Genomic DNA, 225,499 nt, shown 5'->3' with positions numbered 1-225,499 from the left:
ATCCCCCCGCAGCAAAAGTGCATAGGCACCGGGACGGCGCCTGTAGTGCTGCCCTCGACGCAGCGGCTCTCCGAAACGTGGAATCATGGCAAAGCCCTTTTATTTGACACGACAAAATCGCGGGAAATTCCGCGAGGTCTTGGGTTCGCGGCTTGTCGCGCCCATATAGGCAAGGTAATCCCGCTGCCAAGCCAAAGGCAAACCCCCTTCGAGGACCTATATGAGTACGCTATCCCAAATCGCCTGGGACGATACAGTTCTGCCCTTCCAGCTCGACCGTTCGGACATCCGTGGCCGCGTCGCACGGCTGGACGGTGTTCTGGAAGAAGTCCTGAAACAGCATGACTACCCCACCGTAGTCGAGGCACTGGTGGCCGAGGTCGCCTTGCTGACCGCGATGATCGGCCAGACCATCAAACTGCGCTGGAAGCTGTCGCTGCAAGTACGCGGCGACGGCCCGATCCGCATCATCGCCACCGACTATTATGCACCTGCCGCCGAGGGCGAACCTGCCCGCATCCGCGCTTGGGCCAGCTTTGACAAAGAGCGTCTTGACGAGGCGGGCGACGGTTTCCCCCAGATCGGCAAAGGCTATTTTGCCGTTCTGATGGATCAGGGCGAGGGCACGACCCCCTATCAGGGCATCACGCCTCTGGCGGGCGGGTCGCTGACCGCCTGTGCGCAGGCCTATTTCGCACAGTCCGAGCAGCTGCCGACCCGTTTCCAGCTGGCCTATGGTCGCGCCACCCTGCCCGGCCAGTCCGAGGCATGGCGTGCCGGTGGTGTGATGCTGCAACATATGCCGCCCGCCTCGCCGCTGCGCGCCCCCGAAGAGGGTGGTGCCGATAGCGAAGGGCTGCTGACCGCCGAGGACATCCTTGACGGCGAAGAAGGCGAGAACTGGAACCGCGCCAACATCCTCTTGGACACGGTCGAAGAGATCGAGCTGATCGGCCCGCGCATCCATGCGACCGACCTGCTGGTGCGATTGTTTCACGAGGAACAACCGCGCGTCTTCGATCCGCAGCGTGTGGAATTCGGCTGCACCTGTTCGGCGGATAAGGTGCGCAACAGCCTGTCGATCTATTCGGCCAAGGACATCACGCATATGACCACCGAAGACGGCATCGTCACCGCCGATTGCCAGTTCTGCGGCGCGCATTACGAATTCGATCCGCAAACGCTGGGGTTTGAAGCCACGAAAAACCCCGATGGCACCCCGGTCGAGGCCAAGGATGAGTGATCTTTCGTCCCGGTTACAGGCCGCTCTGGCCCGACCGGGGCGACCCTCTTCGGATTACGATCTGAACGAGGGGATCTCCCTGCCTGCGGGGCGCGTACTGCGCCCTGCGGCTGTGCTGGTGGCGTTCGAAGACACGCCCTTCGGGCCGCAGCTCTATCTGACAAAACGCGCCTCCCATCTGAAGCACCACCCGGGCCAGATTGCCTTTCCGGGCGGTAAGGTGGATGCGGGCGACCGCGATCCTGTGGCCGCCGCCCTACGCGAAGCCCGCGAGGAAATCGGCCTGCCTTCGGAAAATGTGCAGATCCTTGGCCACCTTGACCCGCATGAAACCGTCACCAGCTTCTCGATGGTTCCGGTTCTGGCCCGGATCACGACGCCGTTCCGCCCCGCCCCCGAACCGGGCGAGGTCGATGAGGTGTTTACCGTGCCTCTGCACCATATCGCCAATCCTGCGAATTTCCGCCTTGAGGGGCGACGCTGGCGTGGCACGTGGCGGCACTATTACGCCGCCCCCTATGGCCCCTACTATATCTGGGGCGCTACGGCGCGGATCCTGCGCTCTTTGGCAGACAGGCTGACCCCGTCATGAAACTGACGGATGACTGGCTGACAGCTCCTGCCACACAGGCCGTAATGCAGATGCTTGAAACAGCCGGCCATCAGGCGTTCTTTGTCGGTGGCTGTGTGCGCAATGCCGCCTTGGGTGCACCGGTCAGCGATCTGGATATTGCCACCGATGCGCCGCCACAAAGCGTGATTACACTCGCCAATGCCGCTGGTCTGAAACCCATTCCCACGGGCATAGAACACGGCACGGTGACAGTGGTCTCGGACCATATCCCGCATGAAATCACCACCTTCCGCCGCGACGAGGAGACCGATGGCCGCCACGCTCTGGTTGCCTTTTCCACGGAGATTGCCGAGGATGCGGCGCGGCGCGATTTCACGATGAACGCCCTTTACGCACGCTCGGATGGCGAGGTCCTCGACCCGCTGGGCAGCGGTCTGGCGGATCTGCAGGCGCGTCATCTGCGGTTTGTCGGGGAAGCGGAAGACCGGATCCGCGAGGACTATCTGCGTATCCTGCGCTTCTTCCGTTTCACCGCATGGTATGGTGCGCCTGAAAACGGTCCGGATGCCGAAGGTCTGGCCGCCTGTGCCGCCTTGGCCGAGGGCATTGACGGCCTCGCCCGCGAGCGTATCGGCGCGGAAATGCGCAAGCTTCTGGCCGCGCCCGATCCTGCGCCCGTCATTGCCTCGATGGCGCAAACCGGCATCCTGTCCCGCCTCCTGCCCGGTGCGGATGCCAAAGCCCTGCCCGTGCTGATCCATCTGGAAAACGGGCGCGGCCCCGATCCGCTGCGACGTCTGGCCTGCCTGACATCGCAGCCCGCCACCGCCGCATTGCGCCTCTCACGGGCCGAGGCAAAACGTCTGGCCCGTCTGCGCGAGGCCGCGCAAGACATCGGCAGTCCCACCGAAATGGGGTATCGTCTGGGGGTCGAGGACGGGTGTGATGCATGGCTTGTCCGCGCAGCACTTCTGGAAATGCCGATGACACCCGACTGGCCCGCGCAGATTGCCTTTGGTGCCGCACAGACATTTCCGGTCACCGCCCGCGATCTTTTGCCCGCCTTACAGGGCAAGGAGTTGGGCGATAAGCTGGCCGAGCTGGAAATCCGCTGGATCGGCAGCGGCTTCACGCTGGATCGTGCGCATCTGCTAGGCTGAGCCTGCGCACCGCCCCCCTTGGCCGGACGCACGGCACGGTCTAGCTTGACCTGCAAAAGGAGCATGCTGATGATAAACCCCTTCCGCAAGGCCAGATCCGCCCCACCAACCACACTCGGGCGCTTTCTCTTCTGGTGCCTGAGGGGCGCATGGGGGCTGATCACAGCATCGGCCCTGCTATCCGCCGCAGCAGGCGCGATGGAAGTGGTCTCGGCATGGCTTCTGGGGCGCGTGATCGACAGTCTGATCTCGACGACGCAGGGCGATATCTGGTCCGACCACGCGCTGATCCTTGGCGGTTTCGTGCTCTTCTACCTGGTGATCCGCCCTGTGGTCTTTGGTCTGTCAACAGCCGCCAACCACCTATTGTTACAGCCGAATATCTTCCCTCAGGTCTTGTCACGCCTGCACCGCCACACGATGGGCCAGTCGGTGACCTTCTTCGATAACGATTTCGCCGGTCGCATCGCCCAAAAGCAGATGCAGACCGCCCGCGCGGTGACCGATGTCGCACAAGGCAGCATAGAGACCGGCATGTTCGCCCTCTCGTCGATCCTCGGCTCGGCAGCCATGCTGGCCGCAATCGACGGTTGGGCGGCGCTGGCGCTGTTGCTATGGATGATCGCGATGGTTCTGGTGATCCGCACCTTTCTGCCGCATGTGCGCGGGAGGTCGAAGGCGCGCGCCTCCGCACGGGCCATGGTGTCGGGGCAGGTGGTGGATACGATCACCAATATCAAGACGGTGAAGCTTTTTGCCAATACCGAACACGAGGACCGCGAGGCCTTGGGCGCGATGGAAAGCTTCCGCGAACGCGCGATCGCCTTCGGACGGGTCTCCACCGGCTACCGGACCGCCCAGATGGCGCTCTCCGGCCTGCTGCCGGTGGTTTTGGTCGGCGGTACGGTTCTGCTCTGGCGTCAGGGCGCGGCCAGTGCGGGGGATGTGGCCGCCGCAGGGGCCATCGCCATGCGGATCGCGCAGATGTCGGGATGGGTGTCGATGTCGCTGATGCAGATCTATGGCTCGATCGGTGAGGCGGAAGACGGGATGAACACGCTGGCCGCGACCCACGGCCTGACCGACCACCCCGATGCACAGGACATGGGGCGCGCAAAGGGCGCAGTATGTTTTGACCATGTCAGTTTCACTTACGGGCGCAGCGAGGGTGGATTGCAGGATATTTCTCTCGCTATTCCTGCAGGCCAGCGCGTCGGTATCGTGGGGGCGTCAGGCGCAGGGAAATCCACCCTCGTTGCCCTGCTTCTTCGGTTGTATGATACCGAAAAAGGGGCCGTTCGGTTGGATAATACCGATATCCGCACGATCACGCAGGAAAGCCTGCGCCGTCAGATCGCTATGGTCACGCAGGAAACAGCCATGTTCAACCGCTCCGCCCGCGAGAACATCCTCTATGGTCGCCCCGATGCCACCGAACAGGAGATCATCGACGCCGCCCGCGCGGCCGAAGCGCATGATTTCATTCTCGATCTCGAAGACCATAAGGGCAATAAAGGATATGATGCGATGCTGGGCGAACGCGGGGTGAAACTCTCGGGCGGCCAACGCCAGCGTATCGCCCTCGCCCGCGCCTTCCTGAAAAACGCACCTATTCTGGTGCTGGACGAGGCCACCTCGGCGCTGGATTCCGAGGTCGAGGCGCAGGTGCAGGACGCGCTGACCAATGTGATGGCCGACAAGACCGTACTGGCCATCGCCCACCGCCTGTCCACCATCGCCGAAATGGACAGGATCGTGGTCATGGAGAAAGGCCATATTGCGGAAGACGGCACGCATGATGAACTGCTGGCGCAGAACGGCCTCTATGCCCGCTACTGGAACCGGCAGTCGGGCGGCTTTATAGGTGCCGAGGACAACGCGGAAGATGTGGAGGCGGCGCAATAGGCTTTGCCTTGCGGCCAAGGGCTGCTAAAGCCTGCCCTCAAGCAAAGCCAGCCGGATAGCCATCATGACCGATCACATCTATAGCGTCGACCGCCTCTCCATTCAGGCCGATGGCGTCATCCGCAGCGAAGAGGGCACGATCCACGCGCCGCTCACCCTCCCACAGGAAGACATCACCGGCGAGGTCGTTGCTGGCCGGATCGCGCAACCGAAGATCGTCAACCCTTCCGCCAGCCGAGTCCGGCCTCCTTGCCCGCATTATCGCGCCTGCGGGGGCTGCAGCCTGCAACATGCCTCGGATGCATTCGTGGCCGACTGGAAAGCCAGCGTGATCGAAACGGCACTGGCCGCGCGTGATATCGACGCCAAGGTCGAACAGGTCTTCACCTCTCCCGCCAATTCACGCCGCCGCGCCACGCTTTCGGGGCGCCGCACGAAAAAGGGCGCGCAGGTGGGCTTTCATGGCCGCGCCTCCGGCACGATCACCGAAATCACCGGCTGCACCCTGCTGCGCCCCGAGCTGCTGGCCCATCTGCCCACGGCCGAAGCCCTGACCATCGCCGGAGCCAGCCGCAAGGGCGAACTGTCGATGACGCTGACCCTCTCGGAGGCTGGCGTCGAGATCGCCTGCACCGGCGGCAAGGAGATTTCGGCAGATCTCTTCACCACGCTCTCCGAGATCGCCCATAAGAACGGGCTGGCGCGGATCTCATGGAATGGCGAGATGGTCGCCGCGATCCGTCCCGCATGGCAGGCGATGGGACGGGCACAGGTTGCCCCGCCCGCAGGCGCTTTCCTGCAGGCCACGAAAGAGGGCGAAACGGCGCTGACCGATTTCGTTCTGCAAAACCTCGGCAAGGCCGCAAAAGTGGTCGATCTGTTCTCGGGGTCGGGCACTTTCACCCTGCCTCTGGCCCAATATGCCGATGTCCATGCGGTCGAGGCCGAAGCCCCCATGCTGGAGGCTCTCGACCAAGGCTGGCGCAAGGCACAGGGCCTGCATCGTGTGACCCATGAAGCCCGCGATCTCTTCCGCCGCCCGCTGCTTCCCGACGAGCTCGACCGTTTTGACGTAATCGTGATCGACCCGCCGCGCGCCGGCGCGGAGTCCCAGATTGCCGAAATCTGCCGCTCGGATGCCACACGTGTCTTGCATGTGTCCTGCAACCCGATCACTTTCTCTCGCGATGCCAAGACCTTGCTGGAAGCAGGATTTGTCCTGGAGAAACTTATCGCTGTCGACCAGTTCCGTTGGTCTGCCCATATTGAAATCGCTGCGCTGTTTACCCGTTGTTAACCACGTCTAAAGCAGACTCGATCTAAAGGCAGAAAACGGCTAGAAGGCCTATCGAGCAGACCTATCAAACAGGCAAAAAATGCAACGCAGAACGCTTCTTTCGGGCCTTGGCGCAATGGCCCTTCTGTCGGCATGTGGCGACAGTTCGAAGTTCAAGAATTACGAAGGCGCGCCGGTGACACAGATTCAGGTCTTCAAGAAAGACCGCAAGATGTATCTGTTCTCGGGCGACCAGATCGTCAAGACCTATGACATTGCTCTGGGCGGCCAACCGGTTGGTCCCAAGCAGTTCGAAGGTGACGGCAAAACCCCCGAAGGGGTCTATTACATCGACTGGCGCAATCCCAATTCCGCCTATCACCTGTCTCTGCGCGTGTCCTATCCGAACCCGCAGCAGATCTCCTTCGCTGAAAGTCAGGGCCGCAAACCGGGCGGAGATATCTTCATTCACGGGCAGGCAGGGGCCAATAAGGGCCGCGGCAAGGACTGGACCGCAGGCTGTATTGCCGTGAATGATAAACAGATCGAGGAAATCTATTCGATGGTGCTGACCGGAACCCCGATCTTTATCTACCCCTAAGCGGCCCCGCGTCGCGACAGGCATCAAAAAAGGCCCTCTTGCGGGGCCTTTTTCTATGTCGGACAAGCCATGTTACAAGGCATAGCGGGTGTAGGGCGGGCGCATCAGCGCCCGGTCAGCATGGTCCACCAGATCTTGCCCGACGGCTCCTGATACCAGGCAAAGCCCATCTCGGTGGCCGCCGGATTGAGGATCACATCGCGAGTCTCCGGATCGCTCATCCAAGCCGAAAGGGTTTCGGTCTCGGTTTCATAGGTCTCCGAGATATTCTCGCCCACGACTTCGCCATAGAAGCCCGCGCGTTTTGCACGATCCAGGGGCGAGGACCCGTCCGAGCCCCAATGCCACGGCCGGTTCTGCTTGGCCATGTCCTTGCTATGCACCGTGGCAGCGATCGCCAGCTGTGTGTTCAGCTGCATCGGGCCGGTACCACGGGCGGCGCGCAGGCTGTTGACCGCCTCGAGCGCGCGGCTCGGGATCACCTCGGCATCCTTTTTGGTGATCCGATAGACTTTCGGCATCGGCTTCCCATCGGGAGCCAGCTGCACATCGTTTGAAGTGGTCGCGCAGGCCCCGAGAGCCATCAGCAACGCAAGGATAGGAAGTGCTTTCATACCGTTCACCGTCGAATTCTCTGGCCGCCAGCGATACACGCAGCCGCGCTTTGCTTCAAACCCACAGTTCCGTGAGGACATCAAATGCCTGCGGGTTGCGACACTGACGCCATGTTTTCGCCGCCGGACCGCTCAGAGGCGGTGGATCCAGCCCTGCAAATTCTCCTCGATGACCTCGCTCAGCAGCGCGATATGGGCATCACCGTCATTGAGACAGGGGATATAGGTAAAGCTTTCGCCACCCGCATGTTCGAAAGCCTCGCAGATCTCGCCCTTGATCTCTTCGAGGGTCTCGATGCAATCGGCCGAAAACGCGGGCGAAATGACAGCGATACGCTTTTTGCCCGCGCGGGCCAGTTCGGCCACATGTTCGACAGTATAGGGGCGCAACCATTCCTCGGTGCCAAAAACCGACTGGAAGGTGGTGTGGATGCGGTCTTTGTCCCAGCCCAGCCGCTCGCGCAGAAGGCGCGTCGTCTTCTGGCACTGACAGTGATAGGGGTCGCCTTCCATCAGATACCGCTTGGGCATGCCATGATAGGAGCAGACCAGCACATCGGGCTGTGCCCCGTCTGGATAGGCGTTCAGCACCGATTGGGCCAGAGCCTCTATATAGTTCGGGCGGTCGAAATATTCCGGAACGACGCGCGCGGCAGGCTGCCGTTTCTGGGTCATCAGCGCCTTGAAAAACGCATCATTGGCCGTGGCCGAGGTCGCCCCCGCGTAATGCGGATACAGCGGGAAGAACAGGATCTTCTCGCAGCCGTTCTTCACCATCCGGTCCACCACGGATCGGGTCGAGGGATTGCCGTAGCGCATACAGAAATCCACCTCGACGCGGTCGCCATAAAGCGCCGCCATCGATTGCTTCAGCTTGGCCACCTGCTGTTTGGTGATCGTCATTAACGGGCTTTCATTGGCCTCGTTATTCCAGATCGTCTTGTAATTCGCCCCCGAGGTGAAGGGGCGCTTGGACAGGATAATCAGCTGCAAAAGCGGTTGCCATTTCCAGTTCGGAATATCGATAACGCGCTTGTCCGAGAGAAATTCGCCCAGATACCGGCGCATCGACCAGTAATCCGTTCCATCCGGAGTGCCCAGATTGGCCACAAGGACACCGATCTTGGCCGTAGGCACCGCAGGGTGGTCGGCAGGCGCATGGCTCAAGCGCGGATTGGCTGGCTTCGGCATGGAAAGATCCTATCGCGGTTTCGGAACATTTCCGGAGATAACGCGTTCGGGAACTGTGTCAAAGCCCAAAGTTCTCATGACCCGCGGCTACGCGGTCCGCCAGCTTTGACATGCGCCGCATTTTGGAATTAGTCTCAGGTATGGACATGATGGAATATCGCACCAAAGTGCCACCGCTCGATTGCTCTGACACAGCTCTTTTTCTCGATTTCGATGGAACATTGGTCGATATAGCCCCCACACCGGATGCCGTGGTGCTTCCGGCGGATCTGGGGATTTTGCTGTGCCGTCTGGAAGAGGCGACGGGAGGGGCGCTTGCAATCGTATCGGGCCGTTCTCTCAACGAGCTAGAAGGCTTCCTGCGAGGCTTCGACGGCGTCGTGGTCGGCTCGCACGGGTCGGAAGCGCGCGGCATGACGCCCCCGCTGGAGGCCCTGCCCGAAGGGCTGGAGGCCGCCCAGACCGAAATGCGTGATTATGCCGCGTCGCGCGGGCTGCTTTACGAGCACAAATCGATGGGTGCCGCGATCCATTTCCGCAACCGTCCCGATGCAGGGCCGGAAGTACGGGCCTTCATCGACCGGCTGGCGATCACCAATCCGCGTTTCGAGGTCCAGCCCGCGAAAATGGCCTATGAGCTGCGTCCGGCAGGGTTTTCCAAAGATGGCGCGCTTCAGCTTCTGTCGGACCTTCCCGCCTTTCTTGGCCGTCGACCGGTTTATATCGGCGATGACACCACCGACGAACCCGCGCTGGACTGGGCCGAGACCCACGGCGGCTTCGGCATCAAGGTCGGTGAGGGTGCAAGCTGTGCAAGCCAGCGCCTGCCCGACCCTGCCGCCGTTCTGGAATGGCTACGGGCGGGAGGGGCGCGCTAGGATGGGACGGCTGATCTGTATCTCGAACCGCATCCCTTCCGGTCCCAATCCCTCGGGCGGTCTGGTTGTTGCACTGCATGACACGATCAAGGAAACAGGGGGGATCTGGATCGGCACATCGGGGGAGATCGTGGACACCCCCGAGAACACCTTGCATGAAATCACCGACGGTCCCTTCCGCCGCATGGCCTTCGACCTGACCGAGGCCGAACAGGAGAACTATTATTTCGGCTTTTCCAATCAGGTGCTCTGGCCTCTGTTTCACGGACGGACAGACCTGCTGGAGATCCATGCCGAATATCTCGACAGCTATAAGGAAGTGAACCGCCGCTTTGCCAAGATGCTGATCGAGGTGATCGAACCCGAGGACCGGATCTGGGTGCATGATTATCACCTGATCCCGCTGGCGCTGTATCTGCGCCAGTTGGGGGCGAAGAACCGGATGGGCTTTTTCCTGCATACGCCCTTTCCCAATCCGATCACGCTGCATGCCCTGCCAAATGCAGAAGATGTCTGCGAATGGCTGGCCAATTACGAGGTGGTCGGCATGCAATCCGAACGCGATGCCCGCGCCGCCATTGCCTGCCTGACCGAGATCGCGGGCGCGCAGGAGCTTGCGGGCGGCTTCGTACAGCTTGGCGAGCGGCAATGCCGTGTTGCCGCCTTCCCGATTGCCATCGATGCGCAGGAATTCCGCCATCTGGCCGAAGAGCAGATCGACCGCTTGCCCGCAGGGGTAATCAAGCCGGACCGGCGGCTGATCATCGGGGTCGACCGGCTTGATTACACCAAAGGCGTGCCGCAACGGTTCAAGGCTTTTGGCGAGTTCCTGTCGCGCCATGAGGAATGGCACCGCCATGTCTCGCTGATCCAGATCAGCCCGCCCACCCGCGAAGGGGTGGAGGCCTATGACAATATCCGTGAAGAGACCGAGCATCTCTCGGGGCAGGTCAACGGCCAGTTCGCGGATATCCAGTGGGCGCCGATCCGGTTCATCAACCGTCCTGTTCCACGGGAAACACTGGCGGGGCTGTATCGGGCGGCGCAGATCGCGCTGGTCACGCCGCTGATGGACGGGATGAACCTTGTGGCCAAGGAATTCGTGGCAGCCCAGAACCCCGAGGATCCGGGCGTTCTGATCCTGTCGCAATTTGCCGGTGCGGCCGAGCAGATGGACGATGCGCTGATCGTCAATCCGCATGATATCGAGCAGATGGCCACCGCCATCATGACCGCACTGGCCATGCCGCTGCAGGATCGCCGGCGCCGCCACGAAGCCCTGATGGATGTGCTTCTGACCAAAGATGTCAGCTGGTGGTCGAAAGGGTTTCTGACCGCGCTGGGTTAGACGGGTTTCTCGCCGGTCGGCAGTTCGAACGTCCCGAGCGCATCGGCCAGCCGTCTGCGGGCCGATCCCGGACGTAGCGGCTGCTGCTGGCTTTCATGCGGCGTCCACCCCGTCAGCCAGATCGTCTCGAAGGTCGCATGGATACGCCCTTCCGCATCGGCATAATGCGCAAGATAGATGTCCAGCGCCCGCATCAGGACCGCGCGGCGGGTGAAGTGCCGCCTGCGACCGGCCAATGCATTGGTTTCACCCATCGCGCGCAGGTCTGCAAACAGCCGCATCGGATTGGTATAGGCCACGTCGCGGGTGACACTATCGGCCACCGGCAGGGCCAGCCCGACACGCTGCAGGAGCGCCCCCAGATCGCGCACCTCTCCCATCGGAACGACACGCGGACTGAGGCCACCTGTCACCGCGGCTTCGGCTTCGGCCAGTGCCGCGCGCAATTCATGCAGGGTCTGGCCACCGAACAGGATGCCGATGAACAGCCCGTCAGGTTTGAGCGCCCGCATCGCCTGCACGATCTGCCCCACCGGATCATTGGCCCAATGCAGCGCAAAGGCGTGCACCACCAGATCATGCGCCCCCTCTTCAAGGTCAAGCACCTCGGCATCGGGCACGATCTTGGCATCAGGCAGCACAGGGGTCCAGATTTCGGGGAAAGCCGCAATCAGGGCGGGCGATGTAAAGGTTCTATTAACCTCGATCAGCCTTTCCTGAAGATCGGCCACCGCCTCTTCTTGCAAAAACGCATCAAGCCCGCGCGCCCGCGCACGCAGGCGTTGGCGGTCAAGGGCGGGGCGGTCGGTCAGAAGCGGAGGTGTCGTCATGATAAGGCCGAAGAGTAATTCCGAAGCGCCCCGAAGACCAGAGGCGATTGCAGGGCTGCGCCGTCAGGCACGGGCGGCCCTGCGTCTGATCTACCCGCCGCTATGCATCGCCTGTCAGGCACCGGTCTCCGAGGAAGGCGTGCTGTGCCCTGACTGCTGGCCCCGAACGGGGTTCATTCGCGGGCTGTCCTGCGAGACCTGCGGCGCCCCTCTCCCCGGCCAGTCGGACCGCATCGAACAATGCGACGCCTGCCTGCGCACTCCGCCCCCTTGGGACAAAGCGCGCGCCGCCCTGCGCTATGACGGGACCGCCCGCGCCATGATCCTGGGCTTCAAACATGGCGACCGCACCGAACTTGCCCGCCCCTTCGGGCGCTGGATGGCCGAGGCGGGGCGGGATATTCTGGACGAGACCTGTCTTCTGGTGCCCGTTCCGCTGCATCGCTTCCGGCTGATCAGGCGCAAATACAATCAGGCCGCGCTTCTGGCGCAGGCTCTCGCCCGCGAGACAGGCGGCGAACTCTGTGTCGATCTGCTCCGGCGCATCAGGATGACCCCGCCGCAAGAGGGACTGGACCGCAAACAGCGCGCCGAGAATGTGGCGGGCGTCTTTGCCCTGCATCCGAAACGGGCAGATCGTGCGAAAGGCCGCAAGATCGTTCTGATTGATGACGTGATGACCTCGGGTGCCACATTACGCGCCGCCTATGATGCGGTACGACCTTTAGATGCACCCAAGATCTATGTCCTGTGCCTTGCCCGCGTTGCAAAAGATCCCTAGATCGCGGTAAATCGCCCTGACCCGAAAGGAACCGATATGAAACGCGTCGAGATTTACACCACCCGGACCTGCCCCTATTGCATCGCCGCCAAGCGGCTTCTGGACAAGAAAGGCGTGGCTTATGAAGAAACCGATGTCGGTACCGATCCCGACCTGCGTCTGGCGATGACCAATCGCGCGGGTGGCAAACGGTCCGTGCCGCAGATCTTCATCGGCGATATCCATGTGGGTGGCTGCGACGACCTGCATGCGCTGGATGCCAAGGGTCAGCTTGACCCGATGCTGGCCGGTTAAGGGCACAGGCCAGTGAGCGAGCAATTCGACCCTCTTGCGGCAGCCCTGTTTTCCGAGGTCTTCATGGCCGACCAGCTGGCGCGCAACGTCGTCAGCCGTGTGCTGCCCAAGGGCATGGAGCTGTCGCATTTCTCGGTGCTCAACCATCTGGCCTATCTGTCGGAAGAGCGCACACCGGCCCAGCTTGCGGCGACCTTCCATGTGACGCGCGGCGCGATGACCAATACCCTGTCCAAACTCGTCTGGGCGGGGCATGTGCATATCCGTCCCGACTGGGATGATGCGCGGCGCAAATTCGTGTCGATCAGCCCCGCAGGGAAATCCGCCCGCGACGCCGCCTTTGCGGCGCTGATGCCGGTGATCACCGATATCGTGCGCGACATCGGGCCGGAAAAAGTGCGTCAGGCGCTGCCCGTCATGCGCGAATTGCGCGCCAAGCTGGAAGCTGTCGGGCAGAACGGCAAATAACACCATCAATCGAGTCAAAAAGACCCCGCCGGCAGTCGGCGGGGCAAGGTAGCGCCCTGTGGCAGTAAACATGGGCGCTGGCGGTCATGGCCCCGAGGCCGGAAGGCCAAGGGGTCTTATTCCGTAGCTTGCCGTGGATCAGTTGATCCGGCCACCCATCTCATCACGGATCTGCTGGCGCAGCGCGTCGATCGGCACCAGTTTGCCATCGCGCTTGTAATGCCAATAGGTCCAGCCATTGCACGAAGGCGCGCCTTCAAGCTGTGCGCCCACCTGATGGATCGAGCCTTTGATATCCTTGCCGATCAGCGTGCCATCGGCACGGACCTTGGCAGTGTAGCGGTTGCCCTGGCTCACCAGTTCCTCGCCCGGACGCAACATGCCGCGCTCGACCAGCTGACCGAAAGGCACACGGGGTTCGGCGCGTTTCGAGGTGGTGACTTCCAGCACCTCGGCATCCAGCTTGCGGGTACGGGCCAGACGTTTGGTCGCGGCCTCGCGGTAGGCTTCCTCGCGCTCGATCCCGATATAGTTGCGGCCCAGCATCTTGGCGACAGCGCCCGTGGTGCCGGTGCCGAAGAACGGGTCAAGGATCACATCCCCCGGATTGGTCGTGGCGATGATCACACGGTGCAGAAGGGCTTCGGGCTTCTGGGTCGGATGGGCTTTATTGCCCATATCGTCCTTCAGACGCTCGCCGCCGGTGCAGATCGGGATCACCCAATCCGAGCGCATCTGCACGCCTTCATTCAGCGCCTTGAGCGCCTCGTAATTGAAGGTCGGCTTGGCATTTTCGGATTTCGAGGCCCAGATCAGGGTCTCATGCGCATTGGTGAAGCGCTTGCCGCGGAAATTGGGCATCGGGTTCGATTTGCGCCAGACCACATCATTCATGATCCAGAAGCCCTGGTTCTGCAGCTCTGCACCCATGCGGAACACGTTGTGATACGACCCGATCACCCAGATCGCCCCGTTGGGCTTGAGGATACGGCGCGCGGCGGCCAGCCAGTCGCGGGTGAACGCGTCATAGGCGGCGAAACTGTCGAACTGGTCCCATGCGTCATCGACGGCATCGACCTTGGAATTGTCGGGGCGGTGAAGCTCGCCCTTGAGCTGAAGATTGTAAGGCGGGTCTGCAAAAATCAGATCTACGCTGTTTTCCGGAAGGGCGTTCATCTGTGCGATGCAGTCGCCTGCCAAGATCTGATTGAGCGGGAGATCGGCCTGCGCCGCCCGCGATTTCGCTTTTGTCATACTTGCCTCATGCCTTTCCTGTCCCGTGGAAGACAGGTTACCGCCGAATTGCATCGGTCTGATTTGACTGATTTTACTGCTCTATACGTGCCGACATTTTTGCCGATCTTGTGTGGATAAACATGGCGGAACCGGCCCGAAGCGTCAATTTCTTTAATTGCACCAGAGGGCTATATTTTGACTTGGCACAAGATATTGTGGACGGGCTTGAAGCTTTTCCGATGTACTGGGGTCACACCAAATTCCTGAAGGGCGGCAAGATGTTGCGCCGTAGGGTAACCTGCGTTCTGCTCCCAGCCATACTGTGGATACTGTTGCGCCAGCGACACCATCAGCGCATCGCGTTCCTCTTTGGCAAGGATCGAGGCCGCCGCAATCGACACCGAGCGCCCGTCACCTTTGACGATCGGTTCCGCGCTGATCCGGAGATCCTTCGGCACGCGATTCCCGTCAACAAGCGCGTGGTCGGCCTGTTGCGACAGCCCCTCCACGGCGCGCACCATCGCAAGATGCGAGGCGTGGTAGATATTGAGCGCGTCGATTTCCTCGACGCTGGCATGGGCCACACACCATATAGCATGTGCCTTGATCGCCTCGACCAACCCGGCGCGGCGTTTGGCGCTGAGTTTTTTGGAATCATTGAGCCCCTCGGGGATATGGGCGGGGTCCAGAATGACCGCCGCCGCCGTTACGGGGCCACAAAGCGGCCCGCGTCCGACCTCGTCGACACCGGCCACAGAGACAAAGCCGCGGGCATGCGCCGCGGCCTCGAAGGAATAATCGGGGGAAGTTTTTGTGTTCATATGCTGTTTTTGCACATCCCACCGGCCCCCGACAATCTGCAATGCCCGACGATCTGTCACGCCCGACAAGCCGCAGCGGAGGCTGTGCCTAGTGGCGGCGCATGCGGACTCCGCGATCCGCAAGGCAGTTCTGGCCGTAAACGGTCTGCGTGCGCCCGCCCCTATGGATGTCGATCAGGCAGCTCTGGGGTAGTCGGCGGTCTGCCGTGCGTTCCGCGCAGCGTCTATCGACAACCTCGGCCAGACCGCGATTGGTGCGCACCTTCATGGCACAAGATTGCGCATAGCTTGGCGCGCGATCATACCGCCTGTCATGACGGCCTTCATTCCAACGGGAATCGCCGCGGTCATCCCAGCTATAGGCGGGCGATCTGGGCTGGCTGTCTCGTTTGCTGCTCTTGTCATTCATATTGTCGATCAGCACAGCGGCTGCGCCGATCCCGATCAGGACACCGAGCGCTTTCTTCTGGTCGGAATCCATCGCGGCGGCGGGGGAAACGGCGGCAAGGCTCAGCGCAAGGGCCGTCGTTGCGGCAATAACGCGGGTCGAGAGGGACATGGTCTAACTCCTGATAGAACAGGCTCCGGCACAGTTGCGAAGCGGATAGCCCCTGATGCGCCGTCTCCCGCCAGACAGGCAATATCGCCGCGCTGTCATTGGATATCATCGGCAGAACCATGCGGATCAACAGCGTGTCATCGGATAACATCCGCCTAAAAAGCCTTTGCTATTGAATGGCAAAGCGCTCTTGCGCAAAATCCGGCCTATGAAACCTGTTGCCATCATCCTCGCACTTATATGTGCCCTTGCAGCCCCTGCGCATGCGGACTGTTATGCCGATTACAAGGCCAAGCAGGACGATCCCTTGCGGCTGCATTACGGGGTTGCGAAACTCCCCGACACTGCCTGCAGCCGTGATGCGGCGCGGGCTGCGCTGGCACCGCGGCTGAAACGCGGCGGCTGGACGCTACTCAATATCGTTTCCGTATTCGGGGACGACGGGCTGGAAAAAAGGAAGCAAAGTGCGGGAAGCTATTTCCTCCGTTACTGAGGGGCTACGGACAGGGCAGCGGGCGCTGATCTGGGGTGTGGTGGCCATCACCACCATTCTGGGGCTGGCGGCAGCTTTGCTGTTTCTGGCGCTGCCGGATGCGGATGCCTTCAACACGCGGGTCGAGCAGATCTTTGTCGCCAATGACGCGCTGACCCAGCCCACCCAACTGCGCCTTCTGGAGGTGCTGGCGCAATCGGGCACGGCCTTTTCCGAGGTGCTGCAAAGCTACCGGATGATCATCTTCATCCTGCTGGTCTTTGCCACGGCGCTTCTGGTCGTGGCGCTGGTCTTCCTGATCATGATCATCGCGCAGAACAAACGTATGGCCGAGATCAGCCGTCAGGGCATCGAGGTGCAATCCCTGCGCATCCTGCGGGCCGAGAATATGGTGATGCTGAATGACATGGGCTTTACCCTGACCCCTGCCGCGATTGAGACTCTGGCCGTTCTGGCCGAGGCGCGGCTGGATGATGACATTCTGTCCGGCATCCAGATCGAGGCGATGATCAGCGGCAAACCCGAGGCCGATTGTGAGGAAGCCGCAGGCGCCACCCGTATCAAGCGCCTGCGCGACAGTCTGGGCAACCAGCTTGTGGCCGAGCTGCTGGTGCGCAACATTGCCCGCAAGGGCTATACGCTGGCGGTTGAACCGTCGCGCCTGAAGGTGGACTGAAGCCTTCCGTCATAAAGGCTTCGCTTGCGGGCGGGGTATATCGGCCCTATATGGCCAAACGAATGCCCCGATATCCGGAGATGCCCTATGCAAACGCCATTCTATCTGCTTGATCGCGCAAAGCTGGTCCAGAATATGGAAAAGGTCGCGCGCCTGCGGGAGCTATCGGGCGCCAAGGCGCTTCTGGCGCTGAAATGCTTTGCCACCTGGTCGGTGTTTGACACGATGCGCGACTATATGGATGGCACGACCTCTTCCTCGCTCTACGAGCTGCATCTGGGGCATGAGAAATTCGGCAAGGAAACCCATGCCTATTCCGTGGCTTGGGCCGATCACGAGATCGATGAAGCGATTTCCTATGCCGATAAGATCATCTTCAACTCGCTCAGCCAGCTCGACCGTTTTGCCGCCAAGGCGCAGGCCAAAGGCATCCAGTCCGGTCTGCGGCTGAACCCGCGGTTCTCGACCTCGGGCTTTGATCTGGCGGACCCCGCGCGGCAATTCTCGCGCTTGGGCGAATGGGATCTGGAGCGTCTGGAAAGCGCGCTTGACCGGATTTCCGGTGTGATGATCCATTACAACTGCGAAAACGGCGATTTCGACCTGTTCGACAGCCAGCTAACGCGGATCGAGACGGAATTCGGGTCTTTCCTGAAAAAGCTCGATTGGGTCAGCCTTGGCGGCGGTATCCATTTCACCGGCGAGGGCTACCCGCTTGAAAAACTGGCCGCCCGTCTGAAGGCGTTTTCCCAAAGCCTCGGCGTGCAGGTCTATCTGGAACCGGGCGAGGCCTCGATCACCAAGACCGCCAGCCTTGAGGTCACCGTGCTGGATATCGTCGATAACGGCAAGAAGGTCGCGATTGTCGATAGCTCGATCGAGGCGCATATGCTGGACCTGCTGATCTATCGCGAAACGGCGAAACTGCCGCAGAATGGCGCGCATGAATATCAGATTGCGGGCAAAACCTGCCTTGCGGGTGATATCTTTGGCGATGCCCGTTTTGACGCGCCGCTGGAAATTGGCGACCGTATCAGCATTGCCGATGCGGCAGGCTATACGATGGTCAAGAAGAACTGGTTCAACGGTGTGGCCATGCCCGCCATTGCCATCCGCGAGAAGGACGGCACCATCACGCCGGTCCGCGAATTCACCTACGAAGACTACCGGTCTTCGTTGTCCTGAGGGTTAAAAGCCCCCTTCCCCTGTCCAAGAGAAAAAGGAGACAGCCGAAGTGAAAAAGAACGTGCTCATCATCGGTGCCGGTGGCGTGGCGCAGGTCGTGGCGCATAAATGCGCGCAAAACAACGATGTGTTCGGGGCGCTGCATATCGCGTCGCGCACGAAGTCGAAATGCGATGCCATCGTTGCCAGTGTTCACGAGAAGAAGGCGATGAAAGTCGACGGCACGTTCGACACGCATGAAGTCAATGCGCGCGACACGGCGGCCGTGACTGATCTGATCCGCAAGGTGGATGCGCAGATCGTCATCAATGTAGGCTCTGCCTTCGTGAATATGTATGTGCTGGACGCCTGCATCGAGACCGGCGCCGCCTATATCGACACCGCGATCCATGAAGAGCCCGAGAAGATCTGCGAGACCCCGCCGTGGTATGCCAATTACGAGTGGAAGCGCCGCGATACCTGCACCGAGAAGGGCATCACCGCCATTCTGGGCGCGGGCTTCGATCCGGGCGTGGTGAATGCCTATGCGCGTTTCGCCATCGACCAGATGGACGAAGTGAAGTCGATCGATATCGTCGATATCAACGCGGGCTCGCATGGCCGCTATTTCGCGACGAACTTCGACCCCGAGATCAACTTCCGCGAATTCACCGGCACCGTCTATTACTGGGAAGACCAGAAATGGAAGGAAACCTCGATGTTTGCCTCGGGCAAGACATGGGATCTTCCGGTGGTGGGCCCCTCCAAGGCCTATCAGTCGGGCCATGACGAGGTGCATTCGCTGGCAACCAACTATCCGCAGGCCGATGTGCGTTTCTGGATGGGCTTCGGTGACCATTATATCAACGTTTTCACGGTGCTGAAATCGCTGGGCCTCTTGTCCGAGCAGCCGGTAAAAACCGCCGAAGGTCAGGAAGTGGTGCCGCTGAAGGTGGTGAAGGCCGTGCTGCCCGATCCGTCTTCGCTGGCACCCGATTATACCGGCAAGACCTGTATCGGTGATCTGGTGAAGGGCACGAAAGACGGCAAGGATGTCGAGCTGTTCGTCTATAACGTGGCCGATCACAAAGAAGCCTATGAGGAAGTCGGCTCGCAGGGCATCTCCTATACGGCAGGTGTGCCGCCGGTGGCGGCTGCCATGCTGGTGGCCTCGGGCGAATGGGATGCCAAGACGATGAAGAACGTCGAAGAGCTGGATCCCAAGCCCTTCTTCACCATCCTCGACAAGATCGGTCTGCCGACCCGCGTGCAGATTGGCGGCATTGGTGGCGAAGACAAGGCATGGAATGCCTGAGTCTACAGTCATGAGATGATATAGAAAACCCGCCGCAACCTTGGCGGGTTTTTCTTTGCGCGAAGATCGAAAAAACACTCTGGAAATATATGTTTTCCTGTCCGGTGCGCGCGTGAAAAGACGGCTGGCAAGAAAGGATTCACGAGTTTCGTTTACAACCTCTTCTGGTGATATCAGGAGTGTTGTCATGAAGTTTGTCTCGAATCTGCGGATTTCCACGCGGATTTATTCGATTATCGTATTTTCCGTTCTGACCAGCCTGGCCATTGCGGTCACCATGTTCAGCTTTATGGTCAGAAATACATATGAGATGCGCGAGGCCCATCTTCGCGATGTTGTCGATAGCAATGTCAGCCAGCTTGTCGCCCTGCAAGAAGACGTTGCCAAGGGCCGACGCACGCTTGATGAGGCCAAAGCGGAAGGCGCACGGATTCTGAACGCCGCCCGCTATGATGACGGCAATTATCTTTTTGCTTTTACGAATGATATGAAACTTGTCGCGCATGGCCGTGATCCCCAGCGCGCCGGTCAGGACCAGAGCCAGTTCACCGATCCCAACGGCATTTATGTCTATCGCGATCTGCGCGATCTTGCCACAGCAGGCGGCGGGCTGTTGCATTACAGTTCGAAACGCACCGGAGATGATGGCGCAGACGAACAGATTCCGAAAATCAGCTATGCCCGCGCCTTCGAACCATGGGGCTGGGTCATCGCTACCGGCTCCTATATCGAAGATATTCAGGCCCAGATCGCCCAGATCCGCAATATTGCCGCAGCCATCTTCATTGCCGGTTTCATCCTTGTCGGGCTGGTCTGCTGGCTGATCGCCCGTTCTGTAACCGCTCCGATCCGCGATCTGAAGCTGCGTATGGGGTGTCTGTCGGATGGTGATGTGGACAGTGCCGTTCCTTTCACGGGGCAAAAAGACGAAATCGGGGAAATGGCGCGGGCGGTCGAGACCTTCCAGATGTCGATCCGTCGTGGCGCAGAAATGGAACAGGAAGCCAGCCGCCATAAGGCGGAGCAGGAGGCCCTGAAGGCCCAAGCCGAGGAAGAGCGTCGCCATCGCGAAACAGAGGCCCTTGCCGCCGAACGCCGCGAGATGGAGCGCAGCGCCGCCGATCAGGCCGAGCGTGACCTTATGCGCGCCCAAAGCGATGCCGAACGGGAAGCCAATGCCGACAAACAGCGTAAGGTGGTTTCCGAACTGGCTATTGCTCTGAACGCTCTGGCAGAGGGCGATCTGACCCGCCGGCTGGAAACAGCATTTCCGGCAGAGTATGAAACACTGCGCAATGACTTCAATCGTACGGTCACCAAGCTGGAAAGTCTCATCGGGACAATCAGCCAGACTGCCGAGGTGATCGAACAGCAGGGGCTTGATATTACGGCCTCGTCCGAAGATGTCGCCCGCAAGACAGAAACCACCGCGGCGACTCTGGAAGAAACAGCCGCAGCCCTGCAAGAACTGACCTCGTCCGTCCAGCAAGCCGCTCAAGGCGCGACAGAGGCCGACAAGGTCGTGCAGGAAGCCCGTGGCGAGGCCGAACGTAGCGGAGATGTTGTTTCGCAAGCCGTGGATGCGATGCAGCAAATTCAGGACAGCTCTGGCCGGATCTCGCGGATCATCGATGTGATTGACGATATCGCCTTCCAGACCAATCTTCTGGCGCTCAATGCCGGGGTAGAAGCTGCCCGCGCAGGGGAGGCCGGTCGCGGTTTTGCTGTGGTGGCTTCGGAAGTGCGCGCATTGGCGCAACGGTCATCGGAAGCCGCTCGGGAAATCAACACTTTGATTTCGGAAAGCGGGGACCACGTGTCCAAGGGCGCAACAATGGTCAACGAAGCAGGCAGCGCCTTGCAACGGATCGCCGCATCGGTATCGCGCATTTCGCACCATGTTTCGGATATCGCCCGTTCGGCCACCGAACAATCTGCCGGTGTGTCCGAGATCAACAATTCGGTCGCGCATCTGGATGCCAATAGCCAGCAAAATACGGCACTTTTCCAGGACACGCTGATGGCCAGCAAACAACTGACACTTGCCGCAAGTGATCTGCGAAGCTCCACCGCGCAATTCAAACTCTGTCAGCCCGTGTCCAAAACGTCGGAAAACCGGTCGGGATCGTGGAGCGCCGCGTCAACGCCAAAGCCTGTCACGTCTAACGCAAAACCGGCAGCCCCTATGAAGACCGCCGTCAAACCGGCACCACAGCCTGTTATCAAGAAACAGGCCAATGGTCCTGATATCAACGATGACTGGGAAGACTTCTGAGGTTTCGCCCCATTGAAAGCCGCTCTGCAAGGGCGGCTTTTCAGGCGGCTTGAAAATCGCTCCGGCTATATGTAATGATATAGTATTACATACAGCCGGAGCAGACATGGTGGGAAATCTGGGCTCGACGCGCCTGAAGCGCCCTTTGAAAACCAATACGATGCAAAATTACGATGCGCTGCCTGCGCCGCTCAGGCGGTGGGTCGCACAAGCCGCCCTGCCTTGGTCTGCCCGCTCGTGCCACAAGATCTGGTCACGCGCACAAGCGCGCGGAGAAGGCCTATCCCAGATTATTACCCGTCTGGACCGCGCAGAAAAACGGGCACTTGAACGCGATCGTGCGGCCCGCTTCACATGACGCGTCGAATTTCCTCCAGCCAAAGTTGAGATTTCCTGCGCCGGATGTTATTTTGACCTCATGCCCAGCGTCGGGGCTTGGACGGCGTGCAACTCTCGGAGGACTATGTCCTGTCTCATCCTGAACTCGCAGCGGTCAATTCCGGTGCAATGGTGGTGCCTATGACTGCTGATATCGTGGCAAGTACCAATTTGAAAAGCGACCAAATTCTAGAACGCGTCCTCAGCTCGCTTGATGACGACAAGGCCGAAGAAATCGTTACGATCAATCTGGCCGGTCGGTCGTCGATCTCGGATCATATGGTGATTTGCTCTGGCCGCTCCAGCCGTCAGGTGGCCGCCATTGCCGAGAAACTTGCAGAGCGGCTGAAAGACGAATTCGGTATCATCTGCAAAATCGAGGGCAAAGAAGCCGGCGATTGGGTTCTGGTCGACGCGAATGATGTCATCGTGCATGTGTTCCGTCCGGAAGTGCGCGAATTCTACCAACTGGAAAAAATGTGGGTGCCGACGGGCGACCCCATCTGATCCGGATAGCCGCAAGATGAAAGTAACCGTTCTGGCGGTAGGCAGGCTGCGCAAAAGCCCAGAGTTGACGCTGATCACCGACTATCTCGACCGTTTCAACAAAGCGGGCCGTAGCCTTGGGCTGGGGTCCGCTTCGGTCGTTGAAGTCGAAGACAAACGCAATCTGGGAATGGCGGAAGAGGCCAAGCTGCTTGAACGCGCGATCCCCGAAGGGGCCGCGATCATTACGCTTGACGAACGCGGGCAGGTTATTTCCTCGCCCGATTTCGCGGAGAAACTGGGTGGCTGGCGCGATCAGGCACGGGATGTGTGCTTTATCATCGGTGGCGCGGACGGTATCGACCCTTCCCTGCGCCAGCGCGCAGATTTCTCGATCAGCTTCGGGAAAATGGTCTGGCCGCATATGTTGGTGCGCGTCATGCTGGCCGAACAGATCTATCGCGCCGGACAAATTCTGGCCGGTACCCCCTATCACCGCGTCTAACAGGGCAGATGATGCAAGCCTCTGAGTTCCAGATGTTTTCGGATGAGGCCCTGTCACCGCGCGGGATCGCTCTGCTGGGCTATCAACGCACGCGCCATATTTCGAGATCGGCCCAGAAAGCATGGAGTAACGGCAACCCTACCCCGCTGATGCAGGACGCAGAAGCGCATCGTCGCGCCATATTCGACTCCGTCCTTGGTGAATTGCATGTTGATCACCAGCATCTGGCCGCAGCTCTTGCCAAAGCCCAGATAGAGCCGAAATCGGTGATCGATATCGGATGCGGTCAGGCTTTGGGGGACCTTTTCCTGCTGGTCGATCACGATCCGTCCTTCCTGCTGATCGATATCGAGGAGACACCGGAACAATACCATTTCTGGGCGGAGACAGGGGCGGGATATGCCTCGCTGGCCGAAGCGGCAGAGCTTTTGCGTCAAAACGGCGCCAAGCGGGTGCGCCGGATCAACCCGCGCAAGACGCCGGAGCAGATTGACGGGCTGCATGCCGATCTGGTCATCTCCACATTATCCTGCGGGTTTCACTACCCGATCCCGACCTATCTGCCGATCTTCCAAAAAACGTTGCGTATGGGCGGGGCCGTGGTTCTTGATCTGCGCCGCTCTTACGCCGATGAACCGGATGAGGCGTTGGAAACCCTGTTCAATGCCGCATTTTTAACTGAAATCCCTTGTTCCGAGCCAAAGGCGGCCCGAATTCTGTTCACCGCCGCTTGATCGCCGAATTTCGGAGAACCTGTCCGAGAAACTTGCCGCATGGCTGAGGAACGCTTATGCAGAACCTGCTGATTTGAAAGAGGCCGCCATGACCCATCCTAAGCCCGTTGTTCTTTGTATTCTTGACGGTTGGGGCGAACGCGCCGAGACGGTCGGCAACGCCCCTGCCCTTGCCAAAACCCCCAATATCGACCGGATCTGGGCCGAATGCCCGAAATCCACGCTGATCACCTTCGGCCCCGATGTCGGGCTGCCGACGGGACAGATGGGCAATTCGGAAGTGGGCCACACCAATATCGGTGCGGGCCGCGTGGTGGCGATGGATCTGGGCCAGATCGATCTGGCCATCGAGGACGGGTCGTTTTTCAAGAACGAGGCGCTGCTGGCCTTTACCGAGAAGATGAAGCAATCCGGCGGGACCGCCCATCTGTTCGGGGTGGTGTCGGATGGCGGCGTGCATGGTCATATCGAACATGTTCTGGCGGGATGCCGCGCGCTGGCCGAGGCCGGTGTTCCGGTTGTGCTGCATGCAATCACTGACGGGCGCGATGTGGCCCCCGACAGTGCGGCGCACTTTATCGACGAACTTGTGGACCGTCTGCCGGAAGGGGCGCGTGTGGGCACCGTGATCGGGCGTTATTGGGCAATGGACCGCGACAACCGTTGGGAACGTGTCGGGCGTGCCTATGACGCGATCACCAAAGCCGCAGGGGATGTGTCGCATGCCGAAACGCCTCAGGCAGCCGTCAAGCAAAGCTATGACGCGGGCAAGATGGATGAATTTATCGCGCCCACCGTCATCGGCGATTACAAGGGCACGCAATCGGGCGACGGTTTCTTCTGCCTCAACTTCCGCGCTGACCGTGCGCGCGAAATCCTCAAGGCCCTGGCTGAACCCGATTTTGCCGAAGACGGTATCGACACATCTGCCCGCCCCGAATGGGCGGCTCTGCTGGGCATGGTCGAATATTCCGACAGCCATAACGCCTATATGACAACCGCCTACCCCAAAAAGAAAATCGTCAATACGCTGGGCGAATGGGTCTCGAAACAGGGCAAGAGCCAGTTCCACCTTGCCGAAACCGAGAAATACCCGCATGTGACCTTCTTCCTGAATGGTGGCAAGGAAGAGCCGTGGGAGGGCGAGGACCGTTTCATGCCGAAATCGCCGAAAGTGGCGACCTATGATCTGCAGCCCGAAATGTCCGCCCCCGAAGTGACCGATAAATTCGTCGAAGCGATCGAGGCAGGCTACGACCTGATCGTGGTGAATTATGCCAATGGCGATATGGTAGGCCATACCGGATCGCTGGAAGCCGCGATGGCCGCCTGCGAGGAGATCGACCGCGATATCGGCCGCGTGCGCGAGGCGCTGGAAAAGGCGGGAGGCGCGATGGTCATCACCGCCGATCACGGCAACTGTGAAACCATGATCGACCCCGAAACCGGTGGTCCGCATACCGCGCATACCACCAATCTGGTGCCTGTCGCACTGGTGGGCGGGCCGGCTGGTGCCAAGTTGCATACGGGCCGTCTTGCCGATCTGGCCCCGACGCTTCTGGGTCTGATGGGCCTGCCCGTGCCGGAAGAAATGACGGGCCAGAGCCTGATCGATCTCTGATGCGGTTCGGCTTTCGGTTTCTTGGTTCGGCCCTGTTTTATGGCCTGATGTCCGGTGCGGTCTTTGCCGCAGGTAATCCGGCAATGGATAATGCTTTGCAAGCCGCGCAAAATCTGCGCGGTGCCATTGCCGCTATGGATGATGCGAAGACCAAATCCGAACGGATCGAAAGCCTGACTGCCACGATCAACGCCTACGAGCACGGGCTGAGTGCGCTGCGCGACGGATTGCGGCGCCTTGCCATTCGCGAAGCGGAAATCAAACAGAGCTTCGATGGCAAACGTGATGAAATCGGCAGGCTGCTGGGGGTGATGTCATCCATGCAGCAATCGGACGGCCCGATGCTGCTGATGCATCCTGCGGGTCCGGTCGGCACGGCCCGCTCCGGCATGATCCTCGGATCGGTGACCCCTGCCCTGCAAGCGCAAGCCAAAGAGCTTTCGGTCAAGCTCGACGAGATCAAACAGATGCGCGACATCCAGCAAGGCGCAATCGACGTTCTGGCCAAGGGCATGGAATCTGTCCAGCGCGCGCGCACCCAGCTTGCCGAAGCCATTGCCAAGCGCGAGGCGCTGCCCGGACGTTATCTGGAAACGCCACAGGATCTTCAGCAGCTCGTGCAAAGCGCCGATACGCTGGAAGCCTTTGCCAGCGGCATTCTGGATCTGGACAGCGATATCGGCGCGCCGGTCAATGACTTCCAGTCTGCCAAGGGAAAACTGCCCCTGCCGGTGATCGGCAGTGTGTTACGCAAGTATAACGAGGCCGATGCCGCCGGTATTCGCCGCCCCGGCTGGGTGATCGCCACTGCTCCTTCGGCCTTGGTAACCGCCCCCTGGCCTGCAACTATTCGTTATCTCGGCCCGCTTCTGGACTACGGAAATGTGATGGTGATCGAACCATCGGACGGATATCTTTTGGTTCTGGCAGGGCTGGGAACCGTGTATGGAGAAACGGGTGACGTTGTGCCGCAAGGCGGTGCATTGGGCATGATGGGTGGCAAAGAACCAAGCGCCCGTGAATTCGGTGTCGAATTTGTCGACAGCGCCGTCAAAGGTAGTAGCGCCGACCGAACGGAAACGCTTTATATGGAATTACGCAAGGGCGACGAGCCGATCAATCCTGCTGATTGGTTTGCTCACGGCTCGAAATAATAGGACGGGATTGAGGTTAGGATGAGAAAACTGGTCATGGCGGCTCTGGGCGGAACGGTCGCAGGGATCGTGATGTCGACGCAGATCGCCGCGCCCCTGATGGCGCAGGAAGCGGATGACAATGCCGCGGTCTACGAGCAGCTCGACCTGTTCGGCGACATCTTCGAGCGTATCCGCAAGGATTATGTCGAGGAAACCGACCCCAAGAAGCTGATTGAAGCCGCTGTGAACGGGATGCTCAGCTCGCTCGATCCGCATTCGAGCTATATGCCGCCCGACGATTATCAGGATATGCAGGTCCAGACCCGCGGCAGCTTTGGCGGTCTTGGTATCGAGGTGACGCAGGAAGACGGCTTTGTCAAAGTCGTGTCCCCGATGGATGGGACCCCTGCCGCCGAAGCGGGCCTGAAAACCGGCGATTTCATCACCCATGTGAATGGGGAAAGCCTTCTGGGGCTGACCCTTGATCAGGCGGTCGATCTGATGCGCGGTCCCGTGGGATCCGAAATCACCGTCACCATCGCGCGCAAGGGCGAACAAGACCCCTTCGACGTGACCATGACCCGCGATACGATCAAGATGACCGCTGTGAAAGGCCGTCTGGAAGGATCGACCGTGGTGCTGCGGATTTCGACCTTTAACGACCAGACCTTCCCCAATCTCAAGCAGCAGCTTGAAGAGAAGGTGAAGGAAGCTGGCGGGATGGACAAGGTCTCGGGCTTCGTGCTGGATCTGCGCAACAACCCCGGTGGTCTTCTGACGCAAGCCATTGCAGTGTCGGATGCCTTTATCGACAAGGGCGAGATCGTGTCGACCCGCGGCCGCAACCCCGAAGACAGCGAGCGTTTCAACGCCACGCCGGGCGATCTGGCACAGGGCAAGCCGATTGTGGTCCTGATCAATGGCGGCTCTGCCTCGGCATCCGAAATTGTGACCGGTGCCCTGCAAGACCATCGCCGTGCGATTGTGGTGGGCGAGAAGAGCTTTGGCAAAGGCTCGGTTCAGACCGTTATGCCGATCAAGAATGAAGGCGCGATGCGTCTGACCACCGCGCGCTATTACACACCCTCGGGCCGGTCGATCCAGTCTTTGGGGATTGCGCCCGATATCGTTGTGGCCCAACCCGCCCCGCAAGCCAATGCGGAAGAGGATGATACGGCCAGCAGCGCAAGCCATATGCGCTCCGAGGCCGATCTGCGTGGCGTTCTCAGCAATGACTCGATGACCGAGGAAGAGAAAAAGCAGGCCGAGGAAGAGATGAAGCGTGCAGCCGATGCGGCAGAACTGCGCAAGCAGGACTACCAGCTGGCCTATGCGATCGATATCCTCAAGGGCCTGAGTGCTATCGCACCGGAGGTTGCCGAGAAGGCGGCCCAAGATGCGACAGAAGCGCCCGCCCCCGCGCCGCAAAAAGCAGAGACGAAAAAGTAACAGGACGGGGCCCTTCGGGGCCCCTTTTCTTTGAAGGACAACGGATATGCAGGATTTCAGCAAGCTCCCCTACCGGCCCTGCGTCGGTATCGTGCTGATCAATCACGACGGCCTGATCTGGGCCGGAAAGCGCATCGATGCCAAGGTCGACGCATGGCAGATGCCGCAAGGCGGTATCGACGAGGGTGAAAAGCCCAAAGAAGCCGGTCTGCGCGAGCTATGGGAGGAAACCGGCCTGACTGCGGATATGGTAGAAAAGCTTGGCAAGACCGAAGACTGGGTGACCTATGATCTTCCCGACGAGCTTTTGGGCAAGGTCTGGGGCGGAAAATATCGTGGCCAGAAACAGAAATGGTTCGCCTTCCGCTTTCTGGCCGAAGATAGCGCGGTCAATATTGCCACCGAACATCCCGAATTCTCGGAATGGGCATGGAAATCCGCCGACGAGCTGATCACCTCGATCGTGCCGTTCAAGCGCAAGGTCTATGAAACCGTTCTGGCCGAATTCAAAGATCTTGTGAAATAGCTCAAGCAGGCTGCGCGAGAGAGGCCGACACCCTGTCGCGCAGCGCCTCGGCCTCGGCCAGCAGCATCAGGCTGCGTTGGGCCTGTGCAGGATCGGGCTGCGGATAATCCGAACGGAAATGCCCGCCACGGCTTTCGCGGCGCTGATGGGCGGCACAGGCAATCAGTGTCGCGGTGGCCAGCATATTCTGGAAAACGATATTTTCCTCATTTCTCGACATTTCAGAAATAACAGAAATCGTTTTTTCCAGCCCCGCCTTATCCCGAATGACACCGACCCCATCCGTCATCGCCTGACGCAGCTTGGCGATAGTATCCGCGCAAGGCTGACGACCACCGGCGGCAAAATCCAATGTGACTTCGGGCGCATCACAAAGCGCGATTTCCTTGCCGATGTCATCCGCACAGATCCGGCCATAGACAAGCGCCTCCAGAAGCCCGTTCGATGCCAGCCGGTTGGCCCCGTGTAACCCGGTCGAAGACGCTTCACCACAGGCCCAGAGGCCCTTCAGGCTAGTCCGGCCCAGCCTGTCGACCCAGATACCGCCCATATGGTAATGCGCCGCCGGAGCCACCGGAATGGTGGTCAAGGCCGGATCGATCCCCGCAGCCAGACAAGCCCGTGCGACAGACGGGAAACGCTCGTGTATCTCGGCACCGAGCACGGCGCGGGTATCCAGAACCGGCTGCCGGCCAGCCTGATATTCGCGGTAAACGGCACGGGCCACGATGTCGCGCGGGGCAAGCTCTGCATCAGGATGCTCGTCCAGCATGAAGCGCTGCCCCATGTTATTCAGCAAAACTGCGCCCTCGCCCCGCAAGGCCTCGGTCGCCAGTGGCGCAGGATCCAATCCGACAGCAATCGCCGTGGGATGGAACTGCACGAATTCGGCATCGGCAATCACAGCCCCTGCCCGCGCCGCCATGCCGATCACCTGCCCCCGTATCCGCGCCGGATTGGTCGTAACGGCAAACAACCCGCCCGAACCACCGCCGGCCATCAGGATCGCAGGCGCATGAAGCAGAACGCTTTCCGAGGGCTGGTCCGTGCGCGTCAGAAAGACACCGGTCACACGATCGCCGCTCTGGTGCAGATCAACGGCCATAACGCCTTCAAGGACCTGTATCGAAGGCGTGGCGCGCACGGTGGCAATCAGGCTTTGCATGATCTCGCGCCCGGCCTGATCGCCCTTGACCCGCACCACCCGCGCGGCGGAATGCGCCGCCTCGCGGGACATGACATAGCCGCCACTGGCATCACGGTCGAAAGGCGTTCCGATTTCGGTCAGGCGCAGAATATGTCGGGCCGCCTCGGAGGTGACCATCTGCGCGATTTCAGGCACCACAGTGCCCGCCCCCGCAATTTCGGTGTCACGCGCATGGGCTTCGAAACTGTCGGTTGCCGCCATAGCTGCCGCAACCCCACCCTGCGCCCAAACCGAAGATGCCCCCTCGCCCAGCTTTTCAGGCGAAATGACAAGAACCGGACGGGGCGCCAGCCGCATTGCCGCGTAAAGTGCCCCAAGCCCCGCGCCAATGATCACAACGCGACTGGTGGCAAGCTCGGTCACTTGGCGACCGCCTTCGAAAGCTCGATCATCCGCTCAACAGCGACCCGCGCCTTACCGGCCACCTCGGGATCGACTTCGACCGCTTCGGAGCCGGTATGCAGCGCCCAAAGGATCTTTTCGAGCGTGATCTTCTTCATATAGGGGCACATATTGCACGGACCGGTAAATTCGATCTCGGGCAAAGCGTCTGATATATTGGATGCCATAGAGCATTCCGTCACCAGCATCGCCTTGGCAGGTTTATTGGTGGTGACATAGTCGATGATCCCGCTGGTCGAACCGGAATAATCGCAGGCATCCACCACATCGGGTGGGCATTCGGGATGCGCAATGATCATGGTGCCCGGGTTCATCGCACGGAAATCATTGATATCTTCCGGCGTATATTGCTCGTGCACGATACAGGAGCCCTCCCACCAGACGATCTTTTTCTGCGGCACCATATTGGCAACGTTCTGCGCCAGATACTGGTCCGGCGTCATGATGATCGTCTCTTCGGGCAAGGCCGCCACAATCTGGGCCGCGTTCGAGGACGTGCAGCATATATCAGATGCCGCTTTCACCTCGGCGGTGGTATTCACATAAGACACAACCGGCGCGCCCGGATATCTGGCGCGCATCTGGGCAATCCCTTCGGCAGTAATGCTTTCGGCCAGCGAACAGCCTGCCTCGACATCAGGGATCAGCACCGTTTTCGCCGGATTGAGGATTTTCGACGTCTCGGCCATGAAATGCACACCGCATTGCACGATAATATCCGCCTCGACCTTGGTCGCTTCGATGGCAAGTTGCAGGCTATCCCCCACAACATCTGCCACGCCATGATAGATTTCCGGCGTCATATAGTTATGTGCCAGAATAACCGCGTTTTTTTCGGCCTTCAGCTTATTGATAGCCGCAATATAAGGGGCGTAACGGACAAAGTCCGGAAACGGAATAACCCGATCCATCTTCGCATGGATATCGGCCATAGAACTGGCCAGTTCGACCGAAGGTGTCAGGTCATAGACTTCGGCGAGCGTCGCGCGCATGGCGGTAAAATCAAGCATGGTTTCCTCCCAGCCCCTTCACTTGAGCCGCCCTTTACGCGATTTCCCCCAACAATAGAATGGAAAAATGGATTTCAGACTATGTTTTACCAATTAGTCAGCGTTTCCAGATTGCGTTTTCTCCCAGCTTCTCGACATAAGCGGCATGGGCCGCCGCCTCGATTTCGGTCACGCGGGAGGGCAGGGCCTGAGGACGTGGTGCAGGGCGCCATATCTCGGAAGGGCCAGCATTTTGGGCATGCTGATCAAGATTAAGACCAAAGCCCGGCTGACGCCCGCCAATAAGTTCCAGATAGACTTCGGCCAGAATTTCACTGTCCAGAAGAGCCCCATGCAGCGTCCGCGAGGAGTTATCGATAGAAAACCGCCGACATAGCGCATCAAGCGTGGCCGGAGACCCGGGAAACATCCGCCGCGCCATTGTCAGCGTATCGACCGCGCGGTCATCAGCGATCAACGGCTTTTTCACCCAGCCAAGTTCGGCATTGAGAAACCGCATATCGAATTTGGCGTTATGGATCACCAGCTTGGAATCCGGTCCGATAAAATCCAGAAAATCCTGTGCGATTTCAATGAATTTCGGCTTATCAGCCAGAAACTCATTCCCCAAACCATGCACCTGGAACGCCTCTGTCGGCATGTCCCGCTCGGGGTTGATATACTGGTGGTAGTGATTGCCGGTCGGCATATGGTTGAACAGCTCGACCGCACCGATTTCAACGATACGGTGGCCCTCGTTCGGTTCAAATCCGGTGGTCTCGGTATCGAGAACAATCTCACGCATGAGGCTTCTCCATGATCTGGTCAATCAGACGTCGCACATCCCGAGCCGCAGTTTCAACATCAAGCGTTTCGATGACATAGTCCGCGCGCGCACGTTTTTCCGCATCCGGCATCTGCTTGGACAGAATAAGCTCGAACTCCGCTTCGCTCATTGTTCCACGTGAAAGCACGCGCTGTTTCTGGATCTGGGCAGGGGCACTGACCACCAGAACGGCATCACAGACTTTATCGGCGCCGGTTTCAAACAAAAGCGGAATATCCAGAACAATCAGCGGCTCCTGCAGATGGGATGCCACGAACTCCGTCCGAGATTGCGCGGTCAACGGATGCACGATCGCCTCCAGCTGGACCATCGCCTCGGGTGTGTCTTTCAACAGCGCCTTCAATGCCTTGCGGTCAACCTTCCCATCCTTGACGGCATTCGGAAACTGCGCCGCGATCGGGGCAACGGCAGCGCCGCCCAGATCATAAAGCTGACGCACGACCGCATCCGCATCCCAAACCGGAATGGACGCAGCCGCAAAAAGAGCTGCCGTGGTCGATTTCCCCATTCCGATAGAGCCGGTCAGGCCCAATATGAAAGGACGGGTCATTGCCCCAGAACCTCGATGCGCAGGGCCTCGGTTACCTCGGGACTTTGACCGAACCAGCGCTCAAACCCCGGACGTCCCTGATGCAACAGCATGCCCAGCCCGTCCACAATCCGGCATCCCTGCGCCTGTGCCTTTTGCAGGAAAGCCGTAAGCAGCGGAATATAGACGATATCTGTTGCCAATGCGGTTTCCGGTAACAGATCCAGCGAGATGTCGAATGGCGGTTGGCCCTCCATTCCCAAAGACGTGGTATTGACCGCTGTTGCCACCCCGTCAAAAATGGCTGCGGCCTCCTCCCAGTCATACACCCTGACCTTCGGACCGAAGCTTTCGGCCAGCGCCTCGGCACGCGCCTTGGTGCGGTTGCACAGCCGGATTTCAGGCACACCAGCTTCCAACAGGGAAACAATAATGGCCCGCGCAGCCCCACCAGCCCCTAGAACAGCGGCAGGACCCGCCGATGGTTCCCAATCGGGAGCGCTTTGCCGTAAATTCGCGATAAAACCATAACCATCCGTATTATCGGCAAAAATACTGCCATCTTCCGCCAGAACCAGCGTATTGGCAGACCCGATCAGCTTAGCACGGTCGCTGACCTCATCTGCCAGCGCCAGAGCCGCCTCCTTATGGGGAATGGTAATATTCACCCCGACAAATCCGGCCTTATGCAAGCCGCGCAAAACCGCTTCCAGATCCGCAGGCGCGACATCCATCGGCACATAATAACCTGACAAGCCATAGCTGCGCAGCCAGAACCCGTGCAATGCCGGAGAACGCGAATGCGACACGGGATGACCGATCACACCGGCCAGCGGAATTTTCTTATGGCTCATGTTGTCAGCTCCCCACGCGCACGCAACCAGTTCAGAAACTCCATTAACGGCAGTCCCAATACGTGGAAATAATCGCCTTCCACCTTGGAAAACAAGCGCACACCCTCTTCTTCAAGCTTGTAACATCCGACAGCCTGCCGGATAGACTCCCAGTTACGCGTGACATAATCCTCGATAAACCCTTCCGAGAGATCATGCATCGTCAGGCGCACAACGCCGACATGCCGCCAGAGCGGTTCATTGTCACGTATGATCACAGCCGCCGACAAAAGCTTATGCGTCTTGCCCGAAAGAGCGCGTAACTGTTCAATCGCCGCTTCCTGGGTGTCCGGCTTGGAAAAGATCCGCCCCTCCAGATCAAGCACCTGATCCGCCCCCAGAACCATGACGCCAGCGACGCTGCGCGAGAGCTTCTTGGCTTTCATCTCGGCCAGAAAATCAGCGACATCACGCGGCGATGCACCTTCTGCCTGCATCGAGGCACGGATCATCTCTTCATCGATACGGGCGGGTTTTGCCACGATTTCCAGCCCCGCATTGCGCAGCAATTGGGCCCGAATTTCGGACTGGGACGCCAGCAGGATGGGGATAGTCATGTGGATAAGCCTCTCGGTAACCGTATGTATAAAACAGGGGATAACCCCGACAGGCGATTTCCTCCACAGTTATCGGCAGGTTTCACGCAGCTTCGAAGATATTTTTCCACCTGTGAGAAGAGTCTTCCTCAGTCTGTGAGCGACTCATATAGGTTAACTTTTCCCACCAGTTTATCCACAAGCCGAATCGGACTTTGCAAACTTTGCAAACATTTGAAAACATAATTTTTTCTTGTTAAATCGTGCAGGTTATCGACTCTGTGGGCAAATAGTTTATCCACTGTGGATAAATCGGGGAATAACGGTGAATCCACAGTATCCACAGGGCCTATAATTATCTTCTATTCTTTCTTAATTATATTTTTATTTTTAGAGAGAGATTGGCGCCTAACACCGGAGACCAAGCCATGCTGACAGCCGTGCAAGATTTTCTCGCGATCTATTATCCGTGGATCAAAGCCTTCCACGTGATGTCGGTGCTGGCGTGGATGGCAGGGCTGTTCTATTTGCCGCGGCTCTTCGTGTATCACGTGGAAGGGCTCAAGAAGCAGGGGGTCACAGCGGGTTCGGAAATGGATCTTCTGTTCCAGCATCAGGAGCGTCTGCTTTTGAAAGCGATCATGAACCCTGCGATGATCTCGGCATGGAGCTTCGGTCTGTGTCTGGTTCTGATCCCTGGCGTTGTTGACTGGACGATGGCGTGGTCGTGGGTCAAAGCGGCTTCGGTGATCGGGATGACGTGGTTTCATCACTGGCTTGGATTGCGCCGGAAAGATTTTGTGAATGGCCGCAATACCCGTAGCGGCAAAACCTACCGGATGATGAACGAGCTCCCCACGCTTTTCATGGTTCTGATTGTCATCGCCGTGATCGTGAAATTCTAGGCAATCGTTGACTCGCGGGCGATTTTGATCTAGCGCAGGATGAAACCCCGACCGTCCTGGCCGGGAGTCGTTCCAATTACATCGAGATTTCGTTTCGGCTGGCCCGAAAGCGAGGGGAATTCATGACCGAAGAGCGTCCGCATCCCGAAGACGAGCGTCTGAATCTGGCTGACCTGAAGGCGAAAAGCCCCAAGGCATTGCTGGCTATGGCCGAAGAGTGGGAAATCGAGAACGCCTCGACCATGCGCAAGGGCGAAATGATGTTCGCACTGCTGAAAGCGCATGCCGAAGAAGACATCACCATTGGCGGGGACGGGGTTCTGGAAGTGTTGCAGGACGGTTTCGGCTTCCTGCGCTCGACCGAAGCCAACTATCTGCCGGGTCCGGACGATATCTATGTCTCGCCCGACATGATCCGCCAGCACGCGTTGCGCACTGGCGACACCGTCGAGGGCATCATCCGCTCTCCGGGCGAAAACGAACGCTATTTCGTGCTGACCAAAGTCGAGAAAATTAACTTTGAAGAGCCCGAAAAGGCGCGTCACAAGGTTGCTTTTGATAACCTGACGCCGCTTTATCCCGACGAGCGCCTGAAAATGGAGATCGAGGACCCGACGATCAAGGATCGCTCGGCACGGATCATCGATCTGGTTGCTCCGATCGGGAAGGGGCAGCGGTCGCTGATCGTGGCACCGCCGCGGACCGGTAAAACGGTTCTGCTGCAGAATATCGCCACCTCGATCGAGAAAAATCACCCCGAGTGCTATCTGATCGTACTTCTGATCGACGAACGTCCGGAAGAGGTGACCGATATGCAGCGTTCGGTGAAGGGGGAGGTTGTTTCCTCGACCTTCGACGAACCGGCAACGCGCCACGTGGCCGTGTCCGAGATGGTGATGGAAAAAGCCAAGCGTCTGGTTGAACACAAGCGCGATGTGGTGATCCTGCTCGACTCGATCACCCGTCTGGGGCGCGCGTTCAACACCGTGGTGCCGAGCTCGGGCAAGGTTCTGACCGGTGGTGTGGATGCCAACGCGCTTCAACGCCCGAAACGCTTCTTCGGGGCGGCACGGAACATCGAAGAGGGCGGGTCGCTGACGATCATCGCGACCGCGCTGATCGATACCGGTTCGCGCATGGATGAGGTCATCTTTGAGGAATTCAAAGGGACGGGGAACTCGGAGATCGTGCTGGACCGCAAGGTGGCCGACAAGCGCGTCTTCCCGGCGATGGATATTCTCAAATCCGGTACGCGGAAAGAGGATCTGCTGGTTGAACAGAAGGATCTGCAGAAGACCTATCTGTTGCGCCGCATCCTCAACCCGATGGGCACGACCGATGCGATCGAGTTCCTGATCTCGAAGCTCAAACAGACCAAAACGAATTCCGAATTCTTCGACTCCATGAACGGTTAATCCGTTCCCGAGAGGGATATGATGGATACGATCTTTGCACTGGCCACTGCCCGCGGAAAAGCGGGGGTGGCCGTTATTCGTATTTCCGGGCCGAAAGCCTGGGAAGCTGCCTCGCGTCTTTGCGGGACGTTGCCGCCTGCGCGACAGACCGCGCTGCGTGTGTTGAGGCTGGAGGGTGAGGCGCTGGACGAGGCAGTGGTGCTGCCCTTTGCCAAGGGGCATAGTTTTACCGGCGAAGAGGTCGTTGAGTTCCATATCCACGGAGCCGTGGCGACAGTGAGTGCGGTTTTGCGGGCCTTGGGCACGAATCCCGACCTGCGAATGGCGGAAGCGGGCGAATTCACCCGCCGCGCGATGGAGAATGAGCGCTTGGATCTTTCTCAGGTCGAAGGTCTGGCTGATCTCATCGAGGCGGAAACAGAATCCCAAAGAAAACAGGCTCTTAAGGTTCTGTCTGGCTCTGTCGGGAAGGTCGTGGACGGCTGGCGAGAGCGGTTGGTCAGAGCTGCGGCGCTGTTGGAAGTGACCATCGACTTCGCCGATGAAGATGTACCGGTCGATGTGACGCCTGAAGTTCTTGCGGAAATTGATGCCGTTCAAAGCAGTTTGAGCGAGGAAATCCGGCGTTTTGGCGCGGCCGAGCGTATTCGCGATGGTTTCGAGGTGGCGATTGTTGGCCGTCCTAATGCTGGAAAATCAACACTTCTCAATGCGTTAGCGGGAAGAGAGGCTGCAATTACCTCCGAGATTGCTGGCACGACAAGGGATGTGATCGAAGTTCGCATGGATCTGGCGGGATTGGCGGTTACATTACTGGATACCGCTGGATTGCGCGAAACCACAGATGTTGTCGAAGCGATTGGAGTAGATCGCGCGATCAGTCGAGCCAAAGACGCCGATCTGCGGGTTTTCTTGCTGGATGGGGAAGAGTTACCTCTCCTAGAGCCACAAGCGGGAGATCTGATCGCTTATGGAAAAGCCGATATTGTAAGCGGGGAAGGGCTTCGCGTGTCAGGAAAAACCGGCGCGGGAATAGACCAGCTTGTTGCCGAGATTACCCGGCGCCTTCTTGCGCAAGCCGAGGGGGCAGGGATCATGACGCGGGAACGACATCGTGATGCACTTATTAACGCAAACCGGGCTTTGGATTCGGCGCGAAATGAGGTAATGAGCAGTTTCGACCGTCCTGAACTTTCTGCGGTTTATCTGCGGGAGGCCGCTCGGTCTTTGGAATCTCTGTTGGGCAGGGTGGATGTCGAGAATCTCTTGGATGAGATATTCTTGAGTTTTTGCATCGGGAAATAGGAGTGTTTCACGTGAAACATTTTGACGTTATTGTTGTCGGCGGCGGACATGCCGGAACCGAAGCAGCCCATGCAGCCGCTCGCATGGGAGCAAAGACTGCGTTGGTCACACTTCGCCGTGAGGCGATAGGCGTTATGTCGTGCAATCCGGCGATAGGGGGGCTTGGTAAGGGGCACCTTGTTCGCGAGATTGACGCGATGGACGGTGTTATGGGTGTTGCAGCCGATAGGGCAGGGATCCAGTTCCGTCTTCTTAACCGGCGCAAAGGGCCCGCGGTTCAGGGACCAAGAGCCCAAGCGGACCGAAAGCTTTATCGTCAGGCGATGGCTGATCTTACAGCTCAACAGGCCAATCTTGAGGTCGTTGAAGGCGAAGCCGTTGATCTTGTGATTAAAAATGGTCGCATTGCCGGTGTGATGCTTGCAGATGGCGCAGAAATAGAATGTCAGTCGGTCGTCTTGACGACTGGCACGTTTTTGCACGGTGTTATCCACATCGGTGATAAAAGCTATCCTGGTGGACGCATGGGAGATCGCCCGTCCGTTCCGCTTGCCGATAGGCTGAAAGCCTTGGATCTTCCTCTGGGGCGCCTTAAAACAGGGACGCCACCAAGGTTGAACGGTAAGACCATTGATTGGTCAATTCTTGAAAGTCAGCCCGGTGATGATGATCCGGCCATGTTCAGCTTTCTGAATAAGAAGCCGCTGGTGCGGCAGATCTCTTGCGGGATCACGCATACCAACGAAGTGACGCATCAGATTATTCGCGAAAATCTGTCCCGTTCGGCAATGTATGGGGGACATATTGAAGGGGTAGGGCCGCGGTATTGCCCTTCAATCGAAGACAAGATTGTTCGATTTGCGGATAAGACATCGCATCAGGTCTTTCTGGAGCCAGAGGGACTTGATGATGATACCGTATATCCTAACGGTATTTCGACGTCTCTTCCCGAAGACGTTCAACATGAATATGTGCGTTCGATGCGGGGGCTTGAGAATGTAGAGATCCTCCAACCCGGATATGCGATCGAATATGATTACGTCGATCCGCGCAGCTTAAATTCCTCTTTGGAAATGCGCGCGCAACCCGGATTGTATCTGGCGGGGCAAATTAATGGCACCACTGGATACGAAGAGGCTGCTGCGCAAGGCCTGGTTGCCGGTCTGAATGCCGCGGCTGCTGCGCTAGGGCGGGAGCAGGTCCAGTTTTCGCGCACGCAGAGCTATATCGGTGTGATGGTTGATGATCTTATCACCCGCGGAGTAACGGAACCTTACCGCATGTTTACATCGCGAGCGGAGTTCCGGCTTTCCCTTCGGGCAGATAACGCCGATCAACGTTTGACCCCACTCGCATTGGAAATCGGCTGCGTATCCGATGTTCGGACCGCCGCATATCTGGCAAAACAAGAAGCGATGGACGCAGGGCGCGCGCTTATGGAAGCCTGTGTTCTGACGCCGAAAGAGGCGATCTCTTATGGGTTCAAGGTTAATCAAGATGGACAGCGTCGGTCTGCATTTTCCTTCCTGTCTTTCCCTGACATAACTTTTGACGATATGGCGCGGGTGTTCCCTGAACTTCAGGATATCGGTCCCGAAATTTCCGATCAGTTAGCGAAAGATGCGCTTTACGCAAATTATCTTATCCGTCAGGAGCGAGATATTGCAGCAATGCAGCGCGATGAAGCTTGGAAAATTCCTGAGGATTTTGACTATTCGGGTCTGTCTGGTCTTTCGAACGAACTCCGGCTCAAACTCGGCAAGGCACAACCTAGCACTCTTGGGCAGGCGGGGCGTGTCGATGGTGTGACACCAGCTGCCTTGGCGTTGATTCTGGCGAAACTACGCCAGTCGCGGAAACAGAAGTCAGCGTGAGGCGCAGCTATGGAGCCCAATCTCCCCATTGATGTTTCACGTGAAACAATCGAGCGTTTCGAAATTTATGAAGCGCTGGTCAAAAAGTGGAATCCTGCGATAAACCTTGTGGCGAAATCGACGATATCGCAGTTTCAGAAACGGCATCTGGCAGATTCTATTCAAATCTATGACCCGACGCTGTCATGGAAGCGCTGGGTCGATTTGGGATCTGGCGGCGGTCTACCGGGGATAGTTGTGGCAATTTTGGCAGCCCAACATAATCCGGAAGCTCAGGTGCATCTTGTTGAGAGCGATCAGCGCAAGTGTGCGTTTCTTATGACATGCATTCGCGAGTTGTCGATTTCGGCGCAGGTTCACAGTCAGAGAATTCTGGATATCCCTTCGTTACAAGCCGATGTTATTTCAGCGCGGGCCTTGGCTGCCCTTGACATGCTTCTTGAGTTCTCAACCTACCACCAGCGTGAAAATGCTGTTTTCCTTTTCCCGAAAGGGGCGAATTGGAAAAGTGAAGTGCTCGAGGCGCAAAAGTCATGGACCTTCAAATATGAAGCTTCTAGAAGCAACACAGATCCAGATGCAACAATACTAAAAATCTCAGGAGCAGAGCGTGTCTGACCGTTCCTTTATAAAGGCACCGCGTATTATTGCGGTGACCAACCAGAAGGGTGGCGTGGGAAAAACCACTACGGCGATCAACCTTGCCAGCGCACTGATCGAGCAGGGCTGCCGTGTTCTTGTGGTTGATCTTGATCCGCAGGGAAACGCATCGACCGGGCTTGGGTTGGAACTCGAAGATCGTGATTACAGCACCTATGATCTGCTGACGGGGGAGGCAGACGTTGGTGATATTGTTGTCAAAACGCAATGGGACGGCCTGTGGCTCAGTCCTGCAACAACCGATCTGGCCTCTGCCGATATGGAACTCCATGATGCCGATCAGCGCAGCTTCCTGCTTCAGAAGGCGCTACGTTCCGAAGACATCAATGATCTTGAACTGGACTATATCCTCATTGATTGCCCGCCGTCCTTAAGTCTTCTGACGGTTAATGCGATGGTGGCAGCAGATTCCGTGCTTGTGCCGCTTCAGGCCGAATTTTTCGCTCTTGAGGGTCTATCGCAGTTGATGCTGAGCGTTCGAGAGGTGCGGCAGGGCGCGAATCCGAATTTGCGCATCGAGGGGGTCGTGCTCACCATGTATGATGTCCGTAACAACCTCTCGCAGCTGGTCGAAGCCGATGCACGGGCGACTTTGGGCGAAATCGTCTTCAAAACGATGATTCCGCGCAATGTCCGGATCTCTGAAGCGCCGTCTTATGCGCAATCCGTTTTGCATTATGATAGCGGGTCACGCGGGGCGAAAGCCTATCGTGCCCTTGCAAAAGAATTATTGGAGCGCCACGAAGGCGCAAATCGCAGGGGGGCACATGAGCAAGAAGCCTGAACGCCGGGGGTTGGGGCGCGGATTGAGTGCCCTGATGGCTGATGTAAATATTGAACCGAACCAGGATAATACGGTGCCGCGTCGTCCCGAAAGTTTCATCCCGATCGAGAAGATCGAACCCAATCCCGAACAGCCGCGCCGTCATTTCGACGAGCAGGCGCTTCAGGAGCTGGCGGATTCTATTCGTGAGAAGGGTGTCATTCAGCCGCTCATCGTCAGGGCGCATCCTTCTAAAAGCGATATGTACGAGATCGTTGCGGGGGAACGCCGCTGGCGGGCGTCGCAACTGGCGCAGTTGCACGAGCTTCCAGTCATTATTCGGGATTTCAACGACACCGAAGTTCTTGAAGTCGCCATTATCGAGAACATTCAGCGTGCAGACCTCAATCCTCTGGAAGAGGCGCTGAGCTATCGCCAGTTGATGGATCGTTTCGGTCATACGCAGGAAAAGGTGGCCGAGGCTCTTTCGAAAAGCCGCAGCCATATTGCGAACCTTTTGCGCCTTCTCAATCTGCCCGACGAGGTTCAGGAATATTTGCGCGATGGGCGTCTGACCGCCGGTCATGCGCGCGCAATGATTACCGCCGACGATCCGATCGGTTTGGCGAAAGAAGCGGTGTCAAAAGGTCTTTCGGTTCGCGAAGTCGAGCGTAAGGCCAAGTCTCCGACAGCCGAGAAAAAGCCGAAAAACCGCCCTGTGATTGAAAAGGATGCGGATACTCGCGCGTTGGAAGCCGATCTTTCCGCAACAATCGGCATGAAGGTCGAGATCAATCATAGAGGCGAAGAGGGCGGGACGGTTGTTCTCAGCTATAAAGATCTCGAGCAGCTTGATGCAATCTGTCAGATGCTGACAAAACTTTAATCCGGCATTAGTTCACGGATAACCGCATTGAGAACCGCGCGACCTTCACGGGTGGCGCGGATTTTCGTTTGATCCGTCTCTAACATGCCGATATCGACAAGGTAGGCGATGCGATCCTGTGGCAGTTGCGCGCCGCTTAGTGCTTCGTAGCGTGTCACATCCAGACCCTCCTGAAGCCGCATGCCGAACAGCAGGAATTCCACCACTTCCTCACTGCGCGGCAGAGCCTCGCGGGAAAGCTCGCCAGACCCCGTTTTGCGGACCTGATCTATCCATGCACCGGGTTGTTTGAGGGTGTCCGTCGCATGGCGGATCCCATTATGGGTCAAACGACCATGTGCGCCTGGACCGATACCGGCATAGTCACCATAGCGCCAGTAAATCAGGTTATGCCGGCTTTCAGAGCCTTCTTTCGCATGGTTAGACACTTCATAGGCCGGAAAACCGGCCGATTCCGATATATCTTGTGTCAGCAGATACATATCCGCAGCACTGTCATCATCGGGCAATCCCTTCAGAAGTCCACGCTCTGCCCGTGCGCCGAAAACAGTGCCTTCCTCAACTGTCAGTTGATAAAGCGAAAGGTGGTCAATCGCCATCGACAGCGCCTCCGAGAGCTCTTTGCGCCAGTCGGACAGGGTCTGGTCCTGTCGTGCATAGATCAGATCGAAGCTCACGCGATCAAAGACGGAACGCGCAATATCAAAGGCTTTGCGGCCTTCCGCAACCGAATGCATCCGCCCCAGTTTACGCAGATCGGCATCGTTCATGGCCTGCATGCCCATCGACACACGGTTAACGCCCGCTTCGGAATAGGCTCTGAAGCGACCCGCTTCGATGCTCGTGGGGTTCGCCTCCAGCGTGATCTCGAGATCATTCGACATGCGCCAGCTTTTGCGCACGCGAGTCAGAATGGCGTCAACCACATCCGGATCCATCAGCGACGGCGTGCCGCCACCGAAAAACACCGTGTTCAGCACACGGCCCCCGGTTTCGCCTGCGAGACGGTCGATTTCCGATAGATATGCCTCGGCCCAGACTTTCTGGTCGATAGAGGCCGTGACATGGGAATTGAAATCGCAATAGGGACATTTTGCGGCGCAGAATGGCCAATGGATGTAAAGTCCGAACCCTCCGGCGCGCCAATCTTCAATAGCAGTCGTCATGGGCGCACTCCGGTGGTGGGTGCCACGTGTTTCACGTGGCACAACAGGTCAGGCAGGCTCGAAAGCCTCGGTCAGTTTCTTGAAGGCGGCCGCGCGATGCGACAACTGGTTTTTGCGCTCGTGGCTCATCTCGGCGAAGGTATGGCTCGAGCCTTGCGGCTGGAACATCGGGTCATAGCCATGCCCCTGTTCGCCGCGCATAGGCCAGACAAGATGACCCTCGCAGATGCCTTCGAAGACCTCGTCATGCCCGTCCGGCCATGCCAGAACGAGGGTCGAGCAGAACCGGGCCGTGCGTGGCCGGTCAGCGCCGGATTTTTCGCACTCGGCCCATGTCTTTTCCATCGCCATCTTGAAATCGCGGCCATTGGGGGTCTCTGCCCAATCGGCGGTATAGACACCGGGCGCCCCGCCCAGACAATCCACCTCGATGCCGCTATCGTCCGAAAGCGCGGGCAGGCCGGTGGCTTTGGCGGCGGCATGGGCCTTGATCCGTGCATTGCCGACAAAGGTGGTTTCCGTCTCGTCCGGCACGGGAAGATCCAGTTCGGCGGCACCTACGCATTCAATGCCATAGGGTTTCAGAAGTTCCGATATTTCTTCCAGCTTGCCGGCGTTATGGGTCGCGACAAGCAGTTTTTTCTCTGTGAATTTTCTCATCCAATAGCGTCCTTCTGTGCGGCAACCAGTTCTGCAATCCCGCTTTCGGCAAGATCCATCAGCTGGTTCATCTGATCGCGGGTATAGGTAGAGCCTTCTGCCGACATTTGTACCTCGATCAGCTTACCCTTGCCGGTCATGATGAAATTGCCGTCCACACCGGCCTCGCTATCCTCGGCATAATCGAGGTCGCAGACATTCTGGCCCGCATAGATCCCGCAGGAGACAGCCGCCACATGGTCGATCAGCGGATCGGAGGTGATGATCCCCTTGGCCAGCAGTTTGTTGGTGGCAAGACGCAGCGCCACCCAGCCACCGGTGATCGAGGCGCAGCGCGTGCCGCCATCGGCCTGAATGACATCGCAGTCAATCACGATCTGCCGCTCGCCAAGGGCGCTCCGGTCAAGCCCTGCACGCAAGGCCCGACCGATCAGGCGCTGGATCTCGACGGTGCGGCCCCCCTGTTTGCCAGCGGCGGCCTCGCGGCGGGTGCGCGAATGGGTGGCGCGGGGTAGCATGCCATATTCCGCCGTTACCCAGCCAAGACCGGTATTTTTCAGGAACGACGGCGCGCGGTCTTCGATGGTTGCGGTGCACAGCACGTGGGTGTCGCCCACCTTGATCAGGCAGGACCCTTCGGCATGTTTGGTAACACCGGTCTCGATAGTGACCTTGCGCATTTCGTTGAGGTTCCGTCCTGAGGGCCGCATATCCGCTCCTTTGGTGTAAATCGTCCTGCTCCATTTGCGCGCCTTCCTCGTATGATGCAAGGGCTCAGGACAGATTGACGATCGCTCTCGCAACCCGTTTACTGCGGCTCAGGAGTTTTGAGACCATGACAGAGCAAAAACAGACCCTGACAGAGCTGAATGACCGCTCGCGCGAGGTATTCCGCCGCGTGGTCGAGGGCTATCTGGAAACCGGCGATCCGGTCGGCTCGCGCAGCCTGACCCGCATGATGAGCGAAAAGCTTTCGGCGGCAACCATCCGCAATGTGATGAACGATCTCGAATTCCTCGGTCTGCTGGACAGCCCGCATATTTCGGCGGGGCGGGTGCCGACGCAGATGGGGCTGCGGATGTTTGTCGACGGTTTCATGGAGGTCGGCACATTGGGGGCCGAGGACCGCGCGGCGCTGGATGCCAGCGTTGGCGGCAATGATCCCGATCTGGGCAATCTGATGGATCGCGTCGGCTCGGCCCTGTCGGGAATGACGCATGGGGCGAGCCTTGTTCTGTCGCCCAAGCAGGAAGCGCCGATCAAACACATCGAATTTGTGGGCCTTGCGCCCGATCGTGCGCTGGTGGTGCTGGTTTTTGCCAATGGTCAGGTCGAAAATCGTGTCTTCACACCGCCGCCCGGCCAGACGCCATCCTCGCTACGGGAGGCGGCGAATTTCATCAACTCGCTGGCCGAGGGGCGCACCCTGACCGAGCTGCGCCACGTGATGGCCGATGAAATCAGAAACCGCCGTGCCGAGCTGGACACGCTGGCGGCTGATCTGGTCGAACAGGGGCTGGCCGAATGGGAGGACAAGGGCACCTCTTACGAACGCCTGATCGTGCGCGGACAGTCGAATCTTCTGGAGCAGATCTCCGATCTGGACCGTATCCGCACCTTGTTTGATGATCTGGAACGCAAGCGTGACATCGCGGAATTTCTCGATCTGGCGCAGGACGGGGACGGTGTGCGCATTTTTATTGGCTCCGAGAACAAGCTTTTTTCACTTTCGGGTTCCTCTCTGGTGGTAAGTCCCTATATGAACGCTGATCGGAAGATAATCGGTGCGATTGGCGTCATCGGCCCGACACGGCTGAATTACGGGCGGATCGTGCCGATCGTGGACTATACAGCGCAACTGGTCGGGCGGATGCTGTCGGGCCGGGGCAAAGGATGAAACGCATGAGCGACAAAAAAGACGAAATGAGCGAAGATCAGGTTCATCTCGACGAGACGTTCGAAGACATCATGAACGAAGGCGAGGGCGAGCTTGAAGCCCTGCGTGCCGAACGCGACGAGCTGCGCGACCGCTGGATGCGCGCATTGGCCGATGCCGAGAATTCGCGCAAGCGTGCCGATAAAGAGCGCCGCGATGCCGAAAATTACGGTGGGTCGCGTCTGGCCCGCGACATGCTGCCGGTTTTCGACAATATGCAGCGCGCGCTGAACGCTATCTCGGACGAGCTGCGCGAAAAAGCCGAGGCGCTGATCGAGGGCGTCGAACTGACCCAGCGTGAGTTGCTGAACGTCTTCGAAAAGCACGGCATCAACCAGATCGCGCCGCAGGTGGGTGACAAATTCGACCCGACCCATCACGAAGCGATGTTCGAAGCCCCCGTGCCGAACACCGTGGCGGGCGACATCATTCAGGTGATGGATGTGGGCTTTATGATCCACGACCGTCTGCTGCGTCCGGCCAAGGTCGGTGTCAGCTCGACGCCGAAGTGATGTTTCACGTGACGCATTGAAAAGGGGGCCGCTTGGCCCCCTTTGTCATTTCAGCATCTCGCGCAGCTCATAAAGCGCCTGTAGCGCCTCGCGCGGGGACAGGTCATCGGGATTGATCCCGCTCAGGCGTTCTTCCAGCGGGCTGGGGCCTTGCGGCACTGGCGCAGGCGGCGGCGCAGAGGCGAAAAGCGGCAGATCATCAATCAACATCTGTTTCTTGGCACCGCTGTCACGGTCGCCCTTTTCGAGCATGTCCAGCACCGATTTCGCGCGTGATACCACGCTATCGGGCAGACCCGCTAAGCGCGCGACCTGCACCCCGTAGGACCGGTCTGCCGCACCCTTCTTCACCTCATGCAGGAAGATCACATCGCCCGCATGTTCCTTCACGCTGACGGTCGCATTTTCCACCCCGTCAAGTTTGGCCGAAAGCGCTGTCATCTCGTGGTAATGGGTCGCAAAAAGGGCACGGCAGCGGTTGGTGGCATGTAGATGCTCCATCACTGCCCAAGCGATTGACAGCCCGTCATAGGTGGCCGTGCCGCGCCCGATCTCGTCCAAAATCACCAGCGCGCGGTCATCGGCCTGATTGAGGATCGCTGCGGTTTCGACCATCTCGACCATGAAGGTCGAGCGCCCCCGCGCCAGATCATCGGCGGCCCCCACACGGGAAAACAGCTGGCTCACTAGCCCGATATGCGCCCGTTCCGCAGGCACAAAGCTGCCCGCCTGCGCCAGCAGCGCGATGATCGCATTCTGTCGCAGGAAGGTCGATTTACCCGCCATATTCGGGCCGGTCAGCAACCAGATCGCAGGCGTGCTGTCTTTGGTCAGCCCGCAATCATTGGCGATAAACGGCGTGCCCGAGCGCTTGAGCGCATGTTCCACCACCGGATGCCGCCCTGCGGTGATTTCAAACGCGCGGGAGCTGTCGATCTCGGGGCGGACCCAGTCACCCGAGCGCGCCAGATCGGCAAAAGCACAGCCCAGATCGATCTCGGCCAGCGCACGCGACGCCTCGCCGATCGGCCCTGCCTGATCCATGATCGCGGCTTTCAGCCTGTCATAGAGCCGTTTTTCAATCTCCAACGCCCTCGCACCGGCATTATGGATACGCGTCTCCAGCTCGGAAAGTTCAACGGTGGTGAAACGCACCTGATTGGCCGTGGTCTGGCGATGGATGAATTTCTCGGACAGGGGGGCCGAGAGCATCTTCTCGGCATGGGTCGAGGTGCATTCGATGAAATAGCCCAGCACGTTGTTATGCTTGATCTTCAGGCTCGAAATGCCGGTTTCCTCGACAAATCCGGCCTGCATACCCGCAATCACCCCGCGCCCCTCGTCCCGCAGGCGGCGCGTTTCGTCGAGTTCCTCATCATAGCCCTGCGCGATAAACCCGCCATCACGCGCCAGCAGCGGCGGCTCGGCAATCAGGGCGGCATCCAGCAGCGCCACCAGCGCATCATGGCCCTGTAGTGCCTGCGCCGCATCCTGTAACAAACGCGGCGCCTCAGAGCCTGTGATCACATCATAAAGCCCGCCCGCCTGACCTAAGCCATTGCGGATCGCGGCCATATCGCGCGGGCCGCCGCGGTCCAGCGCCAGCCGCGACAGGGCGCGGTCCATATCGGGGCAGCGCTTCAGATCAGACCGCAGGTCTTCCGTAAAACGGGTCTGTTCCACGAGAAACGCCACCGTGTCATGGCGGGCATGGATCTGCGCCAGATCGCGCGAGGGGGCCGCCACGCGACGTTCCAGCAGACGCGCCCCACCCGCCGTCACAGTGCGGTCGATGACATTCAGCAAAGACCCTTCGCGCCCGCCCGACAGAGCCTGCGTCAGTTCCAGATTGCGCCGCGTCGAGGCGTCGATCTGCACGATGGTGCCTGCCTCTTCGCGCTGGGGGCGGCGCAGAAGCGGCAGTTTGCCGCGTTGGGTCAGGTCGAGGTAGTCGACAATCGCGCCCATGGCCGAAAGCTCGGCACGGGTGAAGCTGCCAAAGGCCTCAAGCGAGCCCACCTGATAAAGATCGCGCAGCTTCTGTTCACCCGAGGCACTGTCAAACACCGCCCGCGCCAAGGGGGTCACGGCGGCCCTCACATCCTCGATCACTTCGCGGAATGCCTCTTCGCCGCTATCCGACACCAGCACCTCGCGCGGGGTCAGGCGGGCCAGTTCCGGCCCCAGACGCGCGGGTGCACAGGCCATCACACGGAATTCGCCGGTGGAAATATCAACCCAAGCCAGCGCGCCCTCGTCGCGCAGGGCGGAATAGGCCGCAAGGAAATTGTGGCGCCGCGCTTCCAGAAGGCTTTCCTCGGTCAGGGTGCCGGGGGTGACCAGCCGCACGACATCGCGTTTGACGACCGATTTATAGCCGCGCTTCTTGGCCTCGGCGGGATCTTCCAACTGCTCGGCAATCGCCACGCGAAATCCCTTACGGATCAGCGTCAGCAGATAGCCTTCGGCGGCATGGACAGGCACGCCGCACATCGGGATCTCTTCGCCCTCATGGCTGCCGCGCTTGGTCAGCGCGATATCGAGCGCCGCAGCCGCCTCGACCGCATCCTGAAAGAACATCTCGTAGAAATCGCCCATGCGGTAGAACAGCAAAGCCCCCGGATTGGTGTCTTTGATCCCCAGATATTGTTCCATCATCGGTGTGACGGTCGGCTTTGCCATCGGTTGCCCCCTGTTTGCTCGTGGCGGACCCTACAAAAGGCGAAGCCGGCCCGCAATCTATTGAGACGCAGGCCCCAAGCGGCTAAGAAGATTGTGACTTGCAAGAAGGATATCGGCCCACATGTCCGGAAAGAACAAAATCACCCGTGAAGAAGCTCTGAGCTATCACTTGGAGCCCACGCCGGGGAAATTCGAAATTACCCCGACCACCCCCATGACCACCCAGCGCGACCTGTCGCTGGCCTATAGCCCGGGGGTGGCGGTTCCGGTGGAAGCCATCGCCGAGAACCCCGAGACCGCTTATGACTACACGGTCAAAGGCAATATGGTTGCCGTCATCTCGAATGGGTCGGCCATTCTGGGGCTGGGTAATCTTGGCGCGCTGGCGTCCAAGCCCGTGATGGAAGGCAAGGCGGTTCTGTTCAAGAAATTCGCCGATGTGAATGCCGTCGATATCGAACTGGATACGATGGAGGCCGACGAGATCATCAAGGCCGTCAAGTTGATGGAGCCGACTTTCGGCGGCATCAACCTTGAAGACATCAAAGCGCCCGAATGTTTCATCATCGAACAGGCGCTGAAGGAACAGATGGATATTCCGGTGTTCCATGATGACCAGCACGGCACGGCGGTGATCTGTGCGGCGGGCCTTCTGAACGCGCTCGAGATATCGGGCAAGAAGATCGAAGACTGCAAGATCGTGCTCAATGGCGCCGGTGCTGCAGGTATCGCCTGCCTTGAGCTCATCAAGACGATGGGCGCGCGTAACGAGAACTGCATCATGTGCGACACCAAGGGCGTGATCTATAAAGGTCGCACCGAGGGCATGAACCAGTGGAAATCGGCTCATGCGATCGAGACTACGGCGCGGACGCTGGAAGATGCGATGGAAGGGGCGGATGTGTTCCTTGGTGTCTCGGCCAAGGGCGCTGTGACGCAGGATATGGTGAAATCGATGGCCGATAATCCGGTCATCTTCGCGATGGCCAACCCCGACCCCGAGATCACCCCCGAAGAGGCCCATGAAGTCCGCGAGGATGCGATCGTGGCGACGGGCCGTTCGGATTATCCGAACCAGGTCAATAACGTGCTGGGCTTCCCCTATCTGTTCCGCGGGGCGCTCGATATCCATGCCCGCGCGATCAATGACGAGATGAAGATCGCCTGTGCCGAGGCGCTGGCGAAACTCGCCCGCGAGGACGTGCCGGATGAGGTGGCAATGGCCTATGGCCGCAAGCTGTCTTTCGGGCGCGACTATATCATCCCCACGCCCTTCGATCCGCGTCTGATCCATGTGATCCCGCCGGCGGTGGCCAAAGCCGGTATGGATACGGGTGTGGCGCGTCGTCCGATCATCGATATGGAGGCCTATGTCCATAGCCTGAGGGCCCGTATGGACCCGACCGCGACGATCCTGCAGTCGATCCATGCCCGTGCGCGCAAGGCGCAGGCCCGTATGATCTTTGCCGAGGGCGATGATCTGCGTGTGCTGCGCGCGGCTGTGCAATACCAGCGCTCGGGCACCGGCACCTCTATTGTGGTGGGCCGCGAGAACGAGGTGCGCGAAAATCTGGAAAGCGCAGGTCTTGGCGATGCCTTCCGCGAGCTGACCGTGGTGAATGCCGCCAATACCAAGCACCTCGATGCCTATCGCGACTTCCTCTACAAGCGCCTGCAGCGTCAGGGGGTGGACCGCGAGGATGCCTATAAGATGGCCGCCCGCGACCGTCACGTTTTTGCGGCGCTGATGCTGGTGCATGGTCATGGCGATGCGCTGGTGACCGGTGTGACCCGCAAATCGGCCCATGTGCTGGAACGCATCAACAAGGTGGTTGATGCCACCTCGGAAAGCGGGGCCGTCGGCATTACTGCCGTGCTGAACAAGGGCAAGATCGTGCTTCTGGGCGATACGCTGGTGCATGAATGGCCCGACGAGAACGATCTGGCCGATATCGCGACCGCCGGAGCGGGGGTTGCCCGTTCGCTGGGGCTTGATCCGCGGGTGGCCTTCTGTTCCTTCTCGACCTTCGGCTATCCGGTGTCGGAACGCTCGCAGAAGATGCATGTCGCGCCGCAGGTGCTCGACGCGCGTGGCGCCGATTTCGAATATGACGGCGAGATGGCTGTGGATGTGGCGCTCAATGCGTCGGTGATGAAGAAATACGACTTCTGCCGCCTGTCGGGTCCGGCCAATATTCTGGTCATGCCCGCGCGTCACTCGGCCTCGATCTCGATCAAGCTGTTGCAAGAGATGGGCGGGGCCACCGTGATCGGCCCGATCCTGACCGGCGTGGAACATCCGATTCAGGTGTGTTCGACCACCGCGACTGTGTCCGACATCGTCAATATGGCGGCGCTGGCGGCCTGTAGCGCGAAATAAGCGCCACAAAACTGTAAAACAAAACAGGTCCGGCAAGGGGGAAACCCTTTGCCGGACCTTGTTCTTTCCGACTGCAAAAGAGTAGCCTTCCAAGGGGCTGGCATCTTTCGGGGGCTTTATGAAAATCTTCAATCTTGGCTCGATCAATGCGGATTTTTTCTACCGCTTGCCGCATCTGCCACAACCGGGCGAGACATTGGCATCCGTTGGATATGACCGCGGTCTGGGGGGGAAAGGGGCCAACCAATCGGTTGCCTGTGCCCGTGCGGGGGCACAGATCCGCCATATCGGGGCCATCGGGGCGGAAGGGCGCTGGATGGTCGAACGGATGGAGGAGGCCGGTGTCGATTGCTCGCAGGTGGTCATCGTGCGTGAGGCTTCGGGTCATGCGATCATCTATGTCGATCAGGCGGGCGAGAATTCGATCGTGCTTCATCCCGGAGCCAACCGCACCATTCCCGAAACCGCGCTGGACGAGGCATTGGATCAGGCCGAGGACGGCGATCTGATGATCTTGCAGAACGAGACGGGCCTGCAGGTCGAGGCGGCGCAACTGGCTGCCGAGCGGGGGCTGTTCGTGATCTATTCCGCCGCCCCCTTTGACGAGGCGGCTGTGCGTGCCGTGCTGCCCTATGTCTCGCTGCTGATCGTGAACGAGGGCGAGGCGCGTGCCCTTTGCGCCAGTTTCGGGCTCAGCTTACAGGAGTTGCCCGTGAAACAGATCGTGGTGACCAAGGGCGCGCAGGGGGCTACGTGGCACAATCTGGAAACCGGCGGGCTGATCGTGATGCCGGCCTTTCCCGTGACACCGGTCGATACGACGGGGGCAGGCGATACATTCGCGGGCTATCTGGCAGCGGCGCTGGCCGAAGGATGCACGCGGGAACGGGCGATGCGTCTGGCTTCGGCGGCCTCTGCGCTCAAGGTCACACGGGCGGGAACAGCCGATGCCATTCCGACCCGTGCCGATGTCGAGGATTTTCTGGACAATCAGCCCAAGCTGTAACCGGTGCCGCGCACCGTGCGCACGGGATCATTGCCGCCATGGGCCATCAACGCCTTGCGCAACCGGCCCACATGCACGTCGATGGTGCGGGTATCGACATAGATGTCGCGGCCCCAGACGCGGTCAAGAAGCTGGTCGCGGGTCCACACACGGCCCGGCTTTTCCATTAAGGTTGATAGCAGGCGGAATTCGGTCGGACCCAGTTTCAGTGGCTGGCCATCGCGGAAGACACGGTGCTCGGCGCTATCAAGGATGATATCCTCGAAATTCAGCCGCTCGCCCATCGTGGCGGGGCGGGTGCGACGCAACTGGGTGCGCAGCCGCGCCATCAGTTCAACTACCGAATAGGGTTTGACGACATAATCATCGGCCCCCGTCTCCAGCCCGCGCACGCGGTCGGTTTCTTCCGAGCGCGCGGAGAGCATGATGATCGGGATGTGCCGTGTGTCGCCCGAGGCTTTCACGCGGCGGCAGATCTCGATGCCCGAGACATTGGGCAGCATCCAGTCCAGCACCATCAGGTCGGGCTTCTCTTCCTTGACCATCAACAGCGCCTCTTCGCCATTGACCGCCATCACAACGCGAAACCCTTCGGCTTCAAGGTTATACTGAAGAACTTCACGCTGGGCCGATTCGTCCTCGACCACCAGAACACAGGGCTGTTGTGCCGGGGACATGTTACTTCTCCGTCGTATCCATCGGAATCACGCTCGATTGCTTCGGGCGTTCTTCATCGGGGGTCTCGCCGGTGACGAGATAGATCACCTGCTCGGCGATCGAGGTCGCATGGTCGCCCATCCGTTCGATATTCTTCGCGATGAAATGCAGGTGCATGCAGCCGGTGATATTGCGCGGATCTTCCATCATATAGGTCAGGAACTCGCGGAACAGCGCGTTATACATCTGGTCCACTTCCACATCACGGTCGCGCACATCGCGGGCCAGTTGCGGGTCGCGCTGGATATAGGCATCCAGCACATCCTTGAGCATGCCCTCGACCGCCTGCGCCATACGGCGGATCGCCTTCGACGACCCGTCAACGGCCGGCACATCCATCAGGATCTGGGTCCGCTTGGCGATATTCTTGGCGTAGTCACCCGCACGTTCAAGGCTGGCCGCGATCTTGATCACCGACAGCGTCAGACGCAGATCGCGCGACACAGGCGCCCGCAGCGCGATGATGCGGGCCGCTTCCTCGTTGATCTGCTCTTCAAGCGCGTCGATGGCCTTATCCTGCGCGCGCACGCGTTGGGCCAGCTCTTCATCGCGGCTTTCAAGGGCTTCGGCAGCATCAAGGATCTGCTGTTCAACCATGCCGCCCATCTTCACGACAAGCGCCTGAACGGCCTCCAGGTCACGGTCGAAAGCGGAAGAAATATGTTCTTGGCTCATTTATTATCCTTCTCTTCCTGTCGTCCCTTAGCCGATCCGGCCAGTGATATAGGCCTCGGTGCGCGGGTCTTTGGGGTTGGTGAAAATATCGCCCGTCTCGCCATATTCCACGAGGTTCCCAAGGTGGAAGAAGGCGGTACGCTGCGACACGCGGGCCGCCTGCTGCATCGAGTGCGTCACGATCACCACCGAGAACTGCGTGCGGAGTTCATCGATCAGTTCTTCGACCTGACCGGTGGCAATCGGGTCCAGCGCCGAGCAGGGCTCGTCCATCAGCAGAACCTCGGGCGAGGTCGCCACGGCGCGCGCGATGCACAGACGCTGCTGCTGGCCACCCGAAAGGCCGGTGCCGGGGGCCTGAAGGCGGTCCTTCACCTCGTTCCAGATGGCGGCACCGCGCAGGGCGCGTTCCACGATCTCGTCCAGATCGGCCTTGTTCTTGGCCAGACCGTGGATACGCGGGCCATAGGCCACATTGTCATAGATCGACTTGGGGAAGGGGTTGGGCTTCTGGAACACCATCCCCACCTTGGCGCGCAGCTGCACGGGGTCCACGCGCTTGTCGTAGATGTCCTCGCCGTCCAGCAGGATCTCGCCCTTGACCTTACAGATGTCGATCGTGTCATTCATCCGGTTCAACGTGCGCAGGAAGGTCGATTTCCCGCAGCCCGACGGCCCGATAAAGGCGGTGACGGTCTTGTCGAGGATATCGACATCGACATCCTTGATGGCGTGAGTGTCACCGTAATAGACCTGCACCTTACGGGCTTGGATTTTCATATCCTTGGCGTCCACTTTTCTCTCCGTCAGTCTCATGTCGTTCATGATGGTGGGTCCCTTACCAGCGGCGCTCGAATTTGCGGCGCAGGATGATTGCAATGATGTTCATCGTCAGCAGGAACACCAGGAGGATAATGATGCCCCCCCATGCCCGTTCATAATAGGCGGGGTCGGCGCGTTTTGCCCATTCATAGATCTGTGCGGGCATCGCGGAGTTGGGCGAGAGGAACCCCGCGATGATGCCATCCGGCGGGTTGGAGGCGATATAGCCGATCATCCCGATCAGCAGGAGCGGCGCGGTCTCGCCCAGAGCCTGCGCAAGGCCGATGATCGTGCCGGTCAGAATGCCGGGCATGGCCAGCGGCAGCACATGGTGGAAGACCGATTGCATCTTCGACGCGCCAATCCCCAGCGCCGCGTCACGGATCGAGGGCGGCACGGCCTTGAGCGAGGCGCGGGTCGAGATGATGATCGTCGGCAGGGTCATCAGCGTCAGCACCAGACCACCGACCAGCGGCGCCGATTGCGGCAGATGCATGAACTGGATGAAGACCGCAAGGCCAAGGATACCGAAGACGATCGACGGAACGGCAGCGAGGTTCGAGATATTCACCTCGATCAGGTCAGTCCATTTGTTCTGCGGCGCGAATTCTTCCAGATAGATCGAGGCTGCCACCCCGATGGGCAGCGACAGGAACAGCACCACCAGCATCATGAACAGCGAGCCGATCATCGAGGTGCCGATACCGGCCTGCTCGGCGCGGCTTTCAGAGGCATCCGATCCGGTGATGAAGTCCCAGTTGAACTGTTTCTTCACGATACCGGCCTCGACCAGCGCATCGGTCAGATCCAGCTGCGCCACGGTGATGTTTTTATCCAAAGCGATCTCGTCGCGATGCACACGGCCTTTCAGGTAGCCATCCACGCGCGACGAGGCGAGCACCTTGAAGGTCAGCGTCTGGCCGATCAGCGAGGGGTCATTGATCACGTCCTGACGCACCACATTGGCGGCAGAAGCCGAGATCAGGTTCTTCATATCCTTGGCTTTGGTCAGCGCGGTATCGATGCCTGCTTTCTGGACCGTATCCAGAAGCGCGTTCTCGATCAGCGGGCCATAGCCGAAGGTCGAGACCTTGGCGATATCGGCAGGGTCGCGGTTGCCCTTCTTGTCCAGTTTCGCGGGGTCCAGATAGACCGGCACATTGATGAATGTCTGCTGGAAGGCCGAGACGCCATTGGTCAGGATGGTAAACAGAAGGACCACCAGAAAGACCAGACCCAGAGCGATGGCCCCGATCCCCATCGCACGGAAGCGTTTTTCCTGCGCGTTGCGTTTGCGGGTGCGGGCGTCGGGGTGGTGGATCGAGCGGCGCTCGGGGGTGTTTGCAGCGGCGTCGGTCATTCGTATTGCTCCCGATACTTGCGCACGATGTAGAGCGCGACAATGTTCAGCGCGAGGGTCATGACGAAAAGCGTCATCCCCAGAGAGAAGGCCACCAGAGCCTCGGGCGAGGCGAAATCGGCGTCGCCGGTCAGCTGGCTGACGATCTTGGCGGTCACGGTGGTCATTGCCTCGAAGGGGTTCATGCTGAGGCGGGCAGCAGCACCGGCCCCCAGAACCACGATCATCGTCTCGCCGATGGCGCGCGAGGCGGCCAGCAGGATCGCCCCGATGATGCCCGGAAGGGCGGCGGGGAAGACCACCTGTTTGATGGTTTCGGATTTGGTGGCACCAAGCCCGTAAGAGCCGTCGCGCAGCGATTGCGGCACGGCATTGATGATGTCATCGGACAGCGAGGAGACGAAGGGGATCAGCATGATGCCCATCACCAGACCCGCGGTCATCACCGAGCTTGCCGCCCCCATCCAGTCCAGCCCGTCGCGGCCAAAGACCGTCTGTAGGGCAGGGCCCACGGTCAGCAGCGCGAAGAGGCCGTAAACGATGGTCGGGATACCGGCGAGCACTTCCAGCAGCGGCTTGGCAATCGCGCGCACCGGCTTGGACGCATATTCCGACAGGTAGATCGCGGCGAAAAGGCCGATCGGCACGGCCACGGCCAGCGCGATGAAGCTGATGTAAAGCGTGCCCCAGAGAAGCGGCAGGATGCCCAGTTGCGAGCCACCCCCGAAGGAGGGCGTCCAGTTGGTGCCTAAGAAGAAATCCGTCGCCGGATAGAGGCGGAAGAAATGCACCGTGTTGAAGATCAGCGACAGCACGATCCCGATGGTAGTCAGAATGGCGATGGACGCCGCCAAAATCAGCAGCGTCTTGATGCCGCGCTCCACGATATTGCGGGCGCGCAGGTCTTTATGGGTGGCTTTCAGCGTCAGCAGGAAGAACCCGATGGCCACGCCCAGCACCACGACCATGCGGATCATATTGCCGGTGGCGGTGAGGCTACGATAGTGCTGTGCGGCCTTCAGTGTGGGGGCATCGACCTGCGAGCCAAGCGCCACACCCAGACCTGCCATCTTCGCGCGCAGAGTGTCGCCTGCTTGCAGATGGGCGGCTTCCGAGGCGGTCATGGCCCCTTTGGCAACCGCGATATCCAGCCCCTCGGCCAGACGTGTCACATCCGACATCATCAGGCTGATATTGCCATGTTCCTCAACCGTGGCCGCGGGGATGGCCGCGGTGACCTGCATATTGACCACGAAGGGCTGCGCGATCAGCCAGACGGCCAGCACCAGAAGGGCAGGCACAAGCGTCATCATCGCGACGTTGCTGCCATAATAACTCGGGAGCGAATGGAGAATGCGGCTGTCGCCCCCCGCAGAGGACAGGGCACGGGAAAGGCCCAGCACGAAGCCAAGGGCCGCGAGCACCAGCACGATAACCAAAAGCCAGATAGCAGGCATGTCAGCTCCGATCGATTGAGTATGCCAAGGTGAAAGGCGGAGAAACAAAGAAGAGGGCGGCACAGGATCTGCCGCCCCCCCGAATAAGCCGGGTAGGGCAGATTACATGCCCGATCCCATGGTTTTCTCGTCAGCAACGTCCTGTTGGGTTGTTGCCAGTTCCGGATCGGAGACCAGACCGTATTGTGCCAGCGGGCCATCGGGGCCTGCGATCTCGTCGGAGACGAAGAATTCCGCGTATTCTTTCAGTCCGGGGATCACGCCGATATGCGCCTTCTTGATGTAGAAGTAGAGCGGACGCGACACCGGATAGTCACCCGAGGCGATGGTTTCGGTCGAGGGTTCGACGCCGCCCATCGTGGCCACTTTCAGCTTGTCGGTGTTGTTCTCGTAGAAGGCCAGACCGAAGACGCCGACGCCATCGGGGTTCGAGGCGATGCGGGCGAGGGTTTCGGTGTAATCCCCGTCGATATCGACCGATTTGCCATCGGTGCGCACCGACATACAGGCCTTTTCGGCGTCTTTCTCGTCCATGCCACCCGAGACCATTGCGTCCAGCGCGCCGGAATCCTTGCAGCCCTGAACGAGGACTTTCTCTTCGAACACTTCACGGGTGCCGTGTTTGGTGCCCGGGATATAGGCCGCGATCTCGACATCCGGCAGATCGGCGTTGAAATCCGACCATTTGGCATAGCTGTTATCGACCAGCTTGCCGTCTTTCAGGACTTTGGCGCCAAGCGCGTTATAGAGGTCTGCCGGTTGGAAGGCGGTAAATTCGGGGCCGGTTTTCTGGCTGGCGAAGACGATCCCGTCATAGCCGATGCGGACCTGAATGATGTCATTCACGCCATTGGCGTGGCAGGTCTCGATCTCTTTGTCCTTGATGGCGCGCGAGGCGTTCGCGATGTCGATGGTGTTTTCACCGACCCCTTCGCAGAAGCGCTTCAGACCCGAGGAAGAGCCACCCGATTCAACGACCGGAGTGGGGAAATCGAAGTTTTCGCCGAAAGCTTCCGCCACGATCGAGGCGTAAGGCAGAACGGTGGACGAGCCTGCGACTTGGATATTGTCACGCGCAAAGGCACCTGCCGTGGAGGCAACGGTGATGGCAAGGGCGGATGCCGTCAGCTTAACAGTGTTCATGGTTCTCTCCCAGAAGATCTTAAACGGGCCCCTATGGGCTCGCTGCTTGTGCTAGAGGGCGGCTGTGACGCTTATGCGAACATTGTGTAACGCTTATATGACAAACGGCCGTTCTCGGGAAAAACCCCAGGAAAAAGTTAATTTGCGATATAGCGCGTGATGGCGCGTGCAATCAGCGCGGGTATCGCCGCATGCTCGCCAATCGGTGCCAGAAGCGGGCCGGTAAAGCCTGCCAGACGCAGCGCATGGGGAATGTCACCTTCGACATGACCGGCGCGCAATGCGAAGAAAGGCAGGCACAGGCCCTGACGGCTTGTTCTGGCGACGGTCTCGATAAAGGGGGCTTCTTCGATCAGCCCCACGCGCACCCGCCAGAACGGTCCCGCGGCCTGTAGTTTCTGCGCCATCGCATAGGCGCTGTCTTTCGAGCGACGGGCAATCTTGGAGCCGTGCGCACAAAGGATCAGATCCGTTTCGGCAGGCTCCAGACCGGCATCCTTGGCGGCCTGCAGGCTGTCTTGCAGAATCAGCGCCTCCAACGCCGGATCAATACCGAACGGGTCCATATGCGCAGCGCTTCGGCCCATCTTTTCCAGCCGGCGTGGAATTTCGCGTTTGGTAAACCAGCCTTCCGCCATGAAAAACGGATAGATCACCGGATTTTCGCAATCCTCCAGCGCGCTTTCCAGCGCACCCTGTTTGGCCAGCGTGGCGGCTTTGACAGGGATATCGGGGCAAAACGACTGCACCTTGGCCGCAAGAGCGTCCAGCGCGGCTTGCTTTGGCTCCGGATCCGAGGGGGAGCCGTGGGCGACGATGATGACGGTGTTCATGATGTGATGATAGCAGGCCTTCGGGGTCCGGCAATCTTTCTCGAGAATGGCCGGATTGGCAAGCGCAACCGTATGTGTTCCATTAACACACTGTAAATACTCTATTTTTAAGCGATTATCTTTTGCTTTGCGGCAAAACTTGGCTTATACCCATAGATACCGGCCAGGAAGGCCAGAACCAAATAGAGTTTCACGTGTGGTGCGTAGGGGTGCACGTGGGGTGGTGAGGGTTCTGGTAGGGGTGCCGGAACCCTCATTTTTATGTCCGGCTCAGTTCGGGTCGGTTTCGGCCATCGCGCAGACGATGCGCCATTCCTCTTCCGTTACCGGCTGTACCGAAAGCCGCATCGATGTCACGAGGGCCATCTCTGCCAGCCGTGGCTCCGCTTTCACATCGGCCAGCGTCACGGGCAGCTTGACCGGACGCACCGCGCGGATATGCACGCAATCCCAGCGCGGATCATCGGTGGTGCTGTCTGGGGCGCTTTCGGCGCAGACCTCGCAGATCCCCACCACTTCCTTGCCGATATTGGAATGGTAGAACAGCCCGCGATCGCCGATCTTCATCTCGCGCATATTGTTGCGCGCCAGATAGTTACGCACGCCGTCCCATTCCTCGCCCGCCTCTCCTTTGGCAACGAGCTGGTCCCAGGAAAACTTGTTGGGCTCGGATTTGAACAGCCAGTAACGCATCAGATGACCTTCTTCCATTCCATGACAGAGACGCTTTCGAAGAGACCCGCCTTGGCATAGGGATCATTTGCGGCCCAATCCTGTGCGGCGGCAAGGCTGTCGGTTTCAAGCACGACCAAAGACCCGCACATCGCGCCATTCTCGAGGAAGGGGCCTGCCTGTGCCACGATACCCGTTTCCTTGAGATAGGCCAGATGCGCCTCGCGCGTGTCCAGACGGGTTTGCAGGTGGTCGGGCTTGTCGCGGCAGATTACGGCGTAGAACATTCATTCCTCCTTCAAAGGGCGCGAAAGCAGCGCCAGAGTGGCTTGCGCCACGGTCATTCGGTTGTCGCAAAGTGCGGCGATCATCACTGCGATCGGCATCTCGATTCCGCCATGTTCGGCCATACGCGCAACCGCATGGGCAGTGGCCACACCCTCTACGGTCACAGTCTGGTCTATGGTCTCGCCTGCGCCAAGCGCGAAGCCGTGGCGGAAATTGCGTGACTGGCTGGAGGTGCAGGTGAGCACCAGATCACCAAAGCCCGCCAGCCCCGACAGTGTTTCGGGGCGTGCACCACGGGCCACGGCCAGCCGGTTCATTTCCGCGAAACCGCGGGTCATCAGGGCAGCGCGGGCGGAATCTCCCATGCCTGCGCCCATCACGACGCCCGCGCCGATGGCAATCACGTTCTTCAGGGCACCGCCCAGTTCGGCCCCGATGGTATCGGCGCTGCGATACAGGCGCAGGCTGGGAGTGGAGAGTTCGGCCTGAAGCGCCTCGGCCCCATCCGCGCAGGCCAGCGTCAGCGCGGTCGGCAAGCCACGCCCGATATCGGCGGCAAAGCTCGGGCCAGTCAGGATGGCGGCGCGCGCCTGCGGTACAAGGGCGGCCATCAGCGCCGTCGGTCCCTTGCCGGTTTCAAGATCGATTCCCTTGGAGCAACTGACAAGCGTCTTGCCTTTCAGAAGCTGGGCATGTTCGGCCAGAAAGGCAGCGGTCCGTTGCATGGGAAGCGCCAGAAGGATGGTCTGCGCCCGACAGGCGGCATCCAGATCTGCGGTGATGGTGATGGCATCGGGCAGGCTGGCCCCCGGCAGGCGTTTGGCATTCTCGCGGGTCTCACGCATCGCGCGGACCTGCTCGCCATCACGCGACCATAGCGTGACGGGACCGTTTTGCGACAGGCTGATCGCCAGTGCGGTGCCGAAAGCCCCTGATCCCAGAACCGAAATCACGCCTTTGCCCCTTTCTTGCCCGACCCCAGCAAGGGGGCCGCTTTGCGGTCCAGCGGCCAGCGCGGGCGCGCGACCAGATCCATGCCATCGCGATGCCCCAGCCGGAAACGTTCCAGGCCTGCCCATGCAATCATCGCGGCGTTATCGGTGCAAAGCCGCAGGGGGGGAGCCACAAATGTTGCGCCAAATTCGGTTGCCACGCTTTCGAGCCCCGCGCGGATGGCACGGTTTGCGGCCACCCCGCCAGCCACGGCAAAACCGGGGGCGCTGGGCGCGAGGTCCATATATTCGGTCAGGGCACGCCGCGATTTCTTGACCAGAACATCGGTCACGGCGGCTTGGAAGCTGGCGCAGATATCGCGGCGAATGGCGCGCGGCAGGCCGCCATGCTGGGCCACGACCTCGTCACGGGTGCGCAAAAGCGCGGTCTTGAGCCCCGAAAAAGACATATCGCATCCCGGACGGTCCAGAAGCGGGCGCGGAAAGGCATAGGCTTTGGGATTGCCGCCCTCGGCCTCGGTCTCGACATTGGGGCCACCGGGTTGGGGCAGGGCCAGAAGTTTGGCGGTTTTGTCAAAGGCCTCGCCCGGTGCATCGTCAATCGTGCCGCCCAGACGGGTGAATTCCTCGGGGCCGTGGGCGATCAGGAACTGGCAATGCCCGCCCGAGACCAGCAGCATCAGATAGGGAAAGGCCATGCCATCGGTCAGGCGCGGGGTCAGCGCATGGCCCGCCAGATGGTTGACCCCCACCAGGGGCAGTCCCGTTCCGGCGGCAATTCCTTTGGCGCACATCACGCCCGACATCACGCCGCCAATCAGGCCGGGGCCTGCCGTGACCGCGATCCCATCCAGATCCGTCAGCCCGAGCTGCGCCTGCTCCAGCGCCTGTTCGACACAAAGATCGAGCTTTTCGGCATGGGCGCGGGCTGCAATTTCGGGGACAACGCCGCCAAAGGCTGCATGCAACTCGGTCTGGCCCGAAACGATGCTGGCCAGAATCTGTGTGCCGTCATCGCCGTGACGCACGATGGCAGCGGCCGTGTCATCGCAGCTGGATTCGATACCAAGAAAAGTCAGGGTCCGGGCCATGGTGCCTCGATTGCGTATGGGTCAGGCTGCAGGTAACACTGCTTGGGGCATGAGACAATCCCGCGCTCACGGCCCTTTGCCCCGAACAGGATGCCGATGGACCCGTTTCCGACCCTTTTGCTGACCCGTCCCGCCGAAGCGAATGCGCGGTTTCTGGCCGCGTTGCGGGCTGCGGGCGTGACCCTGCCCGCGCTGTGTTCGCCCCTGATCGAAATCGAGCCGTTTCCCCCCGCAAACTGTCCGGAGGGCGATCTGGTCTTTACCTCGCAGCAGGCGGTTGCGCCTTTTGCGGCGGCTTTTCCCCGGATGCAGGGACGGCGGGCATGGTGCGTGGGGGCACGCACGGCCGAGGTGGCGCGGCAGGCCGGATATGCGGTGCGCGTCGGTGCGGGGCAGGCCAAGGCGCTTGAACAACAGATTCTGGCCGAAGGCGGTGCGGGGCCGTTTGTCCATGTCTGTGGCGATCATCTGGCCCATGATCTGGTGGGCGGGCTTCTGGCGGCGGGGCGGCAGGCCTTTGCGCTTCAGGTCTATCGACAGATGCCGCAGCGTCCGACAAGGCAGGCGCTTGCACTTCTTTCGGGAGAAACCCCTGTTTTGGTGCCGGTTTTTTCACCGCGTACGGCACAGATCTTTACGAAATATTTGCCGGAAAACCATGCCCCCCTATACCTTGGCGCAATCAGCACTACTGTAGCTCGGCAGCTTGCAGCTGTGGCAAACGCCCATATCGAGGTTTCACGGGAAACAAGTTCGGCTGCGATGGTCGAGCTTCTCAAGCGTTTGGCATGTCGGAGCGTTGCGACTTGAAGAGAGGTTGATCCGGGGGCTAGAGTGGCCACGGTTCAATACAGCGGATTGCTTAGGAGGAATTGCCGTGGCTGCACCCGAGGATAAGAAATCGGAAAAACCTGATGCAGCGAAGGATGAAAGCGTTACGCCCGAATCCGTCCCGGCCGTTCCGGAGCCTCTCTCTGACACCCTGACCGCGCAAAAGCTTGCCGATACCGCACCGGAGGCGGAAGAGGTGGAGACGGATGATCCGCTGGAAGGCCGCAACGAGGGGCTAGCGGAAGAAACGGCCTTTGGCAGCGATGATATCGTCGCCGCAGAGCAGGTCGAGGCCGAACAGAAAGAGGCCGAACAGAAAGAGGATGCGCCGGAGGCCGGAGATACCGCCCCCGTGGAGGCGGCGCCTCTTGTAGAGCCCGAGACGCCAGAGCCTGCGGTCAAACCTGCGGTCGCGCCGGTTGCTTCGCATACGGTTGTCGAAAAGCGGGGTGGTTTCGGGGCGCTACTGGCAGGCGGCGTTGTGGCGGCGGTCATCGGGGCTGCTGCCGCGATCTGGGCATTGCCGCAGCTTCCGCAAGATATTCAGGCAAGGATTTTCCCGCCGCAACCGGCCTTTGACAGCTCTGCGCTGGAAGGATCCGTAGCCGATCTGTCGTCGCAGGTCAGCGCGTTGCAGCAAAGCGTTTCGGCGCTACAGGACAATATGGCGGCAATGGGCCAGTCTCAGGGGCAATCTGGGGGGGGCGATATCTCCGGCCTGCAAGAGCAGATCACTGCGCTGCAGTCCAAACTTGAAGGGGTGACCGGACCCAATGCGGCGGCCGCCGAAGAGGCAGAGCGCCGTGCCCGTGCCCGCGCGGCCATCGCGCAAATCCGCGCCGCGCTCCTCAATGGCACCCCGATTGCCGAACCCGTGGCACAGGCGCGCGATGCAAAGCTTGATGTGCCGGAGGCGCTAGGGATCGAACCCCAAAGCACCAAGGCACTACAGGAGGCCTTCCCCGCGCCTGCACGGAGCGCACTGGATGCGGCCCGTCGCGCGGATGCCGGAGATAATCTGGGCGCCCGCATAGAGACGTTCCTTCTGACGCAGACAGGGGCGCGTTCCGTGGCCCCGCAAGAGGGCAGCGGGCCGGATGCCGTGCTGTCGCGTGCGCAGGCCGCTGTCGATGCGGGGGACTTCAAAACCGCCATTACCGAAATTTCTGCCCTTCCGCAGGTGTCGCAGGACATTCTGTCGGGGTGGGTTGCTCAGGCACAGAAACGTGTCGCCGCTGAGGAGGCAGTCGCTTCGCTTGCCTCGCAGGTCCAATAAGGAGGGACGGCCATGCTTTGGTCTTTCATCAAAATCGCTGTCTTTCTGATTGCGGTCACCGGTGTCACTTATGGCGCGATGACGCTGGCCAGTTCGGCGGATGGGGTGCAGGTCGTTCTGGCAGGGGTGGAATATAACCTCGGTCCGGTTCAGGCGATTATCGCCGCGCTCGTGCTGATCCTTGCCGTGTTCATTTTCTTGAAACTGGTGGGCTTTGTGGTCGCGCTTTTGCGGTTTCTCGTGGGTGACGAGACCGCGCTGACCCGCTATTTTGACCGTTCGCGCGAGCGTCGCGGTTACAAGGCGCTGGCCGATGGCATGATTTCTGTCGCATCGGGCGAGGGGCGTCTGGCCTATTCCCAGGCCAAGAAGGCGCAACGCCTGCTGGGCCGCCCCGAGCTGACCAATCTTCTGGTCGCGCAGGCGGCGGAAACCAAAGGGGACACCAAGAAAGCGACAGAAGCCTACAAGCTTTTGCTATCGGACCAGCGCACCCGTTTTATCGGTGTGCGGGGGTTGATGCGCCAGAAGCTGGCCGAGGGCGATACCGATACCGCGCTGGCGCTTGCGCAGAAAGCCTATGCCCTCAAACCGTCGCATGAGGAAACGCAGGATACGCTGCTCAAGCTCTCGACCGAGAAGGGCGAGTGGAGCGATGCGCGCAAGGTGATCAGCTATAAGCGGCATAGCGGTCTGCTGCCGAAAGATGTGGCCAAGCGCCGTGACGCGGTGCTGGCGCTGCAAGAGGCCAAAGGTATTCTCGACGAGGGGGCCAGCATCGAGGCCCGCGAAGCCGCGATTGCGGCCAATAAGTCCTCGCCCGATCTAATTCCGGCGGCGGCCCTGGCGGCCCGTTCCTATATCGAAAAGGGCAAGCCGAAGAATGCAGAGCGGGTGATCCGCAAGGCATGGGAGGCCCAGCCGCATCCGGATCTGGCATCTGCCTATGCAGCGATCCTGCCCGACGAGACCCCGCAGGCGCGCCTGAAGCGCTTCCAGAAGCTTTTGGTGCTGCGCCCCGATCACGAAGAGACCCGTCTTTTGCGGGCCGAGCTGAATATCGCAGCGGAAAACTTCCCCGAGGCGCGTCGGGCGCTGGGCAATCTGGCCGACACCCATCCCACCTCGCGCGTGCTGGCCATTATGGCTGCGGTAGAGCGTGGCGAAGGCTCGGATGACGCGGTCGTTCGTGGCTGGCTGGCCAAGGCGCTGACTGCGCCGCGTGGCCCGCAATGGTGCTGTGACGCTTGCCAGAATATCCAAAGCGAGTGGACACCGGTCTGCGATAATTGCGGTGGATTCGATACGCTTAGCTGGCGCGAGCCGCCGAAATCGGACCAGCCCCTGCCGCATGGGGCAGAGATGCTGCCGTTGATCGTGGGGGCTCCGGCCGTGATGACCGAAAGCGAGGCAGAGCGGAATGCCGAAGAGGCGGGGATCGAGGTTGAAGAGGCCGAGATCGTGACCGGGGCGACCGAAGAGCCTCCTGCGGACGAAAACAGCACGGGGTCGGACCCCTTGATGTCTGCCGGAACCGGAGAAGATCAAAAGAAATCCGCTTTGGGATAAAATAGGGGCTACACATCCCCGGCGCGGCATGCTAATTGCCGCGCCACACCGTACAGGTGTAGCTTGGCTGGCAGAGCACATCATTCGTGATAAAAGGGTTCGCCCGTGAATGAAGGAAGTGCAACGCCAGTTACTTGCAGGCGGCCTAAGTCACAAATAGGGCCGTGTAAAAGAAGGATGCCGCTGTAGCTCAGCTGGTAGAGCACGTCATTCGTAATGATGGGGTCGGGGGTTCGAGTCCCTTCAGCGGCACCATCCTTCTTTTTGTAGTTGGACCATAAGAGTGCAGATTTGGAGCATAAAGCTACCAAACCGCAGTCAATATGGGAAATCCGACACAGTTAGGTGTCTTAGTCGACACACCACCCCAAAACATCAATGCAGGTTAGCCGGTAGTTCTCTGAAACGCCTCGTAGAACTATCAGCGACTTAATACGTAGGCCTGTGCAGAGGCACCTCAGGTGGAAGCCTTTTGTGGGCCGAATTCACCCCATGCGAAAAGCCTCCAAACCGATAGTTCGCTGCAAAAAGGGCGGAAAGCTGCAGTTCGCGGCGCGTGCTAGCGCAACTTTGCCACGCCACCGAAGCGGACATTCCGCAAGGATCATCCCGTCGAGCCGTGCGTGATCTACACAGAGGGTGCAATGCGGCCTTAGCTGTCGGGGCATTGACGGTGAAAGATGCTCCGGCACATAGTGTGTTCGGTCCGCCGGGGGAAATTATGTATTATTATGTCGATGAAAGCGGAAACACAGGGTTGCATCTATTCGACCCTGCCCAACCACTGCTCTATTATGGGGTTCTCGGAGCCCGCGCGAATCTGGACGTGATTTCCGCTCCACTATTGCGGACGCTTAGAAAAGAGCTTGGCGTGAAGCGAATTCACGCCAATGAGCTTGGCGTTGCAAAGTTGACGACAATAGCTGAGCGGATCGAGAAATTTAGCAAGAAGAACGACCTTCGGTTTTCGATTTTCACGGTCGACAAGAGAGACCATGCAATCATTAGCTATTTCGACCAGGTCTTCGATGCAGGCTTGAATGACGCAGTCGCGTGGAAACATTATTGGACTCCACTGCGTTACCCCTTGCTGTTCAACGTTGCGCACCTTTTCGATGAGGACATCGCCAAAGCTGCGTGGAAGGCGAGGCTGGAGAAAAACCCTGCACGCTGCGCTAAGATGCTCCAAGATGTCCACGGGCGGCTACTAGCCAACATCGACAGACTGCCTGACGCCCGTTCTCGGGAACTCATTGATGGTGCTATCCGCTGGGCAGGTGCAAATCCCGACGAGATAAGCTACGGCGTGGGCAACTACGACACCTCGTTGCAGATCTCTCCAAATCTGGTCGGCTTCCAATCGGTGCTTTACGGAATCGGTACGCAGGCAACGGCCATGGGGCAGAAGGTGCATAAGATTACTGTCGACCGTCAGACTGAGTTTAATAAAGCACAAGCCGAGTTGGCAGAAATTTACCAGAAGCTCCGCGGCCATAACTCTAGTCTCGGACCTGGCATGCCCGAGTATGATTATTCGAAGCTCCCGGAAATTCCACCTGAATACAAACCTGGCGATGAAAGTGCTGGGCTCGAGCTTGTCGATGTTACGCTCTGGACCGCGAAGAGGATGCGTGAGGGCAAGCCCGTGTCAAATGAGTTGAGAAGCTTATTCTTTCGGCAAACGCGGCGCGGTCATACCGATGAGGTATCGCTTGCTGCGCTCGATCGCCGCTGGCGGTTCCTGGCCGACCTGCCGCTGCCAGGACCAGAGAATCCAATATCGCCGGATCTCGAAACCGCTATAAATGATATGGAACTCAAGCGCCGAGAGGCGGTAGCGTCCCTCAAATAAAGCGAAACTTGCGATATCTGCTAACTGCGCCTGAAATGGTAGAGACGTTTTCCAGATCGACCTCCGTGCCCGCCGCAGCATCATGCCAAGCAGCTGCACGGTGGGACGGGACTTAAATGGGCACTCTTGATCTCGTGTAGAAACGGACCTTAGCAAAATTCTTGGCAGGGAGGCTCCTGAGCATGGCTTAGCAATGAAGTGCAAGACTTGCAGCGAGACGGGTCAGTGCCCCTGCATTTGACCTTCTATAATATCGGCAAAGTCGCTCGAATTTTCTTCAGTTACAACGTTTCTGGCTCCGGTGATCTTCTCCAAATATTTCTTGGCCCTATCGAACGAATCTTCAAGATTAGGTTTGCAGGGATGCCCAAGTACAAAATGAGATTGCACGCTGCCTTGGCTGTAGCTCTTCACCGCTTGTGCGTAACCTGCCCACCTAGCAGCCTTTGATCCAATTTGTTCCTCATCTTTAAGGTCAAAGGAAAGGGGCTGAATGACGTGAAGTGCTCCGTTCCTATATCCCGCGTGAAACTTCACAGGACCTAGATCTGTGGTAACGGTCTTGTCCACTTCAATAAAGCGATCCAACTTGCGTTCTGATAATTTGGAGCTGAAAGTTGACCAGACTTGGCTATCACTGCGGTTCGCATCATTCTTAGGCTTGTCATAAGAAGTGACGAAACGATGGAAAAGCTGATCAAGCTTCTCTGAGGGCGAACTGCAAACCCCAACTCCACCAGCCTCCCATCGGTAGCTAGTATCCATGTCGGGAGACAGCAGTTGAGCTATCCGCAATGCGCCATATTCGCTCTGATCGATTGAAGGTAGTGAATTGAGGCTTGGGAGCAGACTTGGCTGCTTGAAATCTGTGCGCAGAAATATCTTAATGCTCCGCGCAATCTGATTAAGGTCCTCTGTGAAAGACGCCTTTTCAATATTTGGGTAGGACTGCAGGATGCGACCGTCCCAGCTTCGAGTTTCAAGCTGAAGAAAGTTAGCTGCCTCGCTATACAGTAGCACGCCGATATTGAGGCGTTCCTTAAGCCATGGGTTATGTTCGTACTGCAGGAGGCAGTAGTCGAACTTGAACTTACGTTTCACAGTAGCACCTCCTTCGCTCGAGTTGAGAATCCATCCGCGTTGTCGCGCGCGTCTAGCAGATAGTCCACGATCTTGCACGCGCATTCATCCCCCCACGCAGGAGGCACTATGGTAACATAGTCTTCGATAACATTGTCTGACAGCCCTGCCAGGTTCGTCGTGAAGTCGTCTATCATCTCCTCGGTCACATCTTTAAGGCCACTGAGCAGCACGTGCTGCATGTTTCCGGGGAAGTGGTTGACGATACCTCCATGCTGCCAGGGGAATGCCCCAGCATTGTAGTCCGAACCACCGTGGCAGCGCTGAAAGCTGTGTCCGAAGTCTATCACCTTGAAATCGTGGCCCAGGGCTAGAAGGTTCGTGTTCCCAACGCCCCTGTCCGAGTTCTCAACGATGGTATCGAACAAGTAGAGCTGGGTCGCTTGGCGAAGCTGCCCCTTATGGACGATGTTGGTGGGTGCCCATCTTCTGTTCGCGCCAAAGGCTACTGAGCCGAACGCGATGCCGCCGGTTGCGTCGAACGCTGCTCGGAGTGCGTCGCCCTCCTCGTCACGCGGAAGAGCAGCCAGGAAATCTTGATCGACGCACACGAGACAAGGCGTGGCTGCGGGTAGGCCGAGATCTAGTGCGAACTGATTTGCGACCAATTCGCCCACAAGGTGGTCAAAGACAAGGTCTTCGTGAAAGTCCTTGTATTTGACATAGACCTCCTTCTCGCTTCCGTCTTCGCATTCGCACATGCATTTCATCGGATGCGACCTGCCGGTCACAGTCCTTCCGAGATATTCCGATGCGCTAACACTTAAGACCGTCAAGCGTAAACCCCATGCTCCTTCGCTCTAACTGTGCGATTAACGGGCGAAAGGCTGTTTGAGGCAAGGGGCCATGCACGCTTCTTTAAACTTCGAGGCATATAGGGCCTTGGTGCAACAGTAATGTTATGGATTTTCAGAAAATTCTAGAGCTGAGCCGCCTTGTCGCCCAGCTGTTCTGAGACATTCATCTCGGGGTTCCGAGGTAACAGCTCGGTTTTATCGCAGCACAAAGCTACGAATGACCTGCTTCGGAAACGCGAGTACCGATGGCCAGCCTGGTGAATGTCCGGAAAAGGGGAGCTGCGCCGCAGCGCGGCCAGCCAGGTGAACGCCGGCTGTGGGCCGATACTGTTGAAAAAGTCAGGCGGCGCCAAAATCGCGTCCTAAATGCGCCACCTGATGCGCCAAAAGACAATATGTAGTGCCGAAATTGGCCGTCATTGGAGTTTTTCAACAGCATCGGCCGATTGTGTTGAAAAAGTCATGCGCGCTTGGGATAGTCAGATTTTATGAAACGAATGTTCTATCGGTAGGGCGCAATTCCCTCTTTGACGGCGAAATCTGAATATTGACGGGAAGAAATTCTGCATCAAAACCTGCATCTGCAGATTAGAGGGACTTATTCAACAATATCGGCCGATTGCGGACATTCGCTTGAGAAAGCTAGCCGTTCTTGGCAGTCGTGTAGGCGATCAGATCTATTCCCAGACTAAAGCTGCCCACCGATATCGATCAATTCGTCCGTTCCGAAGAAATCGGTCAATGTTTCTAGACTCTCATCACTTAGTTTCTGAGTGAACAAGAGCGCCAGTCGCTCCTTAGGCCGCGAGCAAACAACATAGAAGAGATTGCGCGCGCGCTCAAAACCCGCGGCATTGGCCACTGCACTCGGATCGCGGGCAACGCGCAGATAGTTGTCAAAATTATAATCGTTCCAGCCGCGCCCGAACACACCAAGCACATTCTCGAACTGGTCGCCCTTCACGCCATGCTTGGTCTCGAACGGCGAAGTGCCGGCGTGATATCGGGCAAGTTCGGTGATCTCGGTGAAGGGCACGGCCTTGAGCTTTTCGATCTCGACCAGCCGGCGCGAGCGTTCCTCTCCTTCGGCAAGCGGTGCTGCGAGCAGGCGCTCGGTCTTGGCGACATCCTCTGGAAGCTCGGGCAGCCCAGTCCTAAGTAGATGGGCCATCATGTCGCCGATTGTCCCGTTTGTGCGAAGCTCAAGAATGCGCGCCATGGTCTGCGACCAGCGCTTCTTGTCGGCGGCACCATGTACCGGTGGCGCGCTGCGGCCGAGCGCTTCGAACATTGCGCCAAAACGACGTGCCTCAAACGCCTTCGCTGCGGGCTCGAGCTGATCCACAAACCATGCGATATGCGGATCGGCTTTCCGCGCAAAGGCGTCGTTGTAACGGAAGATACCGGGCAGGCTACCATAGCCGAGCTCATTGGCGAGCGCACGCTGAGTCAGCATCAATATCTTGGTATGCTTAGGCCCGAAATCCCAGCCCATCTCCTCGAGCGCTTCACGCGTCCGGACGAACGCCGCCCGCGCTTCATTAGCCGGCAGATCGCCTTGCCAATGGTTGCGGGTCTGGCGCTTTCCGGCCCAGCCATTGGTGTGAAAGATGCGGATCATCCCTGGCAAATCGGGGTCGCGCTCGATCTGGGGAAGTTCGGGGCGGATACGGTTGAGCCCATCTACAACAGGCTTGACCGAGCGAAAGTTGGCCCCCTTATCGATCCGTGCCAACGCCGGATGCTCGATCATCCCGACGCCGTCGCCGTAGATCTTTTGCCAATGGTCGCCGTAAAAGCCGAATTGAGGCGCGCCTTTTACACCGAAGAAATAGCGATCAAGCGCTGAGATCAGTGCGGCATCGGTGTCTTGGTACTCGTCGACGAGGATAATCGGGAAGCGGCTGGTCAAGACGGCGCGAAACTTGGCATTGTCGAGTAAATGAATCAGCACCGGAAAGATGTCATCATGGTGGAGGCTCAACTTGCCGTCCTCAATGACGCGGTGGCCGAGATCATAGTGGACTTCGAGCATGTTTGGCTCATCGACCTCCGCCAGTCGCTCAGACCACGCGTCGAGCCCAAGCACGGCTTCGCGGACCTGCCGCTTGAATTGGCGCATTAGCTCCCAGGCGAACGCGTGAGTAGTTTCGCAATAGACGACTGGATTGCTGTCTGTCCGCGTCAGGATCATGTCGCGCGCTACGCGCGTGAAGGTGATGCACGCAATCTGCTGCTTGCGGCGCATGAGCTCACGCGCCCGCTTCTCGATCAGATAGTCAAGCGTCTGCAGCAGAGAATAGGTCTTGCCGGCACCGGCACCGGCTTCAAACACGAAACTGTCGCCTGCATCGAGAGCGCCCTTCAACTTCTCCCAGCTCTTGGCCGCTGCTTCCTCTGCTGGATTGACGAGCGTGTCAGCCATGGCCGCCCCCTTCGACTTCGTCGGCGATCGCCAGCTCAGGCGCCAACGCCGCTGCCGCAATCAGCGCGAGATTGGGATCGGTATCTACGGGTGCAGGCGCGCCGGCTAACCATTCGAGCCCTTCTGACACATATCGTGGCGGGGACCATGCCTTCGCCCCCGTCGCGAGCCTTAGTGCGAAAGCGGATTTCTTGAGGTTTCCGACATAGTCGAACGCCCAGGCGGCCTTCTCATTATCGGTCGCACCCTTAATCGCAAACAGCGTGGGATTGGCGAAGATGAAGGCATCCTCGAAGGTCCGCCCGCAATTGGCGCCGGCGGCCTCGGGAATTTGATAGGCGATTCGGACATGACCTTTGACCTTATCAGAATCGGGCATGGCGATGAGTTCGGCAAGGGTCGGACGCTTATCGAACCAGCGTTTCAGTGTCGCGTTACTGGTCGTCACGCTCAAATATACGGGTCGCTTGACGAGCTTCGTGGTTTTTCCGGTCTTTTCGGGGCGAACCGCATCGAGATCTGTAACAATCAGCGACTTAAGCTCGAGGAATTCAAGCAAGGGTTGAAACATATAGGAATAGGCCCCGCCCACTTCCAGTAAGGTGATATACTGGGTGCGAATTTCCTGTCGAGCGTCAGCCTTGATCCGCTCGGCATCCAGTTTGCGCAGGATTTCGGGCACCAAAATTCGCTCAGTCGTGCCTTCAATCAGTATCGCTTTGTCCGCGAAAAACAGGTCGCAGCGCGTTAAGGTAAGATATTGCTGAAGAAACGCTTCGCTGTTGCTAGTCAGGCTGGACAAGCCCTTGCCAAGATCCTTGATCGTGGTGCAGCGGACACCAGCCGGCTTGTCCTTCGAGCTGGCGATGAAATAGCGGATCTTCGAAAAGGGCGTTTCGTTGGCTATGTGTGAGGAGTGGGTGGAGACCGCGAACTGGACTGGCCATAGCGCCGGATCGTCGCCTTGAAGCCGCTTGGCGATCTCGCCCAATTGCCGGATAAAGACTTCCTGCATCTGTGGGTGGAGATGTGCCTCCGGCTCTTCGATAAAGATCAGCTGGACAATCGGCGCTTGGGGATGGGCGCGGAAACGCCGATAAAAGCCGACAATCTGGAAAAGGATCATCAACAAATTGCGAGTGCCGAGGCCGTTATAGGACTCCGGAAGGTCAACATTGCTATAGCCCTTATAGCGGACCTTAGTGTTGTTCGAGAGCAGCCGCTGGACGTCGAGGCTGGTCTCGGTCTGTAGCTCCTGCCCTTCGAGCCCAGGAAAACCGAAACTCCGGATGGCCGGCATCAGCCGCTGCAACTGCTCCTTGAAATCAGTGTCGATCTTGAGTTGAATGTCGGCCACAGCACTCTCAAGGCTTTCAGCGATGTCGCGCTGATCGCCTTCGGCGGTCATAAGTGAAGCGCTGGCGAAAAGCCCTTCGAGGACACCAGCGAGCACATCACTCTCGCGGCTACCTTCGCCGTCCAGCCCACGTTGGGCGTTGATGAACTGGCAGTCGATCAGGCCGCGGACCGCGCTGCTTTCGACAATCTTAATGTTGGTAGGGTCGCCAGGATCCTCGGCGCGCCAATCGATTGCATAAAGTTGAGGTATTCTGAGTGCAAGGTCTTTGAACAATGCTAGGCGTTGACCGTCGTCCATCTGGCCATCGTCTTTCACGAAGTCCGCGTCGACATGTCCATCGAACAGGGCAGAGATGGCGCCACCTTTGAGCGCATAGCGACCGACAATCTGCGCGGTATTGGCCGCTTCGTCGAAGTCAATGATGAAGTCGCTGAGCGGCCCGAAATCGGGAGCAGTCGGATCATATTTGACTGTGACACGCATCTCAATCGTCGGGATAAGAGCGCGGACTTCTTCGTCTGGCTTACCTGCTTGATGCGCCGTTAGCGCCGCGCAGAAGCTGTCATAGCTGGCACTCGAAAAATCATGGAGCGCGAAGGAGGACCTGTCTCCTAGGAACTTTCGAATAACATCAGCGAGCGAGGTCTTTCCTGAATTGTTGCGCCCGACGATTACCGTCGTCGCCGCATCGAAGCCGAGTTCGACATTGTGCAATAACCGGAAATTCCGGACCGCGATACTTTCAATGTGCATTGCTGCCTCCACACTGGAGGATTTTCTGAATCCGCGTCACCAATGACATCCCCAATGTACTGCAACGTTCTCACAAACTGCCATGTGAATCTTAGACATCATGGCGCAAGGGCGCGTGTTAGCCAAGTCATTGGACGCACGGTTTAAGTCGAGGGGTATTGGTCAAAGCTGCTGTTGCTCACCTTGTCTTGGGCCGAGCGACAGCCATTGGAATCTTCCCTCAGAAGCATATCTTCAACTTCGGCGCAGAGCAGACACTCATGCTTTGCGCAGCGAAGGTCCGTGATTGCCCTGATGGACAAAAGGCAGCGTTCCTTGCTGCACGGCGTCTGAATGAGCGCTGTTCCAAAATCGCTGCAGGCGCCAAGCCGCACTGCCGCAAGTCAGCTTCCCGCCCGATTGTCGACAGGGCTTTACGCATGATTAACCACTCGCCGTTCTTCAGGCTTGCGGATGTTTTGTTCAGTGACGTAAAATCAACCTATCAGTTGAAGTGCCGCCATTTTTGACCTGTAGCTCGGTTTGCAACGCCACAATTCACTGGTGCCGAACGGCTTGTCCCGAAACTTTCCTCCCTGCTAGCCATGCCTTCTGCCAAAGATAATATGCGGATTGGCTGATCGACGGACCTGACAACGCACGGACTACTGACAAGATCTGCGTTCCGCGTTTTCCTTGGGTTAGCATTCGAGCAGCGGTCACCTGACGTTGAGGCGTCATCACTAACGGTCGTCCGGACGCGGATCTCGGGGACTTCCCGCTGCGCAACTCTTGCGTTGTTCGTTGTGACGTATTTTGCCGTTCCATCGCCGACAAGACCTGCAGCAACTCCGGTACGGCTTGCCCAAGTTTCAGGTCGCAAGCATCTCCTAGTTTTACGTCGATAGAAGCACCCGCTCGATGCAGTGAAGATAGTCTGTTCATGATTTCAGATGGTTGCCGCCCGAGATACTGCAGTCCTGCGAAGGAAATCGAGCACTCCTGCGATCGAGCGACACGCTGTATTCGACGTATAAAATTGATGGCTGCACCACGGGATTTGTCGCAGTCTTCTGAAACGTAGAATTTCATGCCGCCCTCAAATGTTCATGATTTGTTTTATTTTGGGTTCATTATTCTCTGCTCGCAAGTTATTTTCTGAGTGGGAAAAATGGTGTGCGAAGTCGCATGTTTAATCTACAATTTATGCGACAAATTGTCGCATATTGCGCCGATTATTTTAACACTTTTGTCAAAGTAGCGGCCTTGCGGAGTTCTGGAAGGATAGTCAATAGCTTGCTGTATCTGAGCAGTTCGCCAAAACATTTGCCATATGTCCGCTGAGGATCGGCCGTGCCTGCTGTTTTGTATTCCATAAAACCCCTTCCATAAATTCTCCCCAAAAACAAACGCTTGATCCGCGTCCCTTTACGGGCATGATTCTCTCTGAGCGCTGTAAACAATTTTTTCTGCAGCTCGATTTGGAGGATCTGGACGACAATGTCTTGGGACACGACGAGCATCAATTTAGTACGGCACGATGATATCCGGCGCAGGTTACGTGCGAAGGGTATAGGACGCGTCCAATCTCCTATGCGCTGCGCGGTGGCTCCACGAAACTGGTCGCTATACCACCGCGCGGCCGGACCCTGCTGAAATACAGGCAGCGCTATATCGAGTCTGGCTATGACGATATGGCTTTGGTGGATCAGGCCTGGTTGCGCGGCAATCATATGTCGCGGATCACGACCAGAATGCGCGAATTGATGACCGAGGCGATTGAGCAGATCTATCTTGATCCCAAGAAACCGAATGTGTCGTCGGTCCTCCGCCATCTGGAAACCCTTACCACGGAAGAAAACGCAAAGCGGGTATTGAACGGGTTAGGCCCGCTAAAGCCGGTCACCCATAAGACCCTCGCCAAACATATCCGGATGATCGGCTCTACCGCTGTGACGATCGCGCGGGATGGGGAGCGTTTTGTTGCGAATAATCGCTCCCGTGGCGCCACCGATACGCGTGCTTTGAGCGTGGGGGAGAACCTTACCATTGACGAATGCAAGCTGTCCGTCATCACCACAGTGAAAGAGAAAGGCTGGTGGGAACGGCTGAGTACTGAAGAACAGGCTGTGTTGGAGGAGATCGACGAGATCATCCACACACGGCTCTGGCTGGTTCTTGTCCTGGATGTGGCGACCCGCATGCCACTGGCTTGGGTTCTGACGGATAGCCCGTCGCACCATGCGACGCTCGAGGCCCTTCGCATGGCAACACGCGACAAAACCCGCGAAAAGGTCGTGTATGGCTGCGAGAGTGATCCCATGCCTGCTGTCGGTATCGGCTCCATCGTGGGGGATAACGGCTCAGGCCTAAGCGCCCCGAGCTGTTGACGGCGCCCAAGATCGGCTCTACCGGCGTCAAGCACCTGAATATTCTGTTCAATAGTCGCAATCGCGGCCTGCTGTGCGGTCACCGCGTCATTTGCTGTGCTGACAAGTGGTAATGCCCGATCGAGCTGAGCTTGTGCATCGCTGACCTCGCGGCGCAACCTAACGAGCGTTGGCGCATCAAGGCGGCTCTCCGTCTGACTGATTGGATATAGCGCGGCGAGCGGCGCCAAAGACTCGAGCGCCGCCTTACGCTCGCCCAGCGAGCGGAGTGCGTCACCGATCCAGTCGCCTAGGGCTGCAAGCCGTTGCCCGATATCCTCCCCGGTGATCGCAGGCATCTGTACCGTCATAAGCTGCAGAAACTCGGTCTCCAGCTGATCGATTCGCTCTGTGACCTCGGCCTCCGTCAGCACGCCTGTCGCGCGAGCCGCTGTACGCAGCCGCTCGAGGCGAGTCAGCCAGCCTTGCCAGTCGGCGAGCTCGCGCTCAAGCGTAGTAACAACCTTCTGCTGCGTTTCGATACGCCGTGTGAAAGCGGCCACCGTCGGACGCCCGCGCAGCCCCACTCGAATTTGCTCCAGCCGATCGATGCCGCTTGGCCCCTTCAGTGCCTGCCACTGATCCCGTGGGTCGCGACTGGTGAACCGCTGCTGCGCCGCTTGACCCAGGAAATGCGTCAGGGCGAGGTAGGTACCGAGATCATTGATCGCGCGACGGTCGGGCCGCGCGAGCTGCGCCACAATATCGGCCGTCGCTGTACCACTGTCTGCAGCGCGCATGATCGGTTCTGCAGCCGCGGGGCGACGTGCAAGCTGATATATTCGAAACCTGTCAGGACATCGGCGCGCACCGACACACAGCTGCCGGACTCCCAGTCGAGGATGGGTAGATCAGCAATTGGATCGGTCGTATCGAACTCCGGCCAGTCGTAGATATGTGGATCGAGGCGGCGCCGCTCGGTGGTCGACTGAAGCGATAGAAACTCGCCGGCGGTTTCGAACAGCCATACATTTGACCTCGTCACCAGTGCCGCCGCCGCAGCCGCAGTTACGCCCGCCGCACCCCCGCCGATCACTGCGATGCGCGGATTGGAATTGAGATAGCCAAGTTCCTTTAGTGCGTGGACCAGCGAAAGCGCCCGAACCTGCTGAGAATAGAAGGTGATGCGGCGGTCGTAGCAACCGATCACGAACAGGTTCGGGCGTTCCCGTACCTCTGCACCGGCGATCACATCGTGCGGAAGCAAGGGTTCAGCCAAGGTCATAGACCCCGAATGCCGCCAAGGCACCATCTTCATTCTCGCTGTTCAAGATCGTGCTTGGAATCAACAATCCATCCTCCTGTTAAACCACAGGAATTTCTGCGGCCAGTCACACCAATTATGGGGAAGAACCGCCCCCGTCAAAATACTTTCGTTAGCTCATTGAGGTAGCTGAAGCAGCGCGGGGCGTTCTTCGCCCTCTTGCTGGATCTGGCTATGAAGGCTTCAATTAGCGAGATTGCGAGAGCGACCGGCAGTAAACTCCCGCATTGCGATTTTCTTGGCCGTGTGTTTGCTGCGGCGCTAGACGAATGGCAGCATTCCGAGGATGCGGCTACGCTGCATATGTCGCGATCGAGCGGTGGCAAAGGGCCGAAAGCAGTCTGACCGTAGTGCGGTGCAGCAAATGACCACTTGGCTCCGGTCGTAGCTGGATGAAACACCCTTGGCAGGTCAGTCTGAGTGGCCAAAAGAGGTAAGTAAGCACAAAGCGGGTAAACCCGCCGGTTCCCGATTATTCGACCTGGATGGAAGCTTCTGTCCAATATTACCAAAGATCAACTCGAGATTTCTGAGAGCATCGCCTCGGCCTGGGCAAGTACGCCCTTTACGGCAGCCTCTTCGAGGTCTGGTGGATAACCGTACTTCCGCAGGATGCGCTTCACGAGAACCCTCAGTCTTGCCCTAGCGCTATCGCGGTGAGCCCAGTCGACGCTGACGTTTGCCTTCAAACCATTAAGGAGTTCATGAGCGATGACTTTCAGCTGATCATTGCCGAGAATTTCGACCGCGCTCAGGTTGTCAGCGAGGGCGTCATAAAAGGCGATCTCTTCGGCAGAGAGCCCAGTTTCCTCACCGCGGTTGCGAGCTTCGCGGACCTCCCTGGCCAGCACGATCAGTTCCTGCAGCACTTCAACGGTGCTGATGGCGTTGGTGTGTCTTGTTCGACTTGATCGTCTCTAAATGCAGCGAGTGTGCTATGATCGGGGCAAGAAGCTTCACCGAGGTATTCAAAGCAATCGGAGCAATCTGCGATCTCTACGATCCGGCAGAATGCTGGAGCTACTTCAAGGCTGCCGGATCTGTCTCGGGTTAAAATCGAAAAGCCTTAATGGGTCCGACATTAAGGCAATGGGTTTCGCGGCGGTCAGATTTCTGACTGCAAGATTGAGCAAGTATCTCCGAACCTCGAGGCCTCCTCTGGCCAGTATAAATTGCCCGCCCTCACTCTGGCCGAGTTGCGAATTCCAGAAGCGTCTTGTCCAGCTTTTTGTTGTTAAATCGTCTTGGAATAAGCGATGCGTGACGAAGCCACCAGCGTAACCAATCGAGAGGCAGGACCTTATCCCGATAGAGTTGACCGAGCCATGTCTCATCAAAGTGCAAACGTTCGAGGTCCGGGCGCTCTGTCGGGGGCGCTTTGCAGAAATTTTTTACGAGACCACCCAAGTAATACCCCTGCGCGGGTCCCAAGGGGCACGGATATGCCCCTAGACGGAACTTCTTTTTCTTCTCTGGTTTGTCCAATCGGTAAAGCTCGACGACCAGCACATGATCTCCACCGCCGTGATAGGTGAGGATCGGCGTCGTATCTTCGGTGCTAAGCTTGATCTCGTCCTTTAGAAGGTATCGACCCTTGCCCATGCGCGCCACATAGATGTGGCGTCCCCGCTTTGTGTAGGCCAGCCGCATTTCGCGATCAAAGCGCACTGGAAGGGCAATAGGTGCGAATATAGAGATTAGTAGGCCACCGAAGACAAAGAGCATCATCAAAAAAGTAGGGATGAGGCTGCTTCGGAAGCGCACCCAGAAAGGTTTCCACTTTTCAAAGTCTTGGACGTATTCTTCGATGGTGGGAACAGGTTCCCCAAGCGTTTCTCTCACGGATTTCGAACGTTCGTAGTTTATCTTTAACGCGTCTTCCAAAAAATAGACGAATTCAATATCATCCTTGAAATCACTTAGTAGATTGGTTCCAGTTGAATACTGATCGTAGCCAACGACTCCGAACATAAATAATGAAAAAGCTGTCAGAATGAAGCGAAGCCTTTGACGGAAGAGATCGGGAACCTCAAGCACCGTCGGTGAGACCAATTTCGCACTACGAGCCAAACGGTTCCAAAGTCTGCGATCCGTATTGACTTCCAATTCTTCACATATCAGTTGATCCATCACCAGATACTCTCATGCGTAAATGTTCGCGTATCGCTCGGAGATCCCGCATTCACATCGTCATAGGTGGCTGTAATACGAAGTTTGCTTTTCGCACCAATATATGCGCTACGGGGTAGCGTGACGACGGCGGTGCCTGCGGATTGGAATGCGACCCTATGGTCAACGCTTCTCGTTAATTCACTAAAATGCGGGCCGGTAAAGAGGTTCACGACCTCTACCTGCAGTTTTCCTATTTGTGCATTGCTTTCAAGTTTGGATACCTTGATTTCGATTTGCCCGTCATTAGGCAAAGTATCAACGATTTTGACGCTGGCATTCATATCGAGATACCGTTGGAGTTCTTGATCGTAGTAAAATTTCATATTTTCATAAGCTTGGGCTTCTGGTTTGGCGAGAACTCTAGCTTGAATGGTCTGATCATCCAAACTAGGTCGCGCAGTTCCCCAATATTCACTATGCGTGCCCCAAAAACCTTGCCGGACCCAAGTCTCGATATCGCTATCTGCCATCATGGAGATCACACCGCCAACGAAGATCACACCGATTGCAATCAGGGCAATGGGGCCAGTTGCCACGAACAAAAGGGCAACCCCGCCCACGACGGCCATGCCATTCCCAATGGCCATAGCGTAGTCTTCACGTTTAATACCTTCGTATGACAAGAAGCCCGAAAACACGATACCAACGACGCCGGTTGCCTTGGCCGCCAGCGGTCCGATGCGAACGGATTTTGCGATATTGCCAAATTGGCCCTCTCGTACCATCGCATAGGTCTTCATCCAAGGGTTTTCCTTGAACAGAAGACCAGCCAGTTTCTTCGATGCTGCCATGCCTGGCACAGCTTTTCGTGCGGAGTTAAGCGAATACACAGATCCGTAAGCTGACGAAAAACCGGAGATGAACTTGCCGGTACTACTGTTTACTAGCGCGCCGACGTCGCTCTTGTCGCCATAGCTGTTTGCGCCCCATGTCTTGATGGTTCCATGGAGAGAAAGAAGAGACGCAAGCAGCCCAAGCCCGTTTGCAGCGGTATCAAATTTGCCAACCTGACTGGCAAATCTCTTGTAGTTGCTGTCAACTTCTACAGTGACATTTACGCGGAACTCGACCGCTCCGAGTTCTCCATCGGCGGGCCAACGTTGGACAAAAAGATCGCCAAGAATTTGGTTTTCGGCGCTATCAAAGATATCCGTGGCACGCCCAAAAGAGTAGGTCTGGTCAACGAGCTTTGGAGCCGTGTAACCATCCGCCGTCAGCAATTCCTGAAACGTCGATCTCAGTTCGGTCGCCTTCTGGAAGGTTACTTCTTTTCTGAACATCTGGGTGGCCAGCACGCGCGTCGCATTTGTCTCGGACCCAGTGAAGCAAGCTTCAACCATTTCATTGCCATAGACCACAATAACGGCGTTTAGCGCGGGCCAGAAGTTGTTCTTAACTTTACCCGTCGTGGAGACCAGTGACTTAGTGAAGGAAAGTATCTTGCTGACGTTACTTTGTGCGGCCTTCAATAACCCTCCATCAGCCGTATCGCCCTTGGGTAACTTCGCGAGATCATTGAACACAGATGCGGCAACAAGAGACAGTTCGCTGCAATTGGCTTCGCCCGCTTTTGCACTGGCAAAGAACATATTACAGGCAGCCACCAGTTCACGGTGATCATTCGGATGCGCTGTCGCACTGTACCGACCGCAGAGTTTGACCATCGTCGAATACTGCGACATGAAACTGCCGGTATCATTTTGAATGAGCTTTCGAAGCCAATGAAAGGCAAGGCGGAAGATTATAGGGCCGAAAGCTTCTGACTTTTCGAACAGGTCTTGATATCTACTGTCGAATTCCTGCGAAAGTGGCGCCTTTTTTATCCATCCAGATTCACTCGAGACTTTTTCTTGCTCTTGATAACTTTTTACGGCTTTCCCGATGACCAAGGGATACTGGTGTTGCGCAACGAAATTTTGCTGGGTCATGACCTGTGTCGAGATAAGCCCACAGATGTCTTGCAGCTCACCTATCGGGTCATGAATGGCAGCGAGAACGCCTTTCTCAGCAGTATTGATACAACTCACCACAAAGGATGGCGTTTCGGATCTTGTTGTGGTCATGCGAACGACATTCGCGTCATCTAAACCCGCGTCTCCACCTGTCTCTGAGCTACGCCGGAAACCCGAAACGCGTTTTGCCAATTCTGTAATTGGTGCACAAAACGGGCCACTGCGCGAGGCAAGATCAAGGCGCGTCATCAACGTATCGCGCGTATCGGTATTGTGAGGGATGTCAAAAAAGACCTTCGAAGGCCAAGGGTTTTCGCTATAAGCCACCCAGACGACAGGAGTATCCTTGGGTACGAAAGCGTAGGGATAGGTTTCGTTCAATAGCTTCCAATTGGTACCCTCGGGGCTATCTTTTTTATCACCGTTTTCGTCCTGAAATTCATACTTGCTAAAAACATAGCTCCCTTTGGGCGCGACATCGGCCTTGGGCGAATAATCTGCACTATTGGCATCGCCCTGCACCGTCTGGAATCGGAATATCTGAAAATAGGTGCCGTCCCATGTGTAGAAAAAGCCTTGCCGGATGCGCAGCAGTTCATGTGCGGCCAGATCATCAATAGAGCTTGGCGTTGGTGGCGTTGCGCTACCTTTGTCCAGCATTTTGGACAAGGCATCCAAGGTCAGTGCGAAACGGACAGGAAAAATTGGAATAATTGTCGGATCACAATTTGCCGATAATTGCTCCGTTTCGGTCGTTTCAGAGAACGGCGGTTTAGGCATGTAAAAAATCCTTTTCCACGTTCGCCCAAATCGCTTTTGCGCGGATAAGAGGCGATTGGATACGCTCGGGATCAACAAGGTTTTCGTAGTGATCTATGGTCAGACCAAATTGTGCCAGTCGGTAGGATGCTCGCATAAACAGATAGTTGGCAGCTTCGATCCGATAGCCGCGCTCCAGTGCGACACAATATATTTTCTCTATGTTGTCATCGAGATATTCTTCAGACCAGATCTCGTCATCGTCACGAAAGGATTGTTTGATACGTTCAAGAAAATAAGATGCTCGCATGATGCGAAGCACCTGAAAGTCAGACTCAGTTATGCGAATTGGGGTTGAATCGCTTATGGCTTGCGCTGTGGCAACAACGACTTCGTCTTCGATATAGCTGATGAGGGCATCAAGCTTGTCTTTGCTAAAAAGCCTGTAGCTGAGACTTCCATAGCTTACTCCTGAACGCGCCAGTGCCTTGTTGAAACGCGGTTCCCAGAACCTGAAAAAATACCATTGGCCTTTCGCATCACGCACGCGCAAAAAATGTCGCAGATGCGCCCACAGGGCCTCAAATCCTGCGAAGCTTCGAATGAATATTGCTGCTTCCCGGTGTTGCGCATGTTTTGTTGTCCAGTCCGGCGATAAAGCAGGATCATAGGTTGTGAGAAGGCGCAGAAGTGGATCATCAGAGGCTACGCGTACAAGATAGGGAGAGAGATCTTCGAGTTCCTCTGCGGTCTCCCCGGCAAACAGACAACGGTATTCACCGTTGGTCTGCTCCAGTACTTCACGGCCCTGCACGAATTTCGAGGCATCAAGGACAATATAAACTGAGGCTTCGTCCTTGAAGAGGTTTTGCAAAAGGATGCTAGGCGCTGACTTGGGCTCGCTGCAAGCAAACTGCCTGTCAAGCGGGTGAACGCCCCGACGCGTCTGAAATTCTACATAGTCTTTTATCTGCATTATTAGATGTACTTAAATTCGGACGGGAACAAGCATAAGAATCCTGCGAGTTGCGATAATGGAAAAGGCCGCGAAATGGAACCCGGGTCGCTGAAGTTCCTTGATTTTATGCGGGGCGGAACCGTGGGAGTCATTTGCGGCTCGTATATGATAATTTTGCTTTTGTCTTTAATTCTGAGCCTCAGGCCGCGCGCTATAGGCGAGCTGACGTTATCCTCGTTCCTCGGGTATTTCATTGATGATGACCGATTAAATAGCATGAGGAAACTGTGCGGCGTCGATGCCCGAGCCGAGTAAATTTATAGATAGGGACGATCTATCCATAATTAGTCGACGTTCGGGTGATGCGGGATCATGACATCTCGCAGCGCTGGGCCTGCAGGCTTGTCGTAGGTGTCGATCCAAAGACAGTCCGGCGTGAACGCCCGCCTGACTGTGCCGAGATCCGCAAAGAGATGCAGGAGATCGCAGGCAAGCGACGTCGGTTACCGCATGCTCAGCATTGTCGATGAAATCACACGGGAGGTGCTGGTGGCCATTTTGGAAATCGCTAGGCCCAGCAAATTGCACAGTAAAGTTGGAGATCAGCGAGTCTTCTGCCAGTAAGGAAAGTGTATGCAAACCGTTTCAATTTGGGTGTGGTTCGCAGCATCGACGAACCACTTCCTGAACGGATGCTCGGGTCTTTGAGAGTATCCTTATCAATTTTGCAGCTTTGACCGCCAGCGGAAAAAGAGGGGCTTCGGCCGGAGGAAAAAGCGATAGAATCGGCGTTTGGAATTGCTCCAACAGTGGGGGCGGTCAAAAAACAGCGGTGCCATCTGAGTAAAAAAACGGCGTTCTGGAATTTCTGTCAGGCCGGAGATTTTATGACCTGTCAATGCATTGAACTGTGACGCTCAGCGGATACACTTATAAAAAACATCAGGGTAGCGCATGCAGGTTTTGGTTTTCACGGATCTCGATGGCACATTGCTGGATCATGAAACCTATAGCTATGCCGCGGCCCTTCCGGCCATATCTGCCCTCAATGCGCGGGGGGCGGGTATTGTGCTGGCCAGTTCCAAGACCACGCGCGAGATCGTTGACCTGCATAGGGCGCTGGCGCTGGGTGATATGCCGATGATCGTTGAGAATGGCGCCGCCTTGGTGCGGCCCGATCAGGCGCAAGCGGATAATCTGGCTTACGCCAAGCTGCGTGCGGCGCTTGAGGCGGTGCCTGCCGAGTTGCGGGCGTTTTTCACAGGCTTTGGCGATATGAGCGTGGCAGAGGTCGCCGCCTCGACGGGCTTGTCCGAGGCTCAGGCGGCCCAAGCCAAGGCGCGCGCCTTTTCAGAGCCGGGGGTCTGGACGGGCAGCAAAGAACAGGAAGCGGCTTTTGTGTCCGCTTTGTCCCGGTGTGATGTGCAGGCAAGGCGGGGTGGGCGCTATCTGACGCTTTCCTTTGGTGGCACCAAGGCGGGCCAGATGCAGGCGGTGATCGACCGCTATCGGCCCGATCTGACGATTGCGCTGGGCGATGCGCCAAATGACCGCGAGATGCTGGAGGCGGCGGATATCGGGGTCATTATCCGCAACGATCATGGCACGGGGCTGCCCGTCCTTGCAGGAGAAGAGACCGGACGGATCAGGCGCAGCACGGCGCAGGGTCCGGAAGGGTGGAACAGCGCCATTCTGGCGATTCTTGCCGAATATGAGAAAGAGGAGGGCTAAATGGCCGATTTCCAACAAAACGGGAACATCACCCATTTCCATAATCTGCGGAGCCGCTCGAACGAGGAGCTGGTCTATGAGATCGAGTCCTATGCACAGAGCCGCAAGATTTCACTGATCCTGCCCAGCCTGTATTCCGAGTTGGAAGGCCCGGCGCTGGCCAATATCGTGGCCGAGCTGTCCAAGGTGTCTTATCTGAACCGTGTGATCATCGGGCTGGATCGCGCCGATGAGGCGCAATACCGCCATGCGCGCAGCTTCTTTGCGGGGTTGCCGCAAAAGACCACCGTAATCTGGAATGACAGCCCGCGGATGAAGGCGCTCTATGAGCGGCTGGATCATCTGGGGCTGGCTCCGCAAGAGCCGGGCAAGGGCAAGAATGTCTGGGGCTGTATCGGCTATCTGATTGGCTGTGCCGATAGCGCGGTGATGGCGATCCATGATTGTGACATCGTGACCTATCAGCGCGAGATGCTCGACCGGCTTGTGTATCCGGTGGCAAACCCGTCTTTCCCCTATCAGCTGTCCAAAGGCTATTATGCCCGTATCGGGGGCGGCAAGCTGAACGGGCGGGTAACGCGGCTGCTGGTCAGCCCGATCCTGATCGCGCTGAAGCGGGTGGTGGGGGACCGCGATTATCTCGATTACCTGCGGGCCTTCCGGTATATCCTGTCGGGCGAATTCGCGATGCGCACGCAGATGCTGCCCGATCTGCGTATCCCTTCGGATTGGGGGCTGGAGATCGGCGTGCTGTCCGAGGCATGGCGCAATCTGGGGCGCGGCATGATCTGTCAGGTCGAGATTGCCGATGACTATGACCACAAGCATCAGGAAACCAGCCCCGAGGATGCGACGGCGGGCCTCAACCGCATGTCCACCGACATCTGCAAGGCGCTTTATCGCAAGCTGGCCGCCGATGGCACGGTCTTCACCAACAACACGTTCCGCACGCTCAAGGCCACCTATTACCGCCGTGCGCTTGATCTGTTGGAAGCCTATTACAACGATGCCAAGATGAACGGGCTGAAGGTCGACCGCCATGCCGAAGAGCAGCAGATCGAACTTTTTGCCGAAAACATCGTGCGCGCTGGGCAGGTGTTTCTGGAAAATCCCGAAGAACGCCCCTTCATCCCCACATGGAACCGCGTCCATGCCGCCGATCCGAATTTCATCGCCGATTTCCATCGGGCCGTGGCCGAGGACGAAGCGGAGTTCGCCCCCGCCTGAGGGCCTGCCGGAACGTCGCGACAGTGCCGGGCGTGTGGCCCGGACTGTCTGTCAGGTGCGGTTGGTGATCCAGCGGCATTGATAAGGGGCCATGAGGACCTTGGTTTCGGGGCCGCCGTCGATGATCTCGCCCGAGAGGATGTCGAACCAGCGCTGCCCGTCGATCAGATTGAGATCGCTGGCATTCACCGTGACCTCTTCGTCGCTGACATTATGGATGGCAAAGATCGATTGCGCCCGATCCAGCGACTGGCGCCAGATGCCGAACAAACGGGGATCAAGATGCAGGGTGAACTGTGTGGCATTGGGGTGCAGTGCGGGCTGGCGGGCACGCAGGCGCAGGCGTTCGGACAGCGCGGCCAGCACGCGGCTTTGATTGGTTTCATGATCGGCCAGCTTGGCGCGCAATTCGGGGTAGAACCACTTGTGGCGGTTGATGGCGCGGTTCATGCCGCGCCGCTCGACGGCTTCGACGTCATTCGGCGTTGCCAGAAGAGAATGAATGTAGAACGCAGGGATCCCCTCCAGCGACATCACGATGGTCTGCGAACACAGGAAGCGGCGGATATGCAGGTCGTCCTCGCCCTTGAAGGTGCGGCTCATCGCATCGAAGAAGCCGCAATTCAGCTCGTAAGGGCTTTGCGAGCCATCGGGAAGCGAGCGCATGGAGACAAGGCCGCCAATCTCGCGGATCGTATCGATGACCTTTTCTTTCTCTGCCTCGGGCAAGACCCCTTCGGCGGGGCGCATGCCGATACCGTCATGGCTGGCGGTAAAGTTGAGATAGGCGCAGCCCAAGGGCGCGGGCGGCATGGTGCGCTGCCATTCCAGCAGATAGCGCGCGGTACCCGACATCATCGCATGCAGGATCAGCGGCGGTAGCGGGAAGTTATAGACGGCATGTGCCTCGTCACGGTCTCCGAAATAGCTGAGGTTTTCGGCTTTGGGCACATTGGTTTCGGTCAGCAGGATGACGTTCTCGGCGGCATAGTCGCACAAGAGACGCATCAGCTGGATGATCGCATGGGTTTGCGGCAGGTGGATACAATTGGTGCCGACCTCCTTCCACAGGAAGGCCACCGCATCCAGCCGCAGGATCTGCACGCCCGCATCCACATGCAGACGGATGATACGCAGGATCTCCAGCAGGACCTCGGGGTTGCGGAAATCCAGATCGACCTGATCATGGCTGAAGGTGCACCAGACATAGCGCTTGCCCTCGGGCGTATCCACGGGTTGCAAAAGCGGCGTGGTGCGCGGGCGGGTCACTTGGCTGAGGTCATCCGAGGGGCGGGCTTCAAAGAAGAACCTGTCGAATGGCGGCTGCCCCTGCCGGTAGGCATTGAACCACACGCCCTGACTGGACACATGGTTGAGCACCAGATCCGACATTAGGTGGAACTCGGCCCCGATCCGGCTGATATCGGGCCAGTCGCCCAAGGCCGAATTCACCTTGCGATAATCGGTCACCGCAAAACCGTCATCCGAGGTATAGGGAAAAAAGGGCAGGATATGGACGCCGTTCACCACGCCCTTCATGTAGCTCAGCAGGAAGTCGTTGAGCAGATCCAGCGGCTTGTGCGACCCGTCGGTGATGGAATCGCCATAGGTGATCAGAACCGCATCCGCCTGTGTCCACAGATTGTTTCCCGGCACACGGGGGCGTTTGCGCCGATGCGTGCCCTCGGGCCAGAACGCATCGATCACCTGACTTGCCATGATATCGGGATCGAAATCGGGATAGACTTGCGCAAGAAGCTCGGCGAGGCGGGCGCTTAGGGAACCGGTGGGCTTGGACATACGCGGGTGGTGCTCCGGAAGATGGCAGGAAAAACCGTTGTTCCTCATGATCCTAGGGCAGGCAAGCGGCAGAGGTCCAGCATCCACCCCCATTGCTCCGGTTCTTGCAGGGACGATGTGATTAAAAAATGGGCAACGGGCTGGAAGCATCGGCCCAAAAGAAAAACCGCTCCGAAGGCCCGGAGCGGTAGTCAAAAAGGAATAGGTGCTTAAAACCAGCGGCCGAGGGCCGTTATTCTGATTGCACCCCCATCTGTAACCGATTGGTATGACAATGCGGTGACACTGCAATTCGTGGCGGCGGTGGGGCCGTTCCCCATCCATGTGCCCGCAATGCCCAAGGCCCCTGTGACCGTAGGAGGGGCGGCAAAGGCGGCAGGGAAGGTCCAGACAAGGGCTGCCGACTGGAACAGGCTGCCAGCCGCAGTCGAGATGGCGCCTACGGCAAGATCCGGCGACAGGCAGAGCAGGACGCCGTTGGCCAGTTTGAAATAGGCCCCGTCACCTGTTTCACCGCGTTCGAACAGCGCCCCCGCCGTCTGTGACACGCTGCCCAGAATGGCCGTGCCGCTGAGCGGGCCGTTGATTTCGGCTCCTTGCGGCATCATGGCAAGGCCGGTGGCCGCGCTGAGCGACAGCGCCGTGGTCCAGCTTGCGCCATCGGCACTGACCTTGACGGCGAAATCGTCATTGCCTGCGCATCCCATCTCGGCGCGGCCCGACCAGCCGGTCTGGAACACCAGACTGGCGGTGTTCTCGGGCAGGGCCTTGTTGATCTTCAACTGGTGGCTGGTGCCCGCATGGGTCAGCAGCGTTGCGTCCGAGGCAACGGCCAGACGATTGGTCTCGTCGGCCGCGCTATTCACCCCCAGACGCTCGACTTCGAGTGCGCCGGAAAGCAGCCCCGCCCAGTGAGTGCCGGTCCAGATAACCGATTGCGCCTCATCCGCGATATAGGCCTGCCAGCCGGTCTTGGGCGGGTAGATGCGCCATGCCTCGCCGCCCCATTGCACCACCGCCCCGTCATGGCCCGCCCATGCGCCTGCGGCCCCTTGCGGCAGGATGTAGCGGTGACCGGCGGACGGGGTCGCGGGTGGGGTCGCGGTTGTTCTGCTTTGGACAGACAGTTGCACCAGCGTATCCAGAATATCGATGGCTTCGTTATGGGTGACATGTTTTTGTGCTTGGGATGCCTGGATAAAAGGCAGGTCGAGATTGGCGGAACTATCGGTCATCGGGGTCCTCACATGCCGGAATGCGTTGCCGAAGCTTACGCGCCAAAAGGTGAGCCGTTCTTTATGGCGCCGTGCGCAGGGGTGTTGCGCTTTGGTATGTGGCTATCGGTCAAGCTGCGTGGTAGGAACGGCGCGAAACTGACTGCGGAGTGCCCGATGGCCCAACTCAAAAGCGCATCCGAAATCCTTGCGGCTGCACGGCAGGTTCTGACAATCGAAGCCGATGCACTGCGCCATCTCTGCGACGCGATGCCCGCCGATTTCGTGCCTGCGCTGGAACGGATCATGCAGGTTGAGGGGCGGGTGATCGTCTGCGGGATCGGGAAATCGGGGCATATCGGGCGCAAGATCGCCGCAACTCTGGCCTCGACCGGCACGCCCTCGTTTTTCGTGCATGCCGCCGAGGCAAGCCACGGGGATCTGGGCATGGTCACCGAGGCCGATATCTGCCTGCTGATCTCGAATTCCGGCGAGACGTCGGAACTGCGCGATATGATCTATCATACCCAACGGTTCTCGATCCCGCTGATCGCGATTTCGTCGAACCCCGACAGTACGTTGATGCGGGCGGCGGATTACAAGCTGACATTGCCGAAGCTGCCCGAGGCTTGCCCGATGGGTATGGCCCCCACCACCTCGACCACGCTGACGCTGGCCTTGGGGGATGCGCTGGCCGTGGCACTGATGGAAGTGCGCGGTTTCAAGGATACCGATTTCGGCATCTTCCATCCGGGCGGCAAGCTGGGCGCGCAGATGCGCCGCGTGTCGGAAATGATGCATAGCGGTGCCTCTTTGCCGTTCGTCGACTGGACGGCCCCGATGTCGGACGTGCTTGTCGAGATGAGCGCGAAGGGCTTCGGTATTGCGATCGTGATGAAAGATGGCAAATTGTTCGGCGTGATCTCGGACGGGGATTTGCGGCGCAATATGGACGGGCTGATGCAGTCCGATGCGGCGAAGGTGGCCAACCGGTCGCCGGTCACGATTGCGCCCGACACTCTTGCAGCCGAGGGGCTGGCGATCCTAAATCAGAAGAAGATCTCGGTGCTTCTGGTGGTCGAGGATGAAAAGCCGGTGGGGGTTCTGCATGTGCATGACTTCCTGCGCGGCGGCGTGATGTAAGCCATTGGTCGGAAGGGACGAATGATGAGCGTAGAAAAAATCGTCACCATCGGTGATATCCAGATTGGCGGGAATACTCCTTTTGCGCTGATCGCGGGGCCCTGTCAGCTGGAAAGCCTCGATCATAGCCGGATGATGGCGGAAAAGATTGCGGAAGCCTGTGCCAAAACCGGCACGAAATTCGTCTTCAAGGGCAGTTATGACAAGGCCAACCGGTCGTCGATCAGCACCCAGCGCGGTATCGGCATGGACGAAGGGCTGAGCATCCTGTCCAAGATCCGCGACGAATTCGGCTGTCCTGTGATCACCGATGTGCATGATGCACGCCAGTGCCAGCCGGTAGGCGAGGCCGTGGATGTGCTGCAAATCCCTGCCTTCCTGTGCCGTCAGACCGATCTGCTTCTGGCGGCGGGCGAAACCGGTCGCGCGGTGAATGTGAAAAAGGGGCAGTTCCTTGCCCCTTGGGAGATGGAGAATGTCGCCAAGAAAGTCGCGTCTACGGGGAACGAACGCATTCTGCTTTGCGACCGTGGAACGTCTTTTGGTTATAACACGCTGGTGACCGACTTCCGCGGTCTGCCGATCATGGCGCGCACCGGATATCCGGTGGTCTTCGATGCCACCCATTCGGTGCAGCAGCCGGGCGGGCAAGGCACGACCTCGGGCGGGCAGCGGGAATTCGCGCCGGTTCTGGCCCGCGCAGCCTGTGCCGTCGGCGTTGCGGCCCTGTTCATCGAGACCCATCAGGACCCCGATAATGCACCTTCGGACGGGCCGAATATGATTCCGATCAGCCAGATGGCCGGTCTGATCGAAGAGCTTTCCGGCTTTGACCGGCTGCGTAAGGGGCTGTAACGCCAGCCCCTTAACCTTCGTGTTCGAAAAAGATGAAGCTGTCCATGCTTTCGAAATCCAGGGCAGCTTCTTCGTAATGGGCCGGTGCATCAGCATAATCCGGCATGGTATAGGCCGCACTTTCCATATCCACATAGCTCGGCTCTGCGGTCGTATCGTCGGCCACGGCGCCTGCCGCCCAGTCGAACCCCAGCGCATCGGCATCCTGTAGGGCCTCTTCCGCGCCCGCAGCATAGCTGTGCCCGTCCACAAGACTATCCCCGCCATCTTCCAGCAGGGCCGCGTAATCGGCGGTATAGAATTCGTCGCCCGCTTCCATCATCAACATCATTTCCGCTGCACTGATCGGTGCTTCGGCAAGATCGTCGATCACGATCGGCTGTTCGATCTGGATGGCATCCGGATAGTCGATGCTGACGGCGGTCGGCACCGTGAAATAGGTGCCCATTGTAAACTGTGCCTCGCCCGTATGGCCGAGCTCGGCTTGAAAAAGCCCGACGAGGCCGCCCAGATTGGGGGAGCCTGTGCCGGAAGGGTCTATCGCTACTGAGGTCTCAACTTGGCTGTCCATAGTGTCTCTCCCAAGTGCTCATTCCGTAACGTCATCATTTGCATTATAGGTTGATGAAATACTTACAAGGCACGCTCAGGTTGAGCTAAGATAAGTAAATTTGATAAAGTATTGTCTGCAGGGGCTTCTTCCGGCCATAAAAATTTTCAAAAGAAAAATGCGACGGGGCTGAAACTTCCGTGGTTCATGAAACGTATCTTCTCGCGAAGCTGCAACAGACCGGAGCCCCCATGTCTTTAGATGTATCTGCGAATCCCCAGATAAGGCCGCGTATCGCTATTATCGGGGGCGGGATCTCGGGCCTGTCGGCGGCGTGGATGCTCAACCCGCGCTATGATGTCACCCTGTATGAGGCCGAGGCGCGGTTGGGCGGGCATGCGCGCACCGTGTTTGCGGGGCGCTCGGGGCAACAGCCGGTTGATACCGGGTTTATCGTTTTCAACTATGCCAACTACCCGCACCTGACGCGCCTTTTTCACGATCTTGAGGTGCCGGTGATCCGGTCCGACATGAGTTTCGGTGCCACGATCGACGCCGGCAGGATCGAATATGCGCTGCGTGATCTGCGTGGCCTGACAGCGCAGCGGCGCAATCTCCTGCGGCCCGGTTTCCTGCGGATGGTGCGCGATATTCTGGCCTTCAACGCGCGGGCGGCGGAGGTCGCGATGCGCGATGACCTGACGGTGGACGAACTGATCGCGCAAATGGGGCTCGGACAATGGTTCCGCGACTATTATCTTCTGCCGATCTCGGGGGCGATCTGGTCGACGCCGTCACAGGAAATCGGCATGTTTCCGGCGCGCTCTCTGATCCGGTTCTTCGAAAACCACGCATTGCTTTCGGCCGCCGGTCAGCACCAGTGGTGGACGGTGAAAGGAGGATCCGCACAATATGTCGCACGCCTTGAACAGGCCTTGCGGCAGCGCGGTGTCGCGCTGCGCCTTCAAAGCGGTGTTGCTTCGGTCAAGCGTCACGCAGGTGGGGTGACGGTCAGCTGTGCAGGGGCGCTGCCGGAAACTTTCGATCATGTGGTGATGGCCTGCCATTCGGATCAGGCGCTGCGCCTTCTGGCGGATGCCGATCCGGAAGAGCAGGCGCTTCTGTCGGCCATCCGCTATCGTCCGAACGAGATGGTGCTGCACGCGGATCCTGTGGCCATGCCCAAACGCCGTGCCTGCTGGTCGTCTTGGGTCTATCAGGCCGATCACCGGCAGGCAGAGACCAGATTGGGGGTCAGCTACTGGATGAACCGTTTGCAGCAGATCCCCGAGGAGGATCCGCTTTTTGTTAGCCTCAATCCGCAATTCGAACTCGACGAGCGCAGGGTCTATGACAGCGCCACATTCGCGCATCCGGTGTTTGACCGCGCCGCCCTACGGGCGCAGGCAGGCATTGCCGCACGGCAGGGCGCGCGCAATACGTGGTTTGCTGGCGCTTGGTTGCGGCACGGGTTCCACGAGGATGGCATCGCATCGGCCATGCGGGTTGCGCGGAGGCTTCTGCCCCTGGCCGATGCGTCGCAGATGGATGGTTTCGGGGCGGTGGCATGATCGACTATCTTCCCGGCGAAACGGTGCATGTGCGCCGCGGGGCTATTGATCATCGCTTCCGCTATCCGGTCGACTACCTGTGTCTCGACCCCGAACACCCGACCGGACCATCCTTCTTCTCTCATAACCGGCTCAATCTTTTCGCGTTTTTCGACCGTGATCACGGCGGTATCCGGGGGGCGGGCGAGGGGGCCGCTTGGGCGCGGCGGATGCTGACCCGCGCGGGGCTGACAGGGGGGTATAGCCTGCGGTTGATGGCGCAGCCGCGCGTCCTCGGGCGGGCCTTCAATCCGGTCTGCTTCTGGATGGCCTTTCGCGAAGAAACGCTGCTGGCAGTGATTGCCGAGGTCAACAACACCTTTGGTGACAGGCATAACTATCTTTGTGCACATGATGATTTTTCGCCCATTCTGCCGGATCATGTGCTGGAAGCGCGCAAGATCTTCCATGTTTCCCCTTTTCAGGACATCGGCGGGGGCTATCATTTTCAATATGCGATCACGGCCAAGCATGCGGTGATCCGGATTGATTTCCGCAATGGCGGCGAGGGGCTGATTGCCACCTATCGCGCCCCGCGCATGGCCCTGACCAACCGTCGCATCCTACAGGCGGTGCTGCGTCGCCCTTGGGCGCCCGTACGCATCATGGCGCTGATCTACTGGCAGGCGCTGCGACTGAAACTGAAAGGCGCGCGCTATCGCGATAGACCCGCCCCACCAAAGGAAGACCTGAGCCGATGATGCCCTTTCTCTCGAACCGTTTGCGCCGTGACTTTCTGGATAGCTGTCAGGCGATCACCCAAGGCAGTCTGACTCTGCGCACCCCCGAAGGCGACATCCACCGCTTCGGTCAGGGCGCGCCGGAGGCAGACCTTGTGCTGCATGACTGGTCCGTGGTGGCGGCGATTGCCTCGCGCGGAGATATCGGTCTGGGCGAGACCTATGTCGCGGGGCTTTGGGACACCGGCTCTATCGAGAACCTGCTGACGGTGGCTCTGCTGAATTTCAACGCGCTGGAACATTATGCCTTTGCCAGCCCGTGGCAGAACCTCAAGTTCCGGCTGATCGACCGGATCGTGCGGGCCAACTCGGTGAAGGGGGCCTCGCGCAATATCCGTGCCCATTACGATGTGGGCAATGAATTCTACCAGCTCTGGCTGGATGAGGGCATGAGCTATTCCTCGGCGCTGTTTACCGCCGACGACAGCGATCTGGCCCGCGCCCAGAACCGTAAGCTGGACCGCATCCTGCAAGGATTGGGCGGCGGCGAGAGCGTGCTCGAGATCGGCTGCGGCTGGGGGCATTTTGCCGAACGCGCCGCCGAGAGCGGGCGTCATGTGACGGGCATCACCATCTCGCCCTCGCAGAAAGGCTATGCCGATGCGCGACTGGACGGGCGCGCCGACATCAAGCTGCAGGATTACCGCAAGACCGAGGGTCGTTTCGACAATATCGTCTCGATCGAGATGATCGAAGCCGTGGGCGAGAAATACTGGCCCACCTATTTCGGCACCATTCGTGACCGCCTGAACGAAGGGGGGCGCGCGATGATTCAGGCGATCACCGTGTCCGATGCCTATTTCCCGAAATATCAGGCCAGCTCGGATTACATCCGCCAATATGCCTTTCCGGGCGGCATGCTACTGTCGGATGGCAAGATCCGCGAACAGGCGGCCAAAGCAGGCATGAAGGTGCAGGAGGTCTTTGCCTTTGGCGAGGATTACGCCCAGACCTGTCGCCTCTGGTCCGAACGGCTGAAGGCGCGCACGACCAAGGCCGCCGAGCTGGGCTACGGGCAGGAATTCCTACGCGGCTGGCACTATTACCTTGAGGCCTGCGCGGCGGCCTTCCGCACCCAGCAATGCAATGTGCTTCAGGTGCAGATGGCCCGTATCTGATCAGCGTTCAAAGCAGCTTGCGCGACCGTCGCGTTTGATCGTGGCGGCCCCGTCCATGATGGCATTGGCGCGACGCGACACAAAGGCCGAGGGTCGTGCGGCATTGCGTTCTTTGGGGTTGGGCAGCACGGCGGCCAGTAGGGCGGCCTGACGGGCGGTCAGCTTGTCTGGCGTGGTGCGGAAATAGCGGAAGGCGGCGGCATTGATGCCGAAGACGCCTTCGTCGAACTCCGCCACATTCAGATAGACCTCGAGAATCCGGCGCTTGTTCCAGATGAATTCGATGGCGGGCGTCAGGGCTGCTTCCAGCGCCTTGCGCGGCCATGACCGGCCCTGCCAGAGAAAGACGTTCTTGGCGGTCTGCTGGCTGATGGTCGAGGCCCCGCGCGAGGAGCCTTCGTCGATCACCTTGCGGATCGCGCCCATGTCAAAGCCCCAATGGCGGCAGAAATTGGCATCTTCGGCAGCCACGACCGACCGCGCCACGACGGGGGCGATATCGTCCATCGAGGTCCATTCGTGATCGACCCCGCCCAAGCGACGGCCTTCGCTGATCATCGTGATCGTTGTTGGCGGGTTGATGAACTTATACAGCACCACAATCGCCAGCACGGCGGCCAACAATACCAGAACCGCCCTCAGGACGTGCTTGCGCAGCCATGCCAGAGCAGGGTCATAAAGCGCGGGCCGCTTCGGGGCCGGCTTGGAAGGTTTCGATCTGGAGCTTTTCGGTTTCGCCATGTCGCCATAAGTCCCTGAGCCTGCGAACAGGTCAAGCCTTCTGCCACGAAACAAACGTAAATGCAGCCCCGTGGCCGCAGTTGTCCACATGAAATTCGCATAAAAAAGCGGGGCCGATGGCCCCGCCTTGTCAATCTGATCCTGAGTTACTCTGCCGGAACCGCTTCGGGCTCGTCCGACAGCGGATAGGGCAGGTGACGCAGCATCTCTTTCGGGCAGACCTGCAGGAAGTTCAGGCGCTCCGTCTCCCAGTTCTGCAGGATCTCGGTGGCTTTGACCGAACGGGTCTCTTCGACATGGCGTTCGATCAGCCCCTTCACCTGCGCTTCCCAATGGTTATGGCCCAGACCACAGGTCACCAGAGATTCCGGATTGACGAGGTTCTCGGCCACGCCGTCCGGATCGTAAAGATAGGCCATCCCGCCTGTCATCCCCGCGCCGAAATTCGCGCCGATCGAACCGAGGATCACCGCCACACCGCCGGTCATATATTCACAACCATTGGTGCCACAGCCCTCGATCACCACCCGCGCACCCGAGTTCCGCACGGCGAAACGCTCGCCCGCGCGGCCTGCCGCAAACAGGTAGCCATCGGTTGCACCGTAAAGCACGGTATTGCCGATGATGGTGTTCTCGGAGGCCTTCAGCGGCGAGATCATCGGCGGACGCACCACGATGATACCGCCCGACAGGCCCTTGCCGACATAGTCATTCGCATCGCCCGAGACCTCGATCTTCAGACCCGGAGCCGCAAATGCCCCCAGCGACTGACCGGCAGACCCCGTCAGCTTCACCGTCAGATGGTCGGGCTGCAGCGCGTTGCGCATGCCGAAGTTCTGCACGATGTGGCTCGAGGCGCGCGTCCCGATGGTGCGGTGCGTGTTGCGCACGGCATAGGACAGCTGCATCTTCTCGCCTTCGTCGAAGAAGCGCGCGCCATCGCGGATGATTTCGGCATCCAGCGTATCGGGCACATAGTTGCGCGGCTTCGAGCGGTCGTAGACGATCTTGTCCCAGCCATCCACGGTCAGCAGCAGCGGGTTGAGATCAAGGTCATCCAGATGCGCCGACCCACGCGAGACCTGCGTCAGCAGATCCGCACGACCGATGATCTCGTCCAGCGAACGCGCACCGATCGAGGCAAGGATCTCGCGGACTTCCTGCGCATAGAAGGTGATCAGGTTGACGACCTTATCTGCCGAGCCGGTGAACTTCTTGCGCAGTTCGGCATCCTGCGTGCAGACGCCGACGGGGCAGGTGTTCGACTGGCACTGACGCACCATGATACAGCCCATCGCGATCAGGGCCGCAGTACCGATACCATATTCCTCGGCACCCATCATCGCGGCCATGACGATGTCACGACCCGTGCGCAGACCACCATCGGTGCGCAGCGTGACGCGGCCCCGCAGGTTGTTCATCGCCAGAACCTGATGCGCCTCGGTCAGACCCATCTCCCACGGCAGACCCGCGAATTTGATCGAGGTCGCCGGAGACGCCCCCGTGCCGCCATTATGGCCGGACACAAGGATGATATCGGCTTTTGCCTTGGCCACACCGGCGGCAATCGTGCCAACGCCCGAAGACGCCACCAGCTTCACCGTCACCTTACAGCGCGGGTTGATCTGCTTGAGATCGTAGATCAGCTGCGCCAGATCCTCGATCGAGTAGATATCGTGATGCGGCGGCGGCGAGATCAGCGTGACGCCCTTGGTCGAGTGACGCAGACGCGCGATCAGGTCGGTGACCTTCATGCCCGGAAGCTGGCCACCCTCACCCGGTTTCGCTCCTTGGGCTACCTTGATCTCAAGCTCTTCACAGTGGTTGAGATATTCGGCGGTCACACCGAAACGACCCGAGGCCACCTGCTTGATCTTGGCGGACGGATTGTCGCCATTCGGCTCGGGCACGAAATGCGCCGGATCTTCCCCGCCCTCGCCGCTGTCGGATTTCGCCCCGATACGGTTCATCGCAACGTTCAGCAGTTTATGCGCCTCGGGCGACAGCGCCCCCAGCGACATGCCCGGCGTCACGAACCGCTTACGGATCGAGGTGATCGATTCCACTTCCTCGATAGGGACGGGCTTGCCCAAAGGCTTCACGTCCAGAAGGTCGCGGATATGGATCGGCGGGTTGGCCCGCATCATGGCGCTATACTGTTTCCACAGGTCATAGCTTGCGCGGTCACAGGCGGCCTGCAGCATATGCATGCCCTGTGCGCCCCATGCGTGGGTCTCGCCCGAGCGGCGCGACTTGTAGAAACCGCCAATCGGCAGAACGTCCTGACCACCGAGCCAGCCCAGCTTGTGGACCTCCTCGAGCTTGTGCTGGATGCCGTGCAGACCGATGCCCGAAATACGCGAATGCATGCCCGGGAAATATTCGGCCACCATGGCGCGCGACAGGCCCACCGCCTCGAAGTTCAGACCACCGCGATAGGAGGAAATCACCGAAATCCCCATCTTCGCCATGATTTTCAGCAGGCCCGCATCCACCGCATCGCGATATTTGCGCACGGCCTCCAGCAGAGTGCCTTCGATCAGCCCGCGGTCGATCCGGTCGGCAATGGTGTCTTCGGCCAGATAGGCGTTGACGGTGGTTGCACCGGCACCCACCAGCACCGCGAAGTAATGCGGGTCCATACATTCAGCCGAACGCACATTGATCGAGCAGAAGGTGCGCAGGCCCTTACGGGTCAGCCAGCTATGCACAGCCGAGGTCGCCAGGATCATCGGCATCGCGATCTTGTCTTCGGACTGGTTCTCGTCGGTCAGGACGATATGGCCTGCGCCCGAACGCACGGCGTCTTCGGCCTCGTTACGGATACGGGCCAGACCGTCGCGCAGCGCTTCCTGATCCGCGCCAGCGGGGAAGGTACAGTCGATGATCGAGATATGCTCGCCGAAGATCTCGGCCATCTTGTTGAACTCTTCATTCGCGATGAAGGGCGTATCAAGAATAAGGATCTCGGTCTGGGCGCTGTCTTCGTCCAGCACGTTCTTGAGGTTCCCGAAGCGCGTCTTCAGCGACATCACGCGGTTTTCACGCAGGCTGTCGATCGGCGGGTTGGTGACCTGAGAGAAGTTCTGGCGGAAGAAATGGCTCAGCGGGCGGTATTTCTTGGACAGAACGGCAGGCGGCGTGTCATCGCCCATCGAGGCAATGGCTTCCTTGCCATCCTCGGCCATCGGGCTGAGGATCTGTTCGATGTCCTCAACGGTATAGCCCGCCGACATCTGGCGCTTGCGCAGTTCCGCACCGGTATATTTGGCGGCCTCGGGCAGGTCGCGCATCAGTTCCGAAAGGTCGGTGACCTTGTCCACCCACTCGCCGAAGGGGCGCGAGGCGGCCAGTTTGTCCTTGATATCGGTGTCGTGATACAGCTTGCCCTCGGCCATATCGACGGCAATCATCTGCCCCGGACCAAGCGCGCCTTTCTCGATGACATTGGCCTCGTCGGTCGGCACCATGCCCACTTCGGAGCCTGCGATCAGCATGCCGTCGCCGGTCACCACATAGCGCAGCGGGCGCAGGCCGTTGCGGTCAAGCCCGCCACAGACCCAGCGGCCATCGGTCATCGCAAGGGCGGCAGGGCCGTCCCACGGCTCCATCACGGCGTTGCAATAGCCATACATATCCTGCCATGCCTGCGGCATTTCGTCGGTGGCCTTGGACCAGGCTTCGGGCACCAGCATGGTTTTCACCATCGGTGCGATCCGGCCCGAACGGACCATCAGTTCGAACACCGAATCCAGCGCGCCCGAGTCGGAGGCGGCAGCGGGGATCACCGGTTTGATGTCTTCGGCCATATCGCCGAAGGTCGCCGAGGCCATGCGGATCTCGTGCGATTTCATCCAGTTGATATTGCCCTTGATCGTGTTGATCTCGCCGTTATGCGCCAGCATCCGGAAGGGCTGCGCCAGCCACCATTCGGGGAAGGTGTTGGTGGAATAGCGCTGGTGGTAGATCGCGAAGGACGACTCGAAACGCTCGTCCTTCAGGTCGGGATAGAATTCCGCAACCTGCTCGGCTAGCATCATGCCTTTATAGATGATCGAACGGGTCGAGAGCGAGCAGATATACAGGCCCTTGAGCTGCGCCGCGATGGCCGCTTTCTCGATCCGGCGACGGATGATGTAAAGCTCGCGCTCGAACTGCTCCTCGTCGATATCCTTCTCGTTACGGATCAGGATCTGTTCGATCTCGGGGCGGGTGGCGTTGGCTTTGTCCCCCAGACAAGAGGTCGCGACCGGCACGTGGCGCCAGCCATAGATATAGTGGCCCATGCGCAGAACTTCGGATTCCACGATGGTCCGGCAGTTTTCCTGCGCGCCGAAATCGGTGCGCGGCAGGAAGACCTGACCCACGGCGATACGCTTGTCCATATCCGGTTCGTGGCCGGTGCGGCGGATCTGGTCGTGGAAGAAGGGGGCAGGGATCTGCACATGGATACCCGCGCCGTCGCCGGTCTTGCCGTCGGCATCCACCGCGCCACGGTGCCAGATCGCTTTCAGCGCATCAATGCCGTTTTCTACGACGCGACGCGAGGCTTTCCCGTCGATCGAGACAACAAGCCCCACACCGCAGGACGACTTCTCGTCATCCGCCTTGTAGAGCGAGTTTGCCGACATCCATTCACGCTTGGCTTCCTCGCGGGCAACCCAGGCTTCATCATATTTGGTCATGTCATGCCTCCTTGGGAGAACGTAGTGCACCGGCTGTGACGCGCGGCGAATTCAAAGGGTGGCTTGCGCCTGGTTCGTGTGGGGCTGCGCCGATTATCGCAAATCTTCGGGGCGCAGCGCCGTCATCGTCATGTCGCAGTCGTAGATCGGCTTTGCGGCACCAAACCCGTCTTCGCCCTCATGGGCAAAGGAGACTGGCGCATCATAGGTCTGCACACTGTCGCCTTGCGGGCTTTCATAGGTTTCGCGTCCTGAAAAGAACACGCGCAGATCGCGGTCGATATACTGGGTTCCAGACCGGCGGGCGAGGATGTTGCCAGCCTTGTCCTGTGTTTCCAGTTTAAAATCCGCGCGTTCCAGAACCTTGCCGTCAATCGTGACCTTGTCTCCGGTGAGCCAGTCGCGACCGATCTGGCGGCGGGTCTCTCCGAAATTGTTGTAGGTGACAAAGTCGTAATCATCCTCGCCTGTGTCGAGCAGCGTGCTGAACGAGGCATTATCCTTGGAGCCTGCCTCGTCCAGCTGGGCGATTTCCCCGTTATCAAGGCTGATCGACTGAAGCCAGCGGGTCTCGGAATCGATCAGTGACAGGAAGTATTCGCCATCGCCATCGGCATAAGAAATCCAGCGATCGCCTTGGGCATCCCCCGCGCAGTGATAGAGATTGGCGACCTGACAGCTATGCATCTGCACCGTCAGATCCAGCGTGCAGGCATCGGGCACGGCAAACTGGTCGTCTGCCGATTGCGCCTGTGCATGTGCGCCGATCAAGGTGATTGCTGCAAAAACTGCCACCCGTTTCATGGGGATAGGTCCTTCCGTCTCTTCGCGCAGGGCCGGATGCGGCCCTGCCTGCGTGGATAGGGGATTACTGGGCCGCGACGGCGGTCACACCATCAAGATAGCGGATGATCTCGGCGCCAGCCTCGCGGCCGTCGCGGATCGCCCAGACCACCAGCGAGGCCCCGCGCACGATATCGCCCACCGCATAAACGCCGGGGATATTGGTCGCATGGGTGCCGAACTCGGCCTTGACGGTGCCCCAACGGGTGACTTCCAGCTCTTTGGTGTCCCATTGGTCCTGCAGATCTTCCGGCTCGAAACCGAGAGCCTTGATGACCAGATCGGCTTTCTCCTCGTAGATCCCGCCTTCGATGGGCTCGGGCGACTGACGGCCCGAGGCATCGGGTTGGCCCAGCTTCATCTTCTGGATGGTGATCGAGGAAACCGGATTGCCGGTAAAGCCCTTGGGCGCTGCCAGCCAGACGAATTCCGCGCCTTCTTCCTCGGCGTTCTGCACCTCGCGCTGCGAGCCGGGCATGTTGGCACGGTCGCGGCGGTAGAGACATTTGACCGAGGTCGCACCCTGACGGATGGCGGTGCGCACGCAGTCCATCGCGGTGTCCCCACCACCGATAACCACGACATTCTTGCCCGCCGCATTCAGCGTGCCGTCTTCGAATTCGGCAACCTCATCCCCGAAGGACAGCTTGTTCGAGCAGGTCAGATAGTCGATCGCGCGCACGATACCCGCCGCATCCGCACCCGGATCACGCAGATCGCGGGTCTTATAGACGCCGGTCGCAATCAGCACGGCGTCATGCTTGCCGCGGATCGCATCGAAGGTGATATCGGTGCCGACATTGCAGTTCAGCACGAATTCCACGCCCGCTTCTTCCAGCTGGGTCACGCGACGCATGACGATATCCTTCTCCAGCTTGAAGCCGGGGATACCATAGGTCAGCAGCCCGCCCGCGCGGTCGTGACGGTCATAGACGGTGACCTTGCAGCCCGCGCGGCGCAGCACATCCGCCGCCGCCAGACCACCCGGACCCGCGCCGATGATGCCGATGCTTTCCTCACGCTCGACCTTCGGCGTGATGGAAGGCACCCAGCCGTTCTCGAAAGCGGTGTCGGTGATGTATTTCTCGACCGAGCCGATGGTCACGGTGCCATGCCCCGATTGCTCGATGACGCAGTTTCCTTCGCATAGGCGGTCCTGCGGGCAGATGCGACCGCAGATCTCGGGGAAGGTATTGGTGGCTTGGCTGATGTGATAGGCTTCTTCCAGACGGCCCTCTGCCGTCAGGCGCAGCCAGTCGGGAATGTTGTTATGCAGCGGGCAGTGCTGGTGGCAATAGGGCACACCACATTGCGAACAGCGCCCTGCCTGTTCGGCCGCTTTCTGTTCGGCGTATTCCGCGTAGATCTCGTTGAAGTCTTGGGCGCGTTGCTTCGCGTCGCGCTTCGCCGGCATTTCCTTTGCCGTCGACACGAACTTCAGCATGCGTTGCTTGGCCATGGCTAGCGCCTCCCTAGCGTTTCTTTGGCACTGTGCTACACGCTAACCGAAGGCATTAAAAGTAAGAGGGGCTGACCTAAATATCGCTTTTTTCGTGTTTTGAGAAGATTCACAATAAAAAATGCGGCTAATTAGGTCAGCTTTAGTTACTTAGTTAGCGCGCGATGGCAAAATATCCAAAGATCGCAAGGCCGACGAGGATCCGCCAATAGCCGAAAATCGCGTAGCCGTGGCGCGAAATGAAGTCGAGCAGGTGGCGGACGACGATGACTGCAGAGATGAACGCCATAACAAAGCCGATGACGATGAGCGTCATATCGTCAGCGTTCAACAGATCGTAGTTTTTGTAAAGGTCGTAGGCAAAGGCACCGGCCATCGTCGGCATCGACAGGAAAAAGCTGAACTCGGCGGCGGCACGTTTGGATACGCCCATCAACATGGCTCCCACAATGGTCGAGCCCGAACGCGAAGTCCCTGGAATCATGGCCAGACATTGGATGAAGCCGATGGCAAGCGCCTTGCCCAGCGGGATTTTCATGGCGTCGTCATGTTTGGGGTGAAGGTCCATACGGTCGATCACAATCAGCACGATGCCGCCCAGAATAAGGCTGGTGGCGATGATCAGCGGAGAATCGAAGAGCACGCGTTTGATGAAATCATGCGCAAGAATGCCAATGAAAACGGCAGGCAGGAAAGCGATAAGGACGCTGAGGATGAAGCGCCGCGCCTGAGGGTCATGGGGCGCGGCGGTGAAGACCTCGAACAGCTTCTTGGCATAGACGCCAAGAATGGCGATGATCGCGCCAAGCTGGATCACAACTTCGAAAGCATGCCCTGTCGAGTGGAAATCAAGCATTTCCCCGACAATCAGCACATGCCCCGTGGACGAAACGGGGAGGAACTCAGTGAGACCCTCTACAAATCCAAGTATTGCGGCGGAGAGGGTATCATTCATGAGATCAGGACCGTTTTAGATTTTTTGCAGAAGCTTGAATCTCTTCATACTGTCCATGCGGACGGAAGCGCCAGAGGTAACCCGCCATGATTGCGTTCATTGCCGTAGGTGTGATCTGGAGTTGAGCAAAGCTTCGCGCGTCTTCCGAAACGATATTGTCCTTCTTCAGATTTTTCACCTGATCACGAGTCAGAAGCGTGTTGCTGAACAAACCGCCGGTCAGCGTCTGTAGCAGATCGAACAGTCCCGCCACCAGAGAGGCCAGACCGAAAGGCATGTTGAAGATCGTACGTTTGCGATTGATCACGCCCAGCATGGTTTTCAGAAGATCGCTCAGGCTGGCCTGATCGGGGCCGCCCAGTTCGTAGGTGCCCTTGGCCTTGCCCTCGACCCCCATCACCGCTGCGGCGGCCACATCATCCACCCAGACCGGCTGGAATTTGGTCTTGCCGCCGGTGATCGGCAGAATGAAGGAGAAGCGGCTCATGGCTGCGAATTTGTTGAAGAACCCGTCTTCCGTCCCGAACAGAACCGAGGGGCGCAAGATCATCGCTTCCGGGAAATGCTCTAGAACGGCGGCTTCGCCTTCAGCCTTGCTGCGCGCATAGGCGCTTGCGGCTTTGGCATCTGCTCCGATGGCCGAGAGATGTACGAGATTCTGCACGCCAAGCTCTGCGGCAATCCGTGCCACACGTCCTGCACCCTCGGCTTGCACGGCATTGAAGCTGTTCTTGCCCGTGGTGCACAGGATGCCAACGCAGTTCACAACCGCATCTGCGCCGATCATCGCGGCGCGCACCGACGCGTCATCACGGATGTTGCAGAAAACCGGCTCTACCTGACCAACCGCGCCATAAGGCTTGGTGAAAAGCGCCTCGTTCGGGCGGCGCACGGCAATCCGGATACGCCATCCGTCTTTTGCAAGGCGGCGGGCAATATAGCGCCCTACAAAACCAGAACCGCCATAGATCGTCACAAGTTTCGCCATTGGCTGGGCCTCCCCCTTGCAATTTTTCCCTTCCTGATTACCGATTTACCTCTTGCGGGACAAGGGGCCAGCGGCATTCCTTCGTTCTCGGTGAAAAAAATGAAAATTTCCTATTGACGGTGCTTTGCTCTCACCGTAGAAGCCTCCTCACACCAGCGGCGCTGCAGCGAAAGACGCAGTAAAGCAGGAACGCCCAGATGGCGGAATTGGTAGACGCGCACGGTTCAGGTCCGTGTGCCGCAAGGCGTGGAGGTTCGAGTCCTCTTCTGGGCACCAATCCAAAAAAACCCGCTTAACCTCGACAGGTTAAGCGGGTTTTTTGTTTTACCCACCCAATTTCTTTCCCACTTGGTCGTGATCGGCGCTGGCCTGATACAGGTTGGCACGTTTGGCCCTTTCAGAAGAAGGCTCCAAACGGATTTGACTATGTGTAGGCAGGCCTCGCGCCGGTCCCCGCGAGAGGTCCGAAGTTCGGGGGTGCGCCCGTTGGGGGCGCGGTGCGCTGGCGCCGCAATGTCGCGGATTTGGCCGGAGAAACCGGTTTTTCCGCTTCACAGTCATGAAACCTTAGTCGTTAAAGGCCATTCGAGCCTTGCCCGAGAGGATTTGGCTGCCTAAACCGCAGAAAACAGGAGGCCTTATAGTGCGTAGATCAAAGACCACGACGGAAGATCGCCCGACAACGAAACGGGTTGGCGCATTGCGAGGCCTCTGGCCCTTCTTGCGGCCCTATCGCGGCCTAGCTGTTTCGGCTCTTCTGGCTTTGGTGCTGACAGCCTCGGTATCGCTGGTGCTGCCGATTGCGGTGCGCCGTGTGGTTGACGGGTTCAACAGCGGCGCGGCCCTGCTGGACGAATATTTCGGTGCGGCACTGGTGATTACCGCGCTTCTGGCGATCGGGACGGGCGCGCGTTACTATTTGGTGACCCGCTTTGGCGAGCGGGTTGTGGCCGATATCCGTATGGCGGTGTTCGACCGTGTCATCGCCATGTCGCCCGCCTTTTTCGAGAAAATCCTGACCGGCGAGATCATTTCGCGCATCACCACCGATACGACGCTGATTCTCTCTGTGATCGGTTCTTCGGTTTCGGTGGCGCTGCGGAATTTCCTGATTTTCGTTGGGGGGATGGTCATGCTTCTGGTGACCTCCGCCAAGCTGACGGGACTGGTGCTGCTGATCGTTCCGGCGGTGATCGTGCCGATTATTGTCTTGGGGCGGCGGTTGCGCGGGTTGTCGCGTGAAAATCAGGACTGGATCGCAAGTTCTTCGGGGTCGGCCTCCGAGGCGCTGCTTTCGGCGCAGACCATTCAGGCCTTTACCCATGAAACCCGCACCCGCGACAGGTTCCGCGATGTGACCGAAAAAAGTTATAGCGCCGCCAACCGCCGGATCCGCACACGCGCCATGATGACCGTGATCGTGATCTTCCTGATCTTTTCCGGTGTGGTCGGCGTTTTGTGGGTGGGCGCGCGCGATGTGCGCAACGATATCATGTCGGTCGGTGAGCTGGTGCAGTTCGTCATCTATGCGGTGATGGTCGCAGGCTCGGTCGGGGCGCTTTCGGAAATCTGGGGCGAGTTGCAGCGTGCGGCAGGGGCGACAGAGCGCCTGATCGAGCTTTTGCAGACCAAGGACAATCTGGAGGACCCCGAGACGCCGATGGCCTTGCCGCGTCCGGCCAAGGGGGCGATCAGCTTTGCCGATGTCAGTTTCCACTATCCCTCGCGTCCTGACACTTCGGCGCTGGATCATGTGACGCTGGAGATCGCGGCGGGGGAGACGGTGGCGCTTGTCGGGCCTTCAGGGGCAGGGAAGACGACGATCATCCAGTTGATCCAGAGGTTCTGGGACCCTGAAACGGGGGCTGTGTCGATTGACGGGGTGGATCTACGGCAGATGGCACGGGCCGATTTCCGTCAGTCCATCGCGCTTGTCCCGCAAGATCCGGTGATTTTTGCGGCCTCTGCGCGCGAGAATATCCGTTTTGGCCGTCCCGAGGCCAGCGATGCCGAGGTCGAGGCTGCGGCCCGTGCCGCCCATGCGCTGGACTTCCTGCAGGCGCTACCGGACGGGCTTGAGACCTATGTCGGCGAGCGTGGCGTGATGTTGTCGGGCGGGCAGAAGCAGCGCGTGGCGATTGCGCGCGCCATGCTGCGGGATGCACCGATCCTGCTTCTGGACGAGGCGACATCGGCACTGGATGCCGCTTCGGAGCGGGCGGTGCAGGCGGCGGTCGAGCAACTGGCACAGGATCGCACCACCATCATCATCGCGCACCGTCTGGCGACCGTGAAAAAAGCCGACCGTATCGTGGTTTTCGATCAGGGCCGGATCGTGGCACAGGGCACTCACGAAAGCCTTGTGGCCGAGGGCGGGCTTTATGCAGAGCTGGCACGGTTGCAGTTTACCGAAGGGGAGTAATCCCTTTCGTGCCGCAGGTCACCGCGCCCAGAGTCGGGACATCCCCCCCGAGCGGGCCCCGAGCAGGCCCCGAGCGGGGGCATAAAAAAAGAGGCCCCGAAGGGCCTCTTTCTTTTACCTGCTGATGGTATCAGGCATCAACCTTCCGGCACGCCCTCCCCTGCGCGCCGTGGGACGCCCGAGAGTTCAGCGGGTAACCGGACGACCGGTGTAAAGCTCTTCGCCAACGCGGACGGTGATTTTGCCGTCTGCCAGTTTGCCTTGGTAGATGCCTTGGATCGAAACCGAGCTGCCAACGGTGATAGTACGAAGCATAAGGACCTCCCTTAGAAGATGATCCGGATCCTGATTAATCCGATATCTTTATAAAACAGGATTGTCATAAAATTGCAAAGAAAAAAGGCGAGGTAGGGTGAATTATTTCTTAAATGCAGGCAGTTTTGAAATTTTGTCGACAGTCCGGCAGAAAAACTGCCTATATTGCCGTCATTGAATGTAAAAGGCGCCCAGATAGGGCGCCCTAAACACGAATCAAGAAGTTTTTTTCAACCTAAAGCCAGTCCCGCAACATGGGTATCAGCGGGATATCGGCGGGCGGCATCGGATAATCCGTAAGTTCCTTCGCCCGCGCCCATGTCAGCGTCTGGCCTTCGCGCGGGGCAGGGATGCCCTCCCATTTGCGGCAGGCAAAGAGCGGCATCAACAGATGGAAATCGTCATAGCTGTGGCTGGCAAAAGTCAGCGGCGCCAGACAGCTCGCCCAGGTGTCGATCCCGAGCTCTTCCTTCAGCTCGCGGATCAGGCAGGCCTCGGGGGTCTCGCCCGCCTCGACCTTGCCGCCCGGAAACTCCCATAGCCCCGCCATCGATTTGCCCTCGGGGCGCTGCGCCAGAAGCACGCGCCCGTCGGGGTCGATCAGGGCAACCGCCGAGACAAGAACGATCTTCTTGGTCACGAGCGGTAATCCGCGTTGATGTCGATATAGCGATGGGTCAGATCACAGGTCCAGACGGTTTTTGACGCCTCGCCCAAGCCCAGATCCACCCCGATCACCAGCTCGGCCTGTTTCATATAGGCCGAGGTCGCCTCTTCCGAATAATCGGGATTGCGCCAACCCTTTTCGGCCACCACGATATCGCCAAACCGGATCGTCAGCAGGTCGCGTTCGGCATAGGCGCCGGATTTGCCCACAGCGGCCACGACGCGGCCCCAATTTGCATCCTCGCCCGCAATCGCGGTTTTCACCAGCGGAGAATTGGCGATGGACATGGCGATGGTATGGGCATCGGCCGTTGTCTGTGCGCCCGTCACCTGCACTTCGACAAATTTCGTGGCACCTTCGCCATCCATCACGACCTGCTTGGCCAGATCGGTCATCACGGCACGCAGGGCCTTTTCAAAGGCAATCGCGGCGTCGCTGCCCTCGATCAGCGGAGCCGCGGGCGATTTGCCAGTGGCCGCAAGGATCAGCGCATCCGAGGTCGAAGTGTCGCTATCAACGGTGATTGCGTTGAACGTATCATCCACCTGCCACGATAGCAGCTTTTGCAGCAGGTCGGGTGCGATGGTGGCATCGGTGAAGATATAGACCAGCATCGTCGCCATATTCGGCGCGATCATCCCCGAGCCCTTGGCGATACCGGCGATCTTGATCTCGCCGCCTTCGCCCGCCACGGTCGCGCAGGCGCCTTTGGGGAAGGTGTCGGTGGTCATGATGGCGCGGGCGGCATCGGAAATCGAGGCGGGGCTGAGCTTGGTCTTCAGTTCGCCCAGCACATTGGTGATACGCTCATGCGGCAGCGGCTCGCCGATCACGCCGGTCGAAGAGGTGAACACGCGCGAGGCCGGAAGCCCCAGCGTTTCGGCCACTTTGCCCGAGATCGCATCGACCGAGGCCTGACCATTGGCGCCGGTAAACGCATTGGCGTTGCCCGAGTTCACCAGAATGGCCGCGCCCTGATCCGAAACCGGATTGCCCGCCAGCTTGGCCTGATTGTCCAGCACACAGGCCGCGCGGGTCGAGGATTTGGTGAAGACGCCCGCAAGCGCCGCACCGGGGCAGATCTCGGCCAGCATCACATCGGTGCGGCCCGCATATTTGACGCCCGCCGCAGCAGAGGCAAAGCGGACGCCGTCAATTTCAGGCAGGTCGGGGAAGCGTGCCGGAGCAAAAGGCGAAACCATCGCCGACTTTGCCGGAGCGATCTCGGCTCCGACCCCGCCAGTCTTCAGTCTCGCTTTGAGTTTCTTGACCTTGCTTTCAAGCTTGTCGACGCGGCGTGCGTACCGCTTGATGGTCTTCTTCTTCCCAGGCATGCGCCATCCCCTTCCATGTTTCGGCCTTATTGGCCGAACAACGTGTCGTTCTTCAGGATAGCAGGATCAATGTCGCCGTCCATCCGCTTCACATCTGCGGCGTCAACTGTTTCCTTCACGCGATCCTCAACCGCTTTCTGACGCAGATCGTCTTCCAGCTCGGCCCGGACATCGTCGATTTTCGGCGCATCGGCAATGCGGGTGCCTTCGCGTTTGATGATATGCCAGCCATATTCGGTCTGCACGGGGTCAGAAACCTCGCCATCCTTCATCTTGGCGACGGCATCGGCAAAGGGCTGCACCATCGCATCCAGCGAGAACCAGCCCAGATCGCCGCCATTCTCGGCTGCGCCATCCTGACTATTGGCTTTGGCCAGCTCGGCGAAATCCGCGCCGTCATCCAGCTTTTTCTTGATCTCTTTGGCCTTCTCTTCGGTCGGCACGATAATATGGGCGGCGTGATATTCGGTCACCGGATTGTCGGCGTTATATTTTGCCGCATAGGCTTTCTGGACGGCATCATCGGACGCGGCACGATTTGCCGTATATTCCAGCATCGACCCTGCCAGATAGGCACGGCGCTGCACTTCAAGGGCAACGTCATCGCGCTTGGTCTTGCGGCCTTCGCCGATTTCCGAAAGAGCGGTCTGCTGCACAAGCTGGTCAAGGATGCCCTTGAACAGCGTTGCATCATCAAGTTGCAGATATTGCGGCGGCAGGCTGTCGCGCACGATCTGCATCTGGCCTACGGTGATATCCTTGCCGTTTACGGTGGCCACCACCGTGTCGGCATTCACATCCTTGCGGTAGTCTTTGGCAGCCGCAGGGGCCGCTTTGTCGGCCGCCGGCGCTGCGGGGGTGCTGTCTTGCGCCTGTGCGCCCGCAGCCATCATCGCAACCACGGCTGCGGTCCCCAGAAGTTTCGTCAGTTTCGGCATCTTGGCCACTCCTTCACTGCCGCATTCCTTCGCGGCGTTGACACTCTGACAGTCGACCCTTACATCGCCAAGGGTCAAAAAGGCCCTTTGTGCCCTTTCTCGCATGCTTTTTAGGCAGGCCCGAATGGCGCGGCAAGGGTGGCCCCACACACGATTTGGTCAGTCCAATTGCGGAGAAGTCATGCTCGGCCTCGGAACACTCGCGAAAAAGGTTTTCGGCACGCCGAATGACCGCAAGGTAAAATCTGTTCGTCCTCTGGTGGCGAAGATCAACGCGCTCGAGGAAGAGTTTGCGGCCCTGACAGATCAGGGTCTGATCGAAAAAACACATGAATTCCAACGGCGTGTGCAAGAGCAGGGCGAAAGCCTTGATGATCTTCTGCCCGAAGCCTTTGCGAATTGCCGCGAGGCGGCACGCCGTGCACTGGGGCTGCGCGCCTTTGATGTGCAGCTGATGGCGGGCATCTTCCTGCATCAGGGGCAGATTGCCGAAATGAAGACCGGCGAGGGCAAAACCCTTATGGCCACTTTCCCCGTCTATCTGAATGCGCTGGCCGGTAAGGGCGTGCATGTGGTGACGGTGAACGACTATCTCGCCCGCCGTGATGCGGAGTGGATGTCGAAAGTCTATGGCGCGCTCGGGCTGAGCACCGGCGTTGTTGTGCCCTTCCAGCCCGATGCCGAGAAAAAGGCGGCCTATCAGGCAGATATCACCTATGCGACCAATAACGAGCTTGGGTTCGACTATCTGCGCGACAATATGAAGGGCTCGGTCGAGGAAATGGCGCAGCGCGGGCATTTCTTCGCGATTGTCGACGAGGTCGATTCGATCCTGATCGACGAGGCCCGCACGCCGCTGATCATCTCCGGCCCTGCCGAGGATCGTACCGAGCTGTATAATACGCTCAACAAATATATCCCCGAGCTGACCGAAGAGCATTACACCATTGACGAGAAGGCGCGGAATGCGACCTTCACCGAAGAGGGCAACGAATATCTGGAGCAGCGCCTTCAGGCCGAGGGCATCCTGCCCGAGGGCCAGTCGCTTTACGATCCGGAATCGACCACGCTGGTGCACCATGTCACGCAGGCTCTGCGTGCGCATAAGCTGTTCAACAAAGACGATAATTACGTCGTGGCCAATGGCGAGATCGTGCTGATCGACGAACATACCGGCCGCGCCATGAAGGGCCGCCGTCTGTCCGACGGCCTGCATCAGGCGATCGAGGCGAAAGAGGGGGTGCAGGTGCAGCCCGAAAACGTCACGCTGGCCTCGGTGACCTTCCAGAACTATTTCCGCCTCTACGAGAAGCTGGCCGGCATGACCGGCACCGCCTCGACCGAGGCCGAGGAATTTGCCGAAATCTACAAGCTGGGCGTGGTCGAAGTGCCGACCAACCGCCCCGTGCAGCGGATCGACGAGCACGACCGCGTCTATCGCACCGCGATGGAAAAATATCAGGCCGTGATCGAGGCCATCCGAGAGGCGCATGAGAAGGGGCAGCCCATTCTTGTCGGCACCACCTCGATCGAGAAATCCGAGATGCTGTCACATCTGCTGACGCAGGCCGGTATCACGCATAACGTCCTCAATGCCCGCCAGCACGAACAGGAAGCCCAGATCGTGGGGGATGCCGGTCGTCTGGGGGCTGTGACCATTGCCACCAACATGGCCGGTCGCGGGACCGACATCCAGCTGGGCGGCAATGTGGAAATGCGCGTGCAGGAAGAGCTGGCACGCGATCCGGAGGCGGATCCCGAAGAGGTGCGCGCCCGTATCGAAGCGGCCACTGCCGAAGAAAAGCAGAAGGTTCTGGAGGCGGGCGGGCTGTTCGTTCTGGCGACCGAGCGCCATGAATCGCGTCGTATCGACAACCAGCTGCGCGGTCGTTCGGGCCGTCAGGGGGATCCGGGGCGCTCGCTGTTCTTCCTGTCGCTGGAAGATGACCTGATGCGGATCTTCGGGTCCGACAAGCTTGAAAATGTTCTGTCCAAGCTTGGCATGAAAGAGGGCGAGGCGATCATCCACCCGTGGGTGAACAAGTCTCTGGAGCGCGCGCAGGCCAAGGTCGAGGGTCGTAACTTCGACATCCGCAAGCAGCTTCTGAAATTCGACGATGTGATGAACGATCAGCGTAAGGCGATCTTCAACCAGCGTCGCGAGATCATGGATAGCCGTGACGTAGATGAGATCGCCGCCGATATGCGCCATCAGGTGATCGATGATCTGGTGGATCAGTATCTGCCGCCGAAATCCTATGTTGATCAATGGGATATCGAAGGGCTTGCGGCCGCGATCCAAGAGGGTCTGAACCTCAGCCTGCCGCTGGCGGACTGGTCGCAGGAAGAGGGCGTCGATCAGGAGGTCATGCTGGAACGCATCGAGGAGGCCTCCGACGCCTATATGGCAGAGAAGGAAGCCGCCTTCGGCCCCGAGGTCATGCGCACGATCGAAAAGCAGATCCTGCTGCAAACGGTCGATACCAAATGGCGCGAGCATCTGGTGAAGCTGGAGCATCTGCGTTCGGTGATCGGCTTCCGTGGCTATGCGCAGCGCGATCCGCTCTCGGAGTATAAAACCGAAAGCTTCCAGCTGTTCGAGGCCCTTCTTGACGGGTTGCGTGTGGATGTGACCCAGCGCCTTGCGCAGATCCGCCCGCTCACCGAGGCCGAGCGCGAGGCCCTGCAGGCGCAGATGTATAGTGCCCGCAACGAGGAGCAGCCCGAGCCGGAGCAACACAGCATGCCGGAAGAGCCTCCCCGGATCGAGGTCGTGGGCGAGACCCGTCCGGGTTTTGACGAGAACGATCCTGCCACTTGGGGCGAACCGGGCCGGAATGACCCTTGCCCGTGCGGGTCGGGGCTGAAATTCAAGCATTGCCACGGTAAGCTGTAAGGCGCTGCTTGCAGGCCACAGGCGCACAATCGTCTGCGGTAGGTGGATGGGGCACCGGAAGGTGCCCCTTTTGCATTCGGGGTCGCGCCGAATTGCGGCTCATCTTGGCACATACGGCCTTGTCTGGAGCACGATTTGCGACGCTTCTGCCTTGCATCATGGCTGCTTGCCGTCTGTCTTCCGATGGCCTCCGCTGCCGCTGCGCAGGCTATACGGATGGAGGTCCGGATCGAGGGCGTTTCCCCGACCCGTCCGAACCGGCTGGCGGATGTGTCGCGGAAATCCATCGATGTCGTCTTTGAAAATACGGGGGACAGAGGCGTGCGCTTTCCGTGCCCGATGATCGCGCAATATGGCCTGGATATAGTATATTCTCCCTCGGAGGATCCGGCGGACGACTGGATGCTCAATGGGCCGCCGCCAGCGGATAGCTATCCGGCCCCGACGCTGCTGCCTTCGCAACAATGTCGCTTTAGCTATCCGCTTGATGCGGACGGGATCGCCCTGTTTCTGAAGGCGACAGGACAGCAGGCGGTGGACGTGCGGCTTGCGGTCTCTCTGCCCGATCTTCCCCAAGCGGCGGGCTGGGCGGGGTTACGCCAGACAATGGCCTTTCGGGTGGTTCGCGGATCTCCCTGATGGTGGCTGTCCTGATGGGGTGGCATATTTGCCGCCTTCTGGTCTTTTGGGGCATGGTCTTGCCACATCTGTGCCTTTCAGGCCCCGCATTTCGGTTATATGTTGTTAAGCAACGACAAACGCGACGCCGTAGGGTGCAGAGCAGCATGAAACAGAAAATGCGGGAAATCTCTTTGATTTTGGCCACGGGTGTCACCGCCGTGGCCTGCAGCCAGTTCATGCAGCATGCCGATACGATTTTCGCCCAATTTGGCGTGTCGCCTGCCGATGCGGCCATTCCGCATATCGCGCGCCCTGTCAGCGAGACCCGTCTGGTCAGTGCACTTGGTGCCGCACAGTCTTTGGGGGCGGCTCCCGCGCGGGCATTGGGGGCTGATCTGCCGGTGCCCACCCTACCGCAAGATCGCCTTTATACCGCGAGCTTCACGACAGAACCTGCCCCCGCTCGGCAGGTGGCCCCGCCGCAGGGCCCCGCGCTGGAACTGGCGGAGGCCAGCGCTTGCGGCGAGCCGGTTCTGCATCTGGAGAAAGCTGAAAACGGCATGATTTCGGTGGCCTATACCGATGCCTGTCATGCCGGTGCCATTGCGACCCTGACCCAGCCCGGTCTGCAATTCGACGTGCAGCTTGATGCGCAGGGCAAATGGGGGGGGCTCGTGCCGGCGATGATTGCCAATACGCGCTTGACGGTGGCCAGCGCGGGGGGCGTGGTCTCGGAAGGGATCAACCAGCCAGACGCGGCCCAATGGAACCGTGTCGTTCTGTCATGGACGCGCCCTGTCGCATTGCATCTGAGCGCCCGCGACACGGCGACAGATGGCACACCGGAGGGTTACCTCACGCGGTTTTCCAGCGTGGAAGACGGTCAGCAGGCCGAGGTCTATTCGACCCGTCTGGATTTGGCCAAGGCCAGGCTGGCCATTGATGCGGCCCTGACCAAAGAGAGCTGTGATCAGGATCTGGAGGGCAATATCGCATGGTCCGATCAAAGCAAGCTGCATCCGATGATGCCGGTGACCTTGATGATGCCCGAATGTGACCAGCTTGGCGGGGCGGTGGTGATGGATCTGCCGAACCTTGCCGAGGTCGGGCCCTGATCACAGATACCCTTCCGCGCGGAAACTGAGTTCACGGCTTTTGCCGATGATCAGGTGGTCATGCAGCACAAGCCCCAGAACACCCGCCGCACGGTTGATCTGGTCCGTCATGGTCAGGTCTGCCTCTGACGGGGTTGGATCGCCGGAGGGATGGTTATGCACCAGAATCAGCGCCGAGGCATTCAGCTCCAATGCGCGTTTCACCACCTCGCGCGGATAGACCGGCACATGGTCCACCGTGCCGCGCGACTGTTCCTCATCCGCGATCAGGGTGTTTTTCCGGTCCAGATACAGCACGCGAAACTGTTCGGTCTCGCGATGGGCCATTGCGGTGTGGCAGTAATCCAGCAGGGCATCCCAAGAGGACAGCACCGGCTGATGCATGACACGGGCACGGGCCAGACGATGGGCGGCGGCCTCCACAACCTTCAACTCGATGATGACCGCTTCGCCCACCCCTTCGATTTCGGCCAGACGTGACGGCGGCGCGGCCAGCACCCGCCCGAAGTCACCAAAAGCCTGCATCAGGCGGTGGGCGAGCGGCTTGACATCCTGTCGCGGGATGGCGCGAAACAGCACCAGTTCCAGCATTTCATAATCGGGCAGGGCCTGTGCCCCGCCCTCCATGAAGCGGGTTCTCAGCCGCTTGCGATGGTCCTTGATATAAGATGGCAAGCGCACCGGATTCTGCCGCGCAGGCGCGCAACCGACGGGGCGCGCGGGCACCGCTTCATCGGGATGACCGAAAAGCGGCAGAGGGGCTTCGTGAAAGGCGTTCGGTGGCTGTGTCATGCCGCAAGATTGCCTTGGCTTGGTGAAGAAAGGCTTAACCTGTTAGCCATGTTCATCATCGACCTAAGGGCAGTTACACATTCTTCACGAGAATAAGGAAGGATAATAGTCGGGGTGCAAGGAAGGGTAAGATGATCGGGATCTATTCTGGGACGGGAACCCGGATTCGGGGCTATCAAAGCCAGTCCGGGCGGGTGCAGGACGTGGCGGTGGTGACGCTTTCCAAATCTTCGCCACAGGGGCCGCAGATCTCGGTTGTGGAGTCAAAGCTTCCGCGTCCGATGACCGCCTCCGAGATGGAGTTGGATCTTCTGTCCAATCTGCGCAGCCGCCTCCAGTCAGAAATCTCTTCGGCGCAGGCCCTGCTGCAAGGGGATACACAGGCTGACCTCACGCTGGACGCCCAGCATGTCTGGAACAAAGGGGGCGCCGAGGCATTGGCGGCCTATGTCGGTACGCTGGAACAGGCCGATACACTTCTAGGAAAGCAGCAGGATTTCCGGCAGGCCATGTTTGGTGCCGAGACCGAGGCCGAGACCCAGAGCCTGATTGATCAGGCGCTCGGGGATCGGGCAGAGCAGATGCTGGATGCGCAGCAAAGCAAGGCCGACTGGGGGCGCCAGCGGGCCCTGTTGCGGCTGTTTGCCATGACGGGGCAGGATAGCGAGGCGGCGATGGCCTTCCTTGAGAAGGGCAAGGCGCTTGCACGGGCCGGTCAGAAAGCGGCTCTTGTCGCTGATATGAAAGAGCAGATCGCCAGCGGCGAATTGAATGTCTCGGTCTCGACCGAAACGGCATGGGCACATGAGGCCGTCGGCATCGAACGTGTCACCGAGCGCAATCAGATTTCGATGGTCTATTCCAAGACATATTACCAGTCGGCTTCGGCCTTCGCCCTTTCCGCCGGATTTTCGGGAAGCTATTCCCGCAGCCTATGAAAAAAGCCGCCCCTGAGGGCGGCTTTTGTCTTATCCGGTCATCCCGTCCCAGAAGCTCTTGACCTTCCGGAAGAACGACGCCCCTTGCGGGTTGTTCTCGGCCTCGATCTTCTCGAACTCGCGCAGCAGCTCTTTCTGGCGGGGTGTCAGGTTGACGGGTGTTTCCACCGCCAGCTCGATCAGCATGTCGCCAACCGCCCCCCCGCGCAAAGCGGGCATGCCTTTGGCGCGCAGACGCATCTGGCGGCCCGACTGGCTGCCTGCGGGAATTTTGACCCGCGAGCGACCGCCGTCAATGGTTGGCACTTCAACCTCTCCTCCCAGCGCGGCACTGGCCATAGAAACCGGAACGCGGCAGAAAAGCGATGTCCCGTCGCGCTGGAACAGATCATGTTCCTTGACCTCGATAAAGATATAGAGGTCGCCTGACGGACCGCCGCGCAGACCTGCCTCGCCTTCGCCAGCCAGACGGATGCGCGTGCCGGTTTCCACCCCGGCCGGAATATTGACCGAAAGCGTGCGGTCTTTCTCGATCCGGCCTGCACCGTGGCATTTGCGGCAGGGGTTTTTTACCACCTGACCTTGGCCACCACAGGTGGGGCAGGTGCGTTCTACGGTGAAGAAACCGTTCTGCGCCCGAACCTTACCCATGCCACCACAGGTGGGACAGGTTTGCGGCTCCGCGCCGCCCTCAGCGCCCGTGCCATGACAGCTGTCACAGGTCTCGGACCCCGGAACGTTGATCTGCTTCTGGGCGCCCTTGAAGGCCTCCTCCAGCGTCACGCGCAGGTTATAGCGCAGATCCGAGCCACGGGTTGCGCGCGAACGCCCGCCACCCCCGGCGCGGCCACCGCCACCGCCCATGAAATCGCCGAACAGATCTTCGAACACATCCGAGAAGGCCGAAGCGAAATCGCCCTGCTGGCCATAGCCCGCACCGGGGCGACCGCCGCCACCCATGCCGCCTTCGAAGGCGGCATGACCATACCGGTCATAAGCCGCTTTCTTTTCGGGATCTTTCAGAACGTCATGTGCCTCGTTCACTTCTTTGAACAGGGATTCGGCGTTCGGATTGTCTTTATTACGGTCGGGGTGAAGCTCTTTCGCTTTAGCGCGATAGGCCTTCTTGATCTCCTCGGCCGAGGCACCTTTCTGGATGCCCAGAACCTCGTAGAAATCCTTTTTTGCCATTCTCTAGCTCCCTTCGGGGAACGTGAAAACGGGCCCGCCCTAACAGCGGGCCCGTCCACATTGTTCCAAGCCGATCAGTTGCGCTTACGATCTTCGCCGAGATCTTCGAAGTCCGCGTCAACGATATCGTCATCGTTCGGGGAGCGGCTATCATCGGCCTCTTCAGCGTCTTCTTCGGCTGCGGCTTTCTCCTGCTCGGCCTTATAGATGGCCTCGCCGAGTTTCATTGCCGCATCCTGCAGGTTGGCGATTGCGCCCTTGATCTTGGCACCATCATCCGACTTGAGAGCCTCTTCCAGCGCATTGGCTGCCAGCTCGATGACTTCGACGGTCGAGCCATCAACCTTGTCGCCGTGGTCTTCAAGCGATTTGCGGGTCGAGTGCAGCAGGCTTTCGCCCTGGTTGGTTGCTTCGACCAGCTCCTTGCGCTTTTTATCCGACTCGGCGTTTTCTTCCGCGTCGCGCACCATGCGATCGATATCCTCATCGGACAGGCCGCCCGAAGCTTGGATGGTGATCTTCTGCTCTTTGTTCGTGCCTTTGTCTTTGGCCGAAACAGAGACGATGCCGTTGGCGTCGATGTCGAAGGTCACTTCGATCTGCGGCATGCCGCGCGGTGCCGGCGGGATGTCTTCCAGATTGAACTGGCCGAGCATCTTGTTGTCGGCAGCCATCTCGCGTTCCCCTTGGAACACGCGGATGGTCACGGCATTCTGGTTGTCTTCCGCAGTCGAGAAGATCTGCGACTTCTTGGTCGGGATCGTGGTGTTGCGGTCGATCAGGCGGGTGAAGACACCACCCAGCGTTTCGATACCCAAGCTGAGCGGCGTCACGTCCAGCAGGACCACGTCTTTCACGTCGCCTTGCAGCACACCGGCCTGAATGGCCGCGCCAAGCGCCACAACCTCGTCGGGGTTCACGCCTTTATGGGGCTCTTTCCCGAAGAACTTGGTCACTTCTTCCACGACTTTCGGCATACGGGTCATACCGCCGACCAGAACGACCTCGTCGATCTCGTCCTTGGAGACGCCCGCATCCTTCAGGGCCGCCTGACAGGGCTTGAGCGAGTTCTTGATCAGATCGCCCACAAGGCTTTCCAGCTTCGAGCGGGTCAGCTTCATGACCATGTGCAGCGGCGTGCCGGTTTTCGCATCCATCGAGATGAACGGCTGGTTGATCTCGGTCGACTGGCTGGACGACAGTTCGATCTTCGCTTTTTCAGCCGCTTCTTTCAGACGCTGCAGCGCCATCTTGTCTTTGGTCAGGTCAACGCCGTGCTCTTTCTTGAACTCGTCGGCGAGGAAGTTGACGATGCGCATATCGAAGTCTTCACCCCCAAGGAACGTGTCCCCGTTGGTCGATTTCACTTCGAACAGACCGTCATCGATTTCCAGAATGGTGATATCGAAGGTCCCACCACCAAGGTCATAAACCGCGATGGTCTTGCTGTCTTTCTTGTCCAGACCATAGGCCAGAGCGGCGGCGGTCGGCTCGTTGATGATGCGCAGCACTTCCAGACCGGCGATTTTGCCGGCGTCCTTGGTTGCCTGACGTTGCGCGTCGTTGAAATAGGCCGGAACGGTGATGACGGCCTGCGTCACTTCCTCGCCCAGATACGATTCAGCGGTCTCTTTCATCTTCTGCAGGGTCACGGCCGAAACCTGTGCGGGGGAGTATTTCTCGCCCTTCACTTCGACCCATGCGTCGCCATTGCCACCGTCAACGATGGAATAGGGCACCAGATCCTTGTCTTTTTGCACTTCGGCGTCGGTGGTGCGACGGCCGATCAGACGCTTGACAGCAAAGATCGTGTTGGTGGGGTTGGTCACGGCTTGGCGCTTTGCCGGCTGGCCGACCAGACGTTCGTCGTCGGTATAGGCCACGATCGACGGCGTGGTGCGTGCGCCTTCCGAGTTTTCAATAACTTTCGGTTGCGAACCATCCATGATGGCAACGCAGGAGTTGGTGGTCCCGAGGTCAATCCCGATGACTTTACCCATATCAATACCTCTTCTTTTGGCGATGTCGGGAAACAGGTCCATAAGGCCCCCGCCTCCCATCCCAGGGTTTGCAGTTTTGCTGTCCGAGTGCCTTGCCCGAGCGGGTCGCCGGGGCTCTGCAATCGGCTTCGGAAGGTATATAAGGAGGGCAAAATGCTGCTGCAAGGTTTCCAGATGCCGGAAGATGACAAGAATCGAACAGATTTTTCGAACCCGCCCGCAAATGAGGCAGATGCTGTGGGCCATACCTGTCCGGCCCCCCGTATCTTGCGTGGCTTTCGGGTCTATGAAGGATGGTTGAGCGCGCAGGAACAGGTCGGTCTGGTCGCGGATCTGCGCGATATCCTGCGTGAGGCGCCACTTTTCTCACCGCGAACGCCTTCGGGCGCGACAATGTCGGTGCGGATGACCTCGGCGGGGCAGTGGGGCTGGATGAGCGATTTGCAGGGTTATCGCTATGCTCCGCGCCACCCACAGGGCAGCGACTGGCCGCCGATCCCCCCCGTTCTGACCGCGCTTTGGGCAGAACTGGTGCCGCAGGCCCGTCCACCCGAGACCTGCCTTCTCAATTACTACGGGCCGGAGGCAAAGATGGGCATGCATCAGGACCGCGACGAGGGCGACCTGAGCCAGCCGGTGGTCTCGGTGTCACTGGGCGACGAGGCGCTGTTCCGCATCGGCAACCTCGAGCGCGGCGGCAGGACCGAAAGCCTGTGGCTCCGCTCGGGCGATGTGGTGGTGATGGAGGGCGCGGCCCGCCTGCGCTATCACGGCGTGGACCGGATTGCGGCGGGCACCAGTCTGCTTCTGAAACAGCCCGGGCGGATCAATCTGACGATGCGGGTCGTGACGCCGCACCGTGCGGTTCAGGAACGCGGTTTGGGAAACAGCGCCTGATTATAGGGCGACCAATCCTCGATATCGGGATAGAATTGCGCCCGCCACGCCCGCACGCGGGGGTTCATCCGTCGCCGCCACAAAGGCGGGATCATCGCCAGCGTCGTCATTGCCGGATAGCCCAAGGGCAGTTGCGGGGCCTCGGATTTCGCATAGGTCTGCAACAGCGGAAAGCGGCGGCTGGGTTTGTAATGGTGGTCCGAATGGCGCTGCAGGTTGATCAGCAGCCAGTTCGAGGCGAAATGCGCCGCGTTCCAGCTGTGATGGGGCTTCACATGCTCATAGCGACCTTCGCCCAGATAGCGCCGCGTCAGCCCGTAATGCTCGATGTAATTGGTCAGTTCCAGCTGCCAGATGGCGAAAACCGCCTGTAGGACAAACAGCACCACACCAAACAGCCCGCCCACCAGGAAGGCCAGCAAAAGCGCCACCAGTTGCAACCCCGCATAGCGCCAGAACGGATTGCTCTGGTGCCAGTGCGGGCGGCCCGCGCGGTCAAGCTTATGGCATTCCGCTTCCAGCGCCGAACGGGGGCAGTCGCGCAGCACCCGCAGGAAGTAGCGGTGGAACCCCTCGTTATAGCGCGCGGTCACTGCATCGCGGGGCGTGCCCACCCAAAGGTGATGGACCAGCAGATGCTCGCTGCGGAAATGCGAATACAGCACCGAGGCCAGCAGCAGATCGGCCAGCCAGCGCTCTACACGATCTTTCTGGTGCATCAGCTCATGGGCATAAACCATACCGATGGTTCCCGAGATCACGCCCACCCCGAAAAACAGCGCCACGATCTCGAACAGGTTCAACCCGCTGCCATGAGTGACCCACCAGATCATGCCATAGATCACGCAGAGCTGGATCGGCAGCCATGCCATCGTGATGGCGCGATACCAGATCAGGTCTTCTTCGGGGGTGTCGACATCGGGCTGGTCCGGATTCTTGCCCAGAATCTTGTCGAGGAAGGTCACCAGCCACCACGCATAAAGCGGCAGAAGGATAAGGCTCCAGCCGCCGAACGCGGCCTCGATCAGGACCAGAGGGACCGTGCCTAAGGACAGCCAGAAGGGCAGGGCGCGCTGGGGTTGGCGCAACTCTTCGCGTGTGGACATATCGGGCCTCCGGTTTTGGCGCCAGCATAGCGGCCTTTGGCGAAGGCGCAATCCGCCCGCATTCAGGCGGGCTGCGCGGCCTCCCAGACCTTGCGCATCAGCGTGGGCAGGGCATCGGGCGAGAAGGCGTTATTGCCGGTCATCCCGTCCACATGCCCCAGCCCCCTATGAACGGTGAGGATCAGATGGAAATGGGTAAAGGTGTGGCGCACCTCTGTGGCGGCCTCCTGCCAGTCGGTCTCCAGAGGCGGGGCAAAAGCGGGGCGCTCTTCGGCCCAGTCGCTTGTCGGAAAGCCCAGCGTTCCCCCCAGAAGCCCGCGGTCGGGGCGGCGCTCCACCAGCACCTCGCCCGCCGGACCGATCAGCACATAGGCATGACCGCGCCGCGTGGGTTTGACCTTTTTCGGAGCCTTGACGGGCAGGCTTGCCGCGATCCCCTGTGCATGGGCCTCGCAGTGCGCCTCCAGCGGACAAAGCGCACAGACAGGATTGCGCGGCGTGCAGAGGGTCGCGCCCAGATCCATCATGGCCTGAGCGTGATCCCCCGGACGGTCCTGCGGGGTAATCTGCCCCGCCAGCCGCGCAATTTCGGGACGGGTGCCGGGCAGAGGGTCGGTCAGGGCAAAGAGGCGCGAGACCACACGTTCCACATTGCCATCCACCACCGTGGCAGGTGCGTCAAAGGCGATGGAGGCAATCGCTGCCGCCGTATAGGGGCCAATTCCGGGTAATGCCTGCAATTCCTGCGCGGTTCGGGGAAACTGCCCGCCCAGATCAAAGGCTACGACCCTTGCGCATTTCAACAGGTTGCGCGCGCGGGCATAATAGCCAAGCCCCGCCCAAGCGGCCATGACATCGGCATCCTCGGCCTGCGCGAGATCGGTGACTGTGGGCCAGCGCGTGGTGAAATCGCGGAAGTAGTTGCGCACGGCGGCCACGGTGGTCTGTTGCAGCATGACCTCGGAAAGCCAGACCCGATAGGGCGCGGTCCGCAGCCCCTTTGCATGATCTTCCGGCCCCGTGCGCCATGGCAGAACGCGGGCATTTCGGTCATACCATGCCAGCAGGGCGGGGCTGATGTCGGCTACGTCACGCAATATTTATGCTCTCTTATCGGCAAGTGGTTGGTATCGGGCCTCGGAGTGCCTAAAATAACCATTGAACACGAGTAATGACAGATGGCCGCAAAGAAAACGACGACCAGCGAGACAGGGAAGGACAAGCGGGGCAAAGGCACCGGCTACAGCCCCATGGCCTCTCGCAGGATGCGTGGTTTCGAGGCGGCTTCGGGCCTGCTGAAAGACCGTATCCGCTCGGTCGGAGAGACACGCGGCTTTGCGGTGACGCGACTGCTGACCCATTGGTCCGAGATCGTGGGCGAAGAGATTGCCGCGCAATGCCGCCCCGTGAAGATTGGCTATGCCCGCGACGGGATGGGGGCGACCCTGACACTTCTGACGCTGGGAGCGGCAGGACCCATGATGCAGATGCAGATCCCGCGTATCCGCGAGAAGGTGAATGCCTGCTATGGGTATAACGCCATTTCCCGCGTGACCCTGACCCAGACGGCCCCTACGGGGTTTGCCGACGGGCAGGCGCAATTTACCGCCGCGCCGAAAAAGCGCCCCGAACCCACCCCCGAAATCCGCGCGCAGGCGCAGGCCACCGCCGCCGATTGCCGTGATCCGGATCTGAAATCCGCGCTGGAGATGCTGGCGCAGAATGTATTGATGAAGTCCGCAAAGCGGTCTGACCAGAAGAAAGGTTAACTAATGAACAGACGTTCCTTCCTGCTCGGGATTTCCGGTGCCGCCGTTGTGGCTGCACTGGGGGGATGGATCAGCAGCCGTGGCGAGAGCCTGATGACCGGCTTTGCAACGCCTGCTTCGGCAGAAGACGCCAAGCCCGATGCGACGGTTGAAACCCTGCCCGACATTCCGATCGGGTCGGCGGATGCGCCTGTGACGATCATCGAATATGCGTCGTTCACCTGTCCGCACTGCGCGCATTGGCACGAGACCTCTTGGGCGAACCTCAAGAAAGAGTATATCGATACTGGCAAGGTGCGCTTTATCATGCGCGAGGTCTATTTCGATAAATTCGGCCTTTGGGCGGGGCTTCTGGCCCAATGCGGCGGCGACATGAAATATTATTCGGTCGCGGATATGATCTTTGATGGCCAGCAGGACTGGATCGGTGACGGCCAGCAGGCAACGATCGCGGCCAATCTACGCAAGCTGGGTCTGAAAGCGGGCTTCTCGAAAGAACAGATCGAAACCTGCCTGAATGACCAGAACCGCGCCCGCCAGATGGTGGCGACGTTCCAGAAAAACGCGAATGCCGACGCAATTGACGGCACGCCGACCTTTATCATCAACGGCAAGAAATATTCCAATATGGCTTGGGATAAGTTCAAAGAGGCCGTGGACGAAGCTCTCAAGGGCTAAGCCTTTACGGCAGATACAAAAAGGGCCGCTCGGTGGAGCGGCCCTTTTCTTATCGGTGTCGGCCTGTCGTCAGGCTCGCGAAATCAGACCCACGGGCGCGACTGTGCGGCCTTGGCCTCGAAGCTGTCGATCGCCGCCGCCTTGTTCAGCGTCAGACCGATATCGTCCAGACCTTCCAGCAGGCAGTGCTTCTTGAAAGGGTCCACGTCGAATTTGACGATAGTGCCTTCCGAGGTCGAGATTTCCTGGGCTTCCAGATCAACGGTCATCCGCGCGTTGGCGCCTTTTTCCGCGTCTTTCATCAGTAGATCGACCTGCTCTTGCGGCAGGACAATCGGCAGCATCCCGTTTTTGAACGAGTTGTTGAAGAAGATGTCGGCGAAGGAGGTCGAGATGACCACCTTGATGCCGAAATCCGCCAGCGCCCAGGGCGCATGCTCGCGCGAGGAGCCGCAGCCGAAGTTATCGCCCGCGATCAGGATCTGGCTTTCGCGGTAAGCCGGCTTGTTGAGAACGAAATCGGGGTTCTCGCTGCCGTCGCGGTTATAGCGCATCTCGTCGAAGGCATGCACGCCAAGGCCGGTGCGCTTGATCGTCTTCAGGAAGCCCTTGGGGATGATCATATCGGTGTCGATATTGACCAGCGGCATGGGGGCGGCGATACCGGTGAATTTTTCGAACTTTTCCATTCTCGTCGCTCCTTATGCGTCCGCCAGGTCCATGAACTTGCGCACATCGGTCAGTTTACCGGTGACGGCAGCACAGGCAGCCATCGCGGGGCTCAGCAGGTGGGTGCGGCCCTTATAGCCCTGACGACCCTCAAAGTTGCGGTTCGAGGTCGAGGCACAGCGCTCGCCCTCGGCCAGCTGGTCGGGGTTCATTGCCAGACACATCGAGCAGCCCGCCATACGCCATTCCATGCCGGCATCGAGGAAGATCTTGTCCAGACCTTCTTCCTCGGCCTGCGCACGGACCAGACCGGAACCGGGCACGACCATGGCGCGCACGCCATCAGCGATCTTGCGGCCTTTCAGGACTTCGGCCGCGGCGCGGAGGTCTTCGATACGGCCATTGGTGCAGGAGCCGATAAAGACGACGTCAATCGCGATATCTTCGAGCTTGGTGCCGGGTTCAAGGCCCATATAGTCCAGCGAGCGACGCGCCGCTTCGACCTTGCCGCCCTTGAAATCTTCGGGGGCAGGGACCACGCCCGAGATCGGCAGAACGTCTTCGGGCGAGGTGCCCCAAGTTACGACCGGCTCGATATCTTCGCCTTTCAGCGTCACGACCTTGTCGAAATGCGCGCCCTCATCGGTGAAGAGCGTTTTCCACCAGTTCAGAGCAGCCTCGAATTGCGCGCCTTTGGGCGCATGCGGGCGGCCTTTGACATACTCGAAGGTGGTCTCGTCGGGGGCGATCAGACCCGCGCGCGCACCGCCTTCGATGGCCATGTTGCACACGGTCATACGGCCTTCCATCGACAGGTTGCGGATTGCTTCGCCGCAATATTCGATGACATGGCCGGTGCCGCCGCCGGTGCCGGTGGCGCCGATGACCGCAAGGGTGATGTCCTTGGCGGTCACGCCCGGCTTCAGCTTGCCGGTGATTTCCACCTTCATGTTCTTGGATTTTTTCTGGATCAGCGTCTGCGTCGCCAGAACATGTTCCACTTCCGAGGTGCCGATCCCATGCGCCAGCGCGCCGAACGCCCCATGGGTCGCGGTGTGGCTATCGCCGCAGACAACGGTCATGCCCGGCAGGGTCCAGCCGTTTTCGGGGCCGACGATATGCACGATGCCCTGACGGACATCCGACACCGGATAGTAGTTCACGCCAAAGTCCTTGGCGTTTTTATCCAGTGCTTCCAGCTGGATGCGCGATTCTTCGTTGCTGATCACACCCGAGGCGCGGTCCGTCGTGGTCGGCACGTTATGGTCCGGCACGGCAATGGTCTTTTCCGGCGCGCGCACTTGGCGGCCTGCCATACGCAGGCCTTCAAACGCTTGCGGGCTGGTCACTTCGTGAACAAGGTGGCGGTCGATATACAGCAGGCAGGTGCCGTCTTCGTCTTCGGACACAACATGGGCGTCCCAGATCTTGTCATAGAGGGTCTTCGGAGCAGACATGGCTCTCACTTTCATAGGGATAGCTGTGGAATTACTCAGGTACATTCGGGCATGCCACAAGGGCGCCCGAAAGGACGCCGCATCAAAGTCGTGCGAGGACCGAGCGGCTTTCGCCGTAGAAGCGTTCGCGCAGGCGAATACGTTCCGTGATGTCAAAAATCCGAGTCATGCCTTGCCTATACTCTCCTGTCCCGAGTGTCGCAAGGAAATCTCGGGGCAGAAGTGTTGACGTAACTCATCCTGACGGTGCGATCGGGCGGTTCAATCAAACTCGCGCGCAATCAGCGCACGGTTGATTTCCTGCCGGACGAGGCGGCGGACCTTGCGGGTGATCTGTTCCCCCAACGCGCCCTGCAGTTCGGCGCGGATCATGCGGCCCACCATCTGGCGCAGGGCCTCTTCGTCAAAGACTGCCGCGGCATCACCTCCCGCAGGCTGTGTCAGGACGGGACGGGCCTCTTCGGTCGGGGTGATCTCTCCCTCGGGGGTGTGCAGATGCAGGCGGCGGGTCGCCTCGTGCAGAACGGCCATTTCCGCCGTTTCGGAGATGGTGTCACTCAGGGCTTCTGCGGCGGCCTCAAGCTCTGGCGGAAGCTCTTCTGCCGGAGGCCAGTCTGCATCTTCCCGATCCGCGTCATGAGGGGCGGTCCAGGCGGTCTCTGCCAGATCCGGATCTTCCGGCAGGGGGGCTTCGACAGCAGCAGATGCGTGGAGATTCTCCTCTGCCGGATCGCAGTCGGGAACACGTTCCGGATCGATGCCGCTTTCTGTGCTCGGGGCCATGACAGGTTCTGGCATGGCCGCTGGCACGTCCGCATGGTCTTCGATGCAGGCAGAATATGTCTCGGCCTCGGCACCCGTCTCGGTGGCGAAGGAGGGGTGGCACGTCTGCGCGGCAACGGGGGCATCCTCAACGGAGGCGTCCTCAGCAGGTTCTGGCGCGTCCTCTCCGGTGTCGAACGCGTCGAAATGCATCGAGGGCAGGGGGGCTGCGGCCTCTTCCTCGGGGTGACCGAAGGCCGTCAAGGCACCGGAAAGCGGGGCGGCATCGCCCTCGTCAGGCTCGAAATCGCCCTGATCCGATGCCGATGCCGGTGTCACGGGCATCGTCGGCATTGCCGGTTCGGGGGCGCGCATATGCGGCTCCAGTTGCAGCACGTCCAAAGCCGCATCCGTGGCTTCATCGATTGTGGTGTCAAACGGCATGTCCTGCGGCTCCACCGCGTCGCGTGTGCCGGGGGCGGCATGATGCACGGCTTCCCAATCCTGATCGAGGCTGGCCTCATCGGGAGAGGTCGCATGGGAAGACAGAGCGAAGCCAGCCTCTTCCGCGCTTTCGATCGCATCGAATTCGGCGCTATCCGGTGCAGGCGACGCGAAGGGAGACACATGGTCAAATGTCTCTTCGGCTATCGGCGCGTCCGGCAGCGGGGCTGGATCAATGGCACCAAGAGAAGGCGTTTCATCTTCGACGCGGTCGGACTGAGTCAGAAGCAGCGCCTCTTCCGGCGCTGTGAGGGGGGCGACGGGCGTGGGGGCACTGCGCGGCGGAATGGGGTCTTGCGCGACAAGGCGGCGAATGGAGGACAGAACATCCTCGATTTCGATCTTTTTCTCGGGCTCGGCCATTATGTCTCCAATCCGGCAGGCGACCCGGATAGAAACTGCGCCACCCGGATCCGTACATTCACACTAAGGCGGGCCCGGTGGCGGGCCCGCGGAACGGTGGTGGCGCCTTTACTGCTTGCCGATGGCCCGAAGGACCTTGTCAAGCTTTTCGCCCCGGATGCTGGTCAGCGGCGCATTATGCACAGCGTTGTAATATGCGGCCGGATCATAGGTCGGGATCCCCAGCTTCAGGTTTTCCACCGTTAGCAAACCCATATTAGATAATAGTTGATAATACGCTACCTGCAAATCGGCCTCGGCGGTAATCCGGTTGGCACGCGCGTCCAGAAGGTCCTGTTCCGCATCGAGAACGTCCAGCGTGGTGCGGGCCCCGAGCGTGGCTTCTTCCTTGACGCCGTCATAGGCCACCTGTGCGGCACGGATCTGTTCGTCATAGGCGCGGATCTGGGCGCGATAGACGTCGATCGAGGCATAGGATGTCAGCACGGCCTGCACCACATCAACGGCCTCCTGACGCAATTCGGCACGGGAGGAGTCGCGGCTGGCCACGGCCTGACGATAGGCCGAATCCAGCGTGCCGCCGGAATAGATCGTCTGGGTCATGCCGATGCTCGCCGCTTGCCCGACATAGCCGCCCTCGTCATTGGACAGCGAGACCGAACCGGTGATTTCCGGCAGCTTCTCGGCTTTGGCCGATTTGACCGCAATCTCCGACATGGCGACAGAATGCTGCAGGGATTTGATGGCGGGATGGTTGCGCTGTGCCGTGCTGGAGGCCTCGTCCCGCGATTTCGGCAGGTTGGGCGCAGGCGGCAAAGGCGCAAGCTTGCCCGGATAATGGCCGGTCGAGGCCTTATAGGATTCGCGGGCCGTCTCGAGCGAGCCTTGCGCACTGACCAGCGAGGCCCGTGCCGAGGCCAGCTGCGCCTCGGCCAGCGACACGTCGGTGCGGGTCACTTCGCCCACGTCGAACCGGTCATTGGTGGCATTCAGCTCTTCTTGCAGCACGCGCACCGAGTTCTGGTTGATGGCAACCTGCTCCTGCGCACTCTTCACGTCGGAATAGGCCTGAACTGTTGCAAGAAGCACCTGCTGTTCGATCGAACGCAGGGTTTCGCGCGTGGCCAGAACCGCTTCCTTCTGCGAGCTGATCGTCAACCGGTTGCGACCGAAATCGAACAGCGTGATCGAGGCGCTCAGGGCAGTCGTGGCCGAGGACCCCTCGCTGGTGACATCCCGTCCCGTCAGCGACGATACGCCTTCGGATTTGGTCCAGCCATAGCTGGCGGTCCATTGCACAACAGGGCGCAGCGCCGCGACGGCCTGCGCTACCCCTTCATCGGCGGCCCGTAGCGTGGCACGGTTTTGTTCGAGGAGGTTCGAGGTCTTGTAGGCAGAGATCATTGCATCCGCGAGCGTTTCCGCCTGTGCCGTGACCGATCCTGCAACCATGAAGCCCGTAATGCCTGTCGCCAGAAGAAGTGATTTCAACATCGTGCCCGCCATGCCTTTGTCATGTTATGAGCCCGGCCTGACGGCATGGGCTGTCTTTATATTTATAAACGGCCTGTTCAGCGCCCGTAGCGGGGTCGCATTAAAGGCTGAAGCGCGAAACCTGCCGGAAGCCGCTCAGAACAGGGGCTGCGGCATTGAACGCATCGCGCCAGTTGACGACCCCATCGGTTTTGATGCCGATACGTGCGATGCCCAGATTGTTTTCCATGAAAACGGTCCCGATGCGCCCGCCTTCTTTCAGCGACTCGAGGATGGTGTCGGGCACTTCTTCGACAGCCCCTTCAATCATGATCACGTCGAAAGGCCCGTGCTGCGGTGCGCCCTGCGGCAGGGCATTATGCACGACCGCAATATTGTCGACTTCCGCTTGACCAAGGGTCAGTTCGGCCTGTTTTGCCAGCGGGTCTTCCTCTACCGCGACAACGGCTTCGGCCAGATGTGCGATGATCGCCGAAGAGTAGCCAAGACCACATCCCAGATCGAGAACGAGGTCATTCGAGCGGATGTTCAGGGCGTCAAGCAGCTTGGCGAAGATGCGCGGCTCCAACAGGACCCGGTCCGGCGCGATCTCGAGATTTTCGCCCAGATAGGCAAGTTCCCGCAGGGAATCAGGAACATAGGTCTCCCGCGGGACATTCAGCATAGCCTCGATGATGGGAAATTTCGTCACATCATTCGGCCGGACCTGAGTGTCCACCATGACCACGCGGCGCGTTTCGAAGTCCTGCATTTTGCTAAACTCTTCAGTCTGGAATGTTACGGCATTACTTGCATAGAAAGCCATTCGGGGCAAGTTGAGCCTTGGCGTGACGCAAAGAAGTAAAAATCAATGCTGCTTGGGCGTCACACCCTCTTGCGCGAGGCCGCACAATCCGTTAGATCCCCACTACCACATGGCTGGCGAGTTGGCGGAGTGGTGACGCAGCGGATTGCAAATCCGTGTACACCGGTTCGATTCCGGTACTCGCCTCCAATATTTTCAAGCACTTGTGTCACCCTGCTTGTCTCCTTCTTGAAAATTGAAACAGCCGTTGAAACTTTCACGTTCCGGCCCTGTTCTGTTCCATCTTGTTTCTGGCTTCTTGCGCCCGCGTCGCCAACTCGCGCTGACGTACCTTCCCGCCGTATTTTTTCAGCATCTCGACACCTGAGTGCCCCGTGACCGCTTTGACCATCTCGTCGTCGCAGCCTGCACGGTAGAGTTCGATGGTAGCGTTCTTGCGCAGCCCGTGAGTAACGTACTTTGACGCCTCGGGGTGCTGCATCTTGCCTTTGACCTTGCGCATCTCTTCGGCCATCCGTTCACGACAAACTTCATTGTGGCTCATGTAGCCTAAAACACGATCCACAAGCATTCTTGCGATCAATCCATGATCCACAAACTGAAGCCCACCAACACAAGTCGCTAAATCGCAATGAAACACCTTAAGTCTATATTCCAGCCCAACGTTTCCACCATCAATCATTTGTATCGCGCTTCACCCCCCTGTCGCGCGTCCAGAGAGCTGCATGCGAATGATGTGGAGAAACAGGGCCGGGAGTTCATCTGATGACAAAACCGAGCGCAGGTATGCGGCCCTACCTAAGATCGTTAGCTGGTTGGGCTTGGAACCGCCAAAACGACGCGAAGAAGCATGGCCTCTCCCTGCAAGAGGAAACCCTGACCGAAATGCTCTTGCTAAGGCTGGCCAAGGAATGCGGCCCGCTCGGGCTCCATGTGAAAATGTTTACGCGGCCACAAGAGAAGCGGAACGGTGCGGACTGGGAGTGGTTTGTAAGGGGCTCCGGCTGTGCTGTCGGGTATCGAGTTCAGGCAAAACGACTGTACTCTTCAGGGGCGCTAAAGGGGCAGTACGGCGGATACAATCCCACCGGAACTCAAACTGACAAACTGATAAAAATGGCGGGTACAAGCTGTGTCCCGCTGTATGTCTTCTATAATCATTCCAGTTCGTCTGTGTTCGATGGAAGAGGCGCCGTTGGTTTCAGAGGGCCTAGCTTCTGGGGCTGCTCATACGCGAATGCAAAATCCGTCAAAGCGGTGAACAGCCGCAAGCCTTCCGATCTGATCAAAGTGATGCATCCTTGGCATGAGCTTTTCGATTTCTGCACAAAGCCCATGATCACGACCTCCGCTCTCTGGTCTGGCAAAGGAGCCATGAGAATTGAGGATACAGGCAGCTCGCCCTTGTCTCCCGACAGCAGGAAGGAACCGGAGTGGCTTAACCTTTTGGATCAGGCCGTCGGCATGGACGATTACCTTGGTGCGAAAGAACTTGCTGGTGTCGCCTATATCGACGCGTCCACCGCCGATCTCGATTGGAGTGCAGACTAGATGTTCCAAATTGACCGCTCTGCCAACCGTCTTCGTAAACTTGAGCGTACCACCTTCTCGGAGGTTGGCTTCCGCGAGAGGGAACACCTACAAGAATGGCTGGCCTCGATGCCGGAATCCGATGGTAGCGGCCCTGAACGCGCACATACCAGCGGCCGCTGGGGTGCCGCCAAAGGAACTTCTTCTTCACCAATCGACGTCCTCCAGCCCCTGCACGGCTTTGCCCGAGACAAAGGCCGAAAGCTCCTCAACGCTCCAGCGTGTCAGGCCCGACGCCAGCTCTCGCCCACGCGGGACACTGCCATGAGGGCATGGGCAATTTGGTTCGCGGTGGCACTCGGCCTCATCGTGTAGAATGGCTGTCTTGCCGTTGTAGCGCATCAAAAAAGGGCGAGACTTTTGTCTCGCCCTTTTGGTATTTCTAGGCCTCTTGGCCGAAAGCTTAGAAGTGGACCGACTTCGTATCAGCCGGTTTTTCCAGCGGCGGAGCGAATTTGGTCAGGTCGATGCCCTCGACGGCTTTCTTGTATTCGTCAAGGCTCGGGGTGCGGCCAAGGATGGCCGACAGAACCACGACGGGGGTCGAGGCCAGCAGCGACTCGCCTTTCTTCTCGGCGGTGTCTTCCACAACGCGGCCTTGGAACAGGCGGGTCGAGGTCGCCAGAACGGTGTCACCTTTCGCGGCTTTCTCCTGGTTGCCCATGCAGAGGTTACAGCCGGGGCGCTCGAGATACATGATGTTCTCGTACTCTTTGCGCGCCTGCGATTTCGGGAAGAGATCGTCGAACTCGAAGCCCGAGTATTTCTGCAGGATGTCCCAGTCACCTTCGGCTTTCAGCTCGTCGATGATGTTATAGGTCGGTGCAGCCACAACCAGAGGCGCTTTGAATTCGACCTTGCCGGCCTCTTTCTCGAGGTTCTTCAGCATCTGGGCCACGATCTTCATGTCGCCTTTGTGCACCATGCAGGAGCCGACAAAGCCCAGATCCACCTTCTTGTCGCCGCCGTAGTAAGACACGGGGCGGATGGTGTCATGGGTGTAGCGACGCGAGACATCGGCGTTATTCACATCGGGGTCCGCGATCATCGGCTCGTCGATCAGGTCCAGATCCACGACGACCTCTGCGAAATATTTCGCATTGGCATCGGGTTTCAGCGCGGGCTTCTCGCCCGATTTGATCTCGGCGATCCGCTTGTCGGCTTTGTCGATCAGGCCTTGCAGGGTCTTGGCTTCGTTATCCATGCCCTTGTCGATCATCACCTGGATACGCGATTTCGCCAGTTCCAGCGACCCGATCAGCACGTCATCATTCGAGATACAGATCGAGGCTTTCGCCTTCATCTCTGCGGTCCAGTCGGTGAAGGTGAAGGCTTGGTCGGCCAGAAGGGTGCCGATATGCACTTCGATGATGCGGCCTTGGAAGACGTTATCGCCGAATTGCTGGAGCATCTGCGCTTGGGTCGCGTGAACCACATCGCGGAAGTCCATATAGTCCTTCATCTGGCCCTTGAAGGTCACCTTGACCGATTCAGGGATCGGCATGGTGGCTTCACCGGTGGCCAGTGCCAGAGCAACGGTGCCCGAGTCCGCACCGAAGGCCACGCCTTTGGACATACGGGTGTGGCTGTCGCCGCCGACGATGATATCCCAGTCGCTGACGGTGATGTCGTTCAGCACCTTGTGGATAACGTCGGTCATGGCGTGGTATTCGCCTTTGGGGTCACGCGCGGTGACAACGCCGAAGTTGTTCATGAAGGACATGAGCTTCGGAATATTGGCTTGCGCTTTCTTGTCCCAGACCGAGGCGGTGTGGCAGCCCGACTGATAGGCGCCATCCACGGTGGGCGAGATCACGGTCGCGGCCATGGATTCCAGCTCTTGCGCGGTCATCAGGCCGGTGGTGTCTTGCGAGCCAACGATATTGACCTTCACGCGCACGTCCGAACCGGCATGCAGGGTCTTGCCCTTTTCCACACCCACGGCATTGGCATTGAAGATTTTTTCCACAGCCGTCAGGCCCTGACCCTCGATCGAGACCTCTTTCGAAGGCGCGAAGACCGGCGCTGCCTCAACGCCCAGCGTTTCCGCCGCGAACGTTTGCAGTTTCTTCCCGAAGACCACAGCATAAGAGCTGCCTGCCTTCATGAATTCGACCTTCGACGGCGTGAAGGCCGAGGCGACATCCGCCAGAACCTGACCGTCTTCGCTCAGCAGCTTCTTCGCTTTGGTGTCGATTTTCAGCACGGTGCCGGTGGCGACAGAATACTTCTGTTCCAGAACGGGGTTGCCTTCTTCATTCAGAACCGGCTTGCCATCGGCATCGACCTTCTTGACCCAGTTTTTCAGGTCCAGACCGATCCCGCCGGTCACGCCAACGGTGGTCAGGAAGATCGGCGAGATGCCGTTGGTGCCCGCAACAACCGGCGCATAGTTCACGAAGGGAACATAGGGCGAGGTCGGCTTGCCGGTCCAGAGCGCCACGTTATTGACGCCCGACATACGCGAGGAGCCCACACCCATGGTGCCTTTTTCCGCGATCAGCATGACGCGCTTGTCGGGGTGCTGGGCTTTCAGCGCCTCGATTTCTTTCTGGGCCTCTTCCGAGATCATGCATTTGCCGTGCAGCTCGCGGTCCGAGCGCGAGTGCGCCTGATTGCCCGGCGACAGAAGGTCGGTCGAGATATCGCCTTCGGCGGCGATATAGGTGACCAGTTTCACCTCGTCTTCCACATCGGGAAGCTTGGTGAAGAATTCGGCCTTGGCATAGCTTTCCAGCACATCCTTGGCGACGGTATTGCCCGCCTTATAGGCATCGGCCAGACGCGCCATATCGGCATCATACAGGAAGACCTGCGTTTTCAGGACTTCGCCCGCTTTGGCGGCAATCGCTGCATCCTCGCCAAGCGCGAGATCCAGCAGCACTTCCATCGACGGGCCGCCCTTCATATGCGACAGCAGTTCGAAAGCGAAATCGGGGGTGATCTCGGCAACAACGGCCTCGCCCAGAATGATTTCCTTCAGGAACTTCGCCTTCACGCCCGCCGCCGAAGTCGTGCCCGGCAGGGTGTTGTAGATGAAGAACTTCAGCGAATCCTCGCGATAGGCGTTGCCTTCGTCTTTGATCTGCTCGATCAGCTCTGCCACCAGCGCGCCATCATCGATGGGCTTGGGGTGCAGGCCTTCGCCCTTACGGGTTTCGATCTCGGTTAGGTAGTCTGTGTACAAGCTCATGACGGTCCCTAGATGTCGCTATCGTTTCACGCTTGCACGCCGGCCGCCAAACACCCGCCGAGTCGCCACAAGCCTTTAGTATGCCGATGTATACCAAGCGCATTGCAGTTACAAGACAGCAGTTCCCGCGATTTGCGCTTGGCGTCGAGGGGGGGGGATGTGTCGGCCACATACTACTGCAAATAGGCGGTACCGCCGCCTTGGATACTCGGCTGGGTCCGAAGCGGGAGAGGCTTTCCCGTGCAGAATGGCGCGCGCAAGGCGGCTGCGGAGCAGGATGCGCTGCTGCTGCGAGAGATGGAAGATCGCGTCTCGGCCCTGGCCATCCATGAGGAAGAGCTCTCAGCCACGGAGGAGGAGATCACCGTCCGTCTAGCGGAGTAGCTGGAACAAGCCGCCATCCTGGACGCAGAGGCAGAGTCGAAGCGGCAGAGTGCATTGACCGAAAGCAACGAGTTGATCGAGGCGGCCCGCCGCGATCGGGAGGCGGCGGTGGCCAGGTTGGTTACCGCAGAGGCGGAGGCACGAAGGCTGGAAAGCCGTGCCCGAAAGAAGGCCGAGGAAGATACTGCCGTGGCCGACGCCTGCAGCGGCCAATAAGCTTCGCAAGAGGCTAATCCAGCTTCTAGACTATGCGATCGCCTTGGAATGGCGAGCGGACAATCCAGCGCGCGCTACGAAGCCCTACAAGGTCGCTACGGAGGGCTTCCACACCTGGACCGAGATGGAGATCGCAAAATTCATCCAGACGCATCCTGAGGGCACTGAGGCGCACAAGGTGATGACGCTGATGGTGTACACTGGGGCGGCCCGCGTTGACGCTGTGCGGTTTGGGCCGTGGAACATCGAGGAGGGGCGGTTTCAGTATCGTCGTCAGAAGACGAAAAAGACGAATGGGCGTCTCATCTCAATTCCCCTTCATCCGGACCTTGTTGAGGTTCTGGCCAAGCTGCCTTCCGATCGCCCTTATATTTCTACGAGACAGGGTGCTGCGCGCACACCAGCGGGCCTCGGGAATCTCATGCAGCGTTGGACACGGGAGGCAAATTTGCCAGCGTGCTCTTCGCATGGCCTTCGGAAGGCCTGCGCGCGAAGACTTGCAGAGGCCGGGGCGACCACAAATCAGATCGCAGTCGTAACAGGCCACAAGACCTTAGCTCTTGTGCAGCACTATACAGCTGCGGCAGAACGCGAAGGGTTGGCTGATTCAGCGTTTGATAAGCTGACTTCGCGCACCAATGGAATTACAAACATGACGAACCGCTCTGATAGGTTCGTCGCAAATACCCGCAACCCATGAAATGGAAAGGATATTTTATGGAAAGTGGTGAGCCGTGCAGGATTCGAACCTGCGACCCACTGATTAAAAGTCAGTTGCTCTACCAACTGAGCTAACGGCCCACTTTCTTTCGTTTCCAACCGGTTCGCTGTGTGCTTCCCTGCTGGTGTGGGCGCCTTCTACGGCTCTGTGCGGGGGGCGTCAACAGCGAAATTCAAAAAAAATGAGATCTCTGGAAAAAAGTTTTCGGGGGGCGTATATCGCGCTCATGAAAAACGCGTCTTTACCCCTGTCTGGATTGGCCTTCATGAAAATGCATGGCCTTGGAAACGATTTCGTCGTGATTGACGCCCGTGACGGGGTCGATCCGGTGACACCTGCTTTGGCCGAGGCCTTGGCAGACCGGCACCGTGGTGTCGGTTTCGATCAGCTCGCTTTGATCGGCCCCTCGCAAGAGGCCGATTTCCATCTGAAATTCTACAATTCGGATGGCTCGCTTTCGGGGGCGTGTGGCAATGCCTCGCGCTGTGTCTCGGACTGGATGATGGGTCAGCTTGGCAAGGACCATGTGCGCTTCACCACCGATCGTGGCCAGCTTGAGGCGAAGCGCGCCGCGAATGGGATGGTCTCGGTCAATATGGGGGCGCCGATTCTGGAGGCGCGTATGATTCCCTTTACGGGCGATCCAAAGGCGACGGGAATCGATGGTGATCCGGTGGCCGTGGGCATGGGCAACCCGCATTGCATCTTCTTTGTCGAGGATGCCGAGAAGGTCGCGCTGGAAAGCTGGGGCGCCGAGATCGAGCATCACCCGTCCTTCCCCGAGCGCACCAATGTCGAGTTTGCCTCTGTCACGGCCCCCGATCATCTGCGCATGCGGGTGTGGGAGCGTGGCGCGGGCGTGACGCTGGCTTGTGGCTCTGGCACCTGCGCGACCGCCGTGGCGGCGCATCTGCGCGGCCTCACGGGGCGGCGGGTGACGGTGGATGTGGACGGCGGTCGGCTTGAGATCGACTGGCGCGAGGATGGCGTCTGGATGACCGGCCCCACGGCCTTTGTGTTCCGCGCGGAACTGACCTCTGATTTTCTGGGTGCCCTATGAAACCGCCTGTCTTTGCCACGCTTGGTTGCCGTCTGAACGCTTATGAAAGCGAGGCGATGAAGGAACTCGCCGCCGCCGCTGGCGTCGAGGGGGCTGTTGTGGTGAATACCTGCGCGGTGACGGCAGAGGCCGTGCGCAAGGCCAAGCAGGAGATCCGCCGATTGGCCCGCGAGAACCCCGATGCGCCGATCATCGTGACCGGCTGCGCCGCGCAGACCGAACCCGAGACTTTTGCGGGCATGGCCGAGGTCACCAAGGTGATCGGCAACCACGAGAAGATGCTGCCCGAGACCTGGGCGCAGATGCGCGTCCCCAATCTGATTGGCGAGACCGAGAAGGTTCAGGTGGATGACATCATGTCGGTCAAAGAGACCGCAGGCCATCTGATTGACGGTTTTGGCCGCCACCGCGCCTATGTGCAGGTGCAGAACGGCTGTGACCACCGCTGCACCTTCTGCATCATCCCCTATGGCCGTGGCAATTCGCGCTCGGTTCCGGCGGGGGTGGTGGTCGAGCAGATCAAGCGTCTGCGCGACCGTGGCTTCAACGAGGTGGTGCTGACCGGCGTCGATCTGACCTCTTGGGGGGCGGATCTGCCGGGCGAGCCGCGCTTGGGGGATCTGGTGATGCGTATCCTCAAGCTGGTGCCGGATCTGCCGCGCCTGCGGATTTCCTCGATTGATTCCATCGAGGCCGATGAAAACCTGATGCTGGCCATCGCGACCGAGCCGCGCCTGATGCCGCATCTTCACCTGTCCTTGCAGGCGGGCGATGACATGGTGCTCAAGCGGATGAAGCGGCGCCACCTGCGCGATGATGCCATCGCGTTCTGCGAAGAGGCGCGCAAGCTGCGGCCCGGGATCGTCTTTGGGGCCGATATCATTGCGGGTTTCCCGACCGAGACCGAAGAGATGTTCCAGAACTCGCTGAAACTGGTGGATGAGTGCGGGCTGACCTTCCTGCATGTCTTCCCCTATTCGGCGCGCAAGGGCACGCCTGCCGCGCGTATGCCTGCGGTGAATGGCAAGGCCATCAAGGACCGTGCCCGCCGTCTGCGCGAGGCCGGAGACCGTGCGCTAGAGGGGCATCTACAGGCGCAGGTGGGGCGCGAGCTGGTGATCCTGACCGAAGGGCCGCAGGCAGGCCGCACCGAGACCTTCACCGAGGTGCATTTCGACACAGACCAGCCCGAAGGCACGATCCTGACGGCGAAAATCCGTGGTCACGACGGAAAACGCCTGCTGGTCTGACCGCGACGCCGCGCCAGAAAGGCCCCACGCGGTCAAGAAAGCGTGTTTTTCCGTAGCCATAGCTCGGGCGGCCCTCAGCCTGCATTGCCTCCGGCATGCGCTATCGCTAGGGTCGCCTAGACATCAGAGAGGACATATCCATGCCGTTTCGATTGACGCCGGTTTGCGCGTTGGCCCTTTCATTCGCCGCAGTCCAGGCGCCAATGGTTTCCGCGCAGCCCGCAGGGGCGTATCTGGCGGCGCGCGCTGCGACGGGTGATCATGATTACCAGCAGGCGACGGCTTATTACGGCCAGCTTCTTCAGGCAGGCGTCGTGGATATGGGCGTGGCGGAATCGGCCATGACGGCGCAGATCGTCCTTGGCAATTACGACAAGGCGGCGGCCATTGCCGAACAGATCGCCGCCAGCGACGCGCAGGCCGCCGATAGCCAGCCTGTCTTTCTTGTCCGTCTGGCCAGTGCCGTGGGCGAGGGCAAATATGACGAAGCGATGAAGCTGGTCAACGGGACGGAAAATATCGGCCCGCTTTTCACGCAGCTTTACCGCGCATGGGTCTATGTCGGCCAAGGCAATATGAGCGATGCGTTCAAAGCCTTCGATCAGGTGGCCAAGATGCCGGGGCTGCAGGGCTTTGCCGATTATCACAAAGCACTTGCGATGGCGCAGGTTGGGGATTTCGAGAGTGCCGAGAAAATTCTCTCGGGCGGGGCGGCGGACGCGATCCATGCCACGCGGCGTGGTGTGATGGCCCATGTCGAAGTGCTGTCCAACCTTGATCGCGATGCCGATGCGGTCGCGCTTCTCAAGGACGTGTTCGGGGAGTCGCTCGATCCGCAGCTTGCACAGTTGCGCAAACGTCTGGAGGCAGGGGAAACCGTGCCCTTCGATGTGGCCAACACGGCGCGCGAAGGTGTGGGCGAGCTGTATTATTCGGTGGGGGCGGCGCTGGCGGGCGGAGATGTCTCCGATACGATTCCGCTTGTCCATGCCCGCATCGCCCAATGGCTCAATCCTAAAAATGTCGATGCAACCTTGTTGGCCGCTTCTATTCTGGATCAGCAAGACCAGCATGATCTTGCTATCGCGACCTATAATGAAGTGCCCGCCGATAGCACGGTCTATTATGCGGCAGAGCTGGGCAAGGCCGAGACCATGATGCGCGCGGATCGCGCCGATGAGGCGATCAAGGTCGTGCAGGGCGTGGCCAAGGACGATCCCGAATTGCCGGGCGTCTGGGTGTCTCTGGGGGACATGCTGCGCCGTGAACAGCGCTTCGCCGAGGCCGCCGATGCCTATCAGCAGGCGCTGTCGCGTCTGCAATCGCCGCAGCCGCGGGACTGGTTCGTGTATTATGCCGCCGGTATTGCCGATGAGCGGTCCGATAAATGGGATCGCGCCGAAGGAGAATTCCGCAAGGCACTGGAGCTGAACCCGGGCCAGCCTTCGGTGCTGAACTATCTTGGCTATTCCTATGTGGAAAAGGGCGAGAACCTTGACGAGGCGCTGAAGATGATCCGGCAGGCGGTCAAGGCATCGCCGGATTCGGGCTATATTATCGACAGTCTGGGCTGGGCGTTGTTCCGTCTGGGGCGCTATGGCGAGGCGGTGAAAGAGATGGAGAAAGCGATCACGCTGGAATCCGTCGATCCGCTGGTCAATGACCATCTGGGCGATGCCTACTGGGCTGTGGGCCGCAAGCGCGAGGCGCAGTTCCAATGGAAGCGCGCGATTGCTTTCGGGCCGGGGGAAGATGTCGATATGGATCGCGTCAAGCGCAAGCTGGAGGTCGGCCTTGATGCCGTGCTGAAGGAAGAGGGCGCACCGCCGCTCAAGGCGCAGCCGGTTCAATGAGCCTCTCGGATATAGCGCCTGCAAAGGTCAACCTGTCGCTTGCGGTGACGGGGCGACGGGCAGATGGCTATCACACGCTTGAAAGCCTTGTGGTCTTTGCAGGCTTCGGGGACCGGCTGACGGTTGAGGTGCATGACAGCTTGGACTTGCAGGTCGATGGCCCCTTTGCCGAAGGGGTGCCGGTGGATGCGCGCAATCTGGTCCTGAAGGCCGCGCATCTGCTACAGCGCGAAACTGGCACGACGCAGGGCGCACGGATCCGGCTGACCAAGACCCTGCCGCATGGTGGCGGGATTGGCGGCGGCTCTTCGGATGCGGCGGTCGCCTTGCGTCTTCTGGCGCGGCTTTGGGATGTGCCCGCGATTGCCCCCGAATGCGCGGTTGCGCTTGGGGCCGATGTGCCGGTCTGTATGCAGGCACCCCAGCCGCAGATCATGCGGGGCATTGGCGAGGTGCTGAGCGCGGCTCCCGTACTGCCGGAATGTTGGCTTGTTCTGGTCAATCCGAGGGTCGAAACCCCCACAGGCGCGATGTTTCAGGCTTTGGGGCGTAAGGCCCCTGCACCGTCCGATGTGGCATTAACTGTGCCTCTGGGGATGGGACACGCGGCATTCGCGCTTTGGCTTGCCGCATATGGCAATGACTTTGCCGATGTGCTGACCGATCCGGCGTCAGCCGTCTATCTGCCTGAAATTACCCAGATCCTGCAGGCGCTTGCCGATCAGGACGGATGTCTGATGCAAAATCTTTCCGGCTCGGGCAGCACCTGCTGGGGCGTCTTTGCCACGCAGCAGGCGGCAGAAGCTGCGGCGCGCCGATTGGCACAGAAAAACGCCGGCTGGTGGGTCCAGCCGGCGCAGATGTTGTCCTGATCGTCGTGCCTTAGCGCACGCGGGCCACTACGTAATCGGCCAGATCGTCCAGCATGTCGCGCAGCGGATGCGCGGGCAGGGCGCTCAGCGCCGCGCGCGCCTGATCCGCCCAGAGGATCGCCGCATCGCGGGTCGCCGCCAGCGTGCCATGTTTCGCCATCAGCGCCATCGCCTGTTCCAGATCGCTGTCCTGCTGGTCGCCCTTCTCGATGACGCGGCTCCAGAAGGCGCGCTCGGTCTGGTCTGCGGCGGCCACCGCTTTGATGACGGGCAGGGTCAGCTTGCGCTCGCGGAAATCATCGCCGGTATTCTTGCCGATGACATCGGTCACCCCGCCGTAATCCAGCAGGTCATCGACCATCTGGAAGGCAATCCCCAACGCATCGCCATAATCGAACAGCGCCTTCTCGGCGGTCTCGTCAGCCTCGGCCAGAACGCCGCCCACTTGGGTTGCTGCCGAAAACAGCGCCGCCGTCTTGCCGCGGATCACTTGCAGATAGGTATCCTCGGTGGTCGAGAGATCCTGCGCGGCGGTCAGCTGGAGCACCTCGCCTTCGGCAATCACCGCAGAGGCGTTCGACAGGATGCCCAGCACGCGCATATTGTCGGGCTCGGTCATCAGCTGGAAGGCGCGGGCGAAAAGGTAATCGCCCACCAGAACGCTGGATTTATTGTCCCACAGCAGGTTCGCGGTCGGGCGGCCACGGCGCTGCGCGCTTTCATCGACCACATCGTCATGCAGCAGCGTTGCGGTGTGGATAAATTCGACGGTCGCCGCCAGATGCACGTGATAGGGGCCGTTATAGCCACAGATGCGCGCGGCGGCCAAGGTCAGCATCGGGCGCAGACGCTTGCCGCCGGCCTCGACCAGATGCGCGGTGACTTCCGGAATGCGCGGCGCATGTTTCGACGCCATTTTCTCGCGGATCAGGGTGTTCACCGCCTCCATGTCGCCGGCCAGAGCCTGCGCAAGCCGGTCATGCGGTTTTACTGCCTTGTCGTCGAGGCTCATGTTCCTTGTCCTTCCCGCTCTCCCCATCTCGACAGGCCAAGGGCCTGAGGCTAATGAGGATGAATGAAAGAGCTTCTGCGCACGACAAATCCCGTGAAATTGGCCTTCGCCAAAGCCCTTCTTACCGGCGAGGGTATAAACAGCTTTGAAATGGACGTCCATATGAGCGTGCTCGAAGGCAGCATAGGGATTTTGCCGCGTCGTCTTATGGTCACGGACGGGGATCTGGCGCGGGCGCGGAGGGTGCTGGACGATAACGAGATCGGGCCGGAGTGATGTTTGCCGCCGAAGACCTGACCTGTGACGATTTTATCGGGGGCGCTTTGCGCATCTATCAGCCGCGCCACGGTTATCGTGCGGCGATGGACCCCGTGCTGCTGGCGGCGGCCTGCGGGGCGCGGGCGGGCGAAAGCGTGCTGGAACTGGGCTGCGGGGCAGGGGTGGCCAGCCTCTGTCTGGGGCGGCGGGTCGAGGGGGTGGCGCTGCACGGGCTGGAGGTGCAGCCCGCCTATGCCGATCTGGCGCGACGCAATGCGCAGGCCAACGGGCTGGCGCTGACGGTGCATGAGGGCGATCTGGCGCAGATGCCCGCTGCGCTGCGGCAGATGAGCTTTGACCATGTCATCGCCAACCCGCCCTATTTTGCGCCGCAGAACGGAACGGCGGCGCGGGATGCGGGGCGCGAGACCGCGCAGCGCGAAGACACTCCTCTGGCGGAATGGGTGCGCCAAGGGGTGAAGCGGCTGAAGCCCTCGGGCCATTTGGTGCTGATCCAGAATGCCGACCGTCTGGATGATATCCTTTTTGCGCTGCACGGGCGGGCCGGAGCGATTCGGATTTTGCCGATTGCAGCGCGTCAGGGGCGCGATGCGGGGCGGGTGATTGTTAGCTCACGAAAAGGTGCAAAGACGCCGCTTCGCCTTCTGGCGCCCTTGGTTCTGCATGCACGCGCATATCACGCAGGGGATGCCGAGGACTTGAGCGAAGTTGCGCAGTCTATACTGCGTTTTGGGCAAAACTTGCCGATCTGACTTTAACATTTTTGCAATAATTCGCCGGCCAATCTGAGCGTGACCCTGAGAGCGCGACAAATTCGTGACAGAAACGAAAAAACGTGCTGAACTGTAAGGGCTCATACAGAGAGGAGACTGCCCATGTCGCTTAGTTCGCATATCACCGAACTCCGCAAGAAGCACCAGGCTCTGTCCGCCGAGGTTGAGCGCGCGACGCGAAATCCTGGCTTCCCTGGGCTCGAAATTGCCCAGATGAAGAAGCAGAAACTGCAGATCAAGCAGGAGATCGCGCGTCTCGAGCAGGCGTGACCTCACTGTTGTGGCCCTTTAGGGCCTCAGCGCAGCACCTTTAGCAAGGTTGCGCGGTCTTCATCCGAAGAAGCTGGCCAGCACCGCGCTCCCTAGTCCGGAACATATCCTGAAAGATACGTAGAAACGTATCTGGAATAAAATGATAGCGATCGGCAGAACGTCTTTGCCGGACCGCTCCCCCTGTGTCTGCCTGTCGAGAACGGACGGGTGATCTAGGGAGGTCAAAAAGGAAAGGCCCGCAGATGCGGGCCTTTTTTCGGATCGCGTCATATCTTCGCCGGCCAGAACGCCTTACGCAAGATACGCCTTACGAAAGATACTGGCCACCATTGGCCGACAGGGTCGAGCCGGTAATGAAGCCCGCGTCATCCGACGCAAGGAAGACCACCGCACGCGCGATATCCTCCGGCTCCCCCAAGCGACCGACGGGGATCGTGCTGATAATGGCTTCGCGCACTTTCTCCGGCACGGCCATAACCATTTCGGTCGCAACATAGCCCGGGCAGATCACGTTGACGGTGATGTTGTTGCGCGCGCCCTCTTGCGCAAGCGCCTTGGTAAAGCCGATATCGCCTGCTTTCGCTGCCGAATAGTTGGCCTGACCGAATTGCCCCTTCTGACCGTTGATCGACGAGATGTTGATCACGCGACCGAATTTACGTTCGCGCAGCCCCGGCCAGAGCGGATGGGTCATGTTGAAGATGCCCGTCAGATTGGTGCCAATGACCTGATCCCACTGATCTTTCGTCATTTTATGGAACGGTGCATCGCGCGTGATACCGGCATTGTTGACCAGCACTTCCACGGGGCCAAGGTCCGCCTCGACTTTGGCGATCCCTGCGGCGCAGGCATCGTAATCGGCAACCGACCATTTATAGGTCGGGATACCGGTCTCTTCCGTGAACTTCGCGGCGGCCTCGTCGTTACCTGCATAGTTGGCGGCAACCTTATAGCCTGCGGCTTTAAGGGCCTTTGCGATGGCTGCGCCAATTCCGCGCGAACCGCCGGTGACGAGTGCAACTCTGGACATTCTCTTCCTCCTGGGTCCTGTTTCATCGAACCCTAATGCGTCTTAACTTTTGTTTCTTTTGTGCTTTGGTCGAGAGGCTCAGAGCCCCTCGATGCACATTGCAACACCCATGCCACCACCAATACACAGCGTGGCGAGGCCTTTTTTGGCTTCGCGGCGCTTCATTTCGAACAGAAGCGTGTTCAGAATGCGCGCGCCGCTGGCCCCGATCGGGTGACCGATTGCGATGGCGCCGCCATTCACGTTAACCTTGGACGTATCCCAGCCCATATCCTTGTTGACCGCACAAGCTTGCGCCGCAAAGGCTTCGTTCGCTTCGATCAGATCCAGATCCGCTGGCGACCAGCCTGCTTTTTCCAGCGCTTTGCGCGACGAGGGGATCGGGCCACAGCCCATGATCGACGGATCAAGACCCGCCGTCGCATAAGAGGCGATTCGCGCCATCGGGGTCAGGCCGCGTTTCGCGGCTTCTTCCTCGGTCATCAGCAAAACAGCCGCTGCCCCGTCATTGATGCCGGATGCGTTGCCTGCGGTGACGGTTCCCCCCTCACGCATGAATGCGGGGCGCAATTTCTGCATGCTTTCGATGGTCGCCCCATGACGGATATATTCGTCAGAATCGACGATGATGTCGCCTTTGCGAGTCGAGATCGTGAACGGCACGATTTCATCTGCAAAGCGTCCGGCTTTTTGCGCGGCCTCGGCTTTTTGTTGCGATGCCAGCGCGAATTCATCCTGCATCTCGCGGGAGATTTCCCATTGGGACGCCACGTTTTCGGCCGTTTGCCCCATGTGGTATCCGTTGAACGCGTCCCAAAGACCGTCTTTGATCATCGAGTCGATCATTTTCATGTCGCCCATTTTGGTGCCAGCGCGAAGATGCGCGACATGGGGAGACATCGACATGTTTTCCTGACCGCCTGCGATAACAATGGAAGCGTCGCCCAGCATGATGTGCTGTGCCGCCAGCGCAACTGTGCGCAGACCCGAGCCGCAGACTTGGTTGATGCTCCAAGCGGCTGATTCAATGGGCAGCCCAGCGTTGATATGCGCTTGACGTGCCGGGTTCTGACCCTGTCCCGCTGTCAGGACTTGTCCCAGAATGGTTTCCGATACATCGGCTTTTTCGATGCCTGCGCGTTCAACCACGGCCTCAAGGACTGACTTTCCCAAGTCATGTGCGGGAACATTGGCGAAAGACCCGTTGAAGCTACCGACGGCAGTACGTGCCGCTGAAACAATGACGACATTGGTCATAATGTAATCCTCCTAAGAAGCAGCCATAGGGCCGCGCTTGAACCGCAGGATGGCGACTCAAGGCAGGAGGTCAAGTGCTAATCGTAAAGGAGTGCGGTGTATTTTGAAATTTTATTGCTTTTTGGATTTGCAAGCGACCGCGACTCGGTCAGCCGTGCAGGCAAAGACCGAGATGCTTTGTCAAAAACAATCTTAGATTTACACAGGGAAGTATCAAACTCTTTATGCACGCATCCGGCCAGCGGGTGGTGTTTTCCAAGGTGGCATAATTGTCGGCGCACCGAAATAGTAACCTTGCATGCAATCAATGCCCAAAGAGGTCAAAAATGCGGCATCATCACAGTTTTCAACGGCCTCTGCGACGGTGAACATTTCGAAATGCCGTGCAACAGACATCAGTGCTTCGGTCAGCACCTGATTGTCCGAGTTCTCGGAAATTCCTTTGATGAACTGGCCGTCAATTTTCAGGATGTCAAAGTAGAATTCCCGTAAATAGCGGAAAGAAGTATACCCCGCGCCGAAATCATCCAGAGCAAAGGCGACGCCTCTGGCCTGTAGATCTTGCATGAAGACCGTGACGAGTTCGGGCATCTGCATTGCAGAACTTTCGGTAATTTCCAGAATAAGCCGTTCGGCAATTGTTTCGTCAACCGCAAGGCCTTTATTCAGCGTTTTCATCCAGTTGGGATATCCGATTGACCGCGCGGACATGTTGACCGAAAGGCGCAGAGCCTCGTTTTCGCGCAGAGCCTGCAGCCCGGCCTCAAGGGCGAGACAATCGAGTTTACGCCCGAGCGATGTATCTTCGACGGTTTCGATGAAATCTTTTGCAGGTATCACTCGACCACGTTCGTCGAGAACGCGGATAAGCCCTTCGTAAAACGCAACCTGATCGGGACGGGAGGTTTGCACAACGGGCTGGAAGGCCAGAACGACATCATGGCGCTCGACTGCTCTTTCGACCATCGCAATCGTGTTCTTGTCGCGCTGCGCAATGGCGAAAGAGAGCGGGCTGTCCGAATTTTGTTCAGTATATAGATCGATATTCGAATCGCTTTGCATTGTGGCGCTCCGTCTCTGGGTGCTCCAAGACTGGCGTGTGAGGGCTAAGATTTTGTAAATAGGAATTTTCTCCTCGCTTTATGGTAAATGAAGCTTGAAGGCCGCAAGGTTTAGGCCTGTAAACCAAACTGTAACCGCGTTGCCTGTATGACTGGGTCAGATCCAGGCAAAGAGGCTTTTGTTTATGAACGCGCAAACCGGTTTCTCGACGACTCACGAAAGTGAGGCTCCGTTCGGTTTTGATGAGCTCTTCTATTCCCGTACGGACAAGCGCGGCGTCATTCAGGCTGGGAATGATGTGTTTCAGCGCGTCGCCGGTTTCTCGTGGGACAAGCTTATCAACGCCCCCCACAAGATCGTGCGGCATAAGGATGTCCCCAAGGGCGTTTTCTGCATTATGTGGGATTCGATCCAGAAGGGGAATCCGATTGGGGCCTATGTGAAGAATCGCTGCGAGAATGGCGATTACTATTGGGTTCTGGCTGTTGTCCTCCCGATCGATGGCGGCTATCTCAGTGTGCGTTTGAAACCTTCCAGTGACGTGTTTCAGCGAATCAAGGAGATTTATCCGCAGCTGGTCGAACGCGAACAGCGCGAGGGGCTGACGGCGGAAGAGTCGGCCTCCTTGCTGCGCGAGGAAGCGGAATCTCAGGGGTTTTCCAGCTATACAAGTTTCATCGCCTATGCGCTTGGACAGGAACTGGCCAAGCGGGACGAGCGTCTGAAACGGGCGACAGACCGGAGGACGCGCATTCTGGCAGAGATGAATCATGCGCTTGAACAGGCGACGGAGCAGCAGATGAAACTGCTGCGCAGCTTCGAAGCGTTGCAATCTGTGCCCAATAACATGCGCATTGTGGCCTCGCGGATGGAGCCTTCGGGCGGGCCGGTCTCGGCAATTTCTGAAAATTACAAAGCCAGCTCGCAAGTGATCTCCCAGCGTCTTGCCAGCTTTGTGGGCGGACATGACAATATGTGCGAGCGGCTATCGCGCGAGGTGGCGCGTGTTCTGTTCCTGATCGGTTGCAACCGCGTTATGTCGGAAATGGTTGTGAATATTGATAAAAGCGTGCCGGTGCCACAAATTGACTGGTTTGCGGAGAAAGAGCTTCTGCACGGGCTGGAAACGCAATGTACCGAGGATGCCCGCGCGGCAATGTCGCGGGCGGTCGGCTATGCCGCAGAGCTGAACCGTGCCAGCGCGGATATCCGGCGCCAGATGCTGGGCCTTGATACGATCCGCGTTCTGGGGAGGGTCGAATGTGGTCGGATGCGCGATGTTGGCGGGTTGTCGACCACGATTGACCAGCTTGATTCTTTCCATGCCGATATCAAAGAGCGGCTGGAAGCGATCATGCAACTTTCGGAAGTCATCGAGAACGCGATGTCGTCCTATATGCGTAGTTCCTGAGCGGACCGGTCAGGCCGGATCTGAAATAACGGCGCGCAAAAGGGTTTGCGCGTCTGTTCCCGCCCAATCGGCTCCCCCGATCAAGCGGGCAATCTCTTGCCCCTCGCGATTGACGATAAGGGTCACGGGAAGTCCCAGCACGCCTAATGATCGGGCCGCACGTTGGGATTTATCGGTGAATTTGGGAAGGTTTTCCACGCCGATATCTGCAAAAAACCGGTCGATCTTTTCTGGCGGATTGCGGCCGCTGGCGATTGTCACCACCGCCAGATCTTTGCCGCCAATCGTTTTTTGTAATTTTTCCAATGCGGGCATCTCTTCCCGGCAGGGCACGCACCACGTTGCCCAGAAATTCACCACAACGACTTTGCCCCTATAGTCCGAAAGATGATGGGTTTTCCCGCCTTCGTCCTGAAATTCCAGTTCAGGCAGATCGATTGGCGCGTTATAGGTAACCAGCTTCTGCATCTCTCCGGTCTTGAGCGGATCAAGCTCTGCAGCCATCGCCGCATTTGCACCAAGCGCGAGGGCCGTATAAAGGACGAGGGACCGCAGCATTTTGCCTCCAGATGACAGGGCCGAAAGATGACCGAACAGACCAGCGAACCGAAATCCTCCAACGCAATGTGGGGCGGGCGTTTCGCCGCAGGTCCCGACGCGATCATGGAGGCGATCAATGCCTCGATCGGGTTTGACCAGCGTCTTGCCGCACAGGATATCCGGGGCAGCCGGGCCCATGCGGCGATGTTGGCCGCGCAGGGCATCATCACTGATAGCGATGCAAGTGCCATCAGGGAAGGTCTTCTCACCGTTTTGTCAGAGATCGAGGGTGGCAAATTCACCTTCTCGACCGCGCTGGAAGATATCCACATGAACGTCGAGGCGCGCCTCAAAGAGATCATCGGTGAGCCCGCAGGCCGTCTGCACACCGCGCGGTCGCGCAATGACCAAGTGGCCACCGACTTCCGTCTTTGGGTCCGTGATCAATGTGATGCGGCGATCAACGGCCTGCAGTCGCTGATCAAATCGCTGATCGGTCAGGCCGAGGCGGGCGCGGATTGGGTGATGCCGGGCTTTACCCATTTGCAGACCGCGCAGCCGGTCACCTGGGGCCACCACATGATGGCCTATGTCGAAATGTTTGCGCGCGATCTGGGCCGTTTCACCGATGCCCGCAAACGGATGAACGAATCCCCTCTGGGGGCGGCGGCTCTGGCGGGCACCGGTTTCAATATCGACCGCCACGCCACGGCGAAGGCACTCGATTTCGACCGTCCGATGGCCAATAGCCTTGATGCCGTGTCCGACCGTGACTTCGCGCTGGAATTCCTTTCTGCTTCGTCGATCTGCGCTGTGCATATGAGTCGTCTGGCCGAAGAGCTGGTGATCTGGTCCTCCGCGCAATTCCGTTTTGTGGCGATGTCGGACAAATGGTCGACCGGTTCCTCGATCATGCCGCAGAAGCGCAACCCCGATGCGGCCGAACTGATCCGCGCCAAAATCGGCCGTATCCTTGGCGCGACGGTTGCGCTGTTTACCGTGATGAAGGGGCTGCCGCTGGCCTATTCCAAGGATATGCAGGAAGACAAGGAACAGGTCTTCGATGCAGCCGACAACCTGATGCTGGCGCTGGCGGCGATGTCGGGCATGATTGCCGATCTGACCGTGAACACCGAAAAGCTGGAGGCGGCGGCCTCCAGCGGCTTCTCCACCGCGACCGATCTGGCCGATTGGCTGGTGCGCGAGGCGGGGCTGCCCTTCCGTGACGCACACCATGTGACGGGCACGCTGGTTGCGATGGCCGAGGATAAGGGATGCGACCTGCCCGATCTGACGCTGGCTGATATGCAATCGGTCAATGCGGCCATCACGGATGAAATCTTCACGGTGCTGGGGGTGCATAACTCGGTCGCGTCGCGTATGTCCTATGGCGGCACCGCGCCTGCGCAAGTCCGCGCCCAGATCGCGCGCTGGAAAGAGGCGCAGGCATGAAGGCCGCGCTTGTCCTAGCGCTTCTGGCACTGGCGGCCTGCGGGGTCGAAGGCCCGCCGGTGCCCCCGTCAGAAGCGGCCCAACAGACCCCGTAATGCTTGAGGCCGCCGGTTCCGGCGGCCCCGTCACATCATATCCGGAAGACTTTCATGGATCATTTCACGTATAAAAACGGTGCGTTGCATGCCGAGGATGTGCCCGTATCGGAGATCGCCAGATCGGTTGGCACGCCGGTCTATATCTATTCGGCTGCCACGCTGGAACGTCACTTCAAACTGTTCCAGGAGGCCCTTGGCTGGACCGACCATCTGATCTGTTTCGCAATCAAATCGAACAGCAATCTGGCGGTTCTGAAGCTGCTGGGCGATCTGGGGGCGGGCATGGATGTGGTCTCGGGCGGCGAGTATCGTCGTGCCAAGGCTGCGGGCGTTCCGGGCGAGCGGATCGTCTTTTCCGGCGTCGGCAAGACCCGCGAAGAGATCGCTCTGGTTCTTGATGGCGGCATCCGTCAGTTCAATGTGGAATCCGAGCCCGAACTTCTGGCCATTTCGGAAATCGCGGCAGCCAAGGGGCTGAAGGCGCCGATCGCGCTGCGCGTGAACCCCGATGTGGATGCCAAGACCCATGAGAAGATCGCGACCGGCAAATCCGAGAATAAATTCGGGATTCCAATTGCTAAGGCGCAGGCCGTCTATGCGATGGCCGCCACGCTGCCGGGGATCGAAGTCATGGGCATCGACGTTCATATCGGCTCGCAGCTGACCGATCTCGAGCCCTTTGAAGCCGCCTTCAACAAGGTGGCCGAATTGACCCGCGCCCTGCGCGCCGATGGCCATGATATCCGTCGCCTCGATCTGGGCGGTGGTCTGGGCATCCCCTATCAGCGCGACAATAACGCGCCGCCGCTGCCGATTGAATATGGCGAGGTGATCCGCCGCGCCGTGGGGGATCTGGGCTGCGAGATCGAGATCGAGCCGGGCCGTCTGATTTCCGGCAATGCCGGTATTCTGGTCTCGGAGGTCATCTATCTGAAGGAAGGCGAGGGCCGGAACTTCCTGATTCTCGACGCGGCGATGAATGATCTGGTGCGCCCCTCGATGTATGGTGCCCATCACGACATCATTCCGGTGGTCGAGGCTCAGGCCGGTGTCGAGCAAGCGCCTTTTGATGTGGTGGGGCCCGTTTGCGAGACCGGTGACACTTTTGCCAAAGCCCGCAATCTTCCGCCTGTAGGGGCTGGAGATCTGGTGGCATTCCGCTCGGCAGGGGCCTATGGTGCTGTTATGGCATCCGAATATAACTCGCGCCCGCTGATCCCCGAGGTTCTGGTGCGTGGTGATCACTTCGCTGTCATCCGTCAAAGACCAAGCTTTGAGGAAATGCTGTCTCGCGATAGCATTCCCGAGTGGCTCTAAACGCGCCCCTGTTCCGGGCGTGCTCTACATGCCCGGAAAGGACCGATGACCCTGCGCAAGCCTGATCCCGCCCGGACATATGCCGACCCCGCTTTGCGTCGGGTGGCCCGTAAAATTGCGCAGACCCGTCTGGGGCTGGTGGTTGAACGTGGTCTGCGGGCGTTCTGGCCTGCGCTTTCGCTCTGCGCGGTCGGTATGGCGGCCCTTGTCTTCGGGATCTTGACGCTGCCGGCATGGATTGGCTGGGCTGGCCTCGGGCTTTGGGGGCTTGCTCTGACAGTCAGCCTGATTGCGGGCTGGCGCGTTTTCCGCTGGCCCAGCCATGCTGAGGCCGTGGCGCGTGTGGATGAGACCTTGCCGGGGCGTCCGTTAACCGCTTTGGCCGATGATATGGCGCTTGGGGGCAGTGATCCCGCAAGCCGGGCTTTGTGGCAGGCGCATATTGCCCGCATGACAGAGCGCGCGAAAACTGCCCGAGCGGTGCGCCCCAATCCCGATCTGGCCCCGCGTGATCCCTATGCGCTGCGTTTGACGGCGATCCTGCTGCTGGTCAGCGCGCTGGTGTTCGGGGCACCCTCCCGCATGTTTGAAAACGGTGCCTTGCCCGGAGGAACCGCGCCCGCGCTGGCGGCAATGGGCCCCAGTTGGGAAGGCTGGGCCGAGCCGCCGCGTTATACCGGACAACCGGGGCTCTATCTCAACTCTCTCAAGACCGATACGCTGACCCTGCCCGAGGGCACCCGTTTTTCTTTCCGGTTCTATGGGGATGCCCGCAAGATCGGGTTTCGCGAAAGCGTGTCCAGTCCGGCCGTCGCGCCGCAAGATACAAGCGGCACCGATGTATCGCGCCGCGATTTCGAGGCGGTGCAAAGTGGCATCGTCGAGATTTCTGGCATGGCGGGCCGCAAGTTCGATATCCGGATTTCGCCGGATGATGCCCCTGAAATCCGTCTGACGGGGGCGGTCGAGCGGCGTGCCGATGGGAAGATGGTGCTGCCGTTCCACGCCTCGGATGATTATGCCGTGACCTCCGGTCAGGCGAGGATCCAGTTGGATCTGGCGGCGATTCCGCGCAAATTCGGCCTGAAGGTCGATCCCGAGCCGCGCGAGGCGCTGATCTATGATCTGCCGATGCCCTACACCGGTTCACGCAAGGCATTTGACGGGTCTTTGGTCGAAGATGCCGAAAAGCATGCATGGGCCAATCTGCCGGTCAAGCTGGAGCTGGAGGTGACCGACGGGCGCGGCCAGACCGGATCTTCGGGCTGGCAGGCGATTGTTTTGCCCGGACGGCGGTTCTTTGATCCTCTGGCGTCGGCATTTGTCGAGATGCGTCAGGATCTGTTGTGGAACCGTGGGAATGCGGCCTATGTTTCCGATATTCTGAAAGCTTTGAATAATCGCGCGCCCGACCTGATCAGATCTGCCGAGGTGCGCGTGTTGCTGCGCGGCGTGATCGGGCGGCTGGATCAGGGGCTTGATACGCCGGAGGCGCGCGACGCGATGGCTGACATGCTATGGAATATGGCCGAGCTGGTCGAGGATGGCGGTCTGTCGAATGCGTTGGAGCGCATGCAGCGGGCGCAGGAGCGCCTGTCCGAGGCCATGCGGAATGGCGCGTCGCAGGACGAAATCGACAAGCTGATGCAAGAGCTTAAAGACGCGACGGATGATTATATCCGTATGCTGGCAGAACGCGACCAGACGCAGGGCGATCCGACGCAGAATCAGGATCAGCAGAGCCAGCAGATTACCGGCGACCAGTTGCAACAGATGATGGACGAGATTCAGCGTCTTATGAAAGAGGGCCGTATGGCCGAGGCGCAAGAGCTGCTGGAGCAGTTCAACCGTATGATGCAGAATATGAAAGTCACGCAGGGCGACGGGCAGGGGCAAGGTGGTCGTCAGATGCAGAACTTGCGTGACACTTTGCGTGAACAGCAGGAGCTCTCCGATGATGCGTTCCGCAATCTGCAAAACGGTCAGCAGGGGCAAGAGGGCCGGAGCGGTCAGGACAGTCAGAACGGTCAGAATAATCAGAACGGTCAGGCGCAGGATGCGCCGCCGCCATCCGGATCAGGGCAGAGCCTTTCGGACCGTCAGCGCGCCCTGCGTCAGGAACTGGATCGCCAGAAGGGACTGCTGCCCAATCTCGGGTCCGCCGAAAGTGACCGTGCCCGCCAGCGACTTGATGATGCGGGCGAGGCGATGGGCCGCGCCGAGGATGCGCTGCGCAAAGGGGATAACGGACGGGCGCTGGACAATCAGGCCGAGGCCATCCAGTCGCTGCGCGAAGGTATGCAGGCGCTGAACAATGCGCAAAACGGCGAAGAGCAGCGTCAGGCGGGCCAGCAACAACAGGGCCAGCAAGGCCAGATGCGCGACGGGGAGGGCGGTCAGGGTGGCCAGCGGGCGATGCCCCGCGATCCGCTCGGGCGCTCGGCCGGAGATGGCAACCGTGTCGGAACCGAAGAGAACATGCTTCAGGGCGAAAACCCCTATGGCCGCGCCCGCGATCTGCTGGACGAGATCCGGCGTCGTCAGGCCGAGCGGGACCGCAGCGCGCAAGAGCGCGATTATCTGGACCGTCTGCTGGACAGGTTCTGAACGGAGGCGGTTTCACAGGGGCGCTGCGTGCGGACCTGTGTCGCGGAGCGCGGCGTCAAGCGGTGCCGCCGAGCCAGATGATCAGCTTTTCAAGCTGGTCATCCAGCGCCAGACGGGCTTGGTCGACCTTGGTCACATAGGCCTGCAAGGGGCGTTGCGCGGCAGGAACCGCGGCTGCAATCTGTGACGCCCCGAGATAGATGGCCAGCAGGATGGCCGCCAGCCCGACAACCAGAGAAAAGCCCAGACGGAAGCTGCTGCGCCGACGCGCCAGAGTTTGTGGTGCATCATAGGCCGCAGCATGGCGCCCGCGGTCCGAGGAGGCGCGCAGGGTCGAATTGATTTCCTCGATATCCGGCAGCTGGTCGCGGCGGCTGAGCTGATGGATCGGGTCGGAGGCGGGGTCCGGCTCCACATGCACCAACTCGACGGCCTCCACGTGCGGCGCCTCTTCCGCAACGGGGGCGGGCTGGGATTCTGGCTGTGGTTCGGGCTTGGATTCGGGCGCGGGACCCTGCGCAGGGGAGAGGTCGCTTGTATAGCTGATCGAGACATGCGCCTGCGCATCCGGTTCCGGCAGGCTAGCCTCGGGCGCGTCGCTGAACTGGTCTGCCTCGGGAAGCACCGCGCCGATATGGTAATCCGGATCGTCTTCCTCGAAGCCGTCATCGGGCTGCGGCGGGGCATAGGCCGCAAGGACCGGTGCCTCCTCGCTCGGCAGGGCTGCCTCGGTGATATCGGCATCGGTGATACCGGCATCGGGCAGCGCCACTTCCGCGACCTCGGAGGTGGCCGGTGCGCTTTGCTCGTTTTGCCTGAGAAGCGCCAGCTTGGCCTGAACACGGCTGGCTGCTGCCTGAGCGACGGGTTCCAGATTCATCTCTTCCTGCGTTTGGAGCAGGCTCCCCTCGGCGCGGCGGGCCTGCGCCTCGCGCTCCGCCTCTTCACGCAAGATCGCCAGCAGCCCGTCATCCAGCTTGCGCCGTGGCATCATGCCGGGTTGGGGCGCCGGACGCAGATCCTCTGCCTCGTCTTCCTGGGGGGGCTCTTCCTCGCGGGGCTTGTCTGGCGATGCCTCGCCAGATGCCGTTTTTTCCGGGATCTCTGAAGATTCAGAATTGTCAGATATCTCGTCCGCAGCCGCATCAGCGACGGCGCTTCCCTCCGTTTCAAGCGGTTCTTTGTCGCTTTCCAGCGCCCTGGCAATATCTGCCGCGATCGCGTCATCATGCAGGTCCTGTGCCCGATCGGCATCGGCCAGTGACGTGATCGCATGACCGGGCTTCCATGCAGACGGGGCGATCTCTTCGGCCGGTTCATCGCGGGGGTCTGTCATCGCATCGGGCAGCGCCTGCATCCGCGCCGAGGGCTGGAACCACATCGTCCCGCAATTGGCACATTGCACATCGCGCCCCGCATCGGGGATCACCGAGTCATTGACTTCGTACTGGGCTGCGCATTTGGGGCAGGTCAGTCGCATTAAGGATATGCCTCGGTTACTTAACTTATGGGCCCAATGCGTCCGGATAGGACGCCATCGCCAATCTGGCAATTCATTTTACGATGTTGTAGCAAGCAGCCAATCATTATCCAAGTAGTAGCGTCGTTGCGGTGAAAAATGGCGATGCAAGGGGGCCTTTGGTGATCGAACTAGAAAATGTCGCGATTGGCTATAACGGGGTCGAGCTTCTGTCCGAAGTCTCGCTCAAACTGGTCCCCGGATCGTTCCATTTTCTGACGGGGCCTTCGGGGGCGGGGAAGACCTCGTTTCTCAAGCTCTGCTATGCCGAGCTTCTGCCGGTGGCGGGCCATGTCAGCCTGATGGGGCAAGATATCCGCACGATGACCCGCGATGACCGCGCCATGATGCGGCAGCGGATTGGTGTGGTGCATCAGGATTGCCAGTTTCTGGACCATCTGCCGGTGATCGAGAATGTCGCGCTGCCGCTGACCGTTTCGAGGCGTCCTGCGCATCCGCAGGAATTGGGCGAGCTGCTGTCTTGGGTCGGGCTGCGCGGTCAGGCGAATGCCCTGCCGCCGCAGCTTTCGGGGGGCGAACGCCAGCGCGCGGCTTTGGCCCGCGCCGTGATGATGAGCCCCGATGTCATTCTGGCCGACGAGCCGACGGGGAATCTTGACTGGGAGATGTCGCTGCGTCTGCTGGGGCTTCTGGTCGAGCTGAACCGGATGGGCAAGACGGTGGTGATTGCCACCCACGATCTGAACCTGATCCGGCAGGCCAAGGCGCAGGTGCAGGCGCGGGTGCTGCGCATTTCCGGACGGCGGTTGCAACTGGCGGGAGCGGACCTGTGATTTCCCTGAACTTTCTCAAGATCGAACAAGGCACTGCGGCGCGGGTCGTGCCGCCCACGGGCTTTACCGCGCGGCTGACACTGATCACGGCCGCAGCAATGGCCTTTCTGGCGGTCTTTGCGCTGGCGCTTTCGTTGGCGACCAACCGTTTGGCACATCGCTGGGCCGATGCGTTGGCGCGCACCGCCACCGTTCGGATTTCGGCCCCCGAGGACCAGATGCAGACGCAGGTGGATGCGGTGCTGAAGGTGCTGGGCGAGACGCCCGGAATCTCGGAATATAAGGCGCTGGACGATACGCAGATGCTGGCCCTTCTCAAGCCGTGGTTCGGTGCTGACCTGCCGGTGGATACGCTGCCCTTGCCGCGTCTGGTGGAGATTACCGAGAACGGGCAGGGGATTGATGTCGAGGGGCTGCGGCTCCGGCTTCAGGCCGAGGCTCCCGGTGCGGTGCTGGACGACCATACCCGCTGGCGCAGGCCGCTGGTGCAGGCGGCTGGCCGGTTGCGCATGCTGGGGCTTGTCTCGCTGGTTCTGATCGGCGGGGCGATGGCGGGGATGATCACGCTGGCCGCTCAGGCGGCGCTTGCCGCCAACGGACAGGTGATCCGCACCCTGCGTCTGGTGGGCGCGCGTGACCAGTTCATCGCCAGCGCCTTTGTGCGCCGCTTTACCGCGCGGGGACTTGCGGGCGCGATGATCGGCACGCTTCTGGGGATGGCGGCTGTGGCGCTTCTGCCCGATGCGAGTCCGGCGGGGGCGTTCCTGACAGGGCTCGGGTTTAGCGGGGCGGGCTGGCTCTGGCCGCTCCTTATTCCGGTTCTGGCGGCGCTTGTGGCCTTCGGCGCAACGCAATTCGCCGCCATGCGCATGCTGAAAGGGATCCGCTGATGCAATATCTCCGCTCGCTCGTCTTCATCGTGCTGATGTATCTCGTGATGGCCGTAATGGCGATCTGCCTGTTCCCCGTTGCCCTGATCGGCGGGCGCGGCGTGGCCATCGTGATCTGCCGCAGCTTCTGTCATTGGGTGCGCTTTTCGGCGCGCTGGATTGTCGGATTGCGGACCGAAGTGCGCGGCACCGTTCCGGAAGGGGATGTGCTCGTTTGTGCCAAGCACCAGAGTTTCATGGATATCCTGATGATCTATTCGGTCCTGCCCAAGGGCAAGTTCATCATGAAACGCGAACTGGTCTGGACCCCCTTCGTGGGCTGGTATGCATGGCTGATCGGCTGCATTCCGGTTAACCGTGGTAAGGGCGGGGCTGCGGTGAAAGCCATGCTGAAAGCCGCCAAGAAAGGGCAGGAAAAGGGCGGCCAACTGGTGATCTTCCCGCAAGGCACCCGTGTCGCTCCGGGGGCGCAGAAGCCCTATAAGGTGGGGGCGGGGGCGCTGTATTCCACGCTGAAAACGCCCGCTGTTCCGGTGGCGGTGAATGTGGGGCTGTTCTGGCCCAAACATGCGATCCTGCGCAAGCCGGGGCTGGCGGTGGTGGAGTTTCTGCCGCCGATCGCTCCGGGGTTGAAGGTCGATGCCTTCATGGCCGAGATCGAGACCCAGATCGAGACCCGGTCCAACATGCTGATGGCCGAAGCCGGTATGCCGATCGTGGCCGAGCTGACGCCGAAGGGCTAGAACATATAGCCCAGCAGGTCGATCATGCCGGGGGGCCATTTCCGCGTCCCCAGCGGCTTGACCAGCAGCACGTCGCTCATCTCGCCCTCGATCACCGCATGGCTTCTCAATTCGTCAATCGCCAGCCAGCGCATCGGTGCAGCGGGAAGCGGACGATAGCCCCATGCGCGATAGATCTCGGGGCTGTCCGAAAACAGGATCGCAAATTCGCGGTCCTGCCCCAAAGCTTCCGCGGCCTGCACCAAAGCCCGCCCGATCCCCTGTCTGCGGGCTTTGGGGGTGACGCAAAGATCGATCAGCCCGATGATCCGGTAGGGAGTGCCCTCGATGGAGATCACGCGCCGGTCAATGCCGATCTGCCCCACCAGCGTCGGGCCCTGAAAGGCCAGCACGCGCTGATGCGGCTCTTGCTTGAAAAAGCTGCGCTCTTCGAAAAAGCCGGGAAAGGCCTCGTTGAGCAGGCCGGTCAGGGCAGCATCATCGTCTTCGGCAGAGGCCGTGCGGAGAGTGATCTTGTCTGGGTCGATACGCATGGCGCCACTGTAAGGAACGGCTGGCAAAGCAAAACCCCCGCCATTGGTGATGACGGGGGAGAATTTCGGAATGTCGGCGGCTTTATGCCGCAAGCCCTTTCGAGCCCATATCCAGAAACTTCTTGCGGCGCGATTTCACAAGCGCGACCCCGTCGCGGCCCGCCAGTTCTTTCAGCATGGCACCGATTTCCGTGCGCACGGCCTCGAAAGTTGCGGTGCGGTCGCGTTGGGCCCCGCCCAGAGGCTCCTTGATGATCCGGTCGATCACCTCGAGCTTCTTGAGATCCTGCGCGGTCAGGCGCAGCGCTTCCGCCGCTTCGCGCATTTTCTCGGCATCCTTCCACAGGATCGAGGCGCATCCTTCCGGCGAGATGACCGAGTAGATCGAATGTTCCAGCATCGCCACGCGGTCGCCTGCGGCAAAGCCTACGGCCCCGCCAGACCCCCCTTCACCAATGACAAGCGCAATCAGCGGCACCTTGATATTGAGGCAGGTCTGGGTCGAGCGGGCAATCGCTTCGGACTGGCCGCGCTCTTCCGCGCCCTTGCCGGGATAGGCACCGGGCGTGTCGATCAGGGTGATGACCGGCAGGCCGAATTTATCGGCCATTTCCATCAGGCGGATCGCCTTGCGATAGCCCTCGGGGCGGGCCATGCCGAAATTGCGGGCAATCCGCGAGGCGGTGTCATGGCCCTTTTCATGGCCGATCACCACGACCGGCTGGTCGTTGAAGCGCGCAAGGCCGCCCATAACCGCGTGGTCATCGGCAAAATTGCGGTCGCCAGCCAGCGGCGTGAACTCGGTGAAGAGCGCCTCGATGTAATCTTTGCAATGCGGACGCTCGGGATGGCGCGCGACCTGACATTTGCGCCAGGGCGAAAGATCCTTGTACAGATCCTTCAGCATCTGCGCGGCTTTCTTGTCCAGCGCAGCGGCTTCTTTCTCCACATCCATCTCTTCGTTTGCCCGTGCCAAGGCGCGAAGCTCTTCGGCCTTGCCCTCGATCTCGGCAAGAGGCTTTTCGAATTCGAGATAGCTGATCATCGTGACCCTCCGGTTGGCTCGATGGCGCCTATATGACCTCGCGCGCATGGAAATGCAACGGTAGGGCTGTGAGCTTGCGAAAGCTGTGCTACATCAGGGGCGAGGAAAGAGGAGAGCAGTATGATCGGAGAGGTGACCATCCGCACTCTGGCGGGTGTCCGTCTGGCGGGTCTGGCCCATCGCGGGGATTATCAGAACCTGACCGAAGCCTTTGCCCGCTTGGTGCATATGTTCGAGGACGGGCTCCTATGGGGGCATGTGGAAGGGGCCGCCGCCGTGGGCTATGACAATCCGCGGATAACGCCTGTGGAAAAACTGCGTTCGGATGCCTGTTTCATTGTGTCGGAGACCTGCCCGATTGTGCCGCCGATGAAAGAAATCCGTTACCCCGAAGGCCGTTACGCCGTTCTGGAGGTGGTCGGGCCCTATCGGCAACTGGCGCAGGCCTATGCCAAACTCAGCGACGAATGGTATCCCGCCTCGGGCGAGGAGCATCGCGGGCTGGTGGCCTATGAGGTCTATCTCAACAACCCCGAGGAAGTGCCGGAGCGGGAGCTGCGGACGGAAATCCGGCTCCCGCTGGCGTGATTAGACGCCGATCATCTCGGCCTGACGCACGATGACTTCGGCCTGACGCATCGAGGCGATATCCACAAGGCGGCCCTTATAGACAGCGGCGCCTGCGCCCTCGGATTTGGCCTGCTCCATCGCGGCGAGGATCTCGCGCGCTTCGGTGACGGCGGCCTCCGAGGGGGTGAACACCTCATTGGCGAGCGCGATCTGCTTGGGGTGAATCGCCCATTTGCCAACCATGCCCAGCGTGGCCGACCGCAGCGCCTGTGCACGGAAGCCGTCATCATCCGAGAAGTCGCCAAACGGCCCGTCCACCGGCAACAGCCCATGCGTGCGGCAGGCTGCCACAATCGCCGTTTGCGCCCAGTGCCACGGGTCGGACCAGTATTTGGCGCCTTCATGCAGCATATAGTAGTTTTCCTGCGTGCCGCCGATGCCGGTGGTCGCCATCCCCATCGAGGCCGCGAAATCGGCAGCCCCTAGGCTCATCGCCTGCAGGCGGGGCGAGCTGGCCGCGATTTCTTCCACATGGGCGATGCCCGCCGCAGATTCGATGATCACCTCAAGGCTGACCTTTTTGGTGCGGCCCTTGGCGGTCTCGATCGCGGTGATCAGCGCGTCAACGGCATAGACATCCGCCGCACAGCCGACCTTGGGGATCATGATCTGGTCGATGCGCTCCGAGCCTTCCTCCAGCAGCTCGACCACATCGCGGTACCAATAGGGGGTATCCAGCGCGTTGATCCGCACCGAAAGATATTTGTTGCCCCAGTCGATCTCATGGCTGGCGGCAATGATGTTTTTGCGGGCAACCGCCTTATCATTGGGCGCGACGCTGTCTTCGAGGTCCAAATTGATGACATCTGCCGCCGAGGCTGCCATCTTGGGAAAAAGCTTCGTGTTCGAGCCGGGTCCAAACAGCTGGCAGCGGTTCGGGCGGGCAGGCGGGGTAGGCTGGATGCGGAAACTCATCGTTCCTCCGGTAATGATGTTTCTATCCTGATGCTTGAGTTGATATATTGTTGCGCGTACGTTTTCAATCACTTTCTGCAATGCAGAATGAACGAGTCGTTTATGCGGCAGAGGATTGCTTGAATCTGTAAAATTTCAGATCAATCTCCGACTCTTTTTCAAGATGACGCAAATAAAATCGGCCAAATTGCCTTTTGTTGAAATATATTTCAGAATTATCTTTCAAAAATGCTCCAAATACCAAGGAAATTTCTGCGCAAAGGTCATAGCCTATGTCCAACAACCCATTTGGAGGCCTGAACGATGGCGCTTATCGAAACCCCGTATCTTCTGTTCCTTGGTGACGCGCCGGACGCTCTGGCCGCGAAAGTGGCGCAGGGCATCAAGGACTGGCGTCCCGAGTTTGCCGTGGGTCAGTTCCGCATGGCGGGCTGCAATGCCGATATGGGTCTGGCCGATATGACGCTGGAAGAGGCCGTGGACGCGGGCTGCAAAACGCTGGTGATCGGCGTGGCCAACCGTGGCGGTGTGATCTCGGCGGCGTGGAAAGAGGTTCTGGTGAAGGCGCTGGAAGCCGGTCTGGACATCGCATCGGGCCTGCACAACCTGCTGCGCGACGAGGCCGAACTGGTGGCTGCTGCCGAGAAAAACGGCCGTCAACTGCATGACGTGCGTATTCCTTCGGTGAAATATCCGATCGCCAATGGGGTGAAGCGCAAGGGCAAGCGCATGCTGGCCGTGGGCACCGATTGCTCGGTCGGCAAGATGTATACCGCGCTTTGTGTGGAAAAAGAGATGCGCGAGCGCGGCATGAAGGCCAGCTTCCGGGCAACCGGCCAGACCGGTATCCTGATCACCGGCGACGGTGTGCCGCTGGATGCCGTGATTGCCGACTTCATGGCCGGTTCGGTCGAATATCTGACCCCCGATAATGACGAGGATCACTGGGATCTGATCGAGGGCCAAGGCTCGCTGTTCCACGTGTCCTATTCGGGCGTGACCATGGCGCTGATCCACGGCGGCCAACCCGACGCGCTGGTGATCTGCCACGAGCCGACCCGTGACCATATGCGCGGCCTGCCGGGCTATAAGCTGCCTTCGCTGCAAGCCGTGCGTGATCTGGCGCTGCAACTGGCACAGGTTGCCAATCCGGCCTGTAAGGTTGTGGGTATCTCGATCAATACCAAGGGCATGCCCGAAGCCGAAGCCAAAGCCTATCTGGCCAAGGTCGAAGCCGAAATGGGTCTGCCCGCAACCGACCCCTTCCGCTTTGGTGCGGGCCCGCTGGTCGATGCGCTGGAAGCGCTTGACGCCGTCGCCGCCGAGTAAGCCCATGACCCGCCGGAACCAGTTTCCGGCGGGTTTTTACTGACACTCTTGGAAAAAGCCTTAGCTTGCGGGTCAAATGGCCTGCGACAGGCCCTGCCAGAGTGAGGAAGAGATCATGATCAAAGTTACCCCCGACAGTTTCAAACTCGCCGAGGCTTTCACCATCTCGCGCGGTTCGCGGACCCAATCCGATGTGCTGACCGTTCGGATCACCCGCGACGGTGTGACCGGCTGGGGCGAGTGCCTGCCCTATAAACGCTATGCCGAGACGCTGGAAAGTGTAACGGCGCAGATCAATTCGCTGCCCGAGGGCATCACCCGTATGGAGCTGCAAGAGGCGCTGCCCGCCGGTGCGGCCCGTAATGCGGTGGATTGCGCCTTGTGGGATCTCGAGGCCAAGAAAGCGGGCAAGCGCGTCTGGGAGATGGCGGGGCTTTCCGCACCCAAGCCGGAAGTGACCGCCTATACGCTCTCGCTCGATACGGTCGAGAAAATGCGCGAGAAAGCCGCCAAGAACGCCCATCGCCCCGTGCTGAAGATCAAGCTGGGCACGCCCGATGATATCCCGCGGCTTGAGGCCGTGCGCGAAGGGGCCCCCAAGGCCAAGATCATCCTTGATGCCAATGAGGGCTGGGAGATGGAGACCTTCCTCGATATCCAGAAGCACCTCCTGCGCCTGAATATCGCGATGGTCGAACAGCCGCTGCCTGCCGCCGCCGATGAGGGCCTGATGGGGGTCGAACGTCTGGTGCCGATCTGTGCCGATGAAGCCTGTCATGACCGCGCTTCGATGGCGCATCTGAAGGGCAAATACGACATGATCAACATCAAGCTCGACAAGACCGGCGGCCTGACCGAGGCGCTCAGCCTGCGCGATGTGGCGCTGTCGGAAGGCTATAAGGTGATGGTCGGCTGTATGCTGGGGTCGTCTTTGGGGATGGCGCCCGCGACCTTGGTGGCGCAAGGTGCCGCTATTGTCGATCTTGACGCCCCGCTGCTTCTGGCAGAAGACCGTGAGCAGCCGCTCTATTACGAAGATGGCAAAGTTTATCCGCCCGAAGCAGTGCTTTGGGGTTGAGGGAAGAAGGAGTAAGGCCGATGAGCCGTATCGTTTATCTCAACGGTGACTATATCCCCGAAGAAGAGGCCAAAGTGTCGATTTTCGACCGCGGCTTCGTTATGGGCGATGCAGTTTATGAAGTGACGGCCGTGATCGGCGGCAAGCTGTGGGACTTCGAGGGCCATGTGAAGCGCCTCGCCCGCTCGCTGAACGAGCTGGAGATGCAGAACCCGCTGACCCGCGACGAGCTTCTGGAGATCCACCGCGAGCTGATCAAGCGCAACCCCGATTTCATCGATGGCGGCATCTACCTGCAGATCTCGCGCGGGAATGCCGGCGACCGTGATTTCGCCTTCCCGCCCGCCGATGTGAAGCCGACCGTGGTGCTTTATACCCAAGCCAAGAACGGCCTGCTGGATGACCCCAAAGCCAAGAAAGGCATCAAGGTTATCTCGATCCCCGATCTGCGCTGGCACCGCCGCGATATCAAGACCGTGCAGCTTCTCTACCCGTCGCTGGCCAAAATGGCGGCCAAGAAAGCGCATGTGGATGATGCATGGTTTGTCGAGGATGGTTTCGTGACCGAAGGCTCGTCGAATAACGTCTATATCGTGAAGGACGGGAAGATCATCACCCGCGCGCTGTCGAATGACATCCTGCACGGGATCACCCGCGCGGCGCTGCTGAAATATGCCGCCGAGGCGCAGATGCAGATCGAAGAGCGTTCCTTCACCATCGAAGAGGCGCAGGCCGCCGATGAGGCCTTCTTCACCTCGGCTTCGGCCTTTGTGACGCCGGTCATCGAAGTGGATGGCAAACCGGTTGCAAGCGGCAAGCCCGGCCCCGTGGCGACCCGCCTGCGCGAGATCTATCTGGCCGAAAGCGCCAAAACGGCGCTGTAAGCGCGGCCCCCGAAACGGCAAAAGAAAACCCCGACCGCGCGGTCGGGGTTTTTGTCATCCGCAGGATCGGTTCTCGATCAGGCATTCAGGACGGTGGGCAGATAGGCTTGCTGGGTGAGGTCATCCACCAGCACGACCTGTTGCGCCAGCGTTTCCATATCCTCGGTGACGCCTTCCAGATAGGCCACGCTATTTCCGTTGATGCGCACCGTGGTACCCGCATCATCGGCCGAGATGGTGAAGGTCGAGGGCGGCCCCTGCATGGTGCTCAGCACCAGCACTTCGGGGTCATCCTCGGTCGTGCCCTCGCCGAAATCCTTGATGGTCACCGGATCGCCATAGGGCGAGCCAGCATTGGTTGCATTGACGATGAAGGCATCCTGACCATCGCCGCCCCACATGACATCGCCATCATCGCCGATCAGCAGGTCGCTGCCCGCGCCGCCATTGAGGGTATCGGAATTGCCCGCGATCGTATCCAGCGCGATCAGCCCGTCATCGCCATAGCCGCCATGCAGCGAATCCGAGCCCTGATGGTCGATCAGCACATCATCGCCGGTATTGCCGCGCAGCGTGTCATTGCCCGGGCCGCCAAGCAGCGCATCATTGCCCGCGCCGCCATCGATATAGTCATCGCCCGCACCGCCGATCCCGCCAAAGAAGCCCTGATCCTCAAGCGAGCTGATCAGGTCATCTATTGAGGAAAGCGTCGTCAGATCGCTCAGGTCGGCGGGGACGCTGCCCATGTCGTCGCCGCCCTTGAGCATGATCGTATCATCGCCATCCCCACCGATGATCGTGTCGCTGCCCTCGGTGCCGTGGATCCAGTCCCGTCCGGCTGAACCATAGGTGACCTGACCCGAGGCCGCGACCTGCCGTATCGGAGAGCTTTGCGTGTCACTTTGCGAGTCGTTTTCGCCAGAGGTGCTGTCATCGGTGCCGCTTTCCGAGCTGTCCTGCGCCGTTTCGTCCTCTCCGGTTTCCTCGGTCGTGTCGGTGGCTTCGGAGGCGCTATCCTCGGTGCTGTCCGGCTCGGTGGTGCTATCGCTTTGCGTGGCGTCGTCAGAGCTGTCGTCTTCCGCATCGTCGGTCTGCGTGCCGGTATCGGTATCGGTATCGGCGGTCATCTCGTCAGAGGGATCGTCGCTATCATCATCGTGATCGGACATGTCGTGGATGCCGAAAGCGAAAGCCAAAGGAAGAAGGGAAAGAAGTAAAAAAGCGCCCATGTCCGGCCCCAGCAGAATATAAGAATATCTGCTGGATATGTGATTGGATGGTTAAGTCAATCTTAATTCACACGCGCGCGTGATAATGCGTGAGGTTGAAAACTATTAACCTTGAATACCGCGATATTATCGCTGGTTCTGGCAACAATCCAGAGACTGTTGCAGAAGGGGTGCCAAAGTCGCGGCCCATTCCTCTTGCTGGGCTCTGGTCTGGATCAGATCCTGACGCAGTTCGATCAGGATGTTCAGGCGTCCCGTTTGCAGCGCGTGGCGGTCGATGGAATCTCCGGCAAGATGGCCCTTATAGGGTTCGTTATCTCCGGTCGGAATATGTCGCGCCCTGAGCGCCTCGATCAGCGGTTCGGCCAGTCTGCGGTCCCGGGGATCCGACAGGATGCCGACCTGCCAAGGCCGCGGCGGTCGCCCGCGTAGCTGGGGCGTGAAGGAATGGATGGCGCAGATCACGCTGTTCTCGCGCCGTGCGGCCAAGGTTTCCAGTGCCTTGTGATAGGGACGATGCAGACGCTCCAGACGGCGCAGTTTCTCGGCGGCATCGGCATGGCGGTTGGCGGGAATGATCGTGCCGTCATAGAGCTTCATCAGCAGCGTCGGGTCCGTCTCGCCACGGTTCGGGTCGATCACCAGCCGCGAGAAATTTGTGCTGATCAACGGGGCGTCCAGCAGGCGTGCCAAAGCCTCGGAGACGCCCAACGCGCCCGGATCATAAGCGATATGGCGCGCCATATCGGCAGGCGGCAGCCCCAGATCACCGCCGTTGATCCAGTCCGGCACATGGTTTGTCGCGTGATCACAGGTGACCAGCCAGCATGCGCTCCGCTCTGCGCCCTGAATGTGAAAAGCGGTTTCGGTCATGGAAGATCACCTATTGTCACGCATTCTTAGTTTTGGTGCTGCATCAAAGTGAATAAGCGAGCCTGCCCCGAAGTGCCAGTTGCACTTGCGACAAAATCGCGCAATACCTTGGGGCGGCCCACGACTAAATCGTAATTCCTAACCAACGAGGTCGCATGAGACGCCTTCGCAAAGTAAAGATCGTCGCCACTCTGGGCCCTGCATCTTCCGACTATGAAACGATCCGCGGTCTGTTCGAGGCCGGAGCCGATGTGTTCCGTCTGAACATGAGCCACGGCACGCATGACGAACAGCGTGCCCGCTACGAGATCATTCGTAAGGTCGAAGAAGATTTGGGGCGCCCGATTGCTGTTCTGGCAGATCTTCAGGGCCCGAAATTGCGGGTCGGAACCTTCGCTGCCGGTGCGGCAGATCTGGAAGAGGGGGATGCCTTCCGTCTGGATCTGGAGGACAAAGACGGCGACCAGCATCGTGTCTGCCTGCCGCATCCCGAAATTTTTGCCGCTCTGGAAGCGGGCACCACGCTTCTGGTCAATGACGGCAAGATCCGCCTGAAGGTCGAGGATTGCGGTGCGGATTTCGCGAATTGCACCGTGACGGTGGGGGGCACCATCTCGAACCGTAAGGGCGTGAACGTGCCGGATGTGGTTCTGCCGATCCCCGCGCTGTCCGAGAAGGACAAGAAAGATCTGGAATTCGCCTGCTCGCTGGGCGCGGACTGGCTGGCGCTGAGCTTCGTGCAGCGCGCCGATGACGTGCTTGAGGCGAAAGCTCTGGCGCAGGGGCGTGCGCTGGTGCTGTCGAAAATCGAGAAGCCCGCCGCCGTGAAGGCCTATGACGAGATCCTCGAGGTGTCCGACGGGATCATGGTTGCGCGTGGTGACCTTGGCGTCGAGCTTCCGGTGCAGAACGTCCCGCCGATCCAGAAGAAGCTGGTGCGCAAGGCGCGTGCGGCGGCCAAGCCGGTGATCGTCGCAACCCAGATGCTGGAATCGATGATTGAAAGCCCGATGCCGACCCGCGCCGAAGTCTCGGATGTGGCGACGGCCATCTATGAGGGTGCGGATGCGGTGATGCTTTCGGCGGAATCGGCCGCAGGCCGCTATCCGATCGAAGCGGTTAAAACGATGAATAATGTCGCCGAGCAGGTCGAAGGCGATTCGACCTACCGCGAGGTTATAAACTCCAGCCGGACCTTCACAGCAGCCCGCCGCCAGACTGTGGCGGATGGCATCGTGGCCGCGGCCCGCGAGATTGCGGAGACCACCGATATCGCCGCGATCAGCTGCTATACCCAGACGGGGACTTCGGTGCGTCTTGTGGCGCGTGAACGTCCGCAGGTGCCGATTGTCGCGCTGTCGCCGGTCACCAAGACCCTGCGCAAGATCTGCCTGACCTGGGGCGTGCAGGCGATCAAATCCGAAGAGGTGGGGCGCTTCAAGATGGCTGTGGTCAATGCGGTCCGTGCGACCCGCGATTTCGGTCTGGCCGATGAGAAAGACCAGATCGTGGTGGTGGCCGGTGTGCCGTTCAATGTGGAAGGCACGACCAACATCCTGCGCGTCGCGCCTTGCGACGAGCGCCAGATCTTCCGCACCGAGCCGGAATAACCGTTTCAAGCCAAGCTGCCGCCCCGGACCCGCGTTCGGGGCGGCTGTCATTTGGGAGACAGCTCGGAAAGGCAGGGTATGACGGCGGATTATTGTCTGACTTTCGGTCTTTTGCTGATCGTTTTCGCGATTCCCGCCGGTGTTTCCGCCTATTCCGAAATGCGCCCGCCCCGCATGGCCGCCGTCACGATTGTGCTGGGGGCCTGTCTTGTCATCCTTGCGGTGACTCTCAGCCCGACCGGCTATAGCTATAGTGACATTCCGCAGGCCGTGGCGCGGGTGATGGCACGGTTTCTGCCCTGATATCGCGAGATCTGGCCATACCGGCCCGATGGGGCGGCTGTCAGGCCAGAATAAGGCTTGCAAAACGGGGCAAAGCTTTCTAGAAGGCGCGTTCTAGACGGCCGCGCGGCCGGCCCAAGAGGCATGCCGAGTCGCGCGTAAACCCCTCTTACGTTAAGGAGACGGAAATGCCCAAGATGAAGACGAAATCCGCTGCCAAAAAGCGGTTCAAGTTCACCGCGAACGGCCATGTCAAAGTTGGTCACGCAGGTAAGCGCCACGGCATGATCAAGCGGACCACGAAGTTCATTCGTAACACCGCTGGCACCATGGTCCTGTGCGACTCCGACGAGAAAATCGTCAAAAAATACATGCCGTACAACCGCTAAGACTGGGAGACTTGAACTATGGCACGCGTTAAATCCGGTAAGGTCACCCACGCCCGTCACAAGAAGGTCCTGAAGGCCGCAAAAGGTTACTACAGCTCGCGCTCGCGTAACTTCCGCACCGCCACTCAGGCCGTCGACAAGGCAAACCAGTACGCAACCCGCGACCGTAAGGCGCGCAAGCGTAATTTCCGCTCGCTCTGGATCCAGCGTATCAACGCAGGTGTCCGCGCAGTCGACGCCGAAATGACCTACTCGAAATTCATCAACCTGCTCGCCGTTGCCGGTATCGAAGTGGACCGTAAGGTTCTCGCCGATCTGGCAGTTCACGAGCCGGAAGCCTTCGCTGCAATCGTTGCACAGGCCAAAGCCGCAGCCTGATCGCTGCCGCACCGATGAGTTTTTGAAAACCCGCGCCGCAAGGTGCGGGTTTTTGCTTTTGCTCAGGCAGGACCGTTGAAAATATCCAGCACAGTTTTTGGCAGTTTCATATTGTCTTTCAGCCAGAGGATCTTCGGATCGGTCTGTGATATTCTCTCGTCGTGTAACTCTTCCATCAAAAGTGTCAGGTAAGAATTACGAAAACCGCCCATTTGAGGCGCGACCGATACTGGCGCTGGTGTGGTGAGATCCTGTTCGTTGCGTAGAAAGCTTAAATTCCAACGGTAAAATATATCGCCAATTTCCTCACCTAATCGCTCAACGCCGAATGGTTGGATCATTTTGAATTTGCGAATTTGTCGGTCGGGCCGTTCTCTAAGAAGGTTTCCGTAGGTTCGCCCATAAAAGTCCACGAACTCTGGTTCTTCCCAGTCAGCTCCGATTATCCATTGTAGGCCGATTGTTCGTCTGCGTAGTTCGAACACAAGCTGATCTAGAGCGAATAAATCGTATGTTTCGTTAGAATATCCTGTAAGCCCGTATCGCGTATCGGGATTTCCCATTACATTTATTCTGTCGATCACCTCATCCAACTGTACCCCTCGCCAAAGATCGTCACGGATGTTGGCAGGGCGGGAGAGCTCTGTAAGTGCAAGTTCGCCAAATGCGCGTTGGTGTTCTTTCAAGAGAATAGGAAGATCATGTCCTAGTCTTTTCACGCTTATTCCATTCAGGACCAGCCCCGCCTTGAGATACTTCTCGACAGCTTGCAGGGATTGCCACCAGAACTCTTCCGGCATCGAAATTGTTCTCGTAAGTCGCGCGAGGAAATAGTTGTTGTCGGCCGATTCTACAAAAAACTGGTGAGCAGTTATAGCTTGGAAGCGGGTTAAGGGCAGTTGAAACATGGTCGGGTCCTAAAGCAATAGCTTCAGAATAGGGAATGTACTCTATAAAGCCAGTCGGCTCTGGCTTGAATTTCGCCTCCGACAAGGCTAGCAACGGCCCCAACATTACAGAGGGTAAGAGTCAGATGAGCGATCTCGACCAGCTTCGCACGAAATATCTTTCCGGCGTGGCGTATGCCGCGGATGAGGCGGCTCTGGAAGAGCTGCGTCTGGCAGGGCTTGGCAAAAAAGGCGAAATCAGCCTGATGATGCGCGAGCTGGGCAAGATGAGCCCGGAAGAAAAGCAGACCTTCGGTAAGGCGCTCAACGAGCTGAAGACCGAGATCGACACCGCCTTGCGCGAGAAGAAACAGGCGCTGGCCGATGCCGCTCTCGAGGCACGTCTGCAGGATGAATGGCTGGATGTGACCCTTCCGGGGCGTCCGCGTCGTCAGGGCACCATCCACCCAGTGTCTCAGGTGATGGACGAGGTGACCGCGATCTTCGCCGATATGGGCTTCTCGGTGGCCGAAGGGCCGCAGGTGGAAGACGACTGGCATAATTTCGACGCGCTGAATATCGCGCCCGAGCACCCCGCCCGCCAGGAGCATGATACCTTCTTCATGCATCGTGCCGAGGGCGATGACCGTCCGCCGCATGTGCTGCGCACCCATACCAGCCCCGTGCAGATCCGCGCGATGCAGGAGCAGGGCGCGCCGATCCGTGTCATCGCGCCGGGCCGTGTGTATCGCATGGATATGGACCAGACCCACGCGCCGATGTTCCACCAGATCGAGGGGCTTGCGATCGGGAAGGACATCTCGATGGCGAACCTGAAATGGGTGCTGGAAGAGTTCTGCAAGGCCTTCTTCGAGGTCGATAATGTCGAGCTGCGCTTCCGCGCCTCGCATTTCCCCTTCACCGAGCCTTCGGCAGAAGTGGATATCCGTTGCTCTTGGGAGGGCAAACAACTCAAGATCGGCGAAGGCAATAGCTGGATGGAGATTTTGGGGTCGGGCATGGTCCACCCGAAGGTGCTTGAGGCGGCTGGTGTGGATTCGACGCAATATCAAGGCTTTGCCTTCGGTATCGGGATCGACCGTCTGGCGATGCTCAAATATGGCATCCCCGATCTGCGCGCCTTCTTCGACAGCGATCTGCGCTGGCTCAAGCATTACGGTTTCGCGCCGCAGGATGTGCCGACCGTGCTGGGCGGCCTGAGCCGCTAAGCCTGCCTGCCAAGATGCAGACCTCAAAGACGCCGCCCCCGAGGGGCGGCGTTTTGCATTTGGCGGCAGAGGAAGGCTGGAATGGTGTGCTGAAAAAATGGGCATCTGGCGGCGGGCCGCTGATCTTTCGCTGCGACATTAAGATCTTGCTCATCAACTTCCCGCCAAGTGGGTGGCCGTTTGGCGCGGGGCGGGTAAGAATGCTGGCAGAGATAAATCGTAGGAACCGGAGGGATCTCATGAGCTGGGGTGGGTTGATTTTTCTGATGGTACTGGGCTGCGCGGTCAGCCTTGTGGGTCAGCTATATGTCTGGGGCAAGGGGACGACGCGCGCGCGGGACGAGGATTACGAGGCGGGGATCACCCGCATTGGTGTGGCAAGCCTTGGCGGTGCAATCCTGTTTATCTTCCTGCTGGCCATCGGGGTGGACCGCGTTATGCCTCTGGCAAGCTATATGGCCTTTGCCACGGGGATCTGCATCACGCTGGTTATTGCATGGGCGGACACGCGCCAGACGATGAACGAGCGTAATTACGATCTGGGCATGAAATACGATGTCGTGATGTTTGTCGTGGCCGCGATGCATGTGGTCTTTGGCGTCATGATGGGGTCTTTCGGCTGGAATTTCGACATGCTCAGCCTCATTTTTGTCGAGCTGGTGGTCGTTCTGGTCAGCGTGATCTTCCGGTCGGTCGTCCGGGCCGCCACCAGCGGGGCAGAAGAGCACGCACACTGAAAGAGGCTTATGCGGATTTCAGGAAAACCCTTGTTTCACCGCGACCAACGTGGTGATTCCGACGAAAAGCGCAAGCTTTATGCCGCCTATGAACTCGCCTATACATTGGTCGATTTCGGGGCGGCCGTTTGCTTTGTGGCGGGGTCGATCATGTTCTTCTTCGACGCATGGATGATCCCCGGCACATGGCTGTTCCTGATCGGCTCGATCCTCTTTGCAGCCAAGCCGACGATCCGTCTGGTGCGGGAAATCCGGCTTTTGCAGATGGGGGATGCAAAGGATGTCGCGAAGCGGCAGGAGTGACCTTCCCATCCGGTCCCTTATCCGCTAGGACAGGCCCGCATCCCGTAGGGGGAATAGACGAAGGGTTGACCCATGAAATTCACGCTGAGCTGGCTGAAAGAGCATCTGGACACCGAGGCAAGCCTTGACGAGATCCTCTATGCGCTGACCGATCTGGGACTTGAGGTCGAAGAGGTCATTGACCCCGCCTCCAAGCTGGCCAGCTTTACCATCGCCAAAGTGGTCCATGCCGAGAGCCACCCCGACGCCGACCGTCTGCGCGTCTGCCGTGTGGCCACCGATGAGGGCGAGACGCAGATCGTCTGTGGCGCGCCCAATGCCCGCGAAGGCATCACCGTTGTTCTGGCCAAGCCCGGCGATTATGTGCCCGGCCTTGATGTGACCCTGTCGGTCGGCAAGATCCGCGGTGTGGAAAGCTTCGGCATGATGGCCTCCGAGCGCGAGCTGGAGCTGTCGGATGAGCATAACGGCATCATCGAACTGCCCTCGGGCGAGGTTGGCCAGAAGTTTGTCGATTGGCTGGCCGAGAATAACCCTGCCGCTGTTGATCCGGTCATCGATATCGCGATCACCCCGAACCGCCCCGATGCTCTGGGCGTGCGTGGTATCGCGCGCGATCTGGCGGCGCGGGGTCTGGGCAAGCTGAAGCCGCTGGCGGTCACGCCGGTTGCGGGCAGCTTCGACAGCCCCGTGTCTGTGTCCATCGACGCGGGTCTGAAAGCCAAGGGGTGCCCCTATTTCGCGGGCCGCGTGATCCGTGGTGTGAAAAACGGCGAAAGCCCCGAGTGGCTGAAAAAGCGTCTTGAGGCGATTGGCCTGCGTCCGATCTCGGCGCTGGTGGATATCACCAATTACTTCACCTTCGACCTGAACCGCCCGCTGCATGTGTTTGATGCGGCCAAGGTGGCCGGTGGTCTGCGTATCGAGCCCGCCAAAGGCGGCGAAAGCTTCGCCGCGCTCGACGAGAAAACCTACACCCTGCGCGAAGGCCAGATGGTGATCGTGGATGACAATGGCGTCGAAAGCCTTGCCGGTATCATGGGCGGCTCTGCCTCGGGTGCCGAGGCTGACACCGTCGATGTCTTCCTTGAATCCGCCTATTGGGACCCGATCACCGTGGCGGCCACGGGCCGTGCGCTGAAGATCAATTCGGATGCGCGCTACCGGTTTGAACGTGGCGTTGATCCGGCCTTCACGCTGGACGGGCTGGAACTGGCGACGCAGATGGTGCTGGACCTTTGCGGCGGCGAGGCGTCTCATGTGGTGTCCGATGGTGCCATGCCGCAGGTGGATCGCGCCTATAAGCTCGACCCCGCCCGCGTGATCAGCCTTGTGGGTATGGAGATCGCGGAGGCGACCCAACGCGCAACGCTTGAGGCGCTTGGCTTCACGCTGGACGGCGATATGGCGACCCCGCCCAGCTGGCGTCCCGATATTCTGGGCGAGGCCGATCTGGTCGAGGAAGTGGCGCGTATCGCGTCGCTCGCGCAGCTGGAAGGCAAGCCGATGGCGCGCGAGACTGCAGGCGTTCCGGGGGCGATCCTCACGCCCCTGCAGCGCCGCGAGAAAATGGCGCGTCGCAGCATTGCGGGCGCGGGCTATAATGAATGCGTGACCTATAGCTTCATCGATGCCGCCTCGGCCACGCTGTTCGGCGGCGGCGCGGATGCGACCAAGCTGCAGAACCCGATTTCTTCGGAAATGACCCATCTGCGCCCCGACCTGCTGCCGGGTCTTCTGCAAGCCGCCAGCCGCAATCAGGCACGCGGCGCGGGCGATCTGGCGCTTTTCGAGGTTGGCCCCGCCTTCACGGGCGGCGAACCGGGCGAGCAGCATCTGCAGGCAACCGGCCTTCTGGTCGGCCAGATCGCCCCGCGTGACCCCTATGGCTCGCGCCGTCCGGTGGACCTGTATGACGCCAAGGCCGATGCCGAGGTCATTCTGTCGGCGATCGGTGCGCCTGCGCGGATGCAGATCAACCGCAAGCTGGATGGCTGGTGGCACCCCGGTCGCTCGGGCGTGATGGCTCTGGGGCCGAACAAGCTGTGTGCCTTTGGCGAGATCCATCCCAAGGTCCTGCGCGAGATGGGCGTGAAAGGTCCGGCGGTGGCCTTCACCATCTGGCTGGAAAATGTGCCCTTCCCGAAAGCCAAGGGCCCGTCGCGTCCGGCGCTGGAAATGTCCGACCTGCAAGCGGTCGAGCGTGACTTCGCCTTTGTCGTCGATGCCAAGACCGAGGTGCTGACCGCCGTAAATGCCGCCTTGGGCGCGGATAAGGCGCTGATCGAGGCAGTGAATGTCTTCGACCAGTTCACCGGCCCGAAAGCGGAAGAGCAGATGGGTGCGGGCAAGAAGTCCATCGCGCTCAGTGTCCGCCTGCAGCCGCGGGACAAGACGCTGACCGATAAGGATATCGAGGCGGTCTCTGCCAAGATCATCGACAAGGTCACCAAGGCGACCAAGGGCAGCCTGCGCAGCTGATCCTTTTTGCAACATTGACCAAACGCCCCTGCCACCCGCGGGGGCGTTTTTCTATGCCAGAATGCCGTTTGGCGACCAACGGGCTTGTGCCGTGCGCCTATGCTGCCCATCTTGGAAACAGGAGGTGCGCTATGGCAGGAGGTTGGGCCCGCGACGGGGCCGTGAACGAACAGATCGAAGCCTCGGTTCAGGATGAACTGGCCCGTATGCGCCAGCGCCGTGGCCCCACGGGCGAAAGCGCCGAATTTTGCGTGGACTGTGACGAGCCGATCCCCGAGGCGCGGCGCAAGGCCATTCCCGGAGTAAAGCTTTGCGTCGAGTGTCAGGGCGGCCATGACAGCCGTCATGCAAATCGCGGCGGGATGAACCGCCGCGCGTCGAAAGACAGTCTGCTGAAGTGATCAGCCCATAGCATAGGGCCGCAGCCGGTGCCCGTCGGGGTCGGCAATCACGAAGCTGCGGCCAAAGGGCAGGTCGGTCGGCTCCATCAGGACCGGACCTAGCGCTTTCCACTGGTTAAATTGTGTGTCGACCTCGCCTTGGGCCAGCTTGAAGCCGATCTCGCAGCCCCCGGCAGCTCCCGTGGCAGCCGGTGTCACATGATCCTTCTGCCAAAGCCCAAGGGCTTGCCCGTCGGGCAGTTTGAACAGCGCGAACTGGTCCATCCTTTCAAGCGGTGCCTGCCCGAAAGCCGCTTCGTAGAAGGTACAGGACCGTGCGATATCCGCAACATACAGAAAGAGGGTGGTCTGGGTCATGGGGTGCTCCTTTTCATGATGCCCCCTCTCTAGCGTGCCCCTGTGTCAGTTTCTGTCAGCAGCCAAGCAGCCCCTGCGCGCGCCGCCAGTCATCGAACAGCTTCTTGCGCGGGGGACGGTAGGTCTCGCCCGTGGGGAGTGCTTCCGATATTCGGTCGGTGCGGAAACTGCGGAAATCGCCGCGCAGCTCGCACCAGCCCAGAAGCACCCGCGCTTGGTCAAAAAATGCCAGCGCCACGGGCCAGATCACGCGCTCCGACAGGGTACCCTCGCCCGTGCGATAGGTAATGCGCAGCTTCTGTTGCTGGCGGATGGCCGCCCGCAGCGCGCGCGAGGCTACCTGATCGGGGGCAGGGCGCGGGCCGCCCACCACCAGCGTGGTCAGGTCCATCTCGTCGCGCAGGGCAGCGGGCACCACCGCGCGCAGCCGCGCCAGCGCGCTTTCCGCCGCCTGCGCCAGATCGCTGTCGCCCTTGCTGGCCAGCCAGCGGGTGCCAACAACAAGCGCCTCAAGCTCTTCGACCGGAAAGGTCAGCGGCGGCAGCAGAAAGCCTTCGCGCAGCACATAGCCCAGACCGGCCTCGCCCTCGATCGGGGCGCCTTGCCCCTGCAAGGTGGCAATATCGCGGTAGAGCGTGCGCAGGCTTACCCCCAGTTCCTGCGCCAAAGCGGCCCCCGTCACCGGATGGCGATGGCGGCGCAGGATGTCCAGAAGCTGCAGCAGCCGTTCGGAGCGGCTCATCTGTCAGAGGGGTGCGAGACCCCGTCGACCCATTTGACAGGCTCCCAGTCGCGGGGGTTCACGCCCTCGATGGCACCAAGGTTCACACCATATTGGGTCGGGTCCGAGCGGCGGCGGTGATGGGTGTAAATCCCGCAGGTCTTGCAGAAGTAATGCACCGCCGTCTTGGTGTTGAACTGATAGACGGTCAGGTTCTCTTCGCCCTGCGTGATCTCCAGATCCTCCAGCTTCACCGTAACAGCCGCCGCCCCGCGCCTGCGACAGAACGAGCAATCGCAGCGCCGCGCGGTGCGCAGCCCGTCTGCAAGACGGATTTGCAGCTTTACGGCACCGCAATGACAGCTCACGGTTTGCGGGGCATTCTGGTCGATGATCATGGGCGTTTCCTCCGGTTCACCAACCAGCATAGGCGAAGATGCCGCGCCCACAATAAAAATGGCCTCCCGCAAGGGGAGGCCATTCAGGGGAACAGGGTCCGGACGGGTTATTTCGCGCCCGCCGAGGCCAGAAGCTGGGCGTTGCCGCCTGCCGCTGTGGTATCGATGCAGATATGGCGTTCATGCCAGACATGGCCCACATCGGGGTGGCCGGTGATCAGCGCAAGGATCGGTCCCTCACGGCGGGCCAAGGCCTGCGCGTATTTGCGCGCCTCTTCCGGTTTGCCCCAGTAGAGCGCCCCCGAAATGCCGTGTTTCGCGGTCAGACCATCCGGCGTCATATTGGTGGCCACTTCGGCCACGCCGCCCAGTGCTTCGACAGCCGCTTTCTGGTTGCGGGCCTCTTCGGCGCTGGGGCCCATGCACAGGAGCGGTTCGCGCACATGCAGCGTCAGGCGGTTCGATTCACCGGTCGGGCCCGGAAGCGAGCGCGCCTCTTGCGGCTTGTCCGAGGGTGCCGAAGTGGTGAAGCGCCACAGATATTCGGGGCCACCCGCTTTGGGGCCGGTGCCCGAAAGCCCTTCGCCACCGAAAGGCTGGCTGCCCACGACCGCGCCCACCTGGTTGCGGTTAACGTAGATATTGCCGCAATGGATGCTTTCCGTGACTTCCTGCACGCGGTTGTCGATACGGGTGTGCAGACCGAAGGTCAGCCCGTAGCCGGTCGCGTTGACCGCGTCGATGACCTTGTGCAGGTCTTCGGATTTGAAGGTCGCGATATGCAGCACGGGGCCGAAAATCTCGCGTTTCATATCCTCGATGCCGTTCACACGGATCGCGACGGGGGCACAGAAATGGCCCTGTTGCGGGGCGCTGATTTCTTTCAGCACGCGGCCTTGCGCACGGGCGGTTGCCACGTGGTCGCGGATGATGCCTGCAGCCTCGTCATCAATGACCGGACCGATATCGGTTGTCAGATCCCACGGGTTGTCCACCAGCAGCTCGTCCATCGCGCCAAACAGCATTTCCTGAATGGTGGGGGCGATGTCGTCCTGCACATACAGGCAACGCAGGGCCGAGCAGCGCTGACCCGCCGATTGGAAGGCCGAGACGAGGATATCGCGCACGGCCTGTTCCGGCAGGGCGGTGGAATCGACGATCATGGCGTTCAGACCACCGGTTTCCGCGATCAGCGGCGCGCCGGGGTCCATGTTGTCGGCCATAGCGCGACGGATGATCTTCGCGGTCTCGGTCGAGCCGGTGAAGGCCACGCCATTGATCCGCGCATCCGAGGTCAGGCGCGCGCCCACGGTCGCCCCATCACCCGGCAGCAGTTGCAGGGCTTCGCGCGGCACGCCTGCCTCATGCAGAAGCTGCACGGCGAGGGTGGCGATGATCGGCGTCTGCTCGGCGGGCTTGGCCAGCACGGCATTGCCGGTCGCAAGGGCTGCGGCCACCTGACCGGTGAAGATCGCCAGCGGGAAGTTCCACGGGCTGATGCAGGTGAAGAGGCCACGCGCCTGCGCATTTTGCGGGATGTTGTGGGCGTAGTAATGCAGGAAGTCGACAGCTTCGCGCAGCTCGGCCACGGCATCGATCTGGATCTTGCCGGCCTCGCGGGCGAGGGCTGCGAAGATTTCGCCGTAATGGGCTTCGTAAAGCTCTGCGGCGCGGTTAAGAACCTCGGCGCGTTCGGTTTCCGACGCGGCCCACGGTTGGGCATTGGCCAGAGCGGTCTCGACATCGGCGCTGGAGGCGTTGAAGACCTGACCGATCACGTCGCCATTCGAGGGGTTGAGCGCCTCGACAACGGGCAACGGCTGTGCGGTGCCTGCGATCAGCGGGCGGGCCTCGAAACGGGCGGCCTTGAACGGTGCACGGGCGGCATCAATGGTCGCCAGAGCGTCGCGTTCGGTCAGATCGAAGCCGGTCGAGTTCTTGCGGTCGCCGAACAGCGCATCGGGTTTGCGCAGGATCGGGTTTTCCACATGGCGGGTGCTTTCCACCTGAGCGAAGGGGCAGGAGGCCACTTCCTCGGGGGTCACATCCTCGTCCACGATCTGGTTCACGAAGCTCGAATTCGCGCCGTTCTCCAGCAGGCGACGCACCAGATAGGCCAGCAGGTCGCGGTGGGCACCACAGGGCGCATAGATCCGGCAGCGGGTCTTGTGATCGCCCAGAACGAGGTCATGCAGACGCTCGCCCATGCCATGCAGACGCTGGAATTCAAAATTGCGACGGTCTTCGCCTTCGGTCATTTCCAGCACGGCCGACACGGTATGCGCGTTATGGCCTGCAAATTGCGGGTAGATCCGGTCGCGCAGGCTGAGAAGCTTGCGGGCATTGGAGATGTAGCTGACATCGGTCGAGGCTTTGCGGGTGAATACGGGGAAGTCCTTGAGGCCCATGACCTGCGCGCGCTTCACCTCGGCGTCCCAATAGGCGCCTTTCACCAGACGGACCATGATCTTGCGGTCATAGCGCTGCGCCAGATCGTAGAGCCAGTCGATTGCAGGGGTGCAGCGGCGGCCATAGGCCTGCACCACCACGGCAAAACCGTCCCAGCCTGCCAGCGACGGATCGGCCAGCACGGCCTCGATCACCTTGAAGGACAGCGTCATGCGGTCGACTTCTTCGGCATCGACGGTGAAGCTCATATCGGCTTTGGCGGCTTTTTGCGCCAGACGCAGTACGACCGGCACCAGCTCGGCCATCACGCGCTCTTCCTTGGCAAGCTCGTAGCGCGGATGCAGCGCCGAGAATTTCACCGAAATGCCGGGGTTGTCGTAAAGGTGACCCTTGCGGCAGTTGGTGGCAATCGCGTCGATCGCTTTCGAGTAGTCTTCCTCGTAGCGCTTGGCGTCTTTCATGGTGCGGGCGGCTTCGCCCAGCATGTCATAGCTGTAGGAATAGCCCTTGGCTTCCTGCTTCTTGGCGCGCACCATCGCCGACTGGATGGTTTCACCCAGAACGAACTGGCGGCCCATTTCCTTCATCGCGCGGCTTACGGCCTTGCGGATCACCGGCTCGCCCAGACGGCGGATCGCGCCGCGCAGATGGCCTGCCATTCCCGGCGGACGGTCATCGAGCACCTTGCCCGTCAGCATCAGGCCCCACGTGGAAGCATTGACCAGCGGCGAGGCCGAATGGCCCAGATGCTTGCCCCAATCCGACGGTGCGATCTTGTCTTCGATCAGCGCATCCATCGTGTCGGCATCCGGCACGCGCAACAGCGCCTCGGCCAGACACATCAGCGCAATGCCTTCCTCGGTCGACAGACCGTATTCCGCCAGAAAGACCTCCATCAGGCCCGGACGGCTATCGGCGCGGATACGGCGCACCAGTGCGGCCCCGCGTGCGGCAATCTTGCCCCGCGTGCTCTCATCCAGCGCGGCCTGCGCGATCAGGCGGTCCAGCAGCGGTTCTTCGGGTTGCAACGTCAGCGCGTCGATCTGCTGGAAGTCCAGCGCCGGATCAACGATGGGAGATGAAATTTTGGTCATGGCGGGCCTCAAGGAAGGTATTTTGTCTAATCTACATCGAAACCACTTTTTATTTCGCCCATTCGATGACAATTCTTGGTCGAAGAAACCAAAGATACGGGTCTAAACATGCCAAATGATCTGCCAGACCTCGATAATTACGACCAGAAGATTCTCGCGGCGCTTTCGGAAGAGGGGCGGCTGTCTGTTACCGAGCTTGCGCGCCGCGTCGGGCTGACCAAGACGCCTGTGCAGGCGCGGATGAAGCGGCTTGAGGATCTGGGGGTGATCAAGGGCTATCGCGCCGTGCTCAGCCCGATCCGTATGGGGCTGAGCCATGTGGCATTTGTCGAGGTGCGGCTCTTGGACACGCGCGAGGTGTCGCTGGCGGCGTTCAACCGCGCGGTGCGCGCCCTTCCCGAGGTGGAAGAGTGCCATATGATCGCTGGCGGCTTCGATTACCTGCTGAAGGTCCGGACCCGCGATATCACCGATTATCGCCGTGTGATGGGCGAGAAAATCTCGGCTTTGCCACATGTTTCCTCCACCACCACCTATGTGGCGATGGAGACGGTGACGGATGCGGCGGCGATCAGTCCGCAGGTCTGACCGCGATGATAACGGGTTGGCCATCGGCGCGCAGTTCGATGCCGTCTTGTGTGGCCGCAACACTGTCGACGCGGGCAATGGCTGCATGGAAGGCCTGTTCGGTCTGCATTTGCGGTTCCGAGCACATCATGCGGGTGCCGACAATCGCACCGATATGCAGCTTGCCGTCGCGCCGTTCCACAGGCGCGCTATAGCGGTTGCAGCCCGAATTTCCGGCAATCTGCTCCGCTTCCGGATGGAGCAGGTTGACCTTGACCCCCTCGGGCACCGGACGGCCTGCGATCTGCGTGACCTGCCATTCCTGCCCGACAGGCAGAGCGGCCAGCATATCCGCTGGTGGGGCATCGGGTTTGCAGGCGGCAAGACAAGCAATCAGGGCAATCGGGAGCATGAAACGCATGGGGCTATCCTTCGGATAAGGACCGGAACGCGTGCTGGCACGGCCCGCAGGCCAAAATCGGCGCATTCCGGCCCGTGTCGGTATCGTCCATGCATGCGGTCATTGCGCCGTGAAGTAAAGGCCATTGACGTGAGGACCCTCCGAGGGCGCGCGCGGACGATCGGCCTCTTGGGCGGGGTGGTTCGGGGGGCAGGCCGGCCTTCATGCCGTGCCAGAAACCGCTTGCAGAGCTGTGGTAAATTAATCAAAAGGGGCCGCAGCATGTGCTGTTTTTGTTCCTGTGGTTGCCCTGTCCGAGCCGGATAGGGATGTCTGAGAGCGGTTTTCCCGAGGTGATTTCATGACAGGTGAGAGCGTTTCTTCTGATCAGCTCGATGATACGGACCGCCGTCTGATTGCCGCGCTGCGTCGCGATGGGCGGGCGGCTGTGTCCGATCTGGCGACCCAGCTCAACCTGTCGCGGGCCACCGTGCGCTCGCGGATCGAAAAGATGATCTCGCGGGGCGAGATTACCGGCTTTTCCGTCCAGACCCGCTCGGATGCGCCGCAGGCTGCCGTGCGCGGGGTGATGTTGCTGGAGATCGACGGTCGCCAGACCGACCAGATCGTGCAGAACCTGCTGGGCCTGCCTCTGGTGCAGGCGGTGCATACGACCAATGGGCAATGGGATCTCCTGCTGGAGATTGGCGCCCGCAATCTGCAGGAATTCGATGATCTTCTGCTGATCATCCGCGCCTTCGAAGGGGTGCGCCGCAGCGAAACCAGCCTGTTGCTGGGCACAAGGCGGCCTGCGGTGATCGGCTAGGGCCAAGCCTGCAACATATTCCATGGTGTGATAGGCTGGGTGCTTTTCCTACGCGCCTGCGGGCGGTAAGGTGCCTGCGCAACAGGAGGCCCCCGCGATGATTGCCGAGCTAGGTCACTTTACTCTTATACTGGCACTTTTTGTGGCCGTTATTCAGTCCCTTGTGCCGCTGATCGGGGCGCATAAGAACTGGCGCGGCTGGATGGCGGTCGCCGGACCGGCGGCGACGGTGCAGTTTCTGCTTGTCGTGACATCCTTTCTGGCGCTGACCTATGCTTTCGTGACATCGGATTTTTCGGTCGCGCTGGTCTACGAGAACAGTCACACCGACAAGCCGATGCTCTATAAGGTCTCGGGAGTTTGGGGCAACCACGAGGGCTCCATGCTGCTTTGGGTGCTGATCCTGTCGATCTTCGGCGCGGCGGCGGCATGGTTTGGTGGCAATCTCCCGCCCCGTCTGCGGGCCCGTGTCCTGTCGGTGCAGGGCATGATCGGGCTGGCATTCCTGATTTTCATCCTGTTCACCTCGAACCCGTTTCTGCGCATGGCCAATCCGCCGATGAACGGGCGCGGGATGAACCCGCTGCTGCAAGACCCCGGTCTGGCCTTCCACCCGCCCTTCCTCTATCTGGGCTATGTCGGGCTTTCGATGGCCTTTTCCTTTGCCGTGGCCGCCCTCATCGAGGGGCGCGTCGATGCGGCATGGGCGCGCTGGGTGCGGCCCTGGACGCTTGCGGCATGGATCTTTCTGACCATCGGTATCGCCCTTGGATCATGGTGGGCCTATTACGAACTGGGCTGGGGCGGTTTCTGGTTCTGGGACCCTGTGGAAAACGCCTCCTTCATGCCGTGGCTTCTGGCAGCGGCGCTTTTGCATAGTGCGATCGTTGTGGAAAAACGCGAGGCGCTGAAAAGCTGGACGATCCTTCTGGCCATTCTGGCCTTCGGATTTTCGCTGATCGGCACGTTTATCGTGCGCTCCGGTGTGATTACCTCGGTGCATAGCTTTGCCAATGACCCGCAGCGCGGGATCTATATCCTGAGCATTCTGGCGGTCTTCGTGGGCGGGGCGCTGACGCTCTATGCCTTCCGCGCGGGGGCCATGCAGGCGCGGGGCGTGTTTTCCATGCTGTCGCGGGAAAACGCGCTTGTGCTGAACAATATCCTGCTGGCCGTGGCGGCGCTTGTGGTGTTTGTGGGCACGATCTGGCCCCTGCTGGCCGAGATGTTCTGGGCGCGCAAGCTTTCGGTCGGGGCGCCGTTCTTCGATAAAAGCTTCACGCCGTTCTTCGTGGCACTGGCGCTGGTGCTGCCGGTCGGGGCGATGATGCCGTGGAAACGTGCGAAGATGGGCCGTGTGCTGCGTCCGCTGCTGCCGGCCTTCGTGCTCGCGCTGGCGATTGCCGGACTGGGATGGACAATGGAAACGGGCCGGTCGCTGATGGCACTGGTGGCCAGTTTCCTCGGGGCATGGATCATTCTGGGGGCGCTTGTCGAACTCTGGCAGCGTGCCGGACGCAGGCCCGCACGGCTGTTGCGCCTGCCGCGCGCCGATTGGGGCAAGGCGGTGGCGCATTCCGGTCTGGCGATCACCATCATGGGGGTCGGGCTGCTGACCGCCGGTCAGGTCGAGGATATCCGCGTGGCACAGGAGGGGCAGCCCTTCGAGGTGGCCGGATACCGGATCAGCCTTGATGAGGTGCATCGCGATCAGGGGCCGAACTATGTTGCCACCACCGCCACGATGACTGTGCGGCGTGGCGGGAAGGTGATCACGGTGCTGCATCCCGAAAAGCGGGTCTATCCGACCGAGGGCATGCCCACCACAGAGGCCGCAATCCATAGTGGCTTCCTGCGCGACATCTATCTGGTGATCGGCGATCCGCAGGAGAATGGCGGCTGGGCCGTGCGCACCTATATCAAACCCTTCGCGATCTGGATCTGGGGTGGGGCGATTATCATGGCCCTTGGCGGGTTGCTCAGCCTGTCGGACCGCCGGTATCGTGTGGCTGCGGGCGCGCGCAAGGCGTCGGCCGTCTCTTCCGCAACTCCGGCAGAGTGAGGCCGTGCCGATGATCCGTATCCTTCTTTGCGCCCTGTCTTTCGTCATGTTGCAGGCGGCGGCGGTTCTGGCCGTGCAGCCCGACGAGATCCTGCCCGATCCGGCGCTGGAGGCCCGCGCTCGCGCCCTGAGCACAGAGCTGCGCTGCCCCGTCTGCCAAGGCGAGGATATCGACGATTCCAACGCCGCCGTGGCCCGTGATCTGCGGCGTCTGGTGCGCGAAAGGCTGGTGGCGGGCGATACGGACCAGCAGGTGCTGGAATATGTGACGGCGCGCTACGGGGAATATGTGCTGTTTTCTCCCGAGGCGAAGGGCGCCAATCTGCTGCTCTACTGGGCGGGGCCTGCCACCTTGCTGATTGCCTTGGGCAGTGTGGTGGTCTGGGTGCGCCGCAGGGCCCGCCGTCACGACCCCCGCCCCGAGGCGCTGAGTGTCGAGGAAAAGGCGCGTTTGGACGAAATATTGAAGGGTTAGAGGCGCTGGCCTCTTGCGCCTTCGCAGCCTTTCGCTTAGCCAAGACGACGTTGCGGGCGTGGCGGAATGGTAGACGCATGGGACTTAAACTCCCTGGGGCCTAGGCCCATACCGGTTCGAGTCCGGTCGCCCGTACGGTTTCCCCCATTTTGTCCGTGGCGCTGCCGATCCCCCGCTCGGGCGCGGCGCGTGAGGCCGATCCGGGCCGCAAGAGGGGGCATTTGCCTGGGATGGCCGGGGTGGAGCCTCGCCTTTCGCCTTGCGCCCCACGGCCGTTATCGCCACTATCCGCGCGCGATAAACGGAGACACCCATGAGCTTTACCCTTGCAACCTGGAACATCAACTCGGTCCGCCTGCGCGAGGGGCTTGTGGCGCGTCTGATGCGCGAAGAGGCACCCGATGTGCTGTGCCTGCAGGAGTGCAAGAGCCCTGTGGAGAGCATCCCCTTCGAGAGCTTCCGCGCTTTGGGCTACGAGCACATGGTTGCCCGCGGCCAGAAGGGCTATAACGGGGTAGCGATCTTTTCCAAGATCCCGATGGAAGAGGCAGGCGCCGGCGATTATGCCAATCTGGGCCATGCGCGCCATGTGGCGGGGCGTCTTGCCAATGGCGTGACTGTGCATAACTTCTATGTGCCCGCAGGGGGCGATGTGCCCGACCGCGAGGTGAACGAGAAATTCGGCCAGAAGCTGGATTACCTCACCCATATGCGCGATGAATTCGCCGCCAAAGCGCCCGAGCGCGCCATTCTGGTGGGCGATCTGAATATCGCCCCGCGCGAGGATGATGTCTGGTCGCATAAGCAGCTTCTGAAAATCGTCAGCCATACGCCCATCGAGGTAGAGCATCTGGACGCGGTGATGAAAGCGGGCAACTGGGTCGATGTGACCCGTCAGGACATCCCCGAAGGGCTGCTTTATAGCTGGTGGAGCTATCGCGCCAAGGATTGGTCCGCCGCCGATAAGGGCCGTCGTCTGGACCATATCTGGGCGACAGCGGATATTGCGGGCGCGGCCTCGGGCTCGCGTATCCTGCGCGATGTGCGCGGTTGGGAACAGCCCTCCGACCATGCGCCGGTCTTCGCGACTTTCGATCTTTAATTTCGCGCGTCCCGCAGGGCAGCCCTTGGCGGGGCGGGTCCGCGAGCGCATATAGACACCGACAGAACTCCGGAAGGAAGATCCCATGCTCGGCAATGAGATGATCGGCGGTATGACAGCCGCAACCGATGACCTGATCAAGGACGTAACCGAAGCCAATTTCATGGCCGACGTGATCGAGAGATCGCAAACCGTGCCAGTGATCGTCGATTTCTGGGCGCCGTGGTGTGGCCCGTGCAAGACGCTGGGTCCGGCGCTGGAAGCGGCGGTGACCAAGGCCAAGGGTGCGGTCGTGATGGCCAAGATCAATGTCGATGAAAACCAGATGCTCGCAGGGCAGATGCGGGTGCAGTCCATCCCGACCGTCTATGCCTTCTATCAGGGCCAGCCGGTGGACGGGTTCCAGGGCGCGCTTCCGGGCTCCGAGATCGAGAAATTCGTGACCAAGATCGCCGAGATGGGGCCGGGGGCCGATAACGGTCTGGCCGATGCGATTGCCGCCGCCGAAGAGATGCTGGCGGAGGGCGCGGCCGAGGACGCCGCCGAGACCTTTGCGGCCATTCTGGACGAAGAGCCTGAAAATGCCGAGGCCTTCTCGGGGTTGATCCGTGCCCATATCGCGGCAGGGCAGCTTGAGCAGGCGCAGGCGCTGGTTGAAAATCTTGCGCCCGCCCTTGCCACGGCGGCATCGGTCGAGGCGGCGCTGGCACAGCTGGAACTTGCCAAACAATCGGCCAATGCCGGTCCGCAGGCGGAACTGCAGGCGAAGGTGGATGCCGATCCGACCGATGCTCAGGCGCGCTTCGATCTGGCGCAGGCGCTGTTTGCCGCAGGTGATGCGGAAGGCGCGATCAACCAGCTTCTGGAGCTGTTCCGCCGTGACCGCGAATGGAATGATGGCGCGGCCAAAGCCCAGTTGCAGACCATTTTCGAGGCGCTCAAACCCACCGATCCTCTGGTTGCAAAGGGGCGTCGCAAACTCGCCTCGATGATATTTGTCTGATCGGGGTTTCGGCCTAGCTGGTGGTCCATGATGAACGCAATCGACCTGCCCGATGCCATTCCGCTCTTCCCGTTGCCCGGGGCGCTTTTGCTGCCCCGGGGGACGCTGCCCCTGCATATCTTCGAGCCGCGCTATTTGCAGATGATCGAGGATTGCCTGAAAACGCCGGGGCGGTTGATCGGGATGATCTTGCCGCGCAACCACGGCGAGGACGAGGCCGAGCTTGCGCCGATCGGCTGCGCGGGGCGTCTGACGGGGTTTTCCGAAACCGAGGACGGGCGCTATCTGATCACCCTGACCGGCATCTCGCGCTTCCGTCTGATGGGCGCACGCGACGGGTTCACGCCCTACATTATGGGCGAGGTCGAGTGGGACGAGTTCTCCGGCGATCTGCATGGACCTGACCATGACCGGGGCCTGCAACGCGAGAGTTTCTTTGCGCTTCTGAGCCGGTTTTTCGAGGCCAACGGCATGGATACCGACTGGGATAGTCTGCGTGATGCCGAGGACGAATTGCTGATCAATTCGCTCTCGATGCTGATGCCGCTTTCTCCGGAGGACAAGCAGGCCCTGTTGGAGGCTCCCAACCTGACGGTGCGGCGCGAAACCCTGCTGACGCTGATGGATTTCTCCCTGCGCAGCGGTGGCGAAGGGGAAGAGAGCCTGCAATGAGCACAGCGCAACCGGAGGATAATCCTGACCGTGTCAGCACCGAGCGCCCTGCCTTCGACAGGCGGATGCTGGAGGTGCTTGTGTGCCCGTTGACCCATGCCGTGCTGCATTATGATGCCGCCGCACAGGAACTGATCTCGAAGCCCGCACGTCTGGCCTTCCCGATCCGCGGCGGCATTCCGATCCTGATCCCGTCCGAGGCGCGGGATCTGGATGTCGATTGAGGCGGGTTAAAGCGGCTCGCCCTTCAGAAGGCGGGGCAGGGGGCCACCCAGCCCTGCGGCCTGTGTCATGAAGCCGCGCCGCAATCCGGGGAGTGCCTGAACCAGCCCCATTCCCATCTGGCGCCCGAGTTTCAGCAGGGGGTTATGGTTGGAAAACAGCTTGTTGACTGTATCCATCCCCAGCGCCAGCGAGGTGGAATCAAAGCGCCGCCAGCTTTGATAGTCTTCCAGCACATTCAGCGCACCGATATCATCGCCACGCCGGTAGGCATCCACCAGAACCTGCGCCAGCGCCGCGACATCACGCAGCCCGAGATTGAGCCCCTGTCCCGCAATCGGATGCACGCCATGCGCCGCATCGCCGACCAATGCGATCCGCGCGGCCACATAGGATTTGGCCAGTGTCAGGTTCAGCGGGTAGCTGAAACGCGGGCCAGCCAGAGAGATCTGGCCAAGGAAATCCCCGAAGCGCGGGCGCAGCAGGCCCAGAAAATCGCCATCCGACAGGCCGTCCAGCGTCTGCGCGTTCTCGCGCGTCTCGCTCCAGACGATAGAGGACCGGTTGCCGGTCAGCGGCAGGATCGCCAACGGGCCGGTCGGCATGAAAAACTGCTGCGCGATGCCGTGATGCGGTTTTTCATGGGCGATTGCGGCGACCAGAGCGGTCTGGCCGTAATCCCAGCCCTCGCGCGTGATCCCCGCACGTTCGGCCACGCCGGATTTGCGCCCGTCGGCCCCGACCAGCAGGCGGGCCGTCAGGCATTGACCGTCCGAAAGCGTCGCTGTGACATGGCCTTGGGATACCTCTTGCGCGATGACAGAGGTGCCCGCGATCAGGGTGACAAGGGGCTGTGCCTCCATCGCGTCCTGCAAGGCGCGGGACAGATAGCGGTCTTCCAGCATCCAGCCCACAGGCGACTGGTCCATCTCGCGCGAGTCGAAATGCAAAAAGAAGGGGGCCGCGCCGTCGCCTGCGTGACCATCGGAGGCTTTGACATCCATCATCGGTTGCGCCTCGGGGGCAAGCTGGCCCCATAGGCCCAGCCCCTTCAGCAGCCGCTGCGAGGCGACCGCCAAAGCGTAGGCCCGCCCGTCAAAGCCCTGATGGGCCCTTGCGCGGGGCGGCGTTGCATCGACCACGGTCACCCGTAGCCCCGCCTGTGCCAGCGCCAATGCCAAGGTCGGGCCGTTCAGCCCGCCGCCGGAAATAAGGATATCACAATCGGTTTTCATGCTGCTAAATATGGCGTTTTCGGCGCGCTTGTCCATTGCTTGCACGACTTTGGTGTAACCCCCATTGTCAGAACGATAAAATCATGTCTAGCCTTGGGTTTGAGTGATGATTGGAGAGCCTGCATGACGACCTCGACCCGCTATCTGCCTGCCGCGGAACAAGGGCGTCTGATTGCCGCGGGCATGCTGGATCCGGTCGCGCAGGTCGAACTCTATCTGGAGACGGCAGCGGGGCGCGATGGCCGGATGGCATTTGCCCGCCAGACCCCCAATCGGGCGCGCTTCGAGGCGATGGCGGCGCGGACCCGCACGAAAGTGGGGCAGGGGCGTTCGGCGCTGGATGGGGTGGCCATTTCATGGATGGATGCGGTGGACAGTGCGGGGGCGGTCACCGAAGCGGGCAGCCGGCTGTTTTCGGGCCATGTGCCCGCCCGTGATGCGCGCGCGTTGCAGCAGGCCAGTGCCGCGGGCGGGGTTTGTCTGGGGAAGACGCAGATGACCGAGCTGGGGCTGGATCTTCTGGGGGTGAATGCCCTCAGCGTCACCCCGCCCAACCGCCATGATCCCAGCCTTGTGACGGGGGGAGGGGCCTCTGGCGGGGCGCTCTCGGTCACACTGGGGCTTTGTGCTATGGCGGTGGGGCTGGAGAATGGCGGCGGGCTTCTGGTGCCTGCCGCGTGGAACGATCTGGTGGGGTTCCGCCCCGGACTGGGGCGCGTGCCGCTTGCGGGGGTGGCGACGGGGTCGCAATTCGATACGCTGGGCTTCATGGCGCGACGGGTCGAGGATTGCGCGCAGGGGCTGGCGCTGGTGGAAAACGGCAAGCTCCCCGATCTGCGTGGCGCAGACATATCGGGCGCGCGTCTTCTGGTGCTGGAGGGCGGCGTCTTTGATGATGCCGATCCGGCCTGTCTGGAGGCAATGAGCCGTGCGATAGGCCGTTTGGCCAAGGCGGGCGCCAAGATTACGGTGCAAAGCCCCAAAGCGTTCGAGGCGCTGAAGCGGCTGCGCTTTTTGGCGCAGACCGAGTTTCACGCCCGCTGGCAGCAGCGGGTGAGAGAAAATCCGCTTAAGGTGACGCCCGATTTCCTACGGGCCTTCGAGGCGGCGGGAGGTGTCTCGGCGGATGTCTATCTGCAGGGGCTCGCGCAGTTGCACGCGGTGCGGCAGGACTGGCGGGGCGTGGTTGCGGGCTATGATGTCGTGCTGATGCCCACTGCGGCCTCCTTGGCCCCAAGCTATGATAGCCTGTTGATAGATCAGGATTTCTTTAGGAGCCAGCAACAGTTGGCCAGCCGGAATGTCGGCAGTGCGGCGCTTCTGGGTGGGCCGGTGCTGACCCTACCCACGGGGCGCGATATGGTGGGGCTAAGCCTTCTGGGGCTGCCCGGAGAGGATGAAAAGGTGCTGTGTTTTGGGGCTGCAATCGAGGCCGCGCTTGGCTGAAATGCCACAATCCAAAGGCGACCTTGCCCGCATCTCGCCATGATCTGGACAGGACATGTGGTTTTTGGGTAACGTCGTCCCGAACGGGGCGCAAAATGACTCCGGCAAATGAGGCATATAATGGATTATCCCGAGCGGTTCTCGAACCTGCCCGAATACGCGTTTCCGCGTTTGCGGACGCTGCTCGATTCCCACCAGCCGGGCGGGGAAATTATTAATATGACCATTGGCGAGCCGCGGCATGCGATGCCGGGCTTTGTGGGCGATGTGCTGGCGGCCTCTGTCGCGGAATTCGGCAAATACCCAGCCAATAACGGTACCCCCGAACTTCTGGCCGCGATTTCGGCATGGATTGCGCGGCGCTACGGCGTGGAGGTTGCCGAGGATCGGATCATGGCGTTGAATGGCACCCGCGAAGGGCTGTTCAATGCGGTGCTGGCACTTTGCCCCGAAACCAAACGGGGCAAGCGCCCCGTGGTTCTGATCCCCAACCCCTTCTATCAGGTCTATGCCATCGCCACGATGATGATCGGCGCAGAGCCTGTTTTCGTGCCCGCCACCGCAGAAACGGGGTTCATGCCCGATTATCGCGCGCTGCCTGCCGAGGTGCTGGACCGCACGGCGATCGCCTTTATCTGCTCGCCCGCCAATCCGCAGGGGGCCGTGGCCTCGCGCGCGTATCTGGCCGATCTGCTAGAGCTGGCCGAGACACATGATTTCCGTGTTTTTGCCGATGAATGCTATTCGGAACTCTATCGCCATGACCCGCCCCCCGGGCTGATCGAGGTGGCGCAGGAGGTGGGGGCCGATCCCGAGCGCGTGGTGATCTTCCATTCGCTGTCCAAACGGTCCAGCCTGCCGGGGCTGCGGTCCGGCTTTGTTGCGGCGGGGCCGAAAAGCATGCATTATATCCGCCAGTTGCGCGCCTATTCGGGGGCGCCGCTGCCGCAGCCCTTGCAGCGTGTCGCGGAAAAGGTCTGGGCGGACGAGGATCATGTGATCGAGAACCGCCGCCTGTATCAGGAGAAATTCGATGACGCGGCCGTTGTCTTTGACGGCATCAATTCGGTTACCATGCCCGATGCGGGCTTTTTCCTGTGGTTGCCGGTGGAGGATGGCGAGGCGGCGGCCATGAAACTATGGCGCGAGACCGGTGTGCGGGTTCTGCCCGGTGCCTATCTTTCGCGCGAAGTCGAGGGCGAAAATCCCGGCAGATCCTATATTCGGGTGGCTCTTGTCGCCCCAAGAGAAGAAACGCGACGCGGACTGACCAAGCTCCGTGATTGCCTTTACCTTTGAGGACGAGCAGCAGATGGCATTGTATCAAATGAGACAGCGCGACCCCCTTCTCGACCAGAATACGCAGGCACTTCTTGAACGCCGCGGTAAAGAGCTTGCCGGCGCGGGACTGATCGTTCTGGCGGCGCTCTTGAGCATGATGCTTGTCAGCTATTCGCCCGAAGATCCCAGCTGGATGGCCGCCTCGGATGGAGAGGTGCAGAACTGGCTGGGGCGGATCGGCGCGGGGATTGCCTCGCCGCTTTACGTCATTTTTGGCCGTGGATCATGGCTTCTGCCGCTGGCCTCGCTGGCATGGGGCGTGCGTTTCATGACCCATCGCGGCGAAGAACGGGCCCTGTCGCGGCTGATTTTCCTGCCCATCGCGATCGCGGTTTCGGCGGTGCATTCGGCACTTCTGGTGCCGGGGGCGGAATGGACCGCGAATTTCGGACTTGGCGGCCATTTTGGCGATATGATCGCGGGAATGATGCTGGGGATCGTTGGCGCTTCGGCCTTTGTGGTGAAGTTCCTGTCGCTGCTCTTTGCGGCCGGTAGCCTTGCGATGATGGCCTTCGTTACCGGGTTCGTGAAGCCGGAGTTGCAAAATATCCTGCGTTTCCTGCTGCTTGGTCTGCTGGCAGGTTATGACGCGATCATGCGTATGATCGGGCAGGGGGCATCGGCTTCGGTGCTGGCGGCGCGTGGTGCCGCCGAACGCCACCGTGCCCGCCGTGCCGAGGCACAGGCCCATGCCGCCGAACTGGCCGAATGGGAAGCCCAGCAGGACTATCAGGCGCAGGCGGCCCAGCCCTCGCGCGCCCAATCGGCGCGTCGCGCGCCGGTATGTCAGGCCCCCGTCTATGACGAGGAAGAGGAGGTTCTTTACGACGACGAACCCGAACAGGACGCGCCTCGCGCAGGCTTCCTGTCGCGCATTATCCGTCCCGCCGAGCCGGAGCCGATGGTCGAAGCCGAGCTTGTGGACTTCGAATATGACGATCCGCGCGCCGGAACGGACGAGGCACCCAGCCCCGAGCGGATCAAGGCACGTATTGCCGAGGCCGTGCATCAGCGTCGGCAGGCCCCGCGGGTGCAGCGTCAGGAGGCTCCGCAACACCTTGCAGCACCGGTCGCGCCGGAACCCGAAGAGGTCCAGCCTGCACGGCCCGAAGCCCCGCTTTCGGTCATGGCGGCTGTGGCCCGCCGTCTGGCCCGTGGTCCGAAATTGCGCGAGCGGATCGAGCCGCAGCTGAAGGCCGAACCGGCCCGCGTCGAACCGCCGCTGCGTGCCGAGCCGCGCTATATGCCGCGTTTCGGAGCGTCCCATGCCGAGGCTCCGTCGGCCCCTTATGCCGATATGGCGCATCCTGCTTATGCCCCGCAGCCCGCGCCGCGCGCGCAATCTGCAGCAGAGGTCTCGGATGCGCGCAGCCGTTTGATGGCCGAGCCGCATCAGGATTTTCGCGCGCAGGATCAGTGGCTTGATCAGGGCTATCACATGGATGAGGTCGAAACGATGGACAGCCATCAGTTCGAGCCTTTCGACGTGGATGCGTTCAGCGCCTTGGACGAGACCTATGGCTCCGCCCATTCCGAGCCCGCACCCGCACAGATGCCCCGCGCCAGCTTCTCGGCGCCGGTGGAAGAGAACGAGGAGCCGTCTGCGGCTTATCGTATGATCCAGCGCGGCGAGGCCTATGCCGAGGATGCGACGCTGAGCGGGGATGATGACGACGACATGATGGATGCGCCGCAGCCGTCATTGTCGCAGCCATCGCTGGATGAGGCGCATGATATGGGCGTTGCGCGCAATGCCATGCCGGATGTGCCTGCCGTCAAGCCGGTTGCCACGGCAAAGACCGTGGCACAGGGGGAAAGCCTCAATCGCGGGCCGATCCAGAAGCCCGTGCATATGCCGAGCGCGACCCATGCCAATTACGAAGCGCCGCCGATGTCGTTGCTGACCGATCCGGCTTCCATCCCGCGCCACCAGTTGCCCGACGAGGCGCTGGAAGAAAATGCGCGCCAGCTGGAAACCGTGCTGGAAGATTACGGCGTCAAGGGCGAGATCGTCTCGGTCCGTCCCGGTCCCGTGGTCACCATGTACGAACTGGAACCGGCGCCGGGTCTGAAAGCCAGCCGCGTGATCGGTCTGGCCGATGATATCGCGCGGTCGATGTCGGCGCTGTCTGCGCGGGTGTCGACCGTGCCGGGGCGCACCGTGATCGGGATCGAGTTGCCGAACGAGCATCGCGAGAAGGTCGTGCTGCGCGAGATCCTGAGCGCGCGTGATTTCAGCGATGGCAATATGCGCCTGCCGCTGGCTCTGGGTAAGGATATCGGCGGCGAGCCTGTTGTGGCCAACCTTGCCAAGATGCCCCACCTGCTGATCGCAGGGACCACGGGTTCGGGGAAATCGGTGGCGATCAACACGATGATCCTGTCGCTGCTCTATCGCCTGACGCCGGATGAATGCCGTCTGATCATGATCGACCCGAAGATGCTGGAACTGTCGGTTTATGATGGCATCCCGCATCTGCTTTCGCCCGTTGTGACCGACCCGAAGAAGGCCGTTGTGGCGCTGAAATGGGTCGTGGGCGAGATGGAAGACCGCTATCGCAAGATGTCCAAGATGGGCGTGCGCAATATCGAAGGCTATAACGGCCGCGTCAAAGAGACGCTGGCGCGTGGCGAGATGTTCAAGCGCACCGTGCAGACCGGTTTTGACGAAGAGACCGGCGAGCCGATCTTCGAGACCGATGAATTCCGTCCCGAGCCCTTCCCCTATATCGTCGTTATCGTCGACGAGATGGCCGACCTGATGATGGTCGCGGGCAAGGAAATCGAAGCCTGTATTCAACGGCTTGCACAGATGGCACGTGCTTCGGGTATCCACCTGATCATGGCCACGCAGCGCCCGTCGGTGGATGTGATCACAGGCACGATCAAAGCGAACTTCCCCACCCGTATCTCCTTCCAGGTGACCTCGAAGATCGACAGCCGCACCATTCTGGGCGAGCAGGGGGCCGAGCAGCTTTTGGGCATGGGCGACATGCTTTACATGGGCACCGGTTCGCGTCTGAACCGTGTGCACGGGCCGTTCTGCTCGGATGAAGAAGTCGAGGAGGTGGTGAACCACCTGAAATCCTTCGGGCCGCCCAGCTATATGTCGGGCGTGGTCGAGGGGCCGGAAGATGACAAGGCCTCGGATATCGACGCGGTGCTGGGCCTCAATACCGGCGGCAATACCGGCAATGAGGACGCGCTTTACGATCAGGCGGTGCAGATCGTGGCGAAGGACCGCAAATGCTCGACCTCTTACATCCAGCGTAAACTGGGCATCGGCTATAATAAGGCCGCGCGTCTGGTCGAGCAGATGGAGGAAAACCATGTGGTGTCTTCCGCGAACCATGTCGGTAAACGCGAGATCCTGATCCCCGAAGCCTGAGCCGGTTTCCGCAAACTCGTGATAGGCGCCCCGTGCAAGTTGATTGCGCGGGGCTTTTCCTTTTTCAAAAAGCGCCTAAATTCCAGGTTATGAACATACTTCGCTTCGCGCTTGCGCCCGTCCTCGCCCTGTCTCTTGCCGTGCCGGCATTTGCCGATGCGATTTCGCTTGGGACTTTGTCCAGCTATCTCAACAGCCTGCAATCGGCCTCTTCGAAGTTCACACAGGTGAATTCCGATGGCTCGATCTCGACAGGCACGATTTATATCCGCCGCCCCAATCGCGTGCGGTTCGAATATGATAAGGATAAAACGCTGGTGCTGGCTTCGGCAGGGCAGGTGGCGATTTTCGATCCGAAATCCAATATGGGACGACCGGAGCAATATCCGCTGTCGAAAACGCCCTTGAGCCTGATTCTGGCCGATAATGTCAATCTGGCCAAATCGGGGATGGTGACCCAGCATACATCGGATGGCACGAAAACAACCGTCACCGCGCAGGACCCGCAGCACCCCGAATATGGCAATATCCAGATGGTGTTTACGGGCAACCCGACCCAGCTGCGCCAATGGGTGATTACCGATAATGCGGGGGCGAAAACCACGGTGATTCTGAATGGCTTGCAGAATGGCAAAGCCTTTGCGCCGTCGCTGTTCTCGATCGATCAGGAGGTCAGCCGCCGAGGCGGCTGATCCCTGTTTTCAGCGCCGACAGGAGGCAAGCTGTGCGCGATACATCAGCGCACGGCTTTGCACTTTGCGCGCCACGGCCAGAAGCCAGGGCTTCGATTTATGCGACCCGTTGGCAAAGCCGCCCCGCCCCTCGTGATAGGCCAGATACTGGTTCATGGCATCGGTTTTGGGGATGCCCAGCTTTTTGCTGGTGCCATCCATATACCATCCGATAAAATCGGTGGCGTCCTGAATCCGGTTGCGCCGCGCACCGCGCCCGCCGCCGCTGTCGCGATATTCTTCCCATGTCGCGTCCAGCGCCTGACTATAGCCATAAGCCGAACTCTGACGCCCCATCGGAATCACCCCAAGCGCATATTTGAACGGGGTTTTGGCATTGCCGACAAAACGCGACTCTTGGTGAATGGTGGCCATCTGCACATAGACAGGAATCCCCCACCGCGATTCGGTGCGTTTCATCGCCTTGAAATAGGCGGGTCTCTCACGCGACAATGCGCATGCGTCATCAAGATTTTGTGGCGCCTTGTAGTTGCCCCCACCACAGGAAGCGGCCAGTAGGGCCAGCGCCAAAAAGGCGAATTTCTTCATACTGCTCTTGCCTGATTATGATCTCGTTTTGCAGGGCAGTGTATCCGAAAATGACCATAACGAAAATCACAAAGCTTTAGGCACGACTGTCAGGGCCACTTACACAGATTGTTTCCGGCGAATTTGTGGAAAAAATGCTGGGTTGTTTGTAAAAGAATTAAGAATTCGAAAACTTTAGGGAAGGCCGTGTATGTTTGCCACTCAAGCCAAATTCCATATCGGGCAGGTTTTGCGCCACCGGAAGGATGCATTTCGTGGCGTTGTCTTCGATGTGGATCCGACTTTCGCCAATTCACAGGAATTCTATGACGCTATTCCCGAGGATAGCCGCCCTGCGAAAAACCAGCCCTATTACCACCTTCTCGCCGAGACGGATGACGATTTCTATGTCGCCTATGTCTCGGAGCAGAACCTGATTGTAGACGGGTCAGGTGAGCCTGTGGAGCATCCGGATCTGCCGGATCTGTTCGGCGAGTTTGAAAACGGCGCCTATCCGCTGCAATTCCAGCTGAACTGAACCCCGATCAGCCTTCTTGCCGCAATGGCAGGCGAAAGGCCAACATGTTACGTCCATTTTCGCGTTTATAGCCAAGATCTTCGGCCAGATCGCGAATGAGGAACCAGCCGAACCCGCCTTCAGGAAGTTCGTCTGTATTCAGAGTCTGCAACGCATCTTCGACAGTATCGAAGGTTGACGGGTCCTCCAGAACGAAGGACGGCAGCTCGACCCCGTCATCAGTGACAGAGCAGTTCAGCCCGCGCTTTTCCATCACCATGGAAAGGGTGATCGTTCCGACGCCGGTATCCTGATAGCTATGTTCGACGATGTTATTGAGCACTTCCGCCAGCAGCAGCTCTAGCGTCCCCGCTTCGTCTTGCGACATATGCAAGACAAAGCGTGCCAAAGCGGCGCGCAATGCCTCTCGTACCGCAAGCGGGGTGGCGGGAAAGCTATGATGAAACAGTCGCGGCTGAAGCCGATCCTCTCGCGGAATGGCCGTGCCGGACTTCAACGCCTCTGCGTCATGATTAGCCAGCATTCCGTACCTCCGGCAGGAAGGCCTCTTCCGCAGTGGGATGGATTTTGAAAATGGTGTCCATCCGCGTCAGGCGGAAGACTTTTGCCACATTCATATTCAGACCGGCCAGTTCCAGCTTGCGATCCGCCGGCAACGCTTTCATGACCGCCACGATCGCCCCCAGGCCGGAGCTGTCGAGAAATGTCACGCTTTCAAGGTCCAGTACCACGCGTTGCGATGGTTGCGTGCAGGCTTCACGCATTTGATCTTTGAAGCGGATCGCGATGGCTGCATCAAGACGGTTCTCTTCGACCCGGACCCATAATGCGTCTTGGCGGGCTTCGGCATAAAGATTCATCTGCAGTCTCCAGCTCGTCACTCTTCACCTATCCCGTTTAAGCGCAAAAGCTTACCAAACCGTAATTATGGCTCCGGCCGTAATCGGGGCCAAAGGGGGCTTGACCACGCAGACGATCGCAGGCAAGCGACCTTTATGATGTATCGCTATGATCCGCCAACCGACCCCGTCACGATCCTGCATGCCGACCATGAAATTCTGGTGGTCGACAAGCCGTCCGGCTTGCTGTCGGTGCCAGGCAAGGGGCCGGAAAAGGCGGACTGCCTGATTGCGCGCCTGCGTCATTCCTACCCCGAGATCTTGCTCGTGCATCGTCTCGATTGCGATACCTCGGGGGTGATGGTCTTTGCGCTTACCCCCCATGCGCAACGGCACCTGGGGCTGCAATTCGAGCACCGCCAGACCAAAAAGGCGTATCTGGCGCGGCTCTGGGGCCATCTGGAGCCGAAAGCGGGGCGTGTCGACCTGCCGTTGATCGTTGATTGGCCGAACCGCCCGCGCCAGCATGTGGATCACGAGAACGGCAAACCTGCCCAGACCGACTGGAAAGTGCTGCGCCATGATCCCGACGGGACGACGCGGGTGCGGCTGATGCCGTTGACAGGCCGGAGCCACCAGCTTCGGGTCCATTGCCAGTCGCTGGGGCATCCCATTCTGGGGGATCCGCTTTATGCCGAGGGAGAGGCACAGGCCTATCCGCGCCTGATGCTTCATGCCCATACGCTGCGGCTGCGTCATCCCGATGGCGGGATGCATATGTCCTTTAGTGCCGAAGCGCCGTTCTGAGGGGCCTTCAGGAGGCGGCTGCCTCGGTCAGGGCATAGCCCTTGCGGGCGGCCTGCATGCGCCATGTATCAGCGGCCTGAACCGCATCTCGCAGGTTCGAGAAAAGCACGCTGCGCATTCCTGTAGCGCGGCCGTGGCGCCCCCATTCGCGCTGGACGGTATATTCACCAAAAAGATTGTCGCACACGTCCACACGGTAGAAATCGCGGGCGCATTGGCGATGTAGAAGAAGGGTCAGCATGGCAGTGCGTTCCTTAATCGGCCTATCACCATTGAATCAGAAGAGCGCGCATGGGGCTATCAAAAATCCACCCGTCCGGCAGGATTTTTCACAGCAGGATTTTGCAAGAAAAGCGAGATGACAAAAGAAAAACCGCAAGGTTTCCCTTGCGGTTTGATCTTGCCGATGGCTCGATCGTCTCAGCCCTGACGGGCTTTGAAACGACGCTGCGTCTTGTTGATCACGTAAACGCGGCCCTTGCGGCGCACGATTTGGCAATCGCGATGACGCTGCTTGAGCGAGCGGAGCGAGTTGCGAACCTTCATGGTCGTATCTCCTTGTCGCGGCGCGCGTGCGCCTTGAAAGCAAAAAGCCCCGACAGCCAGGCCGAAGGGGCGGCGAAATAGAATGGTGGGCGGTACTGGGATCGAACCAGTGGCCACTACGATGTCAACGTAGTGCTCTACCGCTGAGCTAACCGCCCACGCTCCGATTTGATTTGCCTTCGACCGGATTTTGTCTCAGGCTTGTGCCTGTCCAGAACCTCGATCTTCCGGTTCACCTCATCGGTGTGGAGGGGTCTATAAAAGGTGTTCGCGAGACGCGCAAGAGGGTTTTGACGAGAAAATGCATTGCGCTACACTGCGGGCATCATAAAGAGGGTTCATGACCATCCATGAAACATGATCTTCCGGCATTCAAACTGTCCGTGCCCGATCCGGTCCGGACGTCTGTCATTTTTTCGTCGCCGCATTCTGGGCGCTATTATCCATCTGATTTTAAACAGAATACAGCGTTGGATCTGCTGCGCCTCAGGTCGTCCGAAGATGCTTTTGTGGATGATTTCATGCGCTTGGCCCCTGATCTCGGGGCCTGTTCCATCGCCGCGACCTATCCGCGCGCCTATCTCGATCTCAATCGTGCGAAAGACGAGCTTGATCCGGGAATCATCGACGGGCTGCGCCATCGGGGCAGCGGAAGTCGCGTGGCCGCCGGTCTTGGCGTGATTCCCCGCGTGGTTTCGGGCGGTCGCGCAATTTTGCGTGGCAAGATCAGTGTCGAAGAGGCCCAGAATCGCCTTGATGATATCTGGGAGCCCTGGCATGGCCGGATTGCGAGCCTGATGGAGGATGTGCACGCTATTTTTGGCGAAGCGATTCTGGTTGATCTGCATTCCATGCCCAGCGAGGCGATTGAAGCATTCGGCTTGCGGCGCCCCGAGATTGTGATCGGGGATCGCTATGGCAGTTCGGCATCGGAGCGAATCGTCGAGGGAATCGAGGCGGCATTTGCCGAGACCGGCCTTTCTGTCAGCCGGAATGCGCCTTTTGCCGGGGCATATATCGCGAAAACCTATGGTCAGCCGAACCTGGGCCGCCATGCGGTGCAGATCGAAATCAACCGCGCGCTCTACATGGATGAAGCGCGAATCGAACGACGTGCGGATTTTCCCGAGTTTCAGGCGCTTATGGACGGGGTGCTGACCCGTATCGCGGATATCGGCCGTCCGCGCCAGTCCGGCTCTCTGGCGGCGGAATAGCTAGTCTTTCGGGTCCAGATCCAGCCCGCGTCCGGTCCGGATGGCCGTAGTGCCGAATTTCGCGCGGATCGCATCGGTGGCCCGCTCCAGCTTGGCCCGCTGTCCGGCTTCGGGGTCCAGAAGGTCGCCGACAGGATCGCCCGCCTGCGCGGGGCGCAGACCCGAATATCCGATGCCGATCAGCCGATAGGCCGTGCCGGAGGGCAGGGTATCAAACAGCCGCCGTCCCACGTGAAACAGCGTATCGGCCAGCTGGCTCGGGTCTTCCAGCGGCAACTGGCGGGTGATGGTCGAGAAATCGGATCTTTTCAGCTTGAGCGTCACGATGCTGCCCGCCAGTTCCTTGGCCTTCATCCGCGCTGCCGTCTTTTCGGACATGTGCCATAATTGAGCCAACAGCGCGTCACGGTCACTGAGGTCCTGCGAGAAGGTTGTTTCGTTCGAGACGGACTTGACCGGCGCATCCGGTATCACTTTGCGGCTGTCCTCGCCCTGCGCCAATGACCAAAGCCGCATACCCTGACCGCCAAACCGCCGGAGCATGTCATCCCGCCCGATCCGGCGGATGTCGTTCAGGGTCCGGATACCTGCCTGTCCCAAGGCCTGACGTGTCGCCGCGCCGACCCCCCATAGAATACTGACGGGCTTATCTTGCAAAAATGCGGCTGTCTCGGATTTGCCGATCACCGAAAATCCGCGCGGCTTATCGAGATCGGACGCAATCTTGGCAAGAAACTTGTTGTGGCTAAGCCCCACCGAAATCGTCACGCCAATCTCGTTCTCGATCTCGTTGGCCAGCCGCGCCAGACACTCTGCGGCCGTCATACCATGAAGCTTCTCGGTCCCCGTCAGATCCAGAAAGGCCTCATCGAGCGAGAGCGGCTCGATCAGCGGCGTTAGCCTTGCCATCTTGGCTCGGATCTCGCGCGATACCTCGGCGTAATAGGAGATGCGTGGGGGAAGAATAACGGCATCCGGACATAGTTTGCGCGCCTGAAACATCGGCATGGCAGACCGTACACCATAGATCCGCGCCACGTAGCAACAGGTCGTGACAACCCCCCGCGTGCCGCCGCCAACAATCAGAGGCTTGGCGGCCAGGGACGGGTTATCCCGTTTTTCGACCGAAGCATAGAAACTGTCGCAATCCATATGGGCAATGCCCAGAGAGAAAATCTCGTCATGGCAGACAAGGCCATCGCGGCGACAGCGCGGGCAACGCCCCCGAAAGTTATCGGGATAATGGGCAAGGCAGGATCTGCAAAGCGTCGCCATGATATCCCTCAAAAGGCAAAAGAAGGAGGGGCGCTCGCGCCCCTCTTGGCCCTTGGGGCCAATTCACCCCTGAGGATATTTCTTGCAGCTGGAAACCCACCTTATAGATCCAGCTGCGGAAAATATCCCGGGGGGCTGCCGCAGGCAGCGGGGGCAGAGCCCCCTCCGCGGTTGTGGGAGAGGCGGCGACTTGTATCGCCGCCTCTCCGGTTAATGTAGCGAAGCGCTGAGGGGGGCGTTGTCCCCCGGAGGCACGATGTGCCCCCCGACAGAAAGTCCGTCCGCTCCGGCGGTGACCGTCACGGTGGACCCGTCAAGGACTTCACCAGACAGGATCAGGTTGGCCAGCGGGTCCTGCAGATAGCGCTGGATCACCCGTTTCAGCGGGCGTGCGCCATAGACCGGATCATAGCCCTTGTCGGCTAGCCAGGTGCGCGCTGCATCATCGAGCGCCAGTCCGATTTTGCGGTGGCTCAGGCGGGTTTCGAGCCGTGCGAGCTGTACCGTCACGATACCGTCCATATTCTCGCGCGAGAGGCGGTCGAAGATGACCATCTCGTCCAGCCGGTTCAGGAATTCGGGGCGGAAGTGCGCCCGTACCGCATCCATCACCTGCGCTTTGGCCTGTGCCGCATCCGATCCGTCCGGCAGGGTGCTCAGCGCCTGCGAGCCGAGGTTCGAAGTCAGCACGATCAGCGTCTGTTTGAAGTCCACCGTCCGGCCTTGGCCATCGGTCAGCACGCCATCATCGAGCACCTGCAGAAGCACGTTGAACACATCGGGATGCGCCTTTTCGACCTCGTCGAACAGCACCACCTGATAGGGGCGGCGGCGCACGGCTTCGGTCAGAACCCCGCCTTCGTCATAGCCGACATAGCCCGGAGGGGCGCCGATCAGACGCGACACGGCGTGTTTCTCCATGAATTCCGACATGTCGATGCGCACCATCGCCTGATCATCATCAAAGAGATAATTGGCCACGGCCTTGGTCAGCTCGGTTTTCCCCACACCGGTCGGGCCGAGGAACAGGAAGGACCCCAGCGGGCGGTTCTCGTCATTCAGGCCCGCACGCGCACGGCGCACCGCATTGGCTACTGCTGTTACAGCTGCGTCCTGCCCGATCACCCGCTTATGGAGCTCTTCCTCCATTTTCAGCAGCTTCTCGCGCTCGCCCTCGAGCATTTTCGAGGTCGGGATGCCGGTCCAGCGTTCGACAACCTCGGCGATCTGCTCGGGGCGCACGGCCTCTTCCACCATGACATCTTCCGACGCCTCGGCCTCGGAGAGTTGTTTCTCCAGATCCGGAATGCGGCCATATTGCAGCTCGCCGGCTTTGGCGAAATTGCCTTCGCGTTTGGCACCTTCCAGTTCCGCCCGTGCGCGGTCCAACTGTTCTTTCAGCACGCGGCTGGATTCCAGCTTGTCGCGTTCGGCCTGCCATTTGGCGGTCATCCCGGCAGAGCGTTCCTGCAGCTCCGAGAGTTCTTTCTCGAGCTTTTCAAGACGGTCCTGGCTTGCGGCGTCATCTTCTTTCTTTAGCGCCTCGGCCTCGATCTGCGCCTGCAAAATCTGGCGATCCAGCGCATCGAGTTCTTCGGGCTTGGAATCGACTTCCATCCGCAGACGGCTTGCCGCCTCATCGACCAGATCGATGGCCTTATCGGGCAGGAAACGGTCGGTGATATAGCGATGCGAGAGCGTCGCCGCTGATACAAGCGCCGAATCGGAGATCCGCACCCCGTGATGGAGTTCGTATTTCTCCTTGATGCCGCGCAGGATCGAGATCGTATCCTCGACGGTCGGCTCTTCCACCATCACCGGCTGGAAGCGCCGCGCAAGGGCTGCGTCTTTTTCCACATATTTGCGGTATTCATCCAGCGTGGTGGCGCCAACGCAATGCAGCTCGCCCCGCGCAAGCGCCGGTTTGATGAGGTTCGCCGCATCCATCGCCCCATCGGATTTGCCCGCGCCCACAAGCGTGTGCATCTCGTCGATGAAGAGGATGATCTCGCCGGCGGCGGCTTCGACCTCTTTGAGGATGGATTTCAGGCGTTCCTCGAATTCGCCGCGATATTTCGCACCGGCAATCAGCGCGCCCATATCCAGCGCCAGAAGCCGTTTGTCGCGCAGGGATTCCGGCACGTCACCATTGATGATGCGCAGCGCAAGCCCTTCGGCAATCGCGGTTTTCCCCACGCCCGGTTCCCCGATCAACACAGGGTTGTTCTTGGTGCGGCGCGAGAGGACCTGCATCGTGCGGCGGATTTCGTCGTCGCGCCCGATGATCGGGTCGATCTTGCCTTCCGCAGCGGCCTCGGTCAGGTCGCGGGCATATTTTTTCAGCGCCTCATAGCCGTCCTCGGCAGAGGCACTATCGGCCGTGCGGCCTTTGCGCAGGTCGTTGATGGCGGTGTTGAGTTTCTGTGCGGTCACAGCCCCTGCATCCAGCGCGTCTTTCGCGCGGGTATTGACGACAGCCAGCGCCATCAGGATCCGTTCGACCGGAACAAAGCTGTCACCGGCTTTCTTGGCAATCTTCTCGGCCTCGTCCAGCACGCGCACCAGCGATTGCTCGACATAGGTCTGACCATCGCCACCCGAAACTTTGGGCAGTTTTTCAACGGCTTGATTGACCGCATCGGTCACGCGTGCGGCATCACCGCCGGCACGGTTGATCAGGTTGGCCGACAGCCCCTGATCGTCATCCATCAGTGCTTTGAGCAGATGTTCGGGCACCACACGTTGATGGCCTTCCCGCATTGCAATGGTTTGCGCAGATTGAAGGAAGCCGCGCGAACGCTCCGTGAACTTTTCCATGTTCATCGGGTATCTCCTTTTCTAAAGCCCCCGAAAATCGATATGCCCGTAAGCGGCACATATCTGGTCGGGTCTCATCGAATAATTGGGTGGGTTTCTATGCGTATTCAAGGGACCGGCCTCGACCAAATTGAAATATTTCGCCTTAGGCGACGTGTTTGGGGAACTGTTTGGGCCCTGGCAAGGTTCCGTAAATGTCTCGCCCGTAGGATGAGACATCAGGAACAGGAGAGACATCATGACTGTGCTGCATTATCTGCCCTTCCTCGCCGCCTTAACCCTTATGGGTCTGGTCATGATGCATCGCCTTCGGGTGCATGCCTTGACACCGGTCAAGTCCCGTATCTGACGTTGCGGCCTTCCCGGCGGCTCTCGGCACAGGAAATTTTAGGCGATTTTTCCGTTCGCGGGGCCTCGGGGCTTGATTTTTGAGGCTGGCTTGCGCATCGGGGTGCAAACCTACAGGAGATGCCGCATGACTGCCCTACTTCCCGCAGATGACCGTCTGATTGTCGCACTGGATGTGCCCAATGCGCTGGCGGCGCTGGATCTGGCCCAGAAGCTGGGCGATAGCGTGTCGTTTTATAAAATCGGTCTGGGGATGCTGACCGGCGGCGGGCTGGCTCTTGCCAACGAGCTCAAGCAGGAACATGGCAAGCGCATCTTTCTCGATATGAAATTCTTCGATATCGGCGCGACCGTTGAGAATGCCGTGCGCGGAATTGCCCAGTTCGATCTGGATTTCCTGACCGTGCATGGCGACCCCCATGTGGTGCGCGCCGCCAAAGAGGGCGCGTCGGGCAAAGATCTCAAAATTCTGGCGGTGACCATCCTGACATCGCTGGACCGTGCCGATCTGGATGCGGCGTTGATCCAGCCGGGCGATATTGCCGATCTGGTAACCGAGCGGGCGGCCCGTGCGCTGGAGGCGGGTGCGGATGGCGTGATCGCCTCGCCGCGCGAGGCCGCGATGATCCGCGCGCTGCCGCAAGCGGAAGGCAAGCTGATCGTCACGCCTGGCGTGCGTCCGGCGGGGGCGGCTTTGGGAGACCAGAAACGGGTCGAGACGCCCGCATCTGCCCTGTCCGCCGGTGCGGATCATCTTGTGGTCGGTCGTCCGATCTGGCAGGCCGAAGACCCCAAGGCCGCGGCGCAAGCAATTCTGGCTGAAATCCGCCATATCTGACTGTTTCACGAGAAACGTCCGGACAAGGCTCAGTGGAAAAGGCCCGCCAATCGCGGGCCTTTTTGCAGCTATATGATCAGTTTGCCTGCGGTTGGGTGCCATTATCGGCATCAGGCGCGACATCCACCTGTGCCGGAGGTTCTTTGTTGTCCTGCGTTTGGGGCGCGGGGTCGGATTGCGGCGCGACCTCATTGGTAATGGACACATCTCCGGTGCCCGAAGGCGGGGTTGCGCTCTGATCACCGGGCGAGCCCATGATGTACCACATCAACACCCCCAAAGCCACGACGATGGCCCCGAGGATGAAATACAGCCCGCCATCGCGGCGCGGCGGAGGTGTAGGGGTCTGTGACATTGTCGTCTCCTCTCGACTGAGATTTGACGGTAAAACGTCGGGGAAGCTGGCAGGTTCCCTGGTGTGAGATCCGCGCCGCCCGATGCGCAGATCCTTGCCAATGGCTACAGCGCCGGAGGCTCGAGCCCCTTCTTGCATTGCTCGGGCCCGTCATAGCGGGCCGAATAAGCGACGGCCCCGCATGTCTTGCAGCGGAATTGCTTCAGCGTGCCTTTGCCGCCCACCCGTTCCCATCGGCAGGGATTACGCCTGCGATACCACAGGAGGCCGATGAAAATGAACACCGCAAGAAAAATGGCAATAGGCATGATCCGCTCCTTTGGTTCCGATTTAAGGCTGGACGGAGGGTGTAACAGGGGCGGGAGAGGTCACATCGGGGTGAGAGGCCGGTTCGGGCAGCAGCTTGACACCTACCAGAATCAGCACGACCAACACGGCCCACCCGCCAGGCCGCGAGATCAACCATAGCGCCACGACCAGAGCCACCCCGATCAGGCGGGAGGTCAGGGCGGTCAGAGGGGCGATCAGCAGGCCGAACATCGGATCAGTCGAGGCGCTCGGGAAGGGGCAGTGCCTGAAGCACCTGCGCCGCGCTCACCGGTTTCTTGCCGGCCCGCTGGGCCTCCAGAACCTCGACCGCGCCGGTGCTGCCCGCGATGGTAAAGCCATCCAGCACCTGACCCGCCTCACCCGACCCCGCCACCTGCGCGGCGCGCAGCAGTTTGACGCGCTCGCCGTTGATCTCGCACCACGCGCCGGGGAAGGGGGAGAGCCCGTTGATCTTGCGGGTGATCTCTTCGGCGGGGGCGGCCCAATCGATCCGCGCCTCGGCCTTGTCGATCTTGCTGGCATAGGTCACGCCGTCTTCCGGCTGAACCTCTACCGGCAGATCGGCAAGCCCTTCCAGCGCCTCGATAATCATCGAAGCCCCCATGACCGACAGCCGGTCATGCAGCTCGCCCGTGGTCTCGGTCGCGCCGATTTCGGTGGCGCGGCGCAGGCGCACGGGGCCGGTGTCGAGCCCTGCCTCCATCTGCATGATACAGATGCCTGTCTCGGCGTCTCCGGCCATGATCGCGCGGTGAATAGGGGCCGCGCCGCGCCAGCGCGGCAGAAGCGAGGCATGGATATTCAGACAGCCCTGCGCGGGCGCATCCAGAATTACCTGCGGCAGGATCAGCCCATAGGCCACCACCACGGCCACATCGGCCTTCAAGTCGGCAAAGGCCTGACGGTCGGCGTCATCCTTGAAATTCAAAGGGGTGCGCGTCTCGATCCCCAGCTCTTCCGCCCGTGCCTGAACCGGTGAGGGGCGCAGCTTCTTGCCACGGCCCGCAGGGCGCGGCGGCTGGGAATAGGCGGCGATGACGTCATGTTCGCGCGCCAGTGCCTCGAGCACCGGCACAGAAAACTCGGGGGTGCCCATGAAGACGACGCGCATAACCTTAGCCTTTGTTCAGTTTCTTCGATTTCTGGATCAGCATCTTGCGGCGCAGGGGCGAGAGATGGTCCACATAGGTCTTGCCGTTCAGATGGTCGATCTGATGCTGTACCGAGGTCGCCCAGAGGCCCACGAAATCACGATCTTCCATCTCGCCATCGGCGTTCAGAAAGCGCACGGTCACGGCGCGCGGACGCTCGATCGGTGCCCAGACGCCCGGAAGATTGGGGCTGGCCTCGTCATGCTTGCGCATCTTGACGCTGGCATGAAGCACCTCGGGGTTGGCCATACGCACGGCCTCGCCGCGTTTGTCGGACGCATCCACCACCGCCAGACGCATCATGATCCCGATCTGCGGCGCGGCCAAGCCGACGCCCGGCATGGCGTCCATCGTCTCGATCATGTCATCCCAGATCATCCGGACGGTCTCGGTGATCTCGGCTACAGGCTCGGCCGCCGTGCGAAGGCGTTTGTCCTCGAAGGGGATGAACTTGCGAACGGCCATCAGATGATCCCGTCGGATTTCGGCGCGCGGGCGCGCTCGCGTTTGAGCTTTTGCATCTTCGCGGTGATCAGCTTGCGCTTCATCGGCCCGAGATAATCGATGAACAGCTTGCCATCGAGGTGATCCAGCTCGTGCTGGGCGCAGGTGGCCCAAAGCCCGTCGAATTCCTCTTCCATGACCTTGCCGTCGATATTCAGCCATTTCATCCGCACCAGTTTCGGGCGGGTGACCTCGGCATATTGATCGGGGATCGACAGGCACCCCTCTTCATAGGTGTTGGTCTCTTCCGAGGACCATGTGATCTCGGGGTTGATCATCACCATCGGCTGGGGCGCCGCATTTTCTTCCTTCACGCAATCCATCACGAAGACGCGCTGCAAAACGCCGATCTGCGGCGCGGCCAAGCCGACACCGGGAGCGTCATACATCGTGGCCAACATATCATCGGCCAGTTTGCGGATTTCGGCATCGACGGAAGCGACCGGATCACAGGTCTTCTTCAGTCGCGGGTCGGGATGGATCAGGATCGGGCGTAGGGTCATAGGGCCGATTTAGGCGATGGTGGAGATTTAGGCAATGGGTCAGCGGCCCCGGCCCCGCATTATAAGGGTACAATCGGGCATTTGTATCCCGCGCCAAGAGGTGCTCTGATGCGCGGCAAAGATGCAGGAGAGTTGTCATGAGCACACCCGATTTTGACGAGATCATTGATCGCCGCGGCACCCATTCCGCGAAATGGGACAGTATGGAGGGCATTTACGGCGTGCCCGCCGAGACCGGCATTCCGATGTGGGTCGCCGATATGGACTTCCGCCCGCCGGCCTGCGTGCAAGAGGCGCTGGAAGAGATGACCCGTCAGGGCGTCTATGGCTATTGGGGGGGCAACGCCGAATATAACGCCGCGATCCGTTGGTGGATGAAGACGCGCCACGGCTGGGACGTGCAGGACGACTGGATCTTCACCACGCATGGCTTGGTCAATGGCACGGCGCTTTGCGTGGATGCCTTCACCTCGGAAGGCGATGGCGTGATGCTGATGACGCCTGTCTACCACGCTTTTGCCCGTGTGATTAAGGCCGCGGGGCGCGCGGTTGTGGAATGCCCGCTGAAGCTGGTGGATGGGCGCTACCAGATGGATTTCGACGCGTGGGACGGGATTGTGGATGCAAAGACCCGCATGCTGGTGCTGTGCTCGCCGCATAATCCGGGCGGTCGGGTCTGGACGCAGGACGAGCTGGCGCAGGTGGTGGAATTTGCCCGCAAGCATGATCTGGTGCTGGTGTCGGACGAGATCCACCATGATCTGCTGATGCCGGGGCAAAAACATGTGCCGATGGCGAGGGTTGCGGGGGATTTTCCGGTAGTGATGATGACCGCCACCACCAAGACCTTCAACATCGCGGGCACCCATTCTGGCAATGTGATCATTGCTGATCCGGCATTGCGGGCGCGTTTTGCCGCGCGGATGGGGGCGCTCGGGATCTCGCCCAATAGCTTCGGCATGGCGATGGCGACGGCGGCCTATAGTCCCGAAGGGGCAGAGTGGGTGGATGCGCTTTGCGCCTATCTGGATGGCAACCGCCGGATCTTTGACGAGGCGGTGAATGCGATTCCGGGGCTGAAGTCGATGCCGCTAGAGGCGACCTATCTGGCTTGGGTCGATTTCTCGGGGGCGGGGATGGCACGCGAGGAATTCACCCGCAGGGTCGAGAAAGACGCGCAGATTGCCGCCAATTACGGCACGACCTTCGGCAAAGGCGGCGAGGCTTACCTGCGCTTCAATCTGGCGACGCCGCGCGCGCGGGTGGAAGAGGCTGTCATGCGCTTGCAGCAGGCCTTTGCGGACCTGCAATAAAGCGGTGAATGGCCCCGTCGTCGGGGCCATTTCCGTCAGACGCTTGGCAAGTAGCCCGCCGGAGCATTGGGATCGCGCACGAAATCCAGCGGCGCGCGGTCCATCACAGGGGTTTCCCGCTTGATCGTGCAGATCAGTTCGCCATTCTCGACTTCCGATGCGATGATCAGCCCCGTGGCAATGTGGCGGATGCCCTCATACAGGGCGACTTCGCCGCGAAGATGATCGATCTCATCGGCATTCAGCGCCAGCCCGCCACGCCAGCGGCGCAGGATCGGCCAGCTTTTTTCGCCCGATTTCAGGCTCAGCCTCGTACGTTGGCCCGCGGTCTTGGTTTGCGCCTCGCGCATGGCTTGGGCAATATCTTTGGGCAAGAACTCCATCAGGTCCTCCATCTTCCGGATGAGCGGTCTTGGCATCAATTCTGTGCCGTTAATGGTGAAAATCAAGTGAAGTCGCACAAGATTTCTGACCTGATGCAAAGCCGTGGATGATGTGAAGCTTTTGGATAACCTAAGGAAATAACGATGAAATCCCTGTTTTTCTCTTTTCTGGTTGTAAGTTCTGTGGCCGCGGCGCCACTTTCTGCGGCGGGCTGTGGCGGCAATTTTACAACCTTTCTGAGCACTCTGACCCTTGAATTGCAGGCCGAGGGGCTAAGCGATTCTCAGGCGAAGGCATTTCTGCATGGGGCCCGTATCGATCCGGAGGTTCTGAAAGCGGATCGGGCGCAGGGTGTGTTCCGGTTGGACTTCGATGACTTCGCGCGTCGGGTGATCAGCCGGAACCGTCTTGAGACCGGCGCGTATCAAGCGGTGAAACAAGGCCCGTTGCTGCAAGACATCGAGCAGAATTACGGTGTTTCACGTGGCGTGCTTCTGGCTTTCTGGGGGTTGGAAACCGATTTCGGACAGGTGCAGGGGGCGTACAAGACCCGCGATGCGCTTTTGACGCTGGCGCATGATTGCCGCCGCCCCCAGCTGTTTCTGCCACAGGTCATGGCGGCTGCAAAGCTGTATGCGCGGGGGGATTTCGACCCTTTGCGAACCCGTGGCGCATGGGCGGGCGAGATCGGGCAGGTCCAGATGCTGCCCAGGGATATTCTGGAAAACGGGGTGGATGGCGACGGGGACGGGCATGTCGATTTGAAAGGGTCTGCGGCGGATGCTCTGACGTCAGCGGCCAGACTGCTGCGTCATCTGGGCTGGCAACCGAACGCGCCTTGGCTGCAAGAGGTGACGTTACCCGATGATCTGGATTGGGCGCGGACCGGGCTGGATCATCCGGCGCCCATCTCGGAATGGGTCGCGCGCGGGGTGGTGCCGCGCGATGGCGTATTGGACCCCGCATTGTCTGCCGCCGTGATCCTGCCGATGGGGCGCAAGGGGCCGGCCTTCCTTGCTTACCCAAATTTCGAGGTTCTGTTCGAGTGGAATAAGAGTTTTGTCTATGTGACGACGGCGGCCTATTTCGCGACGCGACTGGAAGGGGCTCCGGTTTTCGAGGCGGGCCATCCCGATCCGGGGCTTTCGAAGGCCCAGATCAAGATCTTACAAGAAAAGCTCTCGGCCCGTGGCGCGGATGTCGGCGCGGTGGACGGCATCTTGGGCCGCAAGACGCGGGCCGCCGTACAAGGTGCGCAATCCGCTCTGGGGTTGCCTGCCGATGCTTGGCCGACCGTTGGATTGCTGAACCGTCTCTAGCTCAACTTTCGCGGAAGGCATGTTCGAGATAGCTCATGAAAGGTGCCAGAATATAGCTGAGGGGCGTGCGGTCAGTGGTGCGCAGATAGGCTTCGACCGGCATGCCCGGCAGAAGCGGCATCTTGGACATTTCTGCCTCTGCCGCAGCATCGGGCATCACCTCCGCGCGGTAATAGGTGGTTGATGTGGCCGGATCGACCGATGCGTCGGGCGAAATCCGCAGAACGCGACCGGAGAGTTCGGGTGTTTCGCGGGAGGGCAGGCTGGGCAGGCGCAGCGAGGCCACCTGATCCTGCCGTATCTCGTCAATATTCATGGGTGGCACGCGAATTTCGATCAGCATCGGGCGGTCTTGCGGGATAAGATAAAGCACCGGATCTGCGGGACGAAGTACGGCCAGACGGGTCGTGATGGCCATCTCGTGCACGATCCCGTCAATCGGCGCGCGGATGTCCAGAAGCGCGATCTTGTTTCGCAAATCGCGCGTTTGCTCCATCAGGGTCAGTTCTTTCTGGTCGATGTCGCGCAGCTGGTCCTCGGCTTCGACGCGGCGTTCGGACGTGGCTTGGAGCTTCTGGATTTCGGTCGAGGTGATCTCTTCCTCGGTTTCGGCGCGTTGTGCGATAAGCTGGCCGCGTTGTCCGAGAAGACTGGCCAGTTCGCGCTCCAGAGAGAGAATGCGTGTGCGCTGGGTCAGACCGCGTTCAAAAAGGCCTTTTTGCGATTGTAACTCGCGCGACAGAAGCATTTGCTGTTGCCCGATGGCGTTGATCTGCGCGTCGATCCCTGTCAGCCGGTTGGCGGCCTGAAGCGCTTTGCGATCCAGCTGGGACAGCATCTGGGCCAGTGTTTCGCGGCGGGCATCGAACAAGGTGGACTGGCCCGTCAGGATCTTCCGCAAATCGGCACGGTTGGCGGCTTTCGCGGCCAGAACAGGGGGCAGGGCCACCTGCTCTGCGCCAATTCTTTCGGCCTGGAGCCTTGCGCGCCGTGCCCGCAGGTCGAACAGCTGGTCTTCGAGGATGGTGAGATCGGATTGCATGTCGCCACCGTCCAGCCGGATCAGAATATCTCCGGCGGCAACCTTATCGCCGTCATGCACATAGATTTCCTCGACCCTTCCCCCCTGAGGGTGCTGCACCACCTGCCGGTTCGTGTCGAATTCCAGACGGCCGGAAACGATAACAGCCCCCGCGATGGTTGTCAGGCTTGCCCAGCTGCCGAAGATCACCACCAGAATGAACAGCGCCGCATAGCCCAGAAGCAGCAGCCGTTTGGTGGCGCTGTCTTTGGGGGCGATCTGCCCCGAAGGCACGGGCTTTTTTGCCGGGGTCACCGGGCGGGGAGGGGTCTGGGCCAGACGTCTGGAAAGGTCGGCCACCCGGAGCGGGGTTTGAGGTTCGTAGCGCATCAGAGGGGGCCTCCGTGACGGGGCTGGGCTTTGGACCGGTCATAGCTGGCGATCTGGCTGATATCCTTGGCGTTTCGCACGGTTTTGGACAAAACCTCTTGGCGCGGGCCATAGGCGCGGACCTGACCACGGTCCAGCATCAGCAGCATGTCGCATTCCGTAATGGCCGCCGGACGATGGGCCATCACGATCACCGCGCCCCGCCGCGCCTTCATTTCGCGGATGGCATGGTTGAGTGCGGCGCTTCCATCAGCATCAAGATTGGCGTTCGGCTCGTCCAGAATCAGCAGGACGGGATCGCCGTAAAGCGCGCGGGCCAGACCGATGCGCTGGATCTGTCCGCCCGAGAGCGGCCCCGACGCGCCCTGCACCCGTGTCTCGTAACCGTCCGGCAGATCAAGGATCATGTCATGCGCATCGGCGCGCTTTGCCGCCTCGATCACCGAATCGAGAGACGGTGTCTCTTTCATGCGTGCGATGTTTTCCGCAATCGTGCCCTCGAAAAGTGTAACGTTCTGCGGAAGATAGCCCAGAAGCTGGCCCAGCGTGTCCGACTGGAAACGCGCAAGTTCATTATGGTCCAGACGCAGATGCCCGTCGGCAATCGGCCTGACGCCGCATAGGGTCCGTGCCAGTGTGGTCTTGCCGCATCCCGAAGGCCCGATGACCCCCAGCGCCTGTCCGGGTTCCAGCCGGAAGCTGACGGCACGCAGGGCGGGCTTGCGGGCGCCGGGCGGAAAAACGGTCAGGTCTTTTGCCCAGATCCGCGCGGCGGGGCGCGAAGGGATCGTGCTGCTTTCGGTGGGCTTGCTATCAAGCAATTCCGGCAGACGGTTCCAGCCGTCGCGGGCGCGCATGATGACGCTCCATCCGCCAATGACGGTTTCCACGGGGCTGAGGGCGCGCCCCATGAGGATCGAGCCGGCAATCATCGCCCCCGCGCTCATCTCGCCGCGCAAGACAACCCAGGCACCCAGGGCCAGCATGGCGGATTGCAGAAGCTGCCGGAAGCTGCGGGTAAAGGTGGTGAAGCCATTCGTGCGGTCGGCGGCGCGGGCCTCGCTTTGGGTGGCAAGGCTGCGGCTGTCGCGCCAGCGCCGGAAGGCGGCGCCCTGCATGCCCAAGGCCTGCAACAGTTCGGCCTCGTCGCGCAAATAGGTGCCCAGCCTGCTGGAGGTGGTTTGCGCTTTCGCGGCCTCGCGGCTGAGGCCACGGGTGGCCAGACGGTTGAGCAGGGTGACCGCAATCAGAACCGCGCCGCCGCCCAATGCCAGAAGTCCCAGCAGCGGATGGAAGATGAAGATGGCCATGAAAAACAGCGGTGACCAAGGCATGTCGAAGATGGCCAGCAGAATGCGCGAGCCCAGAAGTTTCTGCACGGCATCCAGATCGGCCAGACCCAGACTGGAGACCAGATCTTCGGGGTTGAGCGCATTGCGGCGTAGCACCGCGGCAAAAACCCGCGATTCCAGACGGCCCATCATACGTTTGGCCACATGCGACATCAGCTGGGCGCGGGCAAAATCCAGAGTGCCCATGATCGTGTAAAGAAACACCACCAGCAGGAACAGGCTGGCCAGCGTTTCCTCCGCACGCGAAGCCAGCACCCTGTCATAGACCTGCAGCATGAACATCGGACCTGTCATCATCAGCAGGTTCACAAAAGCCGAGAACACCGCGACGCTGACCAGAAGCCCTGCCTCGCGCTGCCGTTCGGCATTCAGCTCTTTCTTTCCCTTCAGAAAACGACGATCCGGCATGACACCCTTTCAGAGTTGTCGCAAAAGAACCCCGGCACCTGTTTCAAGAGGTGCCGGGGTCCAGTGTTGCCCAGAGGTCTTTCCGAAGATTTACCGCAAGGGTTGAATCTCGTTAAAGCTCTAACGTTTTCCGGTAATCGCCCCCAGAACATCATTGATGATCTTTTCGGCGATATTCGGCTCTTGCTGCTGAACCGGCTGGTTCTGCGCATTCCAGCCGGACACGACGGTGCCATCGCTGGAATAGGTCTGCCCGTCATAGGTTTGCCCGTCATAGGGCTGGGTCTGGCCGCGCCATTCCGACGGGTCGGCCATCGGCAGCGGTTTCGATTCCTGCCCCTGTTCGACGCGGGTCATGACCTCGTGCCAGATCTCGGCGGGCAGGCCGCCGCCGGTCACGCCGGTCAGGGGCTTGTTATTGTCATTGCCCATCCAGACGCCGGTGACGTAATCGGCGGTGAAGCCGATAAACCATGCATCCCGCGCTGACTGGGTGGTGCCGGTCTTGCCCGCAACCTCGTAGCCGTTCAGCTTGGCGCGGCGGCCGGTGCCGTTCTCGACGACGGAATGCATCATATAGACCAGCTCGCGCGCGGCTTTCTCGGAGATGACCCGCTCGCCGATGCCGCCGCCGGAGGTGAAGATCGGGGTCTGGTCCCCCTTCAGTCGCAGGTCCGTCAGGCCATAGGGCCGGACCGAGGAGCCGCCATTGAGGATGCCCGCATAGGCCCCCGTCATGTCGATCAGGGTCGATTCCGACACCCCGAGACCCAGCGCCGGACCCTTGGCAAGATTGTGCCCGAAGCCGAAATCTTCCGCCACTTTGCGCACGGCATCGCGGCCCACCTCTTCCTGCAGGCGCACGGTGGCCACATTGACCGAATGCGTCAGCGCCTGCGTCAGGGTGATCGGGCCGCTATAGGTGCGCTCGTAGTTCTGCGGTGACCACGGGCCGGAGCCGGGAATGTTCAGCGTCAGAGGTGTGTCCTGCACGATGGAATCAGGTGTGTAGCCCATATCCATCGCCGCCGCATAGACGAAGGGCTTGAAGGTCGAACCGGGCTGGCGCAGGGCCATTGTCGCGCGGTTGAACGCCCCCGTCACCTTGCTTTCGCGCCCGCCGACCATCGCACGGACCGCCCCGTCGGCGCTCATGACAATGATCGCCGCTTCCGCTTTGGAGCCATCCTTGACCTTGTTGTCGAACACATCCTTCAGCGCGCTTTCGGCGGCAGCCTGCACCCGTTGGTCCAGCGTGGTATGCACGATCACGTCTTCGGTGGTGTCGCTTGACAGGAAGGGCGGGATGTCATCCATCACCCAGTCGGCAAAATAGCCGCCCGCACGTTTCTGCGCCGCTTCCGACAGGGTTGCGGGATGCGCCACAGCCTCCTGATACTGGGCATCGGTCAGGAATTTCTGCTCGTGCATCAGGGCCAGAACCGTGCCTGCCCGCGCCTGCGAACGTGCCAGATTATTGGTCGGGGCATAGCGGGTCGGCGCTTTCAGCAGGCCGGCAAGCATGGCGGCCTGCTGCGGGTTCACATTGGCTGCCGAGATCCCGAAATACCGCTGTGCGGCGGCTTCGAAGCCGCGCGCGCCCGCCCCCAGATAGGCCCTGTTGAGATAGATCGTCAGGATGTCGTTTTTGGTATACTTGGCTTCCATCGCCAGCGCATAGGGGATCTCTTTGATCTTGCGCGTCAGCCCGCCCGAGCGGCAGTCGGTTTCATATTCGGCCTCGTTCTTCCATTTCTTGGGGTCATATTCGACGCCCAGACACAGAAGCTTTGCCACCTGTTGCGTGATGGTCGAGCCGCCATTGCCGGAGAAGGGGCCGCGCCCCTCGCTGAGGTTGATGCGGATCGCCGAGGCGATGCCGCGCGGGCTGACCCCGAAATGATGGTAGAAGCGGCGGTCTTCGGTGGCCACGACGGCCTCGCGCAGATAGGGCGAAACGTTCTTGGCGGTAATCTGGCCGCCAAAGGTTTCCCCGCGCCATGCGAAAACCTGATTGTCACGGTCGAGCATCGTGACAGAGCCGCGGGTCCGGCCATCCAGCAGGGTCTCGAGCGGCGGGAGCTGGGTGTAGTAATAATAGACGAAGCTACCCAGCACCAAGGCGATCACGGCAAAGACGCGCCACGTGACCTTGAACAGCAGGCTTCCGAAGAACCTCAAAAGGCCCAGCAGCAATCCGACAATCAGGCCGTGACGCCGCACAGGACGCTTCCGAGCCGGTTTTGCGGATTTCTTCGGGGGGGTCTTCTTCGGTCCAGGTTTGCCGCCGCGAGGGTAGCGTCGTTCCGCCACCAGCGGTTTGCGCGGGCCGCCATTATTTGCCATCTGCTCGTTTCCGTTTTTGATCGTTGCGGATAATTTACACGGCTGGGCAGGCTTTGTGGAGATTATGGTTCTCACGATTCGGTATATTGTCCGCTTAAATTTTCATCTTGCTGCTTAAATATTGGATATTGCCTGCGCTGAAAGGCACGGGATCGTGAGGAGGCGATGAGGGTTTGCTTGTGCAATGCCTAAGAAATGGGCTTTCTGACAGCGTGCCGCCTATCGAATCCGGCAGGCGGAGCTGCGGATACAGGAAGGGATCGAACGTGAAACTGATTATTGCAGCAATCAAGCCTTTCAAGCTGGAAGAGGTGCGTGAAGCACTCACCTCCATCGGCGTGCGTGGCATGATGGTGACCGAAATCAAGGGTTTCGGAGCGCAGTCCGGTCATACGGAAATCTATCGTGGCGCCGAATACGCGGTGAATTTCGTGCCGAAGGTGAAGCTTGAAATCGTCGTGACCGATGGTCTGGCGGATGAGGTCGTCGACACGATCCTCAAAGCCGCAAAAACCGACAAGATCGGTGATGGCAAGATCTTTGTGCTCGATGTGGCACAGTCGGTTCGCGTTCGTACCGGGGAAACCAACGAAGACGCTCTATAAGCGTTACGGAATACAGGGATAGGTGAAATGAACAAATTGCTGAAATCAGCGGCGCTTGCCTCGGCATTCGCCCTGTCGGCCCTGCCGGCTTTGGCACAGGACGCCACGGAAGCGGCAGCGCCTGTGATCGACAAGGGCGACGTGGCCTGGATGATGACCGCGAGCCTGCTCGTGCTCTTCATGCTCGTTCCCGGTCTGGCACTGTTCTATGGCGGGCTTGTGCGCACCAAGAACATGCTCTCGATTCTGATGCAATGTACCGTTGTCGGCGCAATGGTGATGGTGATCTGGGTGGTCTATGGCTACTCGATGGCCTTTGGCGGCGGCACCTCGCCGTTCTGGGGCGGTTTCGGCAAGCTGTTCCTTGCAGGGGTTACGCCGGACACGACCGCCGCCACCTTCACTGACGGTGTCGTGCTGCCGGAATATGTCTTCATCGCGTTCCAGATGACATTTGCCGCAATCACTCCGGCGCTGTTCATCGGCGGGTTCGCCGAGCGTGTGAAATTCTCGGGCGTTCTGGTCTTCTCGGCGCTTTGGGTCACCTTCGTCTACTTCCCGATCGCCCATATGGTGTGGGATGGTGCAGGCCTGATCTTCAACATGGGCGCAATCGACTTTGCCGGCGGCACCGTGGTGCATATCAATGCCGGTGTGGCTGCGCTTGTTGCCGCGATCTTCATCGGGCCGCGCATCGGTCTGGGCCGCGATATGATGGCACCGCATTCGATGACGCTGACGCTGGTGGGTGCGGCGATGCTGTGGGTCGGCTGGTTCGGCTTCAACGCGGGCTCCAACCTTGAAGCCAATGGCGGCGCAACGCTGGCACTGTTCAACACCTTCGTGGCCACTGCTGGCGCGATCCTTGCATGGTGCCTCATCGAATCGATGGCACGTGGCAAGGCGTCGATGCTGGGGGCTGCCTCGGGGATGGTTGCAGGCCTCGTGGCGATCACTCCGGCATGTGGCACCACCGGTCCGGTTGGCGCGATTGTTCTGGGCGCTGTGGCTTCGGGCTTCTGCTACTTCTTCGTCACCACCGTGAAGAACAAGTTCGGCTATGACGACAGCCTCGATGTCTTCGGCATCCACGGCGTGGGCGGGATCGTCGGCGCGATCGGCACGGGTATCCTGTGCGCACCGTCGCTGGGCGGCACCGGCTATGTGGTCGAGGCAGGCACGATGGCGGCACAGGTCATGGCGCAGATCAAGGCGATTGGTGTGACCATCCTGTGGACGGGGATCGGCTCGATCATCCTGCTCTACATCACCAAGGCCCTTGTCGGCTTCCGCGTCAGCCAAGACGAAGAGCGTCAGGGTCTGGACCAGACCTCGCATGGCGAAAGCGCGTATCACCCGTAAGAGGGGCGCATCACCGCTTAGAAGAAAGGCCCGGATCCGTGCGATCCGGGCCTTTTGCTATGTGATGGCGTCGCCTGTAACACGCCCGGGACAAGGCTGTCGCGATCTGGGCGTGGCCTCAACGGTGCTGGTTGTTCAGCGTATTGAGGTTGTGGATCAGCTTTTCCAGAATGTCGGTCAGTTCTTCATAGGTGCCCTCGGGCATACCGGTCATGGATTCGGCATAAACGCGGTCAGCGGCGCTACGGGCTTCGGTGAACGTGTTCTGGGCCTTTTCTGTCGGCGCAACCAGCCGCACGCGACGGTCATTGGGGGAGGGGGCCCGCTCGACCCAGCCGCCCTGTTCCATCCGGTCGACAAGACGCGATACCGAGATCGGCTCGATTTCCATCAACTCGGCAATCCGCGCCTGCGGCAGCGGTCCTTCACGCATGAGAATCGACATAAGGCGCCATTGCGAAGATGTCAGTCCGATATCGGCCGTATGGGTTTCAAAGCGGCTGCGCACGGCGCGCGAGGCGTCGTGCAGAAGATAGGCTAGGCGGGCTTTGGGCATAGGGAACCTCTGTTGTCTGACATCATCTTAGGATGAAACGGTTATTATTTTATAAGTTTGCTCAAAGTAACTCTACCGCATTCGTCTTACAATATATGAAAAAAGGCAGCCCCGGGGGCTGCCTACTTAGGTCTTAAAGATGCAATCTGCGGGTCAGACGCCGGCTGCGACAATCGCCTTGGCCAAGAGCGGCACCGAGTTTTCATTCAGGCCGGCGATGTTCAGACGCGAGTCACCGACCATATAGATCGCGTTATCTTCGCGCATTTTCATCACCTGTGCCTCGGTCGCCCCCAAGCGCGAGAACATGCCGCGGTGACGGGCGAGGAAGTCGAACCGGTCCGAATTGGTCAACTGGCGCAGCTCGGCGGCCAGTTGCTCGCGCAGGCCCAGCATGCCGTTGCGCACGGATTCCAGCTCGTCTTCCCATTCCTGACGCAGGGTCGGGTCGGTCAGGACCTTCGCCACCAGCGCCTGCCCGTGGAAGGGCGGGAAGGAATAGGCCAGACGGTTCAGCTTGCCCAGATTGTCCTGCGTGATCGCGGTATTGGCCGCATCGCCCAGCACCATCAGACAGCCGGTGCGCTCGCGGTAGATGCCGAAGTTCTTCGAGCAGGAGGCCGCGATCATCAGTTCCGGCATCTTCTCGGCCATCAGGCGGGTGCCTGCGGCATCGGCTTCCAGACCGTCGCCAAAGCCCTGATAGGCCAGATCGATCATCGGGGTCGCGCCGTTTGCCAGCAGGGTCTCGGCAACCACGGCCCATTGCTCCAGCGTCAGGTTCGCGCCGGTCGGGTTATGGCAGCAGCCATGCAGCAGGACGACATCCCCCTTCTTGGCCTGCTTGAGGTCTTCGATCATCGCGTCAAAGGCCACCGCGCGGGCGTCATTGTCGAAATACCGGTAGGGTTTGACCTCGACACCCATGAAATTCAGGATGGCGATATGGTTCGGCCAGGTCGGGTCCGACACCCAGACTTTCATCTCGGGGTTGGCCAGACGCGCCAGTTCGAAGGCCTGACGGCAGGCACCGGTGCCGCCGACGGTCGACAGGAAGGCCAGACGGTCCGCCGGATAGCCTTCGCCCAGCACCATCGCGGCCATTGCGCCGTGGAAATCCGGCTGGCCGATCAGGCTGGCATAGGTTTTGGTGGTTTCGGTCTCGTGCAGGATCTTCTCGGCTTTCGAGATTGCCGACATGATCGGGGTCTTGCCTTCAGCAGTCTTGTAGACGCCGACACCAAGGTCGATCTTTTCGTCGCGCGGATCGGCGCGATAGAGGCCGGACAAGGCAAGGATCTTGTCCGCCGGCGTGGGTTTGAGATTGCTGAACATCATGCTTCTCCGGTTGCGACCCTGAGGTCGTTATACATGCCCCATTCGGACCAGCTGCCGTCATAAAGCGACCAATCCGATTTGCCCATCGATTCGAGCGCCAGCGCCAGCACGGCCGCCGTCACACCCGATCCGCAGGACGTGATGGCGGGTTTCGCCAGATCGACGCCTGCTGTTTCGAAAATCGCGCGCAGGTCCTCGGGGGATTTCATCGTGCCGTTCGCGTTGAGAACCGTGCCGAAGGGCACATTGCGCGCATTGGGGATATGGCCTGCCCGCAGACCGGGGCGCGGCTCGGGCTGGCTGCCCGCAAAGCGTTCGGCGGCACGCGCATCGATGATCACCGCATCGCCCAGTTTCGAGCTATGCGCGACCTGCGTCACATCCTTCACTAGCTGCGCCTGACGCTGCACCGTCATATGCCGTTCGCGCAGCACGGGCGGCATGTCTTCGGTGGGGCGGTTCTCGGCCAGCCATTTCGGCAGGCCCCCATCCAGCACCGCAACATCGGCTTTGCCGAACAGCTTGAACAGCCACCACACGCGCGGTGCCGAGAAGATGCCGCATTGATCGTAGATCACCACCTGATGGCCGTCGCCCACGCCCATTGCCCGCATCCGCGAGATGAACTTTTCGGCGGGCGGTGCCATATGGGGCAGATCGGAACGCTGGTCGGAAATCTCGTCGATATCGAAAAAGCGTGCGCCGGGGATATGGCAGGCGTCATACGCCGCCTTCGCATCCTTATCGGACCCCGGCATGAACCAGGATGCATCGATCACCCGCAGATCGGGATTTTTCAGATGGTCCTCAAGCCAGTCGGTCGATACCAGTATCTTCGGATTATCCATCGCGCGCCTCCCTCCCTTTTACTCAGCTTCCTGATTAAACGGAAGAGGATCGGGGGTGCAAGGGCGGATCGGGCAAGGCTGCCTTGCCCGCACAGCCGCAGCTTGCATCCGCGCGTCAGGTCAGAGGTTCTGCTTGAGCAGGCGCTGCTTCTGGCGATCCCAGTCGCGCTTGGCTTCGGTGGCGCGTTTATCGGCCACTTTCTTCCCCTTGGCGATGCCGATCAAGAGCTTCACCAGACCCTTTTCATTGAAATACATCTTCAGCGGCACGATGGTCATGCCTTCGCGCTGGGTCGCATTCCACAGCCGCGAGAGTTCACGCTTGGACACCAGCAGCTTGCGCTTGCGGCGTTCCTCATGGCCGAAGGTCTTGGCCTGAGCGTATTTCTCGATATTGCCGTTGATCAGCCACAGCTCCGCCTCTTCGACGGATGCATAGCTCTCGGCGATATTGGCGCGGCCATTGCGCAGGGACTTGACCTCGGATCCGGTCAGCACGATGCCCGCCTCGAGCGTATCCTCGACGGCGTAATGGTAGCGTGCCTGACGGTTCTCGGCGATCAGGCCGTTATTCTCGGAACTCGGTTTCTTAGCCATGATCGGGCAGAGATAGGGCGGCTGGCCGCCCGAGTAAAGATCCTACAGGCTGCGGGGTGACCAAATCGTGAGGGATTTTTGCGCAAAGCCTGAAACTTCTGCCCCGTCCGGCCCGTATACTTCCCCGTATGCTTTGCCAGATGCCTATAGCCGGAGGGTCGATGATGCGCCAAGACTGGGATATCTACAAGGATCGGGATGTCACCCCGAAGGAGATGTTTCTCAACCGCCGCCAGATCATGGCTGGTGGCCTCGGGGCGGCGTGTGTCACGGCCCTGCCGCGCGGAGCCCGTGCCGAGGCGCTCACGCCCAATAGCTTCGAGGAGATCACCTCTTACAACAATTTCTACGAATTCGGCTGGGACAAGTCGGACCCGAAGAAATATGCGGCGGCGCTGACCACGACCCCTTGGTCGGTGGAGATTGACGGGCTGGTCGAGAGGCCCGGCACCTATGCGCTGGAGGATCTGCTGAAGATGGTCACCGTCAGCGAACGTATCTACCGTTTCCGCTGTGTCGAGGCCTGGTCGATGGTGATCCCGTGGTCGGGGTTCCAGTTGTCGGACCTGCTGGAAAGCGTCGGTGTGCAATCCGGCGCCCGATATGTGGGGTTCACCTCGGTGCTGCGCCCGAAGGAGATGCCCGGCCAGAGCGGGTATTCCGGCATCGACTGGCCCTATCAGGAAGGGCTGCGGCTGGACGAGGCGATGAACCCGCTGACCCTGATGGCCACCGGCCTTTATGGTGAGGACCTCCCCAAGCAGAACGGCGCACCGATCCGGCTGGTCGTGCCGTGGAAATACGGGTTCAAATCGGCCAAGAGCATCGTGAAGATCTCGCTTCTGAAAGACCAGCCGCTGAATACATGGCAGGCGCTGCAGCCGAAGGAATACGGCTTCTATGCCAATGTGAACCCGCAGGTAGACCATCCGCGCTGGTCACAGGCCACCGAGAGGGTGATTGGCGCGGGGCTGTTTGGCGGGCGGAAAGAGACGCTGATGTTCAACGGCTACGGCGAGCAGGTGGCCTCTCTCTATAAAGGCATGGATCTGCGGAAGTTCTACTGATGCAGCTGGCTATCGCGTCTCCGATCAATCGCGCCACACGTCATCTGCCGACATGGCTCGTCTATATAGCGGGACTGATCCCCTTGGCTTGGGTGGTGTGGCTGGTGCTTTCCGGCGGGATCGGTGTCGATCCGGTCAAGGGGATCGAGCACCGTCTGGGCAAGATCGCGCTGTGGTTCCTGATGGGCGGGCTGGTGATCTCGCCCTTGCGCCGAACCACGGGGGTGAACCTGCTGCGTTATCGCCGTGCCGCGGGGCTTCTGGGCTTCTTCTATGTGGCGCTGCATCTGGCGGCTTGGGTGGTGCTGGATATGGCGCTGCTCTGGGGGCAGCTCCTGCCCGACCTCTATCGCCGCCCCTATCTGTTCTTCGGGATTGCCGCCTTTGTGCTGATGATCCCTCTGGCGCTGACCTCGAATAAGGCCTCGATCCGGCATCTGGGCAAAAACTGGCGCCGCCTGCACTGGCTGGTCTATCCGGCCGTCGGCTTGGGCGTGCTGCATTATGTCTGGCAGATGAAGGTGATCTCTCAGGAAGGCTGGATCTGGATCGCGGCATTCACCCTGCTGATGCTTCTTCGGGGTGTCTGGGGTTTGATGGGCCGTTCAGGGGCTCTTTGAGGTGGGTTTGTTCTCGCGTTGGGGCGGGTGATTCCTGTGGTTTTGGGTGTGTTGGGGATTGGCGTCATAAAACTGTTCGAAATATATACTTTAATTTCAGTTGGTTGGCTGATTTTTTTGGTTTTTGGTCTATTTTTGTGAAAAAAGGGGTTGCGGGTTGTGGGTGTTCTCCGTAAATACCGCTTCACCGCAGCGGCAGACGACGCAGCGGGGCGCGGAAGCCGCGGCAGACAGGATCGAAAGAGACGGTTTGGAGCGGTTGAAGTGATAGAAATTCGGAAGATTAGGTTGGCGGTTAGCACCTGAGGATTGGGTGCTGCTGGTAATTTTTGTCTTCGGCTCTTTGACATTGATGGTTTTACTGAAGAGATATGCGGGCGGTTTGGTCGATGATCGACTAAATGATCGTTTGCATATCGGCTCACTAGGGCGTCTAGCTCGATGATGTGAGTGTCAGCTTCACTGTTTGTCGGTTTCACGCAAGTGAGAACGGTAAGCAGAAAGCGTTTATCC

209 protein-coding genes, 6 tRNA genes and 1 pseudogene (1 of these 216 only partly in view) are annotated in these 225,499 nt (G+C 59.8%); 112 read left to right on the top strand and 104 right to left on the bottom strand.

Annotated features, from left to right (window positions below; all coding sequences use genetic code 11):
* On the bottom strand, positions 1-87 hold the start of the coding sequence (locus tag AC2ISB_RS12925; RefSeq protein WP_406721531.1) for an NUDIX domain-containing protein. 369 nt of this gene lie to the left of the window's left edge; only the first 87 of its 456 coding nucleotides appear in the window; its start codon is at positions 85-87; the stop codon falls past the left edge of the window.
* Between the two features lie 133 nt (positions 88-220).
* Between AC2ISB_RS12925 and hslO the strand changes: the two genes are divergently transcribed.
* The 6 genes from hslO to AC2ISB_RS12895 all read left to right on the top strand — a co-directional run bounded on the left by hslO (position 221) and on the right by AC2ISB_RS12895 (position 6,759).
* Positions 221-1,243, top strand: a complete 1,023-nt coding sequence (hslO, locus tag AC2ISB_RS12920) for an Hsp33 family molecular chaperone HslO (protein WP_406721530.1) — start codon at positions 221-223, stop codon at positions 1,241-1,243.
* Positions 1,236-1,835 carry an NUDIX hydrolase gene (locus AC2ISB_RS12915; RefSeq protein ID WP_486575331.1) on the top strand — a complete coding sequence of 200 codons (600 nt, stop codon included), beginning with the start codon at positions 1,236-1,238 and terminating at the stop codon, positions 1,833-1,835. Before hslO ends, AC2ISB_RS12915 begins: the two co-directional genes overlap by 8 nt.
* Complete coding sequence (locus tag AC2ISB_RS12910; RefSeq protein WP_406735806.1) at positions 1,832-2,977, top strand: CCA tRNA nucleotidyltransferase; 1,146 nt, start codon at positions 1,832-1,834, stop codon at positions 2,975-2,977. Before AC2ISB_RS12915 ends, AC2ISB_RS12910 begins: the two co-directional genes overlap by 4 nt.
* 69 nt (positions 2,978-3,046) lie before the next feature.
* Positions 3,047-4,882 carry an ABC transporter ATP-binding protein gene (locus AC2ISB_RS12905; RefSeq protein ID WP_486575329.1) on the top strand — a complete coding sequence of 612 codons (1,836 nt, stop codon included), beginning with the start codon at positions 3,047-3,049 and terminating at the stop codon, positions 4,880-4,882.
* A gap of 64 nt (positions 4,883-4,946) precedes the next feature.
* Entirely contained in the window at positions 4,947-6,179 is a 1,233-nt protein-coding gene (locus AC2ISB_RS12900; protein ID WP_406721526.1) for a class I SAM-dependent RNA methyltransferase, read from the top strand.
* Between the two features lie 79 nt (positions 6,180-6,258).
* On the top strand, positions 6,259-6,759 hold the full coding sequence (locus AC2ISB_RS12895) for a L,D-transpeptidase family protein (RefSeq protein WP_339108642.1): 501 nt from the start codon (positions 6,259-6,261) through the stop codon (positions 6,757-6,759).
* Between the two features lie 104 nt (positions 6,760-6,863).
* Here the strand turns inward: AC2ISB_RS12895 and dalA are convergent, their stop codons facing one another.
* Positions 6,864-7,373, bottom strand: coding sequence for a divisome-associated lipoprotein DalA (gene dalA, locus AC2ISB_RS12890; RefSeq protein WP_339108641.1), 510 nt, complete (start codon positions 7,371-7,373; stop codon positions 6,864-6,866).
* A gap of 132 nt (positions 7,374-7,505) precedes the next feature.
* The gene (gene hemH / locus AC2ISB_RS12885; protein ID WP_339108640.1) at positions 7,506-8,564 is read right to left on the bottom strand and encodes a ferrochelatase; all 1,059 of its coding nucleotides are present in this window, start codon (positions 8,562-8,564) and stop codon (positions 7,506-7,508) included.
* 146 nt (positions 8,565-8,710) lie between these two features.
* Between hemH and otsB the strand changes: the two genes are divergently transcribed.
* Positions 8,711-9,442, top strand: a complete 732-nt coding sequence (gene otsB / locus AC2ISB_RS12880; RefSeq protein ID WP_486575326.1) for a trehalose-phosphatase — start codon at positions 8,711-8,713, stop codon at positions 9,440-9,442.
* Positions 9,375-10,790, top strand: coding sequence for an alpha,alpha-trehalose-phosphate synthase (UDP-forming) (locus tag AC2ISB_RS12875; protein ID WP_486575325.1), 1,416 nt, complete (start codon positions 9,375-9,377; stop codon positions 10,788-10,790). The genes otsB and AC2ISB_RS12875 overlap by 68 nt, the downstream gene beginning before the upstream one ends.
* On the opposite strand, the gene AC2ISB_RS12870 is transcribed toward AC2ISB_RS12875, so the two are convergent.
* Positions 10,787-11,620, bottom strand: coding sequence for a methyltransferase domain-containing protein (locus AC2ISB_RS12870; RefSeq protein ID WP_339108637.1), 834 nt, complete (start codon positions 11,618-11,620; stop codon positions 10,787-10,789). The genes AC2ISB_RS12875 and AC2ISB_RS12870 overlap by 4 nt on opposite strands.
* On the opposite strand from AC2ISB_RS12870, the gene AC2ISB_RS12865 reads away from it, so the two are divergent.
* The 3 genes from AC2ISB_RS12865 to AC2ISB_RS12855 are packed head-to-tail and all read left to right on the top strand — an operon-like array spanning position 11,619 to position 13,163.
* Positions 11,619-12,401 (top strand): double zinc ribbon domain-containing protein, encoded by a 783-nt coding sequence (locus tag AC2ISB_RS12865; protein ID WP_339108636.1) that lies wholly within the window; start codon positions 11,619-11,621, stop codon positions 12,399-12,401. The genes AC2ISB_RS12870 and AC2ISB_RS12865 overlap by 2 nt on opposite strands.
* A 36-nt stretch (positions 12,402-12,437) precedes the next feature.
* Positions 12,438-12,695: a glutaredoxin 3 gene (grxC, locus tag AC2ISB_RS12860; protein ID WP_486575323.1), complete on the top strand. Its 258-nt coding sequence runs from the start codon at positions 12,438-12,440 to the stop codon at positions 12,693-12,695.
* A gap of 12 nt (positions 12,696-12,707) precedes the next feature.
* The gene (locus AC2ISB_RS12855) at positions 12,708-13,163 is read left to right on the top strand and encodes a MarR family winged helix-turn-helix transcriptional regulator (RefSeq protein WP_339108634.1); all 456 of its coding nucleotides are present in this window, start codon (positions 12,708-12,710) and stop codon (positions 13,161-13,163) included.
* A 138-nt stretch (positions 13,164-13,301) separates the two neighbouring features.
* Here AC2ISB_RS12855 and AC2ISB_RS12850 read toward each other — a convergent pair whose 3' ends face one another.
* The 3 genes from AC2ISB_RS12850 to AC2ISB_RS12840 all read right to left on the bottom strand — a co-directional run bounded on the left by AC2ISB_RS12850 (position 13,302) and on the right by AC2ISB_RS12840 (position 15,779).
* Positions 13,302-14,417: a site-specific DNA-methyltransferase gene (locus AC2ISB_RS12850; protein ID WP_339108633.1), complete on the bottom strand. Its 1,116-nt coding sequence runs from the start codon at positions 14,415-14,417 to the stop codon at positions 13,302-13,304.
* Positions 14,418-14,587: 170 nt separating this feature from the next.
* Positions 14,588-15,220: a ribonuclease HII gene (locus AC2ISB_RS12845; protein ID WP_406721523.1), complete on the bottom strand. Its 633-nt coding sequence runs from the start codon at positions 15,218-15,220 to the stop codon at positions 14,588-14,590.
* 88 nt (positions 15,221-15,308) lie between these two features.
* Positions 15,309-15,779, bottom strand: coding sequence for a hypothetical protein (locus AC2ISB_RS12840; protein WP_486575322.1), 471 nt, complete (start codon positions 15,777-15,779; stop codon positions 15,309-15,311).
* A 208-nt stretch (positions 15,780-15,987) separates the two neighbouring features.
* Between AC2ISB_RS12840 and AC2ISB_RS12835 the strand changes: the two genes are divergently transcribed.
* The 13 genes from AC2ISB_RS12835 to AC2ISB_RS12775 all read left to right on the top strand — a co-directional run bounded on the left by AC2ISB_RS12835 (position 15,988) and on the right by AC2ISB_RS12775 (position 28,537).
* Positions 15,988-16,272, top strand: coding sequence for a hypothetical protein (locus AC2ISB_RS12835; RefSeq protein ID WP_339108630.1), 285 nt, complete (start codon positions 15,988-15,990; stop codon positions 16,270-16,272).
* Positions 16,244-16,948, top strand: coding sequence for a hypothetical protein (locus tag AC2ISB_RS12830; protein ID WP_406721521.1), 705 nt, complete (start codon positions 16,244-16,246; stop codon positions 16,946-16,948). Before AC2ISB_RS12835 ends, AC2ISB_RS12830 begins: the two co-directional genes overlap by 29 nt.
* 87 nt (positions 16,949-17,035) lie before the next feature.
* Positions 17,036-18,133: a carboxynorspermidine decarboxylase gene (gene nspC, locus AC2ISB_RS12825; protein ID WP_339108628.1), complete on the top strand. Its 1,098-nt coding sequence runs from the start codon at positions 17,036-17,038 to the stop codon at positions 18,131-18,133.
* Between the two features lie 49 nt (positions 18,134-18,182).
* The gene (locus AC2ISB_RS12820) at positions 18,183-19,427 is read left to right on the top strand and encodes a saccharopine dehydrogenase family protein (RefSeq protein ID WP_339108627.1); all 1,245 of its coding nucleotides are present in this window, start codon (positions 18,183-18,185) and stop codon (positions 19,425-19,427) included.
* 187 nt (positions 19,428-19,614) lie between these two features.
* On the top strand, positions 19,615-21,702 hold the full coding sequence (locus AC2ISB_RS12815; protein ID WP_486575319.1) for a methyl-accepting chemotaxis protein: 2,088 nt from the start codon (positions 19,615-19,617) through the stop codon (positions 21,700-21,702).
* Between the two features lie 106 nt (positions 21,703-21,808).
* Positions 21,809-22,060: a DUF6525 family protein gene (locus AC2ISB_RS12810; RefSeq protein WP_339108625.1), complete on the top strand. Its 252-nt coding sequence runs from the start codon at positions 21,809-21,811 to the stop codon at positions 22,058-22,060.
* 161 nt (positions 22,061-22,221) lie between these two features.
* On the top strand, positions 22,222-22,587 hold the full coding sequence (rsfS, locus tag AC2ISB_RS12805) for a ribosome silencing factor (RefSeq protein ID WP_406721518.1): 366 nt from the start codon (positions 22,222-22,224) through the stop codon (positions 22,585-22,587).
* Positions 22,588-22,603: 16 nt separating this feature from the next.
* Positions 22,604-23,071, top strand: a complete 468-nt coding sequence (gene rlmH / locus AC2ISB_RS12800; protein ID WP_486575316.1) for a 23S rRNA (pseudouridine(1915)-N(3))-methyltransferase RlmH — start codon at positions 22,604-22,606, stop codon at positions 23,069-23,071.
* A gap of 8 nt (positions 23,072-23,079) precedes the next feature.
* Positions 23,080-23,805 carry a hypothetical protein gene (locus AC2ISB_RS12795; protein WP_486575314.1) on the top strand — a complete coding sequence of 242 codons (726 nt, stop codon included), beginning with the start codon at positions 23,080-23,082 and terminating at the stop codon, positions 23,803-23,805.
* 88 nt (positions 23,806-23,893) lie between these two features.
* Positions 23,894-25,426 carry a 2,3-bisphosphoglycerate-independent phosphoglycerate mutase gene (gene gpmI, locus AC2ISB_RS12790; RefSeq protein ID WP_486575313.1) on the top strand — a complete coding sequence of 511 codons (1,533 nt, stop codon included), beginning with the start codon at positions 23,894-23,896 and terminating at the stop codon, positions 25,424-25,426.
* Positions 25,426-26,580: a murein hydrolase activator EnvC family protein gene (locus AC2ISB_RS12785; protein ID WP_406735816.1), complete on the top strand. Its 1,155-nt coding sequence runs from the start codon at positions 25,426-25,428 to the stop codon at positions 26,578-26,580. Before gpmI ends, AC2ISB_RS12785 begins: the two co-directional genes overlap by 1 nt.
* 21 nt (positions 26,581-26,601) lie before the next feature.
* Positions 26,602-28,011 (top strand): S41 family peptidase, encoded by a 1,410-nt coding sequence (locus AC2ISB_RS12780; protein ID WP_339108619.1) that lies wholly within the window; start codon positions 26,602-26,604, stop codon positions 28,009-28,011.
* Positions 28,012-28,057: 46 nt separating this feature from the next.
* Positions 28,058-28,537 (top strand): RNA pyrophosphohydrolase, encoded by a 480-nt coding sequence (locus AC2ISB_RS12775; RefSeq protein WP_339108618.1) that lies wholly within the window; start codon positions 28,058-28,060, stop codon positions 28,535-28,537.
* A 1-nt stretch (position 28,538) separates the two neighbouring features.
* On the opposite strand, the gene AC2ISB_RS12770 is transcribed toward AC2ISB_RS12775, so the two are convergent.
* From AC2ISB_RS12770 to AC2ISB_RS12745, 6 genes are all read right to left on the bottom strand, one after another.
* Positions 28,539-30,107, bottom strand: a complete 1,569-nt coding sequence (locus AC2ISB_RS12770) for an L-aspartate oxidase (RefSeq protein WP_486575310.1) — start codon at positions 30,105-30,107, stop codon at positions 28,539-28,541.
* Positions 30,104-31,156 carry a quinolinate synthase NadA gene (gene nadA, locus AC2ISB_RS12765; RefSeq protein ID WP_339108616.1) on the bottom strand — a complete coding sequence of 351 codons (1,053 nt, stop codon included), beginning with the start codon at positions 31,154-31,156 and terminating at the stop codon, positions 30,104-30,106. Before nadA ends, AC2ISB_RS12770 begins: the two co-directional genes overlap by 4 nt.
* Positions 31,157-31,253: 97 nt before the next feature.
* Positions 31,254-31,940 carry a DNA polymerase III subunit epsilon gene (gene dnaQ, locus AC2ISB_RS12760; RefSeq protein WP_339108615.1) on the bottom strand — a complete coding sequence of 229 codons (687 nt, stop codon included), beginning with the start codon at positions 31,938-31,940 and terminating at the stop codon, positions 31,254-31,256.
* Positions 31,933-32,532: a dephospho-CoA kinase gene (coaE, locus tag AC2ISB_RS12755; RefSeq protein ID WP_486575308.1), complete on the bottom strand. Its 600-nt coding sequence runs from the start codon at positions 32,530-32,532 to the stop codon at positions 31,933-31,935. Before coaE ends, dnaQ begins: the two co-directional genes overlap by 8 nt.
* A complete protein-coding gene (locus AC2ISB_RS12750) occupies positions 32,529-33,365 on the bottom strand; it encodes a shikimate dehydrogenase (protein ID WP_339108613.1) in 837 nt (278 codons plus the stop codon). The genes coaE and AC2ISB_RS12750 overlap by 4 nt, the downstream gene beginning before the upstream one ends.
* Complete coding sequence (locus AC2ISB_RS12745; protein ID WP_339108612.1) at positions 33,362-33,961, bottom strand: Maf family nucleotide pyrophosphatase; 600 nt, start codon at positions 33,959-33,961, stop codon at positions 33,362-33,364. The genes AC2ISB_RS12750 and AC2ISB_RS12745 overlap by 4 nt, the downstream gene beginning before the upstream one ends.
* Positions 33,962-34,368: 407 nt before the next feature.
* Between AC2ISB_RS12745 and AC2ISB_RS12740 the strand changes: the two genes are divergently transcribed.
* From AC2ISB_RS12740 to AC2ISB_RS12710, 7 genes are all read left to right on the top strand, one after another.
* The gene (locus AC2ISB_RS12740; RefSeq protein ID WP_339108611.1) at positions 34,369-34,845 is read left to right on the top strand and encodes a CopD family protein; all 477 of its coding nucleotides are present in this window, start codon (positions 34,369-34,371) and stop codon (positions 34,843-34,845) included.
* Positions 34,846-34,967: 122 nt separating this feature from the next.
* Complete coding sequence (gene rho, locus AC2ISB_RS12735; RefSeq protein ID WP_339108610.1) at positions 34,968-36,260, top strand: transcription termination factor Rho; 1,293 nt, start codon at positions 34,968-34,970, stop codon at positions 36,258-36,260.
* Positions 36,261-36,281: 21 nt separating this feature from the next.
* On the top strand, positions 36,282-37,565 hold the full coding sequence (gene mnmE / locus AC2ISB_RS12730; protein ID WP_486576801.1) for a tRNA uridine-5-carboxymethylaminomethyl(34) synthesis GTPase MnmE: 1,284 nt from the start codon (positions 36,282-36,284) through the stop codon (positions 37,563-37,565).
* Positions 37,566-37,576: 11 nt separating this feature from the next.
* Complete coding sequence (gene mnmG, locus AC2ISB_RS12725) at positions 37,577-39,439, top strand: tRNA uridine-5-carboxymethylaminomethyl(34) synthesis enzyme MnmG (RefSeq protein WP_486575306.1); 1,863 nt, start codon at positions 37,577-37,579, stop codon at positions 39,437-39,439.
* Positions 39,440-39,448: 9 nt separating this feature from the next.
* A complete protein-coding gene (gene rsmG / locus AC2ISB_RS12720; protein WP_486575305.1) occupies positions 39,449-40,057 on the top strand; it encodes a 16S rRNA (guanine(527)-N(7))-methyltransferase RsmG in 609 nt (202 codons plus the stop codon).
* Positions 40,050-40,883, top strand: coding sequence for a ParA family protein (locus tag AC2ISB_RS12715; protein ID WP_486575303.1), 834 nt, complete (start codon positions 40,050-40,052; stop codon positions 40,881-40,883). The genes rsmG and AC2ISB_RS12715 overlap by 8 nt, the downstream gene beginning before the upstream one ends.
* Positions 40,867-41,748, top strand: coding sequence for a ParB/RepB/Spo0J family partition protein (locus AC2ISB_RS12710; protein WP_406721508.1), 882 nt, complete (start codon positions 40,867-40,869; stop codon positions 41,746-41,748). Before AC2ISB_RS12715 ends, AC2ISB_RS12710 begins: the two co-directional genes overlap by 17 nt.
* On the opposite strand, the gene hemW is transcribed toward AC2ISB_RS12710, so the two are convergent.
* Genes hemW through rph form a run of 3 tightly spaced genes read right to left on the bottom strand, consistent with a single transcriptional unit; the run spans position 41,745 to position 44,284 of the window.
* Positions 41,745-42,914 carry a radical SAM family heme chaperone HemW gene (gene hemW, locus AC2ISB_RS12705; RefSeq protein ID WP_486575302.1) on the bottom strand — a complete coding sequence of 390 codons (1,170 nt, stop codon included), beginning with the start codon at positions 42,912-42,914 and terminating at the stop codon, positions 41,745-41,747. The two genes, AC2ISB_RS12710 and hemW, sit on opposite strands and share 4 nt — an antisense overlap.
* A 48-nt stretch (positions 42,915-42,962) precedes the next feature.
* Positions 42,963-43,574: an RdgB/HAM1 family non-canonical purine NTP pyrophosphatase gene (gene rdgB / locus AC2ISB_RS12700; RefSeq protein WP_339108604.1), complete on the bottom strand. Its 612-nt coding sequence runs from the start codon at positions 43,572-43,574 to the stop codon at positions 42,963-42,965.
* Positions 43,571-44,284, bottom strand: a complete 714-nt coding sequence (gene rph, locus AC2ISB_RS12695) for a ribonuclease PH (protein WP_339108603.1) — start codon at positions 44,282-44,284, stop codon at positions 43,571-43,573. The genes rdgB and rph overlap by 4 nt, the downstream gene beginning before the upstream one ends.
* Before the next feature lie 125 nt (positions 44,285-44,409).
* Between rph and hrcA the strand changes: the two genes are divergently transcribed.
* Positions 44,410-45,471: a heat-inducible transcriptional repressor HrcA gene (hrcA, locus tag AC2ISB_RS12690; RefSeq protein ID WP_339108602.1), complete on the top strand. Its 1,062-nt coding sequence runs from the start codon at positions 44,410-44,412 to the stop codon at positions 45,469-45,471.
* Positions 45,472-45,476: 5 nt separating this feature from the next.
* Positions 45,477-46,022, top strand: coding sequence for a nucleotide exchange factor GrpE (locus tag AC2ISB_RS12685; RefSeq protein WP_339108601.1), 546 nt, complete (start codon positions 45,477-45,479; stop codon positions 46,020-46,022).
* Positions 46,023-46,067: 45 nt separating this feature from the next.
* Here the strand turns inward: AC2ISB_RS12685 and mutS are convergent, their stop codons facing one another.
* Entirely contained in the window at positions 46,068-48,704 is a 2,637-nt protein-coding gene (mutS, locus tag AC2ISB_RS12680; RefSeq protein WP_486575300.1) for a DNA mismatch repair protein MutS, read from the bottom strand.
* 121 nt (positions 48,705-48,825) lie between these two features.
* On the opposite strand from mutS, the gene AC2ISB_RS12675 reads away from it, so the two are divergent.
* On the top strand, positions 48,826-51,084 hold the full coding sequence (locus AC2ISB_RS12675; RefSeq protein ID WP_406735824.1) for an NADP-dependent malic enzyme: 2,259 nt from the start codon (positions 48,826-48,828) through the stop codon (positions 51,082-51,084).
* Between the two features lie 118 nt (positions 51,085-51,202).
* Positions 51,203-52,090, top strand: coding sequence for a ribokinase (locus AC2ISB_RS12670; RefSeq protein ID WP_339108598.1), 888 nt, complete (start codon positions 51,203-51,205; stop codon positions 52,088-52,090).
* Here AC2ISB_RS12670 and phoB read toward each other — a convergent pair.
* The 11 genes from phoB to tsaD all read right to left on the bottom strand — a co-directional run bounded on the left by phoB (position 52,075) and on the right by tsaD (position 62,101).
* Entirely contained in the window at positions 52,075-52,767 is a 693-nt protein-coding gene (gene phoB, locus AC2ISB_RS12665) for a phosphate regulon transcriptional regulator PhoB (protein ID WP_339108597.1), read from the bottom strand. The genes AC2ISB_RS12670 and phoB overlap by 16 nt on opposite strands.
* Position 52,768: 1 nt before the next feature.
* Complete coding sequence (phoU, locus tag AC2ISB_RS12660; protein WP_339108596.1) at positions 52,769-53,482, bottom strand: phosphate signaling complex protein PhoU; 714 nt, start codon at positions 53,480-53,482, stop codon at positions 52,769-52,771.
* Positions 53,483-53,509: 27 nt separating this feature from the next.
* Positions 53,510-54,307: a phosphate ABC transporter ATP-binding protein PstB gene (gene pstB / locus AC2ISB_RS12655; protein ID WP_339108595.1), complete on the bottom strand. Its 798-nt coding sequence runs from the start codon at positions 54,305-54,307 to the stop codon at positions 53,510-53,512.
* A 13-nt stretch (positions 54,308-54,320) separates the two neighbouring features.
* On the bottom strand, positions 54,321-55,664 hold the full coding sequence (pstA, locus tag AC2ISB_RS12650) for a phosphate ABC transporter permease PstA (RefSeq protein ID WP_486575297.1): 1,344 nt from the start codon (positions 55,662-55,664) through the stop codon (positions 54,321-54,323).
* Positions 55,661-57,121, bottom strand: coding sequence for a phosphate ABC transporter permease subunit PstC (gene pstC / locus AC2ISB_RS12645; RefSeq protein WP_486575296.1), 1,461 nt, complete (start codon positions 57,119-57,121; stop codon positions 55,661-55,663). Before pstC ends, pstA begins: the two co-directional genes overlap by 4 nt.
* A gap of 102 nt (positions 57,122-57,223) precedes the next feature.
* Positions 57,224-58,264 carry a substrate-binding domain-containing protein gene (locus tag AC2ISB_RS12640; protein WP_339108592.1) on the bottom strand — a complete coding sequence of 347 codons (1,041 nt, stop codon included), beginning with the start codon at positions 58,262-58,264 and terminating at the stop codon, positions 57,224-57,226.
* 137 nt (positions 58,265-58,401) lie between these two features.
* Positions 58,402-59,097, bottom strand: coding sequence for a CbiX/SirB N-terminal domain-containing protein (locus AC2ISB_RS12635; protein ID WP_486575294.1), 696 nt, complete (start codon positions 59,095-59,097; stop codon positions 58,402-58,404).
* 270 nt (positions 59,098-59,367) lie between these two features.
* Positions 59,368-59,790 carry an EVE domain-containing protein gene (locus tag AC2ISB_RS12630; RefSeq protein WP_339108590.1) on the bottom strand — a complete coding sequence of 141 codons (423 nt, stop codon included), beginning with the start codon at positions 59,788-59,790 and terminating at the stop codon, positions 59,368-59,370.
* A complete protein-coding gene (locus AC2ISB_RS12625; RefSeq protein ID WP_339108589.1) occupies positions 59,790-60,056 on the bottom strand; it encodes a YciI family protein in 267 nt (88 codons plus the stop codon). Before AC2ISB_RS12625 ends, AC2ISB_RS12630 begins: the two co-directional genes overlap by 1 nt.
* Positions 60,057-61,010: an NAD(P)H-dependent glycerol-3-phosphate dehydrogenase gene (locus tag AC2ISB_RS12620; protein ID WP_339108588.1), complete on the bottom strand. Its 954-nt coding sequence runs from the start codon at positions 61,008-61,010 to the stop codon at positions 60,057-60,059.
* On the bottom strand, positions 61,007-62,101 hold the full coding sequence (tsaD, locus tag AC2ISB_RS12615; protein WP_406735828.1) for a tRNA (adenosine(37)-N6)-threonylcarbamoyltransferase complex transferase subunit TsaD: 1,095 nt from the start codon (positions 62,099-62,101) through the stop codon (positions 61,007-61,009). Before tsaD ends, AC2ISB_RS12620 begins: the two co-directional genes overlap by 4 nt.
* A 96-nt stretch (positions 62,102-62,197) precedes the next feature.
* Between tsaD and AC2ISB_RS12610 the strand changes: the two genes are divergently transcribed.
* The 5 genes from AC2ISB_RS12610 (at position 62,198) to AC2ISB_RS12590 (ending at position 67,629) form a co-directional block, all read left to right on the top strand.
* The gene (locus AC2ISB_RS12610) at positions 62,198-62,911 is read left to right on the top strand and encodes a uroporphyrinogen-III synthase (RefSeq protein ID WP_486575291.1); all 714 of its coding nucleotides are present in this window, start codon (positions 62,198-62,200) and stop codon (positions 62,909-62,911) included.
* A gap of 67 nt (positions 62,912-62,978) precedes the next feature.
* On the top strand, positions 62,979-64,208 hold the full coding sequence (locus AC2ISB_RS12605) for a COG4223 family protein (RefSeq protein WP_486575289.1): 1,230 nt from the start codon (positions 62,979-62,981) through the stop codon (positions 64,206-64,208).
* A 12-nt stretch (positions 64,209-64,220) separates the two neighbouring features.
* The gene (locus tag AC2ISB_RS12600; protein ID WP_406735831.1) at positions 64,221-65,777 is read left to right on the top strand and encodes a heme biosynthesis protein HemY; all 1,557 of its coding nucleotides are present in this window, start codon (positions 64,221-64,223) and stop codon (positions 65,775-65,777) included.
* A 179-nt stretch (positions 65,778-65,956) separates the two neighbouring features.
* Positions 65,957-66,032 (top strand) — tRNA-Thr (locus AC2ISB_RS12595).
* A gap of 466 nt (positions 66,033-66,498) precedes the next feature.
* Positions 66,499-67,629: a DUF3800 domain-containing protein gene (locus AC2ISB_RS12590; protein ID WP_486575287.1), complete on the top strand. Its 1,131-nt coding sequence runs from the start codon at positions 66,499-66,501 to the stop codon at positions 67,627-67,629.
* A gap of 222 nt (positions 67,630-67,851) precedes the next feature.
* Here AC2ISB_RS12590 and AC2ISB_RS12585 read toward each other — a convergent pair whose 3' ends face one another.
* The 5 genes from AC2ISB_RS12585 to AC2ISB_RS12565 all read right to left on the bottom strand — a co-directional run bounded on the left by AC2ISB_RS12585 (position 67,852) and on the right by AC2ISB_RS12565 (position 75,597).
* The gene (locus AC2ISB_RS12585; RefSeq protein WP_486575285.1) at positions 67,852-68,730 is read right to left on the bottom strand and encodes a DUF3037 domain-containing protein; all 879 of its coding nucleotides are present in this window, start codon (positions 68,728-68,730) and stop codon (positions 67,852-67,854) included.
* Positions 68,727-69,500 (bottom strand): HipA family kinase, encoded by a 774-nt coding sequence (locus tag AC2ISB_RS12580; RefSeq protein ID WP_486575283.1) that lies wholly within the window; start codon positions 69,498-69,500, stop codon positions 68,727-68,729. Before AC2ISB_RS12580 ends, AC2ISB_RS12585 begins: the two co-directional genes overlap by 4 nt.
* Before the next feature lie 754 nt (positions 69,501-70,254).
* Entirely contained in the window at positions 70,255-71,991 is a 1,737-nt protein-coding gene (locus AC2ISB_RS12575) for a UvrD-helicase domain-containing protein (protein WP_486575282.1), read from the bottom strand.
* On the bottom strand, positions 71,984-74,104 hold the full coding sequence (locus AC2ISB_RS12570; protein ID WP_486575280.1) for an ATP-dependent nuclease: 2,121 nt from the start codon (positions 74,102-74,104) through the stop codon (positions 71,984-71,986). Before AC2ISB_RS12570 ends, AC2ISB_RS12575 begins: the two co-directional genes overlap by 8 nt.
* A 1,214-nt stretch (positions 74,105-75,318) precedes the next feature.
* Positions 75,319-75,597, bottom strand: a complete 279-nt coding sequence (locus AC2ISB_RS12565) for a hypothetical protein (RefSeq protein WP_486575278.1) — start codon at positions 75,595-75,597, stop codon at positions 75,319-75,321.
* Positions 75,598-75,777: 180 nt separating this feature from the next.
* Between AC2ISB_RS12565 and AC2ISB_RS12560 the strand changes: the two genes are divergently transcribed.
* Entirely contained in the window at positions 75,778-76,473 is a 696-nt protein-coding gene (locus tag AC2ISB_RS12560) for a hypothetical protein (protein ID WP_486575276.1), read from the top strand.
* Between the two features lie 676 nt (positions 76,474-77,149).
* On the opposite strand, the gene AC2ISB_RS12555 is transcribed toward AC2ISB_RS12560, so the two are convergent.
* The 5 genes from AC2ISB_RS12555 to AC2ISB_RS12535 form a co-directional block, all read right to left on the bottom strand.
* Positions 77,150-77,737: a hypothetical protein gene (locus AC2ISB_RS12555; RefSeq protein WP_486575274.1), complete on the bottom strand. Its 588-nt coding sequence runs from the start codon at positions 77,735-77,737 to the stop codon at positions 77,150-77,152.
* 554 nt (positions 77,738-78,291) lie between these two features.
* Positions 78,292-78,660, bottom strand: a complete 369-nt coding sequence (locus tag AC2ISB_RS12550) for a type I restriction enzyme endonuclease domain-containing protein (protein ID WP_486576800.1) — start codon at positions 78,658-78,660, stop codon at positions 78,292-78,294.
* A gap of 298 nt (positions 78,661-78,958) precedes the next feature.
* Positions 78,959-79,909, bottom strand: a complete 951-nt coding sequence (locus tag AC2ISB_RS12545) for a hypothetical protein (protein ID WP_406735854.1) — start codon at positions 79,907-79,909, stop codon at positions 78,959-78,961.
* A complete protein-coding gene (locus tag AC2ISB_RS12540; RefSeq protein ID WP_486575272.1) occupies positions 79,906-82,680 on the bottom strand; it encodes a toxin VasX in 2,775 nt (924 codons plus the stop codon). Before AC2ISB_RS12540 ends, AC2ISB_RS12545 begins: the two co-directional genes overlap by 4 nt.
* Positions 82,673-83,635, bottom strand: coding sequence for a DUF4123 domain-containing protein (locus AC2ISB_RS12535; protein ID WP_339108530.1), 963 nt, complete (start codon positions 83,633-83,635; stop codon positions 82,673-82,675). Before AC2ISB_RS12535 ends, AC2ISB_RS12540 begins: the two co-directional genes overlap by 8 nt.
* 335 nt (positions 83,636-83,970) lie before the next feature.
* Between AC2ISB_RS12535 and AC2ISB_RS12530 the strand changes: the two are divergent.
* From AC2ISB_RS12530 to AC2ISB_RS12520, 3 genes and pseudogenes are all read left to right on the top strand, one after another.
* Positions 83,971-84,120, top strand: a pseudogene (locus AC2ISB_RS12530) (IS3 family transposase); the annotation flags it as partial.
* A gap of 451 nt (positions 84,121-84,571) precedes the next feature.
* Positions 84,572-85,348 carry an HAD-IIB family hydrolase gene (locus AC2ISB_RS12525; RefSeq protein WP_486575270.1) on the top strand — a complete coding sequence of 259 codons (777 nt, stop codon included), beginning with the start codon at positions 84,572-84,574 and terminating at the stop codon, positions 85,346-85,348.
* Entirely contained in the window at positions 85,349-86,575 is a 1,227-nt protein-coding gene (locus AC2ISB_RS12520) for a glycosyltransferase family protein (protein ID WP_339108527.1), read from the top strand. It begins immediately after the preceding gene.
* Between the two features lie 51 nt (positions 86,576-86,626).
* Here the strand turns inward: AC2ISB_RS12520 and AC2ISB_RS12515 are convergent, their stop codons facing one another.
* Positions 86,627-88,375, bottom strand: coding sequence for a sugar phosphorylase (locus tag AC2ISB_RS12515; RefSeq protein WP_486575268.1), 1,749 nt, complete (start codon positions 88,373-88,375; stop codon positions 86,627-86,629).
* Between the two features lie 209 nt (positions 88,376-88,584).
* Entirely contained in the window at positions 88,585-89,610 is a 1,026-nt protein-coding gene (locus tag AC2ISB_RS12510) for a DUF2793 domain-containing protein (protein ID WP_406721485.1), read from the bottom strand.
* 156 nt (positions 89,611-89,766) lie between these two features.
* On the opposite strand from AC2ISB_RS12510, the gene AC2ISB_RS12505 reads away from it, so the two are divergent.
* On the top strand, positions 89,767-90,732 hold the full coding sequence (locus AC2ISB_RS12505) for a KpsF/GutQ family sugar-phosphate isomerase (RefSeq protein WP_339108524.1): 966 nt from the start codon (positions 89,767-89,769) through the stop codon (positions 90,730-90,732).
* A gap of 24 nt (positions 90,733-90,756) precedes the next feature.
* Positions 90,757-91,587 (top strand): 3-deoxy-8-phosphooctulonate synthase, encoded by an 831-nt coding sequence (kdsA, locus tag AC2ISB_RS12500; protein WP_339109454.1) that lies wholly within the window; start codon positions 90,757-90,759, stop codon positions 91,585-91,587.
* 10 nt (positions 91,588-91,597) lie between these two features.
* Here the strand turns inward: kdsA and AC2ISB_RS12495 are convergent, their stop codons facing one another.
* Positions 91,598-92,158 (bottom strand): hypothetical protein, encoded by a 561-nt coding sequence (locus AC2ISB_RS12495; RefSeq protein ID WP_339108523.1) that lies wholly within the window; start codon positions 92,156-92,158, stop codon positions 91,598-91,600.
* Between the two features lie 230 nt (positions 92,159-92,388).
* Here AC2ISB_RS12495 and AC2ISB_RS12490 point away from each other — a divergent pair, with 230 nt between their 5' ends.
* From AC2ISB_RS12490 to AC2ISB_RS12480, 3 genes are read left to right on the top strand one after another with little or no spacing between them, the layout of a single operon-like run.
* The gene (locus tag AC2ISB_RS12490) at positions 92,389-93,708 is read left to right on the top strand and encodes an NAD(P)/FAD-dependent oxidoreductase (RefSeq protein ID WP_486575265.1); all 1,320 of its coding nucleotides are present in this window, start codon (positions 92,389-92,391) and stop codon (positions 93,706-93,708) included.
* Positions 93,705-94,448, top strand: coding sequence for a DUF1365 domain-containing protein (locus tag AC2ISB_RS12485; protein ID WP_339108521.1), 744 nt, complete (start codon positions 93,705-93,707; stop codon positions 94,446-94,448). The genes AC2ISB_RS12490 and AC2ISB_RS12485 overlap by 4 nt, the downstream gene beginning before the upstream one ends.
* On the top strand, positions 94,448-95,605 hold the full coding sequence (locus AC2ISB_RS12480; RefSeq protein ID WP_486576799.1) for a class I SAM-dependent methyltransferase: 1,158 nt from the start codon (positions 94,448-94,450) through the stop codon (positions 95,603-95,605). Before AC2ISB_RS12485 ends, AC2ISB_RS12480 begins: the two co-directional genes overlap by 1 nt.
* Here AC2ISB_RS12480 and mtgA read toward each other — a convergent pair whose 3' ends face one another.
* The 6 genes from mtgA to AC2ISB_RS12450 form a co-directional block, all read right to left on the bottom strand.
* A complete protein-coding gene (gene mtgA / locus AC2ISB_RS12475) occupies positions 95,606-96,346 on the bottom strand; it encodes a monofunctional biosynthetic peptidoglycan transglycosylase (RefSeq protein WP_339108520.1) in 741 nt (246 codons plus the stop codon). It abuts the gene before it with no gap.
* Positions 96,347-96,492: 146 nt separating this feature from the next.
* Complete coding sequence (gene gltB, locus AC2ISB_RS12470) at positions 96,493-101,031, bottom strand: glutamate synthase large subunit (protein WP_406735860.1); 4,539 nt, start codon at positions 101,029-101,031, stop codon at positions 96,493-96,495.
* A 93-nt stretch (positions 101,032-101,124) separates the two neighbouring features.
* On the bottom strand, positions 101,125-101,835 hold the full coding sequence (locus AC2ISB_RS12465) for a hypothetical protein (RefSeq protein ID WP_486575263.1): 711 nt from the start codon (positions 101,833-101,835) through the stop codon (positions 101,125-101,127).
* Between the two features lie 64 nt (positions 101,836-101,899).
* On the bottom strand, positions 101,900-103,333 hold the full coding sequence (locus tag AC2ISB_RS12460) for an NAD(P)-dependent oxidoreductase (RefSeq protein ID WP_486575261.1): 1,434 nt from the start codon (positions 103,331-103,333) through the stop codon (positions 101,900-101,902).
* A 154-nt stretch (positions 103,334-103,487) separates the two neighbouring features.
* Positions 103,488-104,288: an undecaprenyl-diphosphate phosphatase gene (locus tag AC2ISB_RS12455; protein ID WP_339108516.1), complete on the bottom strand. Its 801-nt coding sequence runs from the start codon at positions 104,286-104,288 to the stop codon at positions 103,488-103,490.
* A 4-nt stretch (positions 104,289-104,292) separates the two neighbouring features.
* Positions 104,293-105,276: a complex I NDUFA9 subunit family protein gene (locus tag AC2ISB_RS12450; RefSeq protein ID WP_339108515.1), complete on the bottom strand. Its 984-nt coding sequence runs from the start codon at positions 105,274-105,276 to the stop codon at positions 104,293-104,295.
* Positions 105,277-105,467: 191 nt separating this feature from the next.
* Here AC2ISB_RS12450 and AC2ISB_RS12445 point away from each other — a divergent pair.
* A tRNA-Leu gene (locus tag AC2ISB_RS12445) sits at positions 105,468-105,552 on the top strand.
* 364 nt (positions 105,553-105,916) lie between these two features.
* Positions 105,917-107,698, top strand: coding sequence for an ABC transporter transmembrane domain-containing protein (locus tag AC2ISB_RS12440; protein ID WP_406737041.1), 1,782 nt, complete (start codon positions 105,917-105,919; stop codon positions 107,696-107,698).
* A 186-nt stretch (positions 107,699-107,884) separates the two neighbouring features.
* On the opposite strand, the gene AC2ISB_RS12435 is transcribed toward AC2ISB_RS12440, so the two are convergent.
* The 4 genes from AC2ISB_RS12435 to AC2ISB_RS12420 all read right to left on the bottom strand — a co-directional run bounded on the left by AC2ISB_RS12435 (position 107,885) and on the right by AC2ISB_RS12420 (position 110,952).
* Positions 107,885-108,013 carry a hypothetical protein gene (locus AC2ISB_RS12435; protein ID WP_339108514.1) on the bottom strand — a complete coding sequence of 43 codons (129 nt, stop codon included), beginning with the start codon at positions 108,011-108,013 and terminating at the stop codon, positions 107,885-107,887.
* Positions 108,014-108,248: 235 nt separating this feature from the next.
* Positions 108,249-108,653, bottom strand: a complete 405-nt coding sequence (mutT, locus tag AC2ISB_RS12430) for an 8-oxo-dGTP diphosphatase MutT (protein WP_339108513.1) — start codon at positions 108,651-108,653, stop codon at positions 108,249-108,251.
* Positions 108,650-110,014, bottom strand: a complete 1,365-nt coding sequence (argJ, locus tag AC2ISB_RS12425; RefSeq protein ID WP_339108512.1) for a bifunctional glutamate N-acetyltransferase/amino-acid acetyltransferase ArgJ — start codon at positions 110,012-110,014, stop codon at positions 108,650-108,652. The genes mutT and argJ overlap by 4 nt, the downstream gene beginning before the upstream one ends.
* Before the next feature lie 26 nt (positions 110,015-110,040).
* Positions 110,041-110,952 (bottom strand): peptidylprolyl isomerase, encoded by a 912-nt coding sequence (locus AC2ISB_RS12420; RefSeq protein WP_406735861.1) that lies wholly within the window; start codon positions 110,950-110,952, stop codon positions 110,041-110,043.
* 181 nt (positions 110,953-111,133) lie between these two features.
* Here AC2ISB_RS12420 and secA point away from each other — a divergent pair, with 181 nt between their 5' ends.
* From secA to AC2ISB_RS12405, 3 genes are all read left to right on the top strand, one after another.
* Positions 111,134-113,848, top strand: a complete 2,715-nt coding sequence (gene secA / locus AC2ISB_RS12415) for a preprotein translocase subunit SecA (protein WP_339108510.1) — start codon at positions 111,134-111,136, stop codon at positions 113,846-113,848.
* Between the two features lie 216 nt (positions 113,849-114,064).
* Complete coding sequence (locus AC2ISB_RS12410; RefSeq protein ID WP_486575257.1) at positions 114,065-114,487, top strand: hypothetical protein; 423 nt, start codon at positions 114,065-114,067, stop codon at positions 114,485-114,487.
* 146 nt (positions 114,488-114,633) lie between these two features.
* Complete coding sequence (locus tag AC2ISB_RS12405; RefSeq protein WP_339108508.1) at positions 114,634-115,584, top strand: hypothetical protein; 951 nt, start codon at positions 114,634-114,636, stop codon at positions 115,582-115,584.
* Here AC2ISB_RS12405 and radC read toward each other — a convergent pair whose 3' ends face one another.
* Positions 115,585-116,376, bottom strand: a complete 792-nt coding sequence (gene radC, locus AC2ISB_RS12400) for a RadC family protein (protein WP_406721475.1) — start codon at positions 116,374-116,376, stop codon at positions 115,585-115,587.
* A 131-nt stretch (positions 116,377-116,507) separates the two neighbouring features.
* Here radC and AC2ISB_RS12395 point away from each other — a divergent pair, with 131 nt between their 5' ends.
* Positions 116,508-117,314: a hypothetical protein gene (locus tag AC2ISB_RS12395; protein ID WP_486575254.1), complete on the top strand. Its 807-nt coding sequence runs from the start codon at positions 116,508-116,510 to the stop codon at positions 117,312-117,314.
* 30 nt (positions 117,315-117,344) lie between these two features.
* Here the strand turns inward: AC2ISB_RS12395 and dnaJ are convergent, their stop codons facing one another.
* Positions 117,345-118,505, bottom strand: coding sequence for a molecular chaperone DnaJ (gene dnaJ / locus AC2ISB_RS12390; RefSeq protein ID WP_486575252.1), 1,161 nt, complete (start codon positions 118,503-118,505; stop codon positions 117,345-117,347).
* Between the two features lie 74 nt (positions 118,506-118,579).
* On the bottom strand, positions 118,580-120,505 hold the full coding sequence (dnaK, locus tag AC2ISB_RS12385; RefSeq protein ID WP_339108504.1) for a molecular chaperone DnaK: 1,926 nt from the start codon (positions 120,503-120,505) through the stop codon (positions 118,580-118,582).
* 153 nt (positions 120,506-120,658) lie between these two features.
* Here dnaK and AC2ISB_RS12380 point away from each other — a divergent pair, with 153 nt between their 5' ends.
* Positions 120,659-121,402 carry an alpha-ketoglutarate-dependent dioxygenase AlkB family protein gene (locus tag AC2ISB_RS12380; RefSeq protein ID WP_486575250.1) on the top strand — a complete coding sequence of 248 codons (744 nt, stop codon included), beginning with the start codon at positions 120,659-120,661 and terminating at the stop codon, positions 121,400-121,402.
* On the opposite strand, the gene AC2ISB_RS12375 is transcribed toward AC2ISB_RS12380, so the two are convergent.
* Complete coding sequence (locus AC2ISB_RS12375; protein WP_486575248.1) at positions 121,372-122,508, bottom strand: alkane 1-monooxygenase; 1,137 nt, start codon at positions 122,506-122,508, stop codon at positions 121,372-121,374. The genes AC2ISB_RS12380 and AC2ISB_RS12375 overlap by 31 nt on opposite strands.
* Positions 122,509-122,570: 62 nt before the next feature.
* Positions 122,571-123,605 carry an A/G-specific adenine glycosylase gene (gene mutY, locus AC2ISB_RS12370; RefSeq protein ID WP_486575246.1) on the bottom strand — a complete coding sequence of 345 codons (1,035 nt, stop codon included), beginning with the start codon at positions 123,603-123,605 and terminating at the stop codon, positions 122,571-122,573.
* A 153-nt stretch (positions 123,606-123,758) separates the two neighbouring features.
* Here mutY and AC2ISB_RS12365 point away from each other — a divergent pair, with 153 nt between their 5' ends.
* Both AC2ISB_RS12365 and AC2ISB_RS12360 read left to right on the top strand, forming a co-directional pair.
* Positions 123,759-124,277 (top strand): DUF721 domain-containing protein, encoded by a 519-nt coding sequence (locus AC2ISB_RS12365; RefSeq protein ID WP_339109451.1) that lies wholly within the window; start codon positions 123,759-123,761, stop codon positions 124,275-124,277.
* 3 nt (positions 124,278-124,280) lie between these two features.
* The gene (locus AC2ISB_RS12360) at positions 124,281-124,955 is read left to right on the top strand and encodes a DsbA family protein (protein WP_339108500.1); all 675 of its coding nucleotides are present in this window, start codon (positions 124,281-124,283) and stop codon (positions 124,953-124,955) included.
* Positions 124,956-125,038: 83 nt separating this feature from the next.
* Here the strand turns inward: AC2ISB_RS12360 and leuD are convergent, their stop codons facing one another.
* The 5 genes from leuD to AC2ISB_RS12335 form a co-directional block, all read right to left on the bottom strand.
* Positions 125,039-125,644, bottom strand: coding sequence for a 3-isopropylmalate dehydratase small subunit (gene leuD, locus AC2ISB_RS12355; protein ID WP_339108499.1), 606 nt, complete (start codon positions 125,642-125,644; stop codon positions 125,039-125,041).
* A gap of 12 nt (positions 125,645-125,656) precedes the next feature.
* A complete protein-coding gene (gene leuC / locus AC2ISB_RS12350; RefSeq protein WP_339108498.1) occupies positions 125,657-127,081 on the bottom strand; it encodes a 3-isopropylmalate dehydratase large subunit in 1,425 nt (474 codons plus the stop codon).
* A 261-nt stretch (positions 127,082-127,342) separates the two neighbouring features.
* Complete coding sequence (locus AC2ISB_RS12345; protein ID WP_486575244.1) at positions 127,343-128,710, bottom strand: hypothetical protein; 1,368 nt, start codon at positions 128,708-128,710, stop codon at positions 127,343-127,345.
* Positions 128,711-128,818: 108 nt separating this feature from the next.
* Positions 128,819-130,204 carry a TolC family outer membrane protein gene (locus AC2ISB_RS12340; RefSeq protein WP_406721467.1) on the bottom strand — a complete coding sequence of 462 codons (1,386 nt, stop codon included), beginning with the start codon at positions 130,202-130,204 and terminating at the stop codon, positions 128,819-128,821.
* Between the two features lie 100 nt (positions 130,205-130,304).
* Positions 130,305-130,955, bottom strand: coding sequence for a protein-L-isoaspartate O-methyltransferase family protein (locus AC2ISB_RS12335; RefSeq protein ID WP_339108495.1), 651 nt, complete (start codon positions 130,953-130,955; stop codon positions 130,305-130,307).
* A gap of 169 nt (positions 130,956-131,124) precedes the next feature.
* Between AC2ISB_RS12335 and AC2ISB_RS12330 the strand changes: the two genes are divergently transcribed.
* Positions 131,125-131,198, top strand: a tRNA-Cys gene (locus AC2ISB_RS12330).
* 67 nt (positions 131,199-131,265) lie between these two features.
* On the opposite strand, the gene AC2ISB_RS12325 is transcribed toward AC2ISB_RS12330, so the two are convergent.
* Positions 131,266-131,691: a tyrosine-type recombinase/integrase gene (locus AC2ISB_RS12325; protein WP_486575241.1), complete on the bottom strand. Its 426-nt coding sequence runs from the start codon at positions 131,689-131,691 to the stop codon at positions 131,266-131,268.
* A gap of 83 nt (positions 131,692-131,774) precedes the next feature.
* On the opposite strand from AC2ISB_RS12325, the gene AC2ISB_RS12320 reads away from it, so the two are divergent.
* Positions 131,775-132,560, top strand: a complete 786-nt coding sequence (locus AC2ISB_RS12320) for a DUF6615 family protein (RefSeq protein ID WP_486575240.1) — start codon at positions 131,775-131,777, stop codon at positions 132,558-132,560.
* Positions 132,561-133,002: 442 nt separating this feature from the next.
* On the opposite strand, the gene AC2ISB_RS12315 is transcribed toward AC2ISB_RS12320, so the two are convergent.
* Positions 133,003-135,792 (bottom strand): bifunctional aconitate hydratase 2/2-methylisocitrate dehydratase, encoded by a 2,790-nt coding sequence (locus AC2ISB_RS12315; protein ID WP_339108493.1) that lies wholly within the window; start codon positions 135,790-135,792, stop codon positions 133,003-133,005.
* Between the two features lie 724 nt (positions 135,793-136,516).
* Between AC2ISB_RS12315 and AC2ISB_RS12310 the strand changes: the two genes are divergently transcribed.
* Positions 136,517-137,092, top strand: coding sequence for a tyrosine-type recombinase/integrase (locus tag AC2ISB_RS12310; protein WP_486575237.1), 576 nt, complete (start codon positions 136,517-136,519; stop codon positions 137,090-137,092).
* 25 nt (positions 137,093-137,117) lie between these two features.
* Here the strand turns inward: AC2ISB_RS12310 and AC2ISB_RS12305 are convergent.
* Positions 137,118-137,193: transfer RNA gene (locus AC2ISB_RS12305), tRNA-Lys, on the bottom strand.
* A 185-nt stretch (positions 137,194-137,378) separates the two neighbouring features.
* Here AC2ISB_RS12305 and dapF point away from each other — a divergent pair.
* The 4 genes from dapF to AC2ISB_RS12285 all read left to right on the top strand — a co-directional run bounded on the left by dapF (position 137,379) and on the right by AC2ISB_RS12285 (position 142,148).
* Positions 137,379-138,173: a diaminopimelate epimerase gene (dapF, locus tag AC2ISB_RS12300; RefSeq protein WP_486575235.1), complete on the top strand. Its 795-nt coding sequence runs from the start codon at positions 137,379-137,381 to the stop codon at positions 138,171-138,173.
* Complete coding sequence (mtaB, locus tag AC2ISB_RS12295) at positions 138,170-139,423, top strand: tRNA (N(6)-L-threonylcarbamoyladenosine(37)-C(2))-methylthiotransferase MtaB (protein ID WP_486575233.1); 1,254 nt, start codon at positions 138,170-138,172, stop codon at positions 139,421-139,423. The genes dapF and mtaB overlap by 4 nt, the downstream gene beginning before the upstream one ends.
* A gap of 203 nt (positions 139,424-139,626) precedes the next feature.
* Entirely contained in the window at positions 139,627-141,276 is a 1,650-nt protein-coding gene (locus AC2ISB_RS12290; RefSeq protein ID WP_486575231.1) for a tetratricopeptide repeat protein, read from the top strand.
* Positions 141,273-142,148 carry a 4-(cytidine 5'-diphospho)-2-C-methyl-D-erythritol kinase gene (locus tag AC2ISB_RS12285; protein WP_486575229.1) on the top strand — a complete coding sequence of 292 codons (876 nt, stop codon included), beginning with the start codon at positions 141,273-141,275 and terminating at the stop codon, positions 142,146-142,148. The genes AC2ISB_RS12290 and AC2ISB_RS12285 overlap by 4 nt, the downstream gene beginning before the upstream one ends.
* Before the next feature lie 10 nt (positions 142,149-142,158).
* On the opposite strand, the gene AC2ISB_RS12280 is transcribed toward AC2ISB_RS12285, so the two are convergent.
* A complete protein-coding gene (locus tag AC2ISB_RS12280; protein ID WP_486575227.1) occupies positions 142,159-143,160 on the bottom strand; it encodes a polyprenyl synthetase family protein in 1,002 nt (333 codons plus the stop codon).
* Positions 143,161-143,223: 63 nt separating this feature from the next.
* Between AC2ISB_RS12280 and AC2ISB_RS12275 the strand changes: the two genes are divergently transcribed.
* From AC2ISB_RS12275 to AC2ISB_RS12265, 3 genes are all read left to right on the top strand, one after another.
* Positions 143,224-143,436 (top strand): putative signal transducing protein, encoded by a 213-nt coding sequence (locus tag AC2ISB_RS12275; RefSeq protein ID WP_339108486.1) that lies wholly within the window; start codon positions 143,224-143,226, stop codon positions 143,434-143,436.
* Entirely contained in the window at positions 143,436-144,191 is a 756-nt protein-coding gene (locus AC2ISB_RS12270) for a tRNA1(Val) (adenine(37)-N6)-methyltransferase (RefSeq protein ID WP_486575225.1), read from the top strand. Before AC2ISB_RS12275 ends, AC2ISB_RS12270 begins: the two co-directional genes overlap by 1 nt.
* A gap of 123 nt (positions 144,192-144,314) precedes the next feature.
* Entirely contained in the window at positions 144,315-144,482 is a 168-nt protein-coding gene (locus AC2ISB_RS12265; protein WP_339108484.1) for a YdcH family protein, read from the top strand.
* A gap of 310 nt (positions 144,483-144,792) precedes the next feature.
* On the opposite strand, the gene phbB is transcribed toward AC2ISB_RS12265, so the two are convergent.
* The 3 genes from phbB to AC2ISB_RS12250 form a co-directional block, all read right to left on the bottom strand.
* Positions 144,793-145,515: an acetoacetyl-CoA reductase gene (gene phbB, locus AC2ISB_RS12260; protein WP_339108483.1), complete on the bottom strand. Its 723-nt coding sequence runs from the start codon at positions 145,513-145,515 to the stop codon at positions 144,793-144,795.
* A 78-nt stretch (positions 145,516-145,593) separates the two neighbouring features.
* Complete coding sequence (locus AC2ISB_RS12255) at positions 145,594-146,772, bottom strand: acetyl-CoA C-acetyltransferase (protein WP_339108482.1); 1,179 nt, start codon at positions 146,770-146,772, stop codon at positions 145,594-145,596.
* A 222-nt stretch (positions 146,773-146,994) separates the two neighbouring features.
* Positions 146,995-147,834, bottom strand: a complete 840-nt coding sequence (locus AC2ISB_RS12250; RefSeq protein ID WP_339108481.1) for an EAL domain-containing protein — start codon at positions 147,832-147,834, stop codon at positions 146,995-146,997.
* Positions 147,835-148,018: 184 nt separating this feature from the next.
* Here AC2ISB_RS12250 and AC2ISB_RS12245 point away from each other — a divergent pair, with 184 nt between their 5' ends.
* Entirely contained in the window at positions 148,019-149,245 is a 1,227-nt protein-coding gene (locus tag AC2ISB_RS12245; RefSeq protein ID WP_486575221.1) for a PAS domain-containing protein, read from the top strand.
* Positions 149,246-149,254: 9 nt separating this feature from the next.
* On the opposite strand, the gene AC2ISB_RS12240 is transcribed toward AC2ISB_RS12245, so the two are convergent.
* Positions 149,255-149,749: a TlpA disulfide reductase family protein gene (locus AC2ISB_RS12240; protein WP_486575219.1), complete on the bottom strand. Its 495-nt coding sequence runs from the start codon at positions 149,747-149,749 to the stop codon at positions 149,255-149,257.
* An 81-nt stretch (positions 149,750-149,830) separates the two neighbouring features.
* Here AC2ISB_RS12240 and argH point away from each other — a divergent pair, with 81 nt between their 5' ends.
* From argH to AC2ISB_RS12220, 4 genes are read left to right on the top strand one after another with little or no spacing between them, the layout of a single operon-like run.
* On the top strand, positions 149,831-151,237 hold the full coding sequence (argH, locus tag AC2ISB_RS12235) for an argininosuccinate lyase (RefSeq protein ID WP_339108478.1): 1,407 nt from the start codon (positions 149,831-149,833) through the stop codon (positions 151,235-151,237).
* Positions 151,234-151,332 carry a lipoprotein gene (locus AC2ISB_RS12230; protein WP_339108477.1) on the top strand — a complete coding sequence of 33 codons (99 nt, stop codon included), beginning with the start codon at positions 151,234-151,236 and terminating at the stop codon, positions 151,330-151,332. The genes argH and AC2ISB_RS12230 overlap by 4 nt, the downstream gene beginning before the upstream one ends.
* Before the next feature lie 54 nt (positions 151,333-151,386).
* Entirely contained in the window at positions 151,387-152,652 is a 1,266-nt protein-coding gene (lysA, locus tag AC2ISB_RS12225) for a diaminopimelate decarboxylase (protein ID WP_406721435.1), read from the top strand.
* Positions 152,653-152,697: 45 nt separating this feature from the next.
* Positions 152,698-155,259: a TIGR02302 family protein gene (locus AC2ISB_RS12220; protein ID WP_486575216.1), complete on the top strand. Its 2,562-nt coding sequence runs from the start codon at positions 152,698-152,700 to the stop codon at positions 155,257-155,259.
* Positions 155,260-155,314: 55 nt separating this feature from the next.
* Here AC2ISB_RS12220 and AC2ISB_RS12215 read toward each other — a convergent pair whose 3' ends face one another.
* Entirely contained in the window at positions 155,315-156,739 is a 1,425-nt protein-coding gene (locus AC2ISB_RS12215) for a zinc-ribbon domain-containing protein (protein WP_486575214.1), read from the bottom strand.
* A 161-nt stretch (positions 156,740-156,900) separates the two neighbouring features.
* Here AC2ISB_RS12215 and AC2ISB_RS12210 point away from each other — a divergent pair, with 161 nt between their 5' ends.
* Genes AC2ISB_RS12210 through AC2ISB_RS12200 form a run of 3 tightly spaced genes read left to right on the top strand, consistent with a single transcriptional unit; the run spans position 156,901 to position 159,205 of the window.
* Positions 156,901-157,572, top strand: a complete 672-nt coding sequence (locus AC2ISB_RS12210) for a cell division ATP-binding protein FtsE (RefSeq protein ID WP_486575213.1) — start codon at positions 156,901-156,903, stop codon at positions 157,570-157,572.
* Positions 157,569-158,462, top strand: a complete 894-nt coding sequence (locus AC2ISB_RS12205) for a cell division protein FtsX (protein WP_339108472.1) — start codon at positions 157,569-157,571, stop codon at positions 158,460-158,462. Before AC2ISB_RS12210 ends, AC2ISB_RS12205 begins: the two co-directional genes overlap by 4 nt.
* The gene (locus tag AC2ISB_RS12200; RefSeq protein ID WP_339108471.1) at positions 158,462-159,205 is read left to right on the top strand and encodes a lysophospholipid acyltransferase family protein; all 744 of its coding nucleotides are present in this window, start codon (positions 158,462-158,464) and stop codon (positions 159,203-159,205) included. Before AC2ISB_RS12205 ends, AC2ISB_RS12200 begins: the two co-directional genes overlap by 1 nt.
* Here the strand turns inward: AC2ISB_RS12200 and AC2ISB_RS12195 are convergent.
* The gene (locus AC2ISB_RS12195; RefSeq protein WP_406735914.1) at positions 159,202-159,738 is read right to left on the bottom strand and encodes a GNAT family N-acetyltransferase; all 537 of its coding nucleotides are present in this window, start codon (positions 159,736-159,738) and stop codon (positions 159,202-159,204) included. The two genes, AC2ISB_RS12200 and AC2ISB_RS12195, sit on opposite strands and share 4 nt — an antisense overlap.
* Before the next feature lie 82 nt (positions 159,739-159,820).
* A complete protein-coding gene (locus AC2ISB_RS12190; protein WP_406721618.1) occupies positions 159,821-160,780 on the bottom strand; it encodes an acetyl-CoA carboxylase carboxyltransferase subunit alpha in 960 nt (319 codons plus the stop codon).
* 123 nt (positions 160,781-160,903) lie between these two features.
* Between AC2ISB_RS12190 and AC2ISB_RS12185 the strand changes: the two genes are divergently transcribed.
* Entirely contained in the window at positions 160,904-161,371 is a 468-nt protein-coding gene (locus AC2ISB_RS12185) for an AraC family transcriptional regulator (protein ID WP_339108469.1), read from the top strand.
* On the opposite strand, the gene AC2ISB_RS12180 is transcribed toward AC2ISB_RS12185, so the two are convergent.
* The gene (locus AC2ISB_RS12180; protein ID WP_339108468.1) at positions 161,372-162,328 is read right to left on the bottom strand and encodes an L-malyl-CoA/beta-methylmalyl-CoA lyase; all 957 of its coding nucleotides are present in this window, start codon (positions 162,326-162,328) and stop codon (positions 161,372-161,374) included. It abuts the gene before it with no gap.
* 303 nt (positions 162,329-162,631) lie between these two features.
* On the opposite strand from AC2ISB_RS12180, the gene dgcN reads away from it, so the two are divergent.
* The 3 genes from dgcN (at position 162,632) to AC2ISB_RS12165 (ending at position 165,619) form a co-directional block, all read left to right on the top strand.
* Positions 162,632-163,657 carry an N-acetyltransferase DgcN gene (gene dgcN / locus AC2ISB_RS12175; protein WP_339108467.1) on the top strand — a complete coding sequence of 342 codons (1,026 nt, stop codon included), beginning with the start codon at positions 162,632-162,634 and terminating at the stop codon, positions 163,655-163,657.
* 115 nt (positions 163,658-163,772) lie between these two features.
* Positions 163,773-164,735, top strand: a complete 963-nt coding sequence (gene dgcA / locus AC2ISB_RS12170) for an N-acetyl-D-Glu racemase DgcA (RefSeq protein ID WP_339108466.1) — start codon at positions 163,773-163,775, stop codon at positions 164,733-164,735.
* 20 nt (positions 164,736-164,755) lie between these two features.
* Complete coding sequence (locus tag AC2ISB_RS12165; protein WP_406721431.1) at positions 164,756-165,619, top strand: D-amino-acid transaminase; 864 nt, start codon at positions 164,756-164,758, stop codon at positions 165,617-165,619.
* Positions 165,620-165,696: 77 nt separating this feature from the next.
* Here AC2ISB_RS12165 and AC2ISB_RS12160 read toward each other — a convergent pair whose 3' ends face one another.
* Together AC2ISB_RS12160 and AC2ISB_RS12155 are read right to left on the bottom strand one after the other, a co-directional pair.
* Positions 165,697-166,788 carry a calcium-binding protein gene (locus AC2ISB_RS12160; protein WP_486575208.1) on the bottom strand — a complete coding sequence of 364 codons (1,092 nt, stop codon included), beginning with the start codon at positions 166,786-166,788 and terminating at the stop codon, positions 165,697-165,699.
* 186 nt (positions 166,789-166,974) lie between these two features.
* Positions 166,975-167,721, bottom strand: a complete 747-nt coding sequence (locus tag AC2ISB_RS12155; RefSeq protein ID WP_339108463.1) for an N-formylglutamate amidohydrolase — start codon at positions 167,719-167,721, stop codon at positions 166,975-166,977.
* A 155-nt stretch (positions 167,722-167,876) separates the two neighbouring features.
* On the opposite strand from AC2ISB_RS12155, the gene pyk reads away from it, so the two are divergent.
* The 4 genes from pyk to rplT all read left to right on the top strand — a co-directional run bounded on the left by pyk (position 167,877) and on the right by rplT (position 170,380).
* A complete protein-coding gene (gene pyk, locus AC2ISB_RS12150) occupies positions 167,877-169,331 on the top strand; it encodes a pyruvate kinase (protein ID WP_406735917.1) in 1,455 nt (484 codons plus the stop codon).
* A gap of 78 nt (positions 169,332-169,409) precedes the next feature.
* Positions 169,410-169,634, top strand: a complete 225-nt coding sequence (locus AC2ISB_RS12145; RefSeq protein ID WP_339108461.1) for a hypothetical protein — start codon at positions 169,410-169,412, stop codon at positions 169,632-169,634.
* A 167-nt stretch (positions 169,635-169,801) separates the two neighbouring features.
* Positions 169,802-170,002: a 50S ribosomal protein L35 gene (gene rpmI, locus AC2ISB_RS12140; protein ID WP_339108460.1), complete on the top strand. Its 201-nt coding sequence runs from the start codon at positions 169,802-169,804 to the stop codon at positions 170,000-170,002.
* 18 nt (positions 170,003-170,020) lie between these two features.
* Positions 170,021-170,380, top strand: coding sequence for a 50S ribosomal protein L20 (gene rplT, locus AC2ISB_RS12135; protein ID WP_339108459.1), 360 nt, complete (start codon positions 170,021-170,023; stop codon positions 170,378-170,380).
* A 62-nt stretch (positions 170,381-170,442) separates the two neighbouring features.
* On the opposite strand, the gene AC2ISB_RS12130 is transcribed toward rplT, so the two are convergent.
* Positions 170,443-171,288 (bottom strand): HEPN domain-containing protein, encoded by an 846-nt coding sequence (locus AC2ISB_RS12130; protein WP_486575204.1) that lies wholly within the window; start codon positions 171,286-171,288, stop codon positions 170,443-170,445.
* 125 nt (positions 171,289-171,413) lie between these two features.
* Between AC2ISB_RS12130 and pheS the strand changes: the two genes are divergently transcribed.
* The 5 genes from pheS (at position 171,414) to AC2ISB_RS12105 (ending at position 176,418) form a co-directional block, all read left to right on the top strand.
* Entirely contained in the window at positions 171,414-172,496 is a 1,083-nt protein-coding gene (pheS, locus tag AC2ISB_RS12125) for a phenylalanine--tRNA ligase subunit alpha (protein ID WP_486575202.1), read from the top strand.
* A 239-nt stretch (positions 172,497-172,735) separates the two neighbouring features.
* Complete coding sequence (locus AC2ISB_RS12120) at positions 172,736-173,233, top strand: hypothetical protein (RefSeq protein WP_486575200.1); 498 nt, start codon at positions 172,736-172,738, stop codon at positions 173,231-173,233.
* Positions 173,234-173,242: 9 nt separating this feature from the next.
* The gene (locus AC2ISB_RS12115) at positions 173,243-173,536 is read left to right on the top strand and encodes a YrhK family protein (protein WP_486575198.1); all 294 of its coding nucleotides are present in this window, start codon (positions 173,243-173,245) and stop codon (positions 173,534-173,536) included.
* Positions 173,537-173,608: 72 nt separating this feature from the next.
* Positions 173,609-176,017, top strand: coding sequence for a phenylalanine--tRNA ligase subunit beta (gene pheT / locus AC2ISB_RS12110; protein ID WP_486575196.1), 2,409 nt, complete (start codon positions 173,609-173,611; stop codon positions 176,015-176,017).
* A 131-nt stretch (positions 176,018-176,148) separates the two neighbouring features.
* Positions 176,149-176,418: a DksA/TraR family C4-type zinc finger protein gene (locus AC2ISB_RS12105; protein WP_406721426.1), complete on the top strand. Its 270-nt coding sequence runs from the start codon at positions 176,149-176,151 to the stop codon at positions 176,416-176,418.
* Here AC2ISB_RS12105 and AC2ISB_RS12100 read toward each other — a convergent pair whose 3' ends face one another.
* The 4 genes from AC2ISB_RS12100 to putA all read right to left on the bottom strand — a co-directional run bounded on the left by AC2ISB_RS12100 (position 176,419) and on the right by putA (position 181,397).
* Positions 176,419-176,775 (bottom strand): VOC family protein, encoded by a 357-nt coding sequence (locus AC2ISB_RS12100; RefSeq protein ID WP_486575194.1) that lies wholly within the window; start codon positions 176,773-176,775, stop codon positions 176,419-176,421.
* Between the two features lie 55 nt (positions 176,776-176,830).
* Positions 176,831-177,517, bottom strand: coding sequence for a helix-turn-helix transcriptional regulator (locus tag AC2ISB_RS12095; protein WP_339108451.1), 687 nt, complete (start codon positions 177,515-177,517; stop codon positions 176,831-176,833).
* Complete coding sequence (locus AC2ISB_RS12090; RefSeq protein WP_339108450.1) at positions 177,514-177,894, bottom strand: GFA family protein; 381 nt, start codon at positions 177,892-177,894, stop codon at positions 177,514-177,516. Before AC2ISB_RS12090 ends, AC2ISB_RS12095 begins: the two co-directional genes overlap by 4 nt.
* 107 nt (positions 177,895-178,001) lie before the next feature.
* Entirely contained in the window at positions 178,002-181,397 is a 3,396-nt protein-coding gene (gene putA, locus AC2ISB_RS12085; protein WP_486575191.1) for a bifunctional proline dehydrogenase/L-glutamate gamma-semialdehyde dehydrogenase PutA, read from the bottom strand.
* 108 nt (positions 181,398-181,505) lie between these two features.
* Here putA and AC2ISB_RS12080 point away from each other — a divergent pair, with 108 nt between their 5' ends.
* Positions 181,506-181,985: an Lrp/AsnC family transcriptional regulator gene (locus AC2ISB_RS12080; RefSeq protein ID WP_339108448.1), complete on the top strand. Its 480-nt coding sequence runs from the start codon at positions 181,506-181,508 to the stop codon at positions 181,983-181,985.
* On the opposite strand, the gene AC2ISB_RS12075 is transcribed toward AC2ISB_RS12080, so the two are convergent.
* Positions 181,969-182,385 carry an META domain-containing protein gene (locus tag AC2ISB_RS12075; RefSeq protein ID WP_406721423.1) on the bottom strand — a complete coding sequence of 139 codons (417 nt, stop codon included), beginning with the start codon at positions 182,383-182,385 and terminating at the stop codon, positions 181,969-181,971. The genes AC2ISB_RS12080 and AC2ISB_RS12075 overlap by 17 nt on opposite strands.
* A gap of 340 nt (positions 182,386-182,725) precedes the next feature.
* Between AC2ISB_RS12075 and AC2ISB_RS12070 the strand changes: the two genes are divergently transcribed.
* From AC2ISB_RS12070 to AC2ISB_RS12035, 8 genes are all read left to right on the top strand, one after another.
* Entirely contained in the window at positions 182,726-183,190 is a 465-nt protein-coding gene (locus AC2ISB_RS12070; protein WP_339108446.1) for an Lrp/AsnC family transcriptional regulator, read from the top strand.
* Positions 183,191-183,287: 97 nt separating this feature from the next.
* Positions 183,288-185,252, top strand: coding sequence for a heme lyase CcmF/NrfE family subunit (locus AC2ISB_RS12065; protein WP_406721422.1), 1,965 nt, complete (start codon positions 183,288-183,290; stop codon positions 185,250-185,252).
* Between the two features lie 19 nt (positions 185,253-185,271).
* On the top strand, positions 185,272-185,727 hold the full coding sequence (locus AC2ISB_RS12060; protein ID WP_406721617.1) for a cytochrome c-type biogenesis protein: 456 nt from the start codon (positions 185,272-185,274) through the stop codon (positions 185,725-185,727).
* Positions 185,728-185,779: 52 nt separating this feature from the next.
* Positions 185,780-185,862: transfer RNA gene (locus tag AC2ISB_RS12055), tRNA-Leu, on the top strand.
* Positions 185,863-186,040: 178 nt separating this feature from the next.
* On the top strand, positions 186,041-186,829 hold the full coding sequence (locus AC2ISB_RS12050; protein ID WP_339108443.1) for an exodeoxyribonuclease III: 789 nt from the start codon (positions 186,041-186,043) through the stop codon (positions 186,827-186,829).
* 85 nt (positions 186,830-186,914) lie between these two features.
* Positions 186,915-187,832 carry a tetratricopeptide repeat protein gene (locus tag AC2ISB_RS12045; protein ID WP_406721421.1) on the top strand — a complete coding sequence of 306 codons (918 nt, stop codon included), beginning with the start codon at positions 186,915-186,917 and terminating at the stop codon, positions 187,830-187,832.
* A gap of 27 nt (positions 187,833-187,859) precedes the next feature.
* On the top strand, positions 187,860-188,504 hold the full coding sequence (locus AC2ISB_RS12040; RefSeq protein WP_339108441.1) for an LON peptidase substrate-binding domain-containing protein: 645 nt from the start codon (positions 187,860-187,862) through the stop codon (positions 188,502-188,504).
* Positions 188,501-188,728 (top strand): Trm112 family protein, encoded by a 228-nt coding sequence (locus tag AC2ISB_RS12035; protein WP_339108440.1) that lies wholly within the window; start codon positions 188,501-188,503, stop codon positions 188,726-188,728. Before AC2ISB_RS12040 ends, AC2ISB_RS12035 begins: the two co-directional genes overlap by 4 nt.
* A 6-nt stretch (positions 188,729-188,734) precedes the next feature.
* Here the strand turns inward: AC2ISB_RS12035 and AC2ISB_RS12030 are convergent, their stop codons facing one another.
* The gene (locus tag AC2ISB_RS12030; protein WP_486575186.1) at positions 188,735-189,961 is read right to left on the bottom strand and encodes an FAD-dependent monooxygenase; all 1,227 of its coding nucleotides are present in this window, start codon (positions 189,959-189,961) and stop codon (positions 188,735-188,737) included.
* A gap of 123 nt (positions 189,962-190,084) precedes the next feature.
* Between AC2ISB_RS12030 and AC2ISB_RS12025 the strand changes: the two genes are divergently transcribed.
* The 4 genes from AC2ISB_RS12025 to AC2ISB_RS12010 all read left to right on the top strand — a co-directional run bounded on the left by AC2ISB_RS12025 (position 190,085) and on the right by AC2ISB_RS12010 (position 196,828).
* Positions 190,085-191,407 carry an amidase gene (locus AC2ISB_RS12025; protein ID WP_486575184.1) on the top strand — a complete coding sequence of 441 codons (1,323 nt, stop codon included), beginning with the start codon at positions 190,085-190,087 and terminating at the stop codon, positions 191,405-191,407.
* A 120-nt stretch (positions 191,408-191,527) separates the two neighbouring features.
* Positions 191,528-192,706 carry an aminotransferase class I/II-fold pyridoxal phosphate-dependent enzyme gene (locus AC2ISB_RS12020; RefSeq protein ID WP_406721418.1) on the top strand — a complete coding sequence of 393 codons (1,179 nt, stop codon included), beginning with the start codon at positions 191,528-191,530 and terminating at the stop codon, positions 192,704-192,706.
* Positions 192,707-192,719: 13 nt separating this feature from the next.
* The gene (locus tag AC2ISB_RS12015; protein ID WP_486575182.1) at positions 192,720-196,136 is read left to right on the top strand and encodes a DNA translocase FtsK; all 3,417 of its coding nucleotides are present in this window, start codon (positions 192,720-192,722) and stop codon (positions 196,134-196,136) included.
* A gap of 89 nt (positions 196,137-196,225) precedes the next feature.
* Positions 196,226-196,828 carry a LolA family protein gene (locus AC2ISB_RS12010; RefSeq protein WP_339108435.1) on the top strand — a complete coding sequence of 201 codons (603 nt, stop codon included), beginning with the start codon at positions 196,226-196,228 and terminating at the stop codon, positions 196,826-196,828.
* A gap of 9 nt (positions 196,829-196,837) precedes the next feature.
* On the opposite strand, the gene AC2ISB_RS12005 is transcribed toward AC2ISB_RS12010, so the two are convergent.
* A complete protein-coding gene (locus AC2ISB_RS12005; protein ID WP_339108434.1) occupies positions 196,838-197,416 on the bottom strand; it encodes a transglycosylase SLT domain-containing protein in 579 nt (192 codons plus the stop codon).
* Positions 197,417-197,606: 190 nt separating this feature from the next.
* On the opposite strand from AC2ISB_RS12005, the gene hspQ reads away from it, so the two are divergent.
* Positions 197,607-197,933: a heat shock protein HspQ gene (gene hspQ / locus AC2ISB_RS12000; RefSeq protein ID WP_339108433.1), complete on the top strand. Its 327-nt coding sequence runs from the start codon at positions 197,607-197,609 to the stop codon at positions 197,931-197,933.
* A gap of 7 nt (positions 197,934-197,940) precedes the next feature.
* Here the strand turns inward: hspQ and AC2ISB_RS11995 are convergent, their stop codons facing one another.
* Positions 197,941-198,456 (bottom strand): ATP-binding protein, encoded by a 516-nt coding sequence (locus tag AC2ISB_RS11995; protein WP_339108432.1) that lies wholly within the window; start codon positions 198,454-198,456, stop codon positions 197,941-197,943.
* Entirely contained in the window at positions 198,446-198,793 is a 348-nt protein-coding gene (locus tag AC2ISB_RS11990) for an STAS domain-containing protein (RefSeq protein WP_339108431.1), read from the bottom strand. Before AC2ISB_RS11990 ends, AC2ISB_RS11995 begins: the two co-directional genes overlap by 11 nt.
* 135 nt (positions 198,794-198,928) lie before the next feature.
* Here AC2ISB_RS11990 and AC2ISB_RS11985 point away from each other — a divergent pair, with 135 nt between their 5' ends.
* The gene (locus AC2ISB_RS11985) at positions 198,929-199,579 is read left to right on the top strand and encodes a pseudouridine synthase (RefSeq protein ID WP_339108430.1); all 651 of its coding nucleotides are present in this window, start codon (positions 198,929-198,931) and stop codon (positions 199,577-199,579) included.
* A gap of 7 nt (positions 199,580-199,586) precedes the next feature.
* Here AC2ISB_RS11985 and AC2ISB_RS11980 read toward each other — a convergent pair whose 3' ends face one another.
* The 3 genes from AC2ISB_RS11980 to AC2ISB_RS11970 form a co-directional block, all read right to left on the bottom strand.
* Entirely contained in the window at positions 199,587-199,820 is a 234-nt protein-coding gene (locus AC2ISB_RS11980; protein ID WP_339108429.1) for a WGR domain-containing protein, read from the bottom strand.
* Between the two features lie 179 nt (positions 199,821-199,999).
* Complete coding sequence (ykgO, locus tag AC2ISB_RS11975; RefSeq protein WP_096433353.1) at positions 200,000-200,125, bottom strand: type B 50S ribosomal protein L36; 126 nt, start codon at positions 200,123-200,125, stop codon at positions 200,000-200,002.
* Between the two features lie 83 nt (positions 200,126-200,208).
* Positions 200,209-200,283: transfer RNA gene (locus AC2ISB_RS11970), tRNA-Val, on the bottom strand.
* Between the two features lie 192 nt (positions 200,284-200,475).
* On the opposite strand from AC2ISB_RS11970, the gene AC2ISB_RS11965 reads away from it, so the two are divergent.
* Positions 200,476-201,339 (top strand): N-formylglutamate amidohydrolase, encoded by an 864-nt coding sequence (locus AC2ISB_RS11965; protein WP_406721415.1) that lies wholly within the window; start codon positions 200,476-200,478, stop codon positions 201,337-201,339.
* On the opposite strand, the gene AC2ISB_RS11960 is transcribed toward AC2ISB_RS11965, so the two are convergent.
* Both AC2ISB_RS11960 and clpB read right to left on the bottom strand, forming a co-directional pair.
* Positions 201,340-202,614 (bottom strand): DNA polymerase IV, encoded by a 1,275-nt coding sequence (locus AC2ISB_RS11960; RefSeq protein WP_486575177.1) that lies wholly within the window; start codon positions 202,612-202,614, stop codon positions 201,340-201,342. It lies immediately after the preceding gene.
* A 210-nt stretch (positions 202,615-202,824) separates the two neighbouring features.
* Positions 202,825-205,437 carry an ATP-dependent chaperone ClpB gene (clpB, locus tag AC2ISB_RS11955; RefSeq protein WP_486575175.1) on the bottom strand — a complete coding sequence of 871 codons (2,613 nt, stop codon included), beginning with the start codon at positions 205,435-205,437 and terminating at the stop codon, positions 202,825-202,827.
* A gap of 469 nt (positions 205,438-205,906) precedes the next feature.
* On the opposite strand from clpB, the gene pyrF reads away from it, so the two are divergent.
* The gene (gene pyrF, locus AC2ISB_RS11950) at positions 205,907-206,617 is read left to right on the top strand and encodes an orotidine-5'-phosphate decarboxylase (protein ID WP_406721412.1); all 711 of its coding nucleotides are present in this window, start codon (positions 205,907-205,909) and stop codon (positions 206,615-206,617) included.
* A 76-nt stretch (positions 206,618-206,693) separates the two neighbouring features.
* On the opposite strand, the gene AC2ISB_RS11945 is transcribed toward pyrF, so the two are convergent.
* The 6 genes from AC2ISB_RS11945 to def (AC2ISB_RS11920) all read right to left on the bottom strand — a co-directional run bounded on the left by AC2ISB_RS11945 (position 206,694) and on the right by def (AC2ISB_RS11920) (position 209,460).
* Positions 206,694-206,972, bottom strand: coding sequence for a hypothetical protein (locus AC2ISB_RS11945; protein WP_486575173.1), 279 nt, complete (start codon positions 206,970-206,972; stop codon positions 206,694-206,696).
* Between the two features lie 104 nt (positions 206,973-207,076).
* A complete protein-coding gene (locus tag AC2ISB_RS11940; protein WP_339108422.1) occupies positions 207,077-207,280 on the bottom strand; it encodes a hypothetical protein in 204 nt (67 codons plus the stop codon).
* A gap of 22 nt (positions 207,281-207,302) precedes the next feature.
* Complete coding sequence (locus AC2ISB_RS11935) at positions 207,303-207,512, bottom strand: hypothetical protein (RefSeq protein ID WP_486575171.1); 210 nt, start codon at positions 207,510-207,512, stop codon at positions 207,303-207,305.
* Between the two features lie 4 nt (positions 207,513-207,516).
* Positions 207,517-208,413 (bottom strand): methionyl-tRNA formyltransferase, encoded by an 897-nt coding sequence (gene fmt / locus AC2ISB_RS11930; RefSeq protein WP_486575170.1) that lies wholly within the window; start codon positions 208,411-208,413, stop codon positions 207,517-207,519.
* A 4-nt stretch (positions 208,414-208,417) separates the two neighbouring features.
* Positions 208,418-208,918 (bottom strand): peptide deformylase, encoded by a 501-nt coding sequence (def, locus tag AC2ISB_RS11925; protein ID WP_486575168.1) that lies wholly within the window; start codon positions 208,916-208,918, stop codon positions 208,418-208,420.
* Positions 208,918-209,460 carry a peptide deformylase gene (def, locus tag AC2ISB_RS11920; RefSeq protein WP_406735932.1) on the bottom strand — a complete coding sequence of 181 codons (543 nt, stop codon included), beginning with the start codon at positions 209,458-209,460 and terminating at the stop codon, positions 208,918-208,920. Before def (AC2ISB_RS11920) ends, def (AC2ISB_RS11925) begins: the two co-directional genes overlap by 1 nt.
* Before the next feature lie 137 nt (positions 209,461-209,597).
* Between def (AC2ISB_RS11920) and AC2ISB_RS11915 the strand changes: the two genes are divergently transcribed.
* The gene (locus AC2ISB_RS11915; protein ID WP_486575166.1) at positions 209,598-210,773 is read left to right on the top strand and encodes a MalY/PatB family protein; all 1,176 of its coding nucleotides are present in this window, start codon (positions 209,598-209,600) and stop codon (positions 210,771-210,773) included.
* Between the two features lie 35 nt (positions 210,774-210,808).
* Here AC2ISB_RS11915 and AC2ISB_RS11910 read toward each other — a convergent pair whose 3' ends face one another.
* Complete coding sequence (locus tag AC2ISB_RS11910; protein WP_486575164.1) at positions 210,809-211,156, bottom strand: hypothetical protein; 348 nt, start codon at positions 211,154-211,156, stop codon at positions 210,809-210,811.
* A gap of 144 nt (positions 211,157-211,300) precedes the next feature.
* Here AC2ISB_RS11910 and AC2ISB_RS11905 point away from each other — a divergent pair, with 144 nt between their 5' ends.
* Entirely contained in the window at positions 211,301-212,476 is a 1,176-nt protein-coding gene (locus tag AC2ISB_RS11905; protein WP_486575162.1) for a lytic murein transglycosylase, read from the top strand.
* A 1-nt stretch (position 212,477) separates the two neighbouring features.
* Here AC2ISB_RS11905 and AC2ISB_RS11900 read toward each other — a convergent pair whose 3' ends face one another.
* From AC2ISB_RS11900 to AC2ISB_RS11890, 3 genes are all read right to left on the bottom strand, one after another.
* A complete protein-coding gene (locus AC2ISB_RS11900) occupies positions 212,478-213,887 on the bottom strand; it encodes an HlyD family type I secretion periplasmic adaptor subunit (RefSeq protein WP_339108414.1) in 1,410 nt (469 codons plus the stop codon).
* Positions 213,887-215,647 (bottom strand): type I secretion system permease/ATPase, encoded by a 1,761-nt coding sequence (locus AC2ISB_RS11895; protein ID WP_486575160.1) that lies wholly within the window; start codon positions 215,645-215,647, stop codon positions 213,887-213,889. Before AC2ISB_RS11895 ends, AC2ISB_RS11900 begins: the two co-directional genes overlap by 1 nt.
* A 120-nt stretch (positions 215,648-215,767) precedes the next feature.
* On the bottom strand, positions 215,768-217,993 hold the full coding sequence (locus tag AC2ISB_RS11890) for a transglycosylase domain-containing protein (RefSeq protein ID WP_406721404.1): 2,226 nt from the start codon (positions 217,991-217,993) through the stop codon (positions 215,768-215,770).
* A gap of 266 nt (positions 217,994-218,259) precedes the next feature.
* On the opposite strand from AC2ISB_RS11890, the gene AC2ISB_RS11885 reads away from it, so the two are divergent.
* Together AC2ISB_RS11885 and AC2ISB_RS11880 are read left to right on the top strand one after the other, a co-directional pair.
* On the top strand, positions 218,260-218,598 hold the full coding sequence (locus AC2ISB_RS11885) for a P-II family nitrogen regulator (protein WP_339108411.1): 339 nt from the start codon (positions 218,260-218,262) through the stop codon (positions 218,596-218,598).
* 27 nt (positions 218,599-218,625) lie between these two features.
* Positions 218,626-219,960, top strand: a complete 1,335-nt coding sequence (locus tag AC2ISB_RS11880) for an ammonium transporter (RefSeq protein WP_339108410.1) — start codon at positions 218,626-218,628, stop codon at positions 219,958-219,960.
* Positions 219,961-220,078: 118 nt separating this feature from the next.
* Here AC2ISB_RS11880 and AC2ISB_RS11875 read toward each other — a convergent pair whose 3' ends face one another.
* The 4 genes from AC2ISB_RS11875 to smpB all read right to left on the bottom strand — a co-directional run bounded on the left by AC2ISB_RS11875 (position 220,079) and on the right by smpB (position 223,299).
* Entirely contained in the window at positions 220,079-220,516 is a 438-nt protein-coding gene (locus tag AC2ISB_RS11875; protein ID WP_339108409.1) for a MarR family winged helix-turn-helix transcriptional regulator, read from the bottom strand.
* Positions 220,517-220,669: 153 nt separating this feature from the next.
* The gene (locus AC2ISB_RS11870; protein ID WP_339109449.1) at positions 220,670-221,851 is read right to left on the bottom strand and encodes an amino acid aminotransferase; all 1,182 of its coding nucleotides are present in this window, start codon (positions 221,849-221,851) and stop codon (positions 220,670-220,672) included.
* Entirely contained in the window at positions 221,851-222,702 is an 852-nt protein-coding gene (sseA, locus tag AC2ISB_RS11865; RefSeq protein ID WP_339108408.1) for a 3-mercaptopyruvate sulfurtransferase, read from the bottom strand. The genes AC2ISB_RS11870 and sseA overlap by 1 nt, the downstream gene beginning before the upstream one ends.
* Before the next feature lie 120 nt (positions 222,703-222,822).
* Positions 222,823-223,299, bottom strand: a complete 477-nt coding sequence (gene smpB / locus AC2ISB_RS11860; protein WP_339108407.1) for an SsrA-binding protein SmpB — start codon at positions 223,297-223,299, stop codon at positions 222,823-222,825.
* 161 nt (positions 223,300-223,460) lie between these two features.
* Between smpB and msrP the strand changes: the two genes are divergently transcribed.
* Complete coding sequence (msrP, locus tag AC2ISB_RS11855) at positions 223,461-224,366, top strand: protein-methionine-sulfoxide reductase catalytic subunit MsrP (RefSeq protein ID WP_339108406.1); 906 nt, start codon at positions 223,461-223,463, stop codon at positions 224,364-224,366.
* Complete coding sequence (gene msrQ / locus AC2ISB_RS11850; protein WP_486575156.1) at positions 224,366-224,986, top strand: protein-methionine-sulfoxide reductase heme-binding subunit MsrQ; 621 nt, start codon at positions 224,366-224,368, stop codon at positions 224,984-224,986. The genes msrP and msrQ overlap by 1 nt, the downstream gene beginning before the upstream one ends.
* The last annotated feature ends 513 nt before the right edge of the window (positions 224,987-225,499 follow it).

The organism is Thioclava sp. NS-SX20 (genome assembly GCF_057380695.1).
This window is presented reverse-complemented; position numbering and strand designations above follow the sequence as displayed.

Excerpts from the sequence above, each read along its gene's own strand:
- hslO (WP_406721530.1), top strand. The coding sequence starts at position 221 with ATGAGTACGCTATCCCAAATCGCCTGGGACGATACAGTTCTGCCCTTC.
- AC2ISB_RS12915 (WP_486575331.1), top strand. The coding sequence starts at position 1,236 with ATGAGTGATCTTTCGTCCCGGTTACAGGCCGCTCTGGCCCGACCGGGG.
- AC2ISB_RS12910 (WP_406735806.1), top strand. The coding sequence starts at position 1,832 with ATGAAACTGACGGATGACTGGCTGACAGCTCCTGCCACACAGGCCGTA.
- AC2ISB_RS12905 (WP_486575329.1), top strand. The coding sequence starts at position 3,047 with ATGATAAACCCCTTCCGCAAGGCCAGATCCGCCCCACCAACCACACTC.
- AC2ISB_RS12900 (WP_406721526.1), top strand. The coding sequence starts at position 4,947 with ATGACCGATCACATCTATAGCGTCGACCGCCTCTCCATTCAGGCCGAT.
- AC2ISB_RS12895 (WP_339108642.1), top strand. The coding sequence starts at position 6,259 with ATGCAACGCAGAACGCTTCTTTCGGGCCTTGGCGCAATGGCCCTTCTG.
- dalA (WP_339108641.1), bottom strand. The coding sequence starts at position 7,373 with ATGAAAGCACTTCCTATCCTTGCGTTGCTGATGGCTCTCGGGGCCTGC.
- hemH (WP_339108640.1), bottom strand. The coding sequence starts at position 8,564 with ATGCCGAAGCCAGCCAATCCGCGCTTGAGCCATGCGCCTGCCGACCAC.
- otsB (WP_486575326.1), top strand. The coding sequence starts at position 8,711 with ATGATGGAATATCGCACCAAAGTGCCACCGCTCGATTGCTCTGACACA.
- AC2ISB_RS12865 (WP_339108636.1), top strand. The coding sequence starts at position 11,619 with ATGATAAGGCCGAAGAGTAATTCCGAAGCGCCCCGAAGACCAGAGGCG.
- AC2ISB_RS12870 (WP_339108637.1), bottom strand. The coding sequence starts at position 11,620 with ATGACGACACCTCCGCTTCTGACCGACCGCCCCGCCCTTGACCGCCAA.
- grxC (WP_486575323.1), top strand. The coding sequence starts at position 12,438 with ATGAAACGCGTCGAGATTTACACCACCCGGACCTGCCCCTATTGCATC.
- AC2ISB_RS12850 (WP_339108633.1), bottom strand. The coding sequence starts at position 14,417 with ATGACAAAAGCGAAATCGCGGGCGGCGCAGGCCGATCTCCCGCTCAAT.
- AC2ISB_RS12845 (WP_406721523.1), bottom strand. The coding sequence starts at position 15,220 with ATGAACACAAAAACTTCCCCCGATTATTCCTTCGAGGCCGCGGCGCAT.
- AC2ISB_RS12840 (WP_486575322.1), bottom strand. The coding sequence starts at position 15,779 with ATGTCCCTCTCGACCCGCGTTATTGCCGCAACGACGGCCCTTGCGCTG.
- AC2ISB_RS12835 (WP_339108630.1), top strand. The coding sequence starts at position 15,988 with ATGAAACCTGTTGCCATCATCCTCGCACTTATATGTGCCCTTGCAGCC.
- nspC (WP_339108628.1), top strand. The coding sequence starts at position 17,036 with ATGCAAACGCCATTCTATCTGCTTGATCGCGCAAAGCTGGTCCAGAAT.
- AC2ISB_RS12815 (WP_486575319.1), top strand. The coding sequence starts at position 19,615 with ATGAAGTTTGTCTCGAATCTGCGGATTTCCACGCGGATTTATTCGATT.
- AC2ISB_RS12810 (WP_339108625.1), top strand. The coding sequence starts at position 21,809 with ATGGTGGGAAATCTGGGCTCGACGCGCCTGAAGCGCCCTTTGAAAACC.
- rsfS (WP_406721518.1), top strand. The coding sequence starts at position 22,222 with ATGACTGCTGATATCGTGGCAAGTACCAATTTGAAAAGCGACCAAATT.
- rlmH (WP_486575316.1), top strand. The coding sequence starts at position 22,604 with ATGAAAGTAACCGTTCTGGCGGTAGGCAGGCTGCGCAAAAGCCCAGAG.
- AC2ISB_RS12795 (WP_486575314.1), top strand. The coding sequence starts at position 23,080 with ATGATGCAAGCCTCTGAGTTCCAGATGTTTTCGGATGAGGCCCTGTCA.
- gpmI (WP_486575313.1), top strand. The coding sequence starts at position 23,894 with ATGACCCATCCTAAGCCCGTTGTTCTTTGTATTCTTGACGGTTGGGGC.
- AC2ISB_RS12785 (WP_406735816.1), top strand. The coding sequence starts at position 25,426 with ATGCGGTTCGGCTTTCGGTTTCTTGGTTCGGCCCTGTTTTATGGCCTG.
- AC2ISB_RS12780 (WP_339108619.1), top strand. The coding sequence starts at position 26,602 with ATGAGAAAACTGGTCATGGCGGCTCTGGGCGGAACGGTCGCAGGGATC.
- AC2ISB_RS12775 (WP_339108618.1), top strand. The coding sequence starts at position 28,058 with ATGCAGGATTTCAGCAAGCTCCCCTACCGGCCCTGCGTCGGTATCGTG.
- nadA (WP_339108616.1), bottom strand. The coding sequence starts at position 31,156 with ATGCTTGATTTTACCGCCATGCGCGCGACGCTCGCCGAAGTCTATGAC.
- dnaQ (WP_339108615.1), bottom strand. The coding sequence starts at position 31,940 with ATGCGTGAGATTGTTCTCGATACCGAGACCACCGGATTTGAACCGAAC.
- coaE (WP_486575308.1), bottom strand. The coding sequence starts at position 32,532 with ATGACCCGTCCTTTCATATTGGGCCTGACCGGCTCTATCGGAATGGGG.
- AC2ISB_RS12750 (WP_339108613.1), bottom strand. The coding sequence starts at position 33,365 with ATGAGCCATAAGAAAATTCCGCTGGCCGGTGTGATCGGTCATCCCGTG.
- AC2ISB_RS12745 (WP_339108612.1), bottom strand. The coding sequence starts at position 33,961 with ATGACTATCCCCATCCTGCTGGCGTCCCAGTCCGAAATTCGGGCCCAA.
- AC2ISB_RS12740 (WP_339108611.1), top strand. The coding sequence starts at position 34,369 with ATGCTGACAGCCGTGCAAGATTTTCTCGCGATCTATTATCCGTGGATC.
- rho (WP_339108610.1), top strand. The coding sequence starts at position 34,968 with ATGACCGAAGAGCGTCCGCATCCCGAAGACGAGCGTCTGAATCTGGCT.
- mnmE (WP_486576801.1), top strand. The coding sequence starts at position 36,282 with ATGGATACGATCTTTGCACTGGCCACTGCCCGCGGAAAAGCGGGGGTG.
- rsmG (WP_486575305.1), top strand. The coding sequence starts at position 39,449 with ATGGAGCCCAATCTCCCCATTGATGTTTCACGTGAAACAATCGAGCGT.
- AC2ISB_RS12710 (WP_406721508.1), top strand. The coding sequence starts at position 40,867 with ATGAGCAAGAAGCCTGAACGCCGGGGGTTGGGGCGCGGATTGAGTGCC.
- hemW (WP_486575302.1), bottom strand. The coding sequence starts at position 42,914 with ATGACGACTGCTATTGAAGATTGGCGCGCCGGAGGGTTCGGACTTTAC.
- rdgB (WP_339108604.1), bottom strand. The coding sequence starts at position 43,574 with ATGAGAAAATTCACAGAGAAAAAACTGCTTGTCGCGACCCATAACGCC.
- rph (WP_339108603.1), bottom strand. The coding sequence starts at position 44,284 with ATGCGGCCCTCAGGACGGAACCTCAACGAAATGCGCAAGGTCACTATC.
- hrcA (WP_339108602.1), top strand. The coding sequence starts at position 44,410 with ATGACAGAGCAAAAACAGACCCTGACAGAGCTGAATGACCGCTCGCGC.
- AC2ISB_RS12685 (WP_339108601.1), top strand. The coding sequence starts at position 45,477 with ATGAGCGACAAAAAAGACGAAATGAGCGAAGATCAGGTTCATCTCGAC.
- mutS (WP_486575300.1), bottom strand. The coding sequence starts at position 48,704 with ATGGCAAAGCCGACCGTCACACCGATGATGGAACAATATCTGGGGATC.
- AC2ISB_RS12675 (WP_406735824.1), top strand. The coding sequence starts at position 48,826 with ATGTCCGGAAAGAACAAAATCACCCGTGAAGAAGCTCTGAGCTATCAC.
- AC2ISB_RS12670 (WP_339108598.1), top strand. The coding sequence starts at position 51,203 with ATGAAAATCTTCAATCTTGGCTCGATCAATGCGGATTTTTTCTACCGC.
- phoB (WP_339108597.1), bottom strand. The coding sequence starts at position 52,767 with ATGTCCCCGGCACAACAGCCCTGTGTTCTGGTGGTCGAGGACGAATCG.
- phoU (WP_339108596.1), bottom strand. The coding sequence starts at position 53,482 with ATGAGCCAAGAACATATTTCTTCCGCTTTCGACCGTGACCTGGAGGCC.
- pstB (WP_339108595.1), bottom strand. The coding sequence starts at position 54,307 with ATGAACGACATGAGACTGACGGAGAGAAAAGTGGACGCCAAGGATATG.
- pstA (WP_486575297.1), bottom strand. The coding sequence starts at position 55,664 with ATGACCGACGCCGCTGCAAACACCCCCGAGCGCCGCTCGATCCACCAC.
- pstC (WP_486575296.1), bottom strand. The coding sequence starts at position 57,121 with ATGCCTGCTATCTGGCTTTTGGTTATCGTGCTGGTGCTCGCGGCCCTT.
- AC2ISB_RS12640 (WP_339108592.1), bottom strand. The coding sequence starts at position 58,264 with ATGAACACTGTTAAGCTGACGGCATCCGCCCTTGCCATCACCGTTGCC.
- AC2ISB_RS12635 (WP_486575294.1), bottom strand. The coding sequence starts at position 59,097 with ATGAACACCGTCATCATCGTCGCCCACGGCTCCCCCTCGGATCCGGAG.
- AC2ISB_RS12630 (WP_339108590.1), bottom strand. The coding sequence starts at position 59,790 with ATGCGTTACTGGCTGTTCAAATCCGAGCCCAACAAGTTTTCCTGGGAC.
- AC2ISB_RS12625 (WP_339108589.1), bottom strand. The coding sequence starts at position 60,056 with ATGTTCTACGCCGTAATCTGCCGCGACAAGCCCGACCACCTGCAAACC.
- tsaD (WP_406735828.1), bottom strand. The coding sequence starts at position 62,101 with ATGGCCCGGACCCTGACTTTTCTTGGTATCGAATCCAGCTGCGATGAC.
- AC2ISB_RS12610 (WP_486575291.1), top strand. The coding sequence starts at position 62,198 with ATGGACCCGTTTCCGACCCTTTTGCTGACCCGTCCCGCCGAAGCGAAT.
- AC2ISB_RS12600 (WP_406735831.1), top strand. The coding sequence starts at position 64,221 with ATGCTTTGGTCTTTCATCAAAATCGCTGTCTTTCTGATTGCGGTCACC.
- AC2ISB_RS12590 (WP_486575287.1), top strand. The coding sequence starts at position 66,499 with ATGTATTATTATGTCGATGAAAGCGGAAACACAGGGTTGCATCTATTC.
- AC2ISB_RS12575 (WP_486575282.1), bottom strand. The coding sequence starts at position 71,991 with ATGGCTGACACGCTCGTCAATCCAGCAGAGGAAGCAGCGGCCAAGAGC.
- AC2ISB_RS12570 (WP_486575280.1), bottom strand. The coding sequence starts at position 74,104 with ATGCACATTGAAAGTATCGCGGTCCGGAATTTCCGGTTATTGCACAAT.
- AC2ISB_RS12560 (WP_486575276.1), top strand. The coding sequence starts at position 75,778 with ATGGCTTTGGTGGATCAGGCCTGGTTGCGCGGCAATCATATGTCGCGG.
- AC2ISB_RS12555 (WP_486575274.1), bottom strand. The coding sequence starts at position 77,737 with ATGACCTTGGCTGAACCCTTGCTTCCGCACGATGTGATCGCCGGTGCA.
- AC2ISB_RS12540 (WP_486575272.1), bottom strand. The coding sequence starts at position 82,680 with ATGCCTAAACCGCCGTTCTCTGAAACGACCGAAACGGAGCAATTATCG.
- AC2ISB_RS12535 (WP_339108530.1), bottom strand. The coding sequence starts at position 83,635 with ATGCAGATAAAAGACTATGTAGAATTTCAGACGCGTCGGGGCGTTCAC.
- AC2ISB_RS12525 (WP_486575270.1), top strand. The coding sequence starts at position 84,572 with ATGCAGGTTTTGGTTTTCACGGATCTCGATGGCACATTGCTGGATCAT.
- AC2ISB_RS12520 (WP_339108527.1), top strand. The coding sequence starts at position 85,349 with ATGGCCGATTTCCAACAAAACGGGAACATCACCCATTTCCATAATCTG.
- AC2ISB_RS12515 (WP_486575268.1), bottom strand. The coding sequence starts at position 88,375 with ATGTCCAAGCCCACCGGTTCCCTAAGCGCCCGCCTCGCCGAGCTTCTT.
- AC2ISB_RS12510 (WP_406721485.1), bottom strand. The coding sequence starts at position 89,610 with ATGACCGATAGTTCCGCCAATCTCGACCTGCCTTTTATCCAGGCATCC.
- AC2ISB_RS12505 (WP_339108524.1), top strand. The coding sequence starts at position 89,767 with ATGGCCCAACTCAAAAGCGCATCCGAAATCCTTGCGGCTGCACGGCAG.
- kdsA (WP_339109454.1), top strand. The coding sequence starts at position 90,757 with ATGAGCGTAGAAAAAATCGTCACCATCGGTGATATCCAGATTGGCGGG.
- AC2ISB_RS12495 (WP_339108523.1), bottom strand. The coding sequence starts at position 92,158 with ATGGACAGCCAAGTTGAGACCTCAGTAGCGATAGACCCTTCCGGCACA.
- AC2ISB_RS12490 (WP_486575265.1), top strand. The coding sequence starts at position 92,389 with ATGTCTTTAGATGTATCTGCGAATCCCCAGATAAGGCCGCGTATCGCT.
- AC2ISB_RS12485 (WP_339108521.1), top strand. The coding sequence starts at position 93,705 with ATGATCGACTATCTTCCCGGCGAAACGGTGCATGTGCGCCGCGGGGCT.
- AC2ISB_RS12480 (WP_486576799.1), top strand. The coding sequence starts at position 94,448 with ATGCCCTTTCTCTCGAACCGTTTGCGCCGTGACTTTCTGGATAGCTGT.
- mtgA (WP_339108520.1), bottom strand. The coding sequence starts at position 96,346 with ATGGCGAAACCGAAAAGCTCCAGATCGAAACCTTCCAAGCCGGCCCCG.
- gltB (WP_406735860.1), bottom strand. The coding sequence starts at position 101,031 with ATGACCAAATATGATGAAGCCTGGGTTGCCCGCGAGGAAGCCAAGCGT.
- AC2ISB_RS12465 (WP_486575263.1), bottom strand. The coding sequence starts at position 101,835 with ATGAAACGGGTGGCAGTTTTTGCAGCAATCACCTTGATCGGCGCACAT.
- AC2ISB_RS12460 (WP_486575261.1), bottom strand. The coding sequence starts at position 103,333 with ATGGCCAAGCAACGCATGCTGAAGTTCGTGTCGACGGCAAAGGAAATG.
- AC2ISB_RS12455 (WP_339108516.1), bottom strand. The coding sequence starts at position 104,288 with ATGAATGATACCCTCTCCGCCGCAATACTTGGATTTGTAGAGGGTCTC.
- AC2ISB_RS12450 (WP_339108515.1), bottom strand. The coding sequence starts at position 105,276 with ATGGCGAAACTTGTGACGATCTATGGCGGTTCTGGTTTTGTAGGGCGC.
- AC2ISB_RS12435 (WP_339108514.1), bottom strand. The coding sequence starts at position 108,013 with ATGCTTCGTACTATCACCGTTGGCAGCTCGGTTTCGATCCAAGGCATC.
- argJ (WP_339108512.1), bottom strand. The coding sequence starts at position 110,014 with ATGCCTGGGAAGAAGAAGACCATCAAGCGGTACGCACGCCGCGTCGAC.
- AC2ISB_RS12420 (WP_406735861.1), bottom strand. The coding sequence starts at position 110,952 with ATGCCGAAACTGACGAAACTTCTGGGGACCGCAGCCGTGGTTGCGATG.
- secA (WP_339108510.1), top strand. The coding sequence starts at position 111,134 with ATGCTCGGCCTCGGAACACTCGCGAAAAAGGTTTTCGGCACGCCGAAT.
- AC2ISB_RS12410 (WP_486575257.1), top strand. The coding sequence starts at position 114,065 with ATGGAGGTCCGGATCGAGGGCGTTTCCCCGACCCGTCCGAACCGGCTG.
- AC2ISB_RS12405 (WP_339108508.1), top strand. The coding sequence starts at position 114,634 with ATGAAACAGAAAATGCGGGAAATCTCTTTGATTTTGGCCACGGGTGTC.
- radC (WP_406721475.1), bottom strand. The coding sequence starts at position 116,376 with ATGACACAGCCACCGAACGCCTTTCACGAAGCCCCTCTGCCGCTTTTC.
- AC2ISB_RS12395 (WP_486575254.1), top strand. The coding sequence starts at position 116,508 with ATGATCGGGATCTATTCTGGGACGGGAACCCGGATTCGGGGCTATCAA.
- dnaJ (WP_486575252.1), bottom strand. The coding sequence starts at position 118,505 with ATGGCAAAAAAGGATTTCTACGAGGTTCTGGGCATCCAGAAAGGTGCC.
- dnaK (WP_339108504.1), bottom strand. The coding sequence starts at position 120,505 with ATGGGTAAAGTCATCGGGATTGACCTCGGGACCACCAACTCCTGCGTT.
- AC2ISB_RS12380 (WP_486575250.1), top strand. The coding sequence starts at position 120,659 with ATGCTGCTGCAAGGTTTCCAGATGCCGGAAGATGACAAGAATCGAACA.
- AC2ISB_RS12375 (WP_486575248.1), bottom strand. The coding sequence starts at position 122,508 with ATGTCCACACGCGAAGAGTTGCGCCAACCCCAGCGCGCCCTGCCCTTC.
- AC2ISB_RS12365 (WP_339109451.1), top strand. The coding sequence starts at position 123,759 with ATGGCCTCTCGCAGGATGCGTGGTTTCGAGGCGGCTTCGGGCCTGCTG.
- AC2ISB_RS12360 (WP_339108500.1), top strand. The coding sequence starts at position 124,281 with ATGAACAGACGTTCCTTCCTGCTCGGGATTTCCGGTGCCGCCGTTGTG.
- leuD (WP_339108499.1), bottom strand. The coding sequence starts at position 125,644 with ATGGAAAAGTTCGAAAAATTCACCGGTATCGCCGCCCCCATGCCGCTG.
- leuC (WP_339108498.1), bottom strand. The coding sequence starts at position 127,081 with ATGTCTGCTCCGAAGACCCTCTATGACAAGATCTGGGACGCCCATGTT.
- AC2ISB_RS12345 (WP_486575244.1), bottom strand. The coding sequence starts at position 128,710 with ATGGCCGAGCCCGAGAAAAAGATCGAAATCGAGGATGTTCTGTCCTCC.
- AC2ISB_RS12340 (WP_406721467.1), bottom strand. The coding sequence starts at position 130,204 with ATGTTGAAATCACTTCTTCTGGCGACAGGCATTACGGGCTTCATGGTT.
- AC2ISB_RS12335 (WP_339108495.1), bottom strand. The coding sequence starts at position 130,955 with ATGCAGGACTTCGAAACGCGCCGCGTGGTCATGGTGGACACTCAGGTC.
- AC2ISB_RS12325 (WP_486575241.1), bottom strand. The coding sequence starts at position 131,691 with ATGATTGATGGTGGAAACGTTGGGCTGGAATATAGACTTAAGGTGTTT.
- AC2ISB_RS12320 (WP_486575240.1), top strand. The coding sequence starts at position 131,775 with ATGACAAAACCGAGCGCAGGTATGCGGCCCTACCTAAGATCGTTAGCT.
- AC2ISB_RS12315 (WP_339108493.1), bottom strand. The coding sequence starts at position 135,792 with ATGAGCTTGTACACAGACTACCTAACCGAGATCGAAACCCGTAAGGGC.
- AC2ISB_RS12310 (WP_486575237.1), top strand. The coding sequence starts at position 136,517 with ATGGAGATCGCAAAATTCATCCAGACGCATCCTGAGGGCACTGAGGCG.
- dapF (WP_486575235.1), top strand. The coding sequence starts at position 137,379 with ATGAAAATGCATGGCCTTGGAAACGATTTCGTCGTGATTGACGCCCGT.
- mtaB (WP_486575233.1), top strand. The coding sequence starts at position 138,170 with ATGAAACCGCCTGTCTTTGCCACGCTTGGTTGCCGTCTGAACGCTTAT.
- AC2ISB_RS12290 (WP_486575231.1), top strand. The coding sequence starts at position 139,627 with ATGGTTTCCGCGCAGCCCGCAGGGGCGTATCTGGCGGCGCGCGCTGCG.
- AC2ISB_RS12285 (WP_486575229.1), top strand. The coding sequence starts at position 141,273 with ATGAGCCTCTCGGATATAGCGCCTGCAAAGGTCAACCTGTCGCTTGCG.
- AC2ISB_RS12280 (WP_486575227.1), bottom strand. The coding sequence starts at position 143,160 with ATGAGCCTCGACGACAAGGCAGTAAAACCGCATGACCGGCTTGCGCAG.
- AC2ISB_RS12275 (WP_339108486.1), top strand. The coding sequence starts at position 143,224 with ATGAAAGAGCTTCTGCGCACGACAAATCCCGTGAAATTGGCCTTCGCC.
- AC2ISB_RS12270 (WP_486575225.1), top strand. The coding sequence starts at position 143,436 with ATGTTTGCCGCCGAAGACCTGACCTGTGACGATTTTATCGGGGGCGCT.
- AC2ISB_RS12265 (WP_339108484.1), top strand. The coding sequence starts at position 144,315 with ATGTCGCTTAGTTCGCATATCACCGAACTCCGCAAGAAGCACCAGGCT.
- phbB (WP_339108483.1), bottom strand. The coding sequence starts at position 145,515 with ATGTCCAGAGTTGCACTCGTCACCGGCGGTTCGCGCGGAATTGGCGCA.
- AC2ISB_RS12255 (WP_339108482.1), bottom strand. The coding sequence starts at position 146,772 with ATGACCAATGTCGTCATTGTTTCAGCGGCACGTACTGCCGTCGGTAGC.
- AC2ISB_RS12250 (WP_339108481.1), bottom strand. The coding sequence starts at position 147,834 with ATGCAAAGCGATTCGAATATCGATCTATATACTGAACAAAATTCGGAC.
- AC2ISB_RS12245 (WP_486575221.1), top strand. The coding sequence starts at position 148,019 with ATGAACGCGCAAACCGGTTTCTCGACGACTCACGAAAGTGAGGCTCCG.
- AC2ISB_RS12240 (WP_486575219.1), bottom strand. The coding sequence starts at position 149,749 with ATGGCTGCAGAGCTTGATCCGCTCAAGACCGGAGAGATGCAGAAGCTG.
- argH (WP_339108478.1), top strand. The coding sequence starts at position 149,831 with ATGACCGAACAGACCAGCGAACCGAAATCCTCCAACGCAATGTGGGGC.
- AC2ISB_RS12230 (WP_339108477.1), top strand. The coding sequence starts at position 151,234 with ATGAAGGCCGCGCTTGTCCTAGCGCTTCTGGCACTGGCGGCCTGCGGG.
- lysA (WP_406721435.1), top strand. The coding sequence starts at position 151,387 with ATGGATCATTTCACGTATAAAAACGGTGCGTTGCATGCCGAGGATGTG.
- AC2ISB_RS12220 (WP_486575216.1), top strand. The coding sequence starts at position 152,698 with ATGACCCTGCGCAAGCCTGATCCCGCCCGGACATATGCCGACCCCGCT.
- AC2ISB_RS12215 (WP_486575214.1), bottom strand. The coding sequence starts at position 156,739 with ATGCGACTGACCTGCCCCAAATGCGCAGCCCAGTACGAAGTCAATGAC.
- AC2ISB_RS12200 (WP_339108471.1), top strand. The coding sequence starts at position 158,462 with ATGCAATATCTCCGCTCGCTCGTCTTCATCGTGCTGATGTATCTCGTG.
- AC2ISB_RS12195 (WP_406735914.1), bottom strand. The coding sequence starts at position 159,738 with ATGCGTATCGACCCAGACAAGATCACTCTCCGCACGGCCTCTGCCGAA.
- AC2ISB_RS12185 (WP_339108469.1), top strand. The coding sequence starts at position 160,904 with ATGATCGGAGAGGTGACCATCCGCACTCTGGCGGGTGTCCGTCTGGCG.
- AC2ISB_RS12180 (WP_339108468.1), bottom strand. The coding sequence starts at position 162,328 with ATGAGTTTCCGCATCCAGCCTACCCCGCCTGCCCGCCCGAACCGCTGC.
- dgcN (WP_339108467.1), top strand. The coding sequence starts at position 162,632 with ATGGCGCTTATCGAAACCCCGTATCTTCTGTTCCTTGGTGACGCGCCG.
- dgcA (WP_339108466.1), top strand. The coding sequence starts at position 163,773 with ATGATCAAAGTTACCCCCGACAGTTTCAAACTCGCCGAGGCTTTCACC.
- AC2ISB_RS12165 (WP_406721431.1), top strand. The coding sequence starts at position 164,756 with ATGAGCCGTATCGTTTATCTCAACGGTGACTATATCCCCGAAGAAGAG.
- AC2ISB_RS12160 (WP_486575208.1), bottom strand. The coding sequence starts at position 166,788 with ATGTCCGATCACGATGATGATAGCGACGATCCCTCTGACGAGATGACC.
- AC2ISB_RS12155 (WP_339108463.1), bottom strand. The coding sequence starts at position 167,721 with ATGACCGAAACCGCTTTTCACATTCAGGGCGCAGAGCGGAGCGCATGC.
- pyk (WP_406735917.1), top strand. The coding sequence starts at position 167,877 with ATGAGACGCCTTCGCAAAGTAAAGATCGTCGCCACTCTGGGCCCTGCA.
- AC2ISB_RS12145 (WP_339108461.1), top strand. The coding sequence starts at position 169,410 with ATGACGGCGGATTATTGTCTGACTTTCGGTCTTTTGCTGATCGTTTTC.
- rpmI (WP_339108460.1), top strand. The coding sequence starts at position 169,802 with ATGCCCAAGATGAAGACGAAATCCGCTGCCAAAAAGCGGTTCAAGTTC.
- rplT (WP_339108459.1), top strand. The coding sequence starts at position 170,021 with ATGGCACGCGTTAAATCCGGTAAGGTCACCCACGCCCGTCACAAGAAG.
- AC2ISB_RS12130 (WP_486575204.1), bottom strand. The coding sequence starts at position 171,288 with ATGTTTCAACTGCCCTTAACCCGCTTCCAAGCTATAACTGCTCACCAG.
- pheS (WP_486575202.1), top strand. The coding sequence starts at position 171,414 with ATGAGCGATCTCGACCAGCTTCGCACGAAATATCTTTCCGGCGTGGCG.
- AC2ISB_RS12120 (WP_486575200.1), top strand. The coding sequence starts at position 172,736 with ATGAGCTGGGGTGGGTTGATTTTTCTGATGGTACTGGGCTGCGCGGTC.
- AC2ISB_RS12115 (WP_486575198.1), top strand. The coding sequence starts at position 173,243 with ATGCGGATTTCAGGAAAACCCTTGTTTCACCGCGACCAACGTGGTGAT.
- pheT (WP_486575196.1), top strand. The coding sequence starts at position 173,609 with ATGAAATTCACGCTGAGCTGGCTGAAAGAGCATCTGGACACCGAGGCA.
- AC2ISB_RS12105 (WP_406721426.1), top strand. The coding sequence starts at position 176,149 with ATGGCAGGAGGTTGGGCCCGCGACGGGGCCGTGAACGAACAGATCGAA.
- AC2ISB_RS12100 (WP_486575194.1), bottom strand. The coding sequence starts at position 176,775 with ATGACCCAGACCACCCTCTTTCTGTATGTTGCGGATATCGCACGGTCC.
- AC2ISB_RS12095 (WP_339108451.1), bottom strand. The coding sequence starts at position 177,517 with ATGAGCCGCTCCGAACGGCTGCTGCAGCTTCTGGACATCCTGCGCCGC.
- AC2ISB_RS12090 (WP_339108450.1), bottom strand. The coding sequence starts at position 177,894 with ATGATCATCGACCAGAATGCCCCGCAAACCGTGAGCTGTCATTGCGGT.
- putA (WP_486575191.1), bottom strand. The coding sequence starts at position 181,397 with ATGACCAAAATTTCATCTCCCATCGTTGATCCGGCGCTGGACTTCCAG.
- AC2ISB_RS12080 (WP_339108448.1), top strand. The coding sequence starts at position 181,506 with ATGCCAAATGATCTGCCAGACCTCGATAATTACGACCAGAAGATTCTC.
- AC2ISB_RS12075 (WP_406721423.1), bottom strand. The coding sequence starts at position 182,385 with ATGCGTTTCATGCTCCCGATTGCCCTGATTGCTTGTCTTGCCGCCTGC.
- AC2ISB_RS12070 (WP_339108446.1), top strand. The coding sequence starts at position 182,726 with ATGACAGGTGAGAGCGTTTCTTCTGATCAGCTCGATGATACGGACCGC.
- AC2ISB_RS12065 (WP_406721422.1), top strand. The coding sequence starts at position 183,288 with ATGATTGCCGAGCTAGGTCACTTTACTCTTATACTGGCACTTTTTGTG.
- AC2ISB_RS12050 (WP_339108443.1), top strand. The coding sequence starts at position 186,041 with ATGAGCTTTACCCTTGCAACCTGGAACATCAACTCGGTCCGCCTGCGC.
- AC2ISB_RS12045 (WP_406721421.1), top strand. The coding sequence starts at position 186,915 with ATGCTCGGCAATGAGATGATCGGCGGTATGACAGCCGCAACCGATGAC.
- AC2ISB_RS12040 (WP_339108441.1), top strand. The coding sequence starts at position 187,860 with ATGATGAACGCAATCGACCTGCCCGATGCCATTCCGCTCTTCCCGTTG.
- AC2ISB_RS12035 (WP_339108440.1), top strand. The coding sequence starts at position 188,501 with ATGAGCACAGCGCAACCGGAGGATAATCCTGACCGTGTCAGCACCGAG.
- AC2ISB_RS12030 (WP_486575186.1), bottom strand. The coding sequence starts at position 189,961 with ATGAAAACCGATTGTGATATCCTTATTTCCGGCGGCGGGCTGAACGGC.
- AC2ISB_RS12025 (WP_486575184.1), top strand. The coding sequence starts at position 190,085 with ATGACGACCTCGACCCGCTATCTGCCTGCCGCGGAACAAGGGCGTCTG.
- AC2ISB_RS12020 (WP_406721418.1), top strand. The coding sequence starts at position 191,528 with ATGGATTATCCCGAGCGGTTCTCGAACCTGCCCGAATACGCGTTTCCG.
- AC2ISB_RS12015 (WP_486575182.1), top strand. The coding sequence starts at position 192,720 with ATGGCATTGTATCAAATGAGACAGCGCGACCCCCTTCTCGACCAGAAT.
- AC2ISB_RS12010 (WP_339108435.1), top strand. The coding sequence starts at position 196,226 with ATGAACATACTTCGCTTCGCGCTTGCGCCCGTCCTCGCCCTGTCTCTT.
- AC2ISB_RS12005 (WP_339108434.1), bottom strand. The coding sequence starts at position 197,416 with ATGAAGAAATTCGCCTTTTTGGCGCTGGCCCTACTGGCCGCTTCCTGT.
- hspQ (WP_339108433.1), top strand. The coding sequence starts at position 197,607 with ATGTTTGCCACTCAAGCCAAATTCCATATCGGGCAGGTTTTGCGCCAC.
- AC2ISB_RS11995 (WP_339108432.1), bottom strand. The coding sequence starts at position 198,456 with ATGCTGGCTAATCATGACGCAGAGGCGTTGAAGTCCGGCACGGCCATT.
- AC2ISB_RS11990 (WP_339108431.1), bottom strand. The coding sequence starts at position 198,793 with ATGAATCTTTATGCCGAAGCCCGCCAAGACGCATTATGGGTCCGGGTC.
- AC2ISB_RS11985 (WP_339108430.1), top strand. The coding sequence starts at position 198,929 with ATGATGTATCGCTATGATCCGCCAACCGACCCCGTCACGATCCTGCAT.
- AC2ISB_RS11980 (WP_339108429.1), bottom strand. The coding sequence starts at position 199,820 with ATGCTGACCCTTCTTCTACATCGCCAATGCGCCCGCGATTTCTACCGT.
- ykgO (WP_096433353.1), bottom strand. The coding sequence starts at position 200,125 with ATGAAGGTTCGCAACTCGCTCCGCTCGCTCAAGCAGCGTCATCGCGAT.
- AC2ISB_RS11965 (WP_406721415.1), top strand. The coding sequence starts at position 200,476 with ATGAAACATGATCTTCCGGCATTCAAACTGTCCGTGCCCGATCCGGTC.
- AC2ISB_RS11960 (WP_486575177.1), bottom strand. The coding sequence starts at position 202,614 with ATGGCGACGCTTTGCAGATCCTGCCTTGCCCATTATCCCGATAACTTT.
- clpB (WP_486575175.1), bottom strand. The coding sequence starts at position 205,437 with ATGAACATGGAAAAGTTCACGGAGCGTTCGCGCGGCTTCCTTCAATCT.
- pyrF (WP_406721412.1), top strand. The coding sequence starts at position 205,907 with ATGACTGCCCTACTTCCCGCAGATGACCGTCTGATTGTCGCACTGGAT.
- AC2ISB_RS11945 (WP_486575173.1), bottom strand. The coding sequence starts at position 206,972 with ATGTCACAGACCCCTACACCTCCGCCGCGCCGCGATGGCGGGCTGTAT.
- AC2ISB_RS11940 (WP_339108422.1), bottom strand. The coding sequence starts at position 207,280 with ATGCCTATTGCCATTTTTCTTGCGGTGTTCATTTTCATCGGCCTCCTG.
- AC2ISB_RS11935 (WP_486575171.1), bottom strand. The coding sequence starts at position 207,512 with ATGTTCGGCCTGCTGATCGCCCCTCTGACCGCCCTGACCTCCCGCCTG.
- fmt (WP_486575170.1), bottom strand. The coding sequence starts at position 208,413 with ATGCGCGTCGTCTTCATGGGCACCCCCGAGTTTTCTGTGCCGGTGCTC.
- def (WP_486575168.1), bottom strand. The coding sequence starts at position 208,918 with ATGGCCGTTCGCAAGTTCATCCCCTTCGAGGACAAACGCCTTCGCACG.
- def (WP_406735932.1), bottom strand. The coding sequence starts at position 209,460 with ATGACCCTACGCCCGATCCTGATCCATCCCGACCCGCGACTGAAGAAG.
- AC2ISB_RS11915 (WP_486575166.1), top strand. The coding sequence starts at position 209,598 with ATGAGCACACCCGATTTTGACGAGATCATTGATCGCCGCGGCACCCAT.
- AC2ISB_RS11910 (WP_486575164.1), bottom strand. The coding sequence starts at position 211,156 with ATGGAGTTCTTGCCCAAAGATATTGCCCAAGCCATGCGCGAGGCGCAA.
- AC2ISB_RS11905 (WP_486575162.1), top strand. The coding sequence starts at position 211,301 with ATGAAATCCCTGTTTTTCTCTTTTCTGGTTGTAAGTTCTGTGGCCGCG.
- AC2ISB_RS11900 (WP_339108414.1), bottom strand. The coding sequence starts at position 213,887 with ATGCGCTACGAACCTCAAACCCCGCTCCGGGTGGCCGACCTTTCCAGA.
- AC2ISB_RS11895 (WP_486575160.1), bottom strand. The coding sequence starts at position 215,647 with ATGCCGGATCGTCGTTTTCTGAAGGGAAAGAAAGAGCTGAATGCCGAA.
- AC2ISB_RS11890 (WP_406721404.1), bottom strand. The coding sequence starts at position 217,993 with ATGGCAAATAATGGCGGCCCGCGCAAACCGCTGGTGGCGGAACGACGC.
- AC2ISB_RS11880 (WP_339108410.1), top strand. The coding sequence starts at position 218,626 with ATGAACAAATTGCTGAAATCAGCGGCGCTTGCCTCGGCATTCGCCCTG.
- AC2ISB_RS11875 (WP_339108409.1), bottom strand. The coding sequence starts at position 220,516 with ATGCCCAAAGCCCGCCTAGCCTATCTTCTGCACGACGCCTCGCGCGCC.
- AC2ISB_RS11870 (WP_339109449.1), bottom strand. The coding sequence starts at position 221,851 with ATGTTCAGCAATCTCAAACCCACGCCGGCGGACAAGATCCTTGCCTTG.
- sseA (WP_339108408.1), bottom strand. The coding sequence starts at position 222,702 with ATGGATAATCCGAAGATACTGGTATCGACCGACTGGCTTGAGGACCAT.
- smpB (WP_339108407.1), bottom strand. The coding sequence starts at position 223,299 with ATGGCTAAGAAACCGAGTTCCGAGAATAACGGCCTGATCGCCGAGAAC.
- msrP (WP_339108406.1), top strand. The coding sequence starts at position 223,461 with ATGATGCGCCAAGACTGGGATATCTACAAGGATCGGGATGTCACCCCG.
- msrQ (WP_486575156.1), top strand. The coding sequence starts at position 224,366 with ATGCAGCTGGCTATCGCGTCTCCGATCAATCGCGCCACACGTCATCTG.